General features: G+C 52.1%; 215 protein-coding genes, 8 tRNA genes, 2 pseudogenes and 2 riboswitches (2 of these 227 running past the window's edge). Of the genes and pseudogenes, 42 read left to right on the top strand and 183 right to left on the bottom strand.

The features are described from left to right. Both MKX64_RS16260 and MKX64_RS16255 read right to left on the bottom strand, forming a co-directional pair. Positions 1 to 222 carry the 5' portion of a hypothetical protein gene (locus MKX64_RS16260; RefSeq protein WP_095266377.1) on the bottom strand. 297 nt of this gene lie to the left of the window's left edge, so 222 of the gene's 519 nt are visible here — the first part of the coding sequence; the start codon lies at positions 220 to 222; the stop codon falls past the left edge of the window. A gap of 185 nt (positions 223 to 407) precedes the next feature. Continuing rightward, positions 408 to 2,204 (bottom strand): S9 family peptidase, encoded by a 1,797-nt coding sequence (locus tag MKX64_RS16255; RefSeq protein WP_341036631.1) that lies wholly within the window; start codon positions 2,202 to 2,204, stop codon positions 408 to 410. A 243-nt stretch (positions 2,205 to 2,447) separates the two neighbouring features. Between MKX64_RS16255 and MKX64_RS16250 the strand changes: the two genes are divergently transcribed. Then, positions 2,448 to 3,836, top strand: a complete 1,389-nt coding sequence (locus tag MKX64_RS16250; RefSeq protein ID WP_095266375.1) for a SpoVR family protein — start codon at positions 2,448 to 2,450, stop codon at positions 3,834 to 3,836. A 148-nt stretch (positions 3,837 to 3,984) separates the two neighbouring features. Here the strand turns inward: MKX64_RS16250 and MKX64_RS16245 are convergent, their stop codons facing one another. The 3 genes from MKX64_RS16245 to MKX64_RS16235 form a co-directional block, all read right to left on the bottom strand. After that, a complete protein-coding gene (locus MKX64_RS16245) occupies positions 3,985 to 5,067 on the bottom strand; it encodes a globin-coupled sensor protein (RefSeq protein WP_095266374.1) in 1,083 nt (360 codons plus the stop codon). Between the two features lie 276 nt (positions 5,068 to 5,343). Continuing rightward, positions 5,344 to 6,189 carry a rhamnulose-1-phosphate aldolase gene (gene rhaD / locus MKX64_RS16240; protein ID WP_095266373.1) on the bottom strand — a complete coding sequence of 282 codons (846 nt, stop codon included), beginning with the start codon at positions 6,187 to 6,189 and terminating at the stop codon, positions 5,344 to 5,346. 358 nt (positions 6,190 to 6,547) lie between these two features. Further along, on the bottom strand, positions 6,548 to 8,443 hold the full coding sequence (locus tag MKX64_RS16235) for a PrkA family serine protein kinase (protein WP_095266372.1): 1,896 nt from the start codon (positions 8,441 to 8,443) through the stop codon (positions 6,548 to 6,550). Positions 8,444 to 8,703: 260 nt separating this feature from the next. On the opposite strand from MKX64_RS16235, the gene MKX64_RS16230 reads away from it, so the two are divergent. Further along, positions 8,704 to 9,570 carry a DUF2161 family putative PD-(D/E)XK-type phosphodiesterase gene (locus MKX64_RS16230; protein WP_095266371.1) on the top strand — a complete coding sequence of 289 codons (867 nt, stop codon included), beginning with the start codon at positions 8,704 to 8,706 and terminating at the stop codon, positions 9,568 to 9,570. Positions 9,571 to 9,675: 105 nt separating this feature from the next. Here the strand turns inward: MKX64_RS16230 and MKX64_RS16225 are convergent, their stop codons facing one another. Then, the gene (locus MKX64_RS16225) at positions 9,676 to 10,896 is read right to left on the bottom strand and encodes an aminotransferase-like domain-containing protein (RefSeq protein WP_341036627.1); all 1,221 of its coding nucleotides are present in this window, start codon (positions 10,894 to 10,896) and stop codon (positions 9,676 to 9,678) included. A gap of 152 nt (positions 10,897 to 11,048) precedes the next feature. Continuing rightward, positions 11,049 to 11,705 carry a response regulator transcription factor gene (locus MKX64_RS16220; protein ID WP_095266369.1) on the bottom strand — a complete coding sequence of 219 codons (657 nt, stop codon included), beginning with the start codon at positions 11,703 to 11,705 and terminating at the stop codon, positions 11,049 to 11,051. Positions 11,706 to 12,055: 350 nt separating this feature from the next. Here MKX64_RS16220 and MKX64_RS16215 point away from each other — a divergent pair, with 350 nt between their 5' ends. Both MKX64_RS16215 and MKX64_RS16210 read left to right on the top strand, forming a co-directional pair. After that, positions 12,056 to 12,460 (top strand): hypothetical protein, encoded by a 405-nt coding sequence (locus MKX64_RS16215; protein ID WP_095266424.1) that lies wholly within the window; start codon positions 12,056 to 12,058, stop codon positions 12,458 to 12,460. Between the two features lie 38 nt (positions 12,461 to 12,498). Then, a complete protein-coding gene (locus MKX64_RS16210; RefSeq protein ID WP_413773602.1) occupies positions 12,499 to 13,536 on the top strand; it encodes a phosphodiester glycosidase family protein in 1,038 nt (345 codons plus the stop codon). Positions 13,537 to 13,819: 283 nt separating this feature from the next. Here MKX64_RS16210 and MKX64_RS16205 read toward each other — a convergent pair whose 3' ends face one another. The 25 genes from MKX64_RS16205 to metA form a co-directional block, all read right to left on the bottom strand. Next, positions 13,820 to 14,074, bottom strand: a complete 255-nt coding sequence (locus tag MKX64_RS16205; protein WP_095266367.1) for an AbrB/MazE/SpoVT family DNA-binding domain-containing protein — start codon at positions 14,072 to 14,074, stop codon at positions 13,820 to 13,822. Between the two features lie 188 nt (positions 14,075 to 14,262). Further along, a complete protein-coding gene (gene trmL, locus MKX64_RS16200) occupies positions 14,263 to 14,727 on the bottom strand; it encodes a tRNA (uridine(34)/cytosine(34)/5-carboxymethylaminomethyluridine(34)-2'-O)-methyltransferase TrmL (RefSeq protein WP_095266366.1) in 465 nt (154 codons plus the stop codon). Positions 14,728 to 14,850: 123 nt separating this feature from the next. After that, positions 14,851 to 15,939 carry a 3-phosphoserine/phosphohydroxythreonine transaminase gene (gene serC / locus MKX64_RS16195; protein ID WP_095266365.1) on the bottom strand — a complete coding sequence of 363 codons (1,089 nt, stop codon included), beginning with the start codon at positions 15,937 to 15,939 and terminating at the stop codon, positions 14,851 to 14,853. 188 nt (positions 15,940 to 16,127) lie between these two features. Continuing rightward, positions 16,128 to 17,552: a type I glutamate--ammonia ligase gene (gene glnA, locus MKX64_RS16190; protein WP_095266364.1), complete on the bottom strand. Its 1,425-nt coding sequence runs from the start codon at positions 17,550 to 17,552 to the stop codon at positions 16,128 to 16,130. A gap of 308 nt (positions 17,553 to 17,860) precedes the next feature. Continuing rightward, complete coding sequence (aroF, locus tag MKX64_RS16185) at positions 17,861 to 18,916, bottom strand: 3-deoxy-7-phosphoheptulonate synthase (protein ID WP_095398931.1); 1,056 nt, start codon at positions 18,914 to 18,916, stop codon at positions 17,861 to 17,863. A gap of 174 nt (positions 18,917 to 19,090) precedes the next feature. After that, complete coding sequence (locus tag MKX64_RS16180; RefSeq protein WP_095266362.1) at positions 19,091 to 20,878, bottom strand: sensor histidine kinase; 1,788 nt, start codon at positions 20,876 to 20,878, stop codon at positions 19,091 to 19,093. Between the two features lie 50 nt (positions 20,879 to 20,928). Beyond that, positions 20,929 to 22,503 carry a response regulator gene (locus MKX64_RS16175; RefSeq protein WP_095266361.1) on the bottom strand — a complete coding sequence of 525 codons (1,575 nt, stop codon included), beginning with the start codon at positions 22,501 to 22,503 and terminating at the stop codon, positions 20,929 to 20,931. 78 nt (positions 22,504 to 22,581) lie between these two features. Beyond that, positions 22,582 to 24,255, bottom strand: a complete 1,674-nt coding sequence (locus tag MKX64_RS16170) for an extracellular solute-binding protein (RefSeq protein WP_095266360.1) — start codon at positions 24,253 to 24,255, stop codon at positions 22,582 to 22,584. Between the two features lie 76 nt (positions 24,256 to 24,331). Next, positions 24,332 to 25,228, bottom strand: a complete 897-nt coding sequence (locus tag MKX64_RS16165; RefSeq protein WP_095266359.1) for a carbohydrate ABC transporter permease — start codon at positions 25,226 to 25,228, stop codon at positions 24,332 to 24,334. A gap of 31 nt (positions 25,229 to 25,259) precedes the next feature. Then, positions 25,260 to 26,216: an ABC transporter permease gene (locus MKX64_RS16160; RefSeq protein WP_095266358.1), complete on the bottom strand. Its 957-nt coding sequence runs from the start codon at positions 26,214 to 26,216 to the stop codon at positions 25,260 to 25,262. 311 nt (positions 26,217 to 26,527) lie between these two features. After that, the gene (locus MKX64_RS16155; RefSeq protein WP_095398933.1) at positions 26,528 to 27,478 is read right to left on the bottom strand and encodes a 4-hydroxy-3-methylbut-2-enyl diphosphate reductase; all 951 of its coding nucleotides are present in this window, start codon (positions 27,476 to 27,478) and stop codon (positions 26,528 to 26,530) included. Between the two features lie 53 nt (positions 27,479 to 27,531). After that, positions 27,532 to 28,980 carry a sensor histidine kinase gene (locus tag MKX64_RS16150; protein WP_095266356.1) on the bottom strand — a complete coding sequence of 483 codons (1,449 nt, stop codon included), beginning with the start codon at positions 28,978 to 28,980 and terminating at the stop codon, positions 27,532 to 27,534. Between the two features lies 1 nt (position 28,981). Next, on the bottom strand, positions 28,982 to 29,668 hold the full coding sequence (locus MKX64_RS16145) for a response regulator transcription factor (protein WP_095266355.1): 687 nt from the start codon (positions 29,666 to 29,668) through the stop codon (positions 28,982 to 28,984). Positions 29,669 to 29,800: 132 nt separating this feature from the next. Next, positions 29,801 to 31,387, bottom strand: coding sequence for a S1C family serine protease (locus tag MKX64_RS16140; protein WP_341036619.1), 1,587 nt, complete (start codon positions 31,385 to 31,387; stop codon positions 29,801 to 29,803). 145 nt (positions 31,388 to 31,532) lie between these two features. Beyond that, positions 31,533 to 32,186, bottom strand: a complete 654-nt coding sequence (locus MKX64_RS16135; RefSeq protein ID WP_155617889.1) for a response regulator — start codon at positions 32,184 to 32,186, stop codon at positions 31,533 to 31,535. A 16-nt stretch (positions 32,187 to 32,202) separates the two neighbouring features. Continuing rightward, positions 32,203 to 33,288 (bottom strand): sensor histidine kinase, encoded by a 1,086-nt coding sequence (locus MKX64_RS16130; protein ID WP_155617919.1) that lies wholly within the window; start codon positions 33,286 to 33,288, stop codon positions 32,203 to 32,205. Positions 33,289 to 33,299: 11 nt separating this feature from the next. Continuing rightward, positions 33,300 to 34,349 (bottom strand): cell wall-active antibiotics response protein LiaF, encoded by a 1,050-nt coding sequence (gene liaF / locus MKX64_RS16125; protein WP_445670841.1) that lies wholly within the window; start codon positions 34,347 to 34,349, stop codon positions 33,300 to 33,302. 205 nt (positions 34,350 to 34,554) lie between these two features. Next, positions 34,555 to 34,752: a hypothetical protein gene (locus MKX64_RS16120; protein WP_095266351.1), complete on the bottom strand. Its 198-nt coding sequence runs from the start codon at positions 34,750 to 34,752 to the stop codon at positions 34,555 to 34,557. A gap of 133 nt (positions 34,753 to 34,885) precedes the next feature. Beyond that, complete coding sequence (locus MKX64_RS16115; RefSeq protein WP_413773601.1) at positions 34,886 to 35,491, bottom strand: 3D domain-containing protein; 606 nt, start codon at positions 35,489 to 35,491, stop codon at positions 34,886 to 34,888. A gap of 314 nt (positions 35,492 to 35,805) precedes the next feature. Continuing rightward, positions 35,806 to 37,743, bottom strand: a complete 1,938-nt coding sequence (gene thrS, locus MKX64_RS16110; protein ID WP_330163962.1) for a threonine--tRNA ligase — start codon at positions 37,741 to 37,743, stop codon at positions 35,806 to 35,808. 400 nt (positions 37,744 to 38,143) lie between these two features. Further along, a complete protein-coding gene (locus MKX64_RS16105; RefSeq protein WP_095266348.1) occupies positions 38,144 to 39,046 on the bottom strand; it encodes a putative sporulation protein YtxC in 903 nt (300 codons plus the stop codon). 260 nt (positions 39,047 to 39,306) lie between these two features. Continuing rightward, positions 39,307 to 40,440, bottom strand: coding sequence for a cyclic dehypoxanthinyl futalosine synthase (gene mqnC, locus MKX64_RS16100; RefSeq protein WP_095266347.1), 1,134 nt, complete (start codon positions 40,438 to 40,440; stop codon positions 39,307 to 39,309). 266 nt (positions 40,441 to 40,706) lie between these two features. Beyond that, the gene (locus MKX64_RS16095) at positions 40,707 to 41,876 is read right to left on the bottom strand and encodes an aminotransferase class V-fold PLP-dependent enzyme (RefSeq protein WP_095266346.1); all 1,170 of its coding nucleotides are present in this window, start codon (positions 41,874 to 41,876) and stop codon (positions 40,707 to 40,709) included. Further along, a complete protein-coding gene (locus MKX64_RS16090; protein ID WP_095266345.1) occupies positions 41,873 to 43,057 on the bottom strand; it encodes a PLP-dependent transferase in 1,185 nt (394 codons plus the stop codon). The genes MKX64_RS16095 and MKX64_RS16090 overlap by 4 nt, the downstream gene beginning before the upstream one ends. 27 nt (positions 43,058 to 43,084) lie before the next feature. After that, complete coding sequence (metA, locus tag MKX64_RS16085; RefSeq protein ID WP_341036614.1) at positions 43,085 to 44,002, bottom strand: homoserine O-acetyltransferase MetA; 918 nt, start codon at positions 44,000 to 44,002, stop codon at positions 43,085 to 43,087. A 132-nt stretch (positions 44,003 to 44,134) separates the two neighbouring features. After that, positions 44,135 to 44,266: riboswitch (SAM riboswitch) on the bottom strand. 438 nt (positions 44,267 to 44,704) lie between these two features. On the opposite strand from metA, the gene corA reads away from it, so the two are divergent. Beyond that, on the top strand, positions 44,705 to 45,640 hold the full coding sequence (gene corA / locus MKX64_RS16080; protein ID WP_095266343.1) for a magnesium/cobalt transporter CorA: 936 nt from the start codon (positions 44,705 to 44,707) through the stop codon (positions 45,638 to 45,640). Positions 45,641 to 45,741: 101 nt separating this feature from the next. Here corA and MKX64_RS16075 read toward each other — a convergent pair whose 3' ends face one another. The 13 genes from MKX64_RS16075 to MKX64_RS16015 form a co-directional block, all read right to left on the bottom strand. Next, positions 45,742 to 46,773 (bottom strand): HRDC domain-containing protein, encoded by a 1,032-nt coding sequence (locus MKX64_RS16075; RefSeq protein ID WP_341036612.1) that lies wholly within the window; start codon positions 46,771 to 46,773, stop codon positions 45,742 to 45,744. Positions 46,774 to 46,981: 208 nt separating this feature from the next. After that, a complete protein-coding gene (locus MKX64_RS16070; RefSeq protein ID WP_095266341.1) occupies positions 46,982 to 47,869 on the bottom strand; it encodes an ROK family protein in 888 nt (295 codons plus the stop codon). A 27-nt stretch (positions 47,870 to 47,896) separates the two neighbouring features. Further along, on the bottom strand, positions 47,897 to 48,550 hold the full coding sequence (gene modB / locus MKX64_RS16065) for a molybdate ABC transporter permease subunit (RefSeq protein ID WP_095266421.1): 654 nt from the start codon (positions 48,548 to 48,550) through the stop codon (positions 47,897 to 47,899). A gap of 24 nt (positions 48,551 to 48,574) precedes the next feature. Further along, positions 48,575 to 49,429 carry a molybdate ABC transporter substrate-binding protein gene (modA, locus tag MKX64_RS16060; RefSeq protein ID WP_341036609.1) on the bottom strand — a complete coding sequence of 285 codons (855 nt, stop codon included), beginning with the start codon at positions 49,427 to 49,429 and terminating at the stop codon, positions 48,575 to 48,577. Further along, positions 49,426 to 50,316, bottom strand: a complete 891-nt coding sequence (locus MKX64_RS16055) for a 5'-3' exonuclease (RefSeq protein ID WP_095266340.1) — start codon at positions 50,314 to 50,316, stop codon at positions 49,426 to 49,428. Before MKX64_RS16055 ends, modA begins: the two co-directional genes overlap by 4 nt. A gap of 164 nt (positions 50,317 to 50,480) precedes the next feature. After that, entirely contained in the window at positions 50,481 to 50,846 is a 366-nt protein-coding gene (locus tag MKX64_RS16050; protein ID WP_341036607.1) for an arsenate reductase family protein, read from the bottom strand. Positions 50,847 to 50,939: 93 nt separating this feature from the next. Beyond that, on the bottom strand, positions 50,940 to 51,977 hold the full coding sequence (locus MKX64_RS16045) for an RluA family pseudouridine synthase (RefSeq protein WP_095266338.1): 1,038 nt from the start codon (positions 51,975 to 51,977) through the stop codon (positions 50,940 to 50,942). A 3-nt stretch (positions 51,978 to 51,980) separates the two neighbouring features. After that, positions 51,981 to 52,541 carry a cob(I)yrinic acid a,c-diamide adenosyltransferase gene (locus tag MKX64_RS16040; protein ID WP_095266337.1) on the bottom strand — a complete coding sequence of 187 codons (561 nt, stop codon included), beginning with the start codon at positions 52,539 to 52,541 and terminating at the stop codon, positions 51,981 to 51,983. 97 nt (positions 52,542 to 52,638) lie between these two features. Beyond that, a complete protein-coding gene (locus tag MKX64_RS16035; protein WP_095266336.1) occupies positions 52,639 to 52,899 on the bottom strand; it encodes an aspartyl-phosphate phosphatase Spo0E family protein in 261 nt (86 codons plus the stop codon). A gap of 140 nt (positions 52,900 to 53,039) precedes the next feature. Further along, complete coding sequence (locus MKX64_RS16030) at positions 53,040 to 54,245, bottom strand: aminotransferase class I/II-fold pyridoxal phosphate-dependent enzyme (RefSeq protein WP_095266335.1); 1,206 nt, start codon at positions 54,243 to 54,245, stop codon at positions 53,040 to 53,042. Positions 54,246 to 54,371: 126 nt separating this feature from the next. Beyond that, a complete protein-coding gene (locus MKX64_RS16025) occupies positions 54,372 to 54,872 on the bottom strand; it encodes an Lrp/AsnC family transcriptional regulator (RefSeq protein ID WP_095266334.1) in 501 nt (166 codons plus the stop codon). Positions 54,873 to 55,054: 182 nt separating this feature from the next. Next, positions 55,055 to 55,444 carry a spore coat protein gene (locus MKX64_RS16020; protein WP_095266333.1) on the bottom strand — a complete coding sequence of 130 codons (390 nt, stop codon included), beginning with the start codon at positions 55,442 to 55,444 and terminating at the stop codon, positions 55,055 to 55,057. A 109-nt stretch (positions 55,445 to 55,553) separates the two neighbouring features. Next, complete coding sequence (locus MKX64_RS16015) at positions 55,554 to 55,796, bottom strand: hypothetical protein (protein WP_095266332.1); 243 nt, start codon at positions 55,794 to 55,796, stop codon at positions 55,554 to 55,556. A 115-nt stretch (positions 55,797 to 55,911) separates the two neighbouring features. On the opposite strand from MKX64_RS16015, the gene MKX64_RS16010 reads away from it, so the two are divergent. After that, the gene (locus MKX64_RS16010; protein ID WP_095266331.1) at positions 55,912 to 57,153 is read left to right on the top strand and encodes an NAD(P)/FAD-dependent oxidoreductase; all 1,242 of its coding nucleotides are present in this window, start codon (positions 55,912 to 55,914) and stop codon (positions 57,151 to 57,153) included. A gap of 65 nt (positions 57,154 to 57,218) precedes the next feature. On the opposite strand, the gene MKX64_RS16005 is transcribed toward MKX64_RS16010, so the two are convergent. The 4 genes from MKX64_RS16005 to MKX64_RS15990 form a co-directional block, all read right to left on the bottom strand. Then, positions 57,219 to 58,421 carry an MFS transporter gene (locus MKX64_RS16005; protein ID WP_095266330.1) on the bottom strand — a complete coding sequence of 401 codons (1,203 nt, stop codon included), beginning with the start codon at positions 58,419 to 58,421 and terminating at the stop codon, positions 57,219 to 57,221. A 158-nt stretch (positions 58,422 to 58,579) separates the two neighbouring features. After that, positions 58,580 to 59,134, bottom strand: a complete 555-nt coding sequence (locus MKX64_RS16000; protein ID WP_095266420.1) for a hypothetical protein — start codon at positions 59,132 to 59,134, stop codon at positions 58,580 to 58,582. A 213-nt stretch (positions 59,135 to 59,347) separates the two neighbouring features. After that, positions 59,348 to 59,770: a DUF350 domain-containing protein gene (locus MKX64_RS15995; protein WP_095266329.1), complete on the bottom strand. Its 423-nt coding sequence runs from the start codon at positions 59,768 to 59,770 to the stop codon at positions 59,348 to 59,350. A 121-nt stretch (positions 59,771 to 59,891) separates the two neighbouring features. Beyond that, positions 59,892 to 62,258: an endonuclease MutS2 gene (locus MKX64_RS15990; protein WP_341036602.1), complete on the bottom strand. Its 2,367-nt coding sequence runs from the start codon at positions 62,256 to 62,258 to the stop codon at positions 59,892 to 59,894. Between the two features lie 173 nt (positions 62,259 to 62,431). On the opposite strand from MKX64_RS15990, the gene MKX64_RS15985 reads away from it, so the two are divergent. Together MKX64_RS15985 and MKX64_RS15980 are read left to right on the top strand one after the other, a co-directional pair. Then, a complete protein-coding gene (locus MKX64_RS15985) occupies positions 62,432 to 62,794 on the top strand; it encodes a phage holin family protein (RefSeq protein WP_095266327.1) in 363 nt (120 codons plus the stop codon). 250 nt (positions 62,795 to 63,044) lie between these two features. Continuing rightward, entirely contained in the window at positions 63,045 to 63,431 is a 387-nt protein-coding gene (locus MKX64_RS15980) for a cytochrome C oxidase subunit II (RefSeq protein ID WP_095266326.1), read from the top strand. 191 nt (positions 63,432 to 63,622) lie between these two features. Here the strand turns inward: MKX64_RS15980 and zapA are convergent, their stop codons facing one another. The 7 genes from zapA to MKX64_RS15945 form a co-directional block, all read right to left on the bottom strand. Beyond that, a complete protein-coding gene (gene zapA, locus MKX64_RS15975) occupies positions 63,623 to 65,401 on the bottom strand; it encodes a cell division protein ZapA (protein ID WP_095266325.1) in 1,779 nt (592 codons plus the stop codon). Between the two features lie 202 nt (positions 65,402 to 65,603). Further along, the gene (pheT, locus tag MKX64_RS15970) at positions 65,604 to 68,054 is read right to left on the bottom strand and encodes a phenylalanine--tRNA ligase subunit beta (RefSeq protein WP_095266324.1); all 2,451 of its coding nucleotides are present in this window, start codon (positions 68,052 to 68,054) and stop codon (positions 65,604 to 65,606) included. 28 nt (positions 68,055 to 68,082) lie between these two features. Further along, complete coding sequence (gene pheS, locus MKX64_RS15965; protein ID WP_095266323.1) at positions 68,083 to 69,117, bottom strand: phenylalanine--tRNA ligase subunit alpha; 1,035 nt, start codon at positions 69,115 to 69,117, stop codon at positions 68,083 to 68,085. A gap of 646 nt (positions 69,118 to 69,763) precedes the next feature. Continuing rightward, the gene (gene abc-f / locus MKX64_RS15960) at positions 69,764 to 71,635 is read right to left on the bottom strand and encodes a ribosomal protection-like ABC-F family protein (RefSeq protein WP_341036596.1); all 1,872 of its coding nucleotides are present in this window, start codon (positions 71,633 to 71,635) and stop codon (positions 69,764 to 69,766) included. Between the two features lie 376 nt (positions 71,636 to 72,011). Then, positions 72,012 to 72,980 carry a 2,3-diaminopropionate biosynthesis protein SbnB gene (locus tag MKX64_RS15955; protein WP_095266419.1) on the bottom strand — a complete coding sequence of 323 codons (969 nt, stop codon included), beginning with the start codon at positions 72,978 to 72,980 and terminating at the stop codon, positions 72,012 to 72,014. Between the two features lie 5 nt (positions 72,981 to 72,985). Beyond that, complete coding sequence (gene sbnA / locus MKX64_RS15950; protein ID WP_230875654.1) at positions 72,986 to 73,960, bottom strand: 2,3-diaminopropionate biosynthesis protein SbnA; 975 nt, start codon at positions 73,958 to 73,960, stop codon at positions 72,986 to 72,988. A 10-nt stretch (positions 73,961 to 73,970) separates the two neighbouring features. Then, entirely contained in the window at positions 73,971 to 75,254 is a 1,284-nt protein-coding gene (locus MKX64_RS15945) for a CoF synthetase (protein ID WP_230875653.1), read from the bottom strand. A gap of 199 nt (positions 75,255 to 75,453) precedes the next feature. On the opposite strand from MKX64_RS15945, the gene MKX64_RS15940 reads away from it, so the two are divergent. Further along, positions 75,454 to 76,230, top strand: a complete 777-nt coding sequence (locus MKX64_RS15940; RefSeq protein WP_095266321.1) for a YheC/YheD family protein — start codon at positions 75,454 to 75,456, stop codon at positions 76,228 to 76,230. A 266-nt stretch (positions 76,231 to 76,496) separates the two neighbouring features. Here MKX64_RS15940 and MKX64_RS15935 read toward each other — a convergent pair. The 7 genes from MKX64_RS15935 to MKX64_RS15905 form a co-directional block, all read right to left on the bottom strand. Next, positions 76,497 to 76,567, bottom strand: a tRNA-Gly gene (locus MKX64_RS15935). A gap of 80 nt (positions 76,568 to 76,647) precedes the next feature. Further along, positions 76,648 to 76,721: transfer RNA gene (locus MKX64_RS15930), tRNA-Pro, on the bottom strand. Between the two features lie 157 nt (positions 76,722 to 76,878). Further along, positions 76,879 to 77,850, bottom strand: coding sequence for an aldolase catalytic domain-containing protein (locus tag MKX64_RS15925; protein ID WP_095266320.1), 972 nt, complete (start codon positions 77,848 to 77,850; stop codon positions 76,879 to 76,881). A 235-nt stretch (positions 77,851 to 78,085) separates the two neighbouring features. Beyond that, a complete protein-coding gene (locus tag MKX64_RS15920) occupies positions 78,086 to 79,210 on the bottom strand; it encodes an ATP-binding protein (RefSeq protein WP_095266319.1) in 1,125 nt (374 codons plus the stop codon). Between the two features lie 333 nt (positions 79,211 to 79,543). After that, positions 79,544 to 79,951, bottom strand: coding sequence for a hypothetical protein (locus MKX64_RS15915; protein WP_095266318.1), 408 nt, complete (start codon positions 79,949 to 79,951; stop codon positions 79,544 to 79,546). A 483-nt stretch (positions 79,952 to 80,434) separates the two neighbouring features. Beyond that, entirely contained in the window at positions 80,435 to 81,514 is a 1,080-nt protein-coding gene (leuB, locus tag MKX64_RS15910) for a 3-isopropylmalate dehydrogenase (RefSeq protein ID WP_095266317.1), read from the bottom strand. Positions 81,515 to 83,133: 1,619 nt separating this feature from the next. After that, complete coding sequence (locus MKX64_RS15905) at positions 83,134 to 83,913, bottom strand: hypothetical protein (protein ID WP_095268142.1); 780 nt, start codon at positions 83,911 to 83,913, stop codon at positions 83,134 to 83,136. 139 nt (positions 83,914 to 84,052) lie between these two features. On the opposite strand from MKX64_RS15905, the gene MKX64_RS15900 reads away from it, so the two are divergent. Then, a complete protein-coding gene (locus MKX64_RS15900; protein WP_095268141.1) occupies positions 84,053 to 85,033 on the top strand; it encodes an aldo/keto reductase in 981 nt (326 codons plus the stop codon). Positions 85,034 to 85,168: 135 nt separating this feature from the next. On the opposite strand, the gene ilvC is transcribed toward MKX64_RS15900, so the two are convergent. From ilvC to ilvB, 3 genes are all read right to left on the bottom strand, one after another. Continuing rightward, positions 85,169 to 86,161, bottom strand: a complete 993-nt coding sequence (gene ilvC / locus MKX64_RS15895) for a ketol-acid reductoisomerase (RefSeq protein ID WP_095268140.1) — start codon at positions 86,159 to 86,161, stop codon at positions 85,169 to 85,171. 162 nt (positions 86,162 to 86,323) lie between these two features. Further along, positions 86,324 to 86,809, bottom strand: coding sequence for an acetolactate synthase small subunit (gene ilvN, locus MKX64_RS15890; RefSeq protein WP_095268139.1), 486 nt, complete (start codon positions 86,807 to 86,809; stop codon positions 86,324 to 86,326). Between the two features lies 1 nt (position 86,810). After that, the gene (ilvB, locus tag MKX64_RS15885; RefSeq protein ID WP_095268138.1) at positions 86,811 to 88,553 is read right to left on the bottom strand and encodes a biosynthetic-type acetolactate synthase large subunit; all 1,743 of its coding nucleotides are present in this window, start codon (positions 88,551 to 88,553) and stop codon (positions 86,811 to 86,813) included. A 614-nt stretch (positions 88,554 to 89,167) separates the two neighbouring features. On the opposite strand from ilvB, the gene MKX64_RS15880 reads away from it, so the two are divergent. Further along, positions 89,168 to 89,614 (top strand): GNAT family N-acetyltransferase, encoded by a 447-nt coding sequence (locus MKX64_RS15880; protein WP_095268137.1) that lies wholly within the window; start codon positions 89,168 to 89,170, stop codon positions 89,612 to 89,614. A gap of 28 nt (positions 89,615 to 89,642) precedes the next feature. Here the strand turns inward: MKX64_RS15880 and MKX64_RS15875 are convergent, their stop codons facing one another. The 5 genes from MKX64_RS15875 to MKX64_RS15855 all read right to left on the bottom strand — a co-directional run bounded on the left by MKX64_RS15875 (position 89,643) and on the right by MKX64_RS15855 (position 92,732). Beyond that, a complete protein-coding gene (locus tag MKX64_RS15875) occupies positions 89,643 to 89,960 on the bottom strand; it encodes a hypothetical protein (protein ID WP_095268136.1) in 318 nt (105 codons plus the stop codon). A 142-nt stretch (positions 89,961 to 90,102) separates the two neighbouring features. Next, entirely contained in the window at positions 90,103 to 90,462 is a 360-nt protein-coding gene (gene rplT / locus MKX64_RS15870; protein ID WP_095268135.1) for a 50S ribosomal protein L20, read from the bottom strand. Between the two features lie 30 nt (positions 90,463 to 90,492). Beyond that, positions 90,493 to 90,693, bottom strand: coding sequence for a 50S ribosomal protein L35 (gene rpmI / locus MKX64_RS15865; protein WP_095268134.1), 201 nt, complete (start codon positions 90,691 to 90,693; stop codon positions 90,493 to 90,495). Between the two features lie 26 nt (positions 90,694 to 90,719). Continuing rightward, a complete protein-coding gene (gene infC, locus MKX64_RS15860; protein WP_141235868.1) occupies positions 90,720 to 91,214 on the bottom strand; it encodes a translation initiation factor IF-3 in 495 nt (164 codons plus the stop codon). 279 nt (positions 91,215 to 91,493) lie between these two features. After that, positions 91,494 to 92,732, bottom strand: coding sequence for a glycosyltransferase family 2 protein (locus MKX64_RS15855; protein ID WP_095268133.1), 1,239 nt, complete (start codon positions 92,730 to 92,732; stop codon positions 91,494 to 91,496). 659 nt (positions 92,733 to 93,391) lie between these two features. Here MKX64_RS15855 and MKX64_RS15850 point away from each other — a divergent pair. Further along, positions 93,392 to 94,528, top strand: coding sequence for an MGDG synthase family glycosyltransferase (locus MKX64_RS15850; protein WP_095398997.1), 1,137 nt, complete (start codon positions 93,392 to 93,394; stop codon positions 94,526 to 94,528). Positions 94,529 to 94,600: 72 nt separating this feature from the next. Here the strand turns inward: MKX64_RS15850 and trmB are convergent, their stop codons facing one another. Both trmB and MKX64_RS15840 read right to left on the bottom strand, forming a co-directional pair. After that, positions 94,601 to 95,311: a tRNA (guanosine(46)-N7)-methyltransferase TrmB gene (gene trmB, locus MKX64_RS15845; protein ID WP_095398996.1), complete on the bottom strand. Its 711-nt coding sequence runs from the start codon at positions 95,309 to 95,311 to the stop codon at positions 94,601 to 94,603. Between the two features lie 189 nt (positions 95,312 to 95,500). Continuing rightward, complete coding sequence (locus tag MKX64_RS15840) at positions 95,501 to 95,683, bottom strand: hypothetical protein (protein WP_095268130.1); 183 nt, start codon at positions 95,681 to 95,683, stop codon at positions 95,501 to 95,503. A 306-nt stretch (positions 95,684 to 95,989) separates the two neighbouring features. Between MKX64_RS15840 and MKX64_RS15835 the strand changes: the two genes are divergently transcribed. From MKX64_RS15835 to MKX64_RS15820, 4 genes are all read left to right on the top strand, one after another. After that, complete coding sequence (locus MKX64_RS15835) at positions 95,990 to 96,943, top strand: TIGR01212 family radical SAM protein (protein ID WP_095268129.1); 954 nt, start codon at positions 95,990 to 95,992, stop codon at positions 96,941 to 96,943. Next, the gene (locus MKX64_RS15830; protein ID WP_341036582.1) at positions 96,943 to 97,533 is read left to right on the top strand and encodes a tRNA (mnm(5)s(2)U34)-methyltransferase; all 591 of its coding nucleotides are present in this window, start codon (positions 96,943 to 96,945) and stop codon (positions 97,531 to 97,533) included. Before MKX64_RS15835 ends, MKX64_RS15830 begins: the two co-directional genes overlap by 1 nt. Positions 97,534 to 97,657: 124 nt before the next feature. Continuing rightward, positions 97,658 to 98,626 carry a type I phosphomannose isomerase catalytic subunit gene (locus MKX64_RS15825; protein ID WP_095398994.1) on the top strand — a complete coding sequence of 323 codons (969 nt, stop codon included), beginning with the start codon at positions 97,658 to 97,660 and terminating at the stop codon, positions 98,624 to 98,626. Between the two features lie 190 nt (positions 98,627 to 98,816). Further along, positions 98,817 to 99,788, top strand: coding sequence for an alpha/beta fold hydrolase (locus MKX64_RS15820; RefSeq protein ID WP_095399002.1), 972 nt, complete (start codon positions 98,817 to 98,819; stop codon positions 99,786 to 99,788). A 187-nt stretch (positions 99,789 to 99,975) separates the two neighbouring features. On the opposite strand, the gene MKX64_RS15815 is transcribed toward MKX64_RS15820, so the two are convergent. From MKX64_RS15815 to recQ, 3 genes are all read right to left on the bottom strand, one after another. Continuing rightward, positions 99,976 to 100,137 (bottom strand): hypothetical protein, encoded by a 162-nt coding sequence (locus MKX64_RS15815; RefSeq protein ID WP_176475621.1) that lies wholly within the window; start codon positions 100,135 to 100,137, stop codon positions 99,976 to 99,978. Between the two features lie 114 nt (positions 100,138 to 100,251). After that, the gene (locus MKX64_RS15810) at positions 100,252 to 102,006 is read right to left on the bottom strand and encodes a B12-binding domain-containing radical SAM protein (RefSeq protein ID WP_155617877.1); all 1,755 of its coding nucleotides are present in this window, start codon (positions 102,004 to 102,006) and stop codon (positions 100,252 to 100,254) included. Positions 102,007 to 102,080: 74 nt separating this feature from the next. Beyond that, positions 102,081 to 103,955, bottom strand: a complete 1,875-nt coding sequence (gene recQ / locus MKX64_RS15805; protein ID WP_095398992.1) for a DNA helicase RecQ — start codon at positions 103,953 to 103,955, stop codon at positions 102,081 to 102,083. Positions 103,956 to 104,213: 258 nt separating this feature from the next. Here recQ and MKX64_RS15800 point away from each other — a divergent pair, with 258 nt between their 5' ends. Together MKX64_RS15800 and speD are read left to right on the top strand one after the other, a co-directional pair. Next, positions 104,214 to 104,675: an SRPBCC family protein gene (locus MKX64_RS15800; protein WP_095264900.1), complete on the top strand. Its 462-nt coding sequence runs from the start codon at positions 104,214 to 104,216 to the stop codon at positions 104,673 to 104,675. A gap of 310 nt (positions 104,676 to 104,985) precedes the next feature. After that, positions 104,986 to 105,792 carry an adenosylmethionine decarboxylase gene (gene speD, locus MKX64_RS15795; RefSeq protein WP_095264899.1) on the top strand — a complete coding sequence of 269 codons (807 nt, stop codon included), beginning with the start codon at positions 104,986 to 104,988 and terminating at the stop codon, positions 105,790 to 105,792. A gap of 121 nt (positions 105,793 to 105,913) precedes the next feature. Here speD and MKX64_RS15790 read toward each other — a convergent pair whose 3' ends face one another. Together MKX64_RS15790 and MKX64_RS15785 are read right to left on the bottom strand one after the other, a co-directional pair. Then, the gene (locus MKX64_RS15790; protein ID WP_095264898.1) at positions 105,914 to 106,720 is read right to left on the bottom strand and encodes an MBL fold metallo-hydrolase; all 807 of its coding nucleotides are present in this window, start codon (positions 106,718 to 106,720) and stop codon (positions 105,914 to 105,916) included. A 74-nt stretch (positions 106,721 to 106,794) separates the two neighbouring features. Further along, positions 106,795 to 107,409, bottom strand: a complete 615-nt coding sequence (locus MKX64_RS15785; protein WP_330163961.1) for an ArsR/SmtB family transcription factor — start codon at positions 107,407 to 107,409, stop codon at positions 106,795 to 106,797. Positions 107,410 to 107,657: 248 nt separating this feature from the next. On the opposite strand from MKX64_RS15785, the gene MKX64_RS15780 reads away from it, so the two are divergent. Next, positions 107,658 to 108,188 (top strand): hypothetical protein, encoded by a 531-nt coding sequence (locus MKX64_RS15780; RefSeq protein ID WP_095398990.1) that lies wholly within the window; start codon positions 107,658 to 107,660, stop codon positions 108,186 to 108,188. 98 nt (positions 108,189 to 108,286) lie between these two features. Here the strand turns inward: MKX64_RS15780 and MKX64_RS15775 are convergent, their stop codons facing one another. From MKX64_RS15775 to MKX64_RS15750, 6 genes are all read right to left on the bottom strand, one after another. Continuing rightward, positions 108,287 to 109,138 (bottom strand): VOC family protein, encoded by an 852-nt coding sequence (locus MKX64_RS15775; RefSeq protein WP_095398989.1) that lies wholly within the window; start codon positions 109,136 to 109,138, stop codon positions 108,287 to 108,289. Between the two features lie 177 nt (positions 109,139 to 109,315). After that, positions 109,316 to 110,239, bottom strand: a complete 924-nt coding sequence (locus tag MKX64_RS15770; protein ID WP_341036576.1) for an AEC family transporter — start codon at positions 110,237 to 110,239, stop codon at positions 109,316 to 109,318. A 141-nt stretch (positions 110,240 to 110,380) separates the two neighbouring features. Then, positions 110,381 to 110,869, bottom strand: a complete 489-nt coding sequence (locus MKX64_RS15765; protein WP_155617875.1) for a hypothetical protein — start codon at positions 110,867 to 110,869, stop codon at positions 110,381 to 110,383. 196 nt (positions 110,870 to 111,065) lie between these two features. Next, on the bottom strand, positions 111,066 to 112,226 hold the full coding sequence (locus MKX64_RS15760; RefSeq protein WP_095264893.1) for a response regulator: 1,161 nt from the start codon (positions 112,224 to 112,226) through the stop codon (positions 111,066 to 111,068). 145 nt (positions 112,227 to 112,371) lie between these two features. Further along, positions 112,372 to 112,947 (bottom strand): GNAT family N-acetyltransferase, encoded by a 576-nt coding sequence (locus tag MKX64_RS15755; protein ID WP_095398987.1) that lies wholly within the window; start codon positions 112,945 to 112,947, stop codon positions 112,372 to 112,374. A gap of 69 nt (positions 112,948 to 113,016) precedes the next feature. After that, complete coding sequence (locus MKX64_RS15750) at positions 113,017 to 113,529, bottom strand: GNAT family N-acetyltransferase (RefSeq protein WP_155617874.1); 513 nt, start codon at positions 113,527 to 113,529, stop codon at positions 113,017 to 113,019. A 184-nt stretch (positions 113,530 to 113,713) separates the two neighbouring features. Between MKX64_RS15750 and MKX64_RS15745 the strand changes: the two genes are divergently transcribed. Further along, entirely contained in the window at positions 113,714 to 114,802 is a 1,089-nt protein-coding gene (locus MKX64_RS15745) for a M24 family metallopeptidase (RefSeq protein ID WP_155617873.1), read from the top strand. 88 nt (positions 114,803 to 114,890) lie between these two features. On the opposite strand, the gene MKX64_RS15740 is transcribed toward MKX64_RS15745, so the two are convergent. The 11 genes from MKX64_RS15740 to cobD form a co-directional block, all read right to left on the bottom strand. Beyond that, a complete protein-coding gene (locus MKX64_RS15740; RefSeq protein ID WP_095264889.1) occupies positions 114,891 to 116,285 on the bottom strand; it encodes an L-cystine transporter in 1,395 nt (464 codons plus the stop codon). A 208-nt stretch (positions 116,286 to 116,493) separates the two neighbouring features. Then, positions 116,494 to 117,315 (bottom strand): adenosylcobinamide-GDP ribazoletransferase, encoded by an 822-nt coding sequence (gene cobS / locus MKX64_RS15735; RefSeq protein WP_095398984.1) that lies wholly within the window; start codon positions 117,313 to 117,315, stop codon positions 116,494 to 116,496. After that, entirely contained in the window at positions 117,312 to 117,887 is a 576-nt protein-coding gene (gene cobU, locus MKX64_RS15730) for a bifunctional adenosylcobinamide kinase/adenosylcobinamide-phosphate guanylyltransferase (protein ID WP_095398983.1), read from the bottom strand. The genes cobS and cobU overlap by 4 nt, the downstream gene beginning before the upstream one ends. Then, complete coding sequence (cobT, locus tag MKX64_RS15725; RefSeq protein ID WP_095398982.1) at positions 117,884 to 118,954, bottom strand: nicotinate-nucleotide--dimethylbenzimidazole phosphoribosyltransferase; 1,071 nt, start codon at positions 118,952 to 118,954, stop codon at positions 117,884 to 117,886. Before cobT ends, cobU begins: the two co-directional genes overlap by 4 nt. Before the next feature lie 153 nt (positions 118,955 to 119,107). Further along, a complete protein-coding gene (locus MKX64_RS15720; RefSeq protein ID WP_095398981.1) occupies positions 119,108 to 119,908 on the bottom strand; it encodes an ABC transporter ATP-binding protein in 801 nt (266 codons plus the stop codon). Continuing rightward, on the bottom strand, positions 119,909 to 120,952 hold the full coding sequence (locus tag MKX64_RS15715) for a FecCD family ABC transporter permease (protein WP_095264884.1): 1,044 nt from the start codon (positions 120,950 to 120,952) through the stop codon (positions 119,909 to 119,911). Beyond that, entirely contained in the window at positions 120,949 to 121,977 is a 1,029-nt protein-coding gene (locus MKX64_RS15710; RefSeq protein WP_095398980.1) for an ABC transporter substrate-binding protein, read from the bottom strand. The genes MKX64_RS15715 and MKX64_RS15710 overlap by 4 nt, the downstream gene beginning before the upstream one ends. Before the next feature lie 365 nt (positions 121,978 to 122,342). After that, positions 122,343 to 122,553, bottom strand: a riboswitch (cobalamin riboswitch). A 156-nt stretch (positions 122,554 to 122,709) separates the two neighbouring features. Continuing rightward, positions 122,710 to 123,420, bottom strand: a complete 711-nt coding sequence (locus MKX64_RS15705; RefSeq protein ID WP_095398979.1) for a histidine phosphatase family protein — start codon at positions 123,418 to 123,420, stop codon at positions 122,710 to 122,712. Then, positions 123,411 to 124,388: an adenosylcobinamide-phosphate synthase CbiB gene (cbiB, locus tag MKX64_RS15700; RefSeq protein WP_155617871.1), complete on the bottom strand. Its 978-nt coding sequence runs from the start codon at positions 124,386 to 124,388 to the stop codon at positions 123,411 to 123,413. The genes MKX64_RS15705 and cbiB overlap by 10 nt, the downstream gene beginning before the upstream one ends. Continuing rightward, complete coding sequence (locus tag MKX64_RS15695; RefSeq protein WP_155617870.1) at positions 124,385 to 125,119, bottom strand: adenosylcobinamide amidohydrolase; 735 nt, start codon at positions 125,117 to 125,119, stop codon at positions 124,385 to 124,387. Before MKX64_RS15695 ends, cbiB begins: the two co-directional genes overlap by 4 nt. A gap of 57 nt (positions 125,120 to 125,176) precedes the next feature. Then, positions 125,177 to 126,301 carry a threonine-phosphate decarboxylase CobD gene (gene cobD / locus MKX64_RS15690; RefSeq protein WP_155617869.1) on the bottom strand — a complete coding sequence of 375 codons (1,125 nt, stop codon included), beginning with the start codon at positions 126,299 to 126,301 and terminating at the stop codon, positions 125,177 to 125,179. A gap of 218 nt (positions 126,302 to 126,519) precedes the next feature. Here cobD and MKX64_RS15685 point away from each other — a divergent pair, with 218 nt between their 5' ends. Next, a complete protein-coding gene (locus MKX64_RS15685; protein WP_095264878.1) occupies positions 126,520 to 127,521 on the top strand; it encodes a lipoate--protein ligase in 1,002 nt (333 codons plus the stop codon). 206 nt (positions 127,522 to 127,727) lie between these two features. Here the strand turns inward: MKX64_RS15685 and MKX64_RS15680 are convergent, their stop codons facing one another. Continuing rightward, the gene (locus MKX64_RS15680; protein ID WP_095264877.1) at positions 127,728 to 128,441 is read right to left on the bottom strand and encodes a metal-dependent hydrolase; all 714 of its coding nucleotides are present in this window, start codon (positions 128,439 to 128,441) and stop codon (positions 127,728 to 127,730) included. A 293-nt stretch (positions 128,442 to 128,734) separates the two neighbouring features. Between MKX64_RS15680 and MKX64_RS15675 the strand changes: the two genes are divergently transcribed. Beyond that, complete coding sequence (locus MKX64_RS15675; protein WP_095264876.1) at positions 128,735 to 129,661, top strand: DMT family transporter; 927 nt, start codon at positions 128,735 to 128,737, stop codon at positions 129,659 to 129,661. 60 nt (positions 129,662 to 129,721) lie between these two features. Then, positions 129,722 to 130,519: a Cof-type HAD-IIB family hydrolase gene (locus tag MKX64_RS15670; protein ID WP_095264875.1), complete on the top strand. Its 798-nt coding sequence runs from the start codon at positions 129,722 to 129,724 to the stop codon at positions 130,517 to 130,519. A gap of 237 nt (positions 130,520 to 130,756) precedes the next feature. Here the strand turns inward: MKX64_RS15670 and MKX64_RS15665 are convergent, their stop codons facing one another. From MKX64_RS15665 to cysT, 9 genes are all read right to left on the bottom strand, one after another. After that, a complete protein-coding gene (locus MKX64_RS15665; RefSeq protein WP_095398973.1) occupies positions 130,757 to 131,518 on the bottom strand; it encodes a TioE family transcriptional regulator in 762 nt (253 codons plus the stop codon). A gap of 115 nt (positions 131,519 to 131,633) precedes the next feature. Then, positions 131,634 to 132,419 carry an MBL fold metallo-hydrolase gene (locus tag MKX64_RS15660; protein WP_341036557.1) on the bottom strand — a complete coding sequence of 262 codons (786 nt, stop codon included), beginning with the start codon at positions 132,417 to 132,419 and terminating at the stop codon, positions 131,634 to 131,636. Positions 132,420 to 132,537: 118 nt separating this feature from the next. Further along, on the bottom strand, positions 132,538 to 132,771 hold the full coding sequence (locus tag MKX64_RS15655; protein ID WP_095264872.1) for a hypothetical protein: 234 nt from the start codon (positions 132,769 to 132,771) through the stop codon (positions 132,538 to 132,540). Beyond that, on the bottom strand, positions 132,768 to 133,799 hold the full coding sequence (locus MKX64_RS15650; protein WP_095264871.1) for a TIR domain-containing protein: 1,032 nt from the start codon (positions 133,797 to 133,799) through the stop codon (positions 132,768 to 132,770). Before MKX64_RS15650 ends, MKX64_RS15655 begins: the two co-directional genes overlap by 4 nt. A gap of 136 nt (positions 133,800 to 133,935) precedes the next feature. Continuing rightward, a complete protein-coding gene (locus MKX64_RS15645; protein ID WP_341036555.1) occupies positions 133,936 to 135,243 on the bottom strand; it encodes a serpin family protein in 1,308 nt (435 codons plus the stop codon). 289 nt (positions 135,244 to 135,532) lie between these two features. Continuing rightward, positions 135,533 to 136,594: a sulfate ABC transporter substrate-binding protein gene (locus MKX64_RS15640; protein ID WP_095264870.1), complete on the bottom strand. Its 1,062-nt coding sequence runs from the start codon at positions 136,592 to 136,594 to the stop codon at positions 135,533 to 135,535. Positions 136,595 to 136,632: 38 nt separating this feature from the next. Beyond that, positions 136,633 to 137,694, bottom strand: a complete 1,062-nt coding sequence (locus MKX64_RS15635; RefSeq protein ID WP_095398970.1) for a sulfate/molybdate ABC transporter ATP-binding protein — start codon at positions 137,692 to 137,694, stop codon at positions 136,633 to 136,635. Between the two features lies 1 nt (position 137,695). After that, a complete protein-coding gene (locus MKX64_RS15630; protein ID WP_095264868.1) occupies positions 137,696 to 138,493 on the bottom strand; it encodes a sulfate ABC transporter permease subunit in 798 nt (265 codons plus the stop codon). After that, positions 138,490 to 139,305, bottom strand: coding sequence for a sulfate ABC transporter permease subunit CysT (cysT, locus tag MKX64_RS15625; protein WP_095264867.1), 816 nt, complete (start codon positions 139,303 to 139,305; stop codon positions 138,490 to 138,492). The genes MKX64_RS15630 and cysT overlap by 4 nt, the downstream gene beginning before the upstream one ends. A gap of 191 nt (positions 139,306 to 139,496) precedes the next feature. Between cysT and MKX64_RS15620 the strand changes: the two genes are divergently transcribed. Beyond that, a complete protein-coding gene (locus MKX64_RS15620) occupies positions 139,497 to 139,898 on the top strand; it encodes a secondary thiamine-phosphate synthase enzyme YjbQ (protein ID WP_095264866.1) in 402 nt (133 codons plus the stop codon). 172 nt (positions 139,899 to 140,070) lie between these two features. On the opposite strand, the gene MKX64_RS15615 is transcribed toward MKX64_RS15620, so the two are convergent. The 3 genes from MKX64_RS15615 to MKX64_RS15605 form a co-directional block, all read right to left on the bottom strand. Continuing rightward, on the bottom strand, positions 140,071 to 140,664 hold the full coding sequence (locus MKX64_RS15615) for a TetR/AcrR family transcriptional regulator (protein WP_095264865.1): 594 nt from the start codon (positions 140,662 to 140,664) through the stop codon (positions 140,071 to 140,073). A 6-nt stretch (positions 140,665 to 140,670) separates the two neighbouring features. After that, positions 140,671 to 141,303 carry a YigZ family protein gene (locus MKX64_RS15610; RefSeq protein WP_095264864.1) on the bottom strand — a complete coding sequence of 211 codons (633 nt, stop codon included), beginning with the start codon at positions 141,301 to 141,303 and terminating at the stop codon, positions 140,671 to 140,673. 186 nt (positions 141,304 to 141,489) lie between these two features. Then, positions 141,490 to 142,845, bottom strand: coding sequence for a glucose-6-phosphate isomerase (locus tag MKX64_RS15605; RefSeq protein WP_095264863.1), 1,356 nt, complete (start codon positions 142,843 to 142,845; stop codon positions 141,490 to 141,492). Positions 142,846 to 143,102: 257 nt separating this feature from the next. Between MKX64_RS15605 and MKX64_RS15600 the strand changes: the two genes are divergently transcribed. Beyond that, positions 143,103 to 143,996, top strand: coding sequence for an NAD(P)-dependent oxidoreductase (locus MKX64_RS15600; RefSeq protein WP_155617864.1), 894 nt, complete (start codon positions 143,103 to 143,105; stop codon positions 143,994 to 143,996). Positions 143,997 to 144,210: 214 nt separating this feature from the next. After that, the gene (locus MKX64_RS15595) at positions 144,211 to 145,146 is read left to right on the top strand and encodes a copper amine oxidase N-terminal domain-containing protein (protein ID WP_230875652.1); all 936 of its coding nucleotides are present in this window, start codon (positions 144,211 to 144,213) and stop codon (positions 145,144 to 145,146) included. Positions 145,147 to 145,408: 262 nt separating this feature from the next. Here MKX64_RS15595 and ppnP read toward each other — a convergent pair whose 3' ends face one another. From ppnP to MKX64_RS15535, 12 genes are all read right to left on the bottom strand, one after another. Next, positions 145,409 to 145,726 (bottom strand): pyrimidine/purine nucleoside phosphorylase, encoded by a 318-nt coding sequence (gene ppnP, locus MKX64_RS15590; RefSeq protein WP_155617863.1) that lies wholly within the window; start codon positions 145,724 to 145,726, stop codon positions 145,409 to 145,411. 291 nt (positions 145,727 to 146,017) lie between these two features. Next, positions 146,018 to 148,039, bottom strand: a complete 2,022-nt coding sequence (tkt, locus tag MKX64_RS15585; RefSeq protein WP_095264860.1) for a transketolase — start codon at positions 148,037 to 148,039, stop codon at positions 146,018 to 146,020. A 616-nt stretch (positions 148,040 to 148,655) separates the two neighbouring features. Continuing rightward, positions 148,656 to 151,775 (bottom strand): VWA domain-containing protein, encoded by a 3,120-nt coding sequence (locus MKX64_RS15580; RefSeq protein WP_341036550.1) that lies wholly within the window; start codon positions 151,773 to 151,775, stop codon positions 148,656 to 148,658. After that, entirely contained in the window at positions 151,759 to 153,789 is a 2,031-nt protein-coding gene (locus MKX64_RS15575; RefSeq protein ID WP_341036549.1) for a vWA domain-containing protein, read from the bottom strand. Before MKX64_RS15575 ends, MKX64_RS15580 begins: the two co-directional genes overlap by 17 nt. A 162-nt stretch (positions 153,790 to 153,951) precedes the next feature. Beyond that, positions 153,952 to 154,902 carry a DUF58 domain-containing protein gene (locus MKX64_RS15570; protein ID WP_095264857.1) on the bottom strand — a complete coding sequence of 317 codons (951 nt, stop codon included), beginning with the start codon at positions 154,900 to 154,902 and terminating at the stop codon, positions 153,952 to 153,954. Further along, positions 154,899 to 155,888, bottom strand: coding sequence for an AAA family ATPase (locus tag MKX64_RS15565; RefSeq protein ID WP_095264856.1), 990 nt, complete (start codon positions 155,886 to 155,888; stop codon positions 154,899 to 154,901). Before MKX64_RS15565 ends, MKX64_RS15570 begins: the two co-directional genes overlap by 4 nt. Positions 155,889 to 155,966: 78 nt before the next feature. Beyond that, positions 155,967 to 157,649, bottom strand: a complete 1,683-nt coding sequence (locus tag MKX64_RS15560; RefSeq protein ID WP_196426455.1) for a phage tail tape measure protein — start codon at positions 157,647 to 157,649, stop codon at positions 155,967 to 155,969. Between the two features lie 38 nt (positions 157,650 to 157,687). After that, positions 157,688 to 158,659 (bottom strand): ABC transporter permease, encoded by a 972-nt coding sequence (locus tag MKX64_RS15555; RefSeq protein ID WP_095264854.1) that lies wholly within the window; start codon positions 158,657 to 158,659, stop codon positions 157,688 to 157,690. Further along, complete coding sequence (locus MKX64_RS15550) at positions 158,656 to 159,585, bottom strand: ABC transporter ATP-binding protein (protein ID WP_095264853.1); 930 nt, start codon at positions 159,583 to 159,585, stop codon at positions 158,656 to 158,658. Before MKX64_RS15550 ends, MKX64_RS15555 begins: the two co-directional genes overlap by 4 nt. Continuing rightward, complete coding sequence (locus tag MKX64_RS15545; protein ID WP_095264852.1) at positions 159,578 to 161,953, bottom strand: DUF7408 domain-containing protein; 2,376 nt, start codon at positions 161,951 to 161,953, stop codon at positions 159,578 to 159,580. The genes MKX64_RS15550 and MKX64_RS15545 overlap by 8 nt, the downstream gene beginning before the upstream one ends. Positions 161,954 to 162,387: 434 nt before the next feature. Beyond that, positions 162,388 to 163,287: a formyltetrahydrofolate deformylase gene (gene purU / locus MKX64_RS15540; RefSeq protein ID WP_095264851.1), complete on the bottom strand. Its 900-nt coding sequence runs from the start codon at positions 163,285 to 163,287 to the stop codon at positions 162,388 to 162,390. Positions 163,288 to 163,341: 54 nt separating this feature from the next. After that, a complete protein-coding gene (locus MKX64_RS15535; RefSeq protein WP_095264850.1) occupies positions 163,342 to 164,463 on the bottom strand; it encodes a deoxyribonuclease IV in 1,122 nt (373 codons plus the stop codon). Positions 164,464 to 164,590: 127 nt separating this feature from the next. Here MKX64_RS15535 and MKX64_RS15530 point away from each other — a divergent pair, with 127 nt between their 5' ends. Next, a complete protein-coding gene (locus tag MKX64_RS15530) occupies positions 164,591 to 165,064 on the top strand; it encodes a DUF2621 domain-containing protein (RefSeq protein ID WP_413773633.1) in 474 nt (157 codons plus the stop codon). A 315-nt stretch (positions 165,065 to 165,379) separates the two neighbouring features. Here MKX64_RS15530 and MKX64_RS15525 read toward each other — a convergent pair whose 3' ends face one another. The 22 genes and pseudogenes from MKX64_RS15525 to MKX64_RS15425 form a co-directional block, all read right to left on the bottom strand. Beyond that, on the bottom strand, positions 165,380 to 167,314 hold the full coding sequence (locus MKX64_RS15525; RefSeq protein ID WP_341036542.1) for a DUF6382 domain-containing protein: 1,935 nt from the start codon (positions 167,312 to 167,314) through the stop codon (positions 165,380 to 165,382). Between the two features lie 12 nt (positions 167,315 to 167,326). Continuing rightward, positions 167,327 to 167,839, bottom strand: a complete 513-nt coding sequence (locus MKX64_RS15520; protein WP_095264848.1) for an A24 family peptidase — start codon at positions 167,837 to 167,839, stop codon at positions 167,327 to 167,329. A 109-nt stretch (positions 167,840 to 167,948) separates the two neighbouring features. Then, positions 167,949 to 168,932, bottom strand: coding sequence for a TadE/TadG family type IV pilus assembly protein (locus MKX64_RS15515; protein ID WP_341036541.1), 984 nt, complete (start codon positions 168,930 to 168,932; stop codon positions 167,949 to 167,951). A 16-nt stretch (positions 168,933 to 168,948) separates the two neighbouring features. Further along, a complete protein-coding gene (locus tag MKX64_RS15510; protein WP_341036539.1) occupies positions 168,949 to 171,171 on the bottom strand; it encodes a hypothetical protein in 2,223 nt (740 codons plus the stop codon). Between the two features lies 1 nt (position 171,172). Then, positions 171,173 to 171,823, bottom strand: a complete 651-nt coding sequence (locus MKX64_RS15505) for a TadE/TadG family type IV pilus assembly protein (protein ID WP_341036537.1) — start codon at positions 171,821 to 171,823, stop codon at positions 171,173 to 171,175. Between the two features lie 13 nt (positions 171,824 to 171,836). After that, positions 171,837 to 172,031 (bottom strand): Flp1 family type IVb pilin, encoded by a 195-nt coding sequence (locus tag MKX64_RS15500; RefSeq protein WP_095264845.1) that lies wholly within the window; start codon positions 172,029 to 172,031, stop codon positions 171,837 to 171,839. A gap of 19 nt (positions 172,032 to 172,050) precedes the next feature. Beyond that, positions 172,051 to 172,923 (bottom strand): type II secretion system F family protein, encoded by an 873-nt coding sequence (locus MKX64_RS15495; RefSeq protein WP_341036533.1) that lies wholly within the window; start codon positions 172,921 to 172,923, stop codon positions 172,051 to 172,053. 15 nt (positions 172,924 to 172,938) lie between these two features. Then, positions 172,939 to 173,796, bottom strand: coding sequence for a type II secretion system F family protein (locus tag MKX64_RS15490; protein ID WP_095264843.1), 858 nt, complete (start codon positions 173,794 to 173,796; stop codon positions 172,939 to 172,941). After that, positions 173,768 to 174,199 (bottom strand): annotated as a pseudogene (locus tag MKX64_RS15485) (ATPase, T2SS/T4P/T4SS family); the annotation flags it as partial. The gene MKX64_RS15490 and the pseudogene MKX64_RS15485, both read right to left, overlap by 29 nt. Positions 174,200 to 174,260: 61 nt before the next feature. Next, entirely contained in the window at positions 174,261 to 176,060 is a 1,800-nt protein-coding gene (locus MKX64_RS15480) for a recombinase family protein (RefSeq protein ID WP_341036530.1), read from the bottom strand. A gap of 361 nt (positions 176,061 to 176,421) precedes the next feature. Further along, a complete protein-coding gene (locus tag MKX64_RS15475) occupies positions 176,422 to 177,234 on the bottom strand; it encodes a hypothetical protein (protein ID WP_341036528.1) in 813 nt (270 codons plus the stop codon). Between the two features lie 200 nt (positions 177,235 to 177,434). Next, positions 177,435 to 178,175, bottom strand: a complete 741-nt coding sequence (locus tag MKX64_RS15470) for a stalk domain-containing protein (protein ID WP_341036527.1) — start codon at positions 178,173 to 178,175, stop codon at positions 177,435 to 177,437. A gap of 69 nt (positions 178,176 to 178,244) precedes the next feature. Next, positions 178,245 to 179,324: a hypothetical protein gene (locus MKX64_RS15465; RefSeq protein WP_341036525.1), complete on the bottom strand. Its 1,080-nt coding sequence runs from the start codon at positions 179,322 to 179,324 to the stop codon at positions 178,245 to 178,247. A 146-nt stretch (positions 179,325 to 179,470) separates the two neighbouring features. Further along, entirely contained in the window at positions 179,471 to 180,226 is a 756-nt protein-coding gene (locus MKX64_RS15460; RefSeq protein ID WP_341036522.1) for a hypothetical protein, read from the bottom strand. 35 nt (positions 180,227 to 180,261) lie between these two features. Next, on the bottom strand, positions 180,262 to 180,480 hold the full coding sequence (locus MKX64_RS24310) for a DUF5659 domain-containing protein (protein ID WP_445670840.1): 219 nt from the start codon (positions 180,478 to 180,480) through the stop codon (positions 180,262 to 180,264). 706 nt (positions 180,481 to 181,186) lie between these two features. Next, entirely contained in the window at positions 181,187 to 181,828 is a 642-nt protein-coding gene (locus MKX64_RS15455; RefSeq protein WP_341036521.1) for a helix-turn-helix domain-containing protein, read from the bottom strand. Between the two features lie 490 nt (positions 181,829 to 182,318). Continuing rightward, positions 182,319 to 182,855 (bottom strand): hypothetical protein, encoded by a 537-nt coding sequence (locus MKX64_RS15450; protein WP_341036520.1) that lies wholly within the window; start codon positions 182,853 to 182,855, stop codon positions 182,319 to 182,321. Between the two features lie 250 nt (positions 182,856 to 183,105). Next, complete coding sequence (locus MKX64_RS15445) at positions 183,106 to 183,696, bottom strand: hypothetical protein (protein WP_341036518.1); 591 nt, start codon at positions 183,694 to 183,696, stop codon at positions 183,106 to 183,108. 135 nt (positions 183,697 to 183,831) lie between these two features. Then, on the bottom strand, positions 183,832 to 184,269 hold the full coding sequence (locus MKX64_RS15440) for a hypothetical protein (protein ID WP_341036516.1): 438 nt from the start codon (positions 184,267 to 184,269) through the stop codon (positions 183,832 to 183,834). A 207-nt stretch (positions 184,270 to 184,476) separates the two neighbouring features. After that, positions 184,477 to 184,887 carry a hypothetical protein gene (locus MKX64_RS15435; protein ID WP_341036515.1) on the bottom strand — a complete coding sequence of 137 codons (411 nt, stop codon included), beginning with the start codon at positions 184,885 to 184,887 and terminating at the stop codon, positions 184,477 to 184,479. A gap of 16 nt (positions 184,888 to 184,903) precedes the next feature. Further along, complete coding sequence (locus MKX64_RS15430) at positions 184,904 to 185,449, bottom strand: hypothetical protein (RefSeq protein WP_341036514.1); 546 nt, start codon at positions 185,447 to 185,449, stop codon at positions 184,904 to 184,906. Positions 185,450 to 185,692: 243 nt separating this feature from the next. Further along, positions 185,693 to 186,316, bottom strand: coding sequence for a recombinase family protein (locus tag MKX64_RS15425; RefSeq protein WP_341036513.1), 624 nt, complete (start codon positions 186,314 to 186,316; stop codon positions 185,693 to 185,695). 257 nt (positions 186,317 to 186,573) lie between these two features. Here MKX64_RS15425 and MKX64_RS15420 point away from each other — a divergent pair, with 257 nt between their 5' ends. After that, positions 186,574 to 186,786, top strand: coding sequence for a hypothetical protein (locus MKX64_RS15420; RefSeq protein WP_341036511.1), 213 nt, complete (start codon positions 186,574 to 186,576; stop codon positions 186,784 to 186,786). Positions 186,787 to 187,116: 330 nt separating this feature from the next. On the opposite strand, the gene MKX64_RS15415 is transcribed toward MKX64_RS15420, so the two are convergent. The 5 genes from MKX64_RS15415 to MKX64_RS15395 form a co-directional block, all read right to left on the bottom strand. Continuing rightward, a complete protein-coding gene (locus MKX64_RS15415) occupies positions 187,117 to 187,884 on the bottom strand; it encodes a Cthe_2314 family HEPN domain-containing protein (protein WP_341036510.1) in 768 nt (255 codons plus the stop codon). A 25-nt stretch (positions 187,885 to 187,909) separates the two neighbouring features. Further along, positions 187,910 to 188,143 (bottom strand): hypothetical protein, encoded by a 234-nt coding sequence (locus tag MKX64_RS15410; RefSeq protein ID WP_341036509.1) that lies wholly within the window; start codon positions 188,141 to 188,143, stop codon positions 187,910 to 187,912. Positions 188,144 to 188,181: 38 nt separating this feature from the next. Next, on the bottom strand, positions 188,182 to 188,772 hold the full coding sequence (locus tag MKX64_RS15405; protein WP_341036507.1) for a hypothetical protein: 591 nt from the start codon (positions 188,770 to 188,772) through the stop codon (positions 188,182 to 188,184). A gap of 102 nt (positions 188,773 to 188,874) precedes the next feature. Next, positions 188,875 to 189,528: a hypothetical protein gene (locus MKX64_RS15400; protein ID WP_341036506.1), complete on the bottom strand. Its 654-nt coding sequence runs from the start codon at positions 189,526 to 189,528 to the stop codon at positions 188,875 to 188,877. A 223-nt stretch (positions 189,529 to 189,751) separates the two neighbouring features. Continuing rightward, complete coding sequence (locus MKX64_RS15395) at positions 189,752 to 190,165, bottom strand: hypothetical protein (protein WP_341036504.1); 414 nt, start codon at positions 190,163 to 190,165, stop codon at positions 189,752 to 189,754. A 167-nt stretch (positions 190,166 to 190,332) separates the two neighbouring features. Here MKX64_RS15395 and MKX64_RS15390 point away from each other — a divergent pair, with 167 nt between their 5' ends. After that, positions 190,333 to 190,572 carry a helix-turn-helix domain-containing protein gene (locus MKX64_RS15390; protein ID WP_341036502.1) on the top strand — a complete coding sequence of 80 codons (240 nt, stop codon included), beginning with the start codon at positions 190,333 to 190,335 and terminating at the stop codon, positions 190,570 to 190,572. 28 nt (positions 190,573 to 190,600) lie between these two features. Here MKX64_RS15390 and MKX64_RS15385 read toward each other — a convergent pair whose 3' ends face one another. From MKX64_RS15385 to MKX64_RS15370, 4 genes and pseudogenes are all read right to left on the bottom strand, one after another. Then, positions 190,601 to 191,281: a hypothetical protein gene (locus tag MKX64_RS15385; protein ID WP_341036500.1), complete on the bottom strand. Its 681-nt coding sequence runs from the start codon at positions 191,279 to 191,281 to the stop codon at positions 190,601 to 190,603. 132 nt (positions 191,282 to 191,413) lie between these two features. Further along, positions 191,414 to 191,608, bottom strand: coding sequence for a hypothetical protein (locus MKX64_RS15380; protein ID WP_341036499.1), 195 nt, complete (start codon positions 191,606 to 191,608; stop codon positions 191,414 to 191,416). A 32-nt stretch (positions 191,609 to 191,640) separates the two neighbouring features. Further along, positions 191,641 to 192,504: pseudogene (locus tag MKX64_RS15375) on the bottom strand (CpaF family protein); the annotation flags it as partial. Further along, positions 192,497 to 193,720, bottom strand: a complete 1,224-nt coding sequence (locus tag MKX64_RS15370; RefSeq protein ID WP_155618826.1) for a hypothetical protein — start codon at positions 193,718 to 193,720, stop codon at positions 192,497 to 192,499. The gene MKX64_RS15370 and the pseudogene MKX64_RS15375, both read right to left, overlap by 8 nt. A gap of 351 nt (positions 193,721 to 194,071) precedes the next feature. Between MKX64_RS15370 and MKX64_RS15365 the strand changes: the two genes are divergently transcribed. Beyond that, positions 194,072 to 194,908, top strand: coding sequence for a thermonuclease family protein (locus MKX64_RS15365; protein WP_155618835.1), 837 nt, complete (start codon positions 194,072 to 194,074; stop codon positions 194,906 to 194,908). A gap of 12 nt (positions 194,909 to 194,920) precedes the next feature. Here MKX64_RS15365 and MKX64_RS15360 read toward each other — a convergent pair whose 3' ends face one another. The 6 genes from MKX64_RS15360 to MKX64_RS15335 form a co-directional block, all read right to left on the bottom strand. Further along, positions 194,921 to 195,346, bottom strand: coding sequence for a thiol-disulfide oxidoreductase DCC family protein (locus MKX64_RS15360; RefSeq protein ID WP_155618825.1), 426 nt, complete (start codon positions 195,344 to 195,346; stop codon positions 194,921 to 194,923). Between the two features lie 97 nt (positions 195,347 to 195,443). Continuing rightward, positions 195,444 to 195,719: a hypothetical protein gene (locus MKX64_RS15355; RefSeq protein WP_095264839.1), complete on the bottom strand. Its 276-nt coding sequence runs from the start codon at positions 195,717 to 195,719 to the stop codon at positions 195,444 to 195,446. 196 nt (positions 195,720 to 195,915) lie between these two features. After that, entirely contained in the window at positions 195,916 to 196,335 is a 420-nt protein-coding gene (locus tag MKX64_RS15350; RefSeq protein ID WP_095264838.1) for an organic hydroperoxide resistance protein, read from the bottom strand. Between the two features lie 347 nt (positions 196,336 to 196,682). Beyond that, positions 196,683 to 197,624, bottom strand: coding sequence for an SHOCT domain-containing protein (locus MKX64_RS15345; protein ID WP_155618824.1), 942 nt, complete (start codon positions 197,622 to 197,624; stop codon positions 196,683 to 196,685). Between the two features lie 636 nt (positions 197,625 to 198,260). Continuing rightward, positions 198,261 to 198,343, bottom strand: a tRNA-Leu gene (locus MKX64_RS15340). Between the two features lie 93 nt (positions 198,344 to 198,436). Continuing rightward, positions 198,437 to 198,826 carry a helix-turn-helix domain-containing protein gene (locus MKX64_RS15335; RefSeq protein ID WP_095264835.1) on the bottom strand — a complete coding sequence of 130 codons (390 nt, stop codon included), beginning with the start codon at positions 198,824 to 198,826 and terminating at the stop codon, positions 198,437 to 198,439. Positions 198,827 to 198,994: 168 nt separating this feature from the next. Here MKX64_RS15335 and MKX64_RS15330 point away from each other — a divergent pair, with 168 nt between their 5' ends. Beyond that, positions 198,995 to 199,642, top strand: a complete 648-nt coding sequence (locus MKX64_RS15330; protein ID WP_230875821.1) for a PAS domain-containing protein — start codon at positions 198,995 to 198,997, stop codon at positions 199,640 to 199,642. 124 nt (positions 199,643 to 199,766) lie between these two features. On the opposite strand, the gene MKX64_RS15325 is transcribed toward MKX64_RS15330, so the two are convergent. The 13 genes from MKX64_RS15325 to MKX64_RS15265 all read right to left on the bottom strand — a co-directional run bounded on the left by MKX64_RS15325 (position 199,767) and on the right by MKX64_RS15265 (position 209,080). Beyond that, the gene (locus MKX64_RS15325; protein WP_155618823.1) at positions 199,767 to 201,473 is read right to left on the bottom strand and encodes an alpha/beta hydrolase; all 1,707 of its coding nucleotides are present in this window, start codon (positions 201,471 to 201,473) and stop codon (positions 199,767 to 199,769) included. 37 nt (positions 201,474 to 201,510) lie between these two features. Next, positions 201,511 to 202,515, bottom strand: a complete 1,005-nt coding sequence (locus MKX64_RS15320) for a FecCD family ABC transporter permease (RefSeq protein WP_155618834.1) — start codon at positions 202,513 to 202,515, stop codon at positions 201,511 to 201,513. Positions 202,516 to 202,522: 7 nt separating this feature from the next. Continuing rightward, a complete protein-coding gene (locus MKX64_RS15315) occupies positions 202,523 to 203,530 on the bottom strand; it encodes a FecCD family ABC transporter permease (RefSeq protein ID WP_095398948.1) in 1,008 nt (335 codons plus the stop codon). Between the two features lie 85 nt (positions 203,531 to 203,615). Beyond that, the gene (locus MKX64_RS15310) at positions 203,616 to 204,632 is read right to left on the bottom strand and encodes an ABC transporter substrate-binding protein (protein WP_095398947.1); all 1,017 of its coding nucleotides are present in this window, start codon (positions 204,630 to 204,632) and stop codon (positions 203,616 to 203,618) included. A 130-nt stretch (positions 204,633 to 204,762) separates the two neighbouring features. Beyond that, positions 204,763 to 206,427 (bottom strand): AraC family transcriptional regulator, encoded by a 1,665-nt coding sequence (locus MKX64_RS15305; RefSeq protein WP_095398946.1) that lies wholly within the window; start codon positions 206,425 to 206,427, stop codon positions 204,763 to 204,765. A gap of 236 nt (positions 206,428 to 206,663) precedes the next feature. Then, a complete protein-coding gene (locus MKX64_RS15300) occupies positions 206,664 to 206,993 on the bottom strand; it encodes a KGG domain-containing protein (protein ID WP_095264828.1) in 330 nt (109 codons plus the stop codon). Positions 206,994 to 207,132: 139 nt separating this feature from the next. Continuing rightward, positions 207,133 to 207,215, bottom strand: a tRNA-Leu gene (locus MKX64_RS15295). Between the two features lie 26 nt (positions 207,216 to 207,241). Beyond that, positions 207,242 to 207,317, bottom strand: a tRNA-Lys gene (locus MKX64_RS15290). A gap of 108 nt (positions 207,318 to 207,425) precedes the next feature. Beyond that, positions 207,426 to 207,497: transfer RNA gene (locus MKX64_RS15285), tRNA-Glu, on the bottom strand. Positions 207,498 to 207,611: 114 nt separating this feature from the next. Continuing rightward, entirely contained in the window at positions 207,612 to 208,313 is a 702-nt protein-coding gene (locus MKX64_RS15280) for a Type 1 glutamine amidotransferase-like domain-containing protein (protein ID WP_095264902.1), read from the bottom strand. Between the two features lie 82 nt (positions 208,314 to 208,395). Then, positions 208,396 to 208,484, bottom strand: a tRNA-Ser gene (locus tag MKX64_RS15275). A 6-nt stretch (positions 208,485 to 208,490) separates the two neighbouring features. After that, a tRNA-Asn gene (locus MKX64_RS15270) sits at positions 208,491 to 208,566 on the bottom strand. 28 nt (positions 208,567 to 208,594) lie between these two features. Next, positions 208,595 to 209,080, bottom strand: coding sequence for a SprT family protein (locus tag MKX64_RS15265; RefSeq protein WP_176475651.1), 486 nt, complete (start codon positions 209,078 to 209,080; stop codon positions 208,595 to 208,597). 122 nt (positions 209,081 to 209,202) lie between these two features. On the opposite strand from MKX64_RS15265, the gene MKX64_RS15260 reads away from it, so the two are divergent. After that, positions 209,203 to 209,553: a hydrolase/acyltransferase gene (locus tag MKX64_RS15260; RefSeq protein WP_095399277.1), complete on the top strand. Its 351-nt coding sequence runs from the start codon at positions 209,203 to 209,205 to the stop codon at positions 209,551 to 209,553. Between the two features lie 79 nt (positions 209,554 to 209,632). Further along, positions 209,633 to 209,761 carry a cortex morphogenetic protein CmpA gene (gene cmpA, locus MKX64_RS15255; protein ID WP_095264820.1) on the top strand — a complete coding sequence of 43 codons (129 nt, stop codon included), beginning with the start codon at positions 209,633 to 209,635 and terminating at the stop codon, positions 209,759 to 209,761. Between the two features lie 79 nt (positions 209,762 to 209,840). Here cmpA and MKX64_RS15250 read toward each other — a convergent pair whose 3' ends face one another. Next, complete coding sequence (locus MKX64_RS15250) at positions 209,841 to 210,302, bottom strand: DinB family protein (RefSeq protein ID WP_095264819.1); 462 nt, start codon at positions 210,300 to 210,302, stop codon at positions 209,841 to 209,843. Positions 210,303 to 210,450: 148 nt separating this feature from the next. Between MKX64_RS15250 and MKX64_RS15245 the strand changes: the two genes are divergently transcribed. Continuing rightward, complete coding sequence (locus MKX64_RS15245) at positions 210,451 to 211,029, top strand: CGNR zinc finger domain-containing protein (protein WP_095264818.1); 579 nt, start codon at positions 210,451 to 210,453, stop codon at positions 211,027 to 211,029. A gap of 133 nt (positions 211,030 to 211,162) precedes the next feature. Here the strand turns inward: MKX64_RS15245 and MKX64_RS15240 are convergent, their stop codons facing one another. The 6 genes from MKX64_RS15240 to MKX64_RS15215 all read right to left on the bottom strand — a co-directional run bounded on the left by MKX64_RS15240 (position 211,163) and on the right by MKX64_RS15215 (position 217,998). Continuing rightward, entirely contained in the window at positions 211,163 to 213,376 is a 2,214-nt protein-coding gene (locus tag MKX64_RS15240; protein WP_155618822.1) for a Tex family protein, read from the bottom strand. Positions 213,377 to 213,823: 447 nt separating this feature from the next. Then, positions 213,824 to 214,174, bottom strand: a complete 351-nt coding sequence (locus tag MKX64_RS15235; protein ID WP_095264817.1) for a type II toxin-antitoxin system PemK/MazF family toxin — start codon at positions 214,172 to 214,174, stop codon at positions 213,824 to 213,826. A 3-nt stretch (positions 214,175 to 214,177) separates the two neighbouring features. After that, positions 214,178 to 214,459, bottom strand: coding sequence for a CopG family ribbon-helix-helix protein (locus MKX64_RS15230; protein WP_046681343.1), 282 nt, complete (start codon positions 214,457 to 214,459; stop codon positions 214,178 to 214,180). Positions 214,460 to 214,693: 234 nt separating this feature from the next. Next, a complete protein-coding gene (gene alr, locus MKX64_RS15225; RefSeq protein ID WP_095264816.1) occupies positions 214,694 to 215,890 on the bottom strand; it encodes an alanine racemase in 1,197 nt (398 codons plus the stop codon). 272 nt (positions 215,891 to 216,162) lie between these two features. Next, positions 216,163 to 217,272 (bottom strand): LolA family protein, encoded by a 1,110-nt coding sequence (locus MKX64_RS15220; RefSeq protein WP_095264815.1) that lies wholly within the window; start codon positions 217,270 to 217,272, stop codon positions 216,163 to 216,165. A 153-nt stretch (positions 217,273 to 217,425) separates the two neighbouring features. Next, the gene (locus MKX64_RS15215; RefSeq protein WP_341036483.1) at positions 217,426 to 217,998 is read right to left on the bottom strand and encodes a GbsR/MarR family transcriptional regulator; all 573 of its coding nucleotides are present in this window, start codon (positions 217,996 to 217,998) and stop codon (positions 217,426 to 217,428) included. 165 nt (positions 217,999 to 218,163) lie between these two features. Between MKX64_RS15215 and MKX64_RS15210 the strand changes: the two genes are divergently transcribed. Genes MKX64_RS15210 through MKX64_RS15185 form a run of 6 tightly spaced genes read left to right on the top strand, consistent with a single transcriptional unit; the run spans position 218,164 to position 223,459 of the window. Further along, complete coding sequence (locus tag MKX64_RS15210; RefSeq protein ID WP_445670839.1) at positions 218,164 to 219,045, top strand: carbohydrate ABC transporter permease; 882 nt, start codon at positions 218,164 to 218,166, stop codon at positions 219,043 to 219,045. 24 nt (positions 219,046 to 219,069) lie between these two features. Further along, positions 219,070 to 219,912 carry a carbohydrate ABC transporter permease gene (locus MKX64_RS15205; RefSeq protein WP_341036482.1) on the top strand — a complete coding sequence of 281 codons (843 nt, stop codon included), beginning with the start codon at positions 219,070 to 219,072 and terminating at the stop codon, positions 219,910 to 219,912. Positions 219,913 to 219,935: 23 nt separating this feature from the next. Beyond that, the gene (locus MKX64_RS15200) at positions 219,936 to 221,306 is read left to right on the top strand and encodes an ABC transporter substrate-binding protein (protein WP_445670838.1); all 1,371 of its coding nucleotides are present in this window, start codon (positions 219,936 to 219,938) and stop codon (positions 221,304 to 221,306) included. A gap of 10 nt (positions 221,307 to 221,316) precedes the next feature. After that, positions 221,317 to 222,072 carry an HAD family hydrolase gene (locus MKX64_RS15195; RefSeq protein ID WP_341036481.1) on the top strand — a complete coding sequence of 252 codons (756 nt, stop codon included), beginning with the start codon at positions 221,317 to 221,319 and terminating at the stop codon, positions 222,070 to 222,072. 28 nt (positions 222,073 to 222,100) lie between these two features. Next, complete coding sequence (locus tag MKX64_RS15190; protein WP_341036479.1) at positions 222,101 to 222,427, top strand: DMT family transporter; 327 nt, start codon at positions 222,101 to 222,103, stop codon at positions 222,425 to 222,427. Between the two features lie 15 nt (positions 222,428 to 222,442). Further along, positions 222,443 to 223,459 carry a metallophosphoesterase family protein gene (locus MKX64_RS15185; RefSeq protein ID WP_095264804.1) on the top strand — a complete coding sequence of 339 codons (1,017 nt, stop codon included), beginning with the start codon at positions 222,443 to 222,445 and terminating at the stop codon, positions 223,457 to 223,459. 104 nt (positions 223,460 to 223,563) lie between these two features. Here MKX64_RS15185 and MKX64_RS15180 read toward each other — a convergent pair whose 3' ends face one another. The 6 genes from MKX64_RS15180 to MKX64_RS15155 all read right to left on the bottom strand — a co-directional run bounded on the left by MKX64_RS15180 (position 223,564) and on the right by MKX64_RS15155 (position 228,998). Beyond that, complete coding sequence (locus MKX64_RS15180; RefSeq protein WP_155618819.1) at positions 223,564 to 224,910, bottom strand: MFS transporter; 1,347 nt, start codon at positions 224,908 to 224,910, stop codon at positions 223,564 to 223,566. Positions 224,911 to 225,028: 118 nt separating this feature from the next. Next, positions 225,029 to 225,532, bottom strand: a complete 504-nt coding sequence (locus tag MKX64_RS15175; protein WP_176475649.1) for a winged helix-turn-helix domain-containing protein — start codon at positions 225,530 to 225,532, stop codon at positions 225,029 to 225,031. Positions 225,533 to 225,718: 186 nt separating this feature from the next. Next, positions 225,719 to 226,375 (bottom strand): TetR/AcrR family transcriptional regulator, encoded by a 657-nt coding sequence (locus tag MKX64_RS15170; protein ID WP_341036477.1) that lies wholly within the window; start codon positions 226,373 to 226,375, stop codon positions 225,719 to 225,721. 55 nt (positions 226,376 to 226,430) lie between these two features. After that, positions 226,431 to 227,456 (bottom strand): ABC transporter permease, encoded by a 1,026-nt coding sequence (locus MKX64_RS15165; protein ID WP_095264800.1) that lies wholly within the window; start codon positions 227,454 to 227,456, stop codon positions 226,431 to 226,433. Next, the gene (locus MKX64_RS15160) at positions 227,453 to 228,193 is read right to left on the bottom strand and encodes an ABC transporter ATP-binding protein (protein WP_341036475.1); all 741 of its coding nucleotides are present in this window, start codon (positions 228,191 to 228,193) and stop codon (positions 227,453 to 227,455) included. Before MKX64_RS15160 ends, MKX64_RS15165 begins: the two co-directional genes overlap by 4 nt. Before the next feature lie 235 nt (positions 228,194 to 228,428). Then, positions 228,429 to 228,998: a GbsR/MarR family transcriptional regulator gene (locus MKX64_RS15155; protein ID WP_095264798.1), complete on the bottom strand. Its 570-nt coding sequence runs from the start codon at positions 228,996 to 228,998 to the stop codon at positions 228,429 to 228,431. Positions 228,999 to 229,429: 431 nt separating this feature from the next. Between MKX64_RS15155 and MKX64_RS15150 the strand changes: the two genes are divergently transcribed. Together MKX64_RS15150 and MKX64_RS15145 are read left to right on the top strand one after the other, a co-directional pair. After that, the gene (locus MKX64_RS15150) at positions 229,430 to 230,632 is read left to right on the top strand and encodes a quaternary amine ABC transporter ATP-binding protein (RefSeq protein WP_095264797.1); all 1,203 of its coding nucleotides are present in this window, start codon (positions 229,430 to 229,432) and stop codon (positions 230,630 to 230,632) included. Then, positions 230,625 to 230,686 carry the beginning of an ABC transporter permease gene (locus tag MKX64_RS15145; protein ID WP_095264796.1) on the top strand. 772 nt of this gene lie beyond the right edge of the window, so the window shows 62 of its 834 coding nt (coding positions 1-62); the start codon lies at positions 230,625 to 230,627; its stop codon lies off the right edge, out of view. The genes MKX64_RS15150 and MKX64_RS15145 overlap by 8 nt, the downstream gene beginning before the upstream one ends.

Below are 230,686 nucleotides of genomic sequence, written 5' to 3'. Positions count from 1 at the left end.
GGTCTTGGTCGTGCTGCCCATGACAGAATAGCCTACGGTATCATACCTTCCATCGGTGTTTGGGGTATCCGCCAACCTCTCCATAACGACCAGTTCCGTTGTGATGACTTCTTCATGGGGATGCATATGATCCATTGCTGCAAATATCGTTATACAGATCAAAGCGAATAACATCGTAAGTTTTATCACGGTCCCGGGCGAGACCCGATTGCCGGCTTTCACAGCGCCAACTCCTCTATGAGTGATGATAATCATGATTTTTCCATATTTACCACTTATGAATATCATGAGGGCATGAGAGCTGTCAACTCATCCAAGATGTTAATATAGAAAAACCCCCGAGAACAGATCGGCTTCACCTCAAGGGCTGACCGGATCCATTCTACAGGGGTAACATATGCCATCCCTTAATGATTGCGTTTCAAAAATTCAACGATTCGGGCGTAAGCCACCTTCTCGTTCTCCTTCTTCGTGATGCCGTGGCCTTCATCATCGAACACCAAGTACTCGATATCCCGGCCCTGGGCCTGAAGCGCTTCAACAATCTGGTCCGATTCCTCTTTCACTACACGCGGGTCATTCGCGCCTTGAATGATCATCATCGGATTCACCATATGATCCAGATAGGTAATCGGGGAATCCTTGATAAACCGTTCCTTGTCCCGCTCCGGATTCCCAATCCACAGCTCCATCATCGGCTTCCAGTGTTCCGGAACCGAGTTGTAGAAGGTGAACAGATTACTCACCCCGACAATATCGATGGCAGCTCGGAAATATTCCGGATTCCGGCCGGCCAAGAGCAGGGTCATATATCCGCCGTAACTGCCGCCCATCACAAACAGCTTCTCCGGGCTGGAGATGCCTTGCTCGAACAGCCAGTCCATGCCGGCAAGACAGTCCTTGCGCGGACCTTCTCCCCAGTCCTGCTCCACCATTTTGACAAACGAGCTGCCATAGCCCGAGCTGCCGCGGAAGTTCGGACAGAAAATATGATAGCCCTGCGCAATGATGTACTGGAACATGGCACGGAACTGCTTGCGCTCCGCAGCCTGAGGTCCGCCGTGCGGCCAAAACACCGTGTAGCCGTTAGCCGTCTCCGGATTCGGACGGTACAGCAGCGCTTCAATCTCCATCCCGTCAAAGGATGAATAGGTGACCACATCCGGATAAGAAAGGTCTTTCTCCGTCAAGCCGGTCAGCACATTGTGGGTCAGCATCGTCCATGCGCCATCCGCATAGCGATAAATATTGTACGGCTTGACCGCACCGCGGGCGAGCAGGTACAGATTGCCCGACGGGGTCACATTCAATTGTTCGACAATATCCGCGGGTAAGGAAATGGATGTCAGCTCACCATGATCCACCGAGTATGCATACAGCCGGTCCTCCACTCCTTTGTCCGTGACGATATACAGCGTGCGGGAAGCCTTGTGCCAGCGCAGCAGGCTCACGCTCTCGCGCTCGATGTGAACGAGAGGCTTGAAGCTTCGGGTTGCCAGATCGTACTCGGCCACATAGGGGAATTCCGCATCATAGTTGGTGACAAAATAGACTCGCTCATTGTCCGCAAACACAGGATCCCCCGCGATATGCGTCACATTCGGATCAGGCGTCAGACACTGCGGCTCTCCGCCCTCAGGAAGAATATAGCTCACATAGTAGGTATTGGCATATGCTTTTGTATATACCATTGTACGCTCATCCGGGCTTACGGCAGCAAGCTCGGTCGCCGCATCCTGCCCTTCAATCAGCAGCTTGTCCTCCTTCGTAACGAGATTGTACACCCGCGCATTCAGAAAGGACGGATTATCCTTGGAGGTGGAGTAATACAGCCTTTGGCCGTCCTCCGACAAATGAACAAAGTAATGCTTGGTATCCGGGTCCTCCCCCTCAAATAGCGGCAACGGATGACCGCCATTCCAGCGAAGCGCATGGAACTGATAGTTCTCATTGCCGTCACGGTCAAAGGCTGTCAATATATGCCGCCCTTCCGGGTCCAGCTTGATAAAGCTGCTGACCTGGTCATTGTATGTGAGCGGGTAAGGATAGACTGTGGCCTCATTCAAGTCCATGGCCCACAGATTGAATTTGCCGCTGAGCGTACTTGTGAACACAAGCCTGGATTCATCCGCACTGACCCCGAAAGCCCGAATCAAGTAGGTTTGAAAAAATTGCTCCACATCCGGTTTAGGAAACGGAATCATAGAAAACTTCCCCCTGTCTATAAATTGTCCACAGGTCGATTAAAACGGGCACCGATTCAACGGTCATCCCTATGGATTATGTATCATTGTATCAAATTCGGCTCTGGCAATCATCGTCCCACCGTATGTCAGCTTTTGTCGCAGTTATAATTTGTGAGCCTGTGCCAAAGCCCACATATCTCCTCCAACTCGCCATATATATGAGTATGAAACAGCTTTTTATCATGAGAAGGGGGGATTCTCGTGCACCAGGACGAGATAACGGCACTCGAACGCTCGATTGAGGAAATAACCGAGATTGCGGCAGGTTTTGGCCTCGACTTTTATCCGATGCGATATGAAATCTGTCCGGCGGACATCATATACACCTTTGGTGCCTATGGAATGCCCACCCGCTTCAGCCATTGGAGCTTCGGGAAAACCTTTCATAAAATGAAAATGCAGTATGACTTCGGTCTCAGCAAAATATATGAGCTTGTCATTAATTCCAATCCGTGCTACGCCTTTCTGCTCGACGGCAATTCATTGATTCAGAACAAGCTGATTGTTGCCCATGTGCTTGCCCACTGCGACTTTTTCAAAAATAATGCCCGCTTCTCCGCCTCAAACCGCAATATGGTCGAGAGCATGTCTGCCACAGCCGAGCGTGTCTCCCGCTACGAGCTGGAGCATGGCACCGCCGCTGTCGAGCAGTTCATTGATGCCGTGCTCGCGATTCAGGAGCATGTCGACCCTCAAATCATTCGGCCAGGCAATCTGGATAAACAGCGCCATAATCAGCGCCGGGAAATGGAGCGCAAGGAAGAAGCCAGGAAACAGAAGCCCCCTGGACGCTATGATGATCTGTGGGAGCTGGAGCAGAACACGAAGGAAGCATCCGAGGCGCCAGCCTCTCACCGCAAATTCCCGGCAGAGCCCGAGAAGGATCTGATGTGGTTCATCCAGGAGTACTCCCATGAGCTGGAGGACTGGCAGCGTGACATTATGAGCATGCTCCGGGAGGAGATGCTGTACTTCTGGCCGCAGATGGAAACCAAAATTATGAACGAGGGATGGGCCTCCTACTGGCATCAGCGCATTCTCCGGGAGATGGATCTGACAAGCGAGGAGACGGTGGAATTCGCCAAGCTTAACGCTTCGGTCGTGCAGCCTTCCCGCCACAGCCTGAATCCGTATTATCTCGGTCTGAAAATCTTCGAGGATATCGAGCGGCGCTGGGACCGGGATAAAATATTCGAGGTGCGCGAATACGATTCCGATACGTCCTTCCTGCGTAACTATTTGACCCAGGAACTGGTCGAAGACCTCGATCTGTATGTGTTTGAGAAGAAGGGGCCTGAATGGAAAATTACCGATAAAGCATGGGAAAACATACGCGATCAGCTCGTTGTCTCACGTGTGAACGGGGGCTCTCCGTATCTGGTTGTCACCGACGGCGATCATCTCCGCGCCGGAGAGCTGATGATCCAGCATATGTACGAAGGAATTGAGCTTGACCTGAAATATATGGAGCGCACCATTCCTTATGTTTACCGGCTGTGGGGAAAGCCAATCCATCTGCAAACCATCGTCGAAGGCAAGACCATTCTGTTCTCGTACGACGGCAAGAAGCTCCATCGCCGCTTTTTGTAGATGGCCGCGTCCACGGCACCCCCTCGCTAACAAGATCAGCAAGCCGCAGCAAAAAGGCACCCGCCTCGCGATCATTCCTGATCGCAGGGCAGGTGCCATTGCTGTCGGCCCTCCCGTTTTGCATAACGAGGGGAGAGCCTTATTATCATTAAACGCCAACTTCCTCGGCTGCATTCACCACAAGTCTCGGTTCATCTGCAGTTGCTTCCCCAGGCCCGGCTTCATCATATTGATGCTGAAGCGCTTCCAGATCCTCAGCCAGCTTCTCCATCATCTTGACGAAAGCTGCCAGCTCCTGTGAGCTTGCCGCCTGACCGCGGGCGTTGGCCGAAGAAATCTCCGATTTCTCCTCAACCTGCTTCAGCTTGGACGTAATGCTGCTGACCTTGTCCTGAATGTCCTCCATCGCAGAGCGCGAATGGCTGGCCAGCTTGCGCACTTCGCCCGCCACCACTTCGAACCCGCGTCCGAATTCGCCGGCATGCGCCGCCTCTATTGCCGCATTCAATCCGAGCAGATGACTCTGATCGGAAATCTCTTTGATAAGCTCGCCCATCTTCTCGATATGGAGCATCTCCTGACCGAGCTCGATCGTCAGCGAATGCGCCTTGTCCTGGGCCTCTGCCGTCTTCATTGCATTCTCCGCTATCAGCTCCGCGCTTTGATCGAGCTGAACCACCATCGCGGTCAGTTCCTGGACCGCAGCCGTAATCGCTTCCAACATATGCTGCTGCTTGGTTGCCAGCTGTTCGATCTTCTCCTTTTCCTTGACCTGATACGCTTCAAGCACAAGCTGGGAATCCAGATTGAACATCTTGCTTAGCGCATGAATGACCTTCATCCATTCTCCCGGAATGACCTGCTTCAGCACATCCGCAGCGATGTCCAGGTAGACCATATAACTTCCCAGATAGTAGTCCAGACTCAAGCCGATTCGGGAATGAATCTGGCCGACCTTGAGGCGGTTCTCGATGTAAGACTCGTCCACCACGCCATTGACGAGCGACAACCAGTATTGACGCTGCGTCTCCTTGAGCCTCTCCACCGTTGATGTCCGGTTAATAATTTCCATTAATACTGGCTGTGTGCCGATTTGCTCATATAACCGGTCCACCACCTCATCAACCACTTTAACAAACGCCGGCTGATAATCCGCCAAAAGTTTCAGGGTACTTTCGTCCAATCCCATATAGTTCAATTGGCGGCGTCTTTTCTCAGATACATTGATCATTGAAAATCCTCTCCTACGATATGACCTAAATCACAGTACTCCATGTCTTAGGGTCCATTATAGACCAAACAGACCAATCAGTCATAATCCCAAAGTCCCAATTCGATGATAAATATACCTAATTCTTATACAAAAAGACTGCCCTTGGTAACCTCTTCCCCCATTTCAATGTAGATGACGACATACCTTGTTCTTCCTGTACAAAAAAAGCTCCGGAGTCAGCAATCAACTCCGGAGCGTGGCTTCCATCAAAACAGGTTGTGGTGTTATCCCCGTTTATAGGTTTAAAATCCCCGGCCGGGGTGTAACCTGGAAGGCTTCCGCGAGATCCGCCAGCTGCTGATCGGTTATTCGCTGCTGAATGTCCTTCCCCGATACCAGCATGTAGAGCTCTGCGGCTTTCTCCACGGTCTCGATCAGGCCGAAGGCTTCATCGATCGAGCTGCCCGCCGCGAATATGCCGTGATGCGGCCAGATGACCGCACGGTGACCCTTCATCTTCTCAGCCGTGGCCCTGCCGATGGCATTGGAGCCCGGAACCATCCATGGCAGGATGCCAATCCCTTCCGGAAAAACAACGATGCATTCTGAGCACATCGACCATAACGTCTTCGTGAATGCTTTTTCATCCAGTTGATGAATAAAGGTCATCGCGATGGTGTGGGTCGCATGATTATGAATGACGGCCCGGTGGCTCGGATCCGCCTTCAGCCGCTCGATATGGCTAAGAAAGTGGGAGGCCAGCTCGCTTGTCGGAACCGCACCGTGGTTCAGCCCCCATAACAGCTCCAACTGCTCGCCGTCTGCTGATACCCGCAGAACACCAAGATTAGCCCCGGGCTCGGACAGCATGTTCTTGAAATATTTCCCTGAACCCGTAACGATAAAATACTTGCCCCTCAGCTCATGTACCGGAAAAGCAGGCTTGATAATGCGCTGGACGTGATGGATATCGATGTACTCGGCAACTTCATCCTCGGACAGTATATAGCTCACATTGCCGCCATTTCGTTCATCCCATCCATTTCTCCACATATGCTGCGTAATTTCGGCCAATTCTCGAACGAACGGAATTTCAAGCTCTCCAGCATCTCGTGTAACCATCGAAAGCGTTCTGTTCATCAGGGTCCTCTCCTCTTTCCTATCCCATCTTAATCTTACGGCACTTTACGCTGACAAGATGACTTGTAAGCGGGCTGCGTCTCCCTAAACTTGCAAACCTGCGACGGGTACCGTACCGGGGATATCGGCTTCTTCATGAACGATCTTGCTGGAACTACTATATAAAAAATGCGGTTTGGAGTATGTTATGTTTTTCACATTCACAAGGTGTTTATACGCCGCATATCGCAAACATACAAAAAAAAACGACCCTGCGCTAGCTTCCGCGCATGATCGCCCGATCTGTCTATCCCTTCATATCACCCTTGTTATTCTTGTGCCTGACCTTGAATTCTCCGGCAGGCCATTATTGACACTACTACCGGTTCAGCAAGCTGCCCACGTACCGCAGCAGTTCATTGGCACATACCGGGCAATAGCCGTGCTCCTCAATCAGCCGGGAACTAACCTCGTTGATTCTTTTCAACTGCACAGCATCCGGCGTTTTGGTCGAAGTTGTAATTTTGACGATATCCTTCAGATCAGCAAACAGCTTCTTCTCAATCGCTTCCCGCAGACGTTCATGGTTGTGGTATTCAAACTTCTTGCCCTTGCGGGAATAAGCCGAAATGCGGATCATAATTTCCTCGCGGAAAGCCTTCTTCGCATTCTCAGACACCCCGATCTGCTCCTCAATTGAACGCATCAATCTTTCATCCGGATCCATCTCCTCATCGGTCAGCGGATCGCGGATTTTGCTCCAGTTGCAGAAGGCCTCAATATTGTCCAGATAGTTCTCGAACAATGTTTTGGCGGATTCCTCGAAGGAGTATACAAACGCTTTTTGCACCTCTTTTTTGGCCAGCTCATCATATTCCTTCCGGGCCGCAGCAATGAAATTGAGATACCGCTCCCGCTCCTCCTTCGTTATCGAAGGATGCTGATCCAGTCCGTCCTTGATGGCACGCAGTACATCCAGCGCGTTAATGCATTGAAGATCCTGCTTAATCAAAGCGCTGGATATCCGGTTGATGACATAGCGCGGATCCACGCCGGACATGCCTTCCTCCAGATACTCGTTCTGCATTTCCTTGAGGTCGGCTTCCTTGTAGCCTTCCACCTCTTCGCCGTCGTACATCCGCATTTTCTTCACCAGATCCATGCCCTGCTTCTTCGTTTCCTTAAGGCGGGTCAGAATCGAGAATATGGCCGCCGAGCGCAGCGCATGCGGTGCAATATGAATATGCCTCATGTCGCTTTGGCTGATCAGCTTGGCATAGATTTTCTCTTCGTCGCTGACCCTCAGATTGTATGGAATCGGCATGACAATCATCCGCGATTGCAGTGCCTCATTCTTCTTGTTAGCGATAAACGCCTTGTACTCCGACTCGTTCGTGTGAGCGACAATCAGCTCATCCGCGCTTATCAGCGCGAACCTGCCGGCCTTGAAGTTCCCCTCCTGGGTCAAGGACAGCAAATTCCACAGAAACTTCTCGTCACACTTGAGCATCTCCTGGAATTCCATCAGCCCCCGGTTGGCCTTGTTCAGCTCGCCGTCAAACCGGTATGCCCTCGGATCAGACTCGGAGCCATACTCCGTAATGGTCGAGAAGTCGATGCTGCCGGTCAGATCGGCAATATCCTGAGACTTCGGATCAGAGGGACTGAACGTGCCGATGCCGACTCTGCCTTCCTCCGAAATGAGTACCCGCTCAACCTGCACCTTTTCAATATCCCCGCCGTATTCCGTTTTCAGCCGCAGCTGGCAGGCCGGGCACAGATTGCCCTCAATCCGCACGCCCAGCTCCTTCTCCACCTCCGGTCGCAGCTCCAGCGGAATAAGGTGCAGCGGCTCTTCCTGCATCGGGCATCCCGAAATGGCGTAGATCGCGCCGCGATCCGTCCGGGAATGCTTCTCCAGCCCGCGCTTCAGCATCGTAACGAGCGTTGATTTGCCTCCGCTCACCGGCCCCATAAGCAGCAGGATCCGCTTGCGGACATCCAGCCTGCGCGCAGCCGAATGGAAGTATTCCTCCACCAGCTTTTCGATGGCCCGATCCAGCCCGAATATCTCCTGCTCGAAAAACTTATATTTTTTGCGGCCGCCGCTCTCCTCGATACCGTACGATTCAATCATGTCATATACACGAGCATGCGCGGTCATGGCTGGGGAGGGGTCCTTCTTCAACATGTCGATATATTCCCTGAATGTGCCGCTCCACGCCAAACGGTCGCTCTCTGCACGATACGATGCTATGCGTTCGAAAATATCCATACCGCTACCTCCTATGAGTCTGTTTATGGGGATTGGCTTCCATTCCACAGCGCCAGGTTATAACACTCTATTTACAAAAAGGGTATTACATACCTATGCGGCTTGCTCGGAATAGTTGACCTTATTTTCGAAGCATTTTCCCGCTAATTCTCTGGTCAGCACGATCTCGCCTCCTCCCTCTCCCCCTGCGAATGCCGTGACCATGCTATACTGAAATTACATCAATATTACATCTTATAATATGGATAAAGGAGAGTTCCATGGCGATTAAGCACGAAGCCGAGCTGTACGCTCCGTTAAAGGCTTTTTTCGAAACGAACGGTTACATCATTAAAGGAGAGGTCCGCAATTGCGATCTGGTCGGAATGAAGGAAGGGATGAAGGAGCCGTTGATTGTCGAGATGAAGAAGACCTTCAACCTCGCCCTGCTTCTGCAAGGACTGGAGAGGTTAAAGCTGAGCCCGTATGTGTATTTGGCCGTCGAGAAGAGCCGGACGAAAAAAGGCGCTGTCAATCAGCGCTGGTCCGATCTGTGCGATCTGTGCCGGAGACTGGGACTTGGTCTGATGACCGTAACGTTCTACAAAACCAAAGCCCCGTTCGTGGAGGTGCTCTGCGAGCCTGAAGCTGCCGTGCAGACCGGAAGAACATCCCCAAGACGGAGAGAGCGGCTGCTGTATGAGTTTCATGAGCGGAGCGGGGATTATAATACCGGGGGAATTACGCGGGCGAAGCTGGTAACGGCCTACCGGGAAAAAGCGCTCCGCGTCGCCGCCGCGATCACGCAGCTCGCCGGTCCGGATGAAGCTGAGGATGCGGATGCGGAGGCTACGAATGATGCGGCCGGCCCGCGCGCGACTGCCGGAATCTCACCGGCCCAGGTGCGCGATGCCAGCGGCGTCGGCTCGGCCGGTGCAATCCTGCAGCACAACTATTACGGCTGGTTCAGGAGGATCAGCCGGGGGCGGTATGTCCTGACGCCTGCCGGACTGCAGGCGCTGCAGGAATATGCCCCGGTTGTGGACCAATCCCTCGGGCAGCTGCCTTTCGCCGCAAAGGAGGCAGCGCCTTTACCTTCACCGACTCCCCGTAAAAAGAAGAAGCGGCGTGCATCCGGTAAATCATGATCCGGCCCGGGCCGGATCAACAACAAAAAAAGGCTTCCGGTTTCAGGTTCTCCTCATAGACCTGAACCGGCAGCCTGCTGCCGTACGATGGGATTGCTGCCAATATTAGCTGCGAGCCGTGAATTCCGTGACGGCCTCGCTAATGAGATTCATGCCCAGCAGCAGTTCATCCCTACCGGGATGGGTGAAATTCAATCTTATACAGCCGTCAGCCTTCTCACTCGGCGAACACATGGAGCCTGGAAGAAAGGCGACCCCCTTTAATAAAGCGGCTCTCAAGAGCGCATCCCCGTTAAGCCCTGGCGGAAGCTCCACCCATAGAAACATGCCGCCCTCTGGCACCGCATAGCGTACATGCTTCCACTGCTTGCGCTTCAGCAGCTCAATCATCAGCTTGAGCCGCGTCCGGTATTCCCGGTTCAGCATCCGGATATGCTCTTCCAGGTCAAAATGCTTCGAATCCAGCATGTGCTGGAGAATGCGCTGATTCAACAGACTGGACTGCCAGTCGGCCATCTGCTTCACAGCTGTCATCATTTCGATCAGGCGCCGATGGCCTGCCGCCCAGCCGGTCCGAAGCGCCGGAGCTACCGTTTTGCTGAATGACCCGATGTAGAGCACATGATTGCCCTGCGGCTGTTCCAGCGAGAACAGCGAGGGGATCCGTTCGCGGGCTTCAATCCCTTCTGCATCTGCAAAATACAAATCCCCGTAGGAATCATCCTCCACAATGAGCAGCTCATGCTTGGCACACCGCTCAAGCACCTGCCTTCGACGCTCCAGACTCCACATGACTCCTGTCGGATTCGTAAAATTCGGGGCCGCCATCAACAGCTTCGGCTTATGTTCCACAATCTGCCTCTCCAGCTCATCCGGGAGAAGGCCATCTTCATCGCCCTCGATTGGGATGATGCGGGCCCCTTGCAGCCGAAGCACCTGCAGCATGCCGGGAGAGGTCGGGCTTTCGATCAGAACCGGATCTCCCGGCTCAACATAGACCCGCACGAGCAAATCCAGCGCTTGCTGGGTTCCGGTGGTCAGCAGGATATGATCCGGCTGAACATGGACTCCTTTGCGCCTGCCAAGGTCCTGGCTAAGCCACTCCCGCAGCGGGCCATACCCCTCCGCCTCGCCATACTGCAGCGACCGCGGATCCTGGGAGAGTACAGCTGCTGCCGCTTCAGCCAGCGAATGCTGGGGGAACAGTTCTTCTGCAGGCAGCTCTTCCGCCAAGGAAATAAAAGAATCCCGCTTCGCAAGAGCTCGAATATTGCGCAGCGGGGATGTCAGCAGAGTCTGTGCACGGGAAGCAAAGGAATACTGCATGGAAGTCCCTCCTTAGCCGTAATCGTAAGCCTCGGGTCTTGTAAATCAGGTCCTGCATACAGCCAGCCAAGGCTGAACACATCTCATTTGCGAGCAGAAGCAGCCTTTAAAGGGTATTCCCGAAGTTCATTTATTATACCTTATACCCGATTTCACGCATATACTTGCCGGTTATGCCGGGTATACAGCGCATATTTCTCAATCGCCTGGGCCCGGGTCGACACCCCGAGCTTCACATAAATTTTCCGCAAATAATTGTCAATCGACCGGCGGCTTACTTGAATCTCGGACGCGATTTTATCATAAGTGATGCCCTGCACGATCCGTTCCATTATAAATGCTTCTGTCTCCGAGAGTGAAATTCCGCCTTCATTCATCGATGACGATGCCAGCGGCCATACTCCCTGTCTCACCCACTCCAGCGGCAGCGATGCAATGCCTTCCCGAAGTCCGGTAATCATATGTATGAGCTGGAACGTGGAGGACTGCTTGGACAGCAGCCCGCTCGCACCGCGGCTGATTAAGGATTGCAGTAACGACAGTCCATCGTTATCGGTAACGATAATCACATGGGTGCTGGGTGACATCTGTTTAATCCGTTCCAACAGCTCCTCGGACGTCTGATCCTGCAGTCGATAATCCAGAAGTACCACATTCGGCAGCAGGTCCTCCACCATCCGCATCCCGTCCGCTTCCGATGCTGTCATTCCCTCAACAACCAGATCCTTCTGTTCCTCCAATATTAATTTTGTCCCCAGCATGCTTGTAGGTTGACTGCCAATAATGACCACTCGCCAAACCTCATTCATAATCCCTTAAAACCTCCTGTTTCAGAGAACTTCAATACTATTAATTCTATTAAAGTAAAGCCCGCCTTCCGGACAACTATTCGACACTTGCGAATTCCCGTTGTTTGCAGCTATTTAGGGGTGAAGAGGCCGCGCCCTGAACTGCAGGCTTATCGTGGTAGAGCATGAAGAATGTTAGTTATGTATCCACATGGTTTAACAAATCTATACAGATTGTATCCTAACTTCAACTGCATAAGCAATCTCTTTTTAAGAATTAAGTCGGTTTTTATTCGTCTTTGCGAAAGCAATTCTGACATGATAGAATGAGAGCTGGTAAAATGAACGCTTTTAAGGGGTGAAAAATGTCGATGGAGACAGAAGTTCAAACAGCCTATGAACCCCGGGAGACAATGCAGCAAAAAGGGCCATCCGCCAAATGGTTCTGGATTTTTTGGATTGTTCTGATCGGGCTGGGTACAACCGCAGCCTACCTATATAGCAATCACCTGCAAGAACAGGCGATTGTCAAGCTTCAGGAGGATACACGCCAGCAGATGGCACAGTTTAAAGCGGAATACGAAGCGCGCTTCGGCGAGCTGGTGCTGGAGATCAATGACCTGCAGAGCAAGGTGCAGTCCTTCAACGAGCTGCTGACCTTCACGAAGGATCAGGCGACCGGGACGACCGATAACAGCAACAAGCTGTACAGCCAGTTAAGCGAAGTGGAGAAGCAGCTGAAGGAACTTGAGCGAAAAATGGAGCTGTTAAAGTGAAAGCATTAATATATGGCAAGCCGAAGCAGGTCAACCGGATGTTTATGCTCGCAATCGCTCCTTTTATCGGCATGCTGTTCTGCATGTGGCTGCTGACCAAGCCGCCGCAGCTTTCACTGCAATATGAGGAATATGTATCAGCTGACAGCTTGGCCAGCCAATCGGGCGTCATCAAGCAGGATCTGGATCTGGCTGCCGATGCCGCCAAACAGACGATCTCTTCCATTGAGGAGACGGCGAAACTGTATCAGCAGACGACCGCCGCCGTCAATTCCATTCTGAAGACGGCCCAGACGCAAGCGGCTCGTCCGGAGCATATCTATAACCGGCGAATCACCGCCAAGCTGGGCACCCCGATGGAGACGGTGAACAGCAACCGGATTCGAATTGAGTTATATAAAATCAATCCCGGAACATATAATGGCTATGCCATGAAAGTGAAGCTGAAGGATCCTTCGGCCATGACGATGTCGCTTGGCACAGGCCAGCCCGGCTCTGTCGAAACAACGATGAGAGCCGTTAGCCGGCACGGGGCGGTCGCCGGCATCAATGCCGGCGGATTCGCCGACGGGAATGGCGGTCGCCATCCGCTTGGCACCACAGTCATCAACGGTCAGTACGTGTCCGGATTTCATCCCAGCTTCAAGGACCTTACTTTTGTCGGGATGAGCAAGTCCGGTCAGCTGATCGGCGGCAAGTTCCACAGCAGACAGGAGCTGGATAAGCTGGAGCCTGCCTTCGGAGCAACGTTTGTCCCGGTGTTATTGAAGAACGGCAAGAAAATGGCCATCCCGGACAAATGGCGCACTTCGCCGGCTCGCGCCCCGCGCACGGTGATTGGAAATTACAAGGACGATCAACTGCTGATTCTTATCACCGAGGGCTATGATGAGAATGGCCGCTCCGGGGCAACCCTGCAGGAAATTCAGAACAAGCTGGTCAATCTCGGCGTAATGGATGCATATAACTTGGATGGTGGCGGCTCTACTTCACTCGTGCTGAATGGCAGAGTGGTGAACAAGCCTTCCGACGGCAGTCTGCGGCCTGTTCCGACACACTTCTTGTTTTTTAAGTAGAATTTAGCAAAAACCTGAAATAAGCTGGATGTTCTCATTTATTTTTTGCCGGAAGGTGGGTATAATAAGGATAGCTTAGCAGGAGGTGGGTTTTCGTGTCGTTCTCATTAACCTTTTGGATTGTCATGATCGTCTTTGCCCTTTATATGGTCGGTATTCTAACTGCCGCCTACAATGATGATAAAACCAAAGGCCTGTAAGACATGACTCCCTCAAGCGAGGGGGTCTTATTTATTTCGACAAAAAAGCATCGCATGATGCGATGCTATCATAATTGCTCGTATTAGGCATGCTTCGGAAGTTGTTGCATCTCCGACATGCATTGGGCACATAAGTAGCGCTCTTTAAATTCGCTTACCCCGTCCATAGATCCGCAGAACACACATTTCGGACGGTAACGCTCCAAGATGATATGGTCCCCTTGAACCAAAATCTCTACAGGATCGCCTTCGTTCATCTGATATCTTTTACGCAAGGATTTTGGCAGAACGATTCTTCCCAGTTGATCCACTTTACGAACTACACCAGCAGGTTTCATGATACTGTCACCCTCTTTCATTTCAACAATAAATTTCAAGTTAGAAAAAACCTGATATTTTGGGCCTAGTATAATAGTTCGATAAAAAGTTGTCGAATCCTGCTAGATTTTAAGAAATTGTTTGTTTTTTTTAAATTATATAGGTATACTGGATGATTTCTGCCGATTTCGGACTAAAATTACCTCTTCTATGCCATGCCAGGGTAATCCAATTGCCTTAAAGCTTCATATACGATGATGGCTGCCGAATTGGACAGGTTAAGCGAGCGCACTTTATCCGTCATGGGCATCCGAATGCAGGAATCCGGGTTCGCGGCCAGCAGCTCGGGCGGAAGCCCCTTGGTCTCTTTGCCGAATACGAGGAAGTCACCGTCCTGAAAGACGATATCACAATAGCGCTTGGTCGCTTTGGTTGATGTATAGAAGAAGCGGCCTTCCGGATATTTCTGCTGCAGCTCCTCAAAGGAATCGTGATATTCAATATGTACCGCATACCAGTAGTCCAGCCCGGCCCGTTTCAGCGTTTTGTCATCGGTATTGAAGCCAAGCGGGCGAACCAGATGAAGATGCGTGCCGGTAGCCGCGCATGTTCTGGCAATATTGCCGGTATTGGCAGGGATTTCAGGTTCAACAAGTACGATATGAAGTGCCATGTTATGATGTTCCACCTTTTAGATCATTTTATATTCTATTATAACTTATCCTATTCCCGATCTTGCTATGAAGAAAAAAAACCTTCCGCCAAATAACGGAAGGCATGCATACCCGATTCACTGTTATCCGCGGCTGCGCTTGAAGTGCTCCATGAACTGAACCAGCGCCTCGCAGCTTTCATACGGAACCGCATTATAGATTGAAGCCCGCAGGCCTCCGACGCTGCGATGACCTTTAAGACCGACAAAGCCTTCTTGCTCGGAAGCCTTGACGAACTCCTTCTCCAGTTCCTCGGAGGCAAGCCGGAAGGTTATATTCATGTCCGAACGGCTATCCACATCCACACAGCCACGATAGAAGCCGCCGCTTTGGTCAATCGCATCATAAATCAGGGACGCCTTCTTGCGATTCGCCTGCTGGACGCCTTCAAGTCCCCCGCGCTCCTCGATCCACTTGAGCACCTCATTTACCATATAAATCCCGAAGGATGGAGGGGTGTTGTACAACGAGTTGTTCTTCACATACGTGTCGTAACGGAGCATGGTTGGCAGATGCTTCGGCGACTCGGCAACCAGATCCTCCCGCACGATCACCACCGTTACGCCGGATGGACCCAGATTCTTCTGTGCGCCCGCATACACCAGGCCGAACTGATTCAGATCAAATGGCCGGCTCAAAATGTCGCTGGACATATCTCCGATAAGCGGCACCGACCCGGTGTCTGGAAACGCCTTGAACTGCGCGCCTTCGATCGTTTCATTCGAGGTCAGATGGAGATAAGCCGCATTGTCCTGCATCTGGATCTCCTGCAGCTTAGGCAAGGTCATATAATTGCTTGCTTCAGAGGAAGCAGCCACATGGGTGTTTCCGATCAGCTTGGCTTCCTTCAGCGCCTTGCTGGCCCAGCTTCCAGTCATTACGTAGTTCGCGGTCTGGCCTTCTTTAAGGAAATTCATCGGAATCATGGCAAACTGCGTGCTCGCACCGCCCTGAATGAAGAGCACCTTATAGCCTGTCGGATTGCCCAACAGAGCCAGCAACCGCGCCTGTGCTTCATTATGTACAGCTTCATATACGGCACCGCGGTGTGACATCTCCATAATGGACATTCCGGTATGTTGATAGTCTACGAATTCGGCCTGTGCGCGCTCCAGCACTTCCAGAGGCAGCGCTGCGGGTCCAGCGTTAAAATTATAGGCTCTCTTGCTCAAAAAACTCTCCACCCTTCTCTCTTATGAATGCTTATTTTATCGCCTATCATAGCAACAAACCGATGCTCGTTCAAGTGAAAATATGCTCTATGTATCCAATCGCAGCGATCGGCCTGAATATGAAGAGGCTGCCCCGCAAGATCCAAGGATCATTCGGGACAGCCTCGTACATATACAGATGATGGCTATTAGATGTCAAAGTACAGGGAGTATTCATGTGGATGCGTGCGGATGGAAATATCCTTGGCTTCTGCACGTTTGAACTCGATGAAGTTATCGAGGAACTCCTTCGTGAATACGCCGCCTTCAGTCAGGAACTCATAGTCTGCCTGAAGTGCATCCAGAGCTTCATCCAGGCTGCCTGGAACGCTGCGGATTTCTTTCTTCTCCGCATCGGACAGCTCATAGATGTTTTTGTCGAAAGGACCATAGCCCAGAGCGACTGGATCGATTTTGCGCTTGATACCGTCCAGGCCCGCCATCAGCATTGCGGAGAAGGCCAGGTAAGGGTTAGCTGTGGAATCCGGTGTACGGAATTCGATACGGCAGCCCTTAGGCGTTACAGCCGCAACCGGGATACGAACTGCTGCGGAACGGTTACCTTTGGAGAATACCAGGTTAACTGGTGCTTCATAGCCAGGAACCAGACGCTTGAAGGAGTTCGTGCTCGGGTTGGTCAACGCGATCAGCGCTGGAGCATGATACAGAATACCACCGATGTAGTGCAGCGCAGTTTCGCTCAGGTTAGCATATCCGCCTTTTTCGTAGAACAATGGCGTGTCGCCGTTGAAGATGGATTGGTGAACGTGCATGCCGCTTCCGTTGTCCCCGAAGAGCGGTTTCGGCATGAAGGTTGCTGTTTTGCCAAACTGACGAGCAGTGTTGTGAACGATATACTTGTATTTCAACAGGTTGTCAGCTGTTTTCTTCAATGTGTCAAAACGGAAGTTGATTTCCGCCTGGCCAGCCGTTGCCACCTCATGGTGATGACGCTCAACGCGCAGTCCGGCTTCATTCAGCAAGCGGCACATTTCACTGCGAATGTCCTGCTGGGAATCCGCTGGAGCTACTGGAACATAACCGCCTTTGACACGAACTTTGAAGCCAAGGTTTCCGCCTTCTTCAGCACGGTTGGTGTTCCAAGCTGCTTCTTCGGAATCTACCGTGTAGCTGGAGCTGTTCATGGAGCTTTGGTAACGGACATCGTCGAACAGGAAGAACTCGGACTCCGGTGCGAAGAATGCAGCGGTGCCGATACCGGTTTGCTGAAGGTATTTCTCAGCACGCTCTGCCACACCGCGCGGGTCGCGCTCGTAGGCTTCGCCTTCCGGAGTGAAAATGTTGCTCATGACATTCAGCGTTGGATGAGCTGTGAACGGATCAATGAAGAACGATTCTGGATCTGGCAGCATAACCATGTCGGACTCTTCAATTCCGCGGAAGCCAGGAATGGAAGAACCGTCGAAAGCTACACCGTTCTTAAAAGTCTCTTCATCTACTTCAGCAGCCGGCAGGGTAATGTGATGCGCCCGTCCCGACAAGTCTACAAAACGAAAATCGACCCACTCAATGTTGTTCTCTTGAATTGTTTGCAATACTTTCTCTACCGACATATCTCTTCCTCCCAGTTTCCGAACATTAAGACTAAAACAGCTTAACAATGTTCATAATCTTTGAAATTTCTTTTCGTCATTATATGCCGGGAGATAACCTGACGTCAATACCCATGTAAGGTATTTTTAAAAACCGCGTTATATATATTGACACAGAAAACCATATATTGGATGATCAGCAAAAAGACACCTGCTTCATCGAAGCAAGTGTCTACCTATTTATATTAGCCCTCGTCCAGACAGCAAACAACCTTTTGTAATCGGTTTCCTTCCGCCTCTTTCCCTGCGCCCCAGAAACCTAACATCAATTAGACGCGTTGAAATTGCTCAGCAGGCGCTTTAGCCGTATTGAACGTTTTACCAACGAGCGGAGCCAGCTGCTCCAGATCTTTCAGCAAGGCCGCAAACTGATCTGGGAACAGGGATTGCACCCCGTCGCCTGTCATCGAGTTGTCCGGGTCGGTATGCATTTCGACAATGAGACCGTCCGCTCCGGCGGCTACGGACGCTTTGGACATCGGTTCCACCAGCTCACGACGTCCCGTGCCGTGGCTCGGGTCGGAGATCACCGGCAAATGGCTAAGCTGCTGCAAAACCGGAATGGCAGATAAATCCAGCGTATTGCGCGTATAGGTCTCAAATGTTCGGATTCCCCGCTCGCACAGCATGACATTCGGGTTGCCGCCAGCCAAAATATACTCGGCTGCATTCAAAAATTCGTCATATGTGGCGCTGAATCCGCGCTTCAGCAGCACCGGCTTGCCACAGGTGCCCAGCTTTCTGAGCAGGTCGAAATTTTGCATATTGCGCGTTCCTACCTGCAGAATGTCCGCGTACTCTGCACAGATGTCCACATATTCTGGTGTCATGACTTCAGTAATGGTCAACAGGCCATGCTTCTGCCCGGCTTCCGCCATCATAATCAGCCCTTCGACGCCAATGCCCTGGAAGCTGTAAGGGCCTGTTCTCGGCTTGAACGCGCCGCCGCGCAGCACCTGGCCGCCGGCAGCCTTCACAAGCCCGGCGATTTCATCAATCTGCTCCGCAGACTCGACAGCGCACGGACCGCCCATGACAACCAGGTTGCCGCCGCCGATTTTCGTGCCTTTGATATCAATGACGGTGTCATCCGGATGGAAGTCCCGGCTGGCCAGCTTGTAGGACTTGGAGATCTTCACGACATTCTCCACGCCCTTCATCTGCCGCAGATGCTCTGCAAGCTTCGGATTAACACTGCCGATGAGACCGATCACAGTTCGGTCCGCGCCTCTGGAAATATGGACCTGAAGCCCCTCTTTCTCAATTTCGGACACAATGTTCCGAATCTGTTCCTCGGGGGTCGTATTGGATGTAATGACGATCATAACGGGTACCTTCCTTCTCTTAGTCTATCTTATGCATGAATGCTTTCATCCACTTTTACACTTAATCGCTTGTTCGCTTTTAAGCTTTTATGCTTTTATCTAATAAAGCAAATATACAAAAGATATCCCTGTTCGTCAAGCCCAAAATGGTTTGAACAGGGATATCCGTCCAGATTATTCGATTCGCTTGTTACGCCTCTCGGTCACGCTGCGCGTCACCAGCGGCAGTATAATTCTTACCGTCGTGCCGATGCCGGGGCGGCTGAACAGCGTCACACCGTACTCCGGCCCGTAATGGAGCTTGATGCGCTGATCCACATTCCTTATGCCGTAGCCGGTGCTGCCCAGATCCTGGGCGCCTGTGCTGTACGTGGCAGCCCCTGGCGGAAAGCCGACGCCGTTATCAATAATTCTGAATTCCAGCCCTTCCTCCACGACGCTGCCTATGATGCGAATATGAATGTAATCGCCGGTCCATGCATGCTCAAGCACATTTTCGATAAAAGGCTGCAATATGAGCTTCACCGTCTCATACCGCACGACCTCGGGGTCAATGTCGTACTGAACCTGCATGCGGTTCTCATATTTGATTTTTTGGATATCGATGTAGGCCTGGGCTTGCTCCAGCTCATTTTTGACCGGGATGATCGTTCTGCCGTCATTAAGAGACAAGCGGTAAAACTTCGCCAGATCCAGTACCATACGCTGCAGTTTTTCCAGCTTGCCGAATTTGGCCAGCCGGCTGATGGAAGATAACGTGTTGTACAAAAAGTGCGGGTTAATCTGCGCATGCAGCGATTCGAGTTCCGCCTCCTTCTTCTGCAGATCGGCCAGGTACACCTCACGGATCAGCTGTCCGATATTGCTTCCCATCTCGTTCAGCGCTGCCGATATGTGCGTGAACTCGTCAGCCCCCTTGAAGTGAACCCGCTTGTGAAACTCCCCTTCCTGGAAGGAATCCAGCACGGATACAATCTTGGATACCCTGCGGCTGAAATATCGGGAGATGATCAGGCTGACCACGATAAAGATCGCAATGCAGACCACACAGATGAGCAGGGTCACATAGCGGATCTTCGCCGTATCCTTCTCGACGATATGGGAAGGCACAACCGCGATCAAATCCCACCCGAGTTGCGTGATCGGTTTGCGGATCAGCAGGTCCCCGTTATTGCGCAGCTCAGGCTCCTTGAACACCGTCGAATGCTTTCCTCCTGACGAGATCACAATGCGCCCCTCGCTGTCCGTCAGATAAAGCGCGGTTCCGTCCCCGATCTTTCGATAATCCATGCTCTCAAACAGGCTGGACAGATTCACATTGATTCGCATAAACCCAATCTCTCGGGGCTTGACGGAAGTGATATCGACCAATCTGCGGAGCAATGAGATGCGGTCCTTTCTCGCATCATCCTCAATCTGCTTCCACTGCATGGTGACACCGTACTGCTCCTCTTTCGGGTATTCGTGATACCAGTCCCTGTTCTCAAGCCGCTTGTATTGGTAAATATCATATAGACGGTTGTCCGAGTGCAAAGGGTCGGTCGTGCTGTAGCTGTCATAAATTTCACGTATTTCATCATTTTTCAGATAGATGGACAACCACACCTTCCGGTTGGCTGTGTTGATGGCGGTTTCAAGCTTGGGAATGAGGACATTGACGGTTGTGTCATAGCTGACCCAGGGGCTCTCGCTGAAGCGAAGCCGATTGTTAAAAGACATATCGAAATACAGCATATCCGACACGCGAGCGACATCTTCCATTTTGTAAGAGATATTATCGCTCATTTGATAGAGCGTCCCTTGAATGTTGTTGTAGGTTTGCTCCCTGATCGACTGCACCGCCAGCTGATTGGCGATATTTCCGACCAGCAGCACCGGCACAATAATAAACACGCAGTACGAAAGCATCAGCTTGTAGCCAAACGGCAGTCTGACCCGAATGCGTTCAAATTTTCCAGCCATAACACATCACGACCCCACATCTGAGATAAGCGAATGGTGCAAGTATTCGGTTAGGTATGTTTGCGTCTATATTCCAGCGGAGTCATGCCGTAAAACTCCTTGAATTGCCGGCTGAAATAAGGTAAATACTGATATCCCGTCAGGGAGGCGATTTCATATATTTTAAGCTTCGTTGTGACAAGCAGGCTCTTGGCCTTCTCCATCCGAAGCTTGATGACATAGTCGCTGAAATTATGACCGGTCTCTTCCTTGAAGATAACCCCCAGATAATTCGGTGAAAAAGAAAAGCGGTTCGCCATATCGCGCAAAGTAATGTTTTCATGCATGCGATCGCGGATCACGTCTATCATTTCCTCAATGAGACGCCCGTTTTTGGATGCTTTGCGAAATTTTAACTGTTCTGAGATTTCAAACACTTTCATTCTTAACCATGAAAAAATATCATCCAGCGTTTCAAATTGAAGCAGAATGTCCAGATTTTTCAGCTCGATGCCTAAAATCCGGAACAAGTCTTCATGCATCGTGTGCAGATGCTCATCCAGCTTTAATATAATATACATCGCGAGGTTCCGAACCGTAAATGTTGAACGGATGTTCGCCGCCAGATGCTGAATGGCCAAAATTTCATCATGAATGCCGACCAGATCATAGGATGCCATCGCCTTGAACAGCGCATCCAGCCGGATATCGAGACTCTCCACTTCCTCGCGGTTCTCCGTCGGCACCTCGTGGTACATAATCCACTGGCCTTTCCCGCGGAACATTTTGTAATCCAAAGCTCTGACCGCCATCTCGTAGGACTGGTGCAGGTCTTCGAGCTTATGCGCGTCCCCGCCCTCGCCCACCGTCACAGTGAGGCCGTATTCCTGCCGTAATTGTTCCAGAATCGCTTCAATCTCCGCCCGGTCACGATCCCCTCCGAACAGAACGGCTGTACGTTGATCTGTCACTCTGCATACATGGGCAAAACCGCCTTGATCCAAAGCCATATGCAGCTGTGCCATGTACTGTTCCCGAATTCCTCTCCTCTCCTCGGACACCTGTTGCTGGCTTCGCCAGGAACTCATTTCGTCCAACTCGAGCAGCGCCACGCGGATAGGCCATTCATGCTCCGCCCAACGATACTCCCTCTTCATGATTTCCAGGACCGCGCCATCATAAGGCTGCTGCAGCAACCGCAGCAAATACTGATGCTTCAGAATCGGAATCATCTGCTGATAGGCCCGCTCCGTTTCCTTCCGGCGATGAAGACGATCCAGCTCCTGCCTCGCTTTTGTCAGCTCCTGGATCAACTCCTCGTCCTCCATCGGCTTGAGCACATAGCTGCACGCATTCAGGGCGATCGCCTGCTTCACATAACTGAAATCCTGATACCCGCTAATAAAAATGACCCGCAAATCTTCATGATGCTTGAGCGCACGCTGAGCCAGCTCGATGCCTGTCATGTTCGGCATCCGCACATCGGTTACCAAAATATCGATAGGTTCCTTCTCCAGCACCTCCCAGGCGGCGAAGCCATTGGTGACCGCGCCCGCAATCGTCATACCGAGTTTTTCCCATGGAATAAAGCTCTTCATGCCTTCTAGATCCAGTATTTCGTCATCTGCAAGCAGCACTTTATACACGGGCCCCATCTCCCCCCATAAATTCCGATAAGGGTATACTGCTTAGCGCAGCATACCCTTACGTTTCTCATTATATTGTTATTCCCCACGCATTTTGGCCAGGTTCTCTTGCCATTTTTGCGTCTTGAATGCCAGAAGCTTGTCGAAACCAGCTGTTTGTGCATCCGCCTCAGCCTTGTCGAGAATGGCCAATACTTCTGCATCATCTTTCGCATACAGGGCTTTCGCTCTAGCTTCTGTAAAGATATCTTCTACGCGTTGACGAATAATTCCTTCCTCGCTGTCCGGAGCCGGATCGAGGTTAATAAATTCGGTAGCGTTAGCTTGTGTTTTCCAAGTAATTTCATACTGCCAACGTGTGGACCAGTTACGCTGTTCCTCAGGAAGCGTGCTTTCGTACTTGGCTTTTGCCTGGTCGATAAACACCGTGTTACCGTTCCATTGAACATTCGTCGTAGTTGCTTGAAGCTTGCCGAGGCCTGCCGCATCCGTCACGTATTTCTCTGTGAACTTCGGCATTACCCCTTCTTCTTCCCAACCATCCCAGTATCCGCCTTCAGGTCCCCACATGAGGATCGATTGACCTTCCGGTCCAGTATACCAATCCAGGAAAGCGAAGATCGCTTCAGGATCCTTGGCTGCTTTTGTAATGACACTTACGTTCCAGCCGAGCTGGTTGTAAGTGCCCGGGAAGATTTTGTTCTTATCCAGACCTGGCTTCGCAATCGGCCAGATCATGAAGTAACCTGCATCCGGATCTTGAGCCGTCAATTCAACATGCGCATTCATCGCATTCTCGGTCGGGCTGGATGCCGAATATACGGCAACACGGCCAGCCATAACTTTCTCTTTCACCTGGTCAGCAGTTTGTGTCATTGCGTCTTGCGTGATCAGTCTTTCGCGGAACAGCTTTGCAGCGTACTGCATCGACTCGCGGAATGTAGGATCCAGGAAGATCGATGTCAATTGGTCGCCTTCAGGAACACCGCGGATCGAAATCCAGCGTGTCAACGCATTTTCTCTAAAGGCAGAGTACAGCGTTTCGATACCTTGACCTTCGATACCCGGCTCGTAAGGCACAACCTGATTGCCGTACTTCTCTTTAACAGCTACGAGGTAGTTGTACAGATCATCGGTTGTTTCCAGTGGAGGCTCACCGAGCTCTTCGTAAATCTTTTTGTTCACAACATAACCTGCGTTGCCGTTCGGCTGGCTCGTGTACCAGTTCGGGAACTGATACAGCTTGCCGTCTTCGGAACGAAGCATGTTAATTCCTTCTTCGCCGAGCCACTGCTTCAGGTTCGGGTATTTATCGAGATAATCATCAAATGGAACCAGCATATCGGCCTGACGAAGCTTATCGACGTCCGGTCCGCGCTCCATCCAGATGACGTCCGGCAGCTGACCGGAGGCAATCATCGTGCTGAATTTCTGCTGCGCGTTGCCTTGGGAGTTGATAGGAACTACGTTGACTTTTTTGTTCTCTTTAATCCATTTCGTAGCGTCATCATCGCCCCAGTTCGGCATTGTGTACCAGTCATAGTGACCGTAGAAGCTGAATTCCAGCGGCTCCTCACCTAGCACATATGTGTCGGATTCAGCGGAGGTATTGTTCTCAGTCCCGTTATCGGATGGCGTCGGCGTCGGTTCTGCCGTATTCGAATTGCCTCCCCCGCTGCAGGCGGAAAGCATCAGCATAGCTGCCAGCAATATGATCAGCGATGTGGACAGCGATTTTTTTCTTTGCCTCATTCTCGAATTCCCCTTTCGTTCTTCCCTCTTTATTTATGTCTAAAGCCTCCTCGGCTTCAAACAACAGACAGATAAGCTATTCCTTCAAGGAACCAATCAGAACCCCTTTAACGAAATGCTTTTGGACAAACGGATAGACCATAATGATCGGAATCGTGGCCACAATCATCGTTGCCATGGACAGCGATTTGGTGGTTACGCTTTGCATTCTGGACAAGACCGCTTGCGAAGCCGAATCCAGGTTGCTCATCTGCTCTGACATGATGTTCGAGTTCAGAATCTGATTCAGAATAGTCTGAATCGGCAGCAACTCGTTTTTCGAAATATAGATACTTGGGAGGAACCATTCATTCCAGTGCCCGACCGCAGTGAACAGCGACAGGGTCGCGATGACCGGACCGGACAGCGGCAGAATAATTCGGAAGAAGATCCCCCAGTTACCGGAGCCGTCAATTTTTGCCGATTCCTCCAGACCGGCCGGAAGCCCCTGGAAGAAGGTACGGAAGATGATCATATTCCACACGCTTACAAGCGTCGGAATAATGTACACCCAGAAGGAATCCATCAGCCCGAGGCTGCGAATCAGCATGAAGCTCGGGATCAAGCCCCCGCCGAAGTACATGGTGATGATACACATGATCATATAATATTTACGTCCAATCAGCTCACGCTTGGTCATTCCGTAAGCGAAGATGGAGGTTACCAGAATCGAACAGAACGTACCGACTACCGTACGGGCCACCGAAATTGCAAAGCCGTTCAGCAGCCGCTTGTCTTGAAAGACAATCTCATAGTTCTCCAGTGTAAAGCTTCTCGGCCAGAAGGTGACACCCCCCATTGCCGTATCCGCTCCGGTATTCAACGACACGACTAGCGCATTCCAAAACGGATAAAATGTCACAAAAGCCAGCAGTGTAAGAAAAATGTATATTACGACCATCATTACGCGGTCCCCAAATCCAAGACGTACCAATGCTACCCGCTCCCTTCCTCAGGATGTTTGATTACCATAGACTGTTTCCTGACCGGCGTGCGATCAAGTTCGCTATCGTCAGCAGCATGACGCTGATCACTGCTTTGAACAAGCCTACAGCCGTTGCGTATGAGAAACGAGAATTTTCGATACCGATTCGGTAGACATACGTATCAATGACGTCGGAAACCTCTCTCAGCACCGGGTTCTTCGCCAGGAGCAAAATATCCTCAAAGCCTGCACTCAGCAGATTGCCGATCGACAGAATCATGAAAATGATAACAACCGGCATGATCGATGGAAGTGTAATGGTGAAGATTTGCCGGAACTTGCTCGCGCCATCCATATCTGCCGCTTCGTACATATGCGGGTCAACGCCCGCCACAGCGGCCAAATATACGATCGACGAGAATCCGATCTCCTTCCATACTCCTGTCGTTACGAGAATCGCCCAGAAGTACTCCGGAATTGAGAGGAAATTGATTGGCTCCTCCACCAGATTCAGATTCGTCAGCAGAATGTTCACGCTTCCATTGTCGGTCGAGAGCATGGAGATCACAAAACCCGACACGATAACCCAGGACAGAAAGTGCGGCAAGTAGCTGACTGTCTGTACCATCCGCTTGAAGAACATATGTCTGACCTCATTCAGCATCAGCGCCAACAGGATGGGCGCCGGAAAGCCGATGAAAAACTTGAGGAGACTGATGACGATGGTGTTGCGCATGACGTTCGCAAACTCGGGAGCCTCGAAGAACATTCGGAAATGCTTCAGGCCTGCCCATGGACTCTCTGCCATACCTTTGAAAATGTTATAATCCTGGAAAGCCATCAGGATGCCGTACATTGGGATGTAACTAAATACAAAAATCAATGCCAGTGCCGGAAGAACCATCAGCTGAATGTCCCACTGCTTCGCAAAACGAACCGCGAGGTTATCTTTCTTCCGTTTGGGAACAGGTTTCTGCTCCATTGAGATCTGTGCCATAATCTTCCCTCCCGCTTGTGCCCCTATCGTACAGTTTGTCTATGAATCAAATTGTAATCGAAGGGCGCGGGTATGACTATTTGCCTAATCAACGAAAAATGATACTTATCAATCCAAAAATAAAACGCTTACATCGAGTGAGAAGTTAATGTCACGCAGCAAGAATCACACAGGGGGGGCCGTCCCTTGCCACCGATTCACCCCGGTCAAGCGCCACGGCGCTTGCGCCTGATTCCTGTAACCTAGGATGAAAAACATAAAAAACTGCACCTCCAACGTTAGACGGTGTCTAACAAGGGGGTGCAGTTCCACTACGCCTTGCTCTTCGTCCGAACCGGCGGCAGCAGCTTGCTCATATTGATCGTCCGCTTGATCTCCCAAGTCTCCGGACGGTCATGTTCATACTGCTCCAGATAGGCAATAACCTCTTTCGTAATCGGCGTCGGCGTGGATGCGCCCGACGTGACCGCCACCTTGTTCACGCCTTCCAGCCATTCCCGCTTCAGCTCTGACACATCTCCGATCCGGTATGCCGTCACACCTGCAATCTCTTCAGACACCTGTGCGAGACGGTTCGAGTTGTTGCTGCGCGGATCCCCGACGACAATGACCAGATCGGCCTGACCTGCCTGCTCTGCAACCGCCTCCTGACGCACCTGGGTTGCCAGGCAGATCTCATTATGAATCTCCGCGCCGGGAAACCTTGCGAGCAGCTTGCTCATAATATGCTTAATATCCCACTGGCTCATCGTCGTCTGGTTCGTGATAATGATTCTCGATGAAGGGATGTCAAGCTGGTCGATCTCATCCTCCGTCTCGATCAGATGAACATGCTCCGGTGCAATGCCGATGGCTCCCTCCGGCTCGGGATGGCCTTTCTTCCCAATGTAGATAATCTCATAGCCGTCGGCCGCCTTTTCACGAATCAGGTCATGTGTTTTGGTCACATCCGGACAGGTGGCGTCCAAGGTTGTCAGACCTTTGTCGCGAGCCAGCTTCCGAACCTCCGGGGATACCCCGTGCGCCGTAAAAATGACGGTTCCGCTCTCCACCTGGTTTAGAATCTCCACACGGTTGGGCCCGTCGAGCGTAATAATGCCTTCATCCTCAAAGGATTTTGTCACATGACTGTTATGGACAATCATGCCCAGTATATAGATAGGCCGAGGAAGATCGAGATTCTGCGCCGCTTGCCGTGCCAGCACCATCGCATCCACAACACCGTAGCAGTATCCTCTCGGCGATATTTTAATCACTTCCACTGATCCTCACCTGCTTCCCACGAAAATTACCGCTGTACCTGTTCATTATACCTCTATTCAAGAGGAGGAGCAAAAACGAGCGGAAGCCATATAATAAACGTGCTGCCTTCGCCCCGCTTCGTCACCACTTCCACAGAGCCTTCATGGACATCAATAATCCATTTGGCAATGGACAGTCCAAGGCCGGTACCTTCGGTTACTCCCCGGGATTGGTCCGCCCGATAGAAGCGGTCGAAGATATGCGGCACCTCGTCTTTATCCATGCCGATGCCGGTGTCCGCAATCCGGATGCCGACCTGTCCCTTGTACAGCACAGCATCGAGCGACACCACGCCCTCCGGCGTATATTTGAACGCATTCTCGATGAAAATGAACAGCATTTGCTGCAAATAATCTTTGTTACCATTGATGTAGATACTGCCTAGCATCATGAAATCCCCGACCTTCCAGGCCGCGGTTCTTTTCAAAAATTGCGCTCTCCGGGCGACCTCTTCAAGCAACGGCCGAAGCGGTATGGCCGATTTCTCAAACGTCTTTCCGGTATCCGCCCGGGCCAGAGACAGCATATCGTTCACCAGCCGGCTCATCCGTCTCGCCTCATCGGCAATATCCCCGATCGCCTCCATCGATATTTGCTTCAGCGCCTCTTCATCCAGATCCGGCCGATCCTCGGGCGGGGAAGTCCATATTTTATGCAGCAGATCGACATTGCCGCGAATGGTCGTCAGCGGTGTTCTCAGCTCATGCGAAGCATCGGAGACAAAGCGCCGCTGCGCCGCATACGCGTCCTCCAGTTCTTTGTAAAAGCCTTCGGTCCGGGACAACATCCCGTTAAATGTCCCGATCAGTTGTCCGATTTCATCCGGCGGCCCATCATACTCAATCCGCAGGCTCAAGTCCGTCCCCTTCTGGATGCGCTCGGCCGCTTCCGTCACCTTGCCGATCGGGCTGATCGACTTGCGGGCCAGGAACAGCCCGAAGGAAGAAGCAATGACCAGCGTAGCCGCCGATCCCATGATCAGGATGGTCTGAAGCTGCTTGAGCGTATCCTCAATTTGCCTTGTGCTTGCACCAATCTGGAGCCATCCGGCCAGGCTGCCCGTGTATTGCTCAATCACGGGGTGACTGTAGACCAGGAACGGGTTGCCCCCGAGGCTGACTTTGGAGAAAAATGCCTCGGTCGCCGCTTTCTCCACACCTGGCACTTCAAACATCAACCCGCTGAATTTCATATTATCCGATCGCCAGGTCGAGTTATTGCGAATCGTGAACGTCTGGACATACAAGTCCATATCCTCCAGCCGAATTTCCGAGGAGCGGTTCGGCAGCACCTCAATGATGCCTTGACCAAAGCTCACTCTTTTGGCCTGCTGCCGGATGCGCTGCTCGAGTTCACTGTACGTGTACAGATTCACAAAAGTATAAATCGCCGTGCTGAATATGACCAGCGTCACGAATAGAATGCTTGTATACCATGCTGTAAGCCGCAACCGTATCGACATGCTAGCTGTCTCCTCTTAAAATATACCCTGCTCCGCGAATCGTCTGGATCAGCCTTTTGCCCCCGTTCTCCTCCGTCTTCTGGCGAAGCATGGCAATATAAACCTCAAGCACGTTGGATTCCCCGCTGTAATCATATCCCCAGATTTTATCCATAATCGTATCGCGTGACAGCACGCGCCTTGGATTTTGCATAAATAGATGGAGCAGCTCGAATTCCTTCGCCGTCAGTTCAAGCCGCCGTCCGCCGCGCAGCACCTCTCTTGAATCCGTGTCCAAGACAAGATCCTCGAAGGTAAGACGCTGGCTGGAGGAATCGTCGCTCGGTTTCCGGCGCAGCAAAGCTCTGACGCGGGCCAAAAGCTCTTCGAGCGCAAACGGCTTCACAAGATAATCATCCGCCCCGATATCGAGCCCCTTTACCCGATTCTCCACCTCATCCTTGGCGGTCAGCATCAGGACAGGCACGGTGCTTCCGCCTTCGCGCAGCCTCCTGAGCGCCTCAAAGCCGTCCACCTGCGGCATCATCACATCCAGAATGACCGCATCGGGCTCCTCGGCGAGGATCATTTTGAGGCCCTCTGCACCATTGGAGGCAGTCATGACATCATAACCCTCGAACGCAAGCCCTCTGCGCAGCATTGATATAATTTTGTCATCATCATCTACTATTAATATTCGGGATCGCATCACGGCATCTCCTCTATCTATGAATCAGCATCTGTTGCTTACTTATTCCAACCCCATTATATCGGTCCGGTTTAATGCAAGACAAGCGGAAGGCTTCTTCCCTTCCGCTTGTTCGTCCCTTCATGTATGGCGTTAACGCCGCTGCTGGGATTGTTCAAATTCGTTCCGATCACCGATCGTGAGCGGCAGATCGATCTGCTTGCCATTGCGAATGACATTCAGTGTAATATCATCACCGACATTTTTGCTCTGGATGAATTCGATCAGATCCAGGTGGGTCGGATAATTCTGTCCGTCAACCCCCACAATGATATCGTACTGTCTCAGATCCGCCTGATATGCCGGCGAACCGAAGACGACGCTGTTCACATAAGATCCTTCCGTCACATCGGTCCCAAGCTGCTGGGCAATTTGGGAGGTCACGGTGCCCAGTTCTGCGCCAATGAACGGAACCGGATCCTTCGGCACATCCTGGCCGTTCTTCAGATAGTCGACCGCTTCCTTGATCGTGCTGGAAGGAATCGCAAACCCGATGCCCTGTGCCTGGGAGCTGACAGCTACGTTCATTCCGATAACTTCACCCTTCAGGTTAAGCAGCGGGCCGCCCGAGTTCCCCGGGTTGATGGACGCATCGGTTTGCAGCAGATTTTTGTAGTTACGGTCCGCTTCATTGTTATTTCCTGGAATTTCGATGCTGCGCTCCTTGGAGCTGAGCACCCCGGCTGTGACCGTATGGTCAAATCCTTGCGGGTTCCCGATGGCAACCAGCCACTCACCCACTTTCAATGCCTCCGAATCCCCAAGTGCCACCGTCGGGAAATCCTCGTCTCCTTCGATCTTCAGCACCGCCAGGTCAAGCTCATAGCTGGACCCAAGCAGCTTCGCTTCATAAGGCTTCTTGTTTCCTTGGAGCGTAACCTGGATCACGTCCGCGCCATGGATAACATGCTCATTCGTCAGAATGTAGCCCTCCTTGTCAAAGATGAAGCCGGAGCCAATGCCCTGCGCCCGGAGGGATTCGTCGTTTCCGCTCCCCTCGTTCTCGCTGCCTTCGCTGCCGCTTCGACCGCCGCCGAAAAAGTACCAGAACGGGTCATTCCCGTACGGGTGCGCGCTGCGGGCGTTGCTGCTCTTGACAAAGGTATTGATCAGCACAACCGACGGGCTGGCTTGATCCACGACGCTCGATACGTCATTCGCATTCGTCGGGATCGACACGGCGGCCGGCGTCGCCCCGCCGCTATTGGTCGGCTGGGACTCGGTCACCGGTGCATCGCCACCAGACGACAAGGCGGCCTCCGGCGTAAACATGTTCGTCCGGTCCGCAGCAAACATCAGGCCTGAAATGACGAGCACCCCGGCCATGAAGGATAGAAATAACGATTTGAAGGAGCTTCTCGGCTTGGAACTATAGTTCCAGTTCCGGTTGCGATTCGCGTTATCCGGCAGGCCTCCGCCCTGTCCTCCTCCGCCGGAAGACTGGCGCGTCAGTCCTGTCGGAACCGGCTTCACAGGCTCCGGAGCCGTCACCTCCACCTGCTGGGGCTCCATCTGCCGATAACCATCCCGCCCCTCTGAATCGTTATCGTTTGAAATAGACCGGAACGGTCCGTACGAATAATAGTAGGATGATTCATTCGAGGAAGAAGACTCCTCTTGTTTCTGTTTCTGTTCAGGTTCTTCGTCGGGGTATCCGAAGCGTTTTCTCTGATCGTCCATAAGTGTCTTTACCTCCTATGTTAAATCACTTGATTCCAAGTGCTACATGACTAACTGTTTCTATTGTGTACTATAAACCTTAATAGTACCTTAAAAACAATTAAAAGGCAGATAAAAAGACGGCTCTCCCCGGCTAAAACAGCGTTTATTGCGTTTTCACCCAGCCTTTTCGGTGGGCGTATATCGCCAGCTGGGTTCTGTCCTCCAGCTCGCATTTCATCAGCAGGTTGCTGACATGAGTTTTCACCGTTTTGATGCTGATATGGAGCTCCTCGCCGATCTCTTTATTGCTTTTTCCTTCCGCTATCAGCAGCAGCACTTCCTTCTCCCGCTCGGTCAAACCGGACTGATCCTCATCGACCATATGACGGCGAATTCCGCGCGTAAGCGCATCGGACACGTCCTTGGTCATCACCGGCATGCCGCGATAGGCTCCCTGGAGCGCATAGATCAGCTCATCGGCGGAAACGGTCTTCAGCACATAACTTACCGCTCCGGCCTCGACGCAGTCAACAACCAGCTCATCTTCCAGAAAGCTTGTCAGAATGACGATTTTCTGATCCGGAAACTCCGACATCACCGCCTTGGTCGTCTCTGCCCCGTTCATGACCGGCATCATCAAGTCCATCAGAATCAGATCCGGCCGGGCATCCGGGGCTTTTCTCAGCTTCTCCAGCACCTCGAGTCCGTTGGCAGCCTCGTCAATGACTTCGAAGCCGGGGTCCAGCGATAAATAAGTTTTCAGGCCCATCCGCACCATATCGTGGTCATCGGCCAGCATGATCTTAATGGTATCCATATCATTTCCCCCTTGTTTACTTCACCGGCACAGCGGCTTCCTCCTCAAGATCGTCATGCTCATCGGACGGTCCCCCGGAGCCGTTCTCTTCTCCGAACAGCGGAATGTTCACGCGCACGGTGGTGCCGGCCCCCTGCCGGCTTATAATATCCACCTGTCCCCCCAGCTTCTCTGCCCGCTCCCGCATCGTGGACAGCCCGTAGGAGCCCTGTTTCTGCGTTAAATCGTCAAACCCGCAGCCATCATCACTGATGCTGAGCACAACGCGCTTCTCTTCCTCGCGCAGCGACATGCTGACCATGGACGCGCCCGCGTGCTTGACAATGTTGGCCACCGCCTCCTGAATGATCAGGAACAGCTGATGCTCGATGGCCTCGGACACTCCGCCGTAAACCTCAACATCCTTCACGCCCTTGAGACTGTTCTGCCGGCAATAATCCGGGAACCAGCGCTCCAGCGCCTCCTCGAGTGTCCGACCCTCCAGCTCTACCGGGCGAAGCTGTGCAATGAGCGCGCGCATCTGCTTCTGGGCAATATGGGACATTTCGATTAACTGGGAGAGCACCTTCTCCCCATGCTCCGGATTTTTCTTGAGTACAGCTGGTAATGAAGAAGCGGACATGTGTATGGCAAAGAGCTGCTGGCTTACCGTATCATGCAAGTCTCTTGCCATGCGTCGGCGTTCCTCCAAAACTGCAGCTTCAGCGGCGATTTCCTTCTCGATCACATCCTGCTCGCCCAAGCGCTGCAACAGCTTCATCTTCTTCTCCAGCGCCTCGGTCATGGTGTTGAATTCCTCATAGACGCGCGCGAAAGAACCGTCTTCTGCGGCTGGCAGCCTGACCGTCAAATTGCCTTTGGCCACCTGTAGCATGTTCAGATGCAGCAAATCCAGCGGACGCTGAATCCGTTGTCCGGCGATATAGCCGGCAATGCCTGTGAACAGAACAATACCGACCGAGTAATAAACCCACAGTCGGTTGTCCTCAATATGAATGTATCCCCATTCGTCCGCAGCGTACAGGAATACGGCAACTCCTGCTCCGATGAGCAGAAAATACAGCATAAGCACCCATTTAGTATTCTTCAGAAAACTCATCATCGACATGCCGGTTACCCTACCCTGTTCACTTTAATATCGCCGATAAACACGCTGACATGAATGCGGATCCTCTTCCCTGCTTCCCTGTAGTACGGGCTCTCGATGCCCGAGCTGCTCATAAATCCGCTTCCTTCCTTCTGATCCAGCACCTTCATGTCGCCGATAAACGAGCTGGTCGACACATGGATGCCGAGGTCCGAATCATTCGGTACAAACACTTTGACGTCTCCGATAAATCCGGAAATGTTAATGCGGGTTTCGCCGTACGGAATCTGGGCTTTGGTCAAGTCGAGCACCGTATCCCCGATAAACTGGGAGATGTTGGTCGGCTTCAGCGAAAAGTATTCCTTGCCCATATGCACATCCCCGATAAAAGCGGATTTATTCACTGTATCGTGATGGGACCATCTGGCGCCACTTCTATTGGGGTCTTCTCGGTCTTCGTAGTACCGGTGACCCTCCTCTTCATTATAACCGTAATGCGGATCGGTATCGTCATAGCGGTAGCCCCTTCTTCCGGATGCGGCCGTATGATCCCTATGATTCGCATGATCGGTATGTTCCTGTTTCGGTTCCTGCTGCGGTTTGCCAAACTTGCGTTCGAACACCTCATCAAGCGAAGAATCGAGTGGAACGGCCTCCGGCGGCTCTGGCGGAATCGGGCTCTGCCGACGGTCAGGCTCCGGGGCAGGCGGCGGCTCAGGCGGCCGGCGGTTATTTCTCGGCTGTAGAATGACCTGCAGGCCGAACAGAATCAAAGCAACCGGAATCGCAAATTTGATTAAATCTCCAAACGAGAACCATACATAACCCAGGTTGCGTCCCAGAAAATAAAGGCCAAGCAGAATTGGCACCAAAGCGCCCCACAGCACCCCTGCACCAGATGCAAAGATCAGGCTTTGCAGGCCGAACCAGATCAAGATGACCGGCCAGAATGTCGATATGAGATAGCCGATGCTTACATTAATAAAACCAAGCTGATTTAGAAAAAACAATACGCCGATTCCGATCAGGAACAGGCCGCCGAATAACTGGCTCCATCCTTTTTTACTCATGGTCACATCCCCTTGCCTTCACTTCTTTTGGTAACTACAGTGTACAACATCCTGAAGGAACGATATAGCGGCGGCGGGATGAAAATCAACTCGGTCTCCAGACCGAGGCACTGGATAATAATGGATCACGTCTTCTATATAGAAAAACCCCCGCCAAGTGCAGGGGTTTTGTATAAAGCATGAAACGAGGGTTGCCACCGGCTAACTAACCTTAACGGTTTGTTTTGTGGTCGCCTGGCGCGTTCAGCTCGCCAAACTCCGCGTCAAACTTCTCGTTTGGTTTTTTGTAGTTCTCTTGAACCTTCGATTTGCCCTTCGGGTTGCTGGCAATGCTTTGATCTTCAGCAAACTCGGCATTGAACTTTTCGTTCGGTGTCTTGAAGTTTTCCTGAACTTTATTCTTTTTCACCGTCTTCACCTCCTGGTTATCTTCATACCATCATCCTCTTCAGGGGTTTGGCCCCCGAACAGTAGTATGTGATGAACCGGCGGGGCTTATGCGAGCTCGGGTAGTAAGTCCAGTGGCTGCCGGGAATCCGGGGTCAAATCGCTTCCTCCAGCACAGAGCTTGGCAGGAAACGGTACGTTTCAATCGCTTCTCCGAACTTTTTCAACATCGCTTCGGTGCATTTTCCGCTGCCTTTTCGAATGAGCTGCACCTCGACATCCTTTTTACCCCACTCCTCATACACTTGCTCGGTTGTGGCAAAATACAGATCGATCTTCCGACCCTTGATGGCAGAGCCGATGTCCGCGACGATCCCGTACCCGTAACCCGGGATATACAGAATGCTGCCCAGCGGAAATACAGATGGATCGGCAGCGATCGTGGACAGCGTATTTCGGTCTCGCTTCACCTTCACCCCGGAATACGTAATGCCATACTGGGGATGACCGGGTCTTTTACCAGTCGATTCATATCCTGCTGTATATCCTGTTGCCGTCACTGTCACCGTATGCAGCACCTGATCATCTCTTGGAGCCAGTACTGCCATCGAAGGATGGCCGCCTTTTCTGGTTGCTTTGACGCCGTGATCATCGCGCTGCTGCTCGTCTTCGGCAAGCGTTATATGTTTATTAACTTTTCCGATGCTAACCAAATTCAGGGCATAGAGATGCGCCATCTCCATAAAACTTGAGCCTTCAATGAATGCGCTCGATTTCTGTTCGCTGTGGGACACGCTGTAGGAATCACTTAATACCGGCTGCCAGTGACTTGCATTCGCCGTTACCGGCGGTTCGAGCAGCCAAGCGATAACGAGCCCGCACAAAAAGAACCCCTGCCATGTTTTTCGTTTGTTCATTGCGAATACCTCCCCCTTACTAGCGAGGGTTCCCGCAACTTCAACGGTTTATACATGACAGGGGTTGAAATGTTACCCTATGATCGAGCTAGTAATGGGGCAACCATCTGCAGCGGTCTACAGTTCCCGTACAACAGAAAGCTCTCGCTTGCATAGGATTACACAGCGTGCGTCTGGATTTCCTCACGCAGCTTGGCGATGATATCATCCAGCGGCTGAGCGCCAATATCCCCTTCCCCGCGCTTGCGGACGGATACAGCGCCAGCGTTCTTCTCATTCTCGCCAACGATGAACATATACGGAATTTTCTCCAGCTGCGCTTCGCGAATCTTATAGCCGAGCTTCTCATTACGGAGATCCGGCTCAACCGAGATGCCTGCCAGTTGCAGCTTCTCCGCTACTTCCTTGGCATAATCCTCAAATGCGGTAGACACCGGAATCACCTTCACCTGCACCGGAGCAAGCCAAAGCGGCAGAGCGCCTGCAAAATTCTCCAGCAAGAACGCGGCAAATCGCTCCATGGTGCCGAGGATGCCGCGATGGATGACGACCGGACGATGCTTCTGACCATCATCTCCGACATATTCAAGCTCAAAGCGTTCTGGCAGCAGGAAGTCGAGCTGTACGGTAGACAGCGTCTCTTCTTTGCCAAGTGCCGTCTTGATCTGCACATCGAGCTTCGGTCCGTAGAAAGCAGCCTCGCCTTCCGCCTCGAAGAACGGCATATCCAGCTCCTCTACAACCTCGCGCAGCATGCGCTGGGACATTTCCCACATCTCATCGTTCGGGAAGTATTTCTCGGTATCCTGCGGATCTCTGTAGGATAGGCGGAAACGGTAGTCCTGAATGCCAAAATCCTTGTACACGGTCATAATCAACTGGATAACCCGTGCAAACTCTTCCTTGATCTGATCCGGACGGCAGAAAATGTGGGAGTCGTTCAGCGTCATCGCCCGAACCCGGTGAAGTCCTGTCAATGCGCCGGACATCTCATAGCGATGCATCATGCCAAGCTCTGCAATCCGGATCGGCAGATCGCGGTAGCTCCGCATGTCGCTCTTGTACACCATCATATGGTGCGGACAGTTCATCGGACGAAGCACGAGATCTTCATTGTCCATCGACATGACCGGGAACATATCCTCCTGGTAATGATCCCAGTGACCCGATGTTTTGTAGAGATCCACGTTGCCAAGCACAGGGGTATACACGTGCTGGTAGCCAAGACGCTCCTCCAGATCCACGATATAACGCTCAAGGGTGCGGCGGAGCTTCGCCCCGTTCGGAAGCCAGATCGGCAGACCTTGTCCTACGAGCTGGGAGAACGTGAACATTTGCAGTTCCTTGCCCAGCTTGCGGTGATCGCGCTTCTTCGCTTCCTCCAGCAGATGCAGATGCTCATCGAGCTGCGCTTTCTTCACAAACGCGGTCCCGTATACACGCTGGAGCATTTTGTTCTTGCTATCCCCGCGCCAATAAGCTCCGGCCACATTCATCAGCTTGAACACTTTGATTTTTCCGGTTGATGGCACATGCGGTCCACGGCAGAGGTCAAAAAACTCCCCTTGCTCGTAAATCGTAATGACACTGTCCTCCGGCAGATCATGGATCAGCTCAAGCTTGTACGGATCCCCCAGTTCACCAAAAATCCGCAGCGCTTCCGCACGGCTCACTTCCTTGCGCACGATTGGCAAGTTCTCGCCTACGATGCGCTCCATTTCCTTCTCAATCTTCTGCAGATCCTCCGGATTCAGCGGCTCTTCAAGATCCATATCATAGTAGAAGCCGTCCTCGATGACCGGTCCGACTCCCAGCTTCACTTCCTTGGCGCCATACAAGCGCTTCGTTGCCTGTGCCAGCAAGTGAGCTGTACTGTGGCGGATCACTTCAAGCCCTTCAGCCGAATCCTGGGTTACGATTTCTACGAGGGCACCTTCCTCAAGCGGCGTCGACAAATCGACCAGCACCCCGTTTAATTTTCCTGCTACTGCGTTTTTCTTCAGCCCGCTGCTGATGGATGCAGCCACATCCTCAATCGAGCTGCCTGCCTCATATTCACGGACCGAGCCGTCTGGCAGTTTAATACTGATAGCCACCTTACATTCCTCCTCAAAGCATTACGTTGGTTTAATTTCACGTTTCCTGTTCCATTCTCGCAGGACATAACAAAAAACACCCGTCCCGCAAAGGGACGAGTGTTATACCCGTGGTTCCACCCTAATTCGATCCTCGGTCACACTGGCCCGCGCCAGGGCCGATCCGAAGGATCCTTCATCAGCATTGAATAACGGTCATGAACCGGTGAAGCCTACTCTTACGAAAAATGAATCCCATAATTTCGACCGCACAGCTACAAAGGGGTAAATCAATGACGCACCGAAGGGAATTTCAGCCGGGTTCCCTCTCTCTGGAACGGATCTAGCCGATTGACTCATGTCTTTGTCATAGCTTTTACGTGAATTTATGAGATATTATAATCCTGCTGGCCAGAATACGTCAAGTCATCATGCGCCCGCTTCCGAGAAACACACTGCATTCCGGACAGCTGCAGCATATCTGAGCCCGGTTATCAAAAATTTGGGCCAATGTCATAATGACCGGCAAATCAGGATTTCGCGTGTGAATGATCATTCGGGCCGGGGAAACCGCAATCAGTGTGCTGACGATCATATCTTCGATTTCCATTTCCTGATCCAGCCTCTCAATGATGAGTCCGTCCTCTTGCGGCCGCTCGATCGGCCTCAAGTTGCCATCCAGCAGCAGGAAATCTTCTTCGCCCTTGTGGATGACGTGGACGATCGGCATTTTGGGCTCCTGAAAATAAACAAAATACTTCAGCAGACTCACAAACTCCTCATACTGCTGATCCAGGATAAACTCATCAACGGCGTACTCCGCCAAGTCGCGCAGCTCTTGCTCATAAGTGTGGAGGCGAAACGTCAGGAAGCCGTTCAAATTGAGCTCAGGCCCCTCAAGCAGACACTGGTCAATGCCTTCAACCAGCTTCCGTCTGCGGCTTTGCCAATATTGGGCAGCCTCCCCTTCATTGGACAGCAGCTGGAAATAGCACTGCAGAATTCGTTCTGCCTCCTCTTCATCGTCAAACTCGAACTCCGAGTACAGTAGCCGTGCAGCAAGCTCCTGCTCCCTCTCCTCCATAATGTAAGCAGTAACCGCCTCGGAGATAAGCCGTCGCAGCTCCTCCGCAGACAGCGTCCAGGTCGACAGCGGCAGCTTGCCGGAGCAAGTCCAAGTGACCCGGGCTTCTGCAGCGCTGAAAGCAAATTTCAGCTGCTTGCACCGCTTATGTAGCTCCTTCTGCTTGTCTGACAATATACGGCGAAATGCCTCCTTCTCATGATCCGACCGTGTATCGATTGAGATGCTGAACAGTTCCATGGAATCACTCCTTTCGAGTTCCCTTTTCAGTATATGGGGAGTGGCAGGGGGATATACGGAACATCAGCTTGGAAAAACAAGCAAGTCCTTATGAAGCAACGCATCAGCCTTACAATAAAAAACACCCCGTTCACTCCGGCTCAGCCAGACGATCGGGGCGGTGCTTCGCTATACGAGGCGGAAACTGTTCCCACAAAAAAAAGTGTGAGTGACCAAGGAAGCCTTGATCACTCACACTTCGGATGATGGATAAACACAGATTAGTTCTGCATCACAAAATCGCGCTCGACGGTGCTGTTATCCTCAAACACACGCAAAATTTCGTACCGGGTATTCCGCTGAGCCGGAATATGTCCCGCTTCACGAATCAGACGAAGAATGGACTCGATGTTGACCTTGTATACCGCACCTGCGGAGGATACAACGTTCTCCTCCATCATCGTGCTGCCGAAGTCATTACAACCGTAGCTTAGCGACAGCTTGCCAATGTCCGGCCCCATCGTCACCCAGGACGATTGAAGATTCGGCACATTGTCAATGGCAAGCCGGCCGATGGCCACCGTCTTCAGATAAGCCTCCGGCGTCTCCCGCTCCCGCTTCAAATTGGTGTTGTCCGGCTGGAACGTGAATGGTATAAAGGCGAGGAAGCCTTTGGAATCCCATCCGTTCTGAATGCATTCATCCTGCGCATCGCGGATGCGCAGAAGGTGGAGTGCGCGCTCCTCCATCGTCTCGCCCAGGCCGATAACCATCGTCGCCGTCGTGTTCATGCCGAGCTTGTGGGCGGTCTGCATCACGTCCATCCACTGGCGCCAGGAACCCTTGAGACGGCTGACTTTTTTCCGGATTCGATCGTCCAGAATTTCAGCTCCGCCGCCAGGCAGCGAATCCAGTCCCGCATCCCGCAGCTCGCGCACCACTTCTTCCAGCGGCAAGCCGGATACCTCCACCATCTTCATGATCTCGGCAGGCGAGAAGGAATGCATCGTAATGTTCGGGAAACGCTTCTTGATGTTCCGAAGCAGGTCGGTGTAATAGCTGAATGGCAGATCCGGATTCGTGCCGCCCTGCATCAGTATTTCCGTCCCGTTCACATCCTGGGTTTCCTGGATTTTCTGGAAAATGGTCTCATCCGGAAGAACATAGCCCTCAGAAGAGCCAGGTCTGCGATAGAATGCGCAAAAGCGGCAGTATACGTCGCACACATTCGTATAGTTTATATTCCGTCCAATTACAAAGGTTGTAATCGGGTCAGGATGCAAACGCTTGGTCATGATGTTCGCGGCATGGCCTATTTTCTCCACTTGATCGCTTTCAAACAGCGTTACGGTGTCCTCCAGGTTAAGGCGTTCTCCCCGCAATGCTTTATCCAAGATACGATCGATCGTACCCATATTGATAGCCTCCTATCTGCAGCAAATTCGCAGTGGCAAGTAAACTCTTGTCTTCACCATCCTACCACATTCCCGGTTCAAAAACGACATCCCGAATGAAACGGGATGCCGTTGTTCATGAATTCATAACATTTAAGAAGATATATAAGGCTCATATCAGATATAAGTGCTTGACTTCCAGCAAAGATGCCGCTACGGGGAATGAGGGGACTTCCGATCGCTCTTGCCCGGGGTACTTGCCTTCATTCACTGCCAGGTTTATCCGCTCAAGCGCCGTTAAGCGCCTCGCTGAGATCCATAATCAAATCATCCACGTCCTCAAGCCCGACAGAGAAGCGCAGCAGACCGTCCGTAATGCCTCTCTCCTGACGCACCTCTGCGCCCATTGCCGCATGGGACATCATCGCCGGATAAGACAGAATGCTCTCCACAGCCCCAAGACTGACAGCTACAAGCGGCAGCCTGACGCGGTTCAGCACCTGCTTCGCCCGTTCTCCGGAACCTACATCAAACGAGACGACCGCTCCATATCCGGTCGACTGCTTCTCATGAATCTCGCGCCCCGGATGATGCAGCAGGCCCGGATAATAGACCCGCTCGATATCGCTGCGCCCCTGAAGCCAGGCTGCAAGCTTGGCTGCGCTCTGCTCACTGTGGGCCATTCGCGCCCCGAGCGTCTTCATGCCCCGCATAAGCAGCCATGAATCCTGAACGCCGAGCACCGTCCCGAGCCCGTTTTGCAGCTTCTTCAGCTCCGCCGCAAGCTCTTCCGTTCTGGCGACAGCAAGACCGGCCAGCACGTCGCTGTGGCCCCCGAGAAACTTGGTTGCACTATGAATGACAATATCGACACCCAGTTCAATCGGACGCTGATAGTATGGGGTCATGAACGTATTGTCCAGCAGCGTCAGCAGGTCGTGTTCCTTGGCCCAGCTCGTCACGCCGCTGATATCCGTTATTTTTAATGTTGGATTGGATGGTGTCTCCATATATACAGCTTTGGTATTTGGCCTGATTGCTGCCTTGACCTGCTCCAGATCGGTCATGTCGACGAACGTGCTCTCGATGCCCATGCGGTTCAGGATGGTGGTCAACAACCGGTAAGTGCCGCCATATACATCCTCGGTAACAATCATATGATCGCCGGCGGACAGCAGCATGAAGCTGCTGGATATGGCAGCCATGCCGGAGGAATACGCGAACCCGCGCACGCCGCCTTCCAGCAGCGCAATGTAGTCTTCCAGCGCTTGCCGGGTCGGATTGCCGGAACGGCTGTAATCATGAACCGGCGGATGATTGACGTCTTCGTGATGAAAGGTTGACGCCTGATAGATCGGGACGCTTGACGCTCCGGTCGTGCGATCGATCTCGCCTCCGAAATGAAGCAGCTTCGTTTCAAACTTCAACGGATCGGTTGAATGTCGGTCCGAACTCATCGCAGCTCGCCTCCTTCCACCTCGGCCATCGCTGCGTTCAGCGCTTGATCCAGATCAGCAATCAGGTCCTCGGCGAATTCGATGCCGACTGAGAAACGGAGCAGACGGTCATCTACGCCAACCGCTTCCCGAATCTCAACCGGAATATCCGCATGCGTCTGTACGGCCGGATAGGTCATGAGCGATTCGACCCCGCCCAGGCTTTCTGCGAAGGCAATCAGGCGAATATGCCGCAGCACCGGTTCTACATAGCGGGCATCCTTCACCTTGAAGGAGAAAATTCCGGTATTGCCGCTGGACTGGCGGCTCTGAATATCGTAGCCCGGATGTTCCGGCAGACCGGGATAGAATACTTCCTCCACAGCCGGATGTCCCTGCAGGAAGGTCGCAACCGCCGTCGCATTCGACTGATGGCGCTCCATTCGGAGGGCCAGCGTCTTCATCCCTCTCATTAACTGATAGGAGTCGGACGGGCTCAGCACCGCTCCGATCGAATTATGAAGAAAGGCCATCTCCTCGGACAATTCCTTGCCCTTCGTTACAATCAGGCCTGCCAGCACATCGTTGTGACCGCCCAGATATTTGGTCGCGCTATGTACGACGATATCGGCTCCAAGCTCAATCGGCCTTTGAAAATAAGGCGTGAGCAGCGTGTTGTCCACGATTGTCAACAGCTGGTGACGACTTGCCCATGTGCAAACCGCTTCAATATCGGTAATCATCATAAGCGGGTTGGTCGGCGTCTCGATGAATACCGCCTTTGTATTTGGCTGCCGCGATTGCTCCAGCGCATCCAGATCGTTCGTATCCACATAGGTTGCCGTTACCCCGAACTTGGACATAATCCGCTCCAGCAGCCGATAAGTGCCGCCGTACAAATCCAGGGATACAATCAGATGATCCCCCTTGCCAAACAGGGCAAATACGGTTTGCAGCGCAGCCATGCCCGAGCTGCAAGCGAATCCGGCATCCCCGGATTCCAGCTCCGCGCAGGCATCCTCCAGCACTTGTCTCGTCGGGCTTTTCGTGCGGATGTAATCAAATCCGGTGCTTTGGCCAAGCTTGGGGTGGCGGAAGGCCGTTGCCTGATAGATCGGGAAATTGATCGCGCCGGTTACCGGCTCCTGAACCGAACCGATCTGGGCTAGCCGGCTTTCGATATTCAACGGTTTTTTATCCATATCATTGCTCCTCCTCGGGTGTGCGCGCTAGATTTGCGGGCCGATGTCATACGGTGTCTCTTGGTACACATAATAGTTCAACCAATTCGAGAATAAAAGGTTGGCATGTGCCCGCCATACGGACCGTGGTTGCCTGGACGGGTCGTTGTTCGGATAATAATTAACGGGCAGATCAATCTCCATCCCTTTTGCCACATCGCGATCATATTCCCATTTCAGCGAGTCTGGATCATATTCGGAATGACCGGTAGCAAATATTTGCTTGCCATCCTTGGAAGCTACCAGATATACGCCGGCCTCCTCCGATTCCGACAGAATGACAAGATCCTCATGCTGGGCAATGTCCTCGCGGCGAACCTCGGTATGACGGGAGTGCGGAACGAGGAACATCTCATCAAATCCCCGGAGCAGCTTCGTACAGGGCTCGTTAACCGAATGCTCGAATACGCCAAAGCATTTCTTCGGCAGGCTGTATTTCGGAACTCCATAATGATAATACAAGCCGGCTTGGGAGGCCCAGCATATGTGCAGGGTAGACGTCACATTCGTCTTGGTCCACTCAAATATTTCCGTCAGCTCATTCCAGTAGTTCACCTGCTCGAACTCCAGCTGCTCCACCGGAGCGCCAGTAATGATCATGCCGTCAAAACGGCGATTTTTGACCTGCTCGAACGTTTTGTAAAACGTGGAGAGATGCTCAGCCGACGTGTTTTTGGAAATGTGGGAGCTCGGATGGAGCAGCACCACATCGACCTGCAGCGGCGAGTTACCAATTAACCGAAGCAGCTGCGTCTCGGTCGTTTCCTTGGTAGGCATCAGATTCAGGATAGCAATTCGCAGCGGACGGATGTCCTGATGGAAGGCCTGGCTTTCATCCATCACAAAAATATTTTCTCCAGCCAACACTTCTTTAGCTGGCAGCGCATCTGGAATTTTAATCGGCATGTGAACTCACTCCTTCAAAATAATTGACGAATCGATTCATGCTTTCAAGAGAAAGAGCGATAAGTACCTTGAAACGCAAGAAAACCTTTCTCCGAAGAGAAAGGTCATCATATACGTATTAACTATGCGCCTCTCTCATCTGTCAGAATGCCTGCGTTTTTCAAAAACGCAAACCATGCATCCTGCAAGAATTAGCACCGTGCGATGTTGCCGCCGGTTGCCGGGTTTCATAGGGCTAGTCCCTCCACCTGCTCTTGATAAGATTTCGCTGTATTCGATTGTCACAAGACTGTTGTTAGATTTACTTTAAATCAATAATTTTTTTTCGTCAAGAACCTCTAGCTTTATCGTCACATATTCCTCGCGGTTTCCATACCCTGTACAACAGCGTCATATCCGGCCTATATTTCATCTTGAAAGGTCGTACACCCGGCGTTATACTAGACAAGTGCTGCAACAACATTGATGAAAGAGGTGACATGGAAGATGGACGGTGACCCGAGCCAGAAGCTGGATAACCAGGAAGCACAACCGCATAGGACCAAGATCAGCTCACCGGCGGAGGGCGGCGTTATTTTTCATGCGCTTATATAGAAGGCTTTAATGAGAGAAACCTAAGTTCTTCGCCCGTTCTTCCCCGGCAAGCTGATATCTTGTGCTTTTATGCGCCAATTTTCACGAATGGAAATGGAGTGATATCAGATGAAAATCCGGTTGGTTGATGCGGGTGTTTTTACACCTGTCGAAGACATCAGAGCCACCCTGACGGCCCCGGAAAGCGGCTTTTATTGGCTGGATGCCGATGTGGACGATCTGGAGGAACTGCAGCCGCTATTTTCCCTCCACGACCTTGCGGTCGAGGACTGCTTGAGCGAAGAGGAACAGCGGCCGAAGATTGAAATTTATGAAGATCATTACTTTATTGTAGTGAACAGCATTCGCTTTGATGATGAGGAAATCTTTCTGCGGGCGCTTAACATCTTTCTTGGACGGCATTTTATCATTACGGTAACGAAGCAAAAAATCCACGAACTTCGCACACTGAAACCTCTTCTATGGGAAGAGGAGGTCAGCACGCCGGACCGCTTCCTGTATCTGCTGATCGACCTTGTGACCGACAACTACTTCTCCGTCGGGGACCGAATCGAGGCGCGGATCGAGAAGCTGGAAGAAGATATTCTGATGCATACCAAGAAAGCCCATCTGCATGAGATTATCGGTCTTCGCAGTGAGATTCTGTGGCTGAAGAAGGTGCTCGGTCCTCAGAAGGAAGTGATCAACACCCTGAATAAAAAGGATCTTCGGCTCATCGATGATCAGCTGCAAAAGTACTTCAGCGACATCTACGAGAACGCCGTCAAAATTTCCGAGACGTTCGAGACGTATCGGGATCTGATGGGCAACCTTCGGGAAGCCTACCAGTCCAGTATCGCCAACCGCGCGAACGAAATCATGCGTGTCTTTACGGCGATTACAACCATCTTCATCCCGCTTACGCTGATCACCGGCATTTACGGAATGAACTTCGAGTATATGCCTGAGCTAGAATGGAAATATTCCTATTATGTTGTCATCGGGATTATGGTATCTGCGGGTCTCCTAATGTTCTATCTTTTCCGTAAAAAGGATTGGATCTGAAATGAAAAACGCTGTCTCACAAGCTAGAGTAGCTGATGAGAGACAGCGTTTTTTAGGTTTATTCATCGCTTGTCACAGCAGTCATGAGGCTTTCCTCACGTCTAACCGACATTTCTTCGTCTGTCCGAATTTCGACTGTCCGCCCCCCCTGCGCTCCGGCGGTAACGGATCCGGATCAGACGGAGGCGTTCGTACAGCTGTTCTGTCGTGCTTGTCCCATCCGCCTCCTGACCATATACCCGCTGCAGGACAGGCTTCAGGAACGTGTCGCCCAGCTCCTCGAAGGCTTTCCAAATTGACTTCTGCTCCTCCTCCGGCACCGCGTTCAGCTCCAGCTGAATCAAGGCATCGGTATCATACCCGTCCTTCTCCAGCTCTTCCAGCTGCTCCAGCAGCTCACGCCGGGACATGGCGGTCCGCTCTTTCAGCTGCATGAGAGACGCCCCTTCGGCTATGCCGGACAGCATGACCCTGCGCGTGCGAAATCGCTCCAATTCCTGCTTGTACTTGGCCTCCTTCTGCTTGTACAGCCAGGCTACATATTCTTCCTCCCTTAGCGCATCATAGACCCAGTCAAGCGGAAACGCGGTCGAGCGCGCCACCTTGGACGTCAGCTCCAGCCACTCTGCACCATGCTCTGATGCCTTGCTGGCACCAATGCCCGGCAGCTGAAGCAGCTCCTCCTCCGTCTGCGGAATGAAGGCGCTGATTAGTCTCAACACACGATTGCTCGCGACGAAATAAGGGGCCTTTCTTCCCGAAGCCGCCTTCTTGCGCCGCCAGGCACACAGCTCGGTGTACAGCTCCTCGTTACCGTACAGCTCGCTGTAGCACTGCAGCTTCTGGGCCGTCTGCTGCTTGCCTGCCACTTCCTGCGGCTCATGAAACACGCCTTCAATCATAGGTCTGTAGCCATCTCCAAGCTTGACTGCCAGCCGGTGACGATAAACGTACAGCATTTCATTCCACGAACTGCCTTCATACCATTCCTCATCCACTGCCTCGCCGTCAAGCTCCATATCCCGCCAACCAAGGCGCCACACGCCTTCCTCCTCCCCAATCCAGACCTGTGCGAATTGCGCCAGGCCCTCCTGGTCTGTTCTCGACATTTGATTCATAAACACAATCTGCATGTTACGACTCCTCCCGCTACGCATTTCAGTACAACGACAAAAAGCACCCCTCCGCCGCTACTCGCGGCTGGAAAGGTGCTTCCTTATCCGTTCCGTTATACTGTTACAGTTATAATACCATATTCTGTAATGTAATCAAGCCTTTATCGCACAGCTTTCTCTAACTGTCCATGACCATGGCTGTAAGGTGGTAACGAACTTCTTCCGCTTAGTTCGCCTCTTCAGCCAAAGCCAGCTTCGCCAAGGCCAGCGCCCCGCACAGCCCCGCATTGTCGCCAAGGCCCGGAGGAACGATGAACTCGTCAATCTGATCCCCAAGGCTTGGATGCTGAACATAGCCCGCAAGCAGCTCCTGAAGCTTCTTGCGAATCATCGGGAACAGCTGCTCCTGCTTCATCACGCCTCCACCCATCACGATGCGCTGCGGGGATAGAATGAGCACATAATTCATCAGTGCTTGGGCCAGATAATAAGCCTCCATCTCCCATGCCGGATGATCCGGCGTAAGCTCGGCGCCGGCAACTCCCCAGCGTTTGCCAAGCGACGGACCTGCGGCCAGCCCCTCCAGACAGTCCCCATGATACGGGCAAGTTCCTTCATAGGTGTCTTCCGGATGACGGCGCACGTAAATATGGCCCATTTCCGGATGTGACAAGCCGTGGATCAATTCGCCGGAGACAACGGCTCCTGCACCCACACCTGTGCCAATCGTAATATACAGGCAGCTGTCCAGCCCTTGGGCAGCCCCCCATGTATATTCGCCCAGCGCTGCCCCGTTCACGTCAGTATCGAAACCGATCGGTACCGGAAAGCGCTCCTTCAACGCATTCACAATGTTGAAGTTGCTCCAATGAGGCTTCGGTGTGGTTGTAATGCTTCCATATGTAGGACTTCCTTTTACCGGATCAATCGGTCCGAAGGAACCGACGCCAATAGCAGACACATTCTTATCCGCGAAAAACTCAAACACCCGGCCCATCGTTTCTTCCGGTGTCGTCGTTGGAAAGCTTACACGCTCCACGACAGTGCCGTCCTCATTACCGATTCCGCACACAAATTTCGTTCCACCCGCTTCAATTGCTCCCAGTATACTCATGCTCGTTCATCCCTCATTTCATCATGTTCACCGGCCGGTGCGCTCTCGTCGTCCCGAACCTGCAGCTGCCAGAAGCAGCCAGGAAAACAATATAATGACCGCCGTCCAGGTCCACGCTAGCCTGTGATCCCCGTTGCTGACGGCAACATATATCGCAGTCGGCAGCGTCTGGGTTTTGCCGGGAATATTACCGGCTACCATCCAGGTCGCTCCGAATTCACCCAATCCTCTTGCAAACGCAAGGATGTATGCCGCCATCGCTGATCGGCTTACGAGCGGCAGTGTAATCCAGCGAAGCACTTGCCACTCCCCCGCTCCTTGCGACCGGGCGGAATCCTCCAGCTCGCGATCAACCGAGTCAAAGCCGGCCCGCATGCTCTGATACACAAGCGGAAAAGATACGACCACCGCGGCGATGACCGCAGCGCCCCAGCTGAATATAATCGGCTGTGCGAACAGCCACTCCGCCAGTCTGCCAACCCAGCTGTTCCTTCCCAGCACGACCAGGAGGATAAAACCGATCACGGTCGGCGGCAGAACAAGCGGCAGAATGAGAAAGGTCTCCACCATCGCCTTTCCCGGAAACATGCGGCGAGACATCCATCTGGCTGCCGCAGTTCCGAGTATAAAGGCCAGGATGCTGGACAGCAATGACGTTTTTAACGAAAGCCATACCGGCATCCAGAATAATTCCGATGATGACACCTACATTCCCTCCATTACAACAAAACCCGCCTGCTCAAAGATGTCCTTCACTTCATCCGTGCTCAAAAATGCCAGCAGCTCCGCAGCTTCCTTCGGATGAGAAGCGATGAGCGGCACAGCTGCAGGATACTCTATCGGGCTGTGCAGCTCCGGATCCAGACGCAGCACCGTCTCCACCTGATCGGACTGCAGGGCATCGGTCTCATACACAAATCCGGCATCCGCATTCCCCGACTCCACGTAAGTAAGCACCGCCGTAACATCCTTGGCATAAACCGCCTTGGTCTCCACCGCTTCCCACAGACCGACATGCTCCAGCGCTTCCCGAGCATAACTTCCGGCAGGCACCGTCTCCGGCTGGCCAACTGCCACAATACGAACCTGTTCCCCGGTTATATCGCCGAGCTGCCGGATGTGCGCGCTGCCTTTCCGCTCAATTAGCACAAGCGAATTACGAAGCAGTACCCGGATATCCTGCTCAGCTACAACCCCTTTATGGACCAGACGCTCCATCGGTTCCCTGGCGGCAGATATGAACAGATCCGCCGGCGCTCCCTGCTCCAGCTGCTGAACCAGCGCGCCAGAGCCGCCAAAGTTGAACCTCAGCCGCACCCCAGGATGGGATGCCTCAAACCTCCGGCCCGCTTCCTCCAGCGTTTCCTTCAGGCTTGCAGCTGCGGAAACGATCAACTCGGTAGGCGGCTCCGCTCCTCCGCTTTCGCCACCAGAAGTCGCAGGCGCTGCGGATTGACCCTCAGCGCAGGCAGACAAGATGATAAGCATCATAGCCAGCAGGCAGGAGAGTCCACATCGTGTCATGCTTCTGTATAGCCGTGAAGCTATCGCTGTTCTCATGAAACGGTCGCTTCCCCGAACATATGAGCCAGGCTCTTCATTTCCAGCTCCTCCAGCTTGGCCAGGGCCCGGCTGTGGTCAATTTCCAGCAGGCACAAATCCAGCTCGCATTCCAGCGGAACCTCGCAATAAATTTCGGCCAAAGATCTCGACAGATGCAGCATATCGAGATCAGACTCAATTTTGGTGCGGACCCCTTTAGCCAGTGAATCGAGATTGGCCAAAATCCCTTCTACGGTCTGATATTGCTGAATCAGCTTCAGCGCCGTCTTCTCCCCGATGCCGCGGACACCCGGATAGTTATCGCTCGTATCTCCCATCAAACCCTTCATATCCACAATTTGATGCGGCAGGAGGCCTTTCTCGGCATAGAGCGTCTCCGGGGAATAGACCATGTAATTGCCATGGCCTTTCTTCATAATAATGACGGAGGTGGATTCGTTGACAAGCTGCAGCATATCATGATCCCCCGTCAGCACCATCACCTGCGATTGGGCGCCGAAGCGTCTGGCCAGCGTTCCGATGCAATCGTCCGCTTCGTAACCTTCCACACCCAGATTGGGAATGCCAAGGCATTCCGTTACCTCCCGGACGAGGGAGAATTGGGGAATCAGGTCATCCGGCGCTTCCATCCGGTTGCCCTTGTAAGCCGCAAAATGCTCTGTCCGGAAGGTCTTCGATCCCATATCCCAGCAGCATGCAACATGCGTCGGCTTGAACGTATCAATCGCGTCCCATAAATATCGCAAAAAACCATATACGGCATTGGTAGGCACACCCGACTTGGTGCGGCGAATGTACCCGCTCGCAGCCGTGGCATAATACGCCCTGAATAATAAAGCCATCCCGTCGACCAGCATCAAGGATGGCTGCTTGTTCGGTGTCAAGTTTAATCGCTCCTAACTGTTCTCTTCATGATCCATCTAGCAGTTCCCTGCCATTATATCATATCCCTGCGGTCCGTTGGGGACGAGATGTCAGGCCGAATCACATATCCACCTATTGGCATCATCTTGCTACTGGCCAGCCCCGATATTCGTCAGGCTTCGCGTTACTGTCCACCCCAGCTCTCCTGGAACTGCTCTGCCTTGAAGCCGACCGTCACCCGGGTACCGTCCGTAACGATCGGACGTTTGATCAGCCTTCCGTTCGAAGCCAGAAGGGCGATTTTCTCTTGATCAGACATTGCCGGAAGCTTGTCCTTCAGCTGCATTTCCTTGTAAACCTCACCGCTTGTATTGAAAAACTTCTTCAGCTCCAGGCCGCTTTTAGTTATCAAGTCTGCCAGTTCATGCTCTCCCGGCGGCTGTTCAAAAATGTGAACAAGCTCAAGCTCATGCCCTTGCTGTTGCAGCCATTTCACGGCATTGCGGCAAGTGCCGCATTTCGGATACTGATATACTGTCAATTTGCTCATATTTCAACAACTCTCCTTGATATTTGCTATTAAAATTTTTGAAAGTTTGCCTAGCGAGTTTCTTCCATGTCCGCATTCCCGATTCCAAGCATGTCAGCGTACCCTCTGCTGCAAGCGCTGCTGCAATGCCGCCATATCCTCCGGCATCGGAGCGGAGAACGTCATCTGCTCCCGTGTCATCGGATGAACGAGCGTCAGGCTCGCCGCATGCAGCGCCTGTCTGCTTATGCTCTCATCAAGCGCCATAACCCGTGCCAGCGCCGGGGACGAGGCAGCCTCCGCCCGTGAATCGTCCATACCTTCAACCTGCAGGGAAGTGTCCGCCTTCCCAGGGCCGTCGATCCCCCGGGAGCTGTAGAGTGGATGCCGGTACATCCGATCCCCGATCAACGGACAGCCGATGCTGGTCATATGTACGCGAATCTGATGAGTCCGTCCGGTTTCAAGCTTGAGCGCCACGAGCGAAGCCCCATCATACTCCTCGCGCACTTCGTATCGCGTCAGGGAAGGATACCCATCGGCCGTTATGATCCTTCGATGCGGCTCCTCAGGGTCACGGTCGATCGGCCCGTCCACCGTCCCTACGGCCGGATCGGGCGCGTTGTGAACAAGCGCCAGATAGCGCTTGTCGACCGTCCCGGCGATCATCTGCTCGGATACATGCTGGTGAACAAAAGGATTTTTCGCAATAGCGAGAACGCCCGACGTTTCCTGATCGAGCCGATGAATGGCACGAAACCGATATTTCCAGCCCCGGGACTGCCAATAGTGTACAATTCCGTTCGCCAGCGTGCCTGTGTAATGGCCGTGTGTCGGGTGAACGATGATCCCTGCCTCCTTGTTCACGACAAGCAGATGATCATCCTCGTATAGAATGTCCAGCGTCATCGGCTGCGGCAAAATATCATCGGATACCTCCTGCTGCATCCGAATCTCCACAAGATCCCCGGGCTTTACCTTCTCGCTGATATACACCCGCTTGCCGTTCAGCTGAATGCCCTGCTCCGTCAGCTTCAGTCTTGACAGCAGCTTCCGGGAAATCCCCATCCGCTGCTGCAGCACGGTCTTGAGCAGCATTCCGCCGTCTTTGTCAGGAACTGTGTATGCAATCGGCGGATAATAGTCTTCCATTTCTTATCGAAACACCTTTCCGCTTCGGACATATTCTACATCCGGCACACCTGCTTTTACATTGGCCGCGCGAGCCGCAACGAAGAAATAATCCGACAATCTGTTCAAATATTTTCGCACCTCCGGATTGATATCCACCGAACGGGCGAGGGTAACCGTCAGCCGCTCTGCACGGCGGCATACGGTACGGCATACATGCAGTGCGCACGACAACGCACTACCGCCAGGCAGAATAAACCGCTCCAGCGGCGGATTCCCTTGCTCCAGCTCATCAATCCACTGCTCCAGCCGCTCCACCATATCGGCCGTCACCTTGTAGCGGCTCTCATCCTTTTTGGCATAGGACAAATCAGACCCGCTATCGAACAGCTCGTGCTGGATCAGAAGCAGCTGCTCTTCCATCTCCTCATAACCGCTTTGTTTGGCGGCATGCACCGCCTGCCCTACAAAGCTGTTCAGCTCGTCAATCGTGCCGTATGCTTCCACACGCGCATCGTCCTTCGGGACGCGGCCACCGATGATCGACGTTTCCCCGGCATCCCCGGTTTTCGTGTATACCTTCATCGCTCCTACCTCCGTTATCCTCAGTTTATGTTCAATATATCATAACAAATGCGAATACCAAAAAGGAGACCCTGAAGGTCTCCTTCTATCCCGATCCTTATTTCTTCTTCGGATAAGTCTTCATATATTCGTTGATTTTCAGGTCAAGCAGACTGCTGATCTCAATCACAATATCTGACGTAAAGGACTGCTCTTCCATAAAGATTTGTTCCATCTTCTGCCGGAGCATGTGAATTTCATCTTCCAAGGTGATTTCCTGAGGAGTAGACTTTGCTGATTTAATTGACCATTTACCGTGCTGGTTGTCCTCAGCCATAAAATCTCCACGGTAGTTCGACAATTCATAATCATATAACATCGATGACCCCTCCTTGGAAAGTAAAATTCTGCTCCCAAAATAAAATTATACCATATCAATCAGTTAAGAAAAAGTGAAAATTTTGTTAATTCAAGGAAAATCTCAATCTGATTTCTATGCATTCATTGAGGAGCCATCCCTTAGGTCAGTTTGGCTACAAAATTGCCCATACGATCCAGCGCTTCATTTAGCTGCGTTATGGACGTCGCATAAGAACAGCGAATGAAGCCTTCGCCGCCCATACCGAACGCGGACCCCGGCACCGCGGCCACTTTCGCTTCGGTCAGCAACCGCTGGGCAAACTCATCGGATGACAATCCGGTGCGCTTGATGCTCGGGAACGCGTAGAACGCGCCGTTCGGCTCATGGCATTCCAGCCCGATGTCGCACAGTCCCTGTACGATCAATCTGCGACGCTGGTTGTAGGACTCCACCATCCGGTCCTTCTCGCCCATGCCGTTGCGAAGTGCCTCAAGGGCGGCAACCTGGCCCATTGCCGGCGCGCACATCACCGTATACTGGTGGATCTTCAGCATTGCATTGATCAGCTCCGGATGTCCGCATACATAGCCCATCCGCCAGCCCGTCATCGCAAATGCCTTGGAAAATCCGCTGACCAGAATGGTCCGGTCGATCATGCCCGGCATCGAGGCAAAGCTGACATGCTTGCCCTCATAAGTCAACTCGGCATAAATTTCGTCCGAGATCACAATCAGATCATGCTTCTTGACCACTTCCACAATCGGCAGCCAATCTTCGTAGGTCATGATCGCCCCTGTCGGGTTGCTGGGATAGCAGAGGATCAGCACTTTGGATTTGGGCGTGATTTTGGCTTCCAGCGCCTCGGCCGTCAGTTTAAACTGGTTCTCGGCCGTGGTCTCGATCCCTACCGGCACGCCGCCGCCAATGGATGTAATCGGCGAATAGGAGATGTAGCAGGGCTCTGGAATCAGAATCTCATCCCCCGGTACAACCAAGGCCCGCAATGCCAAATCAATGGCTTCACTGCCTCCGACCGTCACAATAATCTGATTGGCCGGATTGTACTCGACATGAAAGCTGTCATTCAAGTATTCAGCGATCGCCTCGCGCAGCTCCGGCATTCCTGCATTGGAAGTGTAGCCGGTAAAGCCACGTTCAAGGGAATATACACAGGCCTCACGGACATGCCACGGGGTCACAAAATCCGGCTCGCCGACGCCAAGCGTAATGATGTCCTTGTTCCCGCTGACGAGATCGAAAAATTTCCGTATGCCCGACGGCTGAATATCTCTAACCTGCGGCGCCAAATAGGAAGTCATCGATTTCCTGTTCTTCTCTGAAAGCTGCTCTTCATTCACAATCATGGCACACTCTTCCTTCTGTCAGACTATAGAATGTGTAACAGCGAAAGCCACGGCACTCTATACTCGTAAAAAAATTTCCGCTGTAAATCGCGGTCAGTCTGCTCGCAAATCCTTGCGATGTCAATGTTATGGAGAAATCAGAAGACGATTGTCTTCTTCACGTTCTTCGAAAATAATGCCGTCCTGCTTATATTTCTTCAAAATAAAATGCGTCTTGGTCGACAATACGGAGTCGATCGGCGACAGCTTCTCCGATACAAAATTGGCTACCTCGCGCAGGTTAGCCCCCTCCACCTCAACCAGCAGGTCGTAAGCGCCGGACATGAGATACACCGACTTCACCTGCGGGAACAGATAGATTCGCTCGGCAATGCCCTCAAAGCCTCTGCCGCGCTCAGGGGTAATCTGCACCTCGATCAGCGCAGTCACCTTCTCGTCATCCACCTTGCCCCAGTTCACTACGGTCGCGTACTTCACGATAACATGATCGCGCTCCAGCTCTGCAATCGCCGTTTTCACTTCTTCTTCCTCCACACCCAGCAGCGTGGACAATAGAGCCGGCGATCTTCTCGCATCCTCTTTCAGCAGGTCAAGCACCTTCAACTTCAATTCGCTTAGCTCTTCCATATTCGTTCCTCCAGCTCTAAATTACGAAAACCGTCCATGAACAGATCACGAAACAGAGATTAATACCTATATTACAATATCTCACATCCGATGTGCAAAAGAAAAAACCGATTCCCGCGTAATTGCTTTTCGCGCTGGAAATCGGTTTGTAGCGGGAACTACCGTCCCCGCAAGAGGTCCGGTTACATATACGTCGGCGGGCTGACATTCGCCGGATGCTCACCGACGTTTGGCGTATGTGCGAATGTGCCGATTCCCGCTGACTTCTGGCTGATCAGGTCACGGGTCTTCTGAACCGTCTGCTGTGCCTGCTGATGCTGCTTGTCCACGTCCATTTTCAATGCATGTGGAATGGAGGCAGAATATTGGTTTTGCTGCTGGATCAGATGATACATCTCGCCCTGCAGTTTGAGTGTATCCATCGTCAAGTTCGTGAACATTTGTCTTACTGTAGGACAAGACGCCTCGGTTGTAGCCGTTGTATATTCACGAACGGTCCGTTTCAGCTCTCCCAGAATGAAATTGAGCAATTCCTCCTGCGGCAAGAATGAAGCTTCGTTCTGCGTTGCCATCTTGTATAGTTCCTCCTTATTTCATAAATGTGTCAACAGGGACAAGTCGGCTTGAGTCAAGCAAACGAATGCCAACCGCCTTTACCTTTACCACACCCTAGCCTGCTCTTTACTGCGGCTGAGCCGGGGCAATTCCTTTATGGGCTTCCAGCGCACCCACCAGTTCGTTCAAATGCTGCTCATGCCGCTGCACGAATCCCATCAGGGCCTGCTGCACCATCTTGTCCTGAGCGCTGGCCGCGGTTGCAGCCGCGTGCTTGGCGAGCATGCTTTCGTTGGAAATGCAGTCAACGATATAGTCTAGTTCCTTGGACGTCAAGGGCAACATCTGATTTTGATTTTGAGTCGTCATGCTGTTAATCCCCTTTCCATATAGAGTCACACCCGTAGTATGCCTTCTCACGCAAAATCTATGTTCCCGTGGGTAATATTAACGTAAGCCGCATACACAAAGGGAGGTTCTAGCAATGCAGCTTACATTCGGCACTACCCCCTGGACATATCTGGACTCCACTGCCCATATCCCCCGTTACCCCCGTCTGGAGGAGAGAACGGATTGTGACGTGCTCATCATTGGCGGCGGCATCAGCGGCGCGCTGGCCGCATATATGCTAACCGAGCAAGGGGCCAAGACGGTGCTGCTGGAGAAAAGCCGCGTCTGCAGTCAAAGCACCGGAGCCAATACCGGGCTGCTTCAATTTATGAATGATGACTCGCTTACCCAAATTATCCAGATGTTCGGCGATGAACGCGGGACCCGAATTTACGAATTGTGTACCGACGCTATTGTTCAGTTGGGACGCATTGCTCAAGGGCTGTCCGTCGATGCCCAATTCATACCGCGGAGCTCCCTGTATTACTCAAGCACGCCGGAGGAGGCCGGCTCCCTCCGTCAGGAATACGATCTGCTGAAACGGAAGGGATTCCCTGTTTCCTATTGGGACAGGCAGCAGATCAAATCCGCCTTTCCCTTCTCGAAGTCGGCTGCCATATACTCGCACGGGGATGCCGAGGTCAATCCGTTCCGGCTTGGGCTGGGCTTGCTGGAAAAGGCTGCTTCTCAGGGGCTGCGAGTATACGAGAGAAGCGGTGTAAACCGCGTTGCCTATACGGATACAGAAGTGACTGTGTACACGGAGACTGGCGCTGTCCTGGCCCGAAATGTCATTTGGGCTGCCGGCTATGCTCTGCAGGACTGGAAGCCTGATGCTATTGCCGAGCGGGTGTTTACGTATGCGCTGCTGACCGAGCCCGTTCAGGACCTGTCCTGGTGGCATGAGCGCGCTCTGATCTGGGAAAGCCATCGGCCTTATCTGTACTTTCGCACGACGCCGGACAATCGCATTATCGCCGGGGGACTCGATGAGCCCATCCGGGAATTGCATCGTCCGGCCAAGCTGCTGCAGGAGCGAAGCGAGCGGCTGCTTCAGGATCTGGCGCGGCTGTTTCCTGAACTGAGCAGCATCCGTCCGGCTTGCAGCTGGGGCGGAGTATTCGCCAATACGGTAGACGGCCTGCCGCTCATAGGGCCTCACCCCGAATATCCGCACAGTTATTTTATCGAGGCGTATGGCGGCAACGGCATGGTGTACAGCTACATCGCTGCCAGGCTGCTCGCGGATACGCTGGCGGGACACCAGCGGGAGGAGCTGGCCTGGTTCGATCTCTGGCGCTCGTTTTCGCACCCATCCGCTCCCCACTCCAACTGAAACAACCTCCAGCTCGGCTATGACGCCAGTCTGGAGGTTGTTTTTGGAACAATCGTATAGGTAGGCTAAGCAGCATGCTGCTTCCAGGAAAAAAGCTTGCGCATGAACATCCAAGCCCCGACGGGAGAGGCGCCCAGCAAAAGCATCAGCAACGTGATCGTGGACGGGTCGCGGCGAAAAGCAAGCACCCCTATAAAAATGAGCAGCCCCGCAATACGCCCGGTCATAAGACTCAGTTCCCTCAGCGCCACAAGCTCCACTCTTTTCTCAACGTTATCGCGGTTGGCGCCCATCAGATCGAAGCTGACCGAGACGGCAGGCAGCATGAACAACGGAATAAACAGCGACGTTCCAATTCCGAGAATGAGCAGCGTCACATAATTCACCTTCCACAGCAGCGGCACGATCACAATGAGCAGCAGAACCGCCCCCACCAGCATTCCGACGCTTCGGCGGTGCGGCTTGAACCACTTGCCGGCCACCCAGTAGCTGACAAGCGATACCAGGGACGTAATGAGGGCAAACTGCCCGATCTTCGCTTCCTGGTCTGTCGCTACATAGACAAGGATAAAAATAAGGAAGGAAAATACCCCTTCCCTAATCCCCTGAAAGATCAATCCCCCTACGGCATGACGCCACATGCGGCTCTCCTTCAGCTTGCGATAGCCCTCGAGCCAGTCGTAGCCGCCCTGAACCGGGCGCTTGCGGAGAAAGAAGCTGAGGACCACGGTAGCCGCGTATATGATCATCGACACGGTAAATATAAACCGGTATCCCCGCTCCCCGTGCATCATCGTAATGATTAAACCCGCAGCCCAAGGCCCGATAATGCCGGTCACAGAACCAAGCAAGCCGAGCCAGCCGTTGAACCAGTCCCGGTTGCTTGCCTCCGATATCTCAAAATAGACGACGTTAAAGGCGAGCCAGAACAAACCAAGCGACACACCAAGAAGAAGCCCGAGCGGCCATATATATTCTACCGCCTGATTCCCGGCCCACAACACGCATAAATAAAAAAGCCCCGACACCCCTATGCCGAGGCGAAGCGCATTCATTTTATTGTATTCCTTCACCCATTTGCCGGCTGCTATGAACGTAATCCCGAGCGCAATCTGCTGCGCAATCGTAAACCAGCCAAGCATGGCGTAATCCTGACGGCTTTTCCACAAATACACATTAAGGAATGTGCCCGACAATGCACCGGATAACATAAACAAAGCATGCACCGTTAACAGAAGTACAGACTGAGGGTCCTTGTTTCGACTCATTCCAGATCCTCCCTTGGCTCTACACTTGAAGTCCTGGCTATTGTACCCCCAAGGCGTCAAGTTCATGAACGGGAGCCTGTCCATCTCATGCCAAAATAAATAAGAAAAAGCCAACCCCCTCTATCAATCGAAGGGGATTGGCTTAATTGGTACGAAGGCTACTTCTGGTTATCGATAAGCCCTCGAATAAGTCGCAAGCGGTCTTCCTCGGCCAAGCTGGTATGCACCTGGAAGCATCCCGGACAAATATATACATGCAGATCAAACGGCGGCTTCAGCAGCGGCCCTTTGACGAGGGCTGGCGTAGCCGGCGTGAATCCTTCCTCGACCCGCTGGGTTCCGGCCAGCAGCATGTACTCCCGGCAGTGAACGCATTCCGGCGCCTCTTCCTGCTCATCAAGCAGCTTCTCCACCGACTCCTCGAACGCGTATAGGTCCACATCATCACCGTACTTGTCAATCGTGCGCAGCGACGACAATGATTCGGTCTCCGGGGGCCAGAACGAACCGGACGCTGTCTCCTCCTCATCATCGCGATCCGAGATGTCTACTTCCTCATCCAGCTCCGCTTCTTCCTCTTCTGTGCCCAGTGCAATATTCAATGTGCGGTACCCTTTCAGCTCATTGGCGCAATGAGGGCAAGTCTCCTCTGGACCTATCTCCTCATCCCACACAATTTCAGTTTGGCACCATGGGCATACTGTAGGTTCCATAGGCTCTTCATTCCTTTCCATATTCAAACGGCCTTCCATCCTTCAGGCAGCAGGCCCTTGTACTCCCTATCTATTGGTTCATCAAATACACGATGCCTGATACAAAAAAGATCAAGGCAACCGCAAACAGAATTCGCGGCAAATATTTCATCCTCTTCGTCCCCCCGAAGCCATCAATATGAATCGGTTAACATCCGCTTGCGTTCCTGCTGATCATCCCAAAATGCTGGAGCCGATAATGTAGGACAGCGACACGGTAATCAGCATGACCGTCAGCCCCACCGCACGGTTATCCTTCGAAATTTCCTCATCAACCGAGAATACCGGTGTTAAAAACTCCAGCAGCAGATAGGCAACCAGCAGCAGTATAAACCCGAAAAAGGACCACTTGATCATCCCGTAAATCGAGGTATTCGCTGTAATACTGTATCGCATTACGTTGCAAAGTGCAAAAATTTTGCCTCCGGTGACCATTGCAGCCGCTACATTTCCTTTACGTATCTCATCCCAGCAGTTGTATTTTGTCACCCATTCAAAACAGGACAGATATACGATAAGCGCCAAAATCGCCACCGAGAAAAAGCCGACCAGCACACCCAGCGGATGTGTCAGCAATTGATCGATCATTTCCGTCATTGCTCTCTTGTTCCTCCCCAAGCTGCACCTCGCCGCTCAGGCTCAAGGCGCACCGAATTGTGCTTCTATTGTATACGCACGGAAAGAGATGCTGGTTTCTTATTCTTAGTTAACGACAACGCTATTTCAGCTCCGCGATCGTCACACCGGCACCGCCTTCTCCATAATTGCCGAGACGGTAGCTCTTGACATGCTTGTGCTTCCGCAAATACTCCTGAATGCCGGAGCGGAGAATGCCGGTTCCTTTGCCGTGAATGATGTAGATTTGGCCCAGATTACCAAGGAACGCCTCGTCGATAAACCGGTCGACCTCAATTAGCGCCTCTTCCAGATTCGCCCCGCGCAGATCAAGCTCATTGCGGCTGCTTGCATCCCTTGTCCGCTTAAGCACCGTCGCCTGCTGTCTTGGCGCCTGCTTAGAAGCCGGAACGGACTCCGACAGCAACTCGAGATCGTCCAGAGCCACCTTCATTTTCATGATGCCAAGCTGCACGAGTGCTTCCTTCGAGCCAGCCAGCTCAACGACATGGCCCTTCTGATTCAGGCTGAGCACTCTCACCTCATCGCCGGCCTCAATGCTGCGCTGCTTCTTGCCTGCCGTCTGGTGGCCAGCCTTTCGGCGCTGCTCCGGCACAGCATCTTCCAGCCTTTTGCGGGCGGCAATCAGCTTGTGGTCTTTCACCGCTGCGCCTTCCTGAGCAAGCTTGCGAAGCTCGGCAATGATGTCTTCCGCTTCGCTCCGAGCCTTATCAACGATCTTCTTGGCGTCGGTGCGAGCTTTCTCCACCAGTTTGTCCCGCTGCTCCTCCAGCTTCTGCAGCTCCTGCTGATGGCGAGCCCGCAGCGCCTCCATCTCCTGGCGGACCTGCTCCGCACGCTCGCGCTCGACTTCGGCAGAATGCCGATTCTCCTCCAGCGAAGCGATCATATGCTCCACCCGCTGATCTTCTTCCTTCACCTCGCCGCGGGCGAAGTCGAGAATCGTTCCCGGCAGACCAAGCCGCTCTGCAATCGCAAAGGCGTTGCTTCGGCCAGGAACGCCGACCAGCAGTCGATACGTCGGGCTCAAGGTGTTGATATCAAACTCCATGCTCGCATTGATAACCCCTTTGCGCTCATACGCGTAGGCCTTCAGCTCGGAATAGTGGGTTGTCGCGACCATGCGGCAGCCGGTGCGGTGGATATGTTCCAGGATCGCAATGGCAAGCGCCGATCCTTCTGCCGGGTCTGTGCCAGCGCCGACTTCATCGAGAAGAACCAGGCTTTTCGGAGTCATCGTGTTTAATATCCGGATAATATTGGTCATATGGCTTGAGAAGGTACTCAGGCTCTGCTCGATGCTCTGCTCATCGCCGATATCGGCAAAAATCGCATCGAACACGCACATCTGGCTCCCCTCTTCCGCCGGAATGAAGAGACCCGACATCGCCATCAGATTCAGCAGGCCGATCGTTTTCAGCGTGACCGTCTTGCCCCCGGTGTTCGGACCGGTCACGATGATGGAGGTGAAGTCATTGCCAAGCTCCACGTCAATCGGAACGACCTGTTCTCTCGGAATCAGCGGGTGCCTTCCTTTTCTCAGCTTCAGATAGCCTCTGTCATTCATGCGCGGAAGCACCGCTTTCATCACATGGGCCATCCGCGCTTTGGCAAAAATAAAGTCAAGCTGTCCAACGATGTCGATATCCATCGCGATCAGGTCGGCCTGCTCGCCGACTTTGGCGCTCAGCTTCTGCAAAATCGCTTCAATTTCGCGCTCTTCGCGAATCCGCGTCTCCCGCAGCTTGTTGTTCATCGCTACAATCGATTCCGGCTCGATGAACAGGGTTGCGCCTGAACCGGACTGATCATGCACGATCCCGCCAAAATAAGAGCGGTACTCCGCCTTAACCGGGATAACAAAGCGATCGCCGCGAATGGTAATCAGCTGATCCTGGAGCATCTTCGCTACCGATTGCGAACGAATCATGGACTCCAGCTTTTCCCGGATGCGGGCCTCGCCGTTTCGCAGCTCCCGTCTGATCTGGGCCAGCTCCGCGCTTGCGGAATCCAGCACCTCGGCCGTGTCGTCGATGCATGCCTTGATGTCATCCTCCAGCGGCTTCTGCTCCGAGATCAGCTCGCTAAGGTTATACAGCATCTCGATCGGCTCATCCTCGTGCACCCCGGCGATAAAGCGCTTGAGCCGCCTCGACCCATGAATCGTATTGGCTGTGGCCAGCAGTTCATGCGTGCCGAGCGTCCCACCGATCTTCGCCCGCTTCAGCGCTTCCCTCACATCGGTAATGCCGCTCAAGGACGGTGTTCCTTTAAGCCGGTCGACAGTGTAAGCCTGATCGGTCGCAGCCAGCAGGCGCTTCACCTCTTCCAGCTGTGCGACAGGCTTCAACTGTTCAGCAGCCGTACGCCCCATCGACGTTTGTGTATATTCTGTTAATGTATTTAAAATCTTCCGATATTCCAGCGTTTTCAAAATCTTGTCATCCAAAGAAGTTCACTACTCCTCTCAATCAATGCCTATATTATAACGAAAGCCGGGCAAATAAGCTATTTCCGTTCTTCAGCTTATGGATAAATCCTTCCATACATAACAACAGCAAAGATGGAACAAAATAAATTCTGCGTAACACTCCAGTTCCTATTCTAAGGAGGCAAACAATCATGCAATTTCTCGGGCATGTCGTTCGATTTATCGTAGCCGCGCTCGTTCTTATGGTTGTGGGATGGATCGTTCCCCAATTCTCGGTAGGCGGATTTGGCAGCGCCTTGCTGCTCTCCCTTGTCATTGCCCTGATCGGCTGGGCGATTGAAGGGATTTTCGGCAAAAAAGTTACGCCTTTCGGACGCGGGATCGTAGGCTTCCTGGTCAGTGCACTTGTTATCTACATTGCCCAGTTCGTCGTTGGTGGCGTAAGTGTGTCTGTATTAGGCGCCATTCTTGCAGCACTCGTGATCGGGATTATCGATCTGTTCATCCCTGTCTCGACGCCGTTTGAAGCCGGTAAAAGCAGAAACAACGACTGATCTGGTGCTTGATCAGGGGATGAGCTGCTTGTGCAGCGTAAAACAGGGAAGGCTGCCCTTAAGGTCTTTGAGCTTGGGGCGGCCTTTGCTGTTTTTTTGCGGTTACTCACATTGAAGATTACGCCGTCCACTCATAGCAGGACAAGCAGCGTTCACCAATTTTTCAAATCAGACATGTGCATCCTTTTCCAATCTGGGCTATGATAAAGGTTGAAAATTCATATTTATTTTATATATAGGGGAGATTAATATGAAAAAAAGCATTGCACTCGCGGTGACGTGTGCTCTTCTTCTTGTACTGGCAGCCTGCGGCGGAAATCAAAACGAAGCCCAGAATGATTCCGGCATTATGGAGACCGGTGTGGCTCCTGAAGCAGAGCTTGTAATCAAAGGCTCCAACTTCAAGTTTGATCAGGAGGAGTATCATTTGAAGAAGGGGGTGCCTGTCCAAATCTCTTATGAGAACGAGGAGGGCAACCACGGCATTATGATTCCCGGCCTTGGCCTTCAGCTTGACCGCAACAACAACTCCAAAGTTATCGTTCCGGAGGAAACCGGGGAATTTGAAGTTTCCTGCTCCATCATGTGCGGTTCCGGACATAGCCAGATGATCTCCAAGATCATCGTTGAGGAATAAGCAGCACCATCATCTGAAATGATGACATAGGCAGCTATTGCTGCTGTATAACGTTATTCGTAAAAGAGCGCTCATCCGTGGCCGTCTGGACCATGAATGACCGCTCTTTTATTGCATGTATGCCACAGACTGGCCGCGCCCATGCCCCGCCTAGACAGCGAAAGCATGGAGAACAGGCCGGCAGCCGGGTGTTAATGCTGATCCTGCTCAATCAGTTCAATCCACTCGTTGTATTCCACCTGAAGCTTGGCGTATTCATCCTGCAGCTTCGCATATTCATCCTGCAGTTTGGCATGCTCCTGGGCCAGCTTCTCACTCTTCTCCGCCTGCATCTCTTGTTCGGACTGCATCATCCGATACTGATGCATCACCATCTCATACTGCTCTCCAAGCTGGGCATATTGTTCGGAGGCGCTATTCTTCTCCTCCTCCAGCCGCTCGCAGGTCTGACGGGAAGCGGCAATCTCACGCTGCCATGTCTGAAGCTCCTCCTCATAAGCACGCTGAGCCTGCTGCAGCTCGTTGCGCTCGGCAGCCAGTTCATCGTACTTCGACTGCCAGCTGGCCATCTCTTGTTCCGAGCGGGTCAGCCGCTCTCTTAGTTCCTGCTCCGCCTGCTCGCTGACTGCCGCCTTCTTGCGCAGCTCCTCCAGCTGGCTGGAGACCGTGTCATACTCTTCCTCCAGCATGGCATACAGCTTGGCTGTTTCCTCTTCCCGAAGCGCCGCCTCCTTGCCGAAACGCTCCAGCTCTTCGTATTTCAGCTGAAGCTGCTTCAGCTCCTCCTGCGCACGGATTCGGCTGGCTGCCGCTCTCTCCGCCTCGTCCTTCAAAGCTGAGAGTTCCTGCTGCAAGGATGTCAAGCTCTCTTCCAGCGTCTCGTTAGCTTCCATCAGCTCCACGATTCGCATCTCGAGTTCGCCGGTTTCCTCCTTGCGCTGCTCGGCCAGCTTGCGCCATGACTCCAGCTCGGAGTTTAGCGACTTGGCCTCTTCCTGCAGCTTGCGGTTTGTCTGGTTGGCATCAACGACAAGCTTCTGCAAGCGGCGGCGCTCCTCCTCGGATTTGGCCTCTTCCGCTTTCCGTTCATGCAACTCCTGCGCCTGTTCCTCGACCTTCGCACGGGCAGAGGTCAGCTCCTTGCGCAGACCATCCGCCTCTTGCTCTACGTTCGCAAGCTGCTCCTTCAGCTTGGCCGAGTCGGTGCGAATCGCATTCATATCCTTCTCCGCCGCAGATAAGCGAGTCTTCAGCTGCTCGCCTTGACTACGCTGCTCAGCTAGCTGCTGCTCCATCTTCCGCGCTGCTTCCGTATGCCGCTGCTCGCTTTGAGCCAATGCTTGCTTTCGGCTGTTCTCCAGCTTGTCCAGCGCTTGCTTGTGCTCATCCGCCAGCTGTTTCAGCTGCTGCGCATGATTGCGCTTTAGATCCTCCAGTGCCTGCTTGTGGCGCCGTTCCATTTCCTCAAGCTCGCCTGTCCGCTTCTCCTCAAGCTGCCGCTTCTCCTCCGACAATGCCTGCACCCGCTCGGACTCCTTCTGAAGCAGCTCCTTCGTCCGCTCAGCCTCTGCGCTCAAATTCTCATTCTCGGCACGATATTGCTCGGCCAGCGCGGTCTTCTCCGCCAGCTTCTGCTCCATTTGCTCACTCTGCTGCCGATGCCGCTCCTGCTGTTCAATCTGCAGTCCCTGAACTTTGGCAAGCTCGGAGCGCAGCTCGTTACGCTCGGCCGTGAGCTGTCTGGCTTCATCCCGGTACTGCTGCATCTGCAGCGCTTCCTCTGCCATATGTACCGCTGCAAGGACAGCGATGCGCGGGGTGTCCAGGCGCGAATGGTTCTTGGAAATGGTGCGCATACGCTCATCTACATAACTGGCAACCTGCTTCGTATACTCCGCGCTGTTGCCAACAAGTTTATAAGAAGTTCCGTATATCTCTACAGTTACACGAGAACGGTCCGGTGTAGTCACAGTTGTGCCCTCCTTCAAATGTGAGTAGATTCTAAGATGTCTATCAGTGGTCATGCCTCTTTCATCATTATATATGAGAAAAGATGTCCAGACGAACCTTCATGTTGTCGGGGCAGTCGAATCCTATCATCAAGCAAGAACAAATAGCCCGCATCGAATCTCTTACCGTAAATGGATTCGATGCGGGCTTTCACAATTCCTGCTATTTTCTTAATTCCGCGCCAAAAGTTTGCTCCAGCGCCAAAACGGCTTTTTCCGTCACTGCTGCGACTTCTTCATCCGTCAGCGTCCGCTCTTGATGGCGGTACGTGAGCGAGATCGCAACGCTCTTTTTCCCTTCGCCAAGCTTGCTTCCTGTGAACACATCGAATACTCTGACGTTTTGCAGCAGTTCGCCCGCATGCTCGCGAATGACACGGATCAGTGCAGCCGCTTCGATCGCTTCATCAACCACGATAGCCAAATCGCGCTCCATGCCCGGGAATCGTGGCAGCTCGCGGTATTGCACACGGCTGTTCGCCAGCTCGTAAAGCGGCTCAAGACGAATTTCCGCAGCATACGTATCCTCCAGATCCAGCTCCTGCTGAATCGTCGGATGAATTTGCCCCAGAATCCCGAGCAGCTGCTTGCGCTCGCCAGTTCCGACATATACCGAGGCCGAGCGTCCAGGATGGAAGCTCTTCGGCTGATTCGCTTCATACGAGACTTGATCGGCATCGATGCCCAGATAGCTGAGAATGCTCTCCAGCGCGCCCTTCAGATCAAAGAAATCGACCTTCTCCGGCTGTGTGTTCCACTGCTTCGTTCCTTTGCGCCCGGACAGCAGCAGTCCGAGAACCGGGCTTTCCTCAGGCTGACGAGTCAGCACGTCCTCATCGGTGTGGAACAAGTTCCCGATTTCAAACAGCGCCAGATCCGGCTGTTTGCGGTTGCTGTTATACACCGCAACATCCAGCAGCTGCGGCAGCAGGCTTGTGCGCAGCACGCCGCGATCCTCACTCATCGGCATCGCCAGCTTAACCGCCTTGGCAGCCGGGTTAAGTCCTGTAAAAGCTTCAGCCTGCTGCGGATGAATGAAGGAGTAGCCAAGCACCTCCTGGAAGCCGCCATGCGTCAGCAGCTTGCGCAGCGAGCGGCGAACCGCCTGTGCCTTCGTCAGTGCGCCTGGTGTTGTCGGCCCTTCAATCGCCGTGGTCGGAATGTTGTCATAGCCGTACAGACGCGCAACCTCTTCAATGAGATCCACATCCAGCTGGATGTCTCCGCGGCGGGTTGGCACTTCAACGTCCAGCAGGCCCGTATCCGCGTCACCGCACGGGAAATGCAGGCGGCTGAAGATCGTTTTGACCTCAAGCAGCGACAATTGCGTGCCCAGATAACGATTCAGCTTCTCCAGCGACAGCTTCAGCACTTTCGCTTCAGCCTTCGCATCGCCGGCTTCTACGATCCCCTGATGCACAGCCCCTCCGGCATATTCAGCCATCAACTCCGCCGCACGGTTCAGTGCCGGAATGACAGCCGCCGGATCCACTTCCTTCTCGAACCGGGAGCTGGCTTCCGAGCGCAGGCCGAGCTGGCGGGAAGTTTTGCGTACCGTCCCGCCATCGAACTTCGCCGACTCCAGGAAAATATTGACCGTAGCGTCTGTGACCTCCGAATCGAGGCCGCCCATCACACCGGCTAGAGCGGCTGGCTTTCCGCCCGAGGCGATGACCAGCATATGCGGCTCAAGTCTGCGCTCCTGCCCATCGAGCGTCACCATCTTTTCGCCGGCTTCCGCAAGACGAACATGGATGGCGCCGTCTGTCAACCGATCCGCGTCAAACGCATGCAGCGGCTGTCCGTACTCCAGCATCACATAGTTTGTGATATCCACGATGTTGTTGATCGGACGAATGCCAGCTGCCATCAGACGGTTCTGCATCCACAGCGGAGATGGGCCAATGGTCACACCGGCAATATAGCGGGCCGCATAATGGCTGCATTGCTCCGGGGCATCAATGCGGACAGCGATGCGATCCGATGCCGGATTTCCGGTTTCTTCCAGATTCTTCTCCGGCTGCGGCAGCGTCAATTCCCGTCCCAGAATAGCGCTCACTTCATACGCCGCGCCAACCATGCTAAGGCAATCCGAACGGTTTGGCGTCAGATCCAGCTCCAGTACCTGATCGTTTAGCCCAAGCACCTCAACAATCGGTCTACCGATTTCCGTATCCTCCGGAAGAACAAGAATCCCTTCCTGAAGCTCCTTTGGAAGCAGCTTGTCATTCATGCCCAGCTCTTTGGCAGAACAGATCATGCCTTGGGACAGCACGCCGCGCAGCTTCGCTTTCTTGATGTCGAGCCCGCCCGGCAGCTTGGCGCCCACCAGCGCCACCGGCACCTTTTGTCCGGCATCCACATTTTTCGCTCCGCATACGATCTGCAGGTCCTCTTCTTGACCGGCATCCACGATGCATACGTTCAGCTTGTCGGCGTCCGGATGCTTCTCCTTGCTCTTGACATATCCGACGACCACCTTGCTGACCCCTTGATTGCGATTCTCAATAATATCAATCTCGATCCCTGCGGAGGTGATGCGGCTGGCCAGCTCCTCGGCCGTCACACCCTCCAGCGATATATAATCCGATAACCACTCGGTTGATACTCTCATCGTTTTCTCACTTCCCTTGTCGTTAAAGTTAGATCCGTGCGAACTGATTCAGGAATGACATGTCATTGTTGAAGAAGTGACGAATGTCATCCACGCCGTATTTAAGCATCGCGATGCGCTCAACCCCCATGCCGAAAGCAAAGCCGCTATACTTCTGCGGATCATATCCGCCCATCTCCAGCACCTTCGGATGAACCATCCCGCAGCCCAAAATTTCAAGCCATCCGGTATGCTTGCACACCCTGCAGCCACTGCCGCCGCATCTCACGCAGGACACATCCACCTCGGCACTTGGCTCCGTGAACGGGAAGAAGCTCGGACGCAGGCGGATGCGCGTATTATCGCCAAACATCTCCTGCACGAACTGCAGCAGCGTTCCCTTCAGGTCACTCATGCGAATATTCTCACCGATGACCAGCCCTTCGATCTGGTGGAACTGGAAGGAGTGAGTCGCATCATCATCATCCCGGCGGAATACACGGCCTGGACAAATGATTTTCACTGGCGCTTCCCCGGCCATTGCCAGCATCGTGCGCGCCTGTACCGGCGAAGTCTGGGTCCGCATCAGCAGATCCTCTGTTAGATAGAAGGAATCCTGCATATCACGGGCCGGATGGTTCTTCGGCAGATTAAGCGCCTCGAAGTTGAAATAGTCAGTCTCCACCTCCGGGCCCTCCGCGACGCGATAGCCCATGCCGATAAAAATATCCTCGATATCTTGGATAACCTTGCTGAGCGGATGAATCGCTCCTTGGGTTAATTTGCGCCCAGGCAGCGTCACATCAATCTTCTCGGCGCGAAGTCTCTCCTCGGTCTCCTTGGCGCGGAACGCCTCCTGCTTCTCGGTAATCACCTGTTCAATCGCTCCGCGTACATCGTTGGCAACTTGTCCAATGACCGGACGCTCGTCTGCGCTAAGTTGGCCCATACCGCGTAAAATTTCGGTAAGCGCCCCTTTTTTGCCAAGATACTTCACCCGCAGATCATTCAGCTGCTGCGGATCACTAACGCCTTGCAGCTCGGACAAAGCCGCCTGCTTCAATGCTTCCAATTTCTCTTTCATAGCTGTTTGCACACCCCTTCATAAACTCGTAAAGCTTCGGCTCGTTAACATCATCAAGGACAGAACCACTTTCCCGGAAAACAGACCGCGCCCTCACACGGAAGCGGAATTTATGTTGTGATATAAGGAAGCCGGGTCCTTCCAACCTTCTAAGCTTGCCTATATCAAAAAAGGCCTTTTCTCCCGCAAGGGACGAAAAGACCGTGGTACCACCCTAATTCACACACGCCCATCACCTTACGAACGGCTGGCTTCAGCCTCCGCTTGATACAGCTTCAGCCTGAACGGCTTACTGCCTGACGCCAAGCGATTCGCAGCAATGCGCATGCTCACTTTGCCGACGTAACGAATCGGACCCGTTACCCCCTACTGACCGGCGCCCGGCCGTGTTCAGGGGACTGCTCCGGAGCGAACTTCAGCAGCCTGATTCCGTGAAGATACTTTCAATCCATGGCATCTTCTCCCTGTACAGAAGCACTGCTTACTCTTCTCCATCATTGCATTTGGATATAAACATCATGTCTCATTATATTCATTATTGCCCTCCATGACAAGCGCATATCCTGACAGAAGGACAAAAAAGAGCGCCCGCCATGCTCGCCTAGGCAACAGCCTCATCCATTCACGCACGAGGCCAAGATCAAATTCATCTTTTTGATTTGTTAGCCTGCATGGCGCCCAGCTCTTCACGCAGCGCGCGAATTTCGCGAATGCGCTGCTGCTCCACCTCAGCCTCAGCCGGTTCAGCCTGTAGCAGCTCCTGAATGCGGTACTCCAGCTCCATGCGCCGATTATCCTTGCCAGTGTCTCCATGGATCACCGTGGTACGGGCCGCCTGCTCCTCTTCCTCCATCACAGTGCCTTCAAACCAGGCCGGCTGGCCGTCATCCTGCAGCGTAAGCAGGCGATTCGCCACCTGGCGAATCAAATACCGGTCATGGGAGACCAGCACCATCGCTCCCGGAAAGGAGGTCAGCACATTCTCAATCACTTCCCGGGTATCCACGTCGAGGTAATTGGTCGGTTCATCCAGTACCAGTAGATGCGCGCCGCTGAAGTACAGCTTCAGAAAAGCCGCACGGCATTTTTCACCCATGCTGAGATCTCCAATCTTCTTGTACACATCATCCCTGCTGAACAGAAAGCTTCCGAGAAGTGTTCGAGCCTGGCTTTGGGTCATCTCGGGCAAGACGAGCAGGCTGTCCAGCAGCGTAGCCTCCTGGTCCAAGTTGTCGAGCTCCTGGGAGAAATACCCGATGTTCAGCGCCGGATGGAGCACCACCTTCCCCTCCTGCGGATCCAGCTGCCCGAGCAGCAGCTTCAGCAGCGTCGTTTTGCCGCTTCCGTTCGCTCCCCGCACAGCAATCCGATCCCCGCGGTTCACCTGAAAGCTAAGCCGGTCAAACAGCCTGCGGTCACCGTAGGAAAACGACATATCCTCCACCCGGACGAGCGTTTTGGCCCCAAGCTCCTCCGCAGTCAGCTTCATATTCAGCTTCCGGACCTCCTTCGGTTTTCTGACCGCCTCCGACTCCAGCCGCTCAAGCGCCTTTTCCTTGGCATGATAGCGGGATATATTTTTATTGGCCTTGGCCTTGTAAAAGCTTGCGGTAATCTTGACCTCTTGATCTCCGGCAGCATTATGCGCCTTGTGGAACCATTCCCTGTACCGCCGGATCGATTCCTCCAGCGCTTTGCGTTCCTGCTCCTGCTTGCGATGCAGCGCCTCCTGCTCCCGGAGCTCACGCTCCTTCTCTCTCCTGTAGGCGGTATAGCCTCCCTTGTAGCGCTTGAGTCCGGCAGAGGTAAGCTCGCAGACAGCGGTCGCCGTGCGGTCGATAAATTCACGGTCATGGGAGACGTACAGCACCGTCCCTTTATACTCCTTCAGCCACTCCTCCAGCCACAGCAGGCTTTCCTGGTCCAGATGGTTGGTCGGCTCATCGAGCAGTAAGAACCGCGGCTCCTGGATCAGCAGTGACGCCAGCATCGCCCTTGTCTTCTGACCGCCGCTCAGACTGTGAAAAGGAGCGTCCCACAGCTGGCTTCCAATACCCATCAAGCTAAGGAAGCGTTCCACATCCGTCTCCCACTGAAAACCGCCAAGCGACTCGTAGTTTTCCATTAGAAGGCCATATCGCTCCAGAATATCTGTCCCCTCGGCATCGACGGAAGACTCATCCGTCTGCATCTTCCGCTCCGTTTCTTCCAGCTCCATTTTGAGCCGGGACAGCGCCTCGTTGCTTTTGCGCCGGACGGCTTCCAGCACACTCGCATCCCCCCAGGACGGCTCCTGTTCCATCCAGCCCCAGGCCGAGCGGGGCAAGCGGATGTCGATGCGCCCACCAGCAGCCTCACGCTCTCCGGTCAACAGGGACAGCAGGGTCGACTTGCCGCAGCCGTTTCGCCCGAACAGCGCAAGCCGCTCCCCTTCAGCGATCTCCAAATTCACATGTTCAAAAATCATTTTGCCAACCAGCTCAACTCGCAGATCCGTTGCTTTCAATATGATGGTCATGCCTCATCATCCTTTCCATTTGGCGGGAATAAACGCTAAAAAACCGCAGACAGTTGTCTGCGGCGGATAAGAGGAATGATGTAAGGTGACCGGCCTGGCGTGTGATCTCTGCCATAAGTCCAAAGCAAATAGGCATCATGTCTACTCCCGCTGGAGTTCCATGAGAAAGAATACACTGCTATCCAGGGATTATGAATGAATGCAATTCCAGCTCCTGCAAGCTGTGAGTCTCATCCTTCGGGCACACCTAATCTTCCCCTCTACCACCGTAGAGTAAGCGTCTGCTAACAAACCTGTGCAGCTGTCGCTTAATAAAAAGATAGGTGTACTTACTTCATCGGACGATAGTACCTCACATTCTTGGAATTTGCGTTCATTATACCAGAAGACGAGTACCGATGCCAAGTGCCGTTGCACGCTTCCAATAGTAACCGGCGATTCCAATATCAAAAACTGCAAGCCCCATCGGGTTGAAGAACACCGGCTCCCGCCGATCGGTCTGCAGCAGCTTCCGTTGCAATACAACATCAGCCAGGGTAATCACGTCGCGCTTTTGTAGGCCAAAGCGCGTATGCAGCAGCTCGATATCCGTGTTTTCCCGGCATACTTCTTCCCAGTCATCCACGACCACCGTAGCGATATGGGCCACGCTGTCCGGAGCATAATCACGCAGGGACACGCCGAGCAGCAGCATCCCTGGACGCGGCCGTTCATTGATATACCGTTCGTTAGAGACAGTACATGTAGCAAAAACATCCGAATTTCTATAAACTTCGCGCCAGTCTTGAGCCACCACCGTGAGCGGACGCAATTCAGCAGGAACCGCTGATACGTCAACGCCCTTCAGATCATAGAGGAAGACCCGCTTCAGCTTCATCCCGAGCAAAGCGGCGCACATGCGAAGATGCAGCTGGCCAATCGGCCCCCAGCCGATGATCCCCAACGCCACGTCAGGCCAGCCCTGCATCTCCATGTAAGCCTGCAGCATCATCCCGCTAACTGCCGCCGTCCGAAGTCCGCTAAGCAGCCCGCTGTGAACAATAGCCACCGGCTGCCCCGTATCCGTATCGTTCAATATGACCGTGTTATGAGCTCGCGGCAGCCCATGCGTTGGATTGTCCGGGAAACTGGCAATCCACTTGATCCCGGCCAGTTTGACGTCCCCTCCAACATAAGCGGGCATAGCAATGATCCGGTTCCGCGGGTTCTGAAATCTTAAGTAAGGCTTTAGCGGCCGAACGGTATCCCCTTCCTCTTCGGTGCGCAGAACCTCTTTTATTACTCCGGTCAAAACAGGCCAGTCGATCCCCGCTTCCCGAATATGATGATCATTTAAATACAGCATGCCGTTCATCCCTCCACCACACACGGATCAAAGCCCAGCACACGCCTCACCCACGCATCGTCATATACCGTATCCAGATAGCGCTCGCCCCGGTCCGGAAGAATCGCGGCACAAACCGCCCCCGGCGAAATGGCTGAGCGCATGCGGAGGATGGCGGATATGACGCCGCCGGAAGATGCGCCGGCCATAATGGCTTCGTGTTGCAGCAGCAGCCGGCAGCCCTCCACACATTCGCGGTCGGTTACATGCTGCACCAGGTCAGCCATATCCGGCCGGTACAATCCCGGAACGAGCGCGGCCCCGAGCCCCGGGAAAGCGCGTGAGCTTTTCTCTCCGCCAAATATAACGCTTCCAACAGCATCGACCGCCACAATCGTGGTATTCCAGCCTTTCGAACGAATAAAATCCGCGCAGCCACGGAGGGTTCCACAGGAGCTTACACCGCAAAAAAGATAATCGACCGGCCCCAAAGCCTCCCCGATTTCCCGCATGGTCGTCTCTGCATGAGCCAGGCTGTTATCCGGATTGGCGTACTGATTCGTCCAATAGGCATGCGGAATTTCGGCTACCAGCTGCTGCACCCGCTTGATCCGTGCGGGCAAGAATTCACGCGTTTCCGGATCCGGCTCAGACACGAGCTCAATCTCCCCGCCGTAGCTTTGGATGATGCGTTTATGCTGCTCCGTCGTCCGGGGGTCCACTACACAGATAAAGCGCAAGCCCAGCAGCCGGCATAGCTGAGCAAGGCTGATTGCCAGATTGCCTGAGCTGGATTCAATCACAACGCTTTGCGCGGTAATGTCGCCCCGCCTCAGCGCTTCCCTGAGCAGATATAAGGCCGGACGGTCTTTGGCGCTGCCGCCGGGATTCATCCCCTCCAGCTTCCCGTACACATGAAACGGCTCATTTTGAAACAGCCTTGACAGGGCTGCCAGCGGGGTTCTGCCGATAACATCTGCAATGCCGCCTTCCAGTTTCATCTGCGCTCCCTCATTTGTCATAATATATTCTTTTAAGCTTGACGGCCTCATGCGCACCGCCCCCCTCCGGACTGCCGGCGACGACCTGAATTCGGCCGACCAGCCCTGCGCGGACCATGGCACTGATCTCCGGTATTCGTTCCTCCAGTTCGTCTCGCACAGCGTCCAGTTGGGATTGAGGAATAGCAGGAGCCGCTGCCCCATTGCTACCGCCAGAATCCACGTACACGGTAAGCCCGTGTACATCCATATGAACCCGGATAACAACCTGACCAAGATGGCGATAGACGATGTCCTCGATATCATAAATGCTGATTTTCTCACCATGCTTGAGATCCGGCCCGATCCTCTTGACCACGCTGTGGAAGCTCATTCGCTTCATCCCATCGACCATGATCGGCCGTAGATCACGGACAACATCATATGTTACATAGCGGATAGCAGGAAAGGCCTCCCTGACGGTAGATGTCAGCACCAGTACCTGCTCGCCTGGAGGAAGCGGGTCGATGCCCTGGCCGAGCTGCTCCGTCCCGATCCCTTCCGCCATAAGCCCTTCCGTCAGAAGGTATCGCCCAAGCTGATGGGAATAGTAGGCCATCGTGCCAATCTCAATCGAGCCATACGTATCGGTGATGCACGCTGTCGGCAGACCGAGGCGTTCGGCAACCCCCGCAATCCACCCGGGCGAAGCGATCTCGCCGACCAGTATGACTTGCCGTATCCCGTAATGCGCAGGGTTCGGCGATGCCAGCACAATTCGTTCCAGTATGGACGGCATCGTATACAGCACCTCCGGGCGGAAGCTCTGAAGCTTCTCCAGATGCCGGGCAATCGGAAGCTTGTAGGAGATCGACTCGGCCTTCATGCCAAGCTGCCTGAATACTTCCACCGCCGTCGCCTCGGCATGCCCCGTCCCCATATCGGCTAGTGCAGTCCGGTAGCTACCGGAACCGAGAATCGTCCGGTACACGTCCCGCTTGATCCGCAGATATGCGTCTTCATCCGACGGTGTGTAATATATCGACTTGCGTCTGCCCGAGCTTGTGCCCGACGTTCGATATTCTGAAATCCCGGGGCGGGTGGCCAGCATATTGTCTGCCGTGTAATAGTGGCGCTCCAGCACCGGGGACGTAACGAAGGGAAGCTGTGCTAAAGCTCCGATTTCGCTGCGAACGTCCAGACCTGCCCACGGAACGTACCAGGGGCAGCAGGCAGCTACTTTAACGATCACTGTCTCCAGTTCTTCCGGCGTGATCACAAGGGAAGCTCCTTCCTGACCAAACTGTTTACCCATTCCCAACATCATATGCAAATAGGTGAATTCCCGTATGGGACACTCACCCCGTTAACCTGTCTTTCATCACTGATTGGCATAACGATTCCCGGACGAGACGGAATAAGTTATCGAATGGGCGGGGAACCACACCTCCCGATTGACTGGGCATACAATAGCGGTAAGAGTGGCCAGTTTATATGGAAAGAAGGGACATCATTTGGCCCGCAGACTGATCAAAGGCAAAATGCATGCTCACGCGCTGATGCAATCACACCCGGGGTTGGCCAAGCGCTTGCCGACCCTCCGGTGGATGAACCGCAGCACACTTGTCAGCATGCTCAATCAATACGGCATGGTGTATATTAAACCCAATCTTGGCTCCCAGGGGAACGGGGTGATCCGGGTCGAGAAGCATCCGCAGCACTACAAATTTCATGCCGGGACCGCAGTGAGCGAATTCAGAAGTTATGATGCCATGTATGCCGCCCTCGCCCCACACACCAGGCGTAAGCCATATGTGGTGCAGAAAGGCATCCATGTGCTGAGGCACAAGGGAAGACCCTTCGATTTTCGGGTGATGATTCAGCGAAATCCGAAGCGGGATTGGGAATGCACAGGCATCTTTGGCCGCCTAGCCCACCCGGGGAAGGCGGTCACGAACGGAAGCCAGGGCGGCACCATCTATGAACCATCCGCTCTGCTCGCCCCACGCGCCGGCACAAGCCGAACGCCGTACCTGCTCCGCATCATGAACCGCCTGGCCTATAAAACCGCGGCAACACTCAGCTCAAAGTATCCGCAGCTGAACGAATTGGGGCTGGATATCTGTTTAGACCGGAAGCTTAATCCCTGGATTCTCGAGGTCAATACGATTCCGGATCCGAAGCCGTTCACACTGCTGCCGAACCCGCGCATGCTTCCGAGAATAATCGCTTACGGCCGCGCCTACGGCAGGCGCTACAATCTCAAAGTGACCAAAGCGAGAAAGGCCTGATTTGTTCAACGTTCCGTTGTACGTCGGCGATGCTCCTTCTCACGCGCGGTCGTTGTAAGCGCCGTTCAAGGATTGGAGCACAACGCTAACTGCCCGCCGACAGATATCGGCGGGCAGTTCCATATGGCCAGAAAGCGATGCTTGAAGTTAGGACTGCATCTGCCCCACGACTTGCCCCCTTAGTGGAAGCTGCCGCAAACCATACCAGCAGAAAACAAAAAGAGAATCCCTTGCTACAGCAAGGGATTCTCTTCTTCTATCCGTTAAGCGGGTGATGGGAATCGAACCCACGCTACCAGCTTGGAAGGCTGGAGTTCTACCATTGAACTACACCCGCATATTCCCACAAAAGTGATGTAAACTCCGCAGTGAACCTCTCATTACCTTTGCGGGGCTCATATCAAAAGCATAAACGAATCGGGACGACACGATTTGAACATGCGACCCCCTGGTCCCAAACCAGGTGCTCTACCAAGCTGAGCTACGTCCCGTCATGATGAAGCGCCGTTCTTAACGACAAAATTAAATATACCACGCTGAGAAATAAATTTCAACCATTTTTTATTGGGATTCAGAATAAAAAGATCGAAGATCAGGACTCGGTTGCGAGCCGATCTTCGATCCTCGATCTTGACCACAAGCTGGTCCTCAGGACTTTTTCTTCGGTTCAAACGTCACTTCCGGTGTCGTCAGCTTGTCATAGAAGTCCACAAATTTATCCTTGTCCTCCGACGCCCGCAATGCCATGGCCGAGCGAGGGTGTTCATCCAGCGTTCCCGTCACCATATACGGGATGATGTATCCCCACTCCACCTGTTCGCGAAGCGGAATCATGAAGCGTTCAATAATATCAAGGATTGGACGCAGCTCATACTTCGTCCCTTTCAGATGCGTGACCAGCAGCTCCGTCGGGCAGTTGCCCGCCGCGCGTCCCATGCCGTATACGGAGGCGTCCAGCAGCTCAACGCCAAGCTCTGCAGCCACCAGTGTATTCGAGAACGCCAGCTGCATATTGTTATGGGTATGTACGCCAAGCCGCTTGTTCGGCAGATGCGTCTTGAACTTGTTGACCAGATATTCGATGTCCTTGTGGTCCAGACTGCCATAGGAATCGACGATGTATACAACGTCCACTACACTTTCCTTGATTAGTTCGAACGCCTCAAGCAGCTCATTCTCCATCACATTGGAGAGAGCCATAATGTTCAGGGTCGTTTCATATCCCCGTTCGTGGAAGGTCTGAACGAGATCAAGCGCCTTGTCCACATCTTTGATGTAACAGGCGACGCGGATCAGATCAAGCAGACTCTCTTCACGCGGCAAAATATCATCCTCATCCACACGGCCAATGTCGACCAGAGCGGACAGCTTCGTTTTCCCCTTGTGCGGGATAACCTCTCTCAAAAAGTCATCATCAAGAAAACGCCACGGTCCCGCCGAATCCGCCCCTTTCAGAAGCTTCGGCGAGTTCTTGTAACCAATCTCCATATAATCCACGCCGGCCTCATTCAGGCTGGCATATAAATTTTGAACGAATTCCACACTGAAATCCCAGTTGTTCACCAATCCGCCATCTCGAATCGTACAATCTACGATCTTCGTGTGACTGCTCTTGATCACGTCGTTACACTTCCTCTCGGCAAGTTTTCTATTCATAATACTTGAAGCCCCGGCAAAAATCAAAGCAAAAATGGCGAAACGCCGGGTGCTCGGACATCGTATCTAAATATAAGCGGCACACCTGCTGCGAAAAGTGCTCAGGTACCAACATCCACAGGGGCATTATAGAGCAGCAGCATAGGGCAGCAAAGAAAAAGCCATTCCTCTCGGAACAGCTTGGATTTTCTTCATTATATTAAATTTCCGGCATGTGCAGCTTGGGGAATGTAATGACAAATTCGGTTCCTGCTCCAACCTGACTGTCCACAGAGATGGAGCCGCCATGGTTTTTGATGATGCGGTAGCTGACAGATAAGCCCAGGCCTGTACCGCTTTCCTTCGTCGTAAAGAATGGGTTGAACAGATGATTGAGCGTATTTTGATCCATGCCTCCGCCGTTGTCCGAGATGCAAATGTTGACATGCTTATCTCTGAGCTGCGTAGAGATTTCAATTCGGCCTGACACATCATCATGCTCTCTTTCATCAATGGCATCCAGCGCATTTTTAATAATATTCAGAATGACCTGTTTAATCTGCTTCACATCGACCGATATAAAGGTGGGCGGTTCTTCGTCAGTATGTAATATAATCTGACACCCCTTCATCAGCGCCTCGCTCTCGGTGAGCAGCACTACTTCCTTGAGCAGAGAGGACACCGAGATGACGGTCGTTTCCGGTGCGGAAGGCTTGGATGAATTCAAAAACTCATATATTATATCATTTGCGCGATCAATTTCCGTCAATATGATTCGGGCATACTCGTCCTTGCCAAGCGTAACCAAATGGGGGCGCAGAAGCTGAATAAATCCTCTGATGGATGTCAGAGGATTTCGGATTTCATGAGCTATGGATGCTGATATTTTGCCAAGCATAGCCAGCTTATCGTTCTGGTAAGCCGTTTGCTCAATCTGCTTAAAATCAGACACATCCTTAACACTGATCAGAAAATCCCCTTCCATCTGGTCACCATAAGTCATCGTTATCAGCCAGGAGCGGCCATACTCATCAACCAGCTCATGAAACCTTCTTCGATGGAAGATCGTCTCACGAAACAATCTCAGTATCTTTTTCTTTTTAAACCTGGACAACTGCGGATGCCGCAGCAGCTGTGTGAGCGTGCAGCCGGTTAGCGACTTTCTGGGCACGCCCAGCAGCTTTGCCATCTGCACATTAACAAACGTCAGTACTCCATCCGCATCAAAGAGGATGATCCCGCTATCCAGATTCTCCAATATATTCTCATACTTGTTCCTAATCAATTGACTCGATTGAAAGGAACGAATCGCTTGCAGCTCCGATTCACGAATTTGACTCAACAAGATGGCCCCCCCTTTTCTCAAAAAAGTAGAACTCACCACGACAACATGCATGCGACCCACAAAAATCAGCTTGTCCTTGAATCAAAAACAGCTAAGACGCTGCTAACATTGGTTTTTCTCCATGATAGGCAACTCAATGCGCAAACGTCAATCAGAAATCCTGTCGAATAATGGACCCTCTATCATGCCCTCCCAAGCATTTATGTATGATGAAATAGCGACAACCCCATCATTTGGCCCTGTTAGCAAACTAACATACATTATTTACCCAAAAATCCCAAAATGAAACATTAAAAAAGCCTCGGTCATAAACGAGGCTTCGGAAGTTTCAATCTATGGCTGCTGCTGGAGACGAAGTCTGCGTTGACTCATCACTGCCAAGCGCCTCTTTAATTCGCCTTGCCATTTTTCATCCTTCATCCATTTGGCAACTGCAAGCAGATCCAGCGACATATCAATTTGATTCTGTACGACCGTGAGCGGATCTTCCGACTCGCGGTTGACAACATTCTCGAAGATGGAATCCTCATCCTCCATCACATAATCCTGGAAATCGACATGGGAAGCGCCGTCCCCATGGGCGTATTCCGCCAAAATCTCATATTCGTTCTCTACCCGATAATGAACCTCGACCCGGTGACAAACCGGACAGAAAAGCAGGGGAACATTATGTACTTGAGTCCGATAATGCTTAAGCGTACCTTTTGTACCCATCATACTAGCCCCGCAGCAAAAACTCATACCGTTCACCCTCCTCGAATCATACTCGGCCATTTCAAGTTATTGTATTCGCTTTCAGCGTCTATAATTCCTGCATGCTCAACCATCGCCTTAAAAATTAGGCCGATATGACTATTTTTCACATTGTATACAGTATAATTCAACAAGACGGCTGCATTTAAACATAAAATTCTCTGCCTTCCGCGATCAATCCTTCTTCTCCGGTGCAAAAAAACCTCATGGTCTGAAAGAACAGATCATGAGGGGTGACTGACTTCGGGAAATCACAGCGCCCAGGTCGGATGCTCCGGCTTGACTTGCACCGGATGACTGACCAAGCGATGGGCGATGATCGACATCCTCATCAACATCTGTATGAGAACATTACTAGTGTCTACGCATACCTGTTGTTCTAAACGTCTCACTAAAAATGTTATCATCCCACTATTCCCAAGTCAATATTATAAAAACTATCATCTTAAAATGATTATAATTAAATTCGTGTTATTGGCGAATCGCAGCAGCGATCAGATCGCCCATCTCGGTTGTGCTCAGCGCCTTGCTCTTGTCTGTCGCGATATCCGCCGTGCGATGCCCGGCATCCAGCACTTCCGAAACCGCCCGCTCAATCGCATCGGCTGCTTCGGCATAACCAAAGGTCAGGCGATACATCAGCGCTACCGACAGAATCGTGGCAATCGGATTCGCCAGGCCTTGGCCGGCGATGTCCGGTGCGGACCCGTGCACAGGCTCGTACAAACCGAAGGCGCCTTCGCCCATCGAAGCAGAGGCCAGCATACCGATCGAGCCGGTCAGCATCGCCGCTTCGTCACTCAAAATATCGCCGAACATGTTCTCTGTCACGATAACATCGAAGCTTGCCGGGCGGCGAAGCAGCTGCATCGCACAGTTGTCAACGAGTACATGCTCCAGCTCGACATCCGGATACTCCGGAGCGATCCGGTTGACCGTCTCACGCCACAGGCGGGACGTTTCCAACACGTTTGCTTTGTCAACAGAAGCCAGCTTCTTCCGGCGCTTCTGGGCAATTTCAAATGCCTGGCGAACAATGCGCTCTACTTCGGCCGTATTGTACACACAGGTGTCTACCGCCTCTTCGCCGCCTGCGCCTTCACGTCTGAACTTCTCGCCGAAATAAATGCCCCCGGTAAGCTCGCGCACGACCATCAGATCGGTTCCTTCAAGCACTTCCGGCTTCAGCGTCGATGCATCCTTCAAGCAGTCAAAAATAACGGCCGGGCGAAGGTTCGAGAACAGGCCCAGCTCCTTGCGAATGCCAAGCAGCCCGGTTTCCGGACGCAGTTCCTTCGGATTGTTGTCCCATTTCGGCCCGCCTACAGCGCCAAGCAGAACAGCGTCGGCGCTTCTGCATACGCGCAGCGTCTCCTCAGGCAGCGGTGTCCCCTTCTCGTCAATGGCGATGCCGCCAAACAGGGCATGCTCGGTTGTAAAGGAATAGCCGAATACTTCTTCCGTACGCTTTATAATTTTTTCCGCTTCCGCCACCACTTCAGGACCAATGCCGTCCCCGGCGATCACGGCGATTTTCTTCGTTTCTGACATCCGTTGTCACTCCTTCATTATGAGCACCATGCTCAATATCTTCTAGTTACTGTTGTAACATACTTCCGCCTATATTGACCAAGATACAGAAACTATGAACTTAATTTGTTTTGCCTATAAGTAGGGGGGCGAGCCGAAGGGTGGGTGCTTCGAGGACGTACTTCCTTGATAGGGGCTCCGATGACGCACTTCCTTGATAGAGGCTCCGATGATGCACTTCCTTGAAAGAGGCTCCGATGACGTTTCGTTCCTCCAATCGCTGTTGTCGCCGAATTTCTATGAATGAACTGGGATGGGAGAAATTCGGCTCCAAAGGCGAACGCTTCGCTTTTCCGGAATCGATCGTCCTCTCCGCTGCTTTGTTGTCCCGCTCCTTCCCCCTGCGGTGCTCCCTTCGGATCGCTTGGGGGGAGTGTGGGGTGGCTGCCCTGTCTGTGACCTGGGCAGCTGACCCCGGAGTGTGTGGGCGGTGCAGGTTGTTGTATTTTGGTGGTTGCTCGAAGGAGTGCTTCCTTGTGGGGGGCTCCGTTGATGCACTTCCTTGAAAGAGGCTCCGATGACGCTTCGTTCCTCCAATCGCTGTTGTCGCCGAATTTCTATGAATGAACTGGGATGGGGGAAATTCGGCTCCAAAGGCGAACGCTTCGCTTTTCCGGAATCGATCGTCCTCTCCGCTGCTTTGTTGTCCCGCTCCTTCCCCCTGCGGCGCTCCCTTCGGATCGCTTGGGGGGGAGTGTGGGGTGGCTGCCCTGTCTGTGACCTGGGCAGCTGACCCGGATTTAGGGATAGGGCTTTTTCGGGCACATCCCAAAAAGCTGCGTGACAGGGATTAGCTTGTCTCGTGAAATCTAGCTGACCCCGGAGTGTGTGGGGCGGTGCAGGTTGTAGCATTTTGGTCGTTGCTCGAAGGAGTGCTTCCTTGTGGGGGGCTCCGTTGATGCACTTCTTTGAGGGGAGCTACGCTGATGCACTTCCTTGATAGAGGCTCCGATGACGTTTCGTTCCTCCAACGCTGTTGTCGCCGAATTTCTATGAATGAACTGGGATGGGGGAAATTCGGCTCCAAAGGCGAACGCTTCGCTTTTCCGGAATCGATCGTCCTCTCCGCTGCTTTGTTGTCCCGCTCCTTCCCCCTGCGGCGCTCCCTTCGGATCGCTTGGGGGAGTGTGGGGTGGCTGCCCTGTCTGTGACCTGGGCAGCTGACCCCGAGTGTGTGGGACGGTACAGGTTGTTGTATTTTGGTGGTTGCTCGAAGAAGTGCTTCCTTGTGGGGAACTCCGTTGCGGTACTTCTTTGACGTGTACTCCGCGGATGCACTTCCTTGAAAGAGGCTCCGATGACGTTTCGTTCCTCCAACGCTGTTGTCGCCGAATTTCTATGAATGAACTAGGATGGGGGAAATTCGGCTCCAAAGGCGAACGCTTCGCTTTTCCGGAATCGATCGTCCTCTCCGCTGCTTCGCACATCCCCCCTGCGGTGCTCCCTTCGGATCGCTTGGGGGGAGTGTGGGGTGGCTGCCCTGTCTGTGACCTGGGCAGCTGACCCGGATTTAGGGATAGGGCTTTTTCGGGCACATCCCGAAAAAGCTGCGTGACAGGGAGCCCCTTGTCTCGTGAAGTCTAGCTTAGCCCGAGCTGGCTAAGGTCTGGCACCCTGACGGGGTGCTTTTTCCGGAAGTCCGCATACAGTTTGGCCCGCAGTTCCTTGTAGCTGTCCATTCCACGCAGTCGTTCATCGGCGAGGATCTGGTCGATGAGCTTGCTGTCGTATAGCGCTGCCTCGTAGCTGCGATAAACATCTTCGCTGTTCCAGAAGTCTTCTGCGCTGCCACCAGCAATCCGGATCCGCTCCTTCATGATCGATTGGACGAGCCCTTCAGCGGCAGCGCTCGATTCCGCCTCGCTCAACGCGCTCCGCTGCATATGGATCATCTCCCTGATTTCCTCCGGCGTCACCGTTATGCCCAAGCTCCTGGCATAGTGCACGACCAGTTGGCCGGTCACCAGGCTCTGCAGCACTTCAGCATCCTTTACACTTTCGTCCGATTGATTCAAGGCTAGAATCAGCTCTCTGTTTTTCTTGGCAAACACAAACTCTGCAAGGGATATGCTCACTTCCTCGGTCTTGATAACCCAAGGGGATTGTCCTTCCGTCTCGAGAAGATATTGAATGGACTGGATCGAGTCGAAGGTGTCGCGGATCAACTGCTTGTTCTCCTCCGTCAGGGCCGCAGCGCTTGGCGGCGGCAGGTCCTCCGCAAGCTTCGGTGCTGGTGTGTTGGCGATGTCCTCCAGCTGGGCAGCGGGCGCGCGGTCACAAGCGCTGATCGCCAGCAGAACGGCTGCAAGGCCCAATAGCGACAGCTTACGCATAGGGATTTTCCGATTTCGGCTGCTCAATGGCACTTCCTCCTTGTTAAGCTCTTGCCATTATTAACGCTGTGCGTATCGGCCTGGTTACATTTTTCTTCCAATGCGCTACAATAAAGAATGAAATCGTTTACCGTATTCCCTAATATAAACAAGGAGATGATCCCTCATGCAGTACACCTCGTTAGGCAAATCCGGCATGAAAGTCAGCCGCCTGTGCCTGGGCACGATGAATTTCGGGCCTTCTACCGATGAGCAAGAAGCCTTCCGCATCATGGACGCAGCTGTCGATGCTGGCATTAACTTCTTTGATACCGCTAATATCTATGGTTGGGGTGAAAATTCTGGCCTGACCGAGACGATTATCGGCCGTTGGTTCAAGCTCGGCGGCGGACGGCGTGAGAAGGTTGTTCTGGCGACCAAAGTATACGGCTCCATGAGCGATCCGCTCGACGGACCGAACAATGAAGCCGGTCTGTCCGCCTATAAAATCCGCCGTCATCTCGAAGCTTCGCTGAAGCGGCTTCAAACCGATCATATCGAGCTGTACCAGATGCATCATGTTGATCCATCCGTAACATGGGACGAGCTGTGGGGTGCGTTCGAGGTCGCGGTGTCCCAGGGCAAAATCGGCTATGTCGGCTCCAGCAACTTTGCCGGCTGGCATATTGCGCTGGCTCAGGCTGCAGCCAAGGAGCGTCATTTCCTCGGACTTGTCTCCGAGCAGCATAAATACAATCTGAATTGCCGCCTGCCGGAGCTTGAGGCCCTTCCTGCGGCCAAGGAGCTGGGCCTTGGCGTCATCCCTTGGAGTCCGCTTGACGGCGGATTGCTTGGACGTAATGCGCTGCTGAAGGTGGAGGGCTCGCGCAGCGGCGGCAACACCGAGCGCATCGAGCAGCATCGCCAGCAGTTAGAAGCGTTTGCCGCACTGTGCCAGGAGCTGGGCGAGCCGCAGGACAATGTGGCGCTCGCCTGGCTGCTTGCCAATGAAGCGGTAACCGCCCCGATTATCGGACCGCGCACACTGGAGCAATTTGAAAGCTCGCTGCGCTGCCTGGACGTCAAGCTAGATGAGTCTGTCTTGAAGCGTCTGGATGAAATTTTCCCTGGCCCGGGAGGGGCAGCGCCGCAAGCGTATGCCTGGTAATCTGCAATCACGCTGATTCTATAATGCAAGAAAAGGACCCGCTGATCAGCGGGTCCTCCGATGGTCGAAAAACCCTGTCCTTTTAAAGGATCAGGGTTTTTCTGCTTGCAGCACTCCTTGAGGAGCGATATGTTCTTACTTTTTGATCCAGTGCATCATTTCACGCAGCTGAGCGCCGACAACCTCGATTTGATGCTCGGACTCGTTGCGGCGTGTAGCTGTCAGGAACGCGTTGCCCGACTGGTTCTCCAGGATGAAGTCGCGGGCAAATTTGCCCTGCTGGATATCGGAGAGCACCTCTTTCATCGCTTTCTTCGTTTCGTCGGTCACGATGCGCGGGCCTGTTACATAATCGCCATACTCCGCCGTGTTCGAGATGGAATCGCGCATGCTTGCCAATCCGCCTTCATACATCATGTCAACGATCAGCTTCAGCTCATGCAAGCACTCGAAGTATGCCATTTCCGGAGCATAGCCAGCTTCGGTCAATGTTTCGAAGCCTGCCTTCACAAGAGCGGATACGCCGCCGCACAGTACAGCCTGCTCACCGAACAGATCTGTTTCTGTCTCTTCACGGAACGAAGTTTCGATCACGCCCGCACGGGTACAGCCGATGCCTTTGGCATAAGCAAGACCGATGGCTTTAGCTTGTCCAGTCGCGTCTTTCTCGATCGCGATCAGTCCTGGAACACCGAAGCCTTCCACATACGTGCGGCGAACCATGTGACCCGGGGATTTAGGAGCTACCAGCAGCACGTCATTCTCCTTCGGAGCTACGATCTGTCCGAAATGAACGTTGAAGCCGTGGGAGAACATCAGCGCTGCGCCTTTTTTCAGGTTTGGTTCAATATCGTTCTTATAGACGGAGGCTTGAGTTTCGTCAGGCATCAAAATTTGCACCACATCAGCACGGCTTACTGCGTCAGCAACAGACAGAACTTCGAAGCCGTCATTTTTTGCTTTCTCGAAGGATTTGCCTTCACGAAGACCGATAACCACTTGAAGACCGCTGTCACGCAGGTTTTGTGCCTGGGCATGCCCTTGGCTGCCGTATCCGATCACCGCAATTGTTTTCCCTTGCAGTACGCTGAGATCTGCATCTTGTTCATAATAAGTCGTAATTGCCATTTGTATAAGTCCTCCTTTGTTTTTAAAGACCCTCCATGATGAGCGGGTATTTCAAGAGACCGACTTCGTGCATCCGATCTGCTGAAACACCCGCTCATCTGCGGCAGGTGTCTAGCTATTGAAATTGAATGTACAACGGTTTCCTATACTTGAAAAGAATGATTACGCATTACCGCGAACCATCGCAGTAACCCCTGTCCGGGAGAGCTCCTGAATGCCGTAAGGCTTCAGCAGCTCGATCATCGCATCGATTTTTACCGTATCGCCAACCACCTGCACCATCATGCTGGAGGCTCCGATATCGACGACCGATGCGCGGAATGTCTCGACAACGCCCATAATTTCCGGACGCTCGGAAGGCTCGGCCTTCACCTTGATCAGGGCAAGCTCGCGGGCAACCATCGGCTTGGAGCTGAGATTAATGACCTTGATCACGTCAATCAGCTTGTATAGCTGCTTCTCGATCTGCTCCAGCATGTTGTCTCCGCCGGTCGTTACGATGACCATCCGGGATAACCCGGCCTCTTCGGATTGGCCGACCGTGATGCTTTCAATGTTAAAACCTCTTCGTCCGAACAATCCGGACACCCGCTGCAGCACACCCGGCTGGTCGTTCACTAGTACGGCTATGGTATGTTTCATGCTCATGTTACGCATCCCCCATTAGCATTTGATCGATGGTCGACCCCTGCGGCACCATTGGATATACGTTCTCGCCTTTTTCAACCACAAACTCTACGAGAACCGGCCCTGGTGTTTCCATCGCTTCGGCCCAGGCTTGGCGCGCTTCTTCTTTGTTCGTCGCGCGGAGTCCCTTCACGCCGTAGGCTTCAGCCAGCTTGACGAAATCAGGGCTGCCTGCCAGGTCAATATGGCTGTAGCGGTTGTCATAAATGAGCTCCTGCCATTGACGAACCATCCCCAGCACCTGGTTGTTGATAACAACGATCTTCACCGGGATATTGTTGATCGCGCAGATCGCCAGCTCCTGGGAGCACATCTGCATGCCGCCGTCGCCATTGATGGAGATGACCAGCCGGTCCGGATTAGCCATCTGGGCACCGATGGCGGACGGGAAGCCGAAGCCCATCGTTCCCAGTCCGCCCGACGTGATCCACGAGCGCGGCCGGTTGAATTTATAATACTGGGCTGCCCACATCTGATGCTGTCCAACGTCTGTCGTTACGATGGCCTCGCCCTTCGTTGTATCGTTCAGCATTTCGATAACCCATTGCGGCTTCAGCACCGTGTCAGAATCGACGTAGCGATACGGATACTCCGCCTTCCATTTGCTGATCTGATCTCTCCATGCATCCGCCTTGGACGCGTAAGATACGAGCGGATTCAGCATTTCCAGAACCGTTTTGACATCGCCGACGATAGGAATATCCGTAGGCACATTCTTTCCGATTTCCGCCGGGTCAATATCGATATGCGCAATCTTCGCATTCGGAGCAAAGCCCGCCAGCTTCCCTGTTACGCGGTCATCGAAGCGTGCCCCGATGCTAATCAACAGGTCCGACTGCTGAATGCCCTGGTTCGAGGTGTACGTCCCGTGCATGCCTGGCATTCCTGTCCAGAGCTCATGTCCGCTTGGGAAACCGCCCAGTCCGAGCAAGGTTGTCGTAATCGGAATTCCTGTCTTGTTGACGAATTCATGCAGCGCTTCATGTGCACCGGAGTAAATAACCCCGCCTCCGGCAAGAATCATCGGCCGCTCCGCCTGCTCAATCGCCCGGGCCAGCTTATCCAGCTGGAGCTTGTTAGGCACCGTGCGCGGATTGTAGCCTCTGAGGTTGATTTTATCCTCAGGCTGGAACAAAGTGGTGGCCGCCGACACATCCTTAGGGATATCGATCAGCACCGGTCCCTGGCGACCCGTTGAAGCGATATGGAACGCTTCGTGAATGATGCGCGGCAGATCGTTAACATCTCTCACCAGATAACTGTGTTTGGTGATCGGCATCGTAATCCCCGTAATATCCGCCTCCTGGAAAGCATCGGTTCCGATCAGGCTCGTAGCCACGTTGCCGGTAATCACGACGAGAGGGACGGAATCCATGTAGGCTGTTGCGATACCTGTGACGAGGTTGGTCGCCCCCGGTCCCGATGTTGCTATACATACACCGACTTTTCCACTCGCCCGCGCATAGCCGTCAGCTGCATGAATCGCACCTTGTTCATGACGGGTCAGCACATGCTTGAAGTCCTCAAAACCATACATTGCATCGTAGATGTACAGGACGGCCCCTCCGGGATACCCGAAGACACATTCGACTCCTTCAAGCAAAAGGCTTCGAAGCAGGATTTCCGAACCGGTAATCACTTCAGGCTTCATCCATTTCTCACGTAATTGTTCTGTAGACCGCACTTCTGGAGTTTGCGCGCTCATCAGTCATCCTCCTCTCAAAATTTCGCTGAATCATTTGCCTATCGCCTTCTCAAGCAATAAAAAAACCTCTCGCCCGCCACACCGGAAATAACTCCGTGTGAGGGACGAAAGGTTCAGCTTCCGTGGTACCACCCATATTTGCTCTACACTTCACAGTATAAAGCCTCAGCAGGTATGAAGGCTTCGGAATAATCCGGGCTTCAATATCTGCGATCCGTAACGCGGACCAGACGATTCCCCCTACTAAATGCTGTTACGACTTAATGCGGTAAAGTCTTAGAATGCACAGCCTTTTCAGGGAAACAGCTCCGAGGTGAGCTCGTATAAAAGGGGTTTTGGTGGTGGTTTCAGCAAATCCATCCACTCTCTGAGCAAAAGAGCCCTTTAAACTTCGTCCTCTTCATTGCCGATGTCATATGTTCGTTAAATGTTTAGAAACATTATAAGATTCATCCATTCCAGAAGTCAACACATTTATTTTACTTCAAATGAAAGGTTTTGATGCAGACAAGCTCCCATTTTGTTTCCAGACTTGGCCAAACACCCTCTCCAGCCGCATATCATAGGATAGATCAATGACTGCTGCATAGCGGAAAAGAGGTGGAATCTTTGCGATGATTCGATACCGTCAACCGGGTGTAGACGATCCCGCTATTTTCCAGCTGATCCAGTCCCAGCTTGTCCCGTTGTCCCATCTGAAAGATCAGGACCTGGACGCGGTTCTTAAAGACGTGCCCGCCAGACTCCGGCGCGGCGTGACGCTGGTCGCTTCGCCTTTTCCCGATGAGCGGGTAATCGCCTTCGTTCATTTCATGATGCACGGCGAGCTGCTGTACATCGACATGCTGGCCGTCGCACCAGCCGCACAGCGAAAACGATGGGGAGTCCGTCTGATGGCGCATGCCGAACGTTTCGCTGTATCGCGCGGGTGCAAGCGGGCCAAAGTCATGGTCGACATCGGAAATCGGACCGGACTATCTTTTTACAAAAAACTGGGATATTCGGTCACTCGAACGATTCGTGCCAGCCAGTGCTATGAAATGGAGAAGACGCTGTCCTAGCAGCCCGCCGAATCAGGCGCGGCCAGGTTTACCAGAAGAACCCTCCTGCTCCATACGGGAATCCGACGCCAGGCCCGTAGCCGAAGCCTCCAGGGTATCCTCCGAAAGCACCCGGATATCCGTACCCATAAGCGTATGGAGCGGTTCCGATCGCCAGCAGGTCAAACAGCACCAGCGGTGCCAACGCCTTCGTTTTCACTTTTTTGCCTGAACGGGTTTGCACATACAGACGGTTGCCGGCTATGCGAACCAGCTTGCCTGTGACCACACTCCCGTCTTTCTTATATGCCACAATTGTTTTGCCCACATATTGCTGCGCCTGGGCCTTGCTGACAGGCTTATGCATAAGATCCCTCCTCAGATGGTGATACATTTCAGCGTATGCCGCTTTGGAGGGACGTGCTTGTTTCATCGCCCTGTACACGAAAAAAAACCGCCGAATGAAATCAGCGGTTCTCTCCTAAATCTATATGCAGCGTATGAATGGATTAAGCGTTCACTTTCTCTTTAGCTACAGTAGCCAAAGAGTTGAATGCGTTCAGATCGTTAACAGCCAGATCAGCCAGCATCTTGCGGTTGATGTCAACGCCAGCCAGCTTCAGACCATGCATCAGCTTGCTGTAGGACAGGCCGTTTTGACGTGCAGCCGCGTTAATACGAACGATCCATAGTTTGCGGAAGTTACGTTTGGTTTGACGACGATCCCGGTAAGCATAAACCAGGGATTTCATAACCTGCTCGTTAGCCGTTTTAAAAATACGGTGTTTAGAACCGAAGTAACCCTTCGCAAGTTTCAATACTTTTTTATGTCTACGACGAACAACAAATCCGCCTTTAACTCTAGCCATATCAAAAAACCTCCCAATAAATGTTGTTTACTATTTCAGGTTAGCCAAGCCTTGCTTCAAACGTCTTACGTCTCCAGGAGCCATTACCGGGCTGCCGGACAATACGCGCTTCGCACGCTTGGATTTGTGGGACAGCAGGTGGTTTTTGTAAGCTTTGTAGCGTTTTACTTTACCCGTACCGGTAATTTTAAAGCGGCCTTTCAGGCTGCTGTGTGTTTTCATTTTAGGCATTGTACTACTTCCTCCTCTAATGTCTCTTAGGCTTTAGGAGCCAAAATCATAATCATGCTGCGGCCTTCCAGCTTCGGCTGACGCTCAACGACGCAGAGGTCCGCAACCTCAGTTTTCACGCGCTCCAAAATCTTCTGGCCAATGTTGGCATGTGTGATTTCACGACCGCGGAAACGAACCGAGCATTTTACTTTATCGCCGTCCTTCAAGAACTTCACGACATTGCGAAGCTTGGTTTGGAAATCATGTTCCTCAATGTTGGCTCGGAACCACACTTCCTTAATGTCAACGATTTTCTGGTTTTTGCGGGCTTCCTTCTCTTTCTTCTGCTGCTCATAGCGGAATTTTCCGTAATCCATGATACGGCATACCGGCGGTTTCGCCTGAGGTGCCACGTTTACCAGGTCCAGATTCAGGTCAATTGCCATTTGCAGCGCTTCACGAAACGGCTTGATGCCGATCTGTTCGCCCTCAGGGCCAACCAAGCGTACTTCCCTTGCCCGAATCTCCTCATTGATCATATGTTCCTTACTGATAGTCCTCCACCTCCATAAATTTTGATTCCTGCTTGCAAAGAATAAAAGGGATGACGGCTCACTGCCGACATCCCTCAATTGATAACTCATCTCAAAAATGAACGTTTCATTCACTCGTTGATTTCGTGATCAAACCAGCCAACTCAAGTCGGTCAGGTGAGAAGCGGCGCTTCTGCTTGCAATCAGATATTCTGTTTAACAGACTTTAATAGTATAACAACTGACTTTATTCGTGTCAACTTCTAATTCATATCGACGACGGGTTTAACCCTGCTTGCTCTGAACTTCCTCCAGGCGTACGACACGCGTATGCTCCGTATGGCTCCACTGCTTGTTGTTCTGGGTAAAGAACGCGTACACCGTAATCGGGTACCAAGACAGCAAGTACACAGGGAACAGCACCAGGTACATATACACCTTTTTGAACTTCACCTTCTCCAGAATCATCGCAATCATGAAGGTAAACACGTTGGCAGCAATGGCGGTAAAGCTGAGCCACAGCGGCAAGTGTCCGTACAGATTCGCAATGTTCGGGCCATTAAAGAAGGAATTATCCACCCAAATGACCGCGGTAAGCAAGAAGGTCAGCAGCACGATGTACACGTTGACTCCATATAGCGCAAGGTCCAGCTTGACGATGCTCCGCTCTTTGATCGCCCGCCAGATGAGCGGGAAGAAATAGCGGCGCGCGACCGTGAAGTGCCCCTGCATCCAGCGCAGGCGCTGTCTTGCTGAAGCCTTGAACGTCAGTGGCTTCTCGTCAAATACTTTGGCCTCATAGTTGAATTTCGGATACACGCCGCGCATGACGCTGCGCATCGTAAACTCCAGGTCCTCTACGAGACTTGTTGCGCCCCAGCCGATCTCTTTCAGGAGATTGGTCTCGAAGCACATGCCGGTGCCGCCAAGGAAGTTGGCCATGTTCAGATTGTGGCGGGACAGCTGCCACAGGCGGTTAATATACCAGTAGGATACGCCGTATGCAGCCGTAATCCAGGAATCCTCCGGGTTCTTCGTATCGATATAACCCTGAATCACCTTCGCACCGGAGCACAGATCGTTGTTCATATGCGTCAGGAAGTCCGATGCCACCAGGTTGTCGGCATCAAACATGACTACAGCATCGTATTGACGCGGCATCGCCCACAGCTCTTTCAGCATCCATTCAATCGCGTACCCTTTACCGCGAAGATTCTGGTTCGTGCGCACACAAGCGTTCATGCCGTGCTCTCGAACGATTTCAGCTGTACGGTCCGTACAGTTGTCGCAAATCACAAATACGTCATACAGTTCTTTCGGATAGTCGAGCTGCTTCAGGTTCTCCATCAGCGCTCCGACAACCTGTTCTTCATTGTGGGCAGCGACAAGCACTGCAAATGATTTTTTCGGTTCGAAGTTCTTTTTCTTTTTTCTTTTGATCAAACCGAATAGAGAGAATGTAAACTGGTACACACCTACGGCTGCCAAAAATAGTTGGAGCGCGATAAAGATGGCGTCTGTCATGATTCTCCGTTACCCCCTTTTTATACCCCGAGAATGTTTTTGTTTGTCTCTCGTGTAATGTTTGCTTGATTGACCCTTGTAACGTTGTTTTCTCTTTCTGTAGCCTCGGTGCCGCGGGGCAGTTTTGCACGTCATACCCGATTTTCCACACTTTTGGATGCTTTGTCAAAAAGCGTGAAAGCTCTAATTTACGGAAAAAGATCGCAAATGAGCGCAAATTAGCACCGGGGTATGCCAGCAAGCTTCGTTTCCAGCAGCTTTAGTTGTTATTTTCATCTGTTTGCTTACTTTTTATTTCTTTAGTGTGCCCAATTTTTGCAATACCAACTTGTCCGCCACAATATTTAAGACGCAACGAACTCCAAAAAAGTTTAACCCCGTTATCTTTCTTTCTCTCTAATAAACTTCCAGGCGTCCGTTTGAATCATTGTAGCGATAACAAATTGCCAAGTCAAAAGTCCAAGGACCCTTCTTTTCTACAAAATGCGCGTGCCCCAGCAAGCAGCAGCCGCCCCTTGCCAGAGCTGGCTTCCCGAATGCTGCCAAAAAAGCCTCAGGGACGAAAGTCCCTGGACATTCGCCGGGTCATAGTTGCAATCTCGCCTTAAAGTCGATATGTTAAGGTTAATAATAACGCTGCAGAACGGGTGAACGAAGTCGTGGCTAAAAAAAGAGTCTTGCTGCTATCCGAGGGGTTCGGTGCTGGCCACACGCAGGCCGCCCACGCACTCTCCAGCAGCATTAGGCAATTATCACCAGATGTCCAGACACGGGTGCTTGAGCTTGGTAGCTTCCTGAATCCCAAGATCGCTCCGCTTATTATATCGGCCTATCGTAAGACCATTACGTCCACGCCGAAACTGGTCGGATACATGTATCGGCACCAAAAATCATTCAACCGGTTTACGACATTGGCGCTGCACCGCATCTTCTATACGAGCACGCAGGATGTCGTCCGGCAGCTGAGGCCAGACATTATTGTGTGTACCCATTTCATTCCGAGTGCGGTCATCTCCCGATTGAAACGGCTGGGCACGAACATCCCCCTCTGTACGGTGATCACGGACTACGATGCGCATGATACGTGGATCAGCCCCGAGGTTGACCGATATTTCGTGTCCACGGCCGAGGTCAAGCGCAAGCTGCTCAACCGCGGCGTGTCCCATGCCAAAATCCAGGTGACTGGCATCCCGATTCACCCGGATTTCTGGACGCATCCGAGCAAGGAGGAAATCCGCGAGAAGTTCGGCTTGGCCGACATGCCGACCGTGCTTGTTATGGGCGGTGGCTGGGGCATCATGAACGATGAAGTTGTGCATGAATTCCTGACCAGGTGGCGCCAGGATGTCCAGCTCATCTTCTGCCTGGGCAATAACGACAAAGCCCGGGAAGAGATGGAAAGCAACCCGAGGTTCCAGCATCCCAACATCAAGATTCTCGGCTTCACCCGGGAAATCGACAAGCTGATGGAAGTCTCAGACCTGCTGGTGACAAAACCCGGGGGGATGACCTGCACCGAAGGTCTCGCCAAGGGCATTCCGATGCTGTTTCACCAGCCGCTTCCTGGCCAGGAGGAGGAAAATTGCCAATATTTCACCGCTCAAGGCTTGGGCGAGCCGATTGATTCTCTGGAAGTGATCGGCAAATGGATGAACATACTGCTGCATCAATATGACCAAATGGTGGAGCGCAGAGAACAGAACCTGCGCAATATCGAGCGCTTCTATCCGATGCAATGTGCGCGCAGCATTATTGAGATGCTGGAAAACGAAAAGGTGCCCTTCTCTTCACCATAAGAAGCGCACCGTTCAGCTGTCGAGGCTTGGCCTCGGCAGCTTTTTTCATATGAGGTTCAAGGCTATCCAGACTCAGCTGTATTTTTTGAGACGTTCCTGCTTGTACTTCGCCAGCGCCTCTTCCCCGACGATAACCTCGCAGCGATGAATGTTCATGCCTTGACCAACAAATTTGGTCTCATACTCCGTCATGACGAACTGTTCATTCAATCCATCGCGATGAAGATCAAGCGAGATGTTGGTCATCTGCAGCCCAAAATCCGCAAATGCATTCAGCGAGAACTCAAACAGGCTGACAGAGTCCGTCTTGAAATGGATCTCTCCCCGCGCATTCAAAATGCGGCTATACTTCTCCAGAAACCGCGGATGTGTCAGGCGGCGGCGGGCATGCCTTGCCTTCGGCCAGGGATCGCTGAAATTCAGATAGATTCGCTCCAGTTCCCCCGGCTCGAACACTTCCTCCACCTGCTCCAGGTTAAACAGCGCCAGCTTTAAGTTCGGCGGGGTCTCCACACCCTCCTCGGCCCAGACGTCTCTTCCCTTCTCGCTGGCCCGGCGGATAAGCTCATCATACATATCCACGCCGATAAAATTGACATCCTGGTGCTTGTAACTCATCTGACTGATAAACTGGCCTTTACCCATGCCAAATTCCACATGAATCGGACGATCATTGCCAAAGAGCGACGCCCATTTTCCTTTATATTGTGCAGGATTCAGAACGACGAGATCCTGCTGTGCCTCCAAACTTTCCCGAATTCCTTTTCTTCCGCGTAAACGCATCCTATACCTCCGAAACTGTCTATATAATCATGATTATGAATGTTCGATACTGCATTATTGTGCCGAAGTTCGTCCCAAAAGTAAAGAGGGCATAGAAAAAGGAACCTATGCGATGCCCGTAAGCATCATACAGGTTCCCTTTTCTTATATTTGGAATTGGGGTTCCGCGGTTATTAACCTGTGAAGAAGCTACCTGTTCTCTGCCTGAAACTCAAACGTTCGTTCGAAGGCATCCCGAATCTTGCGCTGCGCCGAAGCCTTGATATGCTGATTGTCGTTGAATTCGACACCTGTCAGAGCCAATGCTTCATTCGGGGTCAACTCCACAGCGATTTTGCCTTTGTCGTCTGTCTTGATTGCCGATGAATTCATTCGTAATCACCTCACGGTATAATTGTATCCATGACGTCTCACAAATATGAATCCTATCCGGTAATTACCCAAGCGAAATCCGCTTGAATCATTCTCTTTCTATACATTAAATATACCAAGATTATCGTTCTCACACAAGTGAATCCACATGAATTGGGCATGAAGACCTGTATATGATGCCGCGCCCTTTTTTGTTACAATACATATGTCTGCCCTAAAGGCGAGAAACGATCTATACTCGCTGTATTCTCGTTGCCCTTGAATCAAGGCCGAAAGACGAGGAACAAACAGCACAGAAGGAGACTTATGAATACGCCAATGTTAACTGCCCCGCAGCTGTGGGGCGACAAGCGATTCCATACATGGAACTACGAGATGCGCAGCCAGTTTCAAGACAAGGTGTTCAAAGTCATGCTCGACGCCGGATTTACGTGCCCGAACCGTGACGGAACGATTGCCAAGGGCGGCTGTACGTTCTGCAGCGCCCGCGGATCGGGCGATTTTGCCGGAAGCCGGCGCGACGATCTGGTTACCCAGTTCAATACGATCCGCGACAGGCAGCATCTGAAATGGCCGAGCGCCAAATATATCGGATACTTCCAGGCGTACACCAACACCTATGCTCCGGTGGAAGAGCTTCGCGAATATTACGAGGTCATTCTGGAGCAGCCCGGCGTTGTCGGCTTGTCGATCGCGACCCGCCCCGATTGTCTTCCGGACGATGTGGTTGAATATTTGGCCGAGCTGAACGAGAGAACATACCTGTGGGTGGAGATGGGGCTTCAGACGATCCATGAATCCACCTCGCAGCTCATCAATCGCGCCCATGATACGGAATGCTATCTGGAAGCGGTAGAGAAGCTGCGGAAGCATAACATCCGGGTATGCACCCACATCATCTATGGATTGCCGCAGGAGGACCGCGAGATGATGCTCGCAACCGGCAGAGCCGTGGCCAACATGGACGTACAGGGCATTAAAATCCACCTGCTCCACCTGATGCGCAAAACGCCGATGGTGAAGCAGTATGAAGCCGGATTGCTCCGTTTTCTCGACAAGGACGAATATGTGAAGCTGGTTGTGGATACGCTGGAATTTCTGCCGCCGGAGATGATTGTGCATCGTCTGACCGGCGATGCTCCGCGCGATCTGCTGATCGGCCCGCTCTGGAGCCAGCGCAAATGGGATGTGCTCAACTCGATCGATGCCGAGCTCAGACACCGCGACACCTGGCAGGGCAAGCTGTGGAGGGGGCGCTGATGGGATTTCTATCTGTGCTTAGCTTTGCTCACAAGCTGGTATCCGAACGGCTGCTGCCGGGGGACATTGCCGTCGATGCCACCGCCGGGACCGGAGCGGACACCCTCTTTCTCGCCCGTTGTATCGGTCCGAAGGGAAGCGTGTTTGCCTTTGATATCCAGGAGGAGGCCCTTCAGCTGACAAGGCAGCGCCTTAACAAGGAGGCTTCCTCGGAAGTGGCCAGCGTCTCCCTGCATCTGCAAAGCCATGAGGATATGCGCGGCAGCATTCCCGCACCCTATGTCGGCAAGGTAGGTGCGATCATGTTCAATCTCGGCTACCTCCCCGCCGACGAAGCGGACAAGACCATTATCACCCAGCCGGAGACAACGATCGCAGCGCTCGACGGCTCGCTGGAGCTGCTCCGCCCCGGCGGCATCGTGACGATCGTGCTGTATCCGGGACATCCTGGAGGGGAGACCGAAGCCCGGACGGTGGAGCAGTGGGCAGCCGCCATCCCGCAGCATACGGCGCAGTCCATTCTGTACCGCAACCTGCAGCGGCCTGCTGCGCCCTATCTCATCGCACTGGAGCGAAGAAAACCGATATAATGGAATTAAAGTGCATACCCGCATCAACAGACACGATATAAATTGAACAAAAAATGCGTCAAGCAGCAAGCTTTTTGTTCATCTTATATATAACACGCTAACATGACGAAAGGTGATGATCACGATGACACAGCCGTATCCGCTGCTGTTTCAACCTGAGTTCAAAGAAAGAGTATGGGGAGGCCGGGCGCTGGAGCAATTCGGCCTGCAGCTTCCAGAAGGACATATCGGTGAAGGCTGGATGATTGCCGACCATCCGAACGGTACGACAAACGTGATGAATGGTGAACTTGCCGGCAAGGGACTGGACGAGATTCGCGAGCAATTCGGCCGCGAGTGGTTCGGTGCCAAAGGATTTTCTGAAGTGAACGGCCGCTTTCCGCTGCTGATCAAGCTGCTGGACTGCAACGATAATCTGTCGGTACAGGTTCACCCGACCGATGATTACGAAGGGCTTCCGGAAGGCGAGCTTGGAAAAACGGAAATGTGGTACGTGCTGGACGCAAAGCCGGATGCCAAAATCATCTACGGTCTGAAAGACGGCGTTACCCGGGCCGATCTCCGGCAGGCGCTCGAGAACGATTCGGTTATGGAGCTTCTGCGCGAGGTGCCGGTCAAGGCCGGTGATACGTTCTACATACCTGCCGGCACCGTACATGCCCTGTGCGCTGGTGTTGTTGTTGCAGAAATTCAGCAAAACTCGGACACTACGTACCGGATTTATGATTACAATCGTCCGGGACTGGATGGTAAACCGCGTGAGCTCCATATCGAGGACTCCTTGAATGTGACGGCCTATGAAGGCTCTGGCGCTACGACCATGAGCACAGAGGGGGCTGTTCCGGGCGAGTGGCTCGAGCTGGCAAGATCGCCTTATTTTATAGTAGAAAAAGGAATTGTGTCTGGCCCATGGGAGCTTTCGACTTCCACAGACAGCTTCACCATCCTCGTGGTGTGTGACGGCGAGGGCGTGATCAGCTGGGACGGCGGATCTCAGCCATTCGCTTCCGGTCAATGCTTCCTGCTCCCTGCCAATCTTGGAAGCTACAAGCTCGAAGGCAGCTCTACTGTGCTTCGCTCTTATCTTCCATAACACAGCTTGAGATTTCCGCACAACTTAGCTTGACTTTGCATTTCATGCCGGGCAGGTGCCCGGCAGTTGCTTTACTTGCTCCGGGACAGCCGGTTCCTTGCTGAACAACATGCAGATCGGCTTGGATACCCTGAACGTCCCGGCCAGCAACGGAATGGAAACTCACGGTATGGCGGAGGTGCAACGCAACATGCAAGCTGAAACGTTTACGATGCTGAATACGCAGGCCATGGATGTGTTTGTGCGTGCTTGGCTTCCCGCGTCTGGCACAGACGTTCGGGCAGTGCTGCAAATCGCCCATGGCATGTGCGAGACAGGCGCGCGGTACGCGGAGCTGGCTGAAGTGCTGACAGCCCGCGGTTATGCGGTATATGTCAACGACCATCGCGGACATGGCGTTACCGCCGGAGAGCTTAGCCGCCTCGGTGATCCCGGAGACAATGGCATCGAGGGCATGATTGAGGATATGCTCCTGCTCGCTGCCGAGCTGCGCAAGCGTCATCCCGGGATACCGCATATTTTGATGGGACATAGTATGGGCTCCTTTTTAACCCAAAAAGTGATGTGCACGCACGGCGACCGCTTCGATGGCTATATTCTGTCAGGATCGAACGGCCCGCGCAGAATGCTCGGGCTCGCCGAGAAGCTGGCTGCGGCTCAGTCTCGGCTTCAAGGAGATGAGCATCGCAGCCTGCTGCTGAATGCGCTCGTGTTCGGGCCATACAACCGGGGTTTTGGGCCCATCCGCACCCCGTTCGATTGGCTTTCCCGCGATGAAGCCGAAGTGGACCTGTACATCCAGGACCCTTATTGCGGCCAGGTATGCAGCGCCCGCTTCTTCCGCGAGTTCTTTCGCCTGCTGCGCCAAATTCACAGGCCCAAGCTGCTGCAGGGGCTGCCGAAGGAGAAGCCGGTATACATCTTCTCCGGCGAAGAAGATCCTGTCGGTCTACGCGGCAAGGGCGTCCGCAGCTTGATCGAGCTGTACCAACTGCACGGCATCACCGATCTGGAGTTCCGGCTGTACCCTGGCGGCCGGCATGAAATGCTGCATGAGATCAACAAACAGGAAGTCGCTGCCGATGTGCTTGATTGGCTGGAGAGGCATACAACTGACGAAAGAGACAGACACGCGTCTTCTTCCTCGCCGGCCGACGAGTGACGTTGAGGAGCGGAACCGAACGCATCCGAAGCTAACAGGCTCAGCGAGCCTGAAGACGGCCGTTATTCCGGTCCGACAACAAAAAAAGCGATCTGTCCCCTCGCGGAGACAGATCGCTTTTTCAATCACCAGTATGAGCCTCCACGCAGCAGGCAGTTTCAATTCCCGGCTAATAGCCAGCTTCCCTTCATTCTTCATCATTAGGAGTGCGGTCGATGGCAAGCTGGGTAACCTCCGTGTAATCCCCCTGCCGGACCTCTTCATCCGTCGCCTCTTCGCGCAGGGCATCATTCGTTTCCATCCCTGGTGCAACGCTCGGCTCCTCATGCTGCCGATGCTCCTTGCTCATGCTTGAAACCTCCCTTATTAGGTGAATAAGGTTAGCTTCCCGAGATCAGCGAGATTTATGCTCCAAGCCGCAGCTCCCGCTATTCGAGAACATCAGACCGATGTCCGAAGTTCATTAAACCGGCATGGTATAGTAATGCGGGCGCCCGCTATCATCCTGCTGATAGAGCACAATCAGCATCGTTTGCCGATTCGCATCACCGGTGAGGCCGCTGCCGCCCTGGATCGCATCATTCAAATCAAACGGCATCATTTCAATCATCGCATGCTTGTGAAGCTCCCGCTCCGTCAGGCCAAGCTTCGCAAACTCTTCCGACACGGCAGACGGCATTTCGACAATTCGCTTCATATGGGCTGACCAATCGCTTTTATCCAGCGAGAAATCCCACCAGATTTTCCGAGGTTTATATTTATGTCCCAGGAAATAATCGAACTTCATTAAGCCCATAACGATGTCCATACGCGGTGTCTGTCGATGCTCCAGGAATGCTGTCAGGCGCGTGAACAGATCCTCGAGCTGATGCCCGATCTTTTGCCAGCCCTGGCTCTCCCAATAATCTCCGAACGCTTGGAAAAAGTCGAACGGCGACGGGAACTCATGCTTCATCAAATAGTTGAGCGTATGGTCCATTCGGTGGGCATTCCAGTATTTCTCAAGCACGTCCTCCAGCCGCTTCAGCCTGACGATATCCGAGAAAGGAAGCACATCGCTGCCCAAAATTTCATAAGGGGCATGGTCCATATACGTGTAGTTATACTTGGCCGCATCATGCCGGAGCCCTGTTCCGCGTAGCATCTTCAAGAAGCCCAGCTGCAGCTCCTCCGGTCCGAGTGCGAATACGTCGTTAAACGTTTTCCGGAACGTATCGTAATCCTCCAGCGGCAGGCCCGCAATCAGATCCAGATGCTGATCGATCTTGCCGCTTTCCTTGATCATGGTCACTGTTCTGGACAGCTTGGTGAAATTTTGCCGCCGCTTTACCAGCTCATTCGTCGGATCGTTGGTAGACTGAACGCCGATCTCGAACCGGAATATGCCCGGGGGCGCATTCTTCGCCAAATAATCCAGCACCTCCGGCCGCATAATATCCGCCGTAATTTCGAACTGGAACACGCAGCCGCCATGATTCTCGATCAGAAACTGGAACATTTCCAGCGCATAATCCCGCTTGATATTAAAGGTGCGGTCCACAAATTTGATCAGCTTGGCCCCTTGATCAATGAGGTACAGCAGATCGGACTTCGTGCGTTCAATATCGAAGTACCGGACGCCAACCTCGATGCTGGACAAGCAAAACTGGCAGCTGAAGGGACAGCCCCGGCTCGTCTCGAAATAGACCACCCGTTTGCCCAGATGCGGAATATCCTCCGGGAATCTGTGCGGGGAGGGCAGCTCGTTCAGGATCGCCTTCGGTCGCGGCGGATTGAGGATAATCTCATCGCCCTTGCGATACGCGACGCCGTACACAAAGTGAAACTTGCGCGTGCTCGAAAGCTCCTGCAGTAAGTGATGGAAGGTTTCCTCGCCTTCCCCCATCACAATAAAATCGACATTGGCCAGCCGCTCCATCCAATATTGGGTATCATAGGACACTTCCGGTCCGCCCAAAATGATCTTGACCTCTGGCATAATTTTCTTCACAATGTCGATCACTTTAATCGTTTCTTCAATATTCCATATATAGCAAGAGAATCCAATCACATCCGGCTTGCGCTGGAAGATGTCGGACACGATATTCATCGGCGGGTCCTTGATTGTATACTCCGCCAATTCGATATCAAATTCCTTCTCGCTGTATGCCTTCAGGCAGCGAATCGCAAGCGAGGTATGAATGTATTTCGCATTTAAAGCGGACAGTAAAACCTTCATGATTCACGTTCCTTCATATGTGAAAGTGTAGTGCGTACTTCGGTACAGCTGGGTGGGCTCAGTGCTCCCTTATCTCAAAACTCATAAACAGGCTCATCTCCGCCACTGCCTGGCTGATTCTGGAAAAAGTCGAGGAACGGCTGGCCGTATTTGCGAAACTTCATCTCCCCAACCCCTTTAATCCCCAGCATCTCCTGTTCCGTTTGCGGGCAAACGACACTCATCTCCCGCAGCGTTGCATCGTTGAAAATGATGTAAGACGGCACATGCTCTTTGCTTGCAAGCTCGCGGCGGATCAGGCGCAGCTGCTCAAATATCGTTTCATTGACCGCAGACGGCGAGTAATCACGCCGCCCTGCGCTCCGCTGCCCGGCTTTCGTGCGGGAAGGCTTCGGCACACGCTGCATGACTTCCTTCTGCCCCCGCAGCACCTCGGCCGCGGCGCTCTGAAGCTTCACTACAGGGTACTGCCCTTCCGTTAATGTCAGGTATCCTTCGGATACGAGCACATTGATCGTTTCGGCAATTTCCTTTTCCGTGCGGCCCGACATCACTCCATAGGTAGGCAACCGGTCAAACCCGTATTCCAGCACCTTCTTCGCTCTGGAGCCTTTCAGCACCGCAGCGACGGTCGACACGCCAAACCGTTCGCGCATGCGGTGAATGCAGGAGAAAATCTTCTGTGCATCGACCGTGATATCGATCAGCTCACGATCGTCCGTGCAGGAGCTGCATGTGCCGCATGGCTTGTCGTCATGGGCTTCCCCGAAGTAATCCAGCATCGCGCTGCGAAGGCAGCGGGTGGTGTAGCAGTAATCGATCATCTGCTGCAGCTTCCGGTATTCGTTATGCTTGCGCTCTGAATCCTGGGGATTTTGCTCGATCAGAAATTTCTGGGTGATGATGTCCTGCGGACTGAACAGCAGGATGCACTGGCTCGGTTCACCGTCCCGGCCCGCGCGGCCTGCCTCCTGAACGTAGGACTCCATATTTTTCGGCATATTGTAGTGGATGACGTAACGAACATTGGACTTGTCTATCCCCATACCGAATGCATTCGTCGCTACAATGACGCGAATATCATCATACAGGAACGCCTCCTGGCTCTCCGCCCGCTCCGCATCGCTCATGCCTGCATGATACCGCCCGGCGGCGATGCCCTGCGCCTGCAGTCGCTGGCATAAATCGTCCACATCCTTGCGGGTTGCAGCATAGATAATGCCTGACTGATGGGCATGGGAAGCGGCGTAATCCATAATGAATTCGCGCTTGTTCTCCCCCCGCAGCACCGACATCTCCAGATTGTCCCGGCCAAGACCTGTAACGAACACCTGCGGCTGATCAAGCTGAAGGAGACGCTGCATATCCTCCATAACCTCTGGCGTTGCCGTCGCCGTAAAGGCGGCCACAATCGGGCGCTGCGGCAAAGCGTCGACAAACGGTGCTACCGCCAGGTAGCTTGTACGGAAATCATGTCCCCACTGGGATACGCAGTGGGCCTCATCCACAGCGACGATCGAGATGTCAAGGCCGGCCATCTCCTCCCGGAACCAGTCGAGCTCCAGCCGCTCCGGCGCGACATACAGCAGCTTCAAGTCCCCTCGCTTCGCAGCCCGAATCCGTTCATTCACTTCCTTGCCGCTGAGCGTGCTGTTAATATAAGCCGCAGAAATACCCGCGGTCGTCAGCGCATCCACCTGGTCCTTCATCAGTGAGATCAGCGGCGATATAACAAGCGTCAGGCCAGGATGCATCAGTGCCGGAATCTGATAACAGATCGACTTGCCTCCGCCTGTCGGCATAATTCCAAGTGTATCCCGTCCACGGAGCAGGCTGTCCACAATCTTCTTCTGCCCCTCCCGAAAGTCCGGGTACCCGTAATACCGCTGCAAAATTTCCTTCGCGGTGTCCATATTCATCAATTCATTGCTCCTGGCTTCCACATTCATGGATAAAAACTCCTTATCAAAAACCGGTCATCCTTTAAGTTTAATGGTGTTTCATCGAATGAGCAACCGAGTCGGGCAGGAAAAACAATAAAACGATCCGCCCATCGGCGTCACTCTGCCGCTGCTGCTGATTGAGAAGAACGCTGCAACTTCCGCAAAGTAGAAGAATTCTTGGGGGCACGGAACCGTTATAATGAAATGCAGGCAAAGAACATTACGATTCACCCCAAGCTATTGTTATGAATGGAGGAATTACGAATGGTTATCACACAGGAAACACATATCCAGGCAGATATATCCCTCGTATGGCGCGCATGGACAGAAGCCGATCGCATAAAGGAATGGTTTGCGCCTGCCGCCGTTATCGAGCCCTGGCAAGGAGGGAGATTCGAACTATATTTCAACCCTGCGAATCCAAGCAGCATGAGCACCTCCGGCTGCACCATCCTGAAGGCAGAGGAACCGCATTTGCTGATCTTTGAGTGGAAGGGACCCGATCCGTTCGCGGAAACGATGAACCACAGCGGGCAGCTCACCTCGGTTGAAGTTGGGTTGGAGCCCCAGCAGGATGGGACACGGGTAACGCTTCGCCATGACGGATGGAAGGATTCCGCCGACTGGCTTGCAGCCAGAAAGTGGCATGTTGAGGCTTGGAAAGATATGCTCACAAGTTTGAAGTCCCGGATGGAATCAGGGGAAGGCATTCTCTGCTGCCAATAATCGAATAAAGGAATCGAGACAGATGCCCAACATTTGTGTTCTACCGTTAACGTAATCGGTATGGTGGCCGCACGGCGGTTTTACGGTGACATCCTTGTGGCTATTGTCATCGCGCTGATGGAATTTAAAGCTTCATAAACAGAGGGGTCAGCTTTTTCCAAATACGCTGTTCTGTTACTCCCTCCTCGATTTCGGTTATAAACTTATGTATGCCTAAGAGGGTCCCATCCCTGGACTAAGAATGCCTGTTTTCGGAAACAATAGGTACTCGAAATGGCATATTAACCATTAACCGCAAGGGGGATTTCATATGGACTATTCACCTGAACAGCGGATTACGCTGCATGGATTCAACAACCTGACGAAATCACTCAGCTTCAATATGTATGATGTCTGTTATACAAAAACGAAGGCAGAGCGTGAAGCTTATATCGAATATATCGACGAGCAGTACAATGCCGACAGGCTTACCAGCATTCTGACCCACGTCTCTGAAATTATCGGCGCCCATGTGCTGAACGTGGCCAAGCAGGACTACGTGCCTCAAGGCGCAAGCGTAACTGTGCTTGTATCCGAGGGGCCTGTCGTCGAGGTGCCGGAAGAGTCCTATGAGGAATCGCCGGGGCCTCTGCCAGACAATATTGTGCTGCAGCTGGACAAAAGCCATATTACGGTCCATACGTATCCGGAGTATCACCCGAATGAAGGCATCAGCACCTTCCGGGCCGATATTGACGTATCTACCTGCGGGGAAATTTCCCCGCTTAAGGCGCTCAACTACCTGATCCACTCCTTTGATACCGACATTATGACAATCGACTACCGAATCCGCGGCTTCACCCGGGACATTAACGGCGATAAGCTGTTTATCGATCATGAGATCAGCTCCATCCAGAACTATATTCCCGATGAAGTGAAGGACCAGTACGATATGATCGATGTTAACGTGTATCAGGAGAAGCTGTTCCATACCAAATGCAAGCTCAAGCAGTTTGATCTGGACAACTATCTGTTCGGTTATACGAAGGACAAGCTGTCCCCGCAGGAGCAGCAGGAAATTACCGACCGCCTCAAGCTGGAGATGGATGAGATTTATTACGGCAGAACGATGGACTAAGGTGCCTTCCTCAGCGCCGGACGTTGCATCATGCCAGTGCCAGCCCCATACAATTCAAGCCGCTGACGGTTCAAGACAACTTGAATGATCAGCGGCTTGTTTCTTGAGCAAGCGGAGGATATCAGAATTGCACAGAGAATCCGTCGAACCGATGAATGCCGGTACCGAAACGGACAAGATCCTGGGCCCGCAGCTGCTGAGCCGCTTCCTTCACCACTTGCAGCAGGGATGGCGGAAGGCCGATCCGGTTATGGGCGCCGAATATGCGGGTAATGCCCTGCAGTTCTGATATCCTCTCAAGCGAGCGAACGAGATCCTCCGGGCTTGTTGTCGGGAAGAATGCATAGACAGGCGTCTCGTCATAGAGCAAATCTCCGGTGAACAGGTATCCCCGGCTCGTATCCAGGACGGTGATATGGCCCGGCGAATGACCCGGCGTATGGTACACCGTCAGCCGTCTGCCCCCCAGGTCGATCACATCCCCCTCACGCAGCAGGCCAGCAGGCTTGCCTTGATATGGCGTATACAACTCCGGCTGGAAGGAATCCGGCACCGGTCTGGTAATATCCCTGGATACATCCTTGCGGATTTGCTCAATAGACAGGCCCTGAATGCCATGGAGAAGCCATTCTTCCTCGGCTTCATGCACATAGATTTCCGCATATTGCCCGTGGCTGCCGATATGATCCCAATGCACATGCGTGGTCAGCACAACAATCGGCAGATCTGTCAGCTGATCGGTGATGCGCTTGATGTTGTCTATGCCCAGTCCGGTATCCACGAGCGCTGCCCGCTCGCTGCCAAGGAGCAGATAGGAGTGCACCTTCTCCCAGTGGCCGTATTCGCTAATGGCATATGTCGTCTCATCCAGCCTGGTTACCGTGAACCAGGGATCATCCATGACGATGTCGTAAGCCGTGGTGTTCATTGTATCGTCCCCCTCGTTTTTTTTGCTTCAGTTCATCCTTACAACGCATAGCTGTCTTAGGTTTACCAACACCTTCAGGAACGGTCGCTCCCATGCTCATCCTGAAAGGCAATCAAGCTCAAATAGTATGGCTTCTGGGTCTCTTCGGATCGCTCCTGATCCATGGGATGATCCTTGGCAGCTGTCGTAAAGTGCTTGTCCAGCAGCTGCTTGAACTCCTCCACGAATGCATGAAAGCTCTCCTGTGTTGTATGAAGCTGATAGGTTGCGGCAATGTTTTTGCGACAATGCTCATTCGAGCTGTCAAGCGCAAATGCGGCCGGGTCTGCCAGCTCAATTCGCGAGCGGGTTCCCTCGACCGTCTCCAGGAATACCTGGCGCGACGTCTCGACAAGGTCCATGCTGGGCAGCAAATGATCCTCCGGAATAAAGCGGCTCGCCGCAGCCCGGTAGTATTTTTGCACGATGCCGTTCTTCTCTTCCTTGTGCACGATCTGAATGATGTCATGCTTCTCCAGCTCTTTGAGATGGAAGTAAATATTATGGCGTGCGATGCCAAGCAGCTCCGCCAGCTGCTGCCCGGTGTAAGCATCCTTCACCAGCTTCATGAGAATTTGGGTTCGGAGCGGGTCAGCGATGGCCTTCAGCTGCTCATGCGTTTTAATGATATACACACCTGACCTTGTCACACGATCACCTCTTTTTTTCGCTTCAGTAAAATTTATTTTACCGTTTGAGTATACTCTACTGTTCGTTCCAGATCAACCTCACTTTGGTTTGGAGGGGCGATGGCCCCCTTCGACATCGCTGTCGTAGAAGAGTTAGCATCTGGATCAGCATGGGGTTATTTTCCGGCACAATCAGATATGATATAGTATCGACGATACCGTATCGACAGCCCCTTCTGCTGGATTATAAGCGACAAGGATGTGTCCGGATGTTTGACCCGACTGTATTTGAGAATTTAAAAGTAGGCATAGAGAATATCGTTTACGATCTGGATAATCTCGACAAAAAAGTGCTTGTCACGGGCCGCTCTGATCTACTGAACATGGCCGTCATGTCCAGATGCTTCGTGCTGCAATTCGAGTTGACCGGTCAACACGAAACCTATGCCGAGATTGTCCTGGAAGCGGGGGTGCAGGATTTAGCCGCTGAAATTTTGGAAATCCCTGATGAGACACCGGGATGTGCGCTGAAGCTTCGCTTCACCCAAACGATCGAAGATGTTGAGGCCGGCTGTCCGGTGATGGCCGAGATTGTCCAGCGTATATGGGAGCCGGAGGTTCAGCCGATCCAGACCGTCGGCTTTATGTATGGGGAGAAGCCTGTGCGCTATCTCAGCACCATTGAAATCGGGTTTTCACGGAAAATTCACGAGGAACAGATGGGGGATCTTCCGAAGCTGGTCGATTACATGCTGCAAACATTAGCGGCATTAAACGAGGCTGCTGCAAGGAAATCCTAAAACCAAGCTGCATGACAGATGTCGATCGGCCGGTCCGCCGCATACAATCCAAAAGGGCTCCGAGTCATTCCACCTCGGAGCCCTTTTGTCCGTTCGCATCAAGCGGTCATAAACCGAATCCAAATATCCGAAGGGTCCAGCACGTACCAAGCATCGTCACGCTGCTCGGCTTCATGACCCGAGTCCCGAAGACGACTGATGACCGTCTCGATCTCTTCACTGCTCGGCAGCTGGATCGTATAATGCTCGATTCCCGCCTGGTTTGGCGCCGTATTCGGGATTCCTCTTCCGGCCCAGGTGTTCAGTCCAACATGATGGTGATAGCCTCCGGCAGCGACGAACAAGGCTGCGCCTCCATAGGCGGCTGTAACCTCAAACCCAAGAATATCGCAATAAAACCGTCTCGCTTCAGCCAGATCCGATACATGGAAATGCACATGCCCCATAACCGTTCCTTCCGGCAGCCCCGTCCATTCCAGGCCATCCGTCAAAGCAAGGAGCCCTTCGACGTCGACGGGATCTGTGGCCATAACATATTCCCCGTTCGCATCGCGCTTCCAGGTGTCCCGAGGGCGATCCGCATAGATTTCGATCCCGTTGCCGTCCGGATCGTTAATATAGAGCGCCTCGCTAACCAGATGATCCCCTTGGCCAACGGAAATGTTATGCGCGATCAGATTTCTCAGCGCCAGGCCAAGGCTCTCCCGATCCGGGAGCAAGATGGCGTAATGGTACAGTCCGGCAGCTCTGCCCTTGGGCCGAAGCGCTTCAACCTCATGAAGCTGAACGAGCGTATGCCGGCCGTCTGCTGTCAGCTCCACGGTCCTCCCCTGCTGGCGAAGGATTCTCAAACCGACAATCTCTGTATAAAAACGAATTGATCTTGCAAGATCGCTAATGCGAAGTGATACCGGGCCAAGCCCGAGCGACGGATGCAATACAGATGACATAATGTTCACTCCTTCAAGAAAATGTATATATGACGATCTCATCTTTGAATAAACTAACAAAAAATAAGTAACTAACTTGTAGTTGTAATTATAGTTCGGATATCAACGATTTGTCAAACGAAAATCAAAAGCCTGGCAAGGTGCGTCCCTGCCAGGCTTGTATTGAGGTAAAGAATGTTACAGAATGCCAATCAGCACGGGCAGCATGATAAACGAGACCAGTGTTGTCCACAGAATACATCTGGACACCAGCTTCGGTGCGGCATCATACTCCTCGGCTAAAATAACGGCGTTGACGGCTGCCGGCATGGAGGAGAGCACAAGTATCACGGCAAACAAATCGCCGTCTACACCAAGGAGGATCAGCAGCCCCCACGCAGCAAGCGGACCGGCCAGCATTCTCATCGTCATGCCCGCCCAGAAGCCCCGTCGGCTGACAGATAATGCACCCGCATCCTCTCGTACGCCCACCATCTGCGCCCCCAAAATAACCAGCGCCAGCGGCGCGTAAGCGGCCGAAAGCATCGACACCCCGGTCTCCAAACCATCCGGCAGCTGATAACCGGTCACGCGAAACACAACCGCCAGCAAGGCTGCGTACACTGCCGGAAGTTTAAATACGGACAGAACCGCCTTTTTCGCCGAAAAGTGCGATCTTGCCGCCAGATACACGCCCAGCGTATGCATAATGATAATCTGTATCACGACATACACGGATGCCTTGTCCAGCCCTGCCTGACCAAACGCCAGCAGAACGAGCGGTAAACCGTAGTTGACACTGTTCGTAAAAATGGCGGTCAGAGCCAGGCCTGAGCTTTCCGTCTGCGGCAGACGGAGCCATCTTCCAGTCAGCGTACTTAGCAATGACAGCACCACCACATTCAGCAGACAGAAGATGACCGTCGTCATGATATCGCCGGAGGTGATGGAAGCATTCTTAAGCGTTTCGAAGAGAAGTGCCGGACTTAGCACGTACAGAGACAGGCTGGATAACGCCTTCGTATCCAGTCCTCGGAGCCCCTTCAGCAGCGCGCCGCCGATCACCGGCAGGGATATAGGAAGGAAGACACTGTATAGGATAGATAAAAATTCGGAGATCAATGAGGTTCACCCTTTGACGGAAAATTTTCGACAACTCTCTTCATCCTACCTCATAATCCCGGCTTACGTCCAAAACTTATTAGCGGGAGAAGGCATGGAATAATCGCAGTTGGAGCTGCATTTTCCGTCAATGGAGCCGATTTAAACCACCTTAGTATGGGTCGGGGGATGTGTCATTAGAGTGGCAAACAGTTCACGGGCTTTGACATTCTTCACGGTATAGAACGAATAAAAACGCTTCATCGCTGCCGCTTCACACAGCCAGGAATAAAAGTCGACCGACGACTCGCTCGCCTGCTTCCCACCACCTTGGATCCAGCTGCGCAAATAGTTGACGTGAAACTCCACCTGCCCCTCCCACATAAAAGTAAAGTTGTTCGAGTCGCCACTGCTTTTCAGCACAAACCGAAACCCCTTCTCTTTCAGCAAGTACACCTTGCCATTACTGAAAAAAGCCGGGCCCTCATCGGTCGCTACGATGCCGATCATCTCATTGTTATGCAGCATATAAAAACCGCGGCAGTACTCCACATCCTCTTCTTGATCCAGCTGTTTCTCCTGAAATGTATCCAGATCGAGACCGACAGGTCTTTCCCAGGCAAATTCCTTGAATTTTCGAATCACCTTCATCAAATATGTACCTCCTATTAGAGCTTCATTCCCAAAGTATAGGAAAATCGACTCTACAATTTCTCAACAAAAAGTGAGAAACGCCCGGTATTGGCTCTACTAGGAAGCTACCCAGCATAACTGCTAGTCTATATAAGGAAATTCAGTTCACAAAAAAATCACCGGATTTCCCGGTGACTTCATCCATCTCATATGGTTAGCGGGCCAGCTCGATGCCGCCCCCTCCCTGTTTCCATTGCTCGTACCATTCCGTAATGTAAGGACTCGGCTCCACATTCATTTCCTCTCGCAAAATTTGGCTCATCTGGCTGTATTGCATATGGACTTGAGCGCCATTGTTCAGCGAGGCGTAAATTTGCATCAAGGAATAGTAGGCTCTCTCCTCAAGCGGATGCTGCTTCGTAATCGAAGAGTAACTGAATATCGCTTCTTCCATCCGGTTATGATCGAAATACCACTCTGCCAGGGAATAGGATAGGCCGAGCCACATCCGCTTGTATCTCTGCCGCTCGCTTTCTGCCCACCAGTAGTCATATTCCTGCAAGTAATCCCCCGTGTACAGATTCAAAATCTCGATATGCTTGTCGATCGACTGATGAGATATCGCCGGACTCGCGGCCAGCCACTCTTCCCAAATCTCGACATCCAGCTGAATATCCTCCATGTTCAGTACATAGCCTTCCGTCGTGTTGGATATTTGCAAACGCCCGTTAAATGAATCCAGCGATTTTCGAATATGATAAATGGCCGTATATAGCTGGGGATAAGCTTTATCCATATCAAATTCAGGCCATAACAGATCAATAAGAACAGATTTCCGCACCAGCTGTCCTCTGTGCTGCAGAAGATAAATAAACAGCTCCTGTGCCTTCGTTGTACGCCATTGCAGCAGCGTATACTGTCCCTCGTGCTCCGGATGCTCGATCATGACCTGACGGAACATGGTCATCTTCAGCGGCCGCTTCTGAACAGGCTGCTCCTCGCCGCGCATGGCGATACGCTCCTGAAGGCGCTTCATCGTTTTGGCCAGCCTGTCCATCTGCAGCGGCTTCACAATATAATCAACCGCATTCAGCTCGAAGGCGTGCACGGCGTACTCATGATAACCTGTCACAAACACGATGCACAAATAAGGCTTCCGCTCAAGAAGCTGCTCGGCAAGTTCAATTCCGCTCAACTCCGGCAAACTGATGTCCAGAAACACAATATCCACTTCCCGGGACAGAATTTCTTGCCGTCCTTCAGACGCATCCGAATATTTGCCCACCACTTCAATTGGAAGGTGATCAAGCTTCGACAGTTGCCGTTCCAGGTATTGCAATGCAAGCGGTTCATCATCTACGAGAATAACCTTCATGTCATGTGCTCCTTGGAAAATACCATTATGCCTTAACTATATATAATTCCTGCCCGTTGATGCAACAATCGTAACCCGTTTGGACCAATTAGAGTCTAAATACCTACTACTTAAGATGCGCTCGCACCAGACCCTAATCATGGCGTTACCCGTGCATCTGCTTTTCCCTGAACTCATGCTCAAGCACACTCATCAGAATGGCGTTATGATAGCGGTGATTGTAATAGAGCACATCCCGCTGAACGCCTTCCCGCACGAATCCAACCTTCTCATATGCCTTGATCGCCCGTTCATTAAAATCGAATACCTGCAGCTCCACCCGGTGCAGATTGAGCTGGCCGAAGCCATATTCTAGCAGCAGCTTCATCGCTTCGGGCCCGTAACCTTTCCCCAGATGCTGTTCCGAATCGATGGCAATCCGCATGCCTGCATTGCGATTGACAGAATCAATGTCCTGCAAGGCGATGTCGCCGATGACCTGATCCGTATCCTGCAGCGCTATAAGAAGCAGCACGGACGACGAATCGGTTGATCTGTCTTCGATATAACGGCGAATCCCCTCGATTGTGAAGATCTGCCGTGTTCCGGTCAAACGACGCATTTCCTTGTTGAACAGCATGTGATAATAACCGTCCACGTCCTCCTGGCTAATGGGACGAAGATACAGGCGTTCCCCTTCCAAAAAGCGTACCGGTCGTGGATTCCATAACGATGTGCTCATATGCGATCCGCTTCCCCCTTAATTCTGATTTCTTCGTTCAGCTCGATTAGATTTATGAGAAAAGGTCCTTCAGGAAGCCTCCACCTTGCGGCCGACAATGACGAGATCACGCTTGATCCCATCCAGTTCGGCCACGCCGGGAAGAAAGCCCCACTGTTCAAACCCGAACTTTGTCAGAAGCCCCAGGCTTGGCTTGTTATGTCCGAACACCAGCCCGACCAGATTGCTGATACCAAGACGCGGGCATTCCTCGATTGCCTTCGCAACCAGAATGCTCCCGGCTCCGGTCCCCCGGAAACGCTCGTCCACATAGATGCTAATTTCAGCGGTTGCATCATACGCGGCGCGCTCGTGAAAACGCTGAAAACTCATCCAGCCTACGATGTGCTCCTCAGACCGCATTACCCACAGCGGGTGACGATCCGGTGCATGCTCCTCAAACCACTGCATCCGGCTCTCTACCGTGATCGGCTCCAGATCTGCGGTGACGGTCCGACCCGAAATAGTTGAATTGTAAATGTCCACAATAGCTGGCAAATCTTCTTTGACAGCATAATCGATGCGATAAGAATGCAGTGCCATGATTCCCCTCCGAGTGCAATAAAATATCAGTTTATCTGTGATCTAATTAGATTCTATTGTACAAGAACCGGCGAAAAAACGCTTCTGTTTTCTGAGCCACTTTACTTCAATGCGCGAACCCGTTACCCTTAGGCTAAGTGCTCCAAATGCGCTCCCCAGTTGTGGATAGAAAGGATGAATCAATATGAAGCAACGTCTGGACAAACTCCAACATACGATAAATACCCAAGGCTGGGATCATGTGCTGATCACAGATCCCAAGCATGTCTATTACTTGACCGGCTTTGCCAGCAATCCGCATGAACGGTTCCTTGGGCTGCTGCTCTCCGCTGCGGAGGAGCCCGTGCTGGTTGTGCCCGCGCTGGATGCCGAGGCCGCTCATGCGGCCTCGATCGTGAACCACATCGTTACCCATCAGGACACGGACAACCCTTACGAGCTGCTGAAGGGCATCATTCCGGGTTCCGCGGGCGTATTGGCCGTTGAGAAGGAGCAGCTGACCGTCTCCCGTTATGAACAGTTGCAGCATCACTTGTCCGTCTCCCGCTATGAGGACGCAGGCCCGGTACTGCGCGAGATGCGGGTCCGGAAGTCGCCCGAGGAAGTTCAGGTGATCAGACATGCCGTGCAGCTCGTGGAAGAGGTCCTTCAACGCGGCCTAGCGCAGACGAAGGCCGGCGTTAGCGAAATCGAGCTTGTCGCGGAGCTGGAATATACGATGAAGAAGCTGGGAGCCGAAGGCCCTTCCTTCTCCACCATGGTGCTGTCCGGCCCCAATACCGCGCTGCCGCACGGTGTTCCGGGATCGCGGAAGATCGAGCCTGGCGACCTGGTGATGTTCGACCTGGGCGTGTACGCCAGCGGTTATGCCTCCGATATTACCCGGACCGTGGCTGTGGGCCAGCCTTCCTCTGAGGCGGTCCGCATCTATGAAACGGTTCTTGCTGCAAATACAGCGGGCATTCAGGCAGTCAAGCCGGGCGCTTCCTACGCTTCTATTGATCAGGCTGCCAGAGATGTCATCGCGAACGCGGGATACGGCCCTGCCTTCGTCCATCGGCTCGGGCATGGCCTAGGCATGGATGTGCACGAGTATCCTTCGGTGCACGGGCAGAACAACGATACCGCGCAGACGGGCGCTGTGTTTACCATTGAGCCGGGCATTTATGTACCCGGTGTAGGAGGCGTCCGCATCGAGGACGATGTGCTCGTGACCGGGACAGGGGTTGAGGTGCTGACCACGTTCCCCAAGGAGCTTACCATCATCGGTTAATATGAATATCCCATTATAATGAGAAAAAGCCCGTGAGGCCTTGCGCACAAGCAAGGCCTCACGGGCGTTCTTCTTCCTGATTCAATGCTTATGCTTGAATCATATCCAGCTCGATGTTCTTGTCGTTGAACACATCTTTATCCACTTCATTCATCACCTTGCCGGTGATGGCACCTGCCGTCATCGAGTCATTGACATTGAGGGCAGTGCGGCCCATGTCGATCAGCGGCTCAACCGAGATCAGAAGGCCCGCCAGCGCCACCGGCAGATTCATGGTGGACAGAACGATCAGCGATGCAAACGTCGCGCCGCCGCCAACGCCCGCTACACCGAACGAGCTGATCATGACGACCACAATCAGGGTAAGGATAAACGACCACGAAGTCGGATCGATACCTGCTGTCGGTGCAATCATAACCGCCAGCATGGCCGGATAAATACCGGCGCAGCCGTTCTGGCCGATCGTTGCCCCGAAGGAAGCGGACAGATTGGCAATTCCTTCAGACACTCCTAGCTTCTTGCTCTGTGTCTGAACATTCAGCGGAATCGTTGCTGCGCTCGAGCGTGAAGTAAAGGCAAACGTCAGGGTAGGGAATACCTTCTTCACATACGTTACCGGATTATATCCGAACAGCGCCAGCAGAATGAGATGAATGATAAACATCGCAATGAGCGCAACGTAAGAAGCGAGTACAAAGTCAATCAGATTCATAATCACCGCGAGATCTGTCGTGGCGATCGTCTTCGCCATCAGCGCCAAAATCCCGTAAGGTGTCAGTCTAAGTACCAGTGTCACGATGCGCATAACGACACCGTACACCGCGTTGATCATACCGCGGAAGGTCTCCGCCTGCTCCTTGTTCTTCCGGTCAAGCCCAAGCACGGCTATCCCGATGAACGCCGAGAATATCACGACCGCAATCGTTGATGTTCTTCTGGCTCCCGTCATGTCCGCGAACGGATTGCTCGGAATGAAGTCCAGAATTTGTTGCGGGAGTGTTCTTCCTTCCACATCCCCCAGCCGCTCTTCAAGAATAGCGCCTTGCCGCTGTTCTACCTCTCCGCCTTGAATATTCACAGCCGACAAGTCGAAGGCCAGCGCAGTCGTAATCCCGACAGCAGCTGCAACGGCCGTTGTTGCCAGCAGCACCGTGATGATCAGACCGCTCATTTTGCCAAGGTTACGTCCGCCTTTCAGCTTCATAATCGCCGAGATGATGGACACCATAATCAATGGAATGACCATCATCTGAAGCAGCCTTACATAACCATACCCCACCAGATTGAACCAGTCCGCCGACTTAATAACGACATCCGACGTAGAGGTGTAGATCCATTGAAGCGCCACCCCGAACAGGACGCCGAGACCCAGCCCTGCAAACACCCGTTTTGTAAACGAGTAATGCTTCTTCTGCATCCAGAACAAAATGCCGATCAACAGGATCAAAACTAGCACGTTGATGATAACCCACAATGTTTCCATACCTTGTTGTAGCTCCTCCCTCAACAACTGTTCAGCTGTTGTTAATATTGTGCAATAAGTGCGTTATATATGAATTATTCCCCGAGGTAAGCCCGCTTCATAACATCACCCAATTTGCAACATACATTATCTGCATTTTTACGCCCAATGTCAACTATTTTTATCGGGATTATACTTCTTATGTTGGAAAGCTTTATTTTGGAAATATTTAAGTCAAGCTTAGCATAAATACCATCCATAACAGCAGCAGCGTCTCTACCAGCTCATTCAGAGCACCGTATGTATCCCCTGTTAATCCCCCAAGCCGCCTGTTGATTCGCGATCCAACCATAACTCCGGCGATATAGGCGGCCAGCGGCAGCAACAGTACCCCCAGGCCGATTGTGAAGCGGACAGCGTTTTCTTCAACAGAAGCCAGCACGAACACCGCTCCCGCACATGTCAGCACAAAAGCCAGCACAAACGATTGGAACACTCTTCGGCCCGAAAGCCCCCGGAACAGGGAGGCAAGTCCCTCGCTGCCGCGGGCCGTTTCCCAGCGAAACATCGCATATACCATGACCCACCGGCTCCAGATCGGCGCGAGCACGAGCATGAGGGTCCACGCTTTCCACGCTCCCTCCGCAACCTCGTATAAGGAAGCGATCAGCGCTGCCTTCAACATCAGCACCAAGACGCAGGCGATGACTCCCATTGCGCCGACGCGGCTGTCCTTCATGATTTCCAGCATCCGGTCACGGGAACGGTGACTCAGCAGCGCATCGGCGCTGTCCATCAAGCCGTCCAGATGCAGTCCTCCGGTCAAAGCAGTCCAGACGATCAGCAGCAGCACCGCCAGAGGCAGCGAAGGGAGCACGTATCCAAGCGCCCAGCCCACCGCGCATACCACCGCCCCGATGGCTGCGCCAACCAGCGGATAATAGACTACGCTCCGCTGCTGCACTTCGGGGGTGAACGGAATTTCATACCGCACCGGAAACCGGGATAAAAATTGAAAAGCGGCCGCAGCCGCTTCCAAACTTTTGTTCATATCAAAAACTCCCTGCTTTTGATTTCCAACGGAATGCCAGCGGTGACAAGAAACACCTCATCACACTGCCTGGCAAGCCGCTGATTCATCAGCCCGGCCCAGTCCCGGAATATCCGCCCCAGCGGGTATTCCGGCACGATGCCGGAGCCGACCTCGTTCGTCACCAGAATGACATGACCCGGGTAATGCTCGACCGCTGCAACAAAGCTGTTGATCCGAAGCGACAGCCGCTCCTCTTCGAAATCATGCCCTTCCCGCTCAATCTCCAGCAGCACATTGGTCAGCCACAGTGTCAGGCAATCTACCAGCACGGCTGGCGCGCCGTCTGTCCGGTGGCTTAAACTGCCGAGCAGCTCGGGCAGCAGCAGCGGCTCCTCCACCGTTTCCCAAGGATAGAGCGCACCTTGGCGACGTTCCCGGTGATGCCTTATCCGGTCCCGCATCTCCTCATCGTAGGCCTGCGCTGTAGCGATATAGACGCTGGCGGGCGCTCTATGCATCGACAGCCTTTCGGCAAAGGAGCTTTTCCCGCTTCGCGCCCCCCCGGTTACCAGCACCTTAGCATTCTTCATGTGGCCCCTCCGCTGACGCCTGCGCTCTCAAACGTCGCCATCTCCTGCATGATCCGGCAAGCCGCATCCACCAGATGCAGGCTCAGTACCCCGCCGGTGCCCTCCCCGAGGCGCATGTCCATCTCCAGCATCGGGCTGAGCCCAAGCTCCTGCAGCAGCAGCCGATGCCCGCTCTCCTGGGATACATGGGAAGCGATGAGGTATGGCAAGACGGCCGGGTTGACCGCTGTGGCAATGAAGGCAGCCGCACTGGAAATAAATCCGTCAATGACGACCGGACGGCCCTGAGCGGCCGCTCCCAGAATCAGACCAGCCAGCCCCCCGATCTCCAGTCCGCCCACCTTGGCCAGCACATCGATCGGATCGTCGGCACGAGGACGGTTAATCTGAATCGCCTGCTCCAGAACCTGAATTTTGTGCAGCAGCTTCTCATCCGTGATGCCTGTCCCCCGGCCTGCTGTTTCAGCCGGAGGCCTGCCGGACAGCACCGATAATATCGCTGCGCTCGGCGTTGTGTTGCCGATTCCCATCTCCCCGGTGACGAACAGCTGTGTCCCTTGCCGGACCAGCTCTGCTGCGATCTCGGCGCCTGTCAGGACAGACCGGACCGCCTCTTCCCTGGACATGGCCGGTCCCTTGGCCATATTCGCCGTCCCCCGGCGGATGTTCCGCGCCAGCAGCCGCTCATGCGTCAACTCCACCGCAACGCCGATATCAACGCACTGCACGTCCGCTCCCGCCTGCCGGGCCAGAACATTGACCGCTGCCCCGCCGTTCAGGAAATTCAGCACCATCTGGGGCGTGACCTCCGATGGAAACGCACTTACGCCTTCCTCGCACACACCGTGATCCCCAGCCATAACAACAACGCTTTTCTTCGTGAGTACAGGCTTCATCTCACCGGTAATGCCAGCCAGCTGAATCGCCAGCGCCTCCAGCTTCCCGAGACTGCCTGGAGGCTTGGTCAGCCTATCCAGATACGCCGCTGCCGCCTGAGCCGCTGCGGTATCCAGCGGCCGGATCGTCCCGATATGCTCTCTCACTTGCTCAAGGCTCCAATCGCCCATTAGGGTTCCCCTCCTCCGCCGAGATATCGTTATCACTACTGTATATTGTAACTGATTGCTGAACGGATGTGTGGTTACCCGTTCGGTAGCCGCTCGGTGTTGCTGACTTGCTGATCCTGCCCGGCTGCGGCTCGGCTTCTCCTATTGCCTTGTCTAGTCCTCCTTCAGACTCCCCCTGGCATCACCTGCGGTGATCAGCACCTGGGGCGCGCCGTTCACAGGATGTCTCACAATGGCCGGATCGATCTGAAAAATATGGCGGATATTGTCCTCGGTCAAAACCTCTTCCGGCAGGCCGCGTCCGGCAGCCGTTCCGTTATGAAGTATAAGCAGCCGGTCGCAATACTGGGCTGCCAGATTGAGGTCGTGCAGCACGCTGATGACCGTGATGCCCGATTCCTTTCTCCAGCCGGCCACCAGATCCATGAACCGCTGTTGGTAGCGAATATCGAGATACGTTGTCGGTTCATCAAGCAGCAGCAGCGTCGGCTCCTGAGCCATCACTTTTCCAAGCGCAGCCCGCTGCCGCTGTCCCCCGCTCAATTCATCGATCCGCTTGTCGGCCAGCAGGGTCAGATCAAGCCGGTTCAGGATGGCTTCAATCCGTTCGGATGGATCTTCGTGCTCTCTGCCAAGCCAGTTCTGGAACGGGTACCTGCCCATCTCCAGCACCTCGCGAACTGTGAATCCGCTCGGAGCCAGCCCCTCCTGCTGCAGCACGGCCATCATCCGGGCGATCTCCTTACGGCTGTAGCTGCCGACCTCTCGCCCCAGCAGGCGAACGCTCCCCGCCGTAGGCTTCTCAATACCGGACAGCAGATGCAGCAGCGTCGATTTGCCGCTGCCGTTCGGGCCGATGATGCCCCACCACTCGCCCTCAGCTGCGCTGAAATCAACATCGCTAAGGACCGTCGTTTCTCCGAAGCTTTTGCCAAGCCCGTGCGCTGTAATCATCTATGCACCCTCCCTCCGCCGTTTTTTGTTCCGGTAGAGCAAGTAGGCGAAGAACGGCGCACCGATAAACGCGGTGACAACCCCAAGCGGAATTTCCGTCGGAGCCAGCACCGACCGCGCCGCCGTATCGCACCAGACCATGAAGATGGCGCCGCCAAGCGCTGACAGCGGAACGATAATGCGATAATCGGGTCCGGTGATGAGCCGGATCATATGCGGCACGACCAGCCCGACGAATCCGATCACACCGGATACAGAGACCGCCGCTGCCGCAAGCAGCGTAGCCACCACGAGCACGCTGATCTTGAGGCGATCCACATTCAGCCCCATATGCGCTGCCTGGCGCTCTCCGAGCGACAGCAGATTCAGCGCCCGCGAGCGGCTCCACAGATAGATAAACCCTGCCGCGAAATACGGGAAAAGGATGGCCGTATACGACCATCCGCGCAAACTGAGACTTCCCATCGTCCAATATAGTATCTGGTTGACCGTCTCCTTGGACATGATCGTCAAGAATGACACAATCGCCCCCAAAAACGACTGCATAACCACGCCGGATAAAATGAGCCCGTGTATCGGCAGCTTCCCCTGGTCCCGCGCCAGCGTGAGCACGATCCACAGCGTGCCGGCCCCGGTCAGAAAAGCCACCATCGGCAGCGTGTAACCGCCAAAAACCGAGTATTCCATACCAAAAAAGATCAAGGAAGCGGCGCCCAGCGCCGCTCCTGAGGATACACCCAGCGTGAAGGGATCGGCCAGCGGGTTGCGAAGCACACCCTGAAACGCTGCACCCGCCACGGCCAGGGAAGCTCCGACCAGCATGCCCAGCAAAATGCGAGGCAGCCGAACCTTCATTAGAATCTGCTCCGAGGAGGTCTCCCAGGTCGGAGCAATCCAATCGCCGATCCAGGGAATCCGATGCAGCAGCATCGCCCCGATCTCCCTTGCAGGCAGGTGGACGGAGCCGATGCCGAGGCTGACAATGAGCGTCAGCAGAAGCAAGGCGACGCCGGCCGCACCGTAACCCGCAAGCTTGCTTCTCATGGATTCATCAGTTCCGGATAGATCGCCTTGGCCACTTCAATAAGCCCCTGCGTCACCCGCGGGCCCGGACGGCTCAGCAGATTATCATCCAGTCCCACGATCCGGTCATTCTTGATCGCTTCAATCTGATCCCAGCCGCTGCGTTCTTTAATCATGACATCCAGCGTTTTCTGGCTGGACTCGTCCACAACGTTGGCCGAATACAGGATCACGTCCGGATTAGCAGCGATAATGTTCTCTTCACTGATTTCAAACCAGCCTTCCTGATCCCCGGCCACATTGATGCCGCCAGCCAGCGTAATCATCTCGTCCATGAACTCGCCCTTGCCAACCGTCCAGCCTGGGGAGAACTCCACGTATACCTTCTTCTTCTCTTCCTCGGAAAGCGATTGTACCGCTTCTGTTACCGAGGCCAGCTCCTGCTTCATCTGTTCTACGACCTGTCCGGCTTCGGCCTGACGGTCCGTGATTTGTCCAAGCAGCAATATGCTCTCCATGACGTCTTCAATCGTCTTCGGATTGTTGACATATACGGTGATGCCAAGGCCCCGCAGCTGCTCGGCCGTCTCCGCGTTCATCGTTGCCGAGAAAACAACATCCGGCCCGGCGGCGATCAGCGCCTCCTCGTTCACCTGAAATCCGCCCATCCTAGGCTTGGTGGTTGCCGCTTCAGGATAATCATCATAATCCGTTACGCCGACGATCTCCTCATCCAGCCCGAGTGCGAACAGCTTCTCAGTCTCGGAAGGAGACAAGGATACAATCTTCGCCGGCGCCTGCTCGAATGTGATCTCGGTTCCGGTTGCGTCGGTTACGGTCAGCGGATATTCGGTCTTGAGTTCCCCGTCATCGCTCGCCGGCGTTTGGCCCGTTGACTCCTCCTGTCCGTCCGTCTCGGCCGGCTGCTCCTGTGCCGTCCCGTTCGTCTCACCTTGCTGCTCCTTGCCCGCGCCGCAGCCGACAAGCGACAGCGCCAGCAGCAGCGCTGCCAGCACAGATAACCACGGTTTCATCATTGCTTTCATATTCCTCATGTCCCCCTAATGACTAAATATTGAGAATGGGCTTGCATCATGACTGATCTCCCGATCCTTGCGAGTCTATTGCATGATAGAAGGAAGAGGACAGAATAATGCACCTAAACCACTGCTCTGTCTCCATACCAAAAAAGTCCCGGATTCCGCCATCGGAACCAGGGACTACGTTCGTGTCATCGGACTGCCTGAATCTGCCTGCACAGGGCTTGCCTGATGGCCACCTACACCCATGTATCAGCTCGGCTGCAAAGCCCTGCTTCCCCCGTTCCCGTCCTCAATCCGGGGCACCAGGCAAGCCATCTCACAGCCTTAGACGCAAAAGTCCTGCAAACGCAATCCTTTCCTCGAAGGACCGTTTCTCATTCGCCATGGCAGGTCTCCTGACTTACAGGCCTTCACGACCTCTCCGCCTTCCCGGGCTGACAACCGTCTGCTCAGTGGCATCTGGAGAGATCTCCTGTTTCACAGTGGCGGGACCGTGCCGGATTCACACCGGCTTCCCTATTAACCAGACAGAAGCATCCTGCTGCGCCTCCTGCCCGGACCATGGCAAAATGTATTGAATTCGTATGTGTCAAGCTTCTCATCTCTGCACAAGATTATAGGCGATAACGCCTTGTCTTACAACCGAAAATTTCTTGGCGGCCAAGTGGTCAGAGCATGCGTCCTCCCTGCCCTGACTGCATCCAGACGCTCACCGCCAGCAGATGCAGCCGGGTGTCAAGGCAGACGCTCGCCGCGCCAGCCTGCGCTGCTTCTGGTGAGACGCACCCGAAGCGCTTCACCGGGCTCAAGCGGCAGCGCCCAGAACTTCACACCGTCCACCAGCTGTGTCATCATCTGCCGGATGACGCCCCCATGGGTCACGATCAGCACATCGGATGGTCCGCATGCCGCTTCAGGCCGCTTCCCGTGCCCGCCTTCGAGAGCTTCGGATTCCGCGGCTCCAGCCATCTCGTCGAGCTCCAGGTACAGGTTGTTCAGAAACTGACCGATCCGCTGCTGGAACGCCTCCCAGCTCTCACCGCCCGGCGGCGTGACAGAGGACGGATCATCGATCCAGCTGCGGTACGCCGGATTCTCCTTCAGATCATCATAGGTTTTGCCTTCCCATTGTCCGAAGTCCAGCTCGCGCAGCCGGACATCATAACAGACCCCCGGCACCGTTTCTCCCAGCTTGGCCGGAATCAGAGCAGGATCCTGATCCGCTCCCGTCGCTGACAGCACGTAACCTAGCGTCTGTCTGCATCGGCTGAGGTCGCTGCAGTAGATCTTGCCAAAGTCATGTCTATGATAGCGTCTCCTCAGCGGCTCAAGTTCGGTTAGAGCCCCTGGCGCAAGAAGCTGATCGGTATGCCCCATATATCGGCGCTGCTCATTCCAGCGCGTCCGGCCATGCCGGAGCAGATGGACAACGACACTTACAGCCATAACCGCCCTCCCATTTCCTGAACCAGGATCAGAATCGCGGTGCCCAGGATGGCGAACATCAGCGAGACAGCCAGCAGGAGCCGGGCGGTGGTCCGAATATCTTCCGCCCGCAGCGGGCGATCGGGATCGCCCATAAAGGCGCGGAAAGAGACCACCCCTTGATAGCGGTTCTCACCGCCAAGCCGGATGCCCAGCGCCCCGGCAACCGCCGATTCTGGAAATCCGCTGTTCGGACTCGGATGCTTCCTAGCGTCGCGGCGAACGATATGGAGCGCCCGCCTCCACTTGAGTGACAGGAGCGCCGAAGCCGCCACAAGCAATCCGGCCGTCAGCCTGGCCGGTATCCAATTCGCAGCATCGTCGAGCCTGGCGGAGGCCCAGCCCAGCTGCGCGTACTGTTCATTCTTATAGCCGACCATGGAATCGAGCGTATTGACCGCCCGGTAAGCCATGGCCAGCGGCGCCCCGCCGATCAAGGCATAGAAGAGCGGCGACACGACCGCATCCACAATGTTCTCCGCCACGGTCTCAACCGTCCCGCGAACGACCTCCGGCTCATCCAGATGGTCCGTGTCCCTGCCGACAATCATCCCGAGCGAACGGCGCGCCTGCGTCATATTTCCGGACCGGAGATCGCGATACACCTCCATACCGGCATCCCGGAGCCCCTTGATCGCAATCGTGGTGGCGATCAGCACCGCTTCCGCCCCGATGCCGAGCCAGGGGTGAACGCGCGTTAGGGCCGCAATCAGCAGCCAGGTGAGCGCGAAGGAGCTGCCGACCACGATCAGCGGCAGCAGCACACCGGCCGGCTTCAGCCCCAGCGGCGAGGTGACACGCCGCCGGATGCGCTGCTCCACGGCGCGGATGAGCTTGCCCATCCCGATGACCGGATGCGGCAGCCAGCGCGGATCCCCGATCAGCAGATCCAGCGCCACCGCCGCCCATATAACCCAGCCTGCATTCATGGCAGCGCCTTCCGGTAAGCGGCCAGACTCTCGGCAACGCTCTCGTATACGAGTCGCCCGATCATCCCGCCCAGATCGGTCGCGGTTCCGGCATACCGATGCTCGGTGCCATAGGCCTCACTCTGGCTGGCACAGACCACAATGGCATCGGTTGTCGTGCCGGTCGCCAGCGCATCGGTCTCTGCGTCACGCACGCCGAGATCACCGAGCGCCGCCGCCTTCGCCTCCGCTGCTGTAAGGACCGCATTCACAAGGCAGGCGTGCGTCAGCTTCCCGTCGATCAGCAGCACCGTGTTGATCGTGCCCGGCTTGTACGCCGCCGCATACGTCGTTCTGGCCGCCCCCGCCCGGGCAGCATTGCCCGTGCCGGCGGTCGTGCAGCATAGAACCGATGCCTCGCTGCCTCGCTCTTCCCACAGCGAAACCTGCTGCAGCTTCACGGCGGTTAACAGCCCCGCCGTCGAAGCGGGCGGATAGCCGCAGGCCGCCGCGAACGCCTGCATATCCGACACCGGATCGCTGCAATCATAGCTGTGATCGACATACCGGTTCACGATGTGATCCAGTTGAAGAAACCCGCCGCCGAATACCGCGCTGCTGACTGCATCGCTCGCCCGGGGCAAGGACAGCAGCAGATGAGGATGCCCTCCCGCCACGAGCGACAGCCGGACTCCTTCCCATATGGATGATGTCACATGACCGGTCATTCCGTTTATAAATGGCAACGCCATGTTGCTCTCCCCCTTATTCCACCTGCATTGTTTCAGAACAGACGCCACACCGGGGCTTCATGTCCACGTCCCGGGCTGTTTCGCCAGCACCTCCGCTATCGCATGCAGCAGTCGCTGATTGGCGGCAGCATCCTTCACCGCCAGCCGGATATGTCCTGCTCTAAGCCCGGGATACATGGCGCAGCTTCGCACCAGGATGCCGCACCGTCCCATCTCGCGCTGGAACCGCTCGGCGTTCCACGGCTCGGGCAGCTCTGCGAGCACATAGTTCGCCTCTCCCGGCGAGACCCGGAAGCGCAGCGCCCGCAAGCCGTCCGTCAGCCGCGAGCGCTCGGTATCGATCAGCGCCAGCGTCTGCTGTTCAAAATCCCGGCCGCTCGCCAGGCAGGCCTCCCCGGCCAGCAGTGCCAGCCCGTTCACGCTCCAGGTCACCTGCTTGCCCGCCATCGCCCGGATCACCTCGGGATGCGCGCATGCATAGCCGAGCCGAAGCCCCGGGATGGCATAAAACTTCGTCATCGACCTGATAATGACCGTTCTCGGATAATTGGCGAGCTCGGGCAGCAGCGTCTGACGCTGCCGTGCCGGAATAAAATCGATAAACGCCTCATCCAGCACCAGCCAGGCGCCGCACCGCTCCGCGGCGCCGGCCAGCTCGCGAATGTCGGCGAGCTCGTACTGAACGCCGTTCGGATTGTTCGGCTGTCCGAGGAATACGAGATCCGTCGCGGACAGGAGTTCCGCAATCTGCGCCTTATCCGCCCTCCAGTCCCTGTCCTCCCGGCCGTAGACGGTACGCACCTTGCAGCCGAACTGCTCGGCCAACTGGCGGTACTCCGAGAAGCAGGGCTCCACCACGCCGACCGTTTGCGGCTTTAGTCCAAGCAGCAGCAGCGCCATGCACTCGGCAGCCCCGTTGCCGGCCAGCAGCTGCTCCTCCCCGATCCCGAGCTTGTCGGACAGCCGTCGCTTGAACCCGCGATGACCGGGGTCCGGGTAACGGATAATTGCCTTCATTGCATCCTGGAGCGCATGCATGACCTCCTGGGGAGGGCCAAGCGGATTAATATTGGCACTGTAGTCCAAGTAGGCAGCCGCGTCTCCTCCGAATCTCTGCGCCGCGGTCTCCACATCGCCGCCATGCCCGTATACCTCCACGAACGGATGGCTGTTGTCACTCATCTATAATCCCCCCGCCTGCTTGCGGCTGCAGCAAGAACGAATGATGTCCTGCTCGCTTAGCCACGGCCGCAGCACCGTATAATATCAACCGGATTCAATGCCTCATTATGTCTTGCCGCCGCCCGCCGCGTCAACAGATAGGCCTTTGTCTCCCTATGAAAATTGGTTTACAATAGGTTTTGGACACACCATTTCGTAATCGTAACGGAGGAAACGTCATGCTGTTTATCGATAACCAGGGAATTCACGATCCCACCATAAATCTAGCGATTGAAGAGTATGCTTTGAAGCATCTGTCCACAGATGAAAGCTACCTTCTGTTTTATATCAACAGCCCTTCCATCATTATCGGGAAGCATCAGAATACGATTGAAGAGATCAATCAGGAATATGTGCGCGACCACAATATTCAGGTGGTGCGCCGTCTGTCCGGCGGCGGGGCTGTCTATCATGATCTCGGCAACCTCAACTTCAGCTTTATTACGAAGGATGACGGCCAGTCCTTTCACAATTTCCTGAAATTCACACAGCCGGTCATCGACTTTCTGCAGAAGATGGGCGTCCCGGCTGAACTGAGCGGCCGCAACGACCTGCAGGTCGGGGAGAAGAAGATATCCGGCAACGCCCAATTCGCTACGCGCGGCCGGATGTTCAGCCACGGTACTCTGATGTTCGACCTTAATCTGGACGATGTCCAGGCGTCGCTGAACGCGAACCCGGAGAAGTTCAAATCCAAGAGCACCAAGTCGGTCCGCAGCCGTGTAGCCAACATTAAGGAGCTGCTTGGCACCGACATGACCATCGAGGAGTTCCGGGCCGAGCTGCTGCGTTCCATCTTCGGCATGGAACCGGATCAAGTGCCGCAATATGTGCTGCAGGAGAAGGATTGGGAGATCATCCGCCAAATCTCGGAGGAGCGCTATCGGAATTGGGACTGGAACTACGGTCAATCGCCGGAAAGCAATGTGAAGCATGCGAAGAAATTCCCGGCCGGCATTATCGACATTCGCATGAACATTAAGGATGGGCATATTGCGGAGATTAAAATTTACGGGGACTTCTTCGGCGTGGGGGATGTCACCGACATCGAGAATCTGCTCCGCGGCAAACGTTATGAAGAACAGTCTGTCCGGTCCGCACTTGCAGATATAAACGTCAAGCATTACTTCGGCAATATCGAGTTCGATGATCTGGTCGGGCTTATTTTCCTCGAAGAATAACCTGCTTCCATCCATACCCCAACAACAAAAAACCTCCTGTCCTGCGGGTCATCCCCGGCGAAGACAGGAGGTTTTTCTGCGATCATGTACAGAAAGAGAGCAAGCGAACAACCCGCTCACAATCCACGCGCTGCATGAAGACCGGCACAAGGCAGGCATGCCGGGCAGAGGCGCCGGGAGATGCAATACCGCGCCTCACTTCGAAGTTACCGCGACCCCATGAACACATACCAGACGAGCAGCAGGGTCAATAAAATAAAAACATTCTCTACATTTCTCCCCCACTTGCTGCCTGTGCTCATCATTTTGAGCTTGATCTTGAATTTGAATGGCGGCAGCGGACGAATGCCATGGTTCGTAAGCGCATCGGACAGCAGATGAATGAAATAGGATATGCCTCCGGCAATCCATAAGCTTTCCGCCCCTTCCCTGCCCTGGGAAGCGAAATAAAGCAGCGCCGTCCAGCCCACCGTTGCGTACAGCGTATGTGTCAAACCGCGGTGTGTCACCAGCGACGCCGCGATGAGGACGCTGCCGGCAATGGTGTTCCACGGGCTCAGTCTCTGACCGAGAAACAGCAGCCCCAGGCCGATCAGAAACATGACGACATGCCGCAGCGTCCGCCCCGGGAGAAACGACACCATCCCGATCAGGGCGGACAAGACGAGATTCCACGGCGTATATTCCGAGCCGTAATATCCGACGATGAGTGCAGCGCCGATAAGCGACAGCTGGAGAATGCGCAGCAGTTCCGTCGGGATCGCCCGGCGCACCAGCAGCGAGTTCGGCTCGTCGATGTCGGGAAGAAGCGAGCTGACCAAAGCCACGCCGACCGCAGGGAGCGTCACGGGGACGCCAGCCAGGCCCATGATGGATACGGTGACCCCCGTCCCGATAATCAAATGTGCTCTTCCCATCATGATGATTACTTCCTTTCGGCTGTGGGTAACGAACTGCACCCTGAATGAGAATACATGTTCGGTTATTCAGTATAGCAAATTCCCTGCCATGTTGTCCATATTCATCCATTCTCCGTCTATGGCCCTGCCACTCTTCCGCCGCCCGGCATACCGTTTAAGGCACGCTCCGTCCGGCTGCTTCCGAGCGCAAAAGTGCTTGTCCCAGTCCCGGTTATGGGATACAATTTGGTCACTTGCTGTTTTACAGCCATAGTTAGGGAAGACCTGTTACGTCAGAAAGGATGACCTCTGTAGTGAACCGTTCGCGAATGGCCGATATGAGCCTGCTTATGGTGGCGATGCTGTGGGGCAGCACCTTCCTCATCGTGCAGCATGCGGTGCGAATTTTGCCGCCGATGGCTTTTAACGCCGTCCGCTTTTTGGGTGCCGCCCTGCTGCTGGCGCTTATCATTTCCGTCTTTTATTCCAGGCAGTGGAAGCAGCTGTCCGTCAGAATGGTGCTCCATGCCTGTCTGCTTGGACTTTTTTTGTTTATCGGCTATGCGTTTCAGACCGCGGGGCTGCTGTATACCACCACCTCCAATGCCGGATTTATTACCGGTCTGTCCGTGGTGCTCGTCCCCTTCCTGTCGTTTGTGCTGCTGAAGCATTCCATCTCCAGAATGACCTGGGTCAGCGCATTTCTGGCTGCTGCCGGACTGTACTTGCTCGCCTTTGCCGGCAGCGGGATGAGCCTGAACAAAGGGGATGCGCTCGTGCTTGTCTGTGCGTTCGGATTCGCGCTACACATCGGCTATACCGGATTATACGCAACCAAGTATCCTCCGCTGCTGCTTGCCGCGCTGCAAATGGCGGTCGTTGGTGTGCTCAGCATGGCCGCCTCCGGGGCAACCGAGACCTTCGCCAATACGTCGGAGATTTACGACATGCTGCAGCAGCCCGATGTCATCTGGGCGCTTGTGGTGTCCATCGGGCCGGCCAGCGCCTTCGCCTTCTGGATCCAGACTGCTTGCCAGAAATTCACCACCCCATCCCGGGTGGCGGTCATTTACGCGATGGAGCCCGTCTTCGCCGCGTTGACCGGAATGCTGTTTGCCGGCGAGCGTCTCGGCACTGCAGGCATATTCGGATGTGTGTGCATTCTGGCGGGCATGATTATGGCAGAATTGAAGTCTGCACCGGAAGCGGAATTGAAGTCTGTGCCGGAACAGGTACAATAGAATCACAGGTATGATGAGTTAGAGAGAGAACAATACAGAGATCGAAGAGGAGAGAATACCATGACCACTTACAAACTGATGGCCATCGACATCGACGACACGCTCATTAATGACGACAAAGAGGTTACCCCCGGTGTACAGCGCGCGCTGGAGCAGGCGGTTGCCAAAGGCGTCGTAGTCACCCTTGCAACCGGTCGGGCTTATGCATCCGCACAGGCGATCGCCCGGCAGACCGGACTGAATGTGCCGATCATTACGTATCAGGGTGCACTGATCAAAAATCTGCTGGATGAAAAGGTGCTCTACGAGCGCTATTTCCCGGTGGATGCTGCCGAGAAGCTGTATGAATACTGCGTTCAGCATAACCTGCACCTGCAGACGTATATCGATGACAAGCTCTATTCCCGGGAGGAAAATGAGAAGCTGATCGATTACTGCGCCCTGAACCGCACCCCTTATTATATTGAGCCGGACTTCATCCAGGTCGTGCGCAAGCCGACGCCAAAAATGCTCATCATCGATGATCCGGACTACCTTGATGAGTTGATTCCTGTATTCAAGGAGCTGCTTGGCGACCAGGTTCATATCACGAAGTCCAAGCCGCATTTCCTCGAGTTCATGCACAAGGAAGGAACCAAAGGGCATGCCCTGACGTTCCTGGCGAACCATTTCAACTGTGATCTGAGCGAGACGATTGCGATCGGGGATTCCTGGAATGATCATGAAATGCTCGAGGCAGCCGGGCTCGGCGTCGCGATGGGAAATGCGATCGAGCCGCTGAAGGCTATTGCTGACTATGTAACCTTGAGCAATAACGAGGACGGCGTGAAGCACGTGATCGAGAAATTTGTGCTCTAATGAAGTCCAGTACTGCCCGGCAGCTGTTGCCGGGCAGTATTATATTAGGCAAGGAAGGACAACGAACCGGATAAACTTGCCTGACTGCGGGCACGCATAAGCTGCCCAAGCGCCGGGTCCGGAGGGCATGCAGACAGCCGCTCAGATTGACCGGCCGGCCGCCTTCCGATGCTTGGCTTGCTCCTTTTTCATTGCCCCTCTCCCTCTCCCTCCCCCTCTCCCGCCTCTGCCGATGGATTACGTCCCGCCGCCCTCGAATGTATGCAGCGTCCGCGTCAACGCAGCATCGCTGCCATCGATCAGCCCGAGCTCGATGCACAGTTCCACCAATTTGTAGACACCGTGAAACTGCTGACGAATTCGCTCGTGAATGACAGACAGCGCCTCCCGCATCATTTTCCGGGCCTGCTCAATGCTCTGGTGCTCGACCGCCTGAACAATCCCCTTGATCTTCTCCAGAAAAAACACTGTTTTGCGCAGGGAACGGATCAGCAAAATTTGCCTGACATGAAGCGGCGTATAGAGCCGGTAGCCATTGTCCGGATTCCTCTCCGGGCTCAGCAGCCCCTCCTTCTCCCAGTGGCGAATGGCCGATGTCTCCACATCCGCCAGCTCGGCGACCTCGCCAATGGTCATGCGCGGCTTCAGCCGCTTTCCTTTCACCATCTCCAGCGACGGGTCCTCCAGCAGTGCCAGCGTTTGATCCGCCAGCATTTTCTCCTGCTGCAGCTTGGCCTGCTCGGCATTAACCAGCCACAGTGCGTCATCAAGCTCCCGCTTCTGAATGAAGCGCAGCACTTCATAAGTCATCCCGTACCCGAATCCGGGAAACATCGCCCGCAAGCAGCGAAAGTATGCAACATGCTCGCTCGTATACAGGCGGTGGCCATTCTCGGCCCGCTCCGGGGGCGGCACCACGCCCCACGCTTCATAATGCCGCAGCGCGCTGGTGCTGATCTGCAGCTCATCTGCGATTTCCTTCGGCTTGTAGTACCGCATAATTCCCTCCTACACCTTCTTCAGATCCGTCCCGCATACGCCTGTGGCGCGCATTCCGTGCCTCGCCTGCCAATAATTCTGGGCTAACCTACCGTGCACTTCCGTCTATCTTGTTCTATGACTCCTGAGCCAGTCGCACTTTCATTCCCGTACATGCCAATCGGACACCCTCCGGCAAAGGCAGGTCCCGCCGCACGTCCACATCATGGGACATATGGGTATAAATCGTCTGTCGCGGCTTCAGTTCGGCCAGCAGGTCAGCCGCTTCGCGCATATCATAGACCGACCGCGTTGCAAATGCCGCCTTCTCATGAACAAAGCTCGTCCCCAGCACCAATAGGTCCAGCCCCCTCAAGTGCGCCTTCTCCTCCGCGTTCAAATCGATGGAATCCGAATTGTAGGCCCAGACGAATTCGTTCTTCTCCAGCCGGTAGGCATAGGAGTAGCCGTTCTTGCCATGGTTGACTCTCCAGCAGATGATGTGCCAGCCGCACAGTTGTACTCCATGATCCACAGCCGTCATCTCCAGGTTGCCCGGCAGCCAAGGATACTGCTCCACAATCTTGCTCAGCACCTCCTGCGGAGCGTACAGATTACCCTTCTCGCCGAGCCAGCGGCACGCATCCGCCCATTCCGGCAATCCTCCGATATGATCGAAATGCGGGTGGGTAACTAGAATGTGTCTGACTGTTCGCTGACCGATATGCTCCATCATGACGCGCCAATCCGGACCGCAATCCACAAGGAAAAAATCCGCTCCACTCTCGATCATCACCGAGGAACGGAGCCTCCGGTTCATCCCTGTATCGCGCGCCTCTGCACAGACTGCGCAGTCACAATAGACCCTCGGCACCCCCATTGCATCTCCCGTTCCCAAAAACGTCAATTGATCTGCACTCATTGTGATTATGCCTCCCTGTCAATGTCCTGGAAATCCGGGCACCGTACAGCATATCCGGATAACACAATAAAGCCGCCCGGAATGTATGCCGAACGGCCTGCTATCGTTACACTATGATTTATGCGAATGATGGCTTCTTGTCATCTACAGCTCCGCTGATCACCTTGACGTATTTTTTGTCGACGCCTTCAACCGAAGGGCCTACAAATACACCGTTCTTGTTCTGCCGTCTTCCTGTGCGCTTCTTCGACTTCAGCGAGCTTGTCATAGGAATCGGACCTCTAACCACCCAGCTGCCGTTGGCGGATCCTTGGTTGCCTTCTGTCGATTTCTTTTTCTCTTTTCCGCTCATTGCGAATCCCCTCCAACTAGATACCTGATGGTGCGAAGCAACTCCCGATTCTGCTCCACAACCTCTGCGAGGTCTTCATCGTCAAGCATTTCATGTCCTGTAAAATGGACCGACAGCACATGATTCACACCTAAAGGATAGCAGAACACATACACCTGCGCAACTTCCTCCTCATGATAAAATGCCCATTTTCCACTATGATACACGTCCAGCACATAAATCGACTGATTGCTCGGCGAGCGTGCTTCGTCACCATCAAACGGGAAAAATCTCCCTCTTCCTACATTACCCCCGATATGCGCAATGCCTTCATCCCCTCTTCGTCCCCAGAATGCGGCCCCGGTTACCCGGTAATCGCCGCGGGCAGGAGGGAGCAGGGAATTGCGCACCGCTTCGCTGAGCGCATGAAACTTCTCCGTCTCATCCGTGACCTGTACGTTGCGGTTAAACTCCCAGAAGAAATGGAGCACGCTTTGCTTCCGCCGGAGCTCGGCTTCCTTCTGCTCAATGATGTCCACCGGATCGTGGTAAAATCCTTCCTCGGCAATGGCGTTCATAATATGTCCACAGGCCACATCCACCGCTGATTTATAATCCCCGTCGCTCCGAAGCTCGTATTCCAGCAGCGTGATGCCCTGCAGATCGGATAGAAGATGGTATTCCTCCACTGTCGCATCGTGTATCAAGTCTTTTTCCGGCTCAACCTGGTCGGGAATCATGCAGTACACCCTTCTTCTGCCAAGCCTTCCCCAGAACAGCCCCATCTCAAACAAGGTGTTGTCGCGGGTGATAAACACATGCTTGCCCCGAATCAGCGCAATGTCATCCGGGGAAAATACGAACACGCCAAAATCACTGGACGCCAGCTGCTTCTCCAAAGCTTCCATCGTATACATGTTCGGCCCGAACGTTCCGCCGTACCACGGTGTCACCTGCGCGGCCCGCTTAATCTGTTCATGTATGGCCCTAGCATACTTAATGGCCTCTCTGGAAGAACCTATGAATAAATTCGGCTTTGGTATGGACATAGGCACCATATTCCCCTTTGTTATACAATTTCGTCTTATCGACCATTATAACAAAGTTTCCTATTTTTGGCTGTATTTCAGGAATCATTCCATCTGCCAGCAATTCACCACCAGCTGCTGTCTGATATAGTATATGCTAAGGTTGATTGACAGACCCCATAAATAACCATGCGCCTGTATCCCGATCTTCGATGGCGAAGAAAAACGGGCGATCGACATGCATGATAACCGGCTCGGACGGCGGCGCTGCGCTTGTCTGCATCTCGATACCCGTCACCGCCGCTGCTTCCGTGCCCGCCTCATGGACGTCAATGTACACCTTGTGTTGAACCCGGCCAATAAAAAAGTCAGCCCCGTTATCCGCCATCCGGCTGAAATCCGCCGCCTGGTCTTGAAAAGCTGCCCTCATGCCGAGCTGCTCCAGCGCAGCTGACAGCTCGGCTGAAGCCTCCAGCTTGAACTTGGGCAAGGCCAGATCCACCTTCTCCATGCCAAAGCCCTCCCTCCATTCCAGCTCGTTCTCCCACAGCGCGGTATGCATAATATCAAGCGAGGATTGTTCTGACGGCAGCAGAATGAGCATCTCCATTCGCCCGTCTCCGTACGGAAGCCGAACAGCCTGCCAATCCTCGCTTTCCTTGTAAGCAAAGCGCTCCTCCTGCTGCATCATCTGAACCTCAGACAGCTTGCCATCCGGCAGCTTGAACGAATCCTTGACCGTCAAGGACGGGTCAAATGCCTGCTTCCAATTGCCGTTGAAATAGACCGCATTGATCAGCATCGCAGCTGCATTCGGAGGCTCATCAAGGATCTCGCTGATCTTGCCACGGGTCTTCTCCTCGACCCAGCTGTTGATCTCCTCCACCGCTTGTGAACTCGTCAAGTCCGTTTTCCGAACCTCGGCTCCGTAGCTGTCACGGACCGCACTTATATACGGCTGCTGGAGCATCACTCCCTGATGATGCCATACCGAGTTGGCTACATTCAGCAGCACCCCGCCGCCCTGCTCAAGCAGAAGTTTGAGGTGCCGGTTGTTCTCATTAATCTCATCCAGATCCATGCCCGACCAGCCCAGCACCCCCGCCATCTCCTCCTGCGTCATCCCGGCGCTGCCGTTATACGCCAGCGCCAGCGCAGCCGTGATGCTGTAGGGAGACAGCATCACATTCGGCTCCGCCGATGACTCCACCAACTGCTGATGGATCGATAGCCCCAGCCGGTTTTGAGCCTCGATCATCTCCCTGTTCACAGCATACAGCAGGCGTTTCCGCTCATCTTCCGTAAGCTCCGGCACCTCCCTGGACGTATTGACTGAATCATGACGCTTGCTCTGCTCCTTGTCCAAATGCAGCACCCCGCCATTCTCCCCTTGTCCAGGACCGCCACAGGCCGTCAATGCCAGCAGCACCGCCAGGCCAAGCATCGCCCATCCGCTTCTCCCCATATTCGAACCTCCTTCGTGTAGGTCACCTTATCAACCCGCTTCTTTCCTCGTTATTAGACGAAGTATTGCGCCAGGATGTTGCGGCATGCGGAGATGCAGCAGTTCTCCCCCAGCATGCCCTTTATCTTGAACGGCGAGAGGGAGGGCTTTCAGGGCTTTCAACTCGGTCTTGGATTGGGGACGTGCTGCCGAACCAGCACACAGGCTACAGGCTTATATAACAAAAGGCTTTGCCCCGTCCTTCGACGAGACAAAGCCTTTCATGCTACCGCTAGTCATTCAATTCATCTTAAATGCCGGCCAGCACCTGATACCAGATGCCCCGCTTGGAATACAGTGTTTCCCGCACATGATCCCAACCGCCGAGATATTCGATGTCAAACAGGCCCGGAGGCTCGGTGAACATCCCCTTCGTCCGTTCTGCTACGGACTCTTCCACCGGCCGGAATCCGTATTTCACAAAAATGTCCTGGGCCTCGGGAGAACGTAAATACGCAATAAACGCCTCGGCCACATCCGTCGTTCCGCGCTCGCTCGCATAGCGATCCACCACCACGGCCGGATTCTCAATCAGAATGGTATCATCCGGAATTACGATATCATAAGCGACGCCCTGGGCGATGCGTGCCAGCAGCTCATTCTCATACGTGACGATCACATCGCCGACACCGTATTCGAAGGCGGCCATCGAGGCCCTGCCGCTCTTGTCGAGCGACTCCACATTGCGATGGACGGCTTCAAGGAACGCCTTGGCCGCTGCCGGATCCTTCACGCCGTTTTTCTCCTCCGAACGTTTCAGACCGGCGCCATAGATGGCATTAATATCCCACTGGGCGCCTCCGGATGTTTTCGGATTCGGATACAGCACCTTCACATCCGAACGGGTCAAATCCTCAAAATCCTGAATGCCTTTCGGATTGCCATCCCTCGTTCCAAGGACGACGATCGACCGGGTAATCATCCCGCCATAAGGCTGCTGATTCCAATCCTCCCGGACCAGCCCCGATCTGACCAGTTTATCCACATCCCCCTCCAGCGCAAGCAGCGATACATCTGCCTCAAATCCGCCGACGATGGCCCGCGCTTGTGTCCCGGAGGCTTCATAGGATTCCTGGAAGCTGATCGTCTCTCCGGTCTCTTCCTTCCATTGTTGCTGGAAATTCGGAATGATCTCAGCCATGGCATCCTTCACAACGCTGTATGCCCCGATGACAAGCGTTCGCTCTCCGGGCCTTGACACCACTTCGGCCGAAGAAGTTTCTTGATCGGCGCATCCCGTCAGCAGGATCGTGAAGAGCAGCGCCATGCCTGCCGACAGCAAGGCTACCCGCCTCCAAATTAAATTATGCATGAACACCCTCTCCCTCTTCCTCTCCCTCTTGCGCCTTCTCAGATCATGATCGGCATCGGGTCAACCTTTAAGCCATTCTCCTCGATCCAGCTGTTCTCATCATTGAACAGATAGGCCCGGTGCACCAGCACCCGAACCTCCTGCCCCGGATGCAGCGTTTCCTTCTCCAGCGAGCGGTAGGTGATCAGCTTGTTCCCTTTAACCTCCACTTCCACCAGCCATTCGCTGCCCCGGAAGTGCAGGTGGCGGACGATGCCCGTCTCCGTTGCCGACAACACCGGAAAGTCCGTCTCGCTGCCGATCTCGATATATTCAGGGCGGATCAGTGCGCGCACGTCATGCTTCGCGGCTGATTCAAATCCTTTCAGTTCGGAAGCCTTGTCAACCACGGTGGATTCGCCAATAAACGAAGCGACGAACGGCGTTCTCGGCTCCTTGTAAATGTCCCAAGGGGTTCCTTTCTGCTCCACCTGTCCTTGACTAATAATCATAATTTCATCCGCGACTTCAATCGCCTCATCCTGGTCATGCGTCACGAATATCGAGGTGATGCCAACCCGCTCGATCAGCTCTCTCAGCCAGGAGCGCAGCTCCTGCCGGATCTTCGCATCGATGGCTGCAAATGGCTCATCCAGCAGCAGCAGCTGAGGTTCAGGAGCGAGGGCCCGGGCAAAAGCGACCCGCTGTCGCTGTCCGCCGGACAGCTGATGCGGATAGCGGTGTTCAAAGCCGGAAAGTCCGGTCAGCTCCACCAGTTCCATTACCCGATCCTTGATTTTGGCCTTCGGCGCTTTCTTGACCTTGAGGCCGAAAGCAATATTATCAAACACCGTCATATGCTTGAACAGCGCATAGCTCTGAAATACAAAGCCGATGCCCCGCTCCTGCGGAGGAATGTCATTGACGACCTTGCCGTGAAACCGGATTTCACCGGAATCCGGTGTTTCCAGACCCGCCAGCATGCGGAGAATGGAAGTCTTGCCGCCGCCGCTCGGGCCTAGAAGGCCGATCAGGTGGCCTTTTTCAATCTCGAAGCTGACATTCTTCACGGCGTGAAAGGAACCAAAGTGTTTGTTAAGATCACGAACTTCCACATGCATATCAGTGCACTCCCTTTCTTTTTTTGGCCCATTCCATCACCAGCAGAAGGCCGACGGAGAAGGCTGCAAGTACCAGGGCGACCCCATTGGCCGCCGCGACATTAAAATTCTCGACATCCTGATACACAAGCGTCGTCGCTGTCTGCGTGTGGTTCATAATATTGCCGGATACGACCAGCACGGCCCCGAATTCGCCAAGCGAGCGGGCGACCGTCAGCACGATCCCGTATACGACCGCCCAGCGGATGGACGGCCAGGTCACCTTCGCAAATGTTGTCCAGCCGTAAGCCCCCAGCGTTGCCGCCGCCTGCTCCTGATCCTCGCCGATCTCCTGCAGCACCGGCATCACCTCACGAACCATCAGCGGAAACGTAACAAACAACGTAGCGATGACCATGCCCGGAAATGCATAGACAACCTTGAAGCCGATGCCTTCAAAGAAACCGCCGATAATGCTGTCCGGCCCCAAGAGCAGCACGATCATCAGGCCTCCGATGACGGGCGATACCGCGTACGGAAGATCCACGATGCTGTTAAGGACGCCCTTGAGCTTGCGGCTGAGCCAGGTTGCTCTGACCAGATATAAAGCCATCATGATGCCAAACAGCCCGTTAAGAAACGTAACAACGATAACAATCAGGCCCGTCATCATCAGCGCGTGCAGCGCCTCGGGACGAAGCAGCGCTGTCGCAAAACCGTCCAGCCCATGTTCGAACGCACCGACCGCTATACGGGATAGCGGAATGATCAACAAGATCGTGAACACCGCATACGTCAGGCCAATCCACAGTCTCCTCATGCCCGTCTCCCCCTCTGCTGCACCAGATTGATCACCCACAGAATCGCAAAGGAGAGCGTCAGGAGCATAACGGATACCGCTGCGGCTCCGACAGGGTTGTCACTTTCCACCTCGCCGAAAATAAAAACAGACGCAATGAGCGTTCGTCCGGGAATATTGCCCGCGACGAGCACCACCGCTCCGAATTCGGCCAGCGCCCTGGAGAAGGCGAGCATGCCGCCGCTGATGATGCCCGGAAGCATCGACGGCAGAACGACCTTGAAGAAGGTTCTTCTTCGGGATGCCCCCATCGTGTAGGCGGCCTCTTCCTCCAAGGGGTCAAGCTCTTCCAGCAGCGGCTGGACTGCCCGAATGACAAACGGAAACGTAACAAAGATCATCGCAATGACGATGGCCGGCTGATGAAACACAATCTGGAAGCCGAGACGCTCCGCAGCTTCGCCGATCCAGCTTCCCGGACCGAGCAGAAGCAAAATCATCAGGCCTCCAACCGCCGTCGGAAGCGCAAAGGGCAAATCTACCAAACTGTTTAACAACGTCCTACCCGGAAATTTGTATCTGATCAGCACCCAGGCGATCATCGTTCCGATGAGCACGTTGATGAACGTGGAGATCAGGCCCAGCTTCACTGTGAGCAGAACCGCCTTCCATGCGATAGGATCAGCGACGCTTTCGATCAGCGCTTCCCATCCGGCCGACAGCGACTGTACGTATACCCCGAATATAGGAAGCACGATCAATGCAAGAAAATACAGCAAAACTGTGCTTCGAAATCCCCATGTCCAGCCCTTATGACGAATCAGAGATGTCATTTAAAGTCCCTCCTGCCTCCGGATCGATATTCCGGTCGACTGCTTTACCCATGATCATTCACATTTCCTATTTGGATACTTGGTTTTTCTTAAACCTACTTTATCAAAAGGGTATTCCGATCGTCAATCCATCTTTTTGCAGATGTAGGGTAAAATATAGAAAACAAAAAAAGATATGGAGGTTATATCCTATGCTGTATACCGGGCATCTGTCTACACAAAAGCGTGATGAAATGAAGGATATTACGAGGGAAATCGCCTCCTTCGTCGAGGATAGCGGCGTGGCTGAGGGGACGGTGCTGATCTACTGTCCACATACGACGGCAGGCATTGCGATCAATGAAAACGCCGATCCGGATGTAAAAAGCGATGTGCTGATGAGACTGGACGAAGTATACCCTTGGGAGCATCCCAAGTACCGTCATATGGAGGGCAACACCGCTTCCCATCTGAAGTCGATGACGTGCGGCCCTTCGCAAACCGTCATTATCCATAACGGCAAGCTTCTTCTCGGACGCTGGCAAGGCATTTACTTCTGCGAATTCGACGGGCCGAGACAGCGCGAATACATGGTTAAAATTATGCGGGGCTAGCTGGACAAGCCCTTGTTCCGTGTTATCATTCATAACCAATGCCAAAAAGCCAGGCGCATGCTAGGGGGCATGCGCCTGGCTTTTATACAGGTTTGGGTGTTTCGTATTTCAACGCTAGAGCGTTGCAATCCGTTGAAGTATGCGGGTGCAACAAATCAGGTGCGACGAGGGATCAGACCTTGCTGTACAGGCTGCGGCACAGCACCTTGATGTGGGCGAGAGCGGCGGGTTTTATCTCATCAAACCCTATTCGGTCTTGAATATAGTAGGATATGAATCCATGCAGCGACAAAAACAACGTCCGCGGAACGGTTCTCCGCTCTTCTTCACTATATTGATCATCAAGCAAATATTGACGGACCAGAATGGCAAACATATCAAAACATCGTCCCTGCTCAGCGCGGCAGTAAGCCAGCAGCTCTTCGTCCCGGATCATGAACATAATCTCGTACTGGTACGGATTGTCCAGGCCGAAACGAATGAATTCCAGCATCAGCTGCTCCAGCTTCGACATCCCTTCGCAGAGAGGCCTCGCCGACACTTCCAACAGCAGATCATTCAGATCGTTGAAGTCCTTCATAACGATGGCGTAGAATAGCTCCGCCTTTTCTTTAAAATGATAGTACAACGACCCGTGGCTATAACCAAGGTGCTGCCCGATGCTTCGCATCGAAATCGCCCTGTAACCCTTGGTTATGAACAAATGCCTGGCCGCTTCCAATATTCGCTCCCTCGACAATTCTCGCTCAACTGCTCTTCTTGCCATATTATTTTATTCCCCTTCAATAAAATAAAGCCGCTCTCCCTCCGTGATCGAGGACTGCCCCTGTGTTAAATCCACCATCCAGGCCTTGAAGTTCTCCGCCTCGCCGTCAAGCGGCAAGCAGGTGAGTGTTACCTTGTCAGCAAATACAGTCTCACCCATCCGAATGCCCCGGCCCCGCAGCGCGTTCTCTACCTTGCCCAGCCACGTATAATCCAGCTCTACAAAAATCTCGCGGTGAAGCACCCTTGTGATCGGTTCGCCGGCCTCGATCGCTGCCACGGCGCCGTCGGTGTATGCCCGAATCAGGCCGCCAGCCCCCAGCATAATGCCTCCAAAATAGCGTGTAACCACGATGGCGACATTCTTCAGCTCCTGGTTGCGGATCACCTCGAGAATCGGCTTGCCCGCCGTTCCGCTCGGTTCCCCGTCATCCGATTGCTTCTGGATCTCGTCCCGTTCCCCGATCATGAAAGCGGAACAGTTATGGGTTGCGTTCCAGTGCTTCTTCTTGATGTCTTCAATAAATGCCACAGCGTCCTCTTCGGTCTCCACCGGCATGATATGCCCGATGAAGCGCGATTTTCGAATGACAATCTCTTTCACGCCCGCTGCGCGCACCGTCTTATAACGTTCCAGCATGAACCGATAACCACCCCTTTACGACCGAGTCCCCCGCAATGTGCGCCTGCCCTCCATAGCGAGGACAGGCCGACTGACGGGTGTGCTCAAAAACCATTCATTTGCAAGAAAGCAGTCCCCGGGCACCTGTTATGCCGGCGAACTGCTTCCTTCAGCGTTATGCTTCTGTTGATGATGTGTTCGGGTTTACTCGGAAAGTCTTGCTTCTAGCTCAGCTTTTTCCTTCTCGTACCCTGGTTTGCCGAGCAGGGCAAACATATTTTTCTTGTAAGCCTCTACGCCCGGTTGGTCAAACGGGTTCACACCCAACAAGTAGCCGCTGATACCGCATGCCTTTTCGAAAAAGTATACCAGATATCCGAAAGAATAGGGAGTGAAATCTGGAATTGTCACAATCAAATTCGGCACTTGTCCATCCGTGTGCGCCAGCATCGTGCCTTGAAATGCCTTCTTATTCACGAAATCGAGCGTTTTCCCTTCCAAAAAGTTCAAGCCGTCGAGATCATCCGGATCGGCTTCAATCGCAATCTGCTCCGTCACCTGATCCACTTGAATGACCGTCTCAAAAATGTTCCGGCTGCCTTCCTGGATGAATTGGCCCATGGAGTGCAGATCGGTGGAGAAATCGACCGAAGCCGGGTAGATGCCCTTGAAATCCTTACCTTCGCTCTCACCGTACAGCTGCTTCCACCACTCCGATACAAAGTGCAGGGAAGGCTCATAGTTGACCAGAATTTCAATCGCCTTGCCTTTGCGGTACAGCGCGTTGCGAACCGCTGCATATTGGTAAGCTTCGTTCTCGGCCACATTCGGGTTGCTGTATTCCTTGGCAGCATCCGCCGCGCCCTGCATCATCTCGTCGATGTTAATGCCTGCCGTAGCGATCGGGAGCAGGCCGACAGCCGTAAGCACGGAATAGCGCCCGCCTACGTCGTCTGGAATAATGAAGGACTCGTAGCCTTCCTCCGTCGCCAGCTTCTTGAGCGCGCCCTTCTCGCGGTCTGTCGTGGCATAGATCCGCTTGCGCGCCTCTTCCTTGCCGTATTTCTTCTCCAGCGCGGCACGGAAAATCCGGAAGGCGATTGCCGGCTCGGTTGTCGTGCCCGATTTGGAAATGACATTGATGGAGAAATCCTTGCCTTCAATCAGGTCAAGCAGGTGGCTGACATATGTAGAACTGATGTTGTTTCCGGCAAAATAAATTTCCGGTGTCTTGCGCTTCTCCTTCGACAGCTCGTTATAGAAGGAATGCGACAGCATCTCAATCGCCGCGCGCGCCCCGAGATAGGAGCCGCCGATCCCGATCACAATCAGCACATCGGAGTCGCTCTGGATTTTGGCAGCCGCCTTCTGGATGCGGGCGAACTCTTCCTTGTCATATTCGGTCGGCAGGTTAATCCAGCCGAGATAATCGGAGCCTGCGCCTGTTCCTTGATGAAGCTGCTCGTGCGCCGTCTGAATCGGCTGGGCAAAATAATCAATCTCATGCTGGTGAACAAAGGAAAGCGCCTTGCTATAATCAAATTTTACTTTCTTGGACATTCGTTCCATCCTCCTATTATTTATTTCTACATTTCGCTTTAATTCGATATCTGCTAACTAGGATACTTGAATTCGCTCCCCCTTCGCAAGTAACACTCACGGGCGCCCCTCATACGGAGACTGGGCTCTCTTCATTACATCTCGTAACCCCGGATTACCATCTCTTCCGGTAGGATAACTTAGCTTTATTGTGGTTCTGCTTGAAATGACGTGCTAATATAGAAGAGATTTGGAATCCACAAACGAAGGTGATATCGATGAAAAAAATCGGCTTTATCGGACTTGGTACAATGGGTGCGCCTATGGCCTCCAATCTGCTCAGAGAAGGGTATGACGTCACGGTCTATAACCGGACTTCCGAGAAGTGCCTGCCGCTGGCCGAGCAGGGAGCGAAGACCGCTCCTACGCCGCGTGAAGCAGCGCTTGGACAGGACATTGTAATTACGATGGTGAGCAATGACGATTCGATTCGCGAAGTATTTTACGGCGAAGAAGGCGTGATCGCCTCCTTAAAGAGCGGCATGACGGTCATCGACTGCAGCACCATCTCGCCAAGCCTGGTTAAAGAAATCGCCTCGGCGGTCACTGGGCTCGGCGCTTCCTTCCTGGATGCCCCGGTTACGGGCAGCAAGCCGGCAGCGATTGATGGAACGCTCGTGTTCATGGTTGGCGGCGATCCCCAGGTTATCGAGGCTCACTCTGACGTCTTCGACACCCTTGGCAAAAAAGTTATCCCGATGGGCGAGAACGGCAGCGGCGCTGTAGCGAAGCTGGCGCATAACACCATTGTCGGCATCAACAATCTGGCGCTTGCCGAGGGCTTCTCCATCGCTGCCAAATCCGGCATACCGGCCGACCGCTTTCTGGAGCTGGTGCAGCTCGGATCCGCAGGCAGCAAGGCAGCTGACCTGAAAGGCCGCAAAATCATCGATGGCGACTTCAGCAACCAGTTCTCCCTGGCGCTGATGCTGAAGGATCTGAAGCTCGCCTCCTCCCTCACCGACGGGATGGGCATGCCTTCCCCGATGCTGAGCCTGGCGAAAAGCCTGTTCCAAGCCGGTGCCAGTGAGGGCTACGGAGACGAGGATCTGTCCGCTGTAGTGAAATGCTACGAGGCCTGGATCGGCCAAACCATCGGGCAGAAGCTATAATGTAATACACGGCTCCTTGCTCGTCCACCAGCGCTTATACAATATGTTCATCCAGACCCTTAAGACCACATTCCACGCCGCCTCCAAACTATAAGAGCGGGGAGGAGTGTGGTTTTGTTTTCTTAAAGGATCTCATTTCCATTTTTGTTATTAAGGACTGCAACTATTGTCCATGTACAGACGTCTTATGATGGTAAAGGAGGAATGAATTACTATGCATCGAAATCTTCTCAAGACAATGGCCAGTACAGCCGCGCTAACAACGCTCTTCCTGTTGCCTGTATCCGGAGGCCCTGCAGTATCCGCTGCCCCGGCAGCCGCAGCACCAACAGCTATTATTAACAGTGTTCCCGCCGCCGGAGAGGTACTGATCCGGAATGGAACAACGTATGTGACGCTCACCGATCTGAAGCCGATGGGCAACTACAAGATTAGCTACGACAATAAGAAGAAGCAGGCGGTTGTCCAAGGCGATGGCAGAACGATCGAACTGACCGTCGGAAGCACCGCCATAACCGTGGACGGGCAGACGTTAGACGAATCTGCCGCTCCGCTGATCCATAAAGGTAAAGTGATGGTTCCGCTCCGCGCTGTAGCAGAAGCATTCGGGTCCCATATCGTTTGGAACAACGCTCAGAAAACAGCTTTTATCATTAAAGCGGACCCGCTCGTGATCGCAGATCTTCTGAGCTCCGATCTGTCCACCGCAAGGAATGCGGCAGTCCATCTGCCGTATGCTTCACAATTGAAGCTGCCGGAACTGGAGCTAACCCCGATGGAGATGCAAGGCGTTGACTTTTATTTTCCTCAAGGAGCATCCGACCGTTTCTTCATCGTCGACAATGATATTGTAAGTTACTTTGAAATCCGGGGCGGAGTCAAGCTGCTTAAGTGGCAGGGCAAGCTCGATTATGCTGCCGAAGCTCCGGAGAATCGCAACCCGTTCTTCCTGCCTGCTGTTAAAGCCGAGATCGGCGAATTGCCGGATGTGAAGAACTGGACCGTAGCCAAGTTCCAATTCCGTTATCCGGTTGGCGAGACCTACTACACGCTGCTGGACCGTACCAAGGAATGGGCCCAAGGCTCCGTGGAACTGGATACAAGCTCACCGGACTACAAAGGTGTAATCGTCGATATCCCGGAGGAATAACCTCATTATAGCGATAAATTTCAAGCCCTGCGTTGATATCAGACATTGACATCAACAGCGGGGATTAAGTAAGGGCCTGCTGCCTTCCTGCCGTCTGGCGTAGAGCGTCACGCGGGGTGAGCAGGAATGGAGGCCCTCGATGGGTTAAATAGCAGCTTGGATAGAAAGACCCCAATTCCCCTTCGCGCCGGGAACTGGGGTCTTCATCTCTTCATCTTGCTCCCTCTGCCATGCAGTTGATCTAAGAACAGGCGGATACCCTTTACGCCTTGGGATAAGAGCAGCAATAATCTGTAACTGTACGGATTTCCAGCTTAAAGCTTGAATCGCCAGGCACGTGGAATGTCGCGCTGCCCTGAATCTGTCTCCACTCCTGCTCCCCAGGCAGCAGAACGGACAGATCGCCGGACAGGATCTCCATAATTTCCGGACCGTCGGTGCCAAACTCATAGCTTCCCGGCAGCATAATGCCAAGCGTTACCTTCTCACCGTCCTCCAGCAGCACCGTGCGGCTGGTTACGTTTCCCTCATAATAAATATTCGCGGCCTTTACAATTGTGGCATTGTTGAACTGTGACATGAACAAACCCTCTCCTTATTCAAGTTGTTGTATACATGAACAATGGCATGGCAAAGCCTTCGCCCCACCGGTCTGTTAGCTGAGATAAGCAGCCACATGGGCCATTGCGAACGGCAGTTTATCTTCCGCCTGTTGCGCTGATGCGGCTCCTAAGCTGCTGTTCGTTCGAACAGGGGCCTGACATCGGGGCGAAACCCCTTCCGAATATATGGACGGCACCCGCTTAAGGCGGGTGCCGAAGCATTCCATATGAAGCTGTGATGGCTATAGCGCCATCTACAATTTACAGCATTACAGCAGCGCTTTTACACGGCTGACCACATTCTCAACCGTAAATCCGTACTCGGCGATGACACGATCGCCAGGTGCGGAAGCACCGAAGGTGCTGATGCCAAGAATATCGCCCTTCTCGCCAACGTAACGCTCCCAGCCGAATGGATGTGCCATTTCAACCGCAAGACGTGCTTTTACATCAGGCAGCAAGACGGAATCCTTGTATGCTTGATCCTGTTGATCGAACAGATCCCAGCTTGGCATGCTGATGACGCGAACCTGGATGCCTTCTTCGGCAAGCTTCGCCTGCGCTTTAACCGCAAGCTGAACCTCGGAGCCTGTCGCAATAATTTGCGCCTGGGCTTTGCCGGATGCTGCATCAGATACAACGTAGGCACCGCGTTTGATGCCTTCGCGTGCGTTCTCGGCCGTTCCGGCGAGAATTGGCAGGTTCTGACGAGTCAGAACAAGCGCCACCGGACGATCCTTGTTCTCCATCGCATACGCCCATGCTGCGGAAGTCTCATTGGCATCGGCAGGACGAATGACCGTCAGCTGCGGGATGATGCGCAGTGAAGCAAGCTGCTCGATCGGCTCATGGGTAGGGCCGTCTTCACCAACAGCGATGCTGTCATGCGTGAGCACATACGTAACCGGAAGCTTCATCAGTGCAGCCAGACGGATCGCCGGACGCAGATAATCCGTAAAGACGAAGAATGTGCCTCCGAAAATTTTCAGGCCGCCATGGAGGGCAATCCCGTTCATTGCGCCAGCCATCGCGAATTCGCGCACGCCGTAATAAATGTTACGCCCTTCATAGCTATCCGCCGTAAAGTTCGCAAGACCGTTCAGATGGGTCATGGTGGAGCTTTCCAGGTCTGCGGAGCCGCCCAGCAATTGAGGCACTCCTGCCGTCAGCCCATTCAGCGCCTTACCGGAAGCAACACGCGTGGACATTGCACTGTCCTCCGGGCTGTATTTCGGAAGATCCTTGTCCCAGCCCTCAGCCAGGTCACCGGATTCGCCGCGCTCGAATTGCGCTGCCAGCTCCGGATACGCTTCTTTATATTTCTTGAATTGATCTACCCATGCCTGGTAAGCAGCGATACCGCGATCCTTCACTTTGCCGAAATGCTCGCGCACTTCCTCAGGTACATAGAAATCCTCTTCGTATACCCATTTGTAGAATTCCTTGGTCAGCTTTGCTTCCTCTGCTCCCAGCGGGGAACCGTGAGTACCGCCGTGACCGCCCTTACCCTGCTTGTTCGGGCTGCCGTATCCGATGACCGTCTTCACTTCGATCAATGTCGGACGGGACGCGTCGGCTTGCGCTTCCTGGATGGCCTTCTCGATAGCCGGAAGGTCATTGCCGTCCTCAACGCGCAGAACTTGCCAGCCGTAAGCTTCAAAGCGCTTCGCGACATTCTCCGAGAACGCCAGATTAAGCTCGCCGTCCAGGGAAATATCGTTGGAATCGTACAGCATGATCAGTTTGCCAAGCTTCAGATGTCCAGCCAGGGAAGCTGCCTCGGCGGATACGCCCTCCATCAGGTCACCGTCGCCGCAGATCGCATACGTGTAGTGGTCGATGACCTTGAAATCATCTTTATTATATGTTGCTGCCAGATGCGCTTCGGCCATAGCCATACCAACCGCCATCGCAACCCCTTGTCCAAGCGGGCCGGTGGTAGCGTCAACGCCGGCTGTGTGCCCGAACTCCGGGTGGCCCGGCGTCTTGCTGCCCCATTGACGGAACTGCTTCAGATCCTCCAGCGACAGATCGTATCCGCTCAGGTGAAGCAGGCTGTACAGCAGCATGGAGCCGTGACCTGCAGACAGCACAAAGCGGTCGCGGTTAATCCATGCTGGCTCGTCGGGGTTGTGGACCATCGTTTTGGCAAACAATTGATAGCCCATTGGTGCGGAACCCATCGGCATGCCCGGATGACCGGATTTTGCCTTCTCGATTGCGTCGATCGCCAGCGTCCGAACCGTCGCAATGGACAGGTTGTCGATGGTTTGGTTGTTTTCGGTTGTCATGATTCGTCCTCCTCAAATCTTTTGCTTTTCGGACATTGCAAACCTCGATCCGAGCCGCTTCCGGGACACAATTACAGACGAACATAACCGATTCTATCCATAGATTGCTCATGGTAAGCCACTCATCCGATCCTTGCAAAATCCTGCCTTGAATAAAAGCTGCGAAAAATGAAGACTTCTCCTCCCATCGCCGGCTGTTCATCACAACTTAGGAAATGGGAATGTTGAAAATATCATTTTGATATTCTTATTGTAACATCTGTGCCGGTTCATTTCCACATCCGAATTATGAATTGTTTCGCAAGGGCAGGCCTTCCATGCATTATTTCCCTTATTAAACGGGTTATAACCGGCTGAACCGGAGTTCAGCCGCAGCGATGGGCAGATGCCTCTCCCGGCAACCGCCAGGCGGCGGTCAGATAACAAAAAAAAACGGCCGTTCAGGAGGTCATTCCTGAGCGACCGTTGCATGATTTAGCTTCAAGCGGCTGCTTGCGGCGGAGGGACTAAGGCGCGTCGCCTGCATCCTTCCCGCTTAGCCGCGCTGGAGCTAACGCCCCCGGAACGCGGATGTATCTTGGCTGCCCATAGCCGCCAGGCCATGGCAAGCCGGACATCATCCGGGGCGCAGCCGGGGGCCGACCCCGTCCCGCCCTGCACTTAGCAGCGGGATGTGGTGCCTCAGGCGCGGCGGTATCTTACCGAGAGCCGCGCTTCTTCGCCTTGAGGAGGCGGTCCATTGAGGACGCGCGCTCCTCTGTCGCCGGCCCTGGGGCACCGGGCCGGCGCTCTTCGCCCCCGCCGCCGGAGGCGGGAGGGGGCGGCGGTGGCGGCGCGCTCGCATCGCGCGCGCCATCCCGGCCGGCCGGCTTCGCCCGGGCCGGCTCCCGCAGCGGGGCATCCGCCCGCCGCTGCGGCGCTGCCTCCGGCGGGGCCTTGCGGCCCCCGCCGGTGCAGCCCCGGGTGCCGGGGGCGCGGTGCGCTCCCCGGCATTCCCGGCGCCCGCGCCGCGCTCACGCGGCCCCGCGGGCGGGGAGGACGGCGGCGGCTGGGCGGAGTCCCTGCCTGCGCCGCCGCCGTAGAAGCTCGCGGCGCGGGCTTTGCGCGCCGCGAGCCGCTCGAGGCCGGGGCGCTGCCCGGCCTCCGCGGCCTGGGCCGGCCGCCTGCGCAGCAGGGCGGCCGCACCGGCGGCGATGGCGCCCCATGGCAGGGCCAGGCGCCGCACCGCGATGTCGGCGACCCACAGCAGCAGGGCCGCCGCCAGCAGCGCATAGCTCCAGTCATGGAGCTGCGTCCGCGTGGACGCCTCCCGGTCGAACACCGCTGCCGGTTCATCCCAGGACAGGACGCGTCCCCCCGTCAATTCAGCCAACCGGGTCAGCGCCTCTTCGCCCCCGCCGGAGGAAATTTTGTACTCCGGCGAATACGGAACGACAAACCCTGTCCCCGGCGCAGCCTGAACCGCTTCTTCGTCGCTGTGATCCTGGAGCGACATCAGAAACGCGCCCGGCTTGGAGACGCGAACCTGTCCGGTATACCGTCCGGGCGCTTCCTGAATCAGCTCCACGACCTGCTCGCCCGCCTCGTCGTCGCCGATAATCGCACTCAGCTTCTCGGGCGGCTGATCGCCTGTCGTGTTCACCTGCAGCGTTACCTCATTGCCCGCTACCGCCGTCGTGATCTCATAAGGCGATGACACGAATTGCGGGAACGTCCATTTCACGATCTCCGTCAGCGTATCCGCGAAGCCGGACCAGTTCACCCACTCGCTCGACCATTTCCCGCTCAAGTCACTCGTCCAGGCTACCGTCCGGCCGGAGCCGTACTGCCATCTTGCCAGCACCGGATCCGGCTCGGGACTAACCAGCACATTTTGCGCCGACGGCTTCGGCGTCGTTGCAATATAGCCAAGCAGTCCCGGAACGCCGCGCTCGAACAAGCCCATCCAGTCTCCGGCCTGCTGCACAGCAGGCACGAACGGCCGGTCTACAATGTAGGACTGCGCCATCATCACCGTCTCTTGGCTGAATACCGCCGGCAGCGTCGTCTCATCTTCCACGAAGTAATAACGTCCGTTCGCCGCTTCCGCCAAAAACTGCAGCAGATTCAAATCCGCATCCATTCCGACCGCGACGGTGGACATCGTAATATTCTCCTCAACCATCGTGTCCGCCAGCCCCTGATAATTGGAATTGAAGGCAGACTGGCCATCCGTCATCAGAATAATATGCTTACGCTGCGTATTCAGCTTGAGCATTTCATCCAGCGCCGACGCTACAGCCGGGTATATATCCGTTCCCCCGCCGCTCGGGATCGACTGAATGCTGCTGATGACCTCTTCCTTGTTATCCAGCGTTTGCGGCATCACAACCCACCAGGGCTGATCGTCAAACGCCACCACGCCGACCGTATCCTTGGATCTTAGCAGCTCCACCGTCCGCATAGCCGATTCCTTAGCCAGCTCGATCTTGTTGCCGTCCATGCTGCCGGAGCGGTCGATGACGAGTATAAGCCCCAGAGATGGCACTTCCCGCTTCCCTTCAAGCTCCATCGATACCGGCAGCGCTTTTTCGATCGGGGTTTTGAAATACCCCCCCATCCCGTAGCTGTTCTCTCCGCCGACCATCATAAAGCCGACACCGAAGCTGCGCACCGCCTGCTCAATCATGTCCATCGCAGGACCGCTTACCTTCGTGGCAGACACATTGTTGAAAATAATGCTGTCATACGCTGCATACTTCGCCGCCTCAAGCGACAGCATCTCCGGTGGAATCACTTCCGTACCGATCAGCGCCGACTCAAGCGCTGCTGTAATGTTGGAGGAGGTGTCCGGCTTGCCTTCGACAATCAGCACCTTCGGCGAACCCTCGACACGGGTAAAATCATACGCCGCATTATTCGCCGACGATTCGTCGCCGCTCATGAACACCTCTGCGCGATAGCGATGCAGCCCTGGCGTTTTCGCCAGGCCCTGGACCGCAAAGCGGTTCTCGCCCGGCGACACCTCTACCGTCTGACGGGCAATCTCCCGGTTGTCCTCATAAATTCGCAGCTCGCCTGAGGTTTTGAAGGTGCTTTGCACCAGCACTTCAGCGTAAAAGGCCTCAGCCTGATACAGCCGGTCCGGTACGCGCAGCTCCTCTACCGCAACATCGCGGATTTGCTGCCCGGGAGCCGGAAGCACATCGACGGCGATGCCGCGATCCTTCAGCAGCCTGCCCGCAGCAGCCATGCTGCCGACATTCTCCTCCCCGTCGGAAATCAGCACGATCCGTGAATCCGAGCTGCCTTCGAACAGGCTGCCTGCCAGCTGAAGCCCGGATTCGAGCCCGGTGAACCTCGATTCCAGCCGGGCATTCATCCCGGCTCCCGGACGCTCATGATCAGTCAGAAGACGCTCCACAGCGCCTTCAAGACCGACCGATACAATCGCCGTCTGATCCCGCTCTCCTTTGGTCTGTACCGCCTCGCTGATCCAGGTGCTGATCCGATCGGCATCGCCCATGCTGTCCGAGCGGTCCGCCAGAAACACGACCTGCTTGTCACGGAGCACGGTGTAACCGTGCAGACCGGATAACATCAGAATCAGCAGCAGAATGACCAGGGCGCGCAGCGTCAGGGCCAGCTTTTTGCGAAAACCGCTTAGCCTGAAATCAGACCGGAATGCATAATACAGAAACAACGCTGCCGGAATCAGCAGCAGCAAGAACCACGGCTGACTAAACTGAACGCCCACGCTGGTACACCCCCCATTCTGCAGCGATAACGGCCAGCGCAAGTGCCGCAAGCCAAGGCATTAACGAAGCTGCCGCCGATGACGCGTTCTGTTCTGACCGATCTGTCCCTTCTCCGGCTTGCTCTGGACCGCTGCCTGCCGTGGTCTGAACAATATTCGGCTCCCGGCGTTCGCTCCAGTCCCCTTCGAACGGATCCGGCGCAACCGACAGCCAGTAGCTGATCTTCTCCCCGGCCCGATTCTCCTGTTCAAAAGCGTACAGTCCCGGTATGTCCGGCACCGTCTGCACCGGTGAAACTCCTTGCGCTGTCTCAGCCGCTTCCGTATAGGCAGGAGCTTCGGCAAGCGCGAGTCCGCCCTTGGCAGCCCACCCGGCCTTCACCGTATCCGCCGCAATCGGAATATCCGCCTGGGCACCTGCGATGTAGCGTCCAAGCCCAGTGCCTTTGCCTGCTGTCATCCATTCAAGCGCATTGCTGACCAGCACCGGAAATTCCGGCGACAATGGCAGATCGCTGTCCTGGAGCAGAAAATGAAAAGCCAGACGCGGACGGCCGCCTTCCTTCCCGGCATGGATCAGCGGAGTATCTCCGATCCTCGCAATCGCTTCTCCCCAGACCGGCGCCTGTCCCTGATCTGTCACCGCGCCGAAGTACACATCGTTCAGCGTAATGTAAGACGTGACCGGATGTGTGCTGATGGCCGCTCGGCCGCCAGGCTGCTCGCTGCGGGCGCCTTCGCCGCCGATCGTCCACAGCGGGACGGAGGCTGTGAGCTTGGCCCACTCGCCCTGCTTGAAGCTGTCCGGCACGCTGCCGTCCATCACGATGACGTCAAAGGCTCCATCCGGAACCGGAGGCGGACTAGCCTCGCTGGACTGACGGTTATCAGCCGTTCCCGTTTCCTCTGTGCCCTCCGCATCCGCGCCCGCTTCGTCCGCGATGCCTGTCGCAATTCGGGTCACCTCGGCTCCGCTGAGCTGCAGCGCCTTCTCCAGAAACAGATTGCCGGATGTCAGCAGCAGCACGCGCGAAGTTCCATGCCCGCGGCTGAACGCATACGCTTCATTGTCAGCGGCATAGCCGTCATCCCCTGCCAGCTCAATCCGGTAGATCTCCGCCAGCGGCAGATCCGGAAAGGAAACCGTCGCCCGCGCATCCGGTGTCAGTTCCACCACCTTGCTCGCCAGGAGCTGCTCATCCCCATACAGGCTGACTTCCATGGCTGCCGCCGCCTGCGCAGTCAGGCTGATGACCGCAACGGCATCATGCCGAAGCCCCGCTTCATCCCTTGGCGATACGCCAAACTGATCAATCGATGCATTCAGCAGCATATCCCCTGCAATCGACTCCACCGAGACCGGCACCTGATAAGCGACCTCAACCTCATCCCGTTTCCAGTAACCATCTGTAAAAATAACTACTTCGGCATCTGACTCCTCCCGGGTCAGCGCTGAAGCCAGTGACAGCGTCTCTCTGTAGGAGGCTGGCCCGTAATAAGGCCGCAGCTGCTCCAAAGCGCTTTGCAGCGAAGCGCTGTCACCTTCCCGCGACAGCAATGTGATCGGGCTCGCCCCTGCAGCCAGCAGGGTAATGTCGCTGCCCTGCCCGTGATCGCGGACATATTCCCGGATTCGCTCCTTCATCAGATCAAGCCGGGAAGTCCGCTCCTGCGCGCCGCCTTCCGAATTATCCGTCGGTCCGGCCTCCGCGCTCATGCTGCCCGAGGTATCCGCAATGATCACGATATGTGCGCTTCCGCCCCCGGACACCTGCAAGAATGGCTGCATCAGTGCGAAGACGAGCAGCGCTGCAACCAGCAGCTGCAACCACAGCAGAAGCCGGTTCTGCAGCTTCTGCCACGGCCGGTTCGCCTCCAGATTTCGGAGAACCCGATCCCATAACAAGTGGCTGGGGACTGCCATGTCGACATACTTTCGCTTAAACATATACATGAGCACAATGGCCGGCAGCGTTAAACCGAACCAGAGACTAACCCACGACTGAATCCCCAAACATGCCCCCTCCTTCCATACCCGGCACAGCGCTTGTCGCTATTCGGCTTATAAGTCATTGCCCTAGCAGATCCAGGCGCCGCGCTTTCTGCTATATCTCCCTGATTCTACCTATTGTAGATTTGTCTCGTTTCTTGAATCAGACCCGCAGTGCCTGCCACCTTATCCGCTCACCAGTCCCGATCCGGCCAGTACGCCAAACATCGCGTCGGACAGCGGCAAGTCTGCCGGAATGAGCACATAGGACATGCCCCGCTCGGCACATACGGCGGAGAGCATGTGGCGGTAACGCTCCAGCTCCCTCTCGTACGCCTCCAGCACCTTGCCCGTCAGCGCCACTTCCTTGCCGGTCAGCGTCTCGCTGTCCACCAGCCTCAGATCGCCCGAAAGCTTCGGCTCAAGCTCTGCCCGCGACAAAATATGGACGAGCACCACCTCCTGCCCCGTTCCGGACAGCAGGGACAGCGCCTTGTACAGCTCCTCTTCCCCGCCTTCCAGCCAGAAGTCCGAGAATATCCAGGTCATACCCGGCTGCCTTGGCAGCGAGCCCGGCACTGCCAGCGCCGCCGCCAGGCTTCCTTCTCCCCCGGTCTGTGCCGATTGCAGAAAGGAGAAAAGTCGATGTGCCGATCCTTTCCCCCGCATAACCGGCAAGCGGGCATTGAGCGTCCGGCTGTAACAGGCGATTTGCAGACGGTCATATGAGGATAGCGCCATATAGCCGATGCTGGCCGCAAGCTGCCGGGCGAGCATCCATTTGGCGCCTCCCTCCGGCAGGGCTGAGCCCGATGTCCCCCCAAGCTCCGGAGAAGCTGCAATATCTGTTCCCATGGAAGCCGAGCAGTCCACATAAATGTTGACCGTCAGCTCCTGCTCATCCATGAACTGACGGACGAACCCTTTCCCTGTACGGGAATATATGCCCCAGTCAAACCTGCGGACATCATCGCCGGGAGTGTACAGCCGGTAGTCGGCAAACTCCAGCGAGGAACCGAGGCGCTTGGAGCGCCGCTTCCCTTGATGGGTGCCTGCCACCCGCCTTTTGGCACTCAGGCTGAATCGTTCAAGCCGCGGCAGCCACTCGGGTGGAAGCAAATGTCCGGCCCCGCTCACGCCGATCCCTCCAGCGCCTGCAGAACCTCCTGTATGATGCTGTCTGTCGTAATGCCAAGCGCCTGTCCTTCAAAATTCAGGAACAGACGATGACGCAGCGCAGGCAGCGCCACGGCCCGGATATCACCTGTCGATACATGCATCCGGCCGCTGCACAGCGCCCGCACCTTGCTGACCGAGATGATGGACTGCACGCCGCGCGGCCCGGAGCCGAACTGGACGTACTTCCGAACCGCCTCCGGAGCCGAAGCCTCTTCGGGATGCGTGGACATAAGCAGCCTCACTGCATAGTCCAAAATATCTTCAGCGACCAGCACTTCCTTCGCGCCTTGCTGAATTTCCAGAAGGGTGTCTGCCGTCATCTGTCTCGTCACCTGGAATTCATGCGATGACGTCGTGCGCCGTACAATCTCCTTCAGCTCGTCACCGCTAGGGTACGAAACGTCGATCTTGAGCAGGAACCGGTCAAGCTGCGCTTCCGGAAGCGGATAGGTTCCTTCATTCTCAAGCGGGTTCTGTGTTGCCAGGACGAAGAACGGCCTTGGCAGCCGATGCGTCTCTCCGCCTACGGTAACGGTCTTCTCCTGCATCGCTTCCAGCAAGGCGCTCTGCGTTTTGGGGGTCGCCCGGTTGATTTCATCCGCCAGCACGATGCTGCTGAACAGCGGCCCTTTCTGAAACGTCATGCCGGTGCTGCCCTGCTGCCCGAACGACAATATATTCGTGCCTGTAATATCGCTCGGCATCAAATCGGGGGTGAACTGGATGCGCGAGAACGACAGATCCAGCGCCTCCGACACCGTGCGGACCAGCATCGTTTTCCCAAGGCCGGGAATGCCCTCCAGCAATGCGTGCCCTCCGGCGAATATGCACCAGAGCATCTGCTCGACAACCTCCTGCTGACCGACGATGACCTTTCCGATATGCTCCCTGAGACTGTCGATACTCTCTTTCCATTCCTGTGGTTTCACTGCGATATCCGACATGAATTGTCCTCCGTCTTCTTGAATTAATAAGTGCTGTTTATGGCTATATACGCACGGATGCCTTCCGTACGCACGAAGCTAAGGATTCGGATTAATCTCGATGAAATACGCCTCGACCAGTCCCTGCATCTGCTCAGGCAGCTGGCTGCGATTTAGCGACTTCCGCGCTTCTATTTCATAATCACGGTACACCTCTTCATAAGGTCTGGCAGTTCCTGGCACGGTCGGGGACACGCCGCCCTTCTGGACTTCGCCGCCTTGGCCGTCCAGCGGACCGGTATCGACTTCGACATTGCCGCTGCCCTCCAATGCTCGCGGCGTGGTGACCAGCTCGCGGCCGCCCGACCCAAGTCCGGCTCCGCTGCCGCCTGTCCCATTGCCCACACCAGTCCCACTTCCGCCACTGCCTGCCCCAGCTCCGCTTCCTCCGCTGCCGCCACTGCTGCCAGAGCCTCCAGAACCTTGACTTCCGGAGCCTTCACTGCCAGATGGTTGCCCCGAGCCACCTTCCCCCGATTCTCCTGATTCACCGCTGCTGCCAGCAGCCTGTGCCAGCGCCTGGGCGCTGCCGCCAGAGCTCCAGCTGTTCGATACTGACATCCCCGAGGCCAGCATCTGCTCCGCCAGCCCAAGACCTTGGGCAGCCAGAGCGGACGCCAGTGCAGAGGCGCCTTGCGACTCGCTATCCGCGGACGCCTTGGCAAGGGCAGACTCCTCCAGTTCGGCGAACATCTGCCTTAGCGCCTCTTCCAATTCCTCTGGCAAAGCGCCTTCCTGTAAAGCCTGGGCGGTCTTCTTCAGCTCCTCGGCCAGCTTCTCGATGTCCGGTACTTCTTTCGCAGCTTCAGCGAGCTGTTCCAGCATCTCTGCCAGCTCATCCTTCTCCTGCTGGGTCATCTGCTTGACCTCTTCCATCATCTTGCTCATTTCCTGCTGCATCTCATCGGCCTTGCCTTGTTCCAGACTCTGTCCTGTCTGAGCCAATGCCTGCTCCTGCTGCATCTGCCGGGCCAGCTCTGCAAGCTCACGCGAACGCTCTTCCTGCTGCTTCGCCAGCTTCTCCATTTCCTTCATCGCTTCTTCCAGCTTTTCCAGCGCCTGCTCGGGAAATTGCTCGGCTGCAAGCTGCTGCTTCAGTTCATCCAGCTTTTCAAGCAGCTTCTGCTTGGTGGCAGGATCCAGTGTCTCCTGCTGGATCTGCTCTTCAAGCTCTTCCGTTTTCTGTACCTGCTCCTGTACCCAGGCCTTCTGCTCCCGCGCCGCCTCGATCTTATCATCCATCGGGTTCGGGATCAGCGTCAGCGCCACAACCGAGACGAGGCCGGCCATACTGATCAGCAGCTGTTTGCGAACATTCGGTGCGGGCAGCCTGGACTTCATCTCGGCCGTGAAACTTGCCCCGTATGCCTCCGCCTGCGCCCGCTGATAGCGAGCCGCTACCGTGTCTTCCTCCTTGAAGGAGAGGGCGGTCACCATCATGTCACTTCGCTCGGCTTCACCCGAAGCGCGGTCCATCGCCTGGGCCGCCGCTTCTGCCGGTATGCGCCGCAGCCAGCCATACAGAAGCCCAATCAGGATTGCCGCCAGCGGAACCATCATCACCGCCGTCTTCAGCCAAGGGATCGGAACGATTCTCCCGATCACCAGCAGCAGAAGCGCCGCTCCCATTCCGGCCATAAGGCCGTACAAACCGCCAGCAAGCACGCGAAAGGCCTGAAGCCTTCGCCTGGCAGACTCAATGAAGCGAATGATGTTGTCCACGACGATCCCCTCCTTTAGTTAAATGAACGTGCACCATGTCAGGATTGCGAAGGTTGCTCAGCTTGCCCCACCTCTTGCTGGGCTTGCTCCGCCGCTTGCCCGGCTTTCGGTCCGCCATCCTTCTTTCTCTTCCGTCTCGCCACTGGGCGAATGTTGCGGATGGCAATCAGCAGTGCCAGCACTATCACAACTGAATAGACAAGCACAAACTCCAGCCACAGCTGAATCGGAGGCTCACTGTTCAAACTGCCGCCGTACATGAGAAATGCATCTCTGGAGAACGTCGGGTTCAGCAGGCTAACCATCGCCCCGGCCGGATTAAGCCCCAGCAAATATCCTACCCATGAATAGGTTCCCGGCGCCGGCTGACCTGAGCTGTACATATTCTGCTGCGCAATGCCCATACAGAACAGATACAGAAGTCCCGTGACCAGAAAGATGATCAGCCCTGTTCCATAAGTCACGATCACCGCGATAATGGTGCGCTTAAACAGCGTTGAGAACATCACGCCTAGGGCGCCCAGCAGCAGCATGACAAACAGGTAGAACAGGAAGACCGATACCATCTGTTTTGGTGAAATACCGCCATACAAAAACACAATGCTGTATACCGGCAGTGTTGCCAGGACGATCAGCGCCATGAAGCTCAGCGCAGACGCCAGCTTGCTCAGAATGATCGTGGTAGAGCTTTGCTGGGTCGTAAGCAGCATGCTGAGCGTCTGCTTCTCGCGTTCGCTGCTGACGACGCCCGCCGTTAAGGCCGGAGCCATAAAGGCGATCAGTATCAGCTGTGCAAAACTGAGCACATAGAACATCATCTGGCTCGCCTGCGCATTAAAGCGCTGGGAACTCCTTTGGTCCAAATACAGTGTCAGATAGATAAAGCCCATCGCCACAACGCCCAAAGCCAAAACGTAGAACAGCACGGACATCATCGAACGCGGGGAGCGCATCCGGAGTCTGAACTCCTTGTTAATTACGGGATTGATTAATCTTCGGGTCCAATTCATTCGCGGGCCCCTCCTTTGGTGATTTCGAGGAATACATCCTCCAGGTTGCTCTGCGCTTCCTGGAAGGACACAATCGGAATTTCCCAGGAGATGACCTGGCGCAGCAAGGCGCTCTGCTGCACATCATCCCCGCTGTAATGCACATGGACCCCGGTGTTGTCCGTCAATACGGAGCTTACATGAGGCTCATCCCGCAACTTGGCCGCCAGCTCCTCCTCCCGCTCCAGGGTCCGGATATGAATCACCTTTTTAACCCGCAGCCGGTTCTGAATATCTGCAACCTTGCCCTGGGCAATCATCTCGCCATGCTCGATCACGCCGATTTCGTCCACCATTTCAGCAAGTTCGGGAAGGATGTGAGACGAAATAATGATCGTTTTCCCCATCAGCTTCAATTCTTTCAATATTTCGCGCATCTCGATCCGCGCCCTCGGGTCAAGCCCCGAAGCCGGTTCATCGAGAATCAGCACCTCCGGATCATGAACCAGGCAGCGGGCAAGGCACAATCTCTGCTTCATCCCGCGCGACAAGGTGTCCACGTAGGCATCCGCCTTGTCGCTCAAGTTCACAAGCTCCAGCAGCTGCGGAATCAGCTGCTCCCGCTCCGTGCGCGGAATGCCGTAGCTCGCGCCATAGAAATGCAGGTACTCCGTCGCCTTCAGCTGATCGTAAACCCCAAAGAAGTCGGGCATGTAGCCGATCCGTTTGCGCACTTCTTTTGGATACTGTGTCACATCATAGCCGTCGACTTTGGCAACGCCTGATGTCGGCAGCATTAACGTCGCCAGGATGGACATCGTGGTCGATTTTCCAGCTCCGTTCGGTCCGACAAACCCGAAGACCGTCCCCTTGCCAATCTCCAAGTTGATCTCCTTCAAAGCATGGAAATTCCCGTACCTCTTACTCAGATTGCGTATTTCAATCATGCTGAGACTCCCCTTTCAGCGACAGCTCCGGCATCATGAAGTTGACATGGTCAGACGTGCTGATCATAATCCGGATCTTATTGTTCACAATATACTGTTCCGGGTTGTCCGCGATCACATGGACACTGTTCTGTTGCGTCATCGGCTCCCACTCTCCGGATGATGCGTTCCACAGTTCCATTGTAGCTACTCCCGGCACTCTCGTTCCCTTGATGGAGATTTCAGAATATTTGACATCGTCGCCCGGCAACAGCGGGAACTCCATAATCATCGTTCCTTGCCCAAGCTCCACGCCATGCACATAGGTTCCGAAGATAGGGGAATTCACCTGCGTCACTTCCGGCGTCAAGAATCCATACGGAATGGTAATCTCGCCTTCATTCAGGGCCCATCCCATCTGAATCGGCTGCACCCAGAAGTTCAGCTGGTCGCTGCTCACTTCTTTTCCGGCGCGTGTATAATTCGTCAGATGATCTTTGCTCCAGCCAAAAATATAAGTCGATGTCTTGTCAATATTGGTTGGCGAATAGCTGTACATGGACAAAACTTCCCGTTCACGATTGTAGACATCGTTATTCGTGTACGGATACAGAAGATTGGAAAGATTCTGATGATTGGTAGTGAGAATCTGTGCTTTGTCTTGAGGCACCTCAGCGCTCTCTCCTTGCTTTATATCGCCCATCCGGTAAGCCTTGCCGCCCATAACGAGCACAACATTCTCCAGATCGCTCTTCGTTTCATTCGTCACTTGACCGACAATCTGCCCTGCTGCGTCCAGACGAATATCTGATGTCAGCTTGCCCGCCTCATTGTATCCCTGTCCCTGCATGTAGACTTTGCCAAGCGACCATTGAGGCATATTTCGAAACTCCAGCAGCGTCTCATTTTCCGCAGCACGGATATAGGTGTTGTTATCGCCTAATCTGCTGCCGCCAAAAGAGTTGCTGGAACCTCCGGCTCTCAGGTACGTGTTCTTAGGAAACTCGAGTGTGTAATTTCCGCTGCGAGGCGAGAAGAAGGCGGAAACCGATGACTTCAGAGCGCTCCCCTCACCGTCCATCTCTATAACATTGATCGTGTGGGCCATTTCCTCCGTACGGTCTGAGGAGCCCACCGTATACACCGTGCCGCTGGCCACAACGGCCAGGGCAGGAATAAGAAGCCAGGCCCATTCCCGCTTGTCTACTTTCTTCAATATAAAATACAGCAGCGGACCTACAATAACCGCATATCCGATGAGCATCCACAGCAGCAGCTGAAAGGATGGCATCTTCAAGGACGGAAAGTACTCCGTGACGTAACCGAGGCTTTCAAGCATGGGTTGGTAATACCCCATCCCGCCTGGATTAACAAGCGGAAGCGCGCCTCTTAGAATCGAAGCCCATGCATCTGCATGCCCTCCCCAAGAAGCAACGGGCTCCAAGGCCAGATCATAAGCCGCATACATCACCTGGCCCATGCCCTGGCTTTTCGAGACGATCAGCGGGTTCCCGTTCCCTTCGAGCTGGCTTTCCGCGCCTTCTACCGGCGTTGCGGTCGAAATCGTATAGCTTTCTTGCAGGCTTAGCGGTTTGCCGCCCAGCTTCTCCAGCTCAGGCAGAGACTGCACCGTTGTCGTCCCGGTCCATTGCACCGGAGCAATATCGGCGAATGGCGCCGCGGATTTCACATAACCGGCTCCGCCGGACAGCACCAGGGTTCCGCCTTCACTCACCCAATGGGCGATGGCCTCTTGCTGCGCAGCCGACAATGTATCGGAAGCAAAATTATTAATTACAAGAACATCCAGCCCGTTCAGCAGCTGCGCCTGATCCGGCAATTCCTCTGCCTTCAGAGGCACGGTGTTCAGGCTGTTGCCTCTGCCGTTCAGGGCGTTCATAAAATTCATCGTATCCGGATCATCGGACAATACGGCAATCAGCGCCCCGGAATATTGCGAGCTCTGAAGGTAGTTCCGGCCGAGGTCAAACGGAATCGGCTGGCCCTCAGTATACGATTTTTCATAAAATAAAATCTGGTTATTATCCTTGTTTAAATAGCCGCCAGGGATGCCGATAACAACCTCCTTCGGCGTGTCCTTCGGAAGCTCAACATATTGAACATAGGAAGACTCTATCCCCATGCCTTGATAGCTCTGAATTTGAACAACGATGTCACCCGCGATATCCTGATCGCTTGTCAGCGTTATCTTCAGCGGATTCCATTTCCCCTCTTTCAGCTTCCCCTTATAGCCCAGCTCTGTCTGAATCTGGATCTTAGGAGCGTCGGCATTGGCCGTTCCGCTCCCGGTGAACAATGACGCAGCCAGTACCAGCAACGCCATCACCCACAGCGACAGACCCCGCAAACTTCTTGTACACAACGACAACTGATGATTCCCCTCTCCAATAAAATAGCTCTTTCCTATTCCCCTCACGTCTGCTTCTTGGCTGTATGTAAAACATAAATACGGATGACCCGAGATGATGTTCCGCCTGATCAAAACGTCTCGAACCCGATCAGAGGCAACCATCGCATCCGGCGTACAATACTATTGACGAGTACAATGTGAAAAAAGTTTGAACTGTTGCTTGAAAAACTGCATCGGCCTTTTCTCCATCAGAGTGCGGATAAAAGAAAGCTCCCGCCCCTTAAAGGAGCGGGAGTTAAACCAATTGCAGCGTTAAAGTGTCAGCTGCTCCTGTGGCCCTTGTTCTCTATTAACCGTGTATACCGCCCCGCATCGTTACCTGCGGGATACGTTATCCATCGTCCGAGCGCCAAGTCTATATCGCATGTACGAAAGCCCTGGCTAAGTCCGGATCAGCTGAATACAACGGTTTTATTGTTGTGAACGAGAATTCGATCTTCAATATGCCATTTGACGGCACGTGCAAGCACCACCCGTTCAATGGTGCGGCCGATGCGCTTCAGTTCATTCACATCGTCGCGGTGGCTGACGCGCTGAACATCCTGCTCAATAATCGGTCCGCCATCAAGCTCCTCGGTCACATAGTGTGCCGTTGCGCCGATGATTTTCACCCCGCGATTATATGCCTGCGCATAAGGCTTGCCGCCAACGAAGGCGGGCAGAAAGGAGTGATGGATATTGATAATCCGGTTCCGGTAAAACTCAATGAATGCAGGTGAGATGATCTGCATGTAGCGGGCGAGGATAATGACATCAATATCTTCCCCAATCACTTCAAGCTGACGCTTCTCGGCTTCTGGCTTCGTATCAGCTGTAACCGGAATATGATGATACGGAATACCGAAAGACTCAACATAATCCTTCATGTCCAGATGGTTGCTTACCACCATCGCAATATCCGCATCCAGGTCTCCGGCTTGCCACTGCCACAGCAGTTCGACCAGACAATGATCTTCCTTGGACACGAAGATGGCCAGTCTTTTTTTGCGGGCGGCGTGGTAGATGTTCCACTGCATGTCGAACGAGTCTGCAACCTCGCGGAACGAACGCTCCAGCTCTGGCAGCTTGCTGTCCAGATGGTCCAGGTCGAACTCGACCCGCATGAAGAACATTCCACCCTCGGGGTCCATGGAGTACTGATCGGATTGGACGATATTGGCGCCGTGCTCGAACAGAAAGCGCGAGACGGCCGCTACGATCCCAGGTCCATCCGGACAAGAGATCAGCATGCGGGCACGATTCGGGTGTAAGCCGGATGCCGACGGCTGTTCTTTTTTTACATGGATTTCCATACTAACTTGATGACCCTCCTGTCATTTCGATGCTGTAAAGCGGCTACTTACCTATTATGAAGACAGCGACGCACCGGACAACCAGGCGATGATTCGTTGGTTCACCTGCTCCTCCGAGCAGTCCGGCAGCAGTTCTGCTGCAACAACCATGTCATACAGACGCTCCATGGGCTCGCGCGGGTCGGCCTTTTTCGCCTTCGCGTCATTCTTCAGGAGCGTCCACGTATCGAGCACGAATTGGCGGGAATCGATCCCTTCCTTGGTAAAGAACGAGCCGAGCTCTTCAACCTGTTCAATGAACCCTTGTCCGAAGCGAGCTTCAACATCGCCGCGCAGCAGCGCAATTTCAATCTCATACATCGGACGCTGCGTTTTGGGATCTTTGCCGATCCAAGGCGTCTCCAGAATGAACGGTCTGCCCTGCAGCTTCTCATGATGAACCACGTTGCGGATCGCCTCGAAGCCAATCCAGCCTGTGCCCAGTGGCGTATGGCGGTCTTTGGCTGCTCCGATCGGATTTTTGCTGTCGTTAATATGAACGACACTCAGACGGTCCAGACCGATCAGCGAATCGAATTTCTCCAGCACACCGTCCAGATCATTGACGATGTCATAGCCGGCATCATGAATGTGGCATGTATCCAGGCAGATCGAGAGCCGGTCATTATACTTCACCTTATCTATAATAGAAGCAATTTCTTCAAAGCTGCGTCCCATCTCCGTGCCTTTGCCGGCCATGGTCTCCAGTGCGATCTTCACCTCGGTCTCTTCGGTACCGCCCAGCACTTCATTCAAGCCCTCGGCAATCCGGTCGATACCGTACGCCGGGTCCTTGTCGGTATATGCACCGGGATGCAGCACGATGTTCTTCACGCCAATGGCATGCGTGCGGCGAATCTCTTCCTGCAGGAAGCTGACCGCAAGCTCATAGGTGTTCACCTTATAGGAGCCCAGGTTAACAATGTAAGGCGCATGGACAACGATCTCCTCAATCCCGCTTTCCTTCATCGCGGCTTTGCCCTCTTCGAGGAACATGGATTCCATCGGCTTGCGGCGAGTGTTCTGTGGCGCGCCGGTATATATCATGAACGAGCTGGAGCCATATGAATTGGCTTCAGCCGTTGCTGTCAACAATCCCTTGTCCGAGAAGGACACGTGGGAACCAATCTTCAACATAAACCTAATCCCCCTTTTGACACACAATTACCACCTATTTTAGCGTGAATACTGAAATAAATCTAGAAATGCGTTATAATTCTCATAGAAGTGTCATGTAAGTTAATCCTCCTGAGGTGATATAGAGATGATGAGCGTAGGGGTTGTTACAGCATTTTTATCCTCCAGCGCACCTCCTTCCTGGTTTATGTATTCGATTGCATTCTGGGGATGGGTGATGCTTGGGGTGATGGGTATCGGCGGTTTTTTTATGTTCCGGAAGTTTCTGAAGGTGCTTCCGAAGGCCGACGGCAAGTCCAAGCTGGACTGGCAGAACTATTGGGTTGAGAAGAGCCGGCCATTGTGGACCGATGATTCCAAGGCATTCTTGAATGAGCTGGTGCAGCCGGTTCCAGGCCCGTTCCGCGACATCGCCAAGCATTCCATCGCCGCCGAGATCGGCAAGATCGCCGTGGAATCCGGCGCAACTGAAGTGACCCGCGACCACTGCATCAAAGGTTACATCGTCGCGACACCGAAACGGGACTACAAGTTCCTGGTCGACTTTCTTCAGAAGAAAAATATCGACTATACACCATACCAGCATTTATTGAACAAGTAAGCATAACGAACAGATCCCCTGGGTCCTTTACGCTTGACGTTAAAGGACCCAGGGGATGTTTTTGTTAATATCCGAATCGGGCACAGTCTCAGTTTCATTCCCGCTTTCCGCACGCTTTGCTCCGTTATCCCGATTAATCAGGAAGCTGCAGGAATAGCACTAACACTGCCACGACACAGGTTTTGTTCTATATCGCTCTAATATTCGCTCTATATTCGTTCTATTTTCGTTCTATTTTCGTTCTATATTCGTTCTATATTCGTTATCGTTTCATGTTCGTTCCCTCTTTAACTGTCCCAGGCATTGGGTTACTTGCTACACCGACACCCTAAAGCTGAATTTCCCTCCTGCAATGACAAAGGTATCTCCCTCTTGCAGCGCATACCCTTTGTACGGAACCATAGGCTCCCCGTTCAACACCGTCCCGTTCTTCGAACCCAAATCTTTAATGAGATAGCCGCCTTGATCGCGAGACAATTCCACATGTGCCCGCGAGGTTCCCGGAGCGGAGGCCACATACTGTGCGACCTCGGGTGAACGGCCGATGATAAAATGCTGCTGAACAAGCTCAATTCGCTGACTTGCTCCTGTATTCGGGTCGGTTGTCTCAATGAAGGCTCTCGGAGCTGTAGCTGCCGTCATACATCCCCCATCCTGGGCTGAGAGCAGCATTGTACCGGCGTCACCCGAAGCCAATACGCTGGTCTTGTGTGACAGCTGCCGATAATAGTCTTCGGCATCGGTCGGCTCCTCCATCTGCCTAGTTGACATCCCAGGATTCCCGGAAGTTCGTTGTTGATGGGGACGCTGCTGCAGCGCACCTCCCTCAGCCTGGATTCCTCCGGAAGAATTGTAGCCGCCTCCGAATCCAGAATCTGGGCTCCCCGTTCGGTCGTTTGTGCTTACGCTCGGCTGCTCTCCCGGTTCCATATCCGGTTGATTCCATCTCCAGTTCTCCGTGAGTTCCTCCTCATGCCTTTGTCTTCCCCTGACTGGTCGGGATGGAATATCGCGATGTTCCGTCAAAACCTCAGATAACGGGTCTGCCTCAAATTTCGGAATTCCCCAGCCGATCTTGCGCGGGGAAGGAAGCTCCACCGATTCAAGCAGCGGCAGTGAGCCTGAGTCTGTCCAGGCCTCCGATCTTGCAAACAAACGCTTCAGCTTGCCCTGCCATGCCAGCCAAGCAGCTGCCGCCAGCAGCAGTGTAATGACGGCCGATACGATCAGCATCAGCGTGCCCGGCTGATTCATGTACAGGAACCGCCACGTGACCGCTGCCGCGAGCATACAACCAAGCACAATATACGTACGGACGGGCGAAGCGCCTTGCGCCTCCTCCTCCGTTGTCTCATCCTCGCTCGAAGAAAAGGAAGCGGACAACGAAAAGGCGGAAGCCTTCGGCAGACGCTCACGTATTTCCCTCTGCTCCTGTGCCTGATCCTCCTCTTCCTGCGCTCGCCTCGCATTTCGCCTTATGCTGCGGCTGCGAACCTGACTTTTTCTATTCGTCTCCTGCTCCGGGTGTTGTGCTGTTGGAATCGCGTCCGGTTCATACCTTGCCGCCCGGTAGCCATGCTCCACCTCACTGGCCGCTTGCTCGCTGGCAAGTTCATACACACTCCGCATATCGGCATTTTCGGTCCGAGCCTCTCTGCCTCCCGTATCATCCTCTGTGGACAACAGGTCAATAAGCAGCTCCTTAAGCCCTGTCAGATGGAAGGCTTCGCTCGCGCAAAAAGACATCAGCGCCTGCACACCCCCGCCTTTCAGCTCGGTCACATTCGCCAGCAGACGGGTCATGAACTCCTTCAATGGATGCTGCACGCCAGGCCCGGTTCCCCTGGCGTTTTCCAAAGGGACATAGCATAAATACAGCGTCCCGAGATGCAGATCCCCTTCCACAAAAATATAGTCCTCATGCAAAACATACTGCTCGGGCTGAAGCATGTATTGCCTCGCTTCATTCAAAGCTGTAGCTATCTGGAGCAACAGCCCGTAATATTCAGTCAGGCTCAGCCTTTCGCTTTTCAGTGCTTGTGACAGCATCTTTTTGCCGCTGATGTCATATTCCAGCGTTACCTGATTATCCAGTTCCCGCACATGCAGCTTGAGCAGGTGAGGGATACGCGCGGAGCGAATCATCCCTAGCTGCACCGGGTTGAGCTCGGAAGGTGCGATTCCTTGCTCTCTCCCCAACACCATAAACGTTCCGCCATTCTGTACAAAATCCGTGTTTAACCCAAGCAATGCTCCCGCCCCCTACACATATAAAAATAGGTACGCACCGATGGCGCCTGGGAGCACCGCGGTCATAAACGGAAAACGCAAATGCTCTCCCTCCTGACCACGCCAAGGCTGCAAGCTTCTCAGCATAACCACACCCGCTATGCCCGCCACGACTCGTCGTAACCTGCTGAATACCTCTCTGCGCCAGAGCAGAAGACATAATCCGATTACGCCGGCAAACAGAACCGAATACAGAATACACTGCAGTGTAAACAACGCTCCGGTCCATGCGCCGATTCCGCCAAACAGCTTGACATCTCCCGCGCCAACAGCCCCGGTAAAGTACATGATCAGCAGAATGAAGAACCCCGTCCCAAGGCCTTTAAGCGAAAAGAACAGCCCTTCCCATCCCCCAATCACACCATGATACAGCAAGCCCAGTGTCATCGCCGACACCGTTATGACATTCGGAATTTTCATCGTGCGAATATCGGTTATAAATGACATCAGCAGAAAAATGCCGCAGGCTCCAAAAGCCAGCTCCATGTCCCGTCCCCCTCTCGATCCGACCGTACATATCCGCCGTTCTTCACTTTCGTTCTACCTCTTGCCCCTTCAATTGAAGGTTCTCGTTCCATGCCAAGCAGGGTCCTGATCATTGTCGCGGCACGACAGTAAACATCACCTCGAGTCGCTGACCATCCGCGGTTTCTATCACAAATGGCCATGTGCCAGGGGTCGTGTTAAAGCCAACATTCCATTCCCATTCGATATACCCGTTCTCATCCGCCGTTTTCCAGCCCAAATATTTGGCTGTGCTTTTGCCACTTTTGTAGTAGACCGACAGCTGGGCTTCCATCCCTGGCTCGATCTTGGCCCGCACGATAGCCTGCTTGCTCGCAACGGCCGGGTCCGGCTTCTCCAGCAGCTCAATGGAGCGTCCTGTGTTCTCCTCCGTTCCCCCGCCGCTTCGCCCTTCTCCGGTATCTCCAATCCATAGCCGTTCCTGGGCTTTCGCCTGCAGCACAATCTTCTTGTTCACAAAAGGCATGCGGATCGGAAGTTCGTAGTTGACCTCAATGCCGAAGTAAGGCTTCTCATTGGTCTTCAGGTTCGGAATATGGAGATTGGATACATGGATCCGTTCGTAATGAAGAAGCTCCGGCATGAACGGCCTTAGAATCGGTTTGACTACCGGGTCAAGCACCGCTTGAGCCGCCTCGTTCTTAAGCTGCTGCAAGGGCTCCTCCCCGGTCGCAATAGCCTCCTGTATCCACTCATTCACAGGCGATGGAAGCTGTGATGTGTACTGGGAGGCCCAATCGCTTAAAGACAGCTTCGGAATTTCCCAGTGCGAGGGACTCGAGGAACCGGATTCGGAGGCTTGGTCTCCGTTCGGACTCACTGCGATGGAGACCGGGTATATATGGGCGGTTACCGTTTTGACTGTATCGGACACCATGCTTTGCAGGGCAGTTGAAATCAGTGTCATTTGCACAATATAAATGAGAAAAATGACAAAAAACATAAACATCGGCAGCACCAGTGCTGCTTCAACCACCATGCTTCCCTGCTCGGTTCGCATATGGCTCCCGCTCCCGTGCCGGAAGGCGCTCTTACGCCGTATTGTTCTTCTCATTCGAATCCCTCTAATCCTAATAGGAAAAATCCGCTCTGCGGCTAAACACATACCGGTTCCCCTGGACTTCGCCGCTGTCGCCAATTGCTGTGCCCAGCACATTCGTAATGCCAGGCAGAAACCAGAGCCGCATCGCCATGGTGACCTCACCGGAAGCATAGGTCGATCGATCAGCCGGATTGATTCCGGTATTGAATCGAATCAGTGCCAGCATACGGGACATTTTGCGCTCATTGTTGCTGTGCAGCAGCAGAAACAGCCTGAGATGATCTCGATAAGTCAGCTGCACAGGCACATACTTGGACAGTGGAATCGAGCCCTTCTGAACAAGCTGAAGCATGTCTTCAATCGACTTCTCGATCCCATACAATATAGCAGCTGCCAGAACCACCAGCGGATTGCCGAGCTTGCTGTTCACGACCAGTCCCTCCATCGTCCGGATCGCAAGCCGGGTGGCGAAAATTTCGGCATAGGCGGAAGATATGTTGCCAATCGGGTTGTGAAATCCGTAAAGAATGTACTCCACCTCTTGATTCGCGACCCTAAGCTCATCAGCTAGACGGCTTCCGGCCGAAGGATTCTGGATGACCTCGGATAATTTGCCTATATCAAAATGCTGATAATAGTGCACCGCATACTCATTTTGAAAAAGCTCTTCTCCTGCTCCCTCCAGAATGCTCCCCATCGATCCGAATATGCCGTCCATCCCGTTCATGGCCGACTTGCCAGCGTCATAGGGATTGCTGCCGAGCTCCCGTCTACTCCTCGCCTCATCTGGCTCCCGGTTGAACTGCAGACTTTCGTCATAATACTGCTGCAGCTTGCGGAACTCATCCATTAGCTCGTTTTGCCCTTCGAGTCCGTTAAGAGCGCTCAATACATTCGCAGCCTCATTCAGCTTCTGCTTGGCAAGCTTCTCTGCTGCCTTCCGTTCTTTATCGGCAGCACGGCTTTCGTCCAGCTGAGCCCATTGACGGTCAAGGATATTTGCACTGCCTGAAACCGCATATTCCTGCAGGTAACTGTCCAACTGCCGGCTTGTCTGCATGACCTGTCCTTTGTTCTCGCTTCTTCCTGCAGAGGAGGCGACAGACGATACTCCGCTCTGAACAGCCGCGTACTTCCGCTTCTGTCCATGAATCTCCTGACGCAATCCGTTCAGAAGCTCATCGCTTCGCAGCAGTTGATCCGTCTTCTCCCGAATCGAACGAATCAACGCTGCGTCTTCTCCGGACGATCCTGAGTTGCCGAGGGTCTGATCATTCGTTACGGTATCATAACCGACATTGGTGTTTCGATCCTCTGCTTCCTGAATCACCCGCTTCATTTCCTCATTCAAACTTTGGGCTTCAGTCCACAGTTGTTCCGCCTTGGTTAGAAGCTCATCATGCATGCTAGAGGCCTTGTCCAATCGAGCTGATATTTGCGAGCTTAACACTGACACGCCGAACTCATAATCCTGTATCAAGGAAGTATACAACTTGTCCTCATCCTCCGGCCGTCTGGCATCCTCCTCTACCTTGGACATATAATCTGCATACTGGGCGGCCGCATCGCTCGCCATATAGACGAAGCCGCTGAGAGACGCATCATAGATGTAAGCCCCTGGCGGGTCCATAATCAGCTTCGGCAACGGCAACGCGCTTTCGGCTGCTTTCCGCTGTTTCTCCAGCATTTCATTCAGCGCATCTTCTCTTCTGTCGTACAGCTTCTGAAGCTTTCCAAGCACATCCACCGTATTCGAGGCTTCCTTCATCGCTTGCGACATCGGCTTGAACTTTTGTACCAATTCGAGTGTAAAATCAATCGGTGCTTTATATTTCATGTCTTCGCCGATCATGCGATTAAAGACTTCATAGGATCCCAATGGCCGTTCCAGTTCAAGCCCTGAGCTGTCTACCCGCATCGCCATCAATTGGAAAGCATCGCCCCGGTCACCCGGATTCAAGCTGTCATTCAGCACATTGCCCATAATCATGTTGCCATCGGTCTCTCCATATGCAAAAAGTCCGTAGCGCTGCTGCAGGACTGGATCATAAGCGGACATGACCGACCGGACAGCGGCCCGCGCCAATCTTTCGGTCTGAACCTTCATCGCCGCAATCCGGGCATAGTCAATAAACACCGCCACAAACATAAACACAGCGGCCAGAATGACAATAAGAAAGATCGATACCGATCCATCGGAGAAATGTCTCCTGACTGACCGCCGCCCTCGTCTGAAACCTCGCTTCAGCATGTTATTTCAGCCCTCCAAACCGCTGCAGCACGCCGGAGGCAGCGCCTTGATCCGTTATGCTTCCGCCCGCTCCGCGGAACTTCGAACCGTAATAGCGCATCAGATCAATCGTGCGGATGAATTCAACAGGGTCCACCACAGCGGACTGGGCAGCAGCGTAGACGTAGCCGTCTCGGTTCATCAATCGGGTCACCGGCGTCATCGAGGTGCTCTGTACCAGCTTCGTCTCCACCGTGCGCAGCAGCAGCTTGTTGTCATAATTCATCTCTCCCCGAACACCGTCAGGAAGAACAGAGTTTCCTTTAGCCAGCTTTCTTGAGGGAAGTCCTCCACCCTGCCCATCCGATGAGGGCAAGGAAATGTGTCCTCCGCTCTCTCCCTTGCTCCAGCCAAATAACGAGGTAAGCAATGCGTCATCCGTCAGCCGCCAGTAGAGGGAGTCATGCAGCCCTTCACTCACCGCTCCATTCGAAGCTTCCCTATGGCTGTTATTCCATATAAAAGCGACGCGCTCCGAGGCGGCACTCGACACCTGCACCAGCATCGATTGTTGGTATATATACAAGCACAGGAACAACAGCAGCACGACGACAACGAACACAAGCGGGAGTACAAGGGAAGCTTCAATCGTGAAGCTCCCTTCCTCCTTCAACAACTTGCTTCTCTTAATCCTTAATGAATTCATTGGTTCTTTGGTTCACATTCGCAAACAATCGCTGTACAAGTTGGAACAATTGATCCTTAAAGAAATAAGCGATGACCAGAATAACGACGATGATCAAGATCATCTCAAGCGTGCCGATCCCTCTATCGTCCTTCCAAAAGCGCTTTAATCCTCTTCCAAGCCCTGATACTATCATGTGTATACACCGATCCCTTCTATATATTCATCATCATAAATGCCGGCGCTCCGAGGAGAACAATGACGATCATAAAAATGACAACCATCGGAAACACCAGCTTGGAGGAGGCCTGCTCTCCCCTCGTTCTGCTGATCGCTTTGCGCTTCTCCCACAGCACGCGGGACAGATCTCTTAACGCAAGCACGAAGTCATTTCCTCCGCGCCGGAAATTAAGCAGCATCGTCGTCGTAAAGATCGAAACCTCCTGTACCCCGCAGCGCTTGTTGAACTGCTCGAACGCTTGCTGAAATGAAACGCCGCTTTCCCATTCCTGGACCAGCTGCCTCAGCTCGCGATACAGCGGATGATCTTGTTGACTGCTCTTCTCCGTACAGTGGATTAGCGCCCTCTGGACCGTTTCACCCGCACCTACGAGCAGCACCAGCTTGTTCAGAACCTCCGGAAGCTCCATTACGATGTCCTGCTCACGCTGAACGACTTTTTTGTGAAGATCCTGAACCATGAGCACCGGCAGCAGAATCCCCAATCCCAAACCGGATAACAGCCCCATAGCCTCACCAGAGATCAGTGTGAACAGACATCCGCCTAGCAGAGCGAGCCAGCCATAAGCCAGCGACTCGGCCATGAACAGCAATGTCATCTCCGGACTTTGACGCAATCCGTAAATTTTCTGCACGGAGCCTTGAATGCGGAAGAACAGAATGGGAAAACGCGTCGCAATGTTGAACCGGTCAAACAGATACAGCATCGGCGGACTCATCTTCCGTAGCTTCAATCCTTCCATATGCACCTTGCCAAAGCTTCGATATTTCTTGCCGCCGATCAAGTTCAGCACCACCCAACCACCCGCCAGCAGAACCATCACAGCAGCAGAGACCCCAAGCAGCATGCCTGTATCACCTCCTTAAACCTGGATATCCATCATTTTCGTAATCCACCAGAAGCAGCCGCCAAGCCCGGCTAAAGCCAAGGTGGAAATCATCATCCCAGCCCCGCTGCGCATAGGCTCCATGTAATCGGGTGCGGTCAAATTCATAAAGAGCACAAGCAAGAACGGAGCCACGAGCAGCGCCTTGGATTCAAATCTTTTCTGCGAGACCATCACCGATATTTCCTGCTGGATATCAAGCTTCTCTCCGATTACACTGGAGGTTCTCCGAACGACCTCAACCAGGTCTCCCCCGGTCCGCTTGCACGTTGTAAACACATCTGCGAAATTGGTGATGTCGTCCATAGCTGCTCTCGTGGCAAAATCCCGCAAAGCAACCTCAATGGGCTCCCCGTATTCCAGTCGGGAGACGATGAGCCTCAGCTCAAAGATCATATCGCTGCGGCCCCCAGGGTCCAGCAGCAACAAGTCCTGCACCGCGTCTCGGAACGCATTCTCCACCGACTTGCCCGCGGAGAGCGACGAAGATATCGAATATAGCGCCTGCTTGAAGTGAAGATTTAATGTTCTTCGTCTCCGCTCCAGCAAATGCCGCCGCCAAAATTTCGGAAAGAATACACAACCGGCCACCAGCACCGTCGCCATTACAACATGGCTGTAAAACAGGTAGCCGATCCCGAATAACAGCACCGCCCCCGCCAGCAAACTGCCGACCCGCTGACTCGGAGACAAATGGTATGTACGGTAGTCAGGAAATCTTCCGCTGCCCTGAGATTGACTTCGAGCAGCCCCCTTATGCTGTGCTTCGCCTATATCTGATCGGCGCTTCGGTCGTCGCTTCAATTCAGCTTGTTGCTTCCATTCGGCCTTCATCAGCAGCCTCCTCTGACTTTTTCTGCAGCGGCCAAAGCTTGATGCCGGCCATGGCCAGCTTGTCATCGCGCCGGAGAAAGCTGCCGCATGATTCGAGCTCCCCCAGCACGCGTCCCCCTGCTTCTCCGCTCTCCCGAAAACGGTAAAGCGGGTTCAGCTTGACCTCGCCGCCGCTCATACCTATCACCTCACTGATCTCGGTGACGCGGCGCGAACGATCCCTAAGCCGGGATAAGTGGACAAAAATATCGATCGCCGAACTGATCTGCTGGCGAACCACCTCAACCGGGAGATCAGCCCCGCTAAGCACCATGGACTCCAGCCGGCTGATCATATCCCTTGTGCTGTTCGCATGGCCGGTGGACAGACTCCCATCATGTCCGGTGTTCATCGCCTGGGCCAATTATATAATTCGGTAATTAAAAGCAAAATAAAAATGACCTCAATATTCAATCAAGGTCATTTCAATGTCTGTTCTGTAGTGTAAGGGGGTCTATGACTTCATCCTCCCCAACAAAGAAGTCATTATTTGTATACTCAAGATATAACTCATCCACCGACTTATCCATAAACCTCCAGTACACTCTCTTCGGAAATGGAAAAGGTTCATAGCTGTACATTGCTGCCTGATACATCTCCGGTTCCACCGTTGTGAATTCTATTTTATCTATTATTTTTCTGAGGATAGTATTATCTAAAGTATTGACATCAATATTCTTTAAATTCTCAACAAAATCATTAAATTGATTAGTAATACTTTCTTTTTCTCGTTCAATACCGTTTAGTTGATTTAGCTTTTCCTCGATTTCGTTTATCTGAAGTTTTAAAGTACTTGACCTCTCAGCATACTCTTCTTCTTCAATATACTTTTTAGAAAAAACATAAAGATTGGCGTCTGATTGTTCTTTTAATTCTCGGAGCTTTATTTCATATTCAACAATCTTTTTTGCTGTATTCTCAGAATCCAACTTCAACTTTATCATATTTTCAAGTATTGTTTGATGTTGATTGTAGTCCGACTTAAAACCCTCAATTTCTAACTTGATCCATTCTAGTAGTTCCTCTTCTTTCTGTAAATTCCTATATTCACACCGACCGTCCCTGTCATTACTAGAACAGAACCAGTAGTGGTGAACTTTCCCGCTACTGCTCTTTTGTCTCTTGAACCTGAGTGGTGATCCGCAGTTACCACATCTCAAGAGATTTGAGAACAAATGAGCACCACTATACCTTTGACTCGTTCTGTTTATCCCATATCTAATTTTTTTTGTGACTTCATTTCCAACTTCATCTTTCTCAGTAACCTCCTTATATTTAAAGTCACCAAACATTTGGAATCTTTTTTTCTTTAAAGCTTGGACCTTGTCAAATATTCCCTCATCGATAATTCTTAATGACTTATCCTCATACCAAATCTGCTCTTCTTTAGGAACAAGTGCAATAATATTCTGTTGAGGATCTTTTTTGTAAGTTCTATGTTGCCATACTACGCCTTTATACACTGGATTCTTCAGCATTTTTCCAATAATGCTGTGATCCCATTTATTTGATTTTCTTTTTCGAGGGATATTTTTTGAATTTAGATACTTAGCAATTTTACTTAAGCCCCATCCTGAGTTTAAATATAAGTCGAATATCTCTTTGACAATTAGAGCCTCTGTGTTATTAACTACCAACTTACCCTTCACGTATCTTTTAATTCCATCTATTTCAAGTTCACCAGTATATATGTCATATCCATACGCTGGACTCCCGCTCCACACACCATTTTCTGCAGCAATCATTTTGCCTTTCTGTACACTTGAGCTTTTCAATCTAGATTCTTCTTGAGCTAATCCCATAAAGATATGGATTTTAAAATCATCATTTCGATCAAGTGTGTTTGCACTTATATCTTCAAAATAGACACCAACACCATACTTTCTTAGCAAATTGATACAGGTTATAATGTCCTCTGTATTTCTACCGAATCTGCTGATAGAACGTGTGTATATCATGTCAAATTTCTTTAATTTTGCATCATTAATCATCTGCATAAATGCCTTACGATATTTCTTAGATCGATAGGCAGACACACCTTCGTCTATAAAGTATCCACGTTTAACAGACAAAACTCCTTCTCGGTTATAAAAGGCCCCACATTCTGTATTCATCTTCATATTATGCTTCTTAAAGTAGTCTAGCCAGTACTGCTCTTGATTATCTAACGAAGAAATTTGTTGTTTACTGTCCGTTGAAACTCTTCCATAAAAAGTGTATATCAAGGTGTTGTCACCTCCAATAACTATTGTCAATTATATAATAAGGTTATAAATCCACGTAAATAATCCATTAATAGTGCCGTTACGCTCAGTTATTCCTATGATATGTTTTGTAGCGTACAGTTCCTGTTTTAAAACTGTACGCACTTATAATTTTGATCATATGTAAGTAATATCCATTCTATTTAAAGCCACATCTAGTAAGTAGTTATGATTCAATAATGATTAACAACGTCTGGATCTAAAGTTATCGAACAATAGCGTAATAAAATTTTTGTTAGCGATACAATCCGTTTTAAGTATTCTGCCGCTACTACACTACCCTCCTCTAACAAGCTGCCATGAGAAGTTTGTTTTTCCATTATCATTGACCTTCATCATTAATTTGTATCACCATAGCGGGAAAGGTAATTTCTTGTTTGACTAGGCCTCTTACTCCATCATTTTCAACTATCCCTACAGGTATCCAAGCGCTCATTATCTCAGTTTCATCATTTAAAAGAGTCTCGTCTAAATCTACATAGCCTAATGTAATATCCTCACTCTGTATGAGGTATGTCTTCCCGTCTACTTCATAGACTCTTCCAGTATCACCCTTAAACCTAATACCAAGAGAGTGAACAGCTTCTTTCTTGGATGGGTACTTCTTATATGCTTTATTTCCTTGTAGATTCAGCGGGTCATATAAGTCGATTTCAAATACATAATGAGGCTTCGCCAATGCCTTTTTTGCGTTATCACCGTGACTTAATACCGCTATATTATCAAGACGATACCCTATACTTGGATCATCTTTTATTCTGTCAACTGTTGGCCTAAAGGCTAATTTATGATCATGTTTAATGTATTCCTTTGTCATCTCACAATAAGCATTCCAGAAGTCAGGCTTCCTAGTTATGATTTCTGTACAGGCTACGATTACATTATCCCAATCACAATGTACGCCATCATAAACGCCCTGACCATATTTACATGAGTTGATTCTTGACTCTATAGAGCCGTACAGAAGATAGGCGGCAAACTCGTCCTCTGCATCAATTAAATGACTTTGTATAGCACTGTTCACAAATAAGATGGCTCTAACCTTGTCGTTACCCTCTCCATACTTGTCCGTCCATTCCTTGGCTTCACTTGGATGTAGCTTATAGGGTGGTCCCTTCTTTGGTTTTGTCGTCAAATATACATCTTCCTTTTTTAATTTTGATTTTTATCGATGAAAGTTCAATTTCATCAAATTGCTACATTATTAACTATGGTTACTCTGATGCGATGAATAGATAGGATTACCAGGATATGTACTCGCCGGAACCTTGGATTGCTTGCTTAAATAGTTAAGATAAACGGTCTAACGTATTCTTACGGCATTTTAGTCCTTCTTTACATCATATAGGCTTCAAGTCCAAGTTCAATAACAGAGTTTTTTTGCGCATAGTCAATTGGCAAGGATCCACTATTGTCCTTAATATTTGCATTTGCTTTCAATTCCTTAAGTTCAGAGAAAAAGAATATGTTTTTTTCAGTTACGCTAATATGTAATGGGGTCTGCCCTTCTTTATTTTGTATGTTAACGTTCAAGGCATTTCGCTTTATTGCAGTATAAGCATTAAAGTTATTTTCTAAGATCACATAGTGAAGCAACGTATTTCCCGTTCCCTCGTCTTGTGCATTTACATCCAAACTACCATTATTCAATGCTTCGCGAATTCTTGTTGCATCTAATTTTCCATCTATCGAATATGTCTCTCTCAAGTTTTTAACATACACTTCTCCCTTACTGTCGCTAGGCTTACTTGTATTATTGGTACTTCCTGTTTTATCGCTTGTGTTGTTGCTTGATGTTTTGGTCGCCCCACTCTTCAGTTCAATCTTAGAAGAACTTACAGATGCAACTACGTAACCGAGCGCATTTGCAGTGTCACGAACAGGCAGATATGTTCTACCATTAACATTCAACGGCTTATCAGATAACTTAGCTTCTTTGCCATCGACAACAATTTTAACGTCATAAACCGTAGCTTTAAGGTAAGCTGCAGCACCAACTACTGTTGTAGAGGTCAGTGCTACGCCGACAAATATACCAAGAATGAACGTTGGAACTTTCGAGATTATTTTTTTCATTTTATATACCTCCGGATAACTTTAATAAAAATGGCAGACTTTTGTTTAGTTATCGGAATAATTTGAGATTTAATTGAGATTAATTCGTTGACCATTCATAGTAATCGTGCCAGTAGCTTTTATATTTATATTGCCTATGACATCCATACTTACGCCCGAAGGAGATACTTCAAATACCGTACCATTAGCAAGGCCTATTTTATATGTTCCTTGATCTACGATAAAATTAAAATCTTTACTTTTCGCAACAAACTGCCCATTTTCTGATATTACCGAAATTCCGTCATCATTTAATTTCATACTCCTTTCCCGTCCATAATTCGAAGAGAAGTAGAGCATATCATATGACCCATTTGGTTTTGACATAAATCCTACACCCGACATATTCTCCCCGGCCATGCTAGGATCAATTGGATTATTGGAGTCAAATTTTTTCATCCCGTCTCCCTCACCATTAATCGACACTGGAAAGGCATTAGAGCCCGATCCTACAAATGTGTTCATTTTTTTAATTTTTGAAATATCAGAATAAGCCGCTTTTCTAATCTCCTTTGTTTCATTCAAAGGGATTATGTTGGACATCCCCCATTTTCCTGGAGTAAGGTGAAACAACCTAATCGACTCCCCTACTCCTTCGTTCGAGACTGCTTCAAAGATAGGAATATAAAAAGATGGGGAACGAGGATCTTCTTGTTTTTTTACTTTCTTCAATTCCTGTATGGCTTCTTTCTTTTGTGCACCATATGCTATGTATGTTATTTTAGGATCACCGTAATATAGAAAGGGGGGGTGCGTATCCCAGTTACTATCATCCATTGCCTGTATAGTTGCACGACCTTCATCATCAAAGCCGTATTTCATGATAGCCACCCTGTCACCATTATCAGCATTTTTTTTATAGTTCTCTTTAGCTATACTCAAAAGAGTATCAAAGCTTCTATCTGTTTGATTTTCAAATATTTTATATGTATTGATACAGAGATCTCGATCTCCAGAAAAAAAGTACGCCTCACCATCCAACACTTTTAACTTATCAAACATTTGTTGTTCAGTGTTCCTATAGGAAATTCCATTCACCACAAACGAAATAGCAGAATCAACTGCAATATAATGTTCACTTTCAAAACTTGCACTAATCGCTAAACTCAAAATTATACCTCCCAAAATTTTTTTTATTATCATGTTGCTAACCTGCAAATATAAAGAAATGTTATTGCTTTACATTCTTCATCACCCCTTCCCCAAATCAACATTAAATCATCTCTAATTTCGTTTATTAGTTGTTTAGCGATTCATCAAAGTCTCATTCTAGTGCTAATGTTCTTATCTATTTCATTCTTGAAATTTCGCAAAAACTTCTCTTGCTCTTTAACGCTCTGTAAAAGATGATGCTCAAAATAATGTCCATCTTTACAATTCTTTCGATAATGCGAAAATAAAACATATGCTTTATTCATTTGATGAACCAATTTATTAACATAATCTTTGTCATACCCTAAATGGTCTGCCATCTTCTTAATTGTCATATAAGCTTTTTTTTCAACATTCCCGTTCTGTAACTTTTTCATAAGACACAATAAAGGAAAGTACTTGTAATTCAATCCTTTTTCTATGTACAATTCTAAAAGCGCAAACTCAAGACTGATGTAAAAATCGTCATCTGTCATTGGTTGCTGGATGGTTTGACCAGTTCCCTTAGTAACTTCATTCAACTCCGGAATATCCGTTGCTGTAATTTGTAAAATATGATTATCTGGAATCCTCCCCTCTGAATCGAGAAACCTATCCCATCTAGTTACGTTTTGTATATTTATTACTTTTAATTTTTGCTGAAGCTTTAGCAAATCTAATATTTGTTTTTTAGTAAATCCCGTTTCCTGCCTTAATAACTTGATCGAGGTTAAAAAGTAATGTTCAAATGATTGATTATGTAATCTAAACTTGAACAAGGATAAATATAGATGTAACCCTTCAGCCTTCATTTTTTTAAACTTTCCATCTAAATCAAACCAAGATGACTTGATTTTTACGTTTCGCAAAGTATAGTTCAAACTCAGATTCTCCTTTGAACGTTTAAGTTTCGTTGTTATTTGCTGCTATGTACAACTTTTCTCACTTGATTTTGATATTGAACGAAGTTTTTAAACGCTGATGATTTATAGTTTTGGATAAGAGCGTTCAATAGTTCACTCTGCTTAAACAAAAACTTCAACTTACAATTTGCAGTATTAATTTCAGTGCCTTCATACTTGACACCATTCAACAACAAAAAAGAAACCAGATTAATGTCATATATATACTTCAAAAAATAACCTCCAAAAATTAATTTCAACAAATCACAAAACAAATCCTAAATGGGAATTTGAGCTTGCGATAAATTCTAGAATATTATATAAGTTCATTAAATTATTATTTTAATTAATAATTGTCCCTTGGTTGAGGCCTTTCGTCATGGTTATTTCCTTCTTCTTCCACCCCATTAATTCACTTTGTCAAAGTGTAGATTCAATTAAATCTCAAAAAACATTTAATTTTTTTAATAATTCATGTATTGTGCGCTATATATCCCTTAAATCGAGGTAATTGTCACTCTTCAGGCTTCTTATTCGGCACCTTTTTCATTAATATGTCAGATTACTTCTTCAAATTCTGTACCCAAAACGACAATTTGTCACTGGACACTTCATGGGTCTTAATGTAACAAGGAATTCCGAATCGCCATTTTGTCAATAAATATTAAAGCTAAATATCTTCATTTCTTCTTGCATCTGAATTGCGGTCATGATATTATTATTTCAGGATCTAGGTAGTACATAATGAATATTATATGCTATATAGAATTTTCACATTGTAACCTCCCTTCTTCTTAGCATCGAAAAAAATGTATAACTTCTTTAATATACCATGCTGTTGACGATTATGTCAATGGTTTGTTTCCGTTTCTGTATACGTTTGCTTTCGTGCCCAGAAGCCCTCCCCTCATTAAGAAGACTTCAGCCATTTAGTTTTTATTAGGTTTTGTTTATTAACGAATATTTCTGTAGTACCTCTTCTATCTCCCTATACATCTCACTATGCTTAGTTGAAGGTATAAGATCTGGATCAGAGCCAAAGCCAAAATTTTCATCATACTGTTGAAGAAAATAAAACATCAACTTTAAAATTTGATATTCCTTTGATTTTCGGTCTCCAGATAAGATGGCTACAAATCGACTAATCAACTTTTCATTATAATGATAATTTTCACCATCTTCATTCGTTAATAATTTTTCGATTTTTCCCAACAATACCTGTCTCTGGTATTCATTTCGGAGATGAGTAATTATTCCTTCATGGAGGCGCACTTCCTTTGATCTAACATATATATTCCCCTCATCGTCAATATCTTCATATTCAATTTCTTCTACTTGATCAGTTTGAGTAAAGAATATTTCCTGTATAAGTATTTTATCTGAGGAACTAAGCTCTTTATTGAAAAGTTCAGTTGGGATATTAGGGAAAACACTTTTTAATTGCTCCAACCTCTTAAAAGGTATTTTTCGTTTTCCTCTTAACCATGAATTAATATTTTGAGGAGATGTATCCAACTTCTCTGCTAGTTTTTTATATTCAATTCCATAAGTTTCACATATAAATTGCAATCCAATCAACATAATCGCCCGCCTTGTTTTATCGAATAAAACAACCTATATGCAAACTATACACTCATCAAGATAAGAATGCAAGTATTTTGTTTTATTGAGTAAAACAATTTACTTATTATTATATTCAGTTCCCCCTCAATCCGTCGATTAATTACTGTAAGAACGATATCTAGGTAGTGGGACAGATATCTAGATCACTCTAATTTATAAATATATCGAAGGCCTACAAACGATGCTTGAGTTAGAGAGGGAGCTCCTAAACATATTAGACATCAATACTAAGCTTAGATTTCTGTAATTACTCAATGAATTTCAATGCCATCTCCCCTTCCAGGTACAAACACTCCACATAATTACAGCATTAAATTCCACTGTTAAATATCAACAGAAACAATCCCCATTAAAAAAAGCAGGACGAAAGTTCGTCCTGCTACATCTAGGCGTTCTAAGGATGCTTTAACATGGTTTAAACTAGGTGACTTTGATCTTATAGGAGCTCTTAATTACAATAACAATAGTCAAAAACATACTCAGTATTAGTGCGATCAAATTCCATATCATGGAGATATATCACTCCTTGATCATGCCTATTCACATTTGTTATAACAACATCGTAATTACCATCTAGATACTTATCAATGTATGGTCTTGCTCTTTCTATTCCACTCTCAATTGCTTCTGCCTCAGTCTTTTGTCCACTTGGAACCGTATCATAGAATTCCTTAGAAACATAAAATGCTTCAAGTTGCTCTTTGGTAGCCCGTTTATTTTTCAAAGTTTCTTGGTTAACCATTGAATACTCATCTCCAACAAGTGGAATAGTAAACAATCTGAATGCAACATCTTGCAGTATCTCCGGTCTGTTGTTCTCAAAAATGCCTATGTATTTATTCTCCTTGCTTAACACTTCTTTGGCGAAGTTATTAAATTCATTACCATAACTTCTAAGAGGATACTTACCCTTTGGAGCAATAGCAAGTAAGGAATAACTTTTACCAGTAACATCAAGAAAATCTAGATATTTAGTTATTAACATTGAAAAAACCTCCTTTGTAAAGTTAAGTAAATCCAATCACAATATCGAGCCAAAGAAGTTAACTGCTCCTGAGACTAAATTAGTGAACTCCTTAAATACTCCTGTTATTACAGAAGCAAAAACTTCTGACGACGAAACTGGATTTTTTATTGAAACAATTAACATAATGAGCGCAAAAAAAGCTAAAGCAATTTGAATTGTGTTTTTCAAATTGAAATTCAAATCGTTGTTACCTCCTAATGATTCTTTTTTATAATAGGGAACTTAAAGGTCCGATAAACGGAGTTAATACAGTCATATGATCCGCTGCCATAGTCATAAAGGATTTATACTTATCCATAAATGTAGTAGTTCCTTTTGAACTCTCTAATTCTTCCACACAATTCAAAAGTTTCTGTTTCTCATTGATATCTTCGATCTGTGTACTTATAGCTTGGCGCATTTCCTCAAAGAGAGGGTCTTTTAATTCTGTTACAGTGTTAGTTGAATAATCTTGTGAATTAATATTAACACGGGCATTACTTCCATTAACATGGACCACATACCCCCTACCATCAGGTTGAGTGAAATTGCGTGGAACGGAGGACTCTCTCCTAACATCGACTTGATAATGTGCCTTAATTCCATGAAAAGCTTCAAAATATCCTCTATCCTCTACGATATAGCTTTCCTTTAAATTGTTTTTTAACGTTCTTACTATACGGTCGCCTTCTTCAATCGGTAATGACGAATCGTCGATGTGGATTTTGTTTTTATCCACCATAGCTTTAATATTTTCGAATATTTCCCCATTTTGTTTAATTAAAGTTACCCTGTCTTTCATAAATGAACTGAATGGCATCTTTTCACCTCTAATTTTAGTGATTATCTTAAATTCTATAAATCAAGGACTCTCTTATGATATGCTGGATTCTCTTCCAGGGCATCATATACAACATGACTATCTATATAACCTAGTTCCTGTAATTTCTTATAATCATATTCTGGACTGTCTGTCCAAGGATACTAGAATTATTTTATTTATTCTTCGTCTTTCATAGAGATCTGTCAATATATCCTTATATAGTTTCTCGTTTCTCATGAGTGCATCAACTGGGTAAAGGATAGAAAAATCATAAGCACTTCTCGTATTTTTCCATGATGTCTTATTAATTGTGTCAAAATAAAGCTTGTGTTTTCCTAATTTGTATCCTTTTCCAGTTTTAATATTAGAATTTCTTTCGAAAAAATCACTTAAATTCTGCATTGAGTTAGCACGAAAAAGAATGCTTGATGATTGATCTTTTGAATCCGCAATTACTTTCAAAGCTAATTTGTGCTTTATAAATTGATGAGTTCCTGTTAAAAGTAATCCTTTATCCTCTGATTGCAAGAAAGTTTGTATTTTTGCATAAGCTTCTGATCTAGTATTCATTTACTCGACCCCCAAATCAATAACAATTAGGATAATTATACCATAAAGCCAAGTGAGTTGTTTTGATGTGATCTCCGATGTCTAAAAATTTGGCTTCCCCATAGCAATCTATAATTGGATAATCATCAGCATTGCCACATTTGGCAACGTTAGTTAGAATACAGTAAAAAAAGACGATGTAGCTTCAATCCACACCGTCTCTATAAGTTAATTTACCGCCCTTGCATCCCGCTTCTCAATAACATGTCGTATCCGAAGTAAGTCTAATCCATTCTGCATGTAATCCATAAAAGGCATTTTAGCAAGCATACTGTAAAGTCGATTAAAACCACTTTCGTAATATGAATCCAGATGTCTCATATGATCTTCCAACATTCTCTCTGGCCGATATCTTTCTAACTCCTGTTCATATGCATTATAATTATTAAAATCTTTAGGATGAGGCTTATGCTCTTGTTGCCCTATGTACATAATTGATTGAAGTATTAGTATGTCTTCGTATTCAAGTTTATTTGCAAAAGAACGTATACCCTCAGAATTTGACACTTTACCATTGTTGCTTAACCCTACAAGTTCATCAATGACGGGTACTAAAGACTTTGCTTTCTCAATCAGCATTTAATCACCATCCTCTCTAATTGTCGTTTTCTAGTATTCTATTATGGTATTCTGGGTTTTCTTCAAGGGCATCAAAAACGACTTGACGACTTACATACCCCTGACGATGTAGCTTCTGATAATCATATTCTGATCTGTCAGTCCATGATACTAGGAATATCTTGTTTATATTTCGTTCTTCGTATAGATCGGTGAGCAAATCGTTATAGAGTTTATTATTTCTCATTAAAGCATCAACTGGATAGAGTACAGCAAAATCATACGAGTGTTTTGTATTACGCCAAGATGTCTTACTAAATGAATCAAAGAACACTTTATGAGCGCCCAAATTATAAGCATGTCCTGTCTTAAAACTCTTAGATGGTTTTTCAAAAAAACTACCCAAGTTCTGCATTGCGTTAGCCCGAAACAAAATACTCGAAGGTTTATCGACAAAATCTGAAATTGCCTTCAAAACAAGAGGATGTTTCTCATATTGGTGGGTTCCAGTTAAGAGCATTCCTTTTTCATCAGAGTACAAAAATTCTTGTATTTTTGCTTTTGCTTCTAATCGTGTATTCAAGGTATCAACTCCCCTTTGGAGATTTAAGTATATATCATTATATCCTAAATCCTTCCTTTTGGTCAGTGATCTAGTATCGGAAATTTCAAACCTGCTGTGGGAGTAGATGTGCTAGAGAAATTTCTGGAAAAATAGTGTCGTTTTTGAATTTGAAATCCCCCCCTATGCTATTCCCTCCCGCTCCAAGGACAGCAAAATAGCCCTTTTGCAAGGGCTTGTGTGTTAATGTTATGAGTTCAATTGCTAAACTTCTTGAGATTGCTTTGATTCGTATTCCTTGACCCTACGGTAAAAGGTATTAGGCTTCATATCTACCCGCTTCATCGCCTCAACTGCTGTTATCTTACCTTGTCTCCATTCGCTGTAGGCTTGTTTAAACCCGTCTGTAATGGATACTTTAGGACGACCAAAGACAACACCTTTCTTCTTAGCTTCCGCTATTCCCTCACCTTGTCGGCGGTTAATCATCTCACGTTCACGCTCAGCCATATAGGATAGTAGTTCAAGCACAATGCTTGATATAACCTTCTCTAATCCGTTCTTGTACTGTCTGGTATCCAGGATAGGCATGTCAATAATAACTATGTGTGCGCCTATCTCTTGAGTTATCCGCTGCCATTCCTTCTTAATCTCTTCAGCGTTTCTTCCTAGCCTGTCTAATTCTTTAATAAAGAGCGTATCGCCTTGACGAAGTATTCCATTCGTTAGAGCCTGATACTGTGGTCTGTCAAAGTCCTTTCCACTCTGCTTATCAATGAAGATATCACGATCATCAATACCTATTGCTTTCATAGCTTCTATCTGTCTAGCTTCGTTTTGGTCTTTAGCCGATACCCTTATGTACCCGAACTGTTTAACTTGTGCCATCAACAACACCTCATCGCTTATTGTCTTACCATCATTATACAATAATAATGTCAAAATGTACACCGATTTATTGACATGTTTCAAATTATTTTCAATGACTTTTGACACGTGTTTCATTGAGCCTTTAAAGCCCTTATTCACTATGTCATAAAGTGTACCTTTTGAAAGAGTTCCTATTAGATAAGAGATAAAGAAACATGAATACTTTTCCGGTTTTTGTATATCATTTTACTAAGTACATTAAAGAAGGTGAATAAATGACAGATCTAAAAGTCGGACAAATAATTTTATTTGGTGGAATCGAGTACACGTATGATATTGATGAAAATGGAAAGAGTACTTTAAAAACATATGATGAGGATTTTAAAATGTGTGCGATTTTATCTTTCTCTGAAAACGAAACTGATTCGGAGGAAGAACTTATAGAGGCCCTTTCTAATGAGTATCTTAGAGGTTTTATGAAGGTTTAAATTTCTCCATTACCACATCTTCTATCGTTTTAAACACAAATTATCATGAAAATCCTTTTTAAAACATGAATATTCAGAGTCTAAAATTCAGATCGTAGACGTTATCGTAAACCTAAGGTTAACACAATTAAAAAACCCTTATATTTTAAGGGTTAAATGTTGTTTTTTACGAATCATAAAAGATATCTCAGAATTAATATTACTTATTCTATAAGGATTTTTACTAACCTCAAATCGCTATCGTATCGATAACATAGTGATCTTTATAGAAGTCTTCTTTTAGCATTTTTTACGATTGAAACACTCAAAGCAAGTTTCTTTTTCTTCGTTTCATCTCATATATTCATCTGTAACCTCGATGATATCGACAAGCATTTCCCATACAGCAATGCAGATATCCGTCATTTCTTTTGATGTAATGTAACTGATGTTATCTCTGGAAAAAGAAGTTGTTACCCTGTAGAGCTCTTCTCCTAATTCTTTAACTGGTCCCCGCCCCTTCTTATATCGCACTATGCCTGTAGTGGGCTCAGATGGAGGGTAATTATGAGTGAAATCATTCCTTAGCTTTCTAAACCGCGTATAAGCGTCTGACCGAATAATACCTTTGTAAGCATCATATAACTCTGGGTTTGATTCTCTTATCTTCTGGGCACTTCTTTCATCTTCCCAGCACTTTATAAAGGAAGGCTTATAGATATCCCAGTGATATAGGATATTGCCGATGTGGGCCAAATTGTCCAGTGCAGATGAAACTTTGTATAGGAAGATATCTGAATGGTTATCAAAAAAGTACTTTAATTTATGATCCTTCTCCTTAAAGTTTGGTAATAATCTATAGCCTCCTTTAATCTCTACATACCACTCTTCATCATTAATTCCTTGTTCAAATAGATATAGCATGGTAACCAAACTGTTCTCGGCTTGCTGCACCCTCTGCAAGAAAACTCTAGACCATATATCTAATTCCACTGTAAATAACATCGGTAGATTAGATCCGATTTTCGATAGAAGGCCCTCGATATTAGAAGGGACCTTTAACTGGTCTGATATTCTTCTATAATCATCTGATTCGGGGAAAGTATACATTGACTCCATTTTGCTTATCTCGCCTTTTCTCTTCTTATTTTAGTTCCTCAGGTTTTTTAACTCTTAGTTGTCCAACCTCATAAAGCTTTGCGTTAAACTTTTCATTTTTGATTAGCTTATAATTTGGAATAACTACCTTATTGTTTGCATCCAATTCAGCAACAACTGCATGATCCTTATAAGAACCAATCATTACATAGTTCGGCTTTCCTTCAACCACCATAAACTCAGTTTGTGTCATTGCATTGAATTGGCCCAATAGAGTCATATTCGGTATTGTCACTAATGTAAACAGTGCATAAATGATTAAATAAAGTTGCGATAACCGATTTTATCAATTATCGATGAAACTAGGCCATTTACCATGCTAGTACCTTCTGTAGTTGTTGTTGAACTTGCACCATCTTTCTTTCTTGCTTCTATTGACGCTCTCAGTTTTTCGTTGTAGTTTTTTACATCTTTAAATCGAAAAATTGGCAACACGAACATCCATATACCAATAACTATTAATATCAATAGGAGAGCAATTACAGTCGGTACGCTAATTCCATTCAATAATGTAATAAACAAGCCTGCATAGAGCATCCATATATACTCGCTGAACTTCTTACTAAATGCTTCGTTCATGGCTTTATAGTGCCTGATTACTACGGTTAAACTATCAAGTATCATAAATAAAAAAACGCCGATCAGAACTGTTAGACTTATGCTTTTGATAATCATTGTTGGATTTAACTCTACGAATACATCAGGCAACAAGAAATACTCCTTATAGCCTTTATCATAATAATATGCGAATGCATAACCAACTGCCGTCATGGTTGCTATCAAGATACCTTCACTTAGAAATGGGATCTTGCGCTTATTCTCCTGCTTCTCCTTGACTTCCTCAGACACTTTCACATGCTCCCCTGTCCATCTTTACTATGGTATACTTCCACATCTTACCACAGGCTCTAGAAGGCTGTCAGGTTATGTTCTTCTATGGAATTTAGTGAATTATAAAACTATATTAAATTTCTCTTCTACAGATAAGAGTAATAATATTATCTCTCCAGTCTCTAAAAAGCCCTCTTGCCCTATGAAACTGACTAATCGTTTACCATTAAGCCCTCTCTCGATCCTTTTCTCTCCCCACTCAGCAGGTTTATCTGGTTGATTGCGCTGTAAATTGAACTTACCTCCGTGAGCTGCAGCATTTCGTACATGCCGAAAAAATTGCCAAAGGGGATCGTTGTTTCGATATTTCCCTTCAGTTAGTGCATAAGCAGTAATAATCATATATTCGACTTGTCTAAAATTATTTTCAATCATCCGTTCTTGGTTGTGTAGTAAGTACCTTGCCAATTGAATTGGATCAATTACTATTTTTTGTCCATTTGGAAAAGCCAATATTTGATCTCCCATTAAAGGAGTAACACTATGATTTTTTAAAAGTCCTTTCTTATAATCCTGGTCACATTCTAATTCGCTTAGGAAAACATCTACTGCTGCTTCTCCATCTTTACGAACTTCATTTAATTCATTTATTATAAATCGACTGCTTAGCTCAATAATCGCATGAACTGAATTTAGATAATTTTGAATCAATGGAGAAAAAGTACTTTTTTTAATATCAGCGTACAAACTATTACTATCAATAATCTGGCTCATCAATTTTCTCCTCTCAACTACAAGAACATTGTTTAAGATATTATCCAGCATATTCCAACGACAAGCAACAAAAAACCATCACTCAATAGTGACGGTCATTTAAAATTCAATTTCTATTTATACCAATAAAGAGTTAAAACTGACCCAATTGCCCTGGCGTGTCTTTAGATATAACTTCCCATCGATTAACTTTACAGTTCTATACAATGTTATCAACTCCTTGTTATGCGAATAATATAAGATTCATGACTCGTGCAAATGGGTTGCGTTTATGTACTTTAAACAAGTTGATCGGTGTAATACCCGTTTGCTTGAGTTTGTTGTATTTTGCTTCAGTTAATCGCTCCTGCAACAAGTTTTCAATTGCCTTTAATTCGTCATACTTACATTCAGTAACAAAGTCCTGGAGACTGATTTGGTTTTGTATAATCTTCTCACGTCTAATGTTGCTGAGAATCTTGCAAATCTCTTTACCATCTTTGCCCATTGCTTCATAAAGGAAGCGGGAGCGTTCTTCATGTGTCTGCAGTAGGAATTCAATTTGTGCGATGAGTTCAATTGCTTGGGGACTAATGCTTAGAACCTTAATGATTTGAGCGATGGATACTTGATTCTTTATAGGTGTCATTGTGGACATCGTGGGAACCTCCAATTTATTTTAAATTTGTGTACAACGGTATACTTGGTTGTGTTATAATACAATCGCCAATGATCGTTTAACGTTCAATCTTATGGATCTAATATACCACATGAACGTTTAACGATCAACTATTGATTTAAAAAATATTTGGGAGTGATTTTATTATGGATATTAACTGCGTTGTTCTTTACTCGAAACTTGGTGAACTGATTGATAAACATGGAATCTCTGCTCTCAAACTATCAGAAGACATTGATCACCGGAGAAGCACAATAAATGAACTGGTACATAATAAGGAAATGGAGAACAAACGGATTCCCGCTTCCCTTATTGCTAAGCTTTGTGCTTACTTTAATGTCACTCCAAATGAACTGTTTGAAGTTAGATTAAAAAAGAACTCCTAAGATAGGAGTTCTTTTAACTTAAAATATATTAATTCCTTAGTTTATTGTGCTTTTCTAATACGAAAATGAGTCTTTTTTTCAGCTTATCTAGAATAACTCTTTCTTTTTCTATGGACGCAAAACAAAGATCCTTGTATTTATTTACAAATTCCTCCATTAATATCTCATCATCCTCTGTTTCTTCTATTTCAAGAATTTCAGCCAATAATTTTCGTTGTTTTACTATGTTAAATAAATCCGAGTATATTATACTTAGATGTTTAGAAGCATATTCTGTGACTTTATCTTGTGTATATTGTAGATTAGGAACAGTTAAAAAAACTTTTACCCGATTAGAACTTCTTTTTAATTCTTCTTCAAAAATTCTAACCTCTACTCTGTTTGTAGCAAGAAGATTCTCTCCCTGAATGGCTACTTTTGAGATATTCAGTCCTACATCACTAATAACCCTTTCAGTCTCTTTAAGCTGATAATTTAGTAAATCGTATATTTTATGATCCTCTTTTCTTTGGTTTTGCCAACTTTCAATAGGAATATCAATCATGTCAATTCTATCATCAGTCAAAAGATCAACATGGAAACTAACTTGGATTCTATACTCTTTCTCCCTCGAAAAAAAATTATTAACTGATAATTCCTTTTTTATTTTTTCTTTTAAGTCCATATCAAATATATCTGTCTCTTCTAATATGTAAAACCATTGTGACAACTTAAATCACCCCACATATGAGAATAGTGACAGTAATTAGTCTATTACCAGTTAAACTATATATTACCATTTAATCGTTTTAACAGTAATATAATTTACGACTATTATAGTAAACATCCGAGGACTCATTTTTTAAACCTGAATCGCCATTATGCCAGTCACTCTTATTTCGTCAGTGGGAACCCTCTCAACCATACTGAGAATCTGTTCAACTTCAACTTGAAAAGCGCTTAGAGGGCCTTTCAAATCGCTCTCAACGTCTATATGTTTTATGCGTTGTTCACCCTCCGTGCCAACGAGAAAATAGGTTACAATTAGCTTGTTCATATTTAGCCCCTCCATTTAAATTACCTTTTTATGTTCATCGCCTGCAGCATATCGATCGCTTCGCTTCCTCGAACCTCGCCCACAACGATGCGATTGGGCCGCATCCGCAGCGAGGACCGAATCAGATCGCGGATCGATATTTCGCCCCGGCCTTCGGTATTCGCGTTCCGTGTCTCCAGAGATACAAGATTCGGAACGGTCACAATCTTCAGCTCCGCCGAGTCCTCGATTGTAATGACCCGTTCATCGGGCGGAATGTACTGGGACAATGCGTTCAGAAAGGTTGTCTTCCCCGAGCCTGTGCCACCGCCGATAAAAATGTTGTATTTGCCAACTACCAAAAGTCTTAGCAGCTCAGCAGCTTCCGCGGTGATGGCTCCCTTATCCACCAGGTCCTCCATCGTCATCGGCGACTCCGGGAATTTCCGGATCGTCATGGTCGGGCCTTTTAACGCTATGGGCGGTAGCACAATATTGACCCTGGAGCCATCCTTCAGCCTGGCATCCACGATCGGCGAGGATTCATTCACCACCCGGTTGACGGTGCCAACGATGCTCTGAATAATATCCTCCAGCCGGCTCTGTGACTCAAATTGCATCGGCAGCTTCATGACTTCACCGCCCCGCTCGATAAAGATCTCCTCATGACTGTTAATCATAATCTCGGTAATGCCCGGATCGTCCACTAGCGGCTGCAGAACATCCAGCCCCCGGAACGAGTCAAACACCCGGCGAACCAGCCTTCTCTTCTCGGATGCGGTCAGATGCCCAAGCTCCCGGCTTCTCCACACCACATCCTCAATATGCCGAATCAGCTCCTCATTGCTGATGGCTGAGGTCATATCCAGCTCTGAACGAACCCGCTCGCGGACGGCTGCAAATTTCTCTTCAACCATAAGCCCGGTCCCCGTCGGCATGGAATGACACCAGCCCCGGCTTCTCCAGCAGCGCTCTGCACAGCTTCAGAATTTCCCGCTGGAAAATCGGCGAGCAGAGCAGCAGATCTTCCTGATGCACTTGCTTCCATGAAGGGATGTAGGGCAAAGCACCATCCAGGCCCGATGCTTGCCAAGGAAGCGGATTGGCAAGCTGTCCCGTAAACCGGTTCATCACATATCGGCTCTTGCCCATCGCATTCCTGAACAGCTCCGGATGCCGGCTCTCCAGGTAATTGAGCCACACCCCGCTCTTGTACATGCTGACTAGGTCATCCAGCAGCACCCACATCAGCAGATCCGCCCCCTCCAGCACCCCAAGCGTGCGTTCCTCAATGCAGCCTCCCGTATCGGCAATGATGAGATCGTATTCGTCGCTAGCTGCCAGCAGCTTCAGCAGTAAACCTGTATCCGCCTCAGTGATCTCCATCAGCTCCTGCACCTGCTGACTCGGAGCAAAAGTGTCGCATTTCATCCCGGGATGCTTCACAATAAATGGCCCAAGCTCCACATCCGGCATCTCCGGGCGCTGGGCGCCTGCCTGGCGTTTAGCGATGTTCTCCTCCTGCCAGGCCTTCACGTTGTACAGCAGTCTGGAAAAGCGCTGCTCGCTTTCCGGCGTCCCGGATGAAAACAAAGCGCCGGTGTTCGCCGTCTCCAGATTGAGATAGAAAACGCGAAGCCCCAGTACGCCAAGCTGCTTGGCCATATTCATCGCAATCGTAGATTTCCCGCATCCGCCTAGCGGCGATGCGATCCCGAGCACGGGTGTCGTTCCGCTATGGCGCTTCGGTTCGCTGACCGCTCCGTTAAGCGGGCCCTTGCAGTAGGCAAGCACCGCCTCCAGCAGCTGCGGAAGCGGCTGGTACTTGGCAATGGCCGCTCCTCGGCCAGGCTCACCGCCTCGGGCACTCGGAAGAGCGCCCCCGTCCTCGCTCAGCAGCAGCCAGGCGATGTGCCGAGCATCCTCGCCTGCCGCTTCAAGCCAGGCCTGCAGCATGTCACGATCTCCGACCACGAGCCCGGGCTTATGCTCTGTCATATATTGAAGGAATGCATCCATACGGGTAAATGCCGTCACGTGCAGCATATTTCCGAAGGAGCTGCCCTGAACATAGTCCAGCAGCGGCTCCACATACCGGGAATCCTGGACGGCCAGCACCATTCTCACCGGCATTTTTGCAACCACCTTTCTCATGCCAACGCAAAAAAGCACCGTCAATACCGCTTATCGCGGTTATTGAACGGTGCTTCCGTTGTCTTGTTATAATTTGACATTAGAATAACATAGCATCTGTCAAACGGCAACATTTATTTTTCAGAGATTACTGATCTTCCTATTGCCAAAACAAGGATATATATCCTACTATATAGGCTCAGCAGCAATTCTCTTTATGTAGCACGTTGTACATAGAATCTGCTGAAACTATATAGGATCTGCTGCAACCGGAACCTCCCAGAGACTCCGAATACGAATCATGTGGATTTCATCAAGTCAGGAGAGTGACATCAAGTGAAACGCTATGTTATGTTCGTTCTATTGGCCTTCGTGTTCTTGACAGGCTGCGGCCAGCCGCTGGCGGCTCCGCCACACACGAGTGAAACGGCCAGCCCGGAAGCCGGCCCTGCCGGAAATGAATCTTCAACAACGGTTTACCCTACAGACGACCTCAATCTGCCTCGTGTGCCTGTCGAGCTCGTAAGGGCCATCGACGGTGACACGATCAGTGTCATGTATGAAGGCAAGAAAGAAAATGTTCGTCTTCTGCTGATCGATACGCCGGAGACGAGTCACCCCCGCCTCGGTGTGCAGCCATTCGGGCCGGAGGCCAAGCAATTCACGAAAGAGCTTGTAGAGCAGGCCGAATTGCTGGAGCTGGAGTTCGATATCGGCCCGAATCGGGACAAATACTCCCGGCTTCTCGCTTATGTGTACGCTGATGGAGTCATGGTGCAGGAAGCGCTGCTGGAACAGGGACTGGCCCGGGTCGCGTATATTTATCCGCCCAACGTCCGTTATGTTGACAAATTCGACGATCTGCAGCGAATCAGCCGTGAGCAGGGCCTTGGCATTTGGAGTATAGAGAACTACGCCCAGGAGGACGGCTTCTATCCAGAAGAAGCGGAGGGCGCTGAACCTTCTAAGTCAGAAGATTACGACATCCTGACCGAGGCGCCTGAGCCTTCAGCCGGGCAAGCGGATGTTCCGGCCAACGGCTGCCATATTAAGGGGAACATCAATTCCAAAGGGGAGAAGATCTATCATACACCCGAGTCCCGGTATTATGAACAGACCAAGCCGGAGCAATGGTTCTGTACAGAACAAGAAGCGGAGGAAGCCGGTTTCCGCGCTCCTCTACGTTAACAACAGGGACATCTAGGAGAGAAAGCGCCGCCGAATGTCCGGCGTTGGAATGAGACATTCTTCGGACTTTCCGAACCAGCGATAGCGATTCCGGGCCACCATCCGGTACAGCTGATTTCTCAGCGGTCTCGGAACGGCCACTGCGATGTAGAGCAACGGCCAAGGGAAGCGCAGGCGCCGGACAATTCGCAGCGCAGCTGTGGAACGGGTATAGTAGGTTCCATCTTCAATCAGCACCATCGTCTCGCTCATATCCTCCGGCAAGCCTCCTTGTCTGAGCAGTTCCTGCCCCGCCTCGGACTGAAGCGAGGCGAAATGAAAATAACCATCAGGATCTCGCTGTATGATGAATCTGGTGAGCCCCTGGCATAAATGACAGACCCCATCGATAAGCACGATCGCGTGCGGAGATTGCGGGTCTTTATGGTTATGGGCCATATGGAATTCCCCCGTTCTGTTCGTTATATCGTCCGTATATAAAGAGAAAACGCAGGGAAGCCTCCCCACGCTTGTTCAAATCGCCTATTCTCGATTATTATTCGGCAACCTTGCTCAGCCATTCCTGTTCCTTCAGCTGACGATCGAAATCATCTTGGAATTTCTCCATACATTTGCAGATAAAATCCTTGTGGCACACCGGGCATGGCACTTTTCCCAGTCTCGTCAGTGCGGTCATCTCCCAATCCGGAAATCGGTTATAGAACACCCGGCATTGTGTTCCGTCAGCCAAGCTGACGATGAATTCGTAAAGACCTTCCTTGTCATTGCTTCCGGCTTTGGTCACATTCGCAATCTTCGGTCTGTATGACATGTCATCACCCGTCTATTTTAAATTGTTATTGACTGTTTGTACCTTCTAGTACTTAGTCATATTAAAGAATTTTGCACCATATGTCAACCTGACCCCGGATACGCTGCCCAAGGGCTTCCATTGACGCAAAAATGCCCGAAATACCGGCTCAACAAGCGGTATTTCGGGCACTTGTAAAGTACAGGAACATTGCAAATTACAGGACGTTCAGCTCCACGTCTATGTTGCCTCTTGTCGCCTTTGAGTAAGGGCAGAAGTCATGAGCCTTGCGGGCAAGATCCTCCGCCTGGGAACGTTCCACGCCAGGCAGTTTCACATTCAGCTTGACTGCAAGCTTGAAACCTCCGTCCGATTCATCCTTGCCGATCATAACATCGGCTGTAACCTCGGTTTCGGTCAGCTTTACCTTCTCCTTGCGGGCGATGTTCTGAAGAGCACTTTCATAGCAAGCGCTGTAGCCTGCTGCGAACAGCTGCTCAGGATTGGTTCCGGCTCCTCCGGGGCCTCCAAGCTCCTTTGGCATTTTCAGATCATGTTTAAGTACGCCATCCGATGAAGAGACGGATCCTTCGCGCCCGCCGCGCGCGGTGGCCGAGGCAGTATACAAAGCGTTCATGTTTACTCACTGCTCCTTTCAAGTTAGGGTACACTTTCTACTTTACACTTCCCATTAATTTTGAAACGTAATCATGAGATTCAGATTTTCTAGAAAGAATCTATGGATGCGTTACCGGAAGCAGCTTCCCGTCTGGAATAGCTCCAAACCCAATTCTTGCAACTGTTTCGCATCGAATTCATGAGTCATATCGTCAACTTACGAAGTAATGCTGTATAGCCTCCATCTTCAGATCTTCAGCGTATACTTTTAACTTTAATAGCAATGAAAAATGCACCCTCTTCATCGGTTAAACCGGGTTCCGATGTCTCTTCTAAGGGGTGCACTTCAGAGTGACTTTGGATTTTTTATTTTATGAGCTGAAGCTTCAACTTTTCATATTCCTCTTGTGTAATTACGCCTTGCTTAACAAGCTCCGATAACTTCAATAGTTCATCGGCAAGTGACATTTTCTGCCCATGAACATCTTGTACAATAACATGGTGATTACTTGCCTGATTGGCTGCATCATTGGCTTCATCTTCATTGGATCCAACTTTATTTACATTTTTAATTAAATAGCTCAAAATATTGTGCCAATGCAGCACATCATCATATACCTTTTTATATTCCAAGCTAGATTTGGGAACCGCCTGATCAAAAGAACCAAACGTAATTCTATAAAATGATTTTTGAGAATCATTAACTACAATCTGCAACTGTACTTGTCCCACTTGGGTGGATGAAGCTGTAGCTGCACTTAAACCGCCGATCACCGCACCAACCCCGCCAGCAATCAATCCGCCAAGCAGCGCTCCACCGAGCTGGTCGGATCTTGATGTCCTTGTAATTGTAGCTCCATCCTCAATGATTTCCGATTGAAGAATATCATCATAATTAAATATTTTAGATGTGTAGTTGATTCTCGAAAGGGCCTGTGATAATTCCAGTCCTTTATTATCATATGTATTGTAAATGATAGCAATCTTCTTATTGTCTTCATCAATCGCAATCATGGAGGATAAATCAGCGGAGACAGCCTCTTGACTGGCATAAAAAAAATCTCTTTTCAATTTATTGAAGGCCAGATCTAGTTCACTTTTAATGGATTTGCTCATCTGATAATTCTGCCTGATGATCTTTTCTTCTTTGTCCCTCTCCCGCTTTTTTTCCAAATAATATGAGGAGAAACTAGATATCATGATGCCAAAAATTCCAAACCATATCACAACACTATTATCATTTTTTGCGCCTACGGAAATAATAAAAAACATTACAATAATGCCTAAACAACCTATTCCAACCCACATTAAAGTTTCCTCCTGACCGTTGTACAGAGACAAGTCTAAGCTGTATACAACTCTGCTTATTGAATAATATCGGCAGAGTTATTTCCTTTATATAAAAAAGAAAACATTAAATTAGTAAGTAGAGATCGACTGTAGAACATCGTTTACAAAATAAAGATATTTATCTCCTCCATATGAACGCTCGTATACCCAAAATTCCGTAGTTCCCCACGAATACGTGTTCTTCATATTCTGGTCGTACCATCCCCAGGATAAATACACCATATCGGATGTCATGCCTGTGCTGATGGTATGCTCTTCGATCTGTCTCCAGTGCTTTTGTGAAAACTTGTATTGCTGATATGGATTTGACGTGTAAAATACATACTTGAAATCTGATTTAACCATAGGTGCTTTATAGGTTTTTCCCTTGTAAACAAAATAAGCATCGATCAAGTCCCCGATATTTCGTTCGACTTTCGTTAGTTTCACTTGAGCTAAATTTTTAATATTGACATAGTTGCCGGATAAGTCGGAGATTAGCGTATGCGCTGTATGGACCCATTGATTCTGCAACATCGTCAGTTTCTGCAACAAAAAAACCACGCTTCAAGTTCAGGAACAATCCTAAACGAAGCGTGGTTTTCTCATTTCCAATGCGGTAGAGAGGACTCGAACCTCCACGGGCGTACGCCCACTACCCCCTCAAGATAGCGTGTCTGCCATTCCACCACTACCGCATAATAAAAAGGGAACGTCTCAGCAGAACATTCCCTATTATATACCTCTGTAAAGCAAATGTAAAGCGCCAATCCTTACCTTATTATAAGGGCTCACCGATTGATGTCTTTGTTCCTTCCCTTATCCTTGCGATATGCGGAAAATTCCAAATACTCGCGGATGAATTCCCGCTCTTGCTCGCCCAGCTCGGAGAGCTCGGCTGGATCAATCATGATCTCCTGTTCCGCGCCATGCTCCATGCCGTAGCCTTCGCGTGTTTCCTTGATTTCCGGGAATGGGCTCCCCCTGCCGATGATTAACCAATCCAGACTCACCGAGAAGAATGCTGCGATTTCGATCAACTTGTTTGTGCTTGGCGTTGTTTTGCCCCTTTTCCAATCACCAAAATTTCCCGTGCTGATGCCGAGCGCTTCGCAAAAAGCCTTCTTGGTCATACCTCGGTCTTCAATTAGATGTTCGATTCGTTGGTAGATAGACTGCATGAAACAACCGCCTTCCCATACTCTTCAGCATAAAATAACTTATTTAAGTTATTTCCTCTTGCACAATTACTTATATAAGTGTATAATAGTTTCTATATTGCCTAAATTATACCATAGATCGCAGCACTTTTTCCTCAATGTATGAATCCAGTTAGAGGAGCGAGTAATTTGCCAAATACCGTAACATCTTGGAGTCATGCCGTTCACTCCTTGAACAAGGGGCTGATCATCCTGCGCGCGGACGGAACGATCGACAACATCAATGATCCGTTGATGAAATGGCCCGCCAAGTTCGGAATGTCGCCGAAGCACCTGCAGCCAGGGATTTCGTTTTTTGATGTCAGCCCGCCCGAGTTTGATTCGTCTTTTGCCCTTTTTTATAGGGAGTTTTTTCTCCCCGCTATTCGTGAGGTGCTGCTTGGGCATAAGGAGGCGTTCTCCGTTGAATATGAGCTGGAAGGGGAGGACGGCCCCGCCTGGGTGTTGTGCGAGGTTCAACCGATCGCCAGCACTGGGAACAAGCTTGTGCTTGGAGCCGTACTGTCTTATTCGGACATTACGAAATATAAGCATACAGAGCTTCAGCTTGCTCACTTGCTTTCCTACAGCGCTGCTCTGCCGGAGCATGTCCCGATCTGTGCCGTATGCAAGCATGTGCATACCGAAGACGTATGGGAGCCCGTGGAAAGCTATCTGGAAATCCGGCTTCCGATCAAGTTCACCCATGATATATGTCCTGGTTGCATCCGGCGCTTGTATCCACAATATTCATCCGCGTTTGATGACGCCGAATTGCCGGATAATGAGGAGCCTTGACGTCATCTAACAGACAGATCGCGTTTCTGACATACAAAATAAGCAGCCCGAACCCTGCTCTGTGGCAGAATTCGCGGCTGCTTTTTATTTTGGACAGAAATGAGATGAGGCATACTGATTAGGTTTACGGGGTTTCCGGCGCTGCCGTAACGATCCGAAGCAGCGGGCTGAACAGTGAGGGCAGCACGGATACGTGCCCCTCCCCTTCAATTTCCCGGTATGTGGTCTTCAAGAGGTGATAATGCGGTTTCAAGCAAGCGTACAGTTCTCTGGCATCCGTCACCATGGACGGCTTCTCTTCTCTGCCAACATAAAGATGTAGCTCCCGGAGCGGTTGCATCTCCTGGAGGCGTGCGCTTCCATTCTCCCAGTGGGTATACAGCGCATGATGCTTCCACCATATCGATGGGCTCGCGGCAACATACCGCTGGAAAGCCTCGGGCCTGGTGAACAGCGTGTACAAGGCAAAATATCCGCCCAGAGAATGACCGAAAAGCGACTGCCTGCTGCGGTCGATCGGATAGTGTTCCTCGATCCTCGGCTTCAGCTGCGTCTCAATAAACTCCAGAAAATGCGCTACCCCGCCGGTCTCCGGCCATTCCATTCCTCCGGGTCTTGCCGGCAGCTCGCGGCTATCCGCATATTCGGTGTAATTATAGAAGCGCTCCTCGCTTGCAATCGGGCTATCGCTGTCGAATCCGATGCCCACGACCACCGCAGGCGGTATGCCGCGAGGGGTTCGGGACTGCATCCGGATCGATTCCGCCAGCGAGCCGAAGGTGGCGTTGGCATCCAGCGAATATAGCACAGGATATCCGCCTTCTGGCGGCGGCCCCATCGGCTCGGCGATGCAGATCCGGTATGCCCGCCCAGTAAGCTCCGAGTGCAGACTCCAAGTGACCGTGCCCGGAATGCTGAAAGCTGCCGGTGCGCGGGGTGAACCGGATTCAGCAACAGATGCATCCGGGCTTGCCGAACCGTCAGGGGCTATGGCGCCGGACGCTGTGAGCTTCCGCGCTGCAGCGGATTCAGCACCTGGCTCAGTTACCGGCTCCGTTGCTGGTTCAGTCAAGGCATGAGAAGCTGCTGCTTCGGCCGCCTCTGTGAACAGCCACTGCAGGGCGTCCGTAAATTTGCGGTACATGAAGATCGGATCATGGGTGCCGTCCGGATCAACGATCAGGCACAGCTGATGTTCATTCGTTCCGCTTTCCACCCAGTGGCGATATGCCTCAAGATGATTCGGAAACATGCTGCGCTGAGCATTTAGTTTATAGATGCCTTCATTTCGCCCGACCGACATGAACAGGCTCACGCCAGACGGAAGCGCCCCTTGTTCCTTGATATATTCCAGCACTCCTTCGTACCATAGCGACCCGGAGAGCATGCCGATCCGGCCGAAAATCTCGGGGCGCCAGTAGCCCGCAAAAAGCGAGATTAGGCCCCCGAACGATCCGCCGATGATGGCCGTGTGCTCCGGTCCGCTAAGCGAGCGGTATGTACTGTCAATCCAGGGCTTGATCACATCTGCCACTTCATTGACATAAGCCCGCCCCTCCCCAGCGAAGGCCGGACGCCCCGCAACGAGCGCATCCATCGGCCATGGCGTATATTCCCGATTGCGATCCTTGGTACAGATGCCTACCAGAATCACTTCCTGCAGCTTGCCTGACGCATAACAGTGCTCCAGATAGTTCAGGGAATCCTGAAAAGGCTCCCCCTGGTCTTGTACATAAGCCACCGGGTAAAGGCGCTCTGACTGATGATAGGATGGGGGGAGACAAATCACCAGCTCCCTCCCCCTCACTTTCAACTGTTGATAACGATTCATATGTTCTCTCCCCGAAATGACGGTAGCGACCATCATATTATTTTCTCATGCGAAACAGCAGATAAACGAAATATGGCACCCCGATCACCGATATGACGATCCCCGCTGCCAGCTCCGCAGGCGCAAAGATCGTTCGGCCGATAAAATCCCCAGTCAGTACAATCGCCATGCCGGCGATGCCGCTGATGGGAATCATATGCCGATGCTTGAAGCCCACCAGCTGTTTAGCCATATGGGGGGCAATCAGCCCGACAAAGCCGATGCTGCCGGATACCGCCACACTGGCGCTGACCAGACCGATGCTGCCCAACAGCAGCAGCTTCTTCTCGCGCTCGACGGCAACGCCGACGCTTTTTACGCTGTCCTCGCTGAGCTGGAACAGATCAAGCACTCGCGTGCGCAGCCAGATGAGCGGAGGCAACAAGACAAGCCAAGGCAGCATCGTCACCACAAACTTCCAATTGGCGCTGTGCAGGCTGCCCGCCAGCCAGGAAACGGCCATTTCGTAATCTCTCGGGTTCATCTTCAGCGAAAAATACATCGTCACCGCTCCAAACCCGGACGCAATCGCAATCCCTACCAGAATGAGCCGCTGCGGGTCCAGCTTGCCTCCTTCCCTGGCGAGTATCAGGATCGCCGCCGTAGCAAGCATTCCTCCTGTGATGCCGAATAGCGGCATCATCATGACGCCAAGCCAGCCGGTCATCGTAAGCTGAGCCTGGAACAGGAACATGAACAGCACCACCGCCATGCCCGCACCTGCATTGATGCCAAGTATGCCCGGATCGGCGAGCCCGTTGCGGGTCACGCCCTGTATGACAGCGCCAGCGATGCCAAGCGCATAACCGACCAGCGCCCCCAGCACGATCCTCGGCAGGCGAAATTGAAACACGACAAGATCATAATCAGGATCCGCTTCAAGCCGAAGCAGCGTTCGGAACACGTCGCGGATGGTCATGTCAAAGGTGCCATTGGTCAGGCTGAAATAGATCGCTGCCAGCACGATGACAAGCCCTCCGGCAAGGACAACCCGAAAACGCATCGAGCTATTAAGCACGCTGAGCCCCTCCCCTCGTCTTGATCAGATAAAGGAAGAACGGAACACCGATCAACGCAGTGATAACACCGACAGGCGTTTCGAAGGGAGCGTTGACAAAGCGGGCAAGAATATCGCACAAGGCAAGGAACAAGCCGCCGAGCACGCCGGATACCGGCACGATCCATCGGTAATCGGAGCCTGACAAGAACCGGGCAATGTGCGGGATGATGAGCCCGACAAAGGCAATCTTCCCGGCAAGGGCTACGGAGACCCCGGTCAAAATGACAACCGCCAGCATCGTCAGCCCTTTAATCAACGAAGTCCGGACCCCAAGCCCCTTCGCAGCTTCCTCCCCCAGCGAGAGCAGCGTAACCGACCGGGACAGTATCAATGCCAGGGCAAGGCCAGCCAGCGCAAACGGAATGCTGAGCTTGATCAGCGAAGGGTCCATGGCATGCAGCCGGGCATTGTACCAGAAGCTGATGCTCTGCGAAATCTGGAAATAAGCGGCGAGCGCCTCCGCGACGCCACTGAGGAAGGTCCCGATCACCGTCCCGAGTATAGCAAGCCGAACCGGGCTAAGCCCGCCCGGAATGAGCCAGGCCAGGCCGAATACGATGGCAGCGCCAATGGCGGAACCGACCATGGAGCTGATGATATACATCTCGGACCCGGCGTTCGGGATCAAGATCATGAACAGAGTCACCGCAAAAACCGAGCCGTCGGTCACCCCCATAATGGAAGGCGAAGCGAGATAGTTGCGTGTCATGCCCTGCATCAGAGCGCCCGAAACGGCAAGAAATGCGCCGATGAGCATGGCTCCGACCACTCTTGGCAGCCGTGAGCTTATGATAATCTGGTGGTCAATTTCCTCCGGATCAAAAGCAAAGATGGAGTCCCATACGGTATCCATCGTAATATTTTTGGCTCCATACAGGATGGAAGCCGCAATCAGCAATATGACAAGCGCCGGGGCCGCCAACAGAATGACGGCCGGCAGCCTCTTTCTAAGCCCCATGAACAACACGCCTTATTTACTGGAATCAGGACTTTGTAGGAATCCCTGTACTCGTATATATCGTAATGAAACCTATGCTCGACCTTTACTGTGTCAGGCTTTCAACAGCGGCTTTCAAAAACGCGATTTTGCTGTAGGCCGTCCCGCCCTGGGCCAGCGGATCTACGACGTTCACAAAGACGGTTCCGTTCTTGAACGCGTTCAGATTTTTCAGAATCGGATCATTCTGCAGCTCTTCCCAGGCATTCGGCGTCTCCCTGTTCTCGTCCGGCGAGAATTGCACAAACAGATAATCCGGATTCATCTCCGCCATTCTTTCCTTGGAGATCAATTCCTGCGCCTCCGCCGCAGCTACCTCATCTGGTACGGCGATGCCGAGATCCTCATACAGAACCGGGTTGAAGAAGACCTCTGCCGGATAGATGTACATCTCGCCCGCGCGAACCCGCAGCGCCAGCACCTTCTTCTCCGTGAGGCTGTCGCCGATCAGCGACTTTGCCGCTTCCAGATCCGCTTTGTATTTCTCAATTTCCTGTTCGGCCAGCTCCTGCTTCCCGCTTAGCTCGCCAAGCAGTCTCAAATTGCTCTCCCAGTTCGTGGAGATGTGAGAATACGGGATGGTCGGCGCGATTTTGTTCAGCTGCTCAGCCACCTCGGGCTTGAACTTGGATGACCCTAAAATGACGTCCGGCTTCAGCGACAGAATCGTCTCAAAATTCGGCTCCGTCTTCTCACCCACCGACTGGGCATTCTTCGTAATCGACTCAAACAATGGCGGGAATTCACCTGCAAAAGAGATCGCCCCGACTGGATTGACATCGAGCACGATGGCATCCTCCATCGCTTCCACCGCGCCGGTAATGACAATGCGCTCCGTTTGCGCTGGCAGAATGTATTCCTGGTCGAGGTATTTGACCACCTTCGTGTCGGCTTCAGCTGGCGCTGACTCCGTCTCCTGCGGCGACGGCTCCGCCGCTGTGTTCGCGTTATCGGCGGCCTGCTGTGCCGCAGGCACCGCGCCCGGATCGGCCGTGCCGCCTCCGCATGCGGTAAGCATCAACATAAGGGCCATCAGCCCTGACAATAACTTCATGGTCTTCATTTCTCTCAAGCGTCCCCTTCCGTGTAGCTGATCATAATATGATTATCATTTTCTCAATTGATAATGATTATCATTATTGATCATAGTAAGCGAAAGTCCGCTCCTGCACCATGGACAATCTCCGGTTCTGTCATGGATATTTTCCGGAAAACATGCGCAGTGCTTCCTCCGCCATCTGCTCCATCGCGATCGGGGAATACTCACGCCACGGATAAGACGAGAGCTGGCGGAACGTGCCGCTTCGGACTGTGTCCAGCGCCATCCATTCCGGTGACGACTCAAGCTGACGCCAATAGGCCAGCGTCTCGGAATCCTGCCGGACCAGCAGGAGCAGATGGCCCGGACAGCTCTCTTCAATCTGGCGGATGCTCAGGCTGTTATTAGCCTCCTCAGGCACGACAACCGGCTCGAACTCTAAATATTCATACAGCACTTCCCGGATTCCCGGATGACTGTATGCTGCCAGCTCATGACGGTGAAGCCGCGCCGTGAGAATTCGCCGCTTGCGCCTAGCGTGTGACGGGAGCTGATCCAGCCAGCCGGATATTGTACGTTCGTAAGCTGCCAGCCAGCTCACCGCCTCGGCCTTTCGGTTCAGCACCTCCGCCAAGTCAAGCAGACAGCGGCGCCAGCATGTCTCCTGTCCCGGCATTTCATACAGCGGCGCGATCCGGCGCAGCTCCTCCTTCTCCCACGCCTCAACGCCGGATGCGCATATAATAAGCTCCGGGCGCGCGGCGGCCAGCTTCTCCAGATTCGCTGTTCTGTTATGGTTCTGCCGATAAGCATCCAGATGCACAGGGATGTCTGGGCCAAGGACATTATAGTAGTGCTGCGACCATTTCGGATGAAGCGGGGCGGCATAGGGAGTCCATTGCAGCGGCATCGCATACCCTAGCAGCGTGGTCGAGCCGTACATGGCAACCTTGTTCTTATGCGTCCTCATATATTCGGACGGAGATAAACCAAAAGCCTTCTTGAATTTGCGGCTGAAATAAAATTCGTCCTTATATCCGACCGAATGCGCCACCTCTTTCAGCAGAGAATCTGAACCGAGCATCAATTGCTTGGCTTTCTTCATCCGCACCTGCCCCAGGTAATCCATCGCACTGTATCCATAGGTCTTCTTGAACACCTCGACAAAATATTTCGGACTGAGATCCGCCAGCTCGGCCAGCTGATCCATCGACAAATCCTGATCGTAATGTTCATTCATATATTCCTTCACACGCTCCAGCGCCTGCCGCTTGTCATGCCTCGTATCCGGGCTGCTCTCGGCTATCAAGGTATACAGCAATCTCTGGAAATCGAGCTGTCCCCGCCATTTCCGGAGCGGGTCCTTGTCCTGGACATGCCGGTATACCGATCGGCAAATTTGCTGCAAACGCTCGGGTGATCCGTATGTAAACACGCCATTCTCCGGCAGAACCGCTGCGGCGTCCAGCTCCTTCCACTCGTCACTGCCCGGAAGGCTGACGAACAATCCAAAATGCAGAATGGCCACCACGGTCTGTTCCCGCTCGTGCTCCGCCAGCTGGCCGTCACCCTGTACGCCGAAAGTAGAGCCCGCCGGACAACCGTATACACATCCTTTCACCATGCGAGTCGTCTGCTCGGCCTGCAGCAGGCTTGCTTCTCCTCCAAGAAGAAGCACCAGAGCCGGATGAACCGTAAGCTGCTGATCCAGTTGAAGACAGCGCCCGTTATATATCTCCATATGCCGCAGCCGGGCCATTAGCCCGCTATCGCTCCCCAGTTCCTGCAGCACAGGATGATGCAAAGATCGGTTAGACATTATGTGAAACCTCGTTTCTTTAAATGAGAATGGTTATCATTATCATATAATTATCATACCGTTGTGAAAAAGTCCAGTGCAGCGGACCGCTTCCCCCATCCGTCCATCACAAAAAAACAGCCACAGCTCCATATCGGAACCGTGACTGCGCTTCGGTTAGGATGGAAGGCGGGTCCTTGGTATGCGAGCATCTGCTCGCGGCCTTGACTCCTCTTCCAGCCTGTTTATGCTGTTCGTTAATTACGGCGCTGACGAGAGCTTGCCTGACCGCCTTTGCGGCCCGCTTCCTCGCGGCTCATCTTGCCGTTATCGGAGTTGTCGCGGGCTTCGCCGCCCTTCTGCCCAATCTCCTGATAGAACTCGCGGTCATGAGAGCGAGAGGTCGCTTCGCCGCCTTTCTTACCGATCTCCTGATAGAACTCCTTATCATGCGAATCGGAGGTAGCTTCGCCACCTTTGCGTCCAATTTCCTGATAAAACGCTTTGTCGTGATTGTTTGCTGTTGCTTCTCCACCTAAACGGCCTGCTTCTTCCCGGCTCATCTTTCCATTGTTGTTTCCAGCCATTCTGAATCACTCCTTGTAGGTATTTGGACGTCCACGGTATCATATTAACCGCTTCGTCGAAGATGAAACAGACATGGCCAATCCCAAGCATGAAAAAAAGCCCTGCATCAATGCAGGACTTATTCCGTTTCCGTATGAATGCGGTAGAGAGGACTCGAACCTCCACGGGTATACACCCACTACCCCCTCAAGATAGCGTGTCTGCCATTCCACCACTACCGCATATTGTTGAGTACTTCTAAAAAAACTGGTGAGCCATGAAGGACTCGAACCTTCGACACCCTGATTAAAAGTCAGGTGCTCTACCAACTGAGCTAATGGCTCTCGATGATCATCATGGAGCTGCCATGTAGATGGTTCGAGAATACAAATTGCTGCTTATGCTCCGACGAACCTATGGGGTTCTCATCCCCGAAGCTTGTAATAAAAGTATGACCCGTAGGGGATTCGAACCCCTGTTACCTCCGTGAAAGGGAGGTGTCTTAACCCCTTGACCAACGGGCCATATTTATCAGTGCCGTCCGTGACGACAAGAATGAGTATAGCATAAATTCAAAAATGATGGCAAGCCCTTTTCCTCAATTTTTCGAGATTTTTTTCTGTAATCTTTCGGACATGTCAGCCAAGCCACGTTGTTTGCAGTGTCCGCTCGATGACGGCCTCCCCGTCCCTTTCCACCACATAAGCCTTTGCGTTCATTCTGGAACCGACGACGCCGTGCAGCCGTCCCTCCTTGAAGTGCAGTGCGGCTCCATCATCTGCGGCATAGCCCGCTTGAATGTCTCCTCGAAGGATCATGTCATGATAAGCCGGCCTGCGCTTGTTCTCACCGTCATAATGGGGGCAGTGGCTGCCCTTGAGTAAACCGAGTCCTTGCAGTTTATAAAGCGGGGCATTGAGCGGGTCCGTAACGCCTTCCTCAAACCAGCAGATCGAACCGGCGCTGAGCCCGCATAACACGATCCCCTGCTCATAGGCTTCCTCGAGGATCCGGTCCAGCCCCCACTCTTTCCATAACACGAGCATATTCCGGGTATTCCCGCCCCCGACGTACAGAATATCCTGCTCCAGCACATAGGATCTCAAATCGGCAAAATTCGGCTGGAACAACGACAGGTGACACGGCGTGCACGGCAAGGTTCGAAAAGCGGCATAAAACCGTTCCACATAGTTGTCCGCATCCCCGCTTGCCGTCGGTATGAAACAAATCTTCGGTGTTTCCTTCGGAACTTGGGCCAGCACATACCGGTCAAGTTGCAGATTGTCCGGCTCCATTGAAAATCCGCCTCCGCCCATGGCGATAATTTGCCTTGTCTTCATTCCGGCTCCATCCCCTTGCTTCCCAATATAGGAAAAGCCCCCGGCACATGTCCACCGGGAGCTTTCCAACAAAATATTCCAACGGAGAGAGAGGGATTCGAACCCTCGCACCGCTTACGCAGTCTAACCCCTTAGCAGAGGGTCCCCTTATAGCCACTTGGGTATCTCTCCAGAAGCTGGCTCCCCGAACAGGACTCGAACCTGTGACAACTCGATTAACAGTCGAGTGCTCTACCAACTGAGCTATCGGGGAATGTCCAAACCGAACACTTAATAATTTATCATGTCTTATTGGGGGAGTCAAGCGCTTGCAGTGTCAATCGCCCGCGACATTTCCCGCACCGATATCGGTCCGGATTCATTCTCCGCTTTCGCAGGTATTCCGTCCCGCATGCGCCGCAGCGCAGCTTGTAGCGGTACGGTTCCGGATTGCGCCCCGACGCTGTCCGTTTCGGCAGCGCCTTGCAGAAACGGCTGCCACCAACGGCCTGGAGGAGCATCTTGAAATCCGGATCCCGGTGGCGGTAGCCTCTGCCTGCGAGATGAAGATGATAGTGGCACAGTTCATGCTTGATGATTTTCTCCACCTCTTCCGGCCCGTGAATATCCAGCTGATGGGGATTGATTTCAATATGATGACTTTTCATAAAATACCGCCCGCCTGTCGTGGACAGCCTGCGGTTGAAGGTTGCTTTATGTCTAAAGGGCAGCCGAAAGCTCTCGAGCGAAATCCGCTCCACCCAAGCCTGCAGCTCCTCGTTGCTCATCTGCTTCATTGTGTACACCACGTACCCTTCTGTCCAGCGCGAGGCTATAAATGTTACTTGAATTTTAACTTCCCTCTGGGCTACACTGTCAAGTAGAAAGTATGGAGGGAGAACCTGCAATCATGCCAAAGATGCGTTATGTTATTTTGCAACAACGGGACAAGCTGACTTTTGTTGAAATGCCCAGCGACTATGCATATCAGCTAAGCGCGCTTAACTTGCGACTGAACAAGGAAATTGACAAGCTGACCGCTCCCGGCAAGCCCGAGCTTCCTATTGCCGTGGCAGAATGCGACCAGCTTGATCTGCTGCAGGAATCGCTCAGCATTCAAGGCGGCCTGGAATACATAAATGAGCTTGAGCAAGCCTTCGCTGCAATCAAGGAGGAGCATTACCCGCTCATCTCGCTGCTTACCGAGATCCGCGCGCTGCAAGCGCAGCTGGAGCAATGGTACGAAGAGGAAGGGCAATAATCGAGGTAGACCTGCACGCTTTGGGCGATTTCCCCATATGCTATCCATACAGACGGAATTAGCAGAGGAGGAGATACCCTTGCCGCAATGGCTCTGCAATCAACTGACCCGCGCTTTTCGTAAAAAGGATCGGCGTCAGATTAAACTGTTGAATGAATGCTGGTTTTTTTACAGAAACTCCTCAGGGGAGAATTCGAACGCCCAGTAAGCCAGCGTGCCCCTTGATCCGATACGGGAGAAGACAGCAAGCCGGAGATGATCCGGCTTGTTTTTGTATGTTCAGCTAGCTAAAATGCGCGCGTGGCAGGCCAGCTGCCCTGCAGCTTCCTCAGCAGGATGATCTGACCAATATGATAAGCATCATGGGTAATGAAGCTCCAATACCGCTGCGGATGCTCGCTCAGTTCCTCTTCAGGCACATTCTGAATTTTCTCCCGCACAGCCGCATGAACCTGCTTCAATCGGTCCTGGGCCTCCCGCCAAGCCTCCTCGCTGGCATCGACAATCCGAAACGTCTCGTCATTGCTCACCCGGACATCCGACGCCCGCCCTTCTATCCGCGCCAGAAGCACTTCCTTGTAGAACAGCAGATGCATTACGTTTTCCCAGATGCTGTTAGCGCCTTCCCCCGGCTTCCACAATGCCTGCTCCACCGTCACATCCTGAAGGGCAACCGATAGCGGAGCATATCCATCCTCCTTCTCCATCGTGAAATCCCAGTTCTCCAGCAGCATTTCGCGCAAACTCATCCTCATTCCTCCCGCCATAATTGTAACGATCTAAAACCAGTTTAGAAAGTTACATCCACCTTAACACAGCTTTCGCTCCTGAACAAGTAACTAGCTAAACTTCATTATGCCTGTTACAATAACCATACCATTGAAAGGATGAAACAGAATGCTCTGGGATGATTTTATAAATAGTGAATGGCCGGATTGGAAAAAAGGAGAACGGTCCGAGGACAAACTGGAGAGCGACGCGTGGCTCCAGCGGTTTATAACCGAACATTCCCTGCTCGCTCCTCCCCTCCTTACGGACGAGGAGCTGAAGTTCCTCCGGCAGCTTCGCGCCCTCATGCTTCACTGCGTGCAGCGGATCGTGGGTGGACAATCGCTGTCCGAGGAGGAGCTGACGCAATTGAATGCATGGCTGAGCCGCGGGCCGGTCATCCGCCGCTTGGTTCCGGGCACCGGGAAGCCCTTCGCCCTGTCCAGCTCCCCTGTAAATCCAGGCTGGGAGGGCGCAGCGGCCGAAATTGCCGCTTCATTCGCAACAGCGCTGGCTGAACGCGATCTGTCGCGCTTCTCTATCTGCTCCAATCCAAATTGCCGCTGGGTATACTATGACAGCACACGCAACCGCTCCAAACGCTATTGCGAGGACAAAACCTGCGGCAATCTGATGAAGGTGCGGCGGTTCCGGGCCAAACATGCCTCCGCCGCCAGCGAGAAGCAAGGCCCGGCAGACAAGCCTTAACCGGTCTGGTGAGACAGCTGCCAGCTCCGGGCTCCAATCAACGAACAAAGCGGCAACCTCTGTCATCGAGGTTGCCGCTCATGTTCATTCCTGATCTCCACCCTGAGCGCTTGTCGCTCAAGCCCCTGCGCTTCTACTGATCCTTCGGCTCGCGCATGGTCAATCCGACGCGGCCTTTCTTCAAGTCCACGTTAAGCACCCATACCGTGACGTTGTCTCCAACTGAGACGACATCCATCGGATGCTTTACATACCCGTTGCTCAGCTGGGAAATATGCACGAGGCCATCGCTCTTGATGCCGATGTCCACGAAGGCGCCGAAGTCAATCACATTGCGCACCGTCCCCTGCAGCTCCATGCCCGGTGTCAGGTCCTCGATCTTCAGCACATCCTTGCGGAAGATCGGTGCCGGCAGCTCCTCGCGCGGGTCGCGGCCGGGCCGCTGGAGACTGTCGAGAATGTCGCGCAGCGTCGGCAAGCCGACATCCAGCTTCACCGCCAGGCTCTCCGGCTCCTGCTGTGCCAGCAGCTCGGCCAGCTCCTTCGTACCGAGCTTATCCAGCTCAACCTGCAGCTCCTTGAACAATCGGTCCACCACCGAATACGATTCCGGGTGAATCGGGGTCCGGTCCAGAATGTTCTCGCCATCGGTAATCCGCATAAAGCCTACGCACTGCTCGAACGTCTTCGCCCCGAGGCGCGGCACCTTCTGCAGCTGTTTCCGGCTGACAAACTTGCCGTTCTCCTCGCGGAACTTGACGATATTCTTCGCAATGGTCGCATTGATGCCGGCCACATAAGAGAGGAGCGACGGCGACGCCGTGTTCACATCAACACCGACATGGTTCACGGCCGACTCCACGACGGCGCGCAAGCTTTCCTCCAGATGCTTCTGGGACACGTCGTGCTGATACTGGCCTACACCGATGGATTTCGGATCGATCTTGACCAGCTCCGCCAGCGGGTCCTGCACCCGGCGGGCAATCGATGCCGCGCTGCGCTCGGCGACATCCAGATCCGGGAACTCCTCCTGCGCCAGCTTGGAGGCGGAGTATACGCTCGCGCCGGCCTCGTTGACAATAAGGTAAGCCAGCTCCGGATCACCGATCTCGGCGATGACCTCCTCGGCTACGAACTGCTCGGTCTCCCGCGAGGCGGTTCCGTTCCCGATCACAATCAGCTTGATGCCATATTTGTCGATCAGCTTGCGGAATACCGCCGCTGCCTCGGCCTTCTTATTGCTCGGCGGCGTCGGGTACGTGACAGCCACTTCAAGCAGCTTGCCTGTCTCGTCAACCACCGCGAGCTTACAGCCTGTCCGGTAGGCCGGATCGACGCCCAGTACGCAGCGTCCCTTCACTGGCGGCTGCAGCAGCAGGCTGCGCAGGTTGCCGGCGAAGATCGAAATCGCCTGATTCTCGCCCTTCTCCGTCAGTTCGGCACGAACCTCTCGCTCGATCGACGGCGCGATCAGCCGCTTGTACGAATCCTCAATGATCGTCTTCAGGATATCGGCGGCAATGGACTGCCCCTTAATTACCTGTTTGCCAATGAAGTTGTAAATCGAATCCGGTGAAACCTCAAGTCCCACCTTCAATATATTTTCCCGCTCTCCCCGGTTGATCGCCAGAATCCGGTGCGGCGGCATTTTCTTCGCCAATTCACGATAGTTGTAGTAATTCTCGTAGACGGATTCCGCTTCCGCATCCTTCGCTTCGGAAGTGAGCATGCCATGGTCCAGCGTATAGCGGCGAACCCAGGCACGAATGGCTGCGTCATCGGCAATATTTTCCGCCAAAATATCCATTGCCCCCTGCAGCGCTTCCTCTGCGGACGCGACGCCCTTCTCCTCATTGACATATTGCGCAGCCTGAGCCATCACATCGCCCTGCTTCGGCTGGGACCAGATCCACTCCGCGAGCGGCTCCAGCCCTTTCTCCTTGGCTACACTGGCCCGGGTCTTGCGCTTTTGCCTGTAAGGACGGTACAGGTCCTCCACTTCCTGAAGCTTCACCGCTGCCGTGATGGACGCTTTGAGCTCATCAGTCAGCTTTCCCTGTTCGTCAATAATCCGGATGACTTCACGCTTGCGCACTTCCAGATTCCGCAAATACCCGGTGCGCTCCTCGATCTCGCGCAGCCGGTTCTCGTCCAGCTCGCCGGTCATCTCCTTGCGGTAACGCGCAATGAACGGGATCGTGTTCCCCTCGTCCAGCAGGTCCACGGTCGTTCGCACTTGCTTGACAGACAGCCCAAGCTCCTTCGCGATTTGTTTGACGATTCTTTCCTGCTCTTCCTTATGAATCTGTTCCTCATTCACTTCCGCGACAGCTTCTAATTCAGACAATGATATCCCTCTTTCTTCAACATTAACTGTACAGCTATTATCCCAAATCTGCGGCGGCTTTTCCAGCACAGTCAACAGACGGGCTCCGCTTCTTCGTTGCCTTTAAGCTTGGATTAAGGTTTTTTTCATCTTATTTTAAGTGTTGCCCGATATTCTGAACGTAACAACAAGCGAACCAAACCAGCATGAGGAGGTCTCCGTACGACAATGAATGACAAAAAAGCGCTCACTTGGTCTGTCATCTGCGTTCTGCTCACCGCAACGGCCGTCACCGTCGCCTATTTCCTTATCCCCTCAGGCGCATAGATATCAGGAGCTTCAAATCCGCATACCTTCCCAAACAGAACAAAAGGCTGTCCCCAGCAGCACACTCTGCCGAAGAACAGCCTCCTTACAATCAAACCGCCACGGGTTTGATTTCTGATATGAATACTTGGATAGATCGGTTCAAAAGTCGATCAAGCCCAGACTGATCTGCAAGGAATCGTTCACCTTGCTCATCGTCTCGTCATCAAGATGGGTGATCTTGTCGGTAAGCCGCTGCTTATCAATGGTCCGGATCTGCTCCAGCAAAATAACGGAATCCCTGTCAAATCCATGCGATGCAGCGTCGATTTCAACATGAGTCGGAAGCTTTGCTTTTTGAATCTGTGCGGTAATTGCGGCCACAATTACCGTTGGACTGAACCGGTTGCCGATATCGTTCTGGATCACAAGGACCGGCCTTACACCTCCCTGCTCCGAACCGACAACGGGTGAAAGATCCGCAAAAAATACGTCGCCCCGTTTTACGATCACTGTCTACACCCCGCTTACTAAGCGGTCTAGAGTGCTGTCTGCATCTTCCTCCGCGTGAAACGCTTCAGATGCCATGGTCAGGTTGATTTTCGCCATTTCCATATACCCTCGCTGCATTGATTCGCGTATATAACGCTTCTTACGCTCATTCAAGTACAGTTTCATGGCTTGCCGAATAAGCTCACTGCGGTTGGAATTCTCCAACTGAGCGATCCCGTCCACTTCCTGCAAAAGATGATCCGGTAAACTGATCATAATTCGTTTGGTGTTCTGCATATTGGCCACCCTCAATTACACCCCCACAACCTTCTCGCCTGTGCACCAGTATTGCATTATTCAAGGAAATTTATACAAAAGAATATATATGCCGAAGGTATATCAAGTATGCTGCATACCATTATAAACTACAATCGACAGTTTCGTACAGACAAAAGCGACATATTCATACTTCTTCCTACTTCGAGAATGCCTGTATATAATCCTTCTTCCTCGAACACAATTTCCTCGGGCACAGATGCTTCAATGTAAATCGACGGATTCCCATAGCGGGTTGACCGTCTTGACGGGGATATTTCCGCGTATATATTGGCGCGGCACTCGGTGGGCCATCATGCAGACTACCTCATAGTGGATGGTGCCCAGCCAGGAAGCCAGCTCGTCTGCCGAAATACATTCGCCAGCCTGCTGGCCGATGAGCACAACCTCTTCACCGGCTTTGATTTGTTCCGCCTCTTCGGCGAACGTCTTAAGTGACACCATGCATTGATCCATGCAAATTGTGCCGACAACTGGGACGCGGCGGCCGCGTATCAGTACCTCCGCCTTGCCGCTCAGCATACGGGAATAACCGTCAGCATAACCGATCGGAAGCGTTCCAATCATTTCTTCCTGTCCGGTTATGTATCTGGTGCCGTAGCTGATGCCTGAATTCGGAGGAAGCGTCTTGACGTACACAAGCTTTGTTTTGAGCGCCATGACAGGGCGAAGGCTTACCGCTTGCTTATTCACCTCATCGGATGGATACAATCCATACAAGCTGACGCCTATGCGCACCATATTGTAGGATAATCCGGGAGTGTCGATAGCGGCAGCACTGTTGCCCGTATGTATGATCGGGATAGGATAGCCCATGTCCCGAAGGGCGTCCGCCACGTCCTTGAATCGGCGATACTGCTCCATTGTATAGTCTTTGTTGTGTTCATCCGCGCGTGCGAAATGAGTGAACATGCCTTCTACAACCATTTGCGGAAGCGAGAAAGCCTCTTTAATGAAGGAAAGCGCATCCTCGCCGGGAAGCAAGCCCAAACGACCCATTCCGCTGTCAATCTTGATGTGTACCCTTAGCTTTCGATCCGGCAGAACCGGCAGCGCCTTGATCGCCTGAAGCACCTCCGTGCTGAACAAAGCGATCGATATGTTGTTGTAGAGCGCAGCCTCCACCCCTTCCGGCGGCGTATAGCCGAATACCAGTATCGGCAGGGTGATGCCGGCTTGACGAAGCTCAAGCGCTTCGTCCAGGAACGCAACGCCCAAATAATCGGCCCCGAGCTGCTCCAGCTCTCGGGCTACTTCCACCGCCCCATGCCCGTACGCATTCGCCTTGACGCTGGCCAGAAACTTCATGCCTTCAGGCAGCGCCTTGCGAAAGGCGGTGTAATTGGCGCGCAGATGATCCAGGTTAATCTCGGCCAGGGTTGGTCGGTATATTGCTTGCACTTCCAGTCACCTTCTTACCTTGATGAGAAAAACTTTTTGACTAGCATTAGATTAATGGTAATGTTCCGAAAGGCAACTGTCAATGAAGCCTCGAGACGGGCTGGGAGAACCGACCTTTCTTCCCGCAGCCTCTATGGATATTAAACCCGCGAAAGCTCTGCTAGAAACAGGCTGCCAGCCCGCTTCCGAAGCCTTGTGGATTGGAAAAAGAAGGCGAATGGCCAGAACGCAGGAACACTCATCCTCCGCTGCCGGGTATTCGCCTTCATCCATTATTTACCCGATTGGTCCTGCATGGAAGCAGCGATGTTCACCATCTCCTCAACCGGAAGGTTGGTGCTCGTAATCCGGTACTCAACGCCGTCCGTCGTCCAGGTCAGCGTCTTCTGCTGGTCCCCGGTCAACAAGCCTACCGTAGTGAAATCGATGTAGATCGCTTCTCCAGGCACAAGCGACACGGCACGATCCAGCGGTCTGGATTCCATAATCGTGTATTGATATACCCCATTGTATTTCAGAATGACGGCATGATCCTTGCTGTCTGGAATCTCCATCGTTTCTTGATGTGCCACCCCGGCAGGCGTATATCCTGGCTCAATGATGCCAAACGAGCCCATATCCTTCTCCGCTACCGGGTCCAGAATCCCTTCGGTTCCCTCGGCAATCTCCTCGCCTGAAGGTTCGACCGGCAAGCCATTCTCATCCACTTCCGCCAGCGTGCCCTGCGACTCGCTCATGGCGTTCAGATTCCGCTGGGTATCAAAGGATTCCTTCGTCAGATTCGTATCAAACGTAAACGTATTGAATTTCACGTCCACCACAACATTCGCCTGGGAATCCGATACCTGAACCTGACGCGGAGAATAGTTGTCCTTGGCGAGCCAGATCTTCTGGCGGACAAGCGCATGGCTGTGGTAATTGGCGGCTACGTCAAACACGTAGCTTTCCTTATCCTCGGCAAACTGGCGGTTCTTGTCGCCGATAATGCTGGACAGGAGCGTCTGGTACAAGTAGACCTGTCCCTGATTATCCGGCCAGTCGCTTTTGAAACGGAAGCTCTTGTTCAAGCTCGGCGTGAGCACAAACACGCCTTCATCATTACGCAGCACAATCTGGGTAATATTCTTCTGCCCGTTGGTCAGGCTTATGCGATAGTAGGACGGCGACTGATACCATACCTCCACCTGGTACTCCTGCGGAGTTGCACCGGTATGTATGGTCATGACGCCCGCCCCCTGGTAGGTGCCCTTGTCACCTTCCAGCTTATCAGCTACTTTGCCCAGATCTTTCACAACGCTGTCCGCGTCTTTTTTTCCGCATCCCGCCAGTATCGTCGTCAAGCATAATACAACAGCGAGCAGCACCCATGAAATCCGGCGCATGTCATCATCCCCTTTTCGCACATGTTTTGAGTTGATTGATACATGTCTATGAGGGACTTGGTCACATTATGCAGACTAGCCTGACAAGCAGAAGCGGGAGTCTGGTGATATCGAAGCATCCCCTCCTATGAAGAGGATGTGTTGGTTTAAAGTCTATTTCGGCTGCCCGGAGAACTCGGAAGCATCGGTTGGCAGCAGCTGAAACAGCGTTCCGTCCTGCAGGTGGTTCACAAATCGTTGCAGCCATTCATAATACGCCTTGGCTTCCTGCAGCTTGAACATGTCTTGCAAGCACAGGCTGCGCAGCTCCTCGCTTGCGTCCGGGCTCAGGATGATGCTGCTCCATGCCCCGATCGCTTCGTCAATGGCGAGGGACATGACGTCAATCTCGCGCTGGAGCTTGTTGCCGAAAAAATTTTGGAACACTTTGAAAAAGTCAGTCTCCGCGATATATTGATCCTTTCTAACCTGCTTCTTGTCCAGCTTCGTCACCATCTGGGAGGACAGCAGCGAGCGAATGGCGTAGCTCATATTGCTCTTGCTCATGTTCATCTTCTGCTGCATCTCTTCCAGGGTCATTTCTTTTTCCTCAAAATACATTACCCCGTACAAGGTGCCAAAGGTATGATTGACGCCGTACAAGTCCATCGTCTGGGCGATCGCCTCGATCACCTCATGCTTCGCCTGCTCGTATTGTTCCTCCAGCGGCTTGTCTTTTTCCATCATTCCAACTCCAAACTTTACAAAATTCTCGCGCTGTTTTGACATTCCTTTAATGGTTCTCACTTACACTGAACGTACAAAATATTTTGAACGATGATAATAAACCACGAATTTACATCTTTATTTTAGCATTAGTTCAAATAATTTTGAATCATCAGGAGGGTTAATGTGACCAGCAAATTCATGAATGATATCAAGGCCTTCGGCTTCATGCTTCCTGCACTCATCCCTTTAATGCTGTTCTGGTTCATTCCATTCGGCTATATCGCCTATTTGAGTTTTATGGAATGGGATTTCATGAATCCGGTCAAAACCTTCGTCGGTTTCGAGAATTACCAGGCGCTGTTCAGCAGCAAGAAGTTCTGGGATACGGTGCGCGTCACGCTCTGGTTCTGCGCCGGCAGCGTCATTCCGATCATCCTCGGCGGCTTGTCCCTCGCGCTGCTGCTTAGCGACAGGCTGAAGGGGAGCTTCATCTACCGCACGCTCATGTTCTCGCCATGGGTCACGCCGACGGTTGCGGTATCCATCGTATGGTCCTGGATCTATGAGCCGCGGGTCGGGCTGGCCAACACGGTCCTCGGATGGTTCGGCGCTGCTCCGGTTCGGTGGCTGGAGGATCCGCATTGGGCGCTCGTTGCTGTTCTGATTGTGACAATATGGAAATCGGCCGGCTGGAGCATGATCTTCTACATGGTGGCGATCCGCAATGTGCCCAGGCCGCTCCTGGAGGCAGCCTCGCTTGACGGGGCGGGCAGTATGAAGCGTTTCTTGTACGTCACGCTGCCGCTCATCTCGCCGACCACCTTCTTCCTGTTCATCGTCCAAACGATCTCGGCGCTGCAGGCGTATGATCAGATCAATATTTTGACGCAGGGCGGGCCAGCCGGATCCACGAGAACGATCCTGTACATGTATTATCAATCCGCCTTCCAGTCCTATGAGATTGGAGAAGCGTCAACGGTCGCCATGACGCTTGTTCTCTTCTGCTTGCTGCTCTCCCTGTTAAGCTTCTGGGTTGGCAAGAGAACGGTGCATTACAATGCTTAGTCCAGAAAAAGGAGGTACCGATGCATGGCGCTCTACGCCCGTTTGAAACAAAGCATTCATCATCTCGTGCTGGCAGCCGCCTCCATAATGATGGCGTTCCCGTTTATATGGATGGTCAGCAGCGCATTAAAAACGAATGAGGAAATATGGAGCTTCCCGCCCACGCTTCTGCCTGAGCAGGCGTTATGGCACAACTTCATGGACGCCTGGAACGCCGCTCCGTTCGGCCAATATGTATGGAACAGCTTCTTCGTCGCTTCCACCATCGTCTTGTGCCAGGTGGTCAACTCGGCCATGTATGCCTATGCCATCACCCATATGCGATTCCGGCTGAAGGGCGTGTTCACGACAGCGATTGTGCTCGGGTATATGATCCCGGCAACCGCCACGTATTTGCCAAGCTATCTCATTCTGAATGAACTGAACATGCTCAACAGCTATCAAGGTCTGATCTTCTCCAACTGTGTCAGCGTATTTTCGATTTTTCTGATCAGACAAGCCTTTCTCCAGGTATCCGGTGAATTGATCGAAGCAGGCCATATGGATGGAGCCCGTCACCTGACCGTGCTCTTCCGCATCCTGGTGCCACTTACCAAACCGTTCTTTGCGGTCATTGCTTTGATTACTTTCATTGAACAATACAACAACTACTTCTGGCCGATGCTGATCACCAATGATCCCAATCTGCATCTCGTATCGGCCGGGCTGCGCAGTTTCTTCGTTGAAGGAGGTGCATACGGACTCAAGTGGCCGCTGATTATGGCCGCAAGCGCGCTTACCATCGCGCCGCTCCTGGTACTGTTTCTGTTCACACAGAAAACGATTATTCAAAGCGTCAATCTGTCAGCCGGAGCAACAAAAGGTTAACAACCCCATTATAATCGATAGATATGAGGAGGAAATCTGCTGTGCTAAAAACATCCAAACCCTGGTTATCCATCGCCCTGATCAGTGTCATGATCTTCCTGTCTGCCTGCGGGTCATCATCATCCAACGGAGGAAGCAGCAGCGCACCAAGCGCCCAGCCGAATCAAGGCGAGGCATCCGAAGCTTCGAATGCACCGGTTGAAATTGAATTCTGGTACGGCCTCGGGGGCAACCTTGGCGAGAATATGGAGCGCCTCATTGCGGCCTTTAACGAATCTCAGGACAACATTGTGGTCAAAGGCCTGGTACAGGCCAGCTACTCGGAGACATCCACGAAGCTGCAGGCGGCGATTGCATCGGGCAATGTGCCGGCCGCGGTTCTTTCGTCCAACGCCGAATGGGCAAGACGGGGATATTTTGAAGAGCTGGACAGCTATATCGCGGGGGATTCCGACTTCAATAAAGAGGATGTCATTCCCACCTTCCTGGAACAAGGCCAGGTCGACGGCAAACAATACTTCCTGCCGATGTACGGCACAACGCAAGTGATGTACTACCGCAAGGATATTCTGGCAGAGCACGGCATTGATCCGGCTACGCTGACCACTTGGGAGGCGCTCGCCGATGCGGCCGCCAAGATGACGAAGAAGGATGGCGGTACGACAACGTTCTACGGCTGGGAGCCGATGTGGGGCAAGGAGAACATGATGGATGCTGTATTCAGCAAAGGCGGCTCGGTGCTGAGCGAGGATGGCCGGACCGTGACGATCACAACCGATGAATGGGTAAACACCTGGGATTACTTCCGCAAGTGGATTCATGAGGATCAGATCATGCGCATTCACCATGGCGGAACCGGCTGGGAATATTGGTACAAAACGATTGATGACGTCATGCAGGGCTTCGCTGCAGGCTACACAGGCTCCAGCGGTGACCAGGGCGATCTTGATTTCTCCATCATCGCGGCCATGGAACAGCCGGGCTGGGAAGGTCACGGCCAAGGCGAGCCGGTCGCAGAGGCCATCCTGGCTGGCATTCCAGCAGCCGCATCGCCAGAACAGAAGGCTGCAGCCTATGAGTGGTTCAAGTTTTTCATGAAGCCGGAGAACACCGCTTCCTGGTCCATGAATACCGGCTACATTGCCGTGCGTGAATCCGCTCAGAATGATCCTGCATTCGCGGATTTCGCTAAAGAGAACCCTCAGATTACTGTACCTCTGTCGCAGGCGACCCATGCTTCCCGCCCGTTCGTTGACCCGACAGGCGGCAAAATTTCCGACGCGCTCGCTACGGCCGCCGATAAGGTGCAGATATCCAACCTTCCGGCAGCCGAAGCGCTGGCAGAAGCACAGGCCGAGGCGCAAGCGGCCCTTGACGCCCATTACAAGCAGTAAGAGGACGAACATGAACATGGCACAACTTTATTTAAACGAGCTGCAGTGGCAGGTGGAGGCCGTCTTCCTGGATAAGGATGGCACCCTCATCGACTTCATGCATACTTGGGGATATTGGGCGGAGCAAGCGCTCCGCCAATATGCTATTCAGCTGGCCGAGCAGGGATACGAGGCAGCGGCGAACATGCCGGCCCGGATCGGCATGCTTGCGCATGGCGCCGATGTTGACCGGAATGGACCGCTCGCGATGGGAACCGTGGCGCAGCTGGAGACGATTCTGACCTTCTCCAGCTATGAGCTTGGCATGCCATGGTTCGAGGCGATCAAAGTGAGCCGGTCATGCCTGGCTTACGCCGACAAGGCTGTAGAGCTGGAGCGCCGCGTGCGGCTTCTGCCTGGCGCAGGCCGGTTCCTGGAGGAGGCGGCAAGGCTCCGGATTCCGATGTTCATCGTAACGGCAGATGAAACCGATACTGCGGTTAAACAGATGCAGTGGCTGGGGATGGCGCATTATTTTACCGATATCATCGGAACCGACCAGGTTGTCCGCGGCAAGCCCTATCCGGATATGCTTGAGCTTGCGGCCGGCCGCCATCAGGTGGATCTTACCCGGGCCGTTATGATCGGGGACACATCCAGCGACATGAGCATGGCCCACAGCGCCGGCCTGGCGGTCCGCCTTGGCAAGCTGTCACCCGGCGGGTCCGTCATTACACATGCCACATCCTGCTTCGCGGACTACGGGCAGCTTACGATTACAGCCTAAACTTACACTAGAAAAAGGACGACTACGAATGGGATGGTTATGGTTATTCATTGCAATTTTCTTTGAATTCGCAGGGACCCTCGCGATGAAGTACTCGGCCGGATTTTCCAATCTCCTGCCTTCCATCGTGATGTTTGCCTGTTATGCAGTCAGCTTCACCTGTTTGAACTTTTCTCTTGCCTATCTCAAAGTCAGCCTCGTGTATGCGATGTGGTCAGGTGTCGGCATTATTCTCATCACCCTGGCCGGCACCCTGCTCTTCAAGGAGCAGATAACGCTAGCCGGGGTATTCTGGATCGTCGTCATTGTCGCAGGCGTAGTCGGGCTTAATTTCAGTCAATCCGCTCACAGATAAGGGGAGGTACTGCACATGACAAATCAGCGTTTATTTCGATTCCATGTTCTCACCGATACGCATATCGAGGAAGAAGAAGGACATCTGTACAATCATCATTTCAGGCTGGCATTGCAGGACATTGCCGAGCATTTTCCGGACAGCGCCTGCATTGCCCATGCCGGGGATTTGACGAACCATGGTTATCCGGGAGAATACCGGCGTTATGCCGCCATCCTGGCGGAATTTCAGGGCAAGCTCCCTCCGCTTTACACCGTGCAGGGCAATCATGATGTCGGCACGATCTCTCCGCAGGATCTAAAGACCTATCTCGCCAGCCACGCGGGAGCTGCGCTTGCCGAAGAGGCAGCCAAGCTCGGGCTCCAGGCAGCTCATGCCGGGCTGGCCGCCATTCCGGAGGAATACGCGGATCTATTGCCTCCGGCCTATATGGAGCAGGGCCATGAAGCGGCAGGCACATGGGACAACCGCATCGCCGCTTTCCTGCAAGCGACCGGCCAGGCGGGTCCCTATCATCATCATGTCATTCGCGGAGCCCATTTTATATTCATCGGCAGTGAGACGAATGATCCGTTATTCTGCGAATTCAGCGAAGAGCAGCTGGCTTGGCTCGAACGTACCTTGGACGCTGTTCCGGACGCCAAACTGCCGATATTTCTATTCCTGCATCAGCCGCTGCTGGATACGGTGTCCGGCTCGCTCGCCCATCAGCAATGGTACGGTGTTCGTCAGGATGAGGAGCTGAAGCGCATCCTGAGCAAGCATCCCCGGGTCGTGCTGTTCACCGGCCATACCCACTGGGAGCTTGGCTCGCCTTATACGTACGTGCCGGCGACGGCATCCTCGCCAAGCATGCTGAATTGCGCCTCCGTGGCCTACCTGTGGACGGATGAGGACCAGCGGAAGGAAGGCTCCCAGGGCTATGTCGTCGATGTCTATGAAGACCGCACGGTTGTGCGCGGCAGAGATTACCGCGCTTCCGACTGGATCGATGGGATCGAATATACGATTGCGCATCAAGCATACAAGTGAATTAAATAGCGTGACCGGATCCATCCTCGTTCATTCCCCCCGTGAGCCGCATCGTGCGGTCAGCGGGGGTTTGTTCATGGATGCAGCGTTCCAGCCTTCGGCTCCTATGCGGGCGGTGCTGCCGGGTTGGCCTGTTCCCTGCGCTCCTGCGCAGCGGATTGCAGCGGAGCAAACAGCGACTCATCCATACGGTCCGGAGGCGGGAGCTTCCGGGTGACCGGATCAAGCAGCCACAGCACTCCGATCAGCAGGACGATCAGGCCGCTGCCCGCTATGATGGAGGAGCTGGCCAGGAGGAGCCCCAGACTGCCGCCAATCAGGCTTCCCAGCGGGCTTGCAATCCCGCTTAGCCCATTCGAAGCGGCAAATACGGTAGCCATATGCTGCTGCGGGATCGTCTTCTGAATCACCGTGTTGATAATGACATTGGTAATTCCGCCCGGGAACCAGGCTAATCCATAGGTCAATACAACCAGCCAGGTCCATGGCGTGAACACGCTAAGTGCCCAGGCCGCCCCCATGACAAAGAACGCGACGCCGTAAATTACCCCAAGCCTGAACTTCTCCAGCTTCAGGTATGGCGCCGCCAGTGCGCCAAGCAAACTGCCGCAGGCTTGCGCCATCAGAAGAATGCCATAGATACCGGCCCCGCCGAGACTGTCGGCGAATGCGGGCATGACGGTGAACGTCGCTCCGCCCACCGCGTTAATCATAATCATGCCAAGCAGAACACGGGCTAGCGGCGAGCCGAGGAGGAAACGCAGTCCGAAGCGCATATCCTCCATATAGGATTTGAATGAATCGGTGCTCGTTGAAGTGGCTGTGCTGTCTTTGACCTGCGTTTCCCTTGATGTTGTTAGATCATTGTTAGAAGAACTAGAAGCACTGTGAATGTGAAGCTGCGCGAACAGAACCGCGCCGATGAAGAAACCGACAGCGTTCCACAGATACAGGGAAACCGCGCCCAGCAGGATAATCAATCCGCCCGAAATCGCATTGCAGGCCACATCGATGCCTTGGTAAGCCAGCGTGAATAACGAGTTGCCTTGTGTCAGCTGCTTTTTGTCCAGGATTTTCGGTAATGCGGACATTTGGGCGGGATAGACCCACATGTTAAGTGTGCTCATGATCGGCGTGATGGTCAGCACCAGCCCTACGGTAAGAAACCCCATATAGTGAGCTGCAGGAACGATCAGGAGCAGCCCGGCCTGAATCAGCTGTGTGTATACGAGCAGCCCTCGAAGCGGAACGCGGTCAATGAGCGGGCCGGAGAAAATCTGAATGATCCGGGGCAGGATGGACAGAAACCCGGCCAACCCTGTGTACAGGGTCGAGCCGCCCAGATCATACACGAGCCACATGGCAGCAACGGCATACAAGCTGTCTCCAATATTGGTCAGGATGCGGCCGATAAACAGCAGCAAAAAATTGCGGTTTTTCAATATATTCATCGTTCAGAACTCTCCTGTTCACTGTATATTCAGACAAAAGAAGTCGGCGCTGTGCTCATCTTAATGAGGCCGAGCCGCCGGAAAAACCGCATCATTGCTAATATTGAAGAAGCGGCCTCTATTGGGAGGATGCTTCTTCGATCGAAACGACATTAACGCCGATGGCATATTCCTTGCTGTCTTGCCCTTTTGTGGCCATCGTTTGGTTCACCCATTTTTCCAGAAGGAGCTTAAACTCCCGGGTCATTTCCTCATGCTGCTCCTCTGTCAACTGCAAGCGCAGCTGCATCTTCGTGCTGGAAGCCGCATTATAGCTGTCAGACAGAACGGGATCGACCAGTTCCTTACTGGATGTATTGAACCACTTCCCCTTCGACTTGTAATATTTCTCCACGATCCCGCCAACCGTCCGCGTATCCACCAGCTCGATCAGCCCGCCGTCGTACAGCTTCTGAATGTGGTAATGAATGCTTCCCGGTGACTCCCCGAGTTCATCAGCTACCTGCTTAGCCGTTTTGGGGATGTCGACAAGACAGCCGATAATTTTCACGCGCTGGGCGCTGCCGAGCAATTTAGCCTGTTCCACCGTAATGTCAAACATTTGATTCGGATTCTGCTCCATCAAGATCACTCCGTTCTTAGTATAGGGGCGGTTCTAATTTCGTTGTTCAATCTGTATTTGTGGTTTGTTCCACTATTGTAGTTCGTTCTAATTTTCTAGATCGATGTGATAATAATAAACCACCTATTCCCATTTGTAAATAGGCGGCTCCAAAAATTCTTTATACTCGCATATATATCTTCATGTTCACGCTTGCTTGGGCACGGCAATTCCATGCATAATCATCTGAACCGTCTGATCGATTTCCGCTTGATCATCCCAGTCCAGCTCGGGCAGCAGGAGATTGCGAACGATTAGATAGCCGAAGATCGCTGAAGCGGTCAGGCGAATGATCGTGAGAGGCGGGGCATCAATCAGCTCCCCTTTTTCTTGATAATGCTCAACCACCTGCGTGAATCGGGTGATGACCTTCGTTCCAATATGCTCTTTAAACAGGGCCTTTAGCTCCGGTTGAAAGGGAATTTCCTGAATCAGAATTTTAAACAACAGCATGTTCTTGGAAAGGAACCTGATCCGGTTCTCGATCATCGCCCTCAAAAAGTCTTCAAAGGAAGCATGCTTTTCATTAAGAACCTTTTCCATATCTTTAATGACAAAAGGAGCAATAAATTTCTTCAGCATCGGCTCGATAATGGAATAAAGCAAATCCTTTTTCGTTTTGTAATGGCGGAAAATCGTTCCCTCCGCAACCCCGGCGCTTTTGGCGATTTCGCTTGTCGAGGTCGAGGCGTACCCTTTTTCGGCAAACGACTGGATCGCAGCCAGAATGATTTTCTTCTGCTTCTCTGTAAGCTCGTCACTCTGTTCAAAAATTTCTTCAATAAGATTGTCCGGACCGTTCATCGTAAACTCCTTCATTCCATAGTACCTTTATTGTAATGGATTATAGCCACAGATGCTAAATCTTTCGGTACTTCCGCAAAGCCGCGATATTCAGGAACATGAACAATACCGAGAAACCGAGGAGCATTAAAATGTCCATATAGGTATCCCCCCACCCGTACCCGCGGATCATCACATTCCGCAGCGCCTCGGCAGCGTAATAGAGCGGTGTAAACGGGCCGATCCAGTTGAGCCAATCAGAGATCGTCTCCAAATTAAACAGTCCGGAGAAAAAGATTTGTGGAACGATGACAATGGGGATAAACTGAATCATTTGCAGTTCATTATTGGCAAAGGCCGATAGCAAAATTCCCAAGGTTAATGCGGTGAGAGAAAGGACCAGCGTGATCACAAGCACGTCAATGAAATGCCCCTCCATCAGCATCCCCAGCACATAAATAGCATAGGAGGCAATAAGCGCAGCTTGAATCATCGTAAAGATCCCGAACCCGACAATATAGCCGGCAACAATTTCCCATTTTCGCAAAGGGCTCGATAACAGCCGCTCCAGCGTCCCGGTGGTTCGTTCTCTTAAAAAGGATACTCCCGCAATTAAAAAGACAAAAAAGAAAATAAAGAAGCCTAACAATACGGGCCCAAAATAATCGAATTGACTCATCTCTGCCGAACCGTGGATGAATGTCATCTCCAGATTCGTTGAACCTCCCGGTTGCAACGGGGCCACGGCCTGTTGAATCCACCGGATGACAGCGCCGTTCACATTCGGATCGCTGCCTTCCAGCACAACGGAGGGGGAACCATGGTCAAACCTAATATAACCGTCGATCCTCCGCTTCTCGATATCTTGATTGGCTTGCCCGGCATCGGTGTATTTCGTAATGTCAGCACCGCTCTGGTCCAGTTGCGCCTCCACCGCGTCAGGAATCTGAATGAGACCTACCTTCGGAACATAATCCCCACCGTTAAACACAAGATGAAGCATCGTTAAAATCGCAATCGGAGCAAATATCAGCAATCCGAGTGTTCGCCTATCCCGCATAATCTGTCTTAAAATACGGATCACCAGCGCTTGTATTCTCATGCCTTCACCCCTCCATAAGCCAGAAATGCTTCTTCAATCGAGGAAGAATGGGTCTGCGCCTTTAACTGCTCGGGTGTCCCCACAGCGATTAACCCGCCGTCCCGAATCAAAGCGAGCCTGTGGCATTTCTCGGCTTCTCCCATGACATGCGTCGTAATAATCATCGACGTTCCTTTATCATTTAATTCGTAAAAGGTATCCCAGATTCTTTTTCGCAGGACCGGATCAATTCCAACCGTCGGTTCATCGAGAATTAAGAGCTCCGGCTCGTGGAGCAAGGCAATCGCAAGTGATAACCTTCGTTTCATGCCTCCTGAATAATGGTGAATGGATTTATTCAGATGCTCGGTAAGCTCGACAATGCTCATCACATGATCGATTCTTCGCTGCAGCGCCTTTCCTTTCAACCCGAAGAGAGCACCGAAAAACTCAAGGTTTTCCTTCGCGGTCAGCTCGCCATACAGTGCATCCGACTGGGCCATATAACCAATTTGCGCCATCAATTTTAACGAAGGCATTTTTTGTTGAAAAAGATACGTGTCCCCCTCATTAGGCACTTCCAAACCGGTCAGCATTTTTACCAACGTGCTCTTTCCCGCTCCCGATGGCCCTAGCAGGCCAAAGATTTCCCCCTTGTAAATATTTAAGGAAATTTGGCTCAGCACCTCCTGCTTCCCATACGCTTTCGATACCTGGTTGATCGATACAATCTTCTCATGGACATCATCGACATGCATTTTGTCACCCTCTTTTCATGGAATGAGTGATTACTCACTTTAATTATAAATCAACATGTGACACATGTAAAGTGAGTACTCACTCTTATAATGCCTAAATTGTTATATTTTCTAAGAACTTCACTTTGGGACTCCTGATCATGAAAAAAAGGCACAACCCGACGGATCAGGTTGTACCTCGTTTAGGCAAACATTGCCTTCGATAATTATATTTTCCCTCTACATGGTGAAGATATCAGGAATGGTCTTCCGGAGGCTCCTTCGGAACCAGCTTGAAAATATCGCCGTCGACAAAAGTATCTATCAATCGATCCAGCCAACGGTAATACGCCTCAGCCTCCCGCATTTTCGCACGATCTGCCTGAAGCACAGCATGCAGCTCTTCATCGTCCTCATGCTCCTTCATCAGCTTCTCGATCTCCTCGAGCGCCTTGCGAAGGACCAGAATATTGCTCTCTACGGATTTCCGCCATTTAATATCAAAGTAATCGGCAAAGGTTTGGTACCAATCGTACTCCACCTCGTACAGATCCTTGCGGGAGCCTTTCTCCCATACCTTGTTTACCATTTTATAATCGAGCAGCGTACGCACGCCTGTACTCATGCTCGTTTTGCTCATCCTCATTTCCTGTCCCATCTCATCGAGATTCATCGGTTTGTCAGCAAAGAATAACAGACCGTACAAATGTCCCGTTGAGATCGAGATGCCGTACAAATCCATGTTGCGTCCGATATTTTCAATCACGCGCTTGCGGATTTTTTGCACGGCTGCCTGCCGAACCTCATCTAAATGGTACAAGCCCATGCTTGCAGCCTCCTCTTTCAGTGACCATCCAAGAAGTAGTGACAAAAGCGACAAATCCCTTGATACAGGCAGTATCTCCTGTACGTGACAGATTCTCCTCCAGCTAATCACACTTTCTCTTGTCTTATTGTAGGTAAAGCCATTTTAAAAGTAAAGAACTCCATTCAGGAGGATATCGGAGCATCTTGGAGTTATCTCAAGGATAACTTTGTACAGTTTTTTCTGTACGTACTTTACGTACGGATATAACGTTTGATACTTTACGAATCGATTGTTACAATGAATTCCATGGGTTTACAGTCGCGGGTCCATACTCATATGACCGGGACGAATACGGATATAGGATGGCCATATGACTCATTTCAATTCGACAGATCAACGTACTGACATCGTGACGTACGCTGCTATCCATATAAAAAGGAGGAGTACTTTTGGCTATTTTGCAAGTAAAACAAGTTAGCAAATTGTTCGGGCCACATGCCGAGCAAGGGCTGGAGCTGCTGGAGCAAGGCTTTAGCAAAGCCCGTTTAGCAAAAGAAAAAAACATTACGGTCGGGGTGAACCGAGTCAGCTTCGATATTCAGCAAGGCGAAATTTTTGTCATTATGGGGCTATCAGGGAGCGGCAAGTCTACCCTTGTCCGTTTGCTAAATCGGTTGATCGAACCGACATCGGGAGAAATTCTTATTCACGGCAAAGATTTGAGAAAGATGAACAAGGAGCAGCTGCGCGAGGTTCGGCGCAAGAAGATCAGCATGGTGTTCCAGAAATTCGCCCTGTTCCCGCACCGGACGGTGATTGACAATGTGGAGTACGGGCTCGAGATCCAGAAAGTCGATAAAAAGCTGCGGCGTGATAAAGCGATGACCGCTCTGGAGCTTGTAGGTCTGAAGGGCTGGGAGGACAAAATGCCTCACGAGCTTAGCGGCGGCATGCAGCAGCGCGTCGGGCTCGCCAGAGCGCTCGCCAATGATCCGGAGATTCTGCTCATGGACGAAGCGTTCAGCGCACTTGACCCGCTTATTCGCCGGGATATGCAGGATGAGCTGATTGAGCTTCAGGACAAAATGAAGAAAACGATCGTGTTCATCACCCATGACCTGGACGAGGCGCTCCGAATCGGAGACCGCATCGCCCTTATGAAGGATGGCGCTGTCGTGCAGATCGGCACGCCTGAGGAAATTCTGACCCAGCCGGCCAACGATTATGTAGAACGCTTCGTAGAAGACGTCGATCTGTCCAAGGTGCTGACAGCCGCCCATGTCATGCGTCGTCCGGAAACCATCACGCCGGATCGCGGACCGCGGGTTGCGCTGGAGCTGATGCGTGAACGCGGCATCTCCAACCTGTTTGTCATTGACCGCACGAAGAAGATGCTCGGTGTCATTACCGCCGAAGACGCTTCGGACGCGATGCGCAACAATCGCAAACTGGAAGACATTCTCGTCACGGACGGCCCGAAGGTTGGACCGGATACATTACTGAATGAACTGTTTGAAATCACCAGCTTGTCCAAGGTTCCACTGGCGGTTGTGGACGACAACGGCCGACTTCTCGGCGTGATCGTGCGCGGAGCCGTTCTTGGCGCCTTGGCTGGCGAAAGCAAGAGTGAGGAGGTGAAGCAAGATGCCTAAAATCCCGCTCGCAAGCTGGATTGAATCACTCGTTGATTGGATGGGGACTTACCT

The sequence above is a fragment of the Paenibacillus sp. FSL M8-0334 genome (assembly GCF_038000405.1).
Classification (GTDB): Bacteria; Bacillota; Bacilli; order Paenibacillales; family Paenibacillaceae; genus Paenibacillus_AQ; species Paenibacillus_AQ campinasensis.
Note: the sequence above shows the minus strand (reverse complement) of the source record. Positions and strands in the feature narration are given on the sequence as shown.

What these genes read in the sequence shown, in the direction of transcription:
- MKX64_RS16255 (WP_341036631.1), bottom strand. Translation starts at nt 2,204, where the DNA reads ATGATTCCGTTTCCTAAACCGGATGTGGAGCAATTTTTTCAAACCTAC.
- MKX64_RS16245 (WP_095266374.1), bottom strand. Translation starts at nt 5,067, where the DNA reads ATGATCAATGTATCTGAGAAAAGACGCCGCCAATTGAACTATATGGGA.
- rhaD (WP_095266373.1), bottom strand. Translation starts at nt 6,189, where the DNA reads ATGAACAGAACGCTTTCGATGGTTACACGAGATGCTGGAGAGCTTGAA.
- MKX64_RS16235 (WP_095266372.1), bottom strand. Translation starts at nt 8,443, where the DNA reads ATGGATATTTTCGAACGCATAGCATCGTATCGTGCAGAGAGCGACCGT.
- MKX64_RS16230 (WP_095266371.1), top strand. Translation starts at nt 8,704, where the DNA reads ATGGCGATTAAGCACGAAGCCGAGCTGTACGCTCCGTTAAAGGCTTTT.
- MKX64_RS16225 (WP_341036627.1), bottom strand. Translation starts at nt 10,896, where the DNA reads ATGCAGTATTCCTTTGCTTCCCGTGCACAGACTCTGCTGACATCCCCG.
- MKX64_RS16220 (WP_095266369.1), bottom strand. Translation starts at nt 11,705, where the DNA reads ATGAATGAGGTTTGGCGAGTGGTCATTATTGGCAGTCAACCTACAAGC.
- MKX64_RS16215 (WP_095266424.1), top strand. Translation starts at nt 12,056, where the DNA reads ATGGAGACAGAAGTTCAAACAGCCTATGAACCCCGGGAGACAATGCAG.
- MKX64_RS16210 (WP_413773602.1), top strand. Translation starts at nt 12,499, where the DNA reads ATGTTTATGCTCGCAATCGCTCCTTTTATCGGCATGCTGTTCTGCATG.
- MKX64_RS16205 (WP_095266367.1), bottom strand. Translation starts at nt 14,074, where the DNA reads ATGAAACCTGCTGGTGTAGTTCGTAAAGTGGATCAACTGGGAAGAATC.
- trmL (WP_095266366.1), bottom strand. Translation starts at nt 14,727, where the DNA reads ATGGCACTTCATATCGTACTTGTTGAACCTGAAATCCCTGCCAATACC.
- glnA (WP_095266364.1), bottom strand. Translation starts at nt 17,552, where the DNA reads ATGTCGGTAGAGAAAGTATTGCAAACAATTCAAGAGAACAACATTGAG.
- aroF (WP_095398931.1), bottom strand. Translation starts at nt 18,916, where the DNA reads ATGATCGTCATTACATCCAATACGACCCCCGAGGAACAGATTCGGAAC.
- MKX64_RS16180 (WP_095266362.1), bottom strand. Translation starts at nt 20,878, where the DNA reads ATGGCTGGAAAATTTGAACGCATTCGGGTCAGACTGCCGTTTGGCTAC.
- MKX64_RS16170 (WP_095266360.1), bottom strand. Translation starts at nt 24,255, where the DNA reads ATGAGGCAAAGAAAAAAATCGCTGTCCACATCGCTGATCATATTGCTG.
- MKX64_RS16160 (WP_095266358.1), bottom strand. Translation starts at nt 26,216, where the DNA reads ATGGCACAGATCTCAATGGAGCAGAAACCTGTTCCCAAACGGAAGAAA.
- MKX64_RS16150 (WP_095266356.1), bottom strand. Translation starts at nt 28,980, where the DNA reads ATGTCGATACGGTTGCGGCTTACAGCATGGTATACAAGCATTCTATTC.
- MKX64_RS16145 (WP_095266355.1), bottom strand. Translation starts at nt 29,668, where the DNA reads ATGCGATCCCGAATATTAATAGTAGATGATGATGACAAAATTATATCA.
- MKX64_RS16140 (WP_341036619.1), bottom strand. Translation starts at nt 31,387, where the DNA reads ATGGACGATCAGAGAAAACGCTTCGGATACCCCGACGAAGAACCTGAA.
- MKX64_RS16135 (WP_155617889.1), bottom strand. Translation starts at nt 32,186, where the DNA reads ATGGATACCATTAAGATCATGCTGGCCGATGACCACGATATGGTGCGG.
- MKX64_RS16130 (WP_155617919.1), bottom strand. Translation starts at nt 33,288, where the DNA reads ATGATGAGTTTTCTGAAGAATACTAAATGGGTGCTTATGCTGTATTTT.
- MKX64_RS16105 (WP_095266348.1), bottom strand. Translation starts at nt 39,046, where the DNA reads ATGGAACTGTTCAGCATCTCAATCGATACACGGTCGGATCATGAGAAG.
- mqnC (WP_095266347.1), bottom strand. Translation starts at nt 40,440, where the DNA reads ATGGGTACGATCGATCGTATCTTGGATAAAGCATTGCGGGGAGAACGC.
- MKX64_RS16095 (WP_095266346.1), bottom strand. Translation starts at nt 41,876, where the DNA reads ATGAGTTCGGACCGACATTCAACCGATCCGTTGAAGTTTGAAACGAAG.
- MKX64_RS16090 (WP_095266345.1), bottom strand. Translation starts at nt 43,057, where the DNA reads ATGGATAAAAAACCGTTGAATATCGAAAGCCGGCTAGCCCAGATCGGT.
- metA (WP_341036614.1), bottom strand. Translation starts at nt 44,002, where the DNA reads ATGCCGATTAAAATTCCAGATGCGCTGCCAGCTAAAGAAGTGTTGGCT.
- corA (WP_095266343.1), top strand. Translation starts at nt 44,705, where the DNA reads ATGAAAATCCGGTTGGTTGATGCGGGTGTTTTTACACCTGTCGAAGAC.
- MKX64_RS16075 (WP_341036612.1), bottom strand. Translation starts at nt 46,773, where the DNA reads ATGCAGATTGTGTTTATGAATCAAATGTCGAGAACAGACCAGGAGGGC.
- MKX64_RS16070 (WP_095266341.1), bottom strand. Translation starts at nt 47,869, where the DNA reads ATGAGTATACTGGGAGCAATTGAAGCGGGTGGAACGAAATTTGTGTGC.
- modB (WP_095266421.1), bottom strand. Translation starts at nt 48,550, where the DNA reads ATGCCGGTATGGCTTTCGTTAAAAACGTCATTGCTGTCCAGCATCCTG.
- modA (WP_341036609.1), bottom strand. Translation starts at nt 49,429, where the DNA reads ATGAGAACAGCGATAGCTTCACGGCTATACAGAAGCATGACACGATGT.
- MKX64_RS16050 (WP_341036607.1), bottom strand. Translation starts at nt 50,846, where the DNA reads ATGAGCAAATTGACAGTATATCAGTATCCGAAATGCGGCACTTGCCGC.
- MKX64_RS16045 (WP_095266338.1), bottom strand. Translation starts at nt 51,977, where the DNA reads ATGGAAGACTATTATCCGCCGATTGCATACACAGTTCCTGACAAAGAC.
- MKX64_RS16040 (WP_095266337.1), bottom strand. Translation starts at nt 52,541, where the DNA reads ATGAAGGTATACACGAAAACCGGGGATGCCGGGGAAACGTCGATCATC.
- MKX64_RS16035 (WP_095266336.1), bottom strand. Translation starts at nt 52,899, where the DNA reads ATGTTATATGATTATGAATTGTCGAACTACCGTGGAGATTTTATGGCT.
- MKX64_RS16030 (WP_095266335.1), bottom strand. Translation starts at nt 54,245, where the DNA reads ATGATTGTGAATGAAGAGCAGCTTTCAGAGAAGAACAGGAAATCGATG.
- MKX64_RS16025 (WP_095266334.1), bottom strand. Translation starts at nt 54,872, where the DNA reads ATGGAAGAGCTAAGCGAATTGAAGTTGAAGGTGCTTGACCTGCTGAAA.
- MKX64_RS16020 (WP_095266333.1), bottom strand. Translation starts at nt 55,444, where the DNA reads ATGGCAACGCAGAACGAAGCTTCATTCTTGCCGCAGGAGGAATTGCTC.
- MKX64_RS16015 (WP_095266332.1), bottom strand. Translation starts at nt 55,796, where the DNA reads ATGACGACTCAAAATCAAAATCAGATGTTGCCCTTGACGTCCAAGGAA.
- MKX64_RS16010 (WP_095266331.1), top strand. Translation starts at nt 55,912, where the DNA reads ATGCAGCTTACATTCGGCACTACCCCCTGGACATATCTGGACTCCACT.
- MKX64_RS16005 (WP_095266330.1), bottom strand. Translation starts at nt 58,421, where the DNA reads ATGAGTCGAAACAAGGACCCTCAGTCTGTACTTCTGTTAACGGTGCAT.
- MKX64_RS16000 (WP_095266420.1), bottom strand. Translation starts at nt 59,134, where the DNA reads ATGGAACCTACAGTATGCCCATGGTGCCAAACTGAAATTGTGTGGGAT.
- MKX64_RS15995 (WP_095266329.1), bottom strand. Translation starts at nt 59,770, where the DNA reads ATGACGGAAATGATCGATCAATTGCTGACACATCCGCTGGGTGTGCTG.
- MKX64_RS15985 (WP_095266327.1), top strand. Translation starts at nt 62,432, where the DNA reads ATGCAATTTCTCGGGCATGTCGTTCGATTTATCGTAGCCGCGCTCGTT.
- MKX64_RS15980 (WP_095266326.1), top strand. Translation starts at nt 63,045, where the DNA reads ATGAAAAAAAGCATTGCACTCGCGGTGACGTGTGCTCTTCTTCTTGTA.
- pheT (WP_095266324.1), bottom strand. Translation starts at nt 68,054, where the DNA reads ATGAGAGTATCAACCGAGTGGTTATCGGATTATATATCGCTGGAGGGT.
- pheS (WP_095266323.1), bottom strand. Translation starts at nt 69,117, where the DNA reads ATGAAAGAGAAATTGGAAGCATTGAAGCAGGCGGCTTTGTCCGAGCTG.
- abc-f (WP_341036596.1), bottom strand. Translation starts at nt 71,635, where the DNA reads ATGACCATCATATTGAAAGCAACGGATCTGCGAGTTGAGCTGGTTGGC.
- MKX64_RS15955 (WP_095266419.1), bottom strand. Translation starts at nt 72,980, where the DNA reads ATGCTGTATTTAAATGATCATCATATTCGGGAAGCGGGGATCGACTGG.
- sbnA (WP_230875654.1), bottom strand. Translation starts at nt 73,960, where the DNA reads ATGAAACTGGAAGGCGGCATTGCAGATGTTATCGGCAGAACCCCGCTG.
- MKX64_RS15945 (WP_230875653.1), bottom strand. Translation starts at nt 75,254, where the DNA reads ATGGGTAAACAGTTTGGTCAGGAAGGAGCTTCCCTTGTGATCACGCCG.
- MKX64_RS15915 (WP_095266318.1), bottom strand. Translation starts at nt 79,951, where the DNA reads ATGAGTTTTTGCTGCGGGGCTAGTATGATGGGTACAAAAGGTACGCTT.
- leuB (WP_095266317.1), bottom strand. Translation starts at nt 81,514, where the DNA reads ATGTCAGAAACGAAGAAAATCGCCGTGATCGCCGGGGACGGCATTGGT.
- MKX64_RS15900 (WP_095268141.1), top strand. Translation starts at nt 84,053, where the DNA reads ATGCAGTACACCTCGTTAGGCAAATCCGGCATGAAAGTCAGCCGCCTG.
- ilvC (WP_095268140.1), bottom strand. Translation starts at nt 86,161, where the DNA reads ATGGCAATTACGACTTATTATGAACAAGATGCAGATCTCAGCGTACTG.
- ilvN (WP_095268139.1), bottom strand. Translation starts at nt 86,809, where the DNA reads ATGAGCATGAAACATACCATAGCCGTACTAGTGAACGACCAGCCGGGT.
- ilvB (WP_095268138.1), bottom strand. Translation starts at nt 88,553, where the DNA reads ATGAGCGCGCAAACTCCAGAAGTGCGGTCTACAGAACAATTACGTGAG.
- MKX64_RS15880 (WP_095268137.1), top strand. Translation starts at nt 89,168, where the DNA reads ATGATTCGATACCGTCAACCGGGTGTAGACGATCCCGCTATTTTCCAG.
- MKX64_RS15875 (WP_095268136.1), bottom strand. Translation starts at nt 89,960, where the DNA reads ATGCATAAGCCTGTCAGCAAGGCCCAGGCGCAGCAATATGTGGGCAAA.
- rplT (WP_095268135.1), bottom strand. Translation starts at nt 90,462, where the DNA reads ATGGCTAGAGTTAAAGGCGGATTTGTTGTTCGTCGTAGACATAAAAAA.
- rpmI (WP_095268134.1), bottom strand. Translation starts at nt 90,693, where the DNA reads ATGCCTAAAATGAAAACACACAGCAGCCTGAAAGGCCGCTTTAAAATT.
- infC (WP_141235868.1), bottom strand. Translation starts at nt 91,214, where the DNA reads ATGATCAATGAGGAGATTCGGGCAAGGGAAGTACGCTTGGTTGGCCCT.
- MKX64_RS15855 (WP_095268133.1), bottom strand. Translation starts at nt 92,732, where the DNA reads ATGACAGACGCCATCTTTATCGCGCTCCAACTATTTTTGGCAGCCGTA.
- trmB (WP_095398996.1), bottom strand. Translation starts at nt 95,311, where the DNA reads ATGCGTTTACGCGGAAGAAAAGGAATTCGGGAAAGTTTGGAGGCACAG.
- MKX64_RS15840 (WP_095268130.1), bottom strand. Translation starts at nt 95,683, where the DNA reads ATGAATTCATCGGCAATCAAGACAGACGACAAAGGCAAAATCGCTGTG.
- MKX64_RS15835 (WP_095268129.1), top strand. Translation starts at nt 95,990, where the DNA reads ATGAATACGCCAATGTTAACTGCCCCGCAGCTGTGGGGCGACAAGCGA.
- MKX64_RS15830 (WP_341036582.1), top strand. Translation starts at nt 96,943, where the DNA reads ATGGGATTTCTATCTGTGCTTAGCTTTGCTCACAAGCTGGTATCCGAA.
- MKX64_RS15825 (WP_095398994.1), top strand. Translation starts at nt 97,658, where the DNA reads ATGACACAGCCGTATCCGCTGCTGTTTCAACCTGAGTTCAAAGAAAGA.
- MKX64_RS15820 (WP_095399002.1), top strand. Translation starts at nt 98,817, where the DNA reads ATGCAAGCTGAAACGTTTACGATGCTGAATACGCAGGCCATGGATGTG.
- MKX64_RS15815 (WP_176475621.1), bottom strand. Translation starts at nt 100,137, where the DNA reads ATGAGCAAGGAGCATCGGCAGCATGAGGAGCCGAGCGTTGCACCAGGG.
- MKX64_RS15810 (WP_155617877.1), bottom strand. Translation starts at nt 102,006, where the DNA reads ATGAAGGTTTTACTGTCCGCTTTAAATGCGAAATACATTCATACCTCG.
- recQ (WP_095398992.1), bottom strand. Translation starts at nt 103,955, where the DNA reads ATGAATGTGGAAGCCAGGAGCAATGAATTGATGAATATGGACACCGCG.
- MKX64_RS15800 (WP_095264900.1), top strand. Translation starts at nt 104,214, where the DNA reads ATGGTTATCACACAGGAAACACATATCCAGGCAGATATATCCCTCGTA.
- speD (WP_095264899.1), top strand. Translation starts at nt 104,986, where the DNA reads ATGGACTATTCACCTGAACAGCGGATTACGCTGCATGGATTCAACAAC.
- MKX64_RS15790 (WP_095264898.1), bottom strand. Translation starts at nt 106,720, where the DNA reads ATGAACACCACGGCTTACGACATCGTCATGGATGATCCCTGGTTCACG.
- MKX64_RS15780 (WP_095398990.1), top strand. Translation starts at nt 107,658, where the DNA reads ATGTTTGACCCGACTGTATTTGAGAATTTAAAAGTAGGCATAGAGAAT.
- MKX64_RS15775 (WP_095398989.1), bottom strand. Translation starts at nt 109,138, where the DNA reads ATGTCATCTGTATTGCATCCGTCGCTCGGGCTTGGCCCGGTATCACTT.
- MKX64_RS15765 (WP_155617875.1), bottom strand. Translation starts at nt 110,869, where the DNA reads ATGAAGGTGATTCGAAAATTCAAGGAATTTGCCTGGGAAAGACCTGTC.
- MKX64_RS15760 (WP_095264893.1), bottom strand. Translation starts at nt 112,226, where the DNA reads ATGAAGGTTATTCTCGTAGATGATGAACCGCTTGCATTGCAATACCTG.
- MKX64_RS15755 (WP_095398987.1), bottom strand. Translation starts at nt 112,947, where the DNA reads ATGAGCACATCGTTATGGAATCCACGACCGGTACGCTTTTTGGAAGGG.
- MKX64_RS15750 (WP_155617874.1), bottom strand. Translation starts at nt 113,529, where the DNA reads ATGGCACTGCATTCTTATCGCATCGATTATGCTGTCAAAGAAGATTTG.
- MKX64_RS15745 (WP_155617873.1), top strand. Translation starts at nt 113,714, where the DNA reads ATGAAGCAACGTCTGGACAAACTCCAACATACGATAAATACCCAAGGC.
- MKX64_RS15740 (WP_095264889.1), bottom strand. Translation starts at nt 116,285, where the DNA reads ATGGAAACATTGTGGGTTATCATCAACGTGCTAGTTTTGATCCTGTTG.
- cobS (WP_095398984.1), bottom strand. Translation starts at nt 117,315, where the DNA reads ATGAACAAAAGTTTGGAAGCGGCTGCGGCCGCTTTTCAATTTTTATCC.
- cobU (WP_095398983.1), bottom strand. Translation starts at nt 117,887, where the DNA reads ATGAAGAATGCTAAGGTGCTGGTAACCGGGGGGGCGCGAAGCGGGAAA.
- cobT (WP_095398982.1), bottom strand. Translation starts at nt 118,954, where the DNA reads ATGGGCGATTGGAGCCTTGAGCAAGTGAGAGAGCATATCGGGACGATC.
- MKX64_RS15720 (WP_095398981.1), bottom strand. Translation starts at nt 119,908, where the DNA reads ATGATTACAGCGCACGGGCTTGGCAAAAGCTTCGGAGAAACGACGGTC.
- MKX64_RS15715 (WP_095264884.1), bottom strand. Translation starts at nt 120,952, where the DNA reads ATGAGAAGCAAGCTTGCGGGTTACGGTGCGGCCGGCGTCGCCTTGCTT.
- MKX64_RS15710 (WP_095398980.1), bottom strand. Translation starts at nt 121,977, where the DNA reads ATGAAAGCAATGATGAAACCGTGGTTATCTGTGCTGGCAGCGCTGCTG.
- MKX64_RS15705 (WP_095398979.1), bottom strand. Translation starts at nt 123,420, where the DNA reads ATGGCTGTAAGTGTCGTTGTCCATCTGCTCCGGCATGGCCGGACGCGC.
- cbiB (WP_155617871.1), bottom strand. Translation starts at nt 124,388, where the DNA reads ATGAATGCAGGCTGGGTTATATGGGCGGCGGTGGCGCTGGATCTGCTG.
- MKX64_RS15695 (WP_155617870.1), bottom strand. Translation starts at nt 125,119, where the DNA reads ATGGCGTTGCCATTTATAAACGGAATGACCGGTCATGTGACATCATCC.
- cobD (WP_155617869.1), bottom strand. Translation starts at nt 126,301, where the DNA reads ATGAGTGACAACAGCCATCCGTTCGTGGAGGTATACGGGCATGGCGGC.
- MKX64_RS15685 (WP_095264878.1), top strand. Translation starts at nt 126,520, where the DNA reads ATGCTGTTTATCGATAACCAGGGAATTCACGATCCCACCATAAATCTA.
- MKX64_RS15680 (WP_095264877.1), bottom strand. Translation starts at nt 128,441, where the DNA reads ATGATGGGAAGAGCACATTTGATTATCGGGACGGGGGTCACCGTATCC.
- MKX64_RS15670 (WP_095264875.1), top strand. Translation starts at nt 129,722, where the DNA reads ATGACCACTTACAAACTGATGGCCATCGACATCGACGACACGCTCATT.
- MKX64_RS15665 (WP_095398973.1), bottom strand. Translation starts at nt 131,518, where the DNA reads ATGCGGTACTACAAGCCGAAGGAAATCGCAGATGAGCTGCAGATCAGC.
- MKX64_RS15660 (WP_341036557.1), bottom strand. Translation starts at nt 132,419, where the DNA reads ATGAGTGCAGATCAATTGACGTTTTTGGGAACGGGAGATGCAATGGGG.
- MKX64_RS15655 (WP_095264872.1), bottom strand. Translation starts at nt 132,771, where the DNA reads ATGAGCGGAAAAGAGAAAAAGAAATCGACAGAAGGCAACCAAGGATCC.
- MKX64_RS15650 (WP_095264871.1), bottom strand. Translation starts at nt 133,799, where the DNA reads ATGTCCATACCAAAGCCGAATTTATTCATAGGTTCTTCCAGAGAGGCC.
- MKX64_RS15645 (WP_341036555.1), bottom strand. Translation starts at nt 135,243, where the DNA reads ATGGGGAGAAGCGGATGGGCGATGCTTGGCCTGGCGGTGCTGCTGGCA.
- MKX64_RS15640 (WP_095264870.1), bottom strand. Translation starts at nt 136,594, where the DNA reads ATGCATAATTTAATTTGGAGGCGGGTAGCCTTGCTGTCGGCAGGCATG.
- MKX64_RS15635 (WP_095398970.1), bottom strand. Translation starts at nt 137,694, where the DNA reads ATGCATGTGGAAGTTCGTGATCTTAACAAACACTTTGGTTCCTTTCAC.
- MKX64_RS15630 (WP_095264868.1), bottom strand. Translation starts at nt 138,493, where the DNA reads ATGAGGAGACTGTGGATTGGCCTGACGTATGCGGTGTTCACGATCTTG.
- cysT (WP_095264867.1), bottom strand. Translation starts at nt 139,305, where the DNA reads ATGACATCTCTGATTCGTCATAAGGGCTGGACATGGGGATTTCGAAGC.
- MKX64_RS15620 (WP_095264866.1), top strand. Translation starts at nt 139,497, where the DNA reads ATGCTGTATACCGGGCATCTGTCTACACAAAAGCGTGATGAAATGAAG.
- MKX64_RS15615 (WP_095264865.1), bottom strand. Translation starts at nt 140,664, where the DNA reads ATGGCAAGAAGAGCAGTTGAGCGAGAATTGTCGAGGGAGCGAATATTG.
- MKX64_RS15610 (WP_095264864.1), bottom strand. Translation starts at nt 141,303, where the DNA reads ATGCTGGAACGTTATAAGACGGTGCGCGCAGCGGGCGTGAAAGAGATT.
- MKX64_RS15605 (WP_095264863.1), bottom strand. Translation starts at nt 142,845, where the DNA reads ATGTCCAAGAAAGTAAAATTTGATTATAGCAAGGCGCTTTCCTTTGTT.
- MKX64_RS15600 (WP_155617864.1), top strand. Translation starts at nt 143,103, where the DNA reads ATGAAAAAAATCGGCTTTATCGGACTTGGTACAATGGGTGCGCCTATG.
- MKX64_RS15595 (WP_230875652.1), top strand. Translation starts at nt 144,211, where the DNA reads ATGCATCGAAATCTTCTCAAGACAATGGCCAGTACAGCCGCGCTAACA.
- ppnP (WP_155617863.1), bottom strand. Translation starts at nt 145,726, where the DNA reads ATGTCACAGTTCAACAATGCCACAATTGTAAAGGCCGCGAATATTTAT.
- tkt (WP_095264860.1), bottom strand. Translation starts at nt 148,039, where the DNA reads ATGACAACCGAAAACAACCAAACCATCGACAACCTGTCCATTGCGACG.
- MKX64_RS15565 (WP_095264856.1), bottom strand. Translation starts at nt 155,888, where the DNA reads ATGTCGGATATCGCAGTGAAACCACAGGAATGGAAAGAGAGTATCGAC.
- MKX64_RS15555 (WP_095264854.1), bottom strand. Translation starts at nt 158,659, where the DNA reads ATGAATTGGACCCGAAGATTAATCAATCCCGTAATTAACAAGGAGTTC.
- MKX64_RS15550 (WP_095264853.1), bottom strand. Translation starts at nt 159,585, where the DNA reads ATGATTGAAATACGCAATCTGAGTAAGAGGTACGGGAATTTCCATGCT.
- purU (WP_095264851.1), bottom strand. Translation starts at nt 163,287, where the DNA reads ATGGAAATCCATGTAAAAAAAGAACAGCCGTCGGCATCCGGCTTACAC.
- MKX64_RS15535 (WP_095264850.1), bottom strand. Translation starts at nt 164,463, where the DNA reads ATGTTGAAGATTGGTTCCCACGTGTCCTTCTCGGACAAGGGATTGTTG.
- MKX64_RS15530 (WP_413773633.1), top strand. Translation starts at nt 164,591, where the DNA reads ATGATGAGCGTAGGGGTTGTTACAGCATTTTTATCCTCCAGCGCACCT.
- MKX64_RS15520 (WP_095264848.1), bottom strand. Translation starts at nt 167,839, where the DNA reads ATGGAGCTGGCTTTTGGAGCCTGCGGCATTTTTCTGCTGATGTCATTT.
- MKX64_RS15515 (WP_341036541.1), bottom strand. Translation starts at nt 168,932, where the DNA reads ATGAGAAGAACAATACGGCGTAAGAGCGCCTTCCGGCACGGGAGCGGG.
- MKX64_RS15510 (WP_341036539.1), bottom strand. Translation starts at nt 171,171, where the DNA reads ATGCTGAAGCGAGGTTTCAGACGAGGGCGGCGGTCAGTCAGGAGACAT.
- MKX64_RS15500 (WP_095264845.1), bottom strand. Translation starts at nt 172,031, where the DNA reads ATGATAGTATCAGGGCTTGGAAGAGGATTAAAGCGCTTTTGGAAGGAC.
- MKX64_RS15495 (WP_341036533.1), bottom strand. Translation starts at nt 172,923, where the DNA reads ATGCTGCTTGGGGTCTCTGCTGCTGTGATGGTTCTGCTGGCGGGTGGT.
- MKX64_RS15490 (WP_095264843.1), bottom strand. Translation starts at nt 173,796, where the DNA reads ATGAAGGCCGAATGGAAGCAACAAGCTGAATTGAAGCGACGACCGAAG.
- MKX64_RS15470 (WP_341036527.1), bottom strand. Translation starts at nt 178,175, where the DNA reads ATGAAAAAAATAATCTCGAAAGTTCCAACGTTCATTCTTGGTATATTT.
- MKX64_RS15455 (WP_341036521.1), bottom strand. Translation starts at nt 181,828, where the DNA reads ATGTTGATTGGATTGCAATTTATATGTGAAACTTATGGAATTGAATAT.
- MKX64_RS15450 (WP_341036520.1), bottom strand. Translation starts at nt 182,855, where the DNA reads ATGTTAATAACTAAATATCTAGATTTTCTTGATGTTACTGGTAAAAGT.
- MKX64_RS15445 (WP_341036518.1), bottom strand. Translation starts at nt 183,696, where the DNA reads ATGCCATTCAGTTCATTTATGAAAGACAGGGTAACTTTAATTAAACAA.
- MKX64_RS15440 (WP_341036516.1), bottom strand. Translation starts at nt 184,269, where the DNA reads ATGAATACTAGATCAGAAGCTTATGCAAAAATACAAACTTTCTTGCAA.
- MKX64_RS15435 (WP_341036515.1), bottom strand. Translation starts at nt 184,887, where the DNA reads ATGCTGATTGAGAAAGCAAAGTCTTTAGTACCCGTCATTGATGAACTT.
- MKX64_RS15425 (WP_341036513.1), bottom strand. Translation starts at nt 186,316, where the DNA reads ATGGCACAAGTTAAACAGTTCGGGTACATAAGGGTATCGGCTAAAGAC.
- MKX64_RS15420 (WP_341036511.1), top strand. Translation starts at nt 186,574, where the DNA reads ATGACAGATCTAAAAGTCGGACAAATAATTTTATTTGGTGGAATCGAG.
- MKX64_RS15415 (WP_341036510.1), bottom strand. Translation starts at nt 187,884, where the DNA reads ATGGAGTCAATGTATACTTTCCCCGAATCAGATGATTATAGAAGAATA.
- MKX64_RS15410 (WP_341036509.1), bottom strand. Translation starts at nt 188,143, where the DNA reads ATGACTCTATTGGGCCAATTCAATGCAATGACACAAACTGAGTTTATG.
- MKX64_RS15400 (WP_341036506.1), bottom strand. Translation starts at nt 189,528, where the DNA reads ATGAGCCAGATTATTGATAGTAATAGTTTGTACGCTGATATTAAAAAA.
- MKX64_RS15395 (WP_341036504.1), bottom strand. Translation starts at nt 190,165, where the DNA reads ATGTCCACAATGACACCTATAAAGAATCAAGTATCCATCGCTCAAATC.
- MKX64_RS15390 (WP_341036502.1), top strand. Translation starts at nt 190,333, where the DNA reads ATGGATATTAACTGCGTTGTTCTTTACTCGAAACTTGGTGAACTGATT.
- MKX64_RS15380 (WP_341036499.1), bottom strand. Translation starts at nt 191,608, where the DNA reads ATGAACAAGCTAATTGTAACCTATTTTCTCGTTGGCACGGAGGGTGAA.
- MKX64_RS15370 (WP_155618826.1), bottom strand. Translation starts at nt 193,720, where the DNA reads ATGCCGGTGAGAATGGTGCTGGCCGTCCAGGATTCCCGGTATGTGGAG.
- MKX64_RS15365 (WP_155618835.1), top strand. Translation starts at nt 194,072, where the DNA reads ATGTTCGTTCTATTGGCCTTCGTGTTCTTGACAGGCTGCGGCCAGCCG.
- MKX64_RS15360 (WP_155618825.1), bottom strand. Translation starts at nt 195,346, where the DNA reads ATGGCCCATAACCATAAAGACCCGCAATCTCCGCACGCGATCGTGCTT.
- MKX64_RS15355 (WP_095264839.1), bottom strand. Translation starts at nt 195,719, where the DNA reads ATGTCATACAGACCGAAGATTGCGAATGTGACCAAAGCCGGAAGCAAT.
- MKX64_RS15350 (WP_095264838.1), bottom strand. Translation starts at nt 196,335, where the DNA reads ATGAACGCTTTGTATACTGCCTCGGCCACCGCGCGCGGCGGGCGCGAA.
- MKX64_RS15345 (WP_155618824.1), bottom strand. Translation starts at nt 197,624, where the DNA reads ATGTGGGTTGGAATAGGTTGTTTAGGCATTATTGTAATGTTTTTTATT.
- MKX64_RS15335 (WP_095264835.1), bottom strand. Translation starts at nt 198,826, where the DNA reads ATGCAGTCTATCTACCAACGAATCGAACATCTAATTGAAGACCGAGGT.
- MKX64_RS15325 (WP_155618823.1), bottom strand. Translation starts at nt 201,473, where the DNA reads ATGAATCGTTATCAACAGTTGAAAGTGAGGGGGAGGGAGCTGGTGATT.
- MKX64_RS15320 (WP_155618834.1), bottom strand. Translation starts at nt 202,515, where the DNA reads ATGCGTTTTCGGGTTGTCCTTGCCGGAGGGCTTGTCATCGTGCTGGCA.
- MKX64_RS15315 (WP_095398948.1), bottom strand. Translation starts at nt 203,530, where the DNA reads ATGGGGCTTAGAAAGAGGCTGCCGGCCGTCATTCTGTTGGCGGCCCCG.
- MKX64_RS15310 (WP_095398947.1), bottom strand. Translation starts at nt 204,632, where the DNA reads ATGAAGACCATGAAGTTATTGTCAGGGCTGATGGCCCTTATGTTGATG.
- MKX64_RS15305 (WP_095398946.1), bottom strand. Translation starts at nt 206,427, where the DNA reads ATGTCTAACCGATCTTTGCATCATCCTGTGCTGCAGGAACTGGGGAGC.
- MKX64_RS15300 (WP_095264828.1), bottom strand. Translation starts at nt 206,993, where the DNA reads ATGGCTGGAAACAACAATGGAAAGATGAGCCGGGAAGAAGCAGGCCGT.
- MKX64_RS15280 (WP_095264902.1), bottom strand. Translation starts at nt 208,313, where the DNA reads ATGAAGACAAGGCAAATTATCGCCATGGGCGGAGGCGGATTTTCAATG.
- MKX64_RS15265 (WP_176475651.1), bottom strand. Translation starts at nt 209,080, where the DNA reads ATGAGCAACGAGGAGCTGCAGGCTTGGGTGGAGCGGATTTCGCTCGAG.
- MKX64_RS15260 (WP_095399277.1), top strand. Translation starts at nt 209,203, where the DNA reads ATGCCAAAGATGCGTTATGTTATTTTGCAACAACGGGACAAGCTGACT.
- MKX64_RS15250 (WP_095264819.1), bottom strand. Translation starts at nt 210,302, where the DNA reads ATGAGTTTGCGCGAAATGCTGCTGGAGAACTGGGATTTCACGATGGAG.
- MKX64_RS15245 (WP_095264818.1), top strand. Translation starts at nt 210,451, where the DNA reads ATGCTCTGGGATGATTTTATAAATAGTGAATGGCCGGATTGGAAAAAA.
- MKX64_RS15220 (WP_095264815.1), bottom strand. Translation starts at nt 217,272, where the DNA reads ATGCGCCGGATTTCATGGGTGCTGCTCGCTGTTGTATTATGCTTGACG.
- MKX64_RS15215 (WP_341036483.1), bottom strand. Translation starts at nt 217,998, where the DNA reads ATGATGGAAAAAGACAAGCCGCTGGAGGAACAATACGAGCAGGCGAAG.
- MKX64_RS15205 (WP_341036482.1), top strand. Translation starts at nt 219,070, where the DNA reads ATGGCGCTCTACGCCCGTTTGAAACAAAGCATTCATCATCTCGTGCTG.
- MKX64_RS15200 (WP_445670838.1), top strand. Translation starts at nt 219,936, where the DNA reads ATGAGGAGGAAATCTGCTGTGCTAAAAACATCCAAACCCTGGTTATCC.
- MKX64_RS15195 (WP_341036481.1), top strand. Translation starts at nt 221,317, where the DNA reads ATGAACATGGCACAACTTTATTTAAACGAGCTGCAGTGGCAGGTGGAG.
- MKX64_RS15190 (WP_341036479.1), top strand. Translation starts at nt 222,101, where the DNA reads ATGGGATGGTTATGGTTATTCATTGCAATTTTCTTTGAATTCGCAGGG.
- MKX64_RS15185 (WP_095264804.1), top strand. Translation starts at nt 222,443, where the DNA reads ATGACAAATCAGCGTTTATTTCGATTCCATGTTCTCACCGATACGCAT.
- MKX64_RS15180 (WP_155618819.1), bottom strand. Translation starts at nt 224,910, where the DNA reads ATGAATATATTGAAAAACCGCAATTTTTTGCTGCTGTTTATCGGCCGC.
- MKX64_RS15175 (WP_176475649.1), bottom strand. Translation starts at nt 225,532, where the DNA reads ATGGAGCAGAATCCGAATCAAATGTTTGACATTACGGTGGAACAGGCT.
- MKX64_RS15170 (WP_341036477.1), bottom strand. Translation starts at nt 226,375, where the DNA reads ATGAACGGTCCGGACAATCTTATTGAAGAAATTTTTGAACAGAGTGAC.
- MKX64_RS15165 (WP_095264800.1), bottom strand. Translation starts at nt 227,456, where the DNA reads ATGAGAATACAAGCGCTGGTGATCCGTATTTTAAGACAGATTATGCGG.
- MKX64_RS15160 (WP_341036475.1), bottom strand. Translation starts at nt 228,193, where the DNA reads ATGCATGTCGATGATGTCCATGAGAAGATTGTATCGATCAACCAGGTA.
- MKX64_RS15155 (WP_095264798.1), bottom strand. Translation starts at nt 228,998, where the DNA reads ATGGGCTTGTACCATTTAGATGAGGTTCGGCAGGCAGCCGTGCAAAAA.